Annotated in this window: 201 protein-coding genes, 6 tRNA genes and 1 pseudogene (1 of these 208 cut by a window edge); 141 read left to right on the forward strand and 67 right to left on the reverse strand. The window is 63.5% G+C overall.

From position 1 onward, the window contains the following. Positions 1–34: 34 nt before the first annotated feature. The 4 genes from hscB to iscX all read left to right on the forward strand — a co-directional run bounded on the left by hscB (position 35) and on the right by iscX (position 3,259). Positions 35–562, forward strand: coding sequence for a Fe-S protein assembly co-chaperone HscB (hscB, locus tag PPGU16_RS05880; protein ID WP_180722091.1), 528 nt, complete (start codon positions 35–37; stop codon positions 560–562). Positions 563–655: 93 nt separating this feature from the next. After that, positions 656–2,527 (forward strand): Fe-S protein assembly chaperone HscA, encoded by a 1,872-nt coding sequence (hscA, locus tag PPGU16_RS05885; RefSeq protein ID WP_180722092.1) that lies wholly within the window; start codon positions 656–658, stop codon positions 2,525–2,527. 177 nt (positions 2,528–2,704) lie between these two features. Then, positions 2,705–3,046, forward strand: a complete 342-nt coding sequence (gene fdx, locus PPGU16_RS05890) for an ISC system 2Fe-2S type ferredoxin (RefSeq protein ID WP_042307073.1) — start codon at positions 2,705–2,707, stop codon at positions 3,044–3,046. Positions 3,047–3,061: 15 nt separating this feature from the next. Then, the gene (gene iscX / locus PPGU16_RS05895) at positions 3,062–3,259 is read left to right on the forward strand and encodes a Fe-S cluster assembly protein IscX (protein ID WP_007586799.1); all 198 of its coding nucleotides are present in this window, start codon (positions 3,062–3,064) and stop codon (positions 3,257–3,259) included. A gap of 109 nt (positions 3,260–3,368) precedes the next feature. Here iscX and PPGU16_RS05900 read toward each other — a convergent pair whose 3' ends face one another. From PPGU16_RS05900 to PPGU16_RS05920, 5 genes are all read right to left on the reverse strand, one after another. Next, positions 3,369–4,151, reverse strand: coding sequence for a glycine zipper 2TM domain-containing protein (locus PPGU16_RS05900; protein WP_180722093.1), 783 nt, complete (start codon positions 4,149–4,151; stop codon positions 3,369–3,371). Between the two features lie 365 nt (positions 4,152–4,516). Next, positions 4,517–6,055, reverse strand: coding sequence for a lysine--tRNA ligase (lysS, locus tag PPGU16_RS05905; RefSeq protein ID WP_180722094.1), 1,539 nt, complete (start codon positions 6,053–6,055; stop codon positions 4,517–4,519). Positions 6,056–6,157: 102 nt separating this feature from the next. Further along, a protein-coding gene (prfB, locus tag PPGU16_RS05910; RefSeq protein WP_180722095.1) for a peptide chain release factor 2 occupies positions 6,158–7,262 on the reverse strand; the annotation gives its coding sequence in 2 pieces (ribosomal slippage) (positions 6,158–7,180 and positions 7,182–7,262; 1,104 coding nt in all). Positions 7,263–8,161: 899 nt separating this feature from the next. Beyond that, positions 8,162–9,868, reverse strand: a complete 1,707-nt coding sequence (gene recJ / locus PPGU16_RS05915; RefSeq protein WP_180722096.1) for a single-stranded-DNA-specific exonuclease RecJ — start codon at positions 9,866–9,868, stop codon at positions 8,162–8,164. Positions 9,869–9,896: 28 nt separating this feature from the next. Then, positions 9,897–10,997 (reverse strand): regulator, encoded by a 1,101-nt coding sequence (locus PPGU16_RS05920; RefSeq protein ID WP_180722097.1) that lies wholly within the window; start codon positions 10,995–10,997, stop codon positions 9,897–9,899. Between the two features lie 332 nt (positions 10,998–11,329). Between PPGU16_RS05920 and PPGU16_RS05925 the strand changes: the two genes are divergently transcribed. The 9 genes from PPGU16_RS05925 to ftsB all read left to right on the forward strand — a co-directional run bounded on the left by PPGU16_RS05925 (position 11,330) and on the right by ftsB (position 22,382). Further along, positions 11,330–12,583 (forward strand): lipoprotein-releasing ABC transporter permease subunit, encoded by a 1,254-nt coding sequence (locus PPGU16_RS05925; protein ID WP_180722098.1) that lies wholly within the window; start codon positions 11,330–11,332, stop codon positions 12,581–12,583. Further along, positions 12,576–13,319 carry a lipoprotein-releasing ABC transporter ATP-binding protein LolD gene (gene lolD / locus PPGU16_RS05930; RefSeq protein WP_180722099.1) on the forward strand — a complete coding sequence of 248 codons (744 nt, stop codon included), beginning with the start codon at positions 12,576–12,578 and terminating at the stop codon, positions 13,317–13,319. The genes PPGU16_RS05925 and lolD overlap by 8 nt, the downstream gene beginning before the upstream one ends. A gap of 36 nt (positions 13,320–13,355) precedes the next feature. Continuing rightward, a complete protein-coding gene (locus tag PPGU16_RS05935; RefSeq protein WP_180722100.1) occupies positions 13,356–14,144 on the forward strand; it encodes a TatD family hydrolase in 789 nt (262 codons plus the stop codon). 98 nt (positions 14,145–14,242) lie between these two features. Beyond that, entirely contained in the window at positions 14,243–16,765 is a 2,523-nt protein-coding gene (locus PPGU16_RS05940; protein WP_180722101.1) for a DNA internalization-related competence protein ComEC/Rec2, read from the forward strand. A 49-nt stretch (positions 16,766–16,814) separates the two neighbouring features. After that, complete coding sequence (locus PPGU16_RS05945) at positions 16,815–17,609, forward strand: alpha/beta fold hydrolase (protein WP_180722102.1); 795 nt, start codon at positions 16,815–16,817, stop codon at positions 17,607–17,609. 251 nt (positions 17,610–17,860) lie between these two features. Further along, a complete protein-coding gene (gene pyrG, locus PPGU16_RS05950) occupies positions 17,861–19,522 on the forward strand; it encodes a CTP synthase (RefSeq protein WP_180722103.1) in 1,662 nt (553 codons plus the stop codon). Further along, a complete protein-coding gene (gene kdsA / locus PPGU16_RS05955) occupies positions 19,519–20,373 on the forward strand; it encodes a 3-deoxy-8-phosphooctulonate synthase (RefSeq protein ID WP_035990648.1) in 855 nt (284 codons plus the stop codon). Before pyrG ends, kdsA begins: the two co-directional genes overlap by 4 nt. Before the next feature lie 139 nt (positions 20,374–20,512). Next, a complete protein-coding gene (eno, locus tag PPGU16_RS05960; RefSeq protein ID WP_042307094.1) occupies positions 20,513–21,796 on the forward strand; it encodes a phosphopyruvate hydratase in 1,284 nt (427 codons plus the stop codon). Positions 21,797–21,953: 157 nt separating this feature from the next. Beyond that, entirely contained in the window at positions 21,954–22,382 is a 429-nt protein-coding gene (gene ftsB, locus PPGU16_RS05965) for a cell division protein FtsB (RefSeq protein WP_180722104.1), read from the forward strand. Positions 22,383–22,510: 128 nt separating this feature from the next. Here ftsB and PPGU16_RS05970 read toward each other — a convergent pair whose 3' ends face one another. The 3 genes from PPGU16_RS05970 to PPGU16_RS05980 form a co-directional block, all read right to left on the reverse strand. Continuing rightward, complete coding sequence (locus PPGU16_RS05970; RefSeq protein WP_180722105.1) at positions 22,511–22,894, reverse strand: hypothetical protein; 384 nt, start codon at positions 22,892–22,894, stop codon at positions 22,511–22,513. A 124-nt stretch (positions 22,895–23,018) separates the two neighbouring features. Next, positions 23,019–23,969, reverse strand: coding sequence for an Hsp33 family molecular chaperone HslO (gene hslO, locus PPGU16_RS05975; RefSeq protein ID WP_180722106.1), 951 nt, complete (start codon positions 23,967–23,969; stop codon positions 23,019–23,021). A 62-nt stretch (positions 23,970–24,031) separates the two neighbouring features. Then, positions 24,032–24,556, reverse strand: coding sequence for a gamma carbonic anhydrase family protein (locus tag PPGU16_RS05980; protein WP_007580393.1), 525 nt, complete (start codon positions 24,554–24,556; stop codon positions 24,032–24,034). Positions 24,557–24,817: 261 nt separating this feature from the next. Here PPGU16_RS05980 and PPGU16_RS05985 point away from each other — a divergent pair, with 261 nt between their 5' ends. The 10 genes from PPGU16_RS05985 to PPGU16_RS06030 all read left to right on the forward strand — a co-directional run bounded on the left by PPGU16_RS05985 (position 24,818) and on the right by PPGU16_RS06030 (position 33,791). Then, positions 24,818–25,639 carry a ferritin-like domain-containing protein gene (locus tag PPGU16_RS05985; protein WP_243460573.1) on the forward strand — a complete coding sequence of 274 codons (822 nt, stop codon included), beginning with the start codon at positions 24,818–24,820 and terminating at the stop codon, positions 25,637–25,639. 80 nt (positions 25,640–25,719) lie between these two features. Beyond that, positions 25,720–26,616: an alpha/beta fold hydrolase gene (locus PPGU16_RS05990; RefSeq protein WP_180722108.1), complete on the forward strand. Its 897-nt coding sequence runs from the start codon at positions 25,720–25,722 to the stop codon at positions 26,614–26,616. Between the two features lie 87 nt (positions 26,617–26,703). Beyond that, positions 26,704–27,534 carry a 3',5'-nucleoside bisphosphate phosphatase gene (locus PPGU16_RS05995; RefSeq protein ID WP_180722559.1) on the forward strand — a complete coding sequence of 277 codons (831 nt, stop codon included), beginning with the start codon at positions 26,704–26,706 and terminating at the stop codon, positions 27,532–27,534. Positions 27,535–27,619: 85 nt separating this feature from the next. Further along, positions 27,620–28,255: an L-threonylcarbamoyladenylate synthase gene (locus tag PPGU16_RS06000; protein WP_180722109.1), complete on the forward strand. Its 636-nt coding sequence runs from the start codon at positions 27,620–27,622 to the stop codon at positions 28,253–28,255. A gap of 58 nt (positions 28,256–28,313) precedes the next feature. Beyond that, entirely contained in the window at positions 28,314–28,976 is a 663-nt protein-coding gene (locus PPGU16_RS06005) for a site-2 protease family protein (protein ID WP_042307108.1), read from the forward strand. Positions 28,977–28,985: 9 nt separating this feature from the next. Then, positions 28,986–30,188, forward strand: coding sequence for a tryptophan--tRNA ligase (locus tag PPGU16_RS06010; protein ID WP_180722110.1), 1,203 nt, complete (start codon positions 28,986–28,988; stop codon positions 30,186–30,188). Further along, a complete protein-coding gene (locus tag PPGU16_RS06015; protein WP_180722111.1) occupies positions 30,188–30,805 on the forward strand; it encodes a class I SAM-dependent methyltransferase in 618 nt (205 codons plus the stop codon). Before PPGU16_RS06010 ends, PPGU16_RS06015 begins: the two co-directional genes overlap by 1 nt. Positions 30,806–30,847: 42 nt before the next feature. Next, a complete protein-coding gene (gene dapA / locus PPGU16_RS06020) occupies positions 30,848–31,756 on the forward strand; it encodes a 4-hydroxy-tetrahydrodipicolinate synthase (RefSeq protein WP_007580404.1) in 909 nt (302 codons plus the stop codon). A 104-nt stretch (positions 31,757–31,860) separates the two neighbouring features. After that, positions 31,861–33,009: an NlpB/DapX family lipoprotein gene (gene bamC, locus PPGU16_RS06025; protein WP_180722112.1), complete on the forward strand. Its 1,149-nt coding sequence runs from the start codon at positions 31,861–31,863 to the stop codon at positions 33,007–33,009. Positions 33,010–33,017: 8 nt separating this feature from the next. Further along, positions 33,018–33,791, forward strand: coding sequence for an MBL fold metallo-hydrolase (locus PPGU16_RS06030; protein WP_180722113.1), 774 nt, complete (start codon positions 33,018–33,020; stop codon positions 33,789–33,791). 91 nt (positions 33,792–33,882) lie between these two features. Here PPGU16_RS06030 and PPGU16_RS06035 read toward each other — a convergent pair whose 3' ends face one another. Further along, on the reverse strand, positions 33,883–34,581 hold the full coding sequence (locus PPGU16_RS06035; RefSeq protein ID WP_180722114.1) for a Bax inhibitor-1/YccA family protein: 699 nt from the start codon (positions 34,579–34,581) through the stop codon (positions 33,883–33,885). Between the two features lie 312 nt (positions 34,582–34,893). On the opposite strand from PPGU16_RS06035, the gene ndk reads away from it, so the two are divergent. From ndk to PPGU16_RS06130, 19 genes are all read left to right on the forward strand, one after another. Continuing rightward, positions 34,894–35,319, forward strand: a complete 426-nt coding sequence (ndk, locus tag PPGU16_RS06040; RefSeq protein ID WP_180722115.1) for a nucleoside-diphosphate kinase — start codon at positions 34,894–34,896, stop codon at positions 35,317–35,319. A gap of 108 nt (positions 35,320–35,427) precedes the next feature. Beyond that, positions 35,428–36,576 carry a dual-specificity RNA methyltransferase RlmN gene (rlmN, locus tag PPGU16_RS06045; RefSeq protein ID WP_042307117.1) on the forward strand — a complete coding sequence of 383 codons (1,149 nt, stop codon included), beginning with the start codon at positions 35,428–35,430 and terminating at the stop codon, positions 36,574–36,576. Positions 36,577–36,784: 208 nt separating this feature from the next. Further along, positions 36,785–37,879, forward strand: a complete 1,095-nt coding sequence (locus PPGU16_RS06050; protein WP_180722116.1) for a helix-turn-helix domain-containing protein — start codon at positions 36,785–36,787, stop codon at positions 37,877–37,879. 124 nt (positions 37,880–38,003) lie between these two features. Then, entirely contained in the window at positions 38,004–39,305 is a 1,302-nt protein-coding gene (ispG, locus tag PPGU16_RS06055) for a flavodoxin-dependent (E)-4-hydroxy-3-methylbut-2-enyl-diphosphate synthase (RefSeq protein ID WP_180722117.1), read from the forward strand. Between the two features lie 31 nt (positions 39,306–39,336). Next, complete coding sequence (hisS, locus tag PPGU16_RS06060; protein WP_180722118.1) at positions 39,337–40,680, forward strand: histidine--tRNA ligase; 1,344 nt, start codon at positions 39,337–39,339, stop codon at positions 40,678–40,680. 77 nt (positions 40,681–40,757) lie between these two features. Next, on the forward strand, positions 40,758–41,384 hold the full coding sequence (locus PPGU16_RS06065) for a tetratricopeptide repeat protein (RefSeq protein ID WP_007580419.1): 627 nt from the start codon (positions 40,758–40,760) through the stop codon (positions 41,382–41,384). A gap of 68 nt (positions 41,385–41,452) precedes the next feature. Beyond that, complete coding sequence (bamB, locus tag PPGU16_RS06070) at positions 41,453–42,598, forward strand: outer membrane protein assembly factor BamB (RefSeq protein WP_180722119.1); 1,146 nt, start codon at positions 41,453–41,455, stop codon at positions 42,596–42,598. Between the two features lie 207 nt (positions 42,599–42,805). Continuing rightward, entirely contained in the window at positions 42,806–43,012 is a 207-nt protein-coding gene (locus PPGU16_RS06075; RefSeq protein WP_180722120.1) for a hypothetical protein, read from the forward strand. Further along, positions 43,012–44,352, forward strand: a complete 1,341-nt coding sequence (der, locus tag PPGU16_RS06080; protein WP_180722121.1) for a ribosome biogenesis GTPase Der — start codon at positions 43,012–43,014, stop codon at positions 44,350–44,352. Before PPGU16_RS06075 ends, der begins: the two co-directional genes overlap by 1 nt. A 190-nt stretch (positions 44,353–44,542) precedes the next feature. Continuing rightward, positions 44,543–44,779, forward strand: a complete 237-nt coding sequence (hfq, locus tag PPGU16_RS06085; protein WP_007580427.1) for an RNA chaperone Hfq — start codon at positions 44,543–44,545, stop codon at positions 44,777–44,779. Between the two features lie 58 nt (positions 44,780–44,837). Continuing rightward, positions 44,838–46,082, forward strand: a complete 1,245-nt coding sequence (gene hflX, locus PPGU16_RS06090) for a GTPase HflX (protein WP_180722122.1) — start codon at positions 44,838–44,840, stop codon at positions 46,080–46,082. A 30-nt stretch (positions 46,083–46,112) separates the two neighbouring features. Continuing rightward, entirely contained in the window at positions 46,113–47,516 is a 1,404-nt protein-coding gene (gene hflK, locus PPGU16_RS06095; RefSeq protein ID WP_180722123.1) for an FtsH protease activity modulator HflK, read from the forward strand. Positions 47,517–47,527: 11 nt separating this feature from the next. Beyond that, positions 47,528–48,448 (forward strand): protease modulator HflC, encoded by a 921-nt coding sequence (gene hflC, locus PPGU16_RS06100; RefSeq protein WP_180722124.1) that lies wholly within the window; start codon positions 47,528–47,530, stop codon positions 48,446–48,448. 43 nt (positions 48,449–48,491) lie between these two features. Further along, a complete protein-coding gene (locus PPGU16_RS06105) occupies positions 48,492–48,683 on the forward strand; it encodes a DUF2065 domain-containing protein (RefSeq protein WP_054924760.1) in 192 nt (63 codons plus the stop codon). A 247-nt stretch (positions 48,684–48,930) separates the two neighbouring features. Continuing rightward, positions 48,931–50,082, forward strand: coding sequence for an ATP phosphoribosyltransferase regulatory subunit (locus PPGU16_RS06110; protein ID WP_180722125.1), 1,152 nt, complete (start codon positions 48,931–48,933; stop codon positions 50,080–50,082). Positions 50,083–50,302: 220 nt separating this feature from the next. After that, positions 50,303–51,649: an adenylosuccinate synthase gene (locus PPGU16_RS06115; RefSeq protein WP_180722126.1), complete on the forward strand. Its 1,347-nt coding sequence runs from the start codon at positions 50,303–50,305 to the stop codon at positions 51,647–51,649. Positions 51,650–51,652: 3 nt separating this feature from the next. Then, complete coding sequence (locus tag PPGU16_RS06120; protein WP_180722127.1) at positions 51,653–52,237, forward strand: phosphoribosyltransferase; 585 nt, start codon at positions 51,653–51,655, stop codon at positions 52,235–52,237. 303 nt (positions 52,238–52,540) lie between these two features. Beyond that, on the forward strand, positions 52,541–54,427 hold the full coding sequence (locus PPGU16_RS06125) for a potassium transporter Kup (RefSeq protein WP_180722128.1): 1,887 nt from the start codon (positions 52,541–52,543) through the stop codon (positions 54,425–54,427). Positions 54,428–55,120: 693 nt separating this feature from the next. Beyond that, positions 55,121–56,137, forward strand: a complete 1,017-nt coding sequence (locus tag PPGU16_RS06130; RefSeq protein ID WP_180722129.1) for an IS30 family transposase — start codon at positions 55,121–55,123, stop codon at positions 56,135–56,137. 221 nt (positions 56,138–56,358) lie between these two features. Here PPGU16_RS06130 and PPGU16_RS06135 read toward each other — a convergent pair whose 3' ends face one another. Then, positions 56,359–58,680: a Tex family protein gene (locus tag PPGU16_RS06135; RefSeq protein WP_180722130.1), complete on the reverse strand. Its 2,322-nt coding sequence runs from the start codon at positions 58,678–58,680 to the stop codon at positions 56,359–56,361. 171 nt (positions 58,681–58,851) lie between these two features. Here PPGU16_RS06135 and PPGU16_RS06140 point away from each other — a divergent pair, with 171 nt between their 5' ends. The 3 genes from PPGU16_RS06140 to yoaA all read left to right on the forward strand — a co-directional run bounded on the left by PPGU16_RS06140 (position 58,852) and on the right by yoaA (position 62,520). Next, on the forward strand, positions 58,852–59,865 hold the full coding sequence (locus tag PPGU16_RS06140; protein ID WP_180722131.1) for a colicin transporter: 1,014 nt from the start codon (positions 58,852–58,854) through the stop codon (positions 59,863–59,865). Positions 59,866–59,967: 102 nt separating this feature from the next. After that, positions 59,968–60,186: a DUF465 domain-containing protein gene (locus PPGU16_RS06145; RefSeq protein WP_035990715.1), complete on the forward strand. Its 219-nt coding sequence runs from the start codon at positions 59,968–59,970 to the stop codon at positions 60,184–60,186. 69 nt (positions 60,187–60,255) lie between these two features. Further along, the gene (gene yoaA / locus PPGU16_RS06150; RefSeq protein WP_180722132.1) at positions 60,256–62,520 is read left to right on the forward strand and encodes a DNA repair helicase YoaA; all 2,265 of its coding nucleotides are present in this window, start codon (positions 60,256–60,258) and stop codon (positions 62,518–62,520) included. Between the two features lie 264 nt (positions 62,521–62,784). On the opposite strand, the gene PPGU16_RS43360 is transcribed toward yoaA, so the two are convergent. Next, positions 62,785–63,060: a hypothetical protein gene (locus tag PPGU16_RS43360; RefSeq protein WP_081767573.1), complete on the reverse strand. Its 276-nt coding sequence runs from the start codon at positions 63,058–63,060 to the stop codon at positions 62,785–62,787. 231 nt (positions 63,061–63,291) lie between these two features. Beyond that, on the reverse strand, positions 63,292–64,539 hold the full coding sequence (locus PPGU16_RS06160; RefSeq protein WP_180722133.1) for a cupin domain-containing protein: 1,248 nt from the start codon (positions 64,537–64,539) through the stop codon (positions 63,292–63,294). A gap of 32 nt (positions 64,540–64,571) precedes the next feature. Here PPGU16_RS06160 and PPGU16_RS06165 point away from each other — a divergent pair, with 32 nt between their 5' ends. After that, entirely contained in the window at positions 64,572–65,123 is a 552-nt protein-coding gene (locus PPGU16_RS06165; RefSeq protein WP_180722134.1) for an FKBP-type peptidyl-prolyl cis-trans isomerase, read from the forward strand. 117 nt (positions 65,124–65,240) lie between these two features. Here PPGU16_RS06165 and PPGU16_RS06170 read toward each other — a convergent pair whose 3' ends face one another. From PPGU16_RS06170 to PPGU16_RS06185, 4 genes are all read right to left on the reverse strand, one after another. After that, positions 65,241–66,467: a hypothetical protein gene (locus PPGU16_RS06170; protein WP_180722135.1), complete on the reverse strand. Its 1,227-nt coding sequence runs from the start codon at positions 66,465–66,467 to the stop codon at positions 65,241–65,243. After that, positions 66,454–69,132, reverse strand: a complete 2,679-nt coding sequence (mutS, locus tag PPGU16_RS06175) for a DNA mismatch repair protein MutS (RefSeq protein ID WP_180722136.1) — start codon at positions 69,130–69,132, stop codon at positions 66,454–66,456. The genes PPGU16_RS06170 and mutS overlap by 14 nt, the downstream gene beginning before the upstream one ends. 115 nt (positions 69,133–69,247) lie before the next feature. Then, on the reverse strand, positions 69,248–70,546 hold the full coding sequence (gene lplT / locus PPGU16_RS06180; protein ID WP_180722137.1) for a lysophospholipid transporter LplT: 1,299 nt from the start codon (positions 70,544–70,546) through the stop codon (positions 69,248–69,250). A 133-nt stretch (positions 70,547–70,679) separates the two neighbouring features. Then, entirely contained in the window at positions 70,680–71,483 is an 804-nt protein-coding gene (locus PPGU16_RS06185; protein WP_180722138.1) for an inositol monophosphatase family protein, read from the reverse strand. A gap of 269 nt (positions 71,484–71,752) precedes the next feature. Here PPGU16_RS06185 and PPGU16_RS06190 point away from each other — a divergent pair, with 269 nt between their 5' ends. After that, on the forward strand, positions 71,753–72,667 hold the full coding sequence (locus PPGU16_RS06190; protein ID WP_224032094.1) for an RNA methyltransferase: 915 nt from the start codon (positions 71,753–71,755) through the stop codon (positions 72,665–72,667). A 240-nt stretch (positions 72,668–72,907) separates the two neighbouring features. Then, complete coding sequence (cysE, locus tag PPGU16_RS06195) at positions 72,908–73,717, forward strand: serine O-acetyltransferase (protein WP_180722140.1); 810 nt, start codon at positions 72,908–72,910, stop codon at positions 73,715–73,717. A 48-nt stretch (positions 73,718–73,765) separates the two neighbouring features. On the opposite strand, the gene PPGU16_RS06200 is transcribed toward cysE, so the two are convergent. The 4 genes from PPGU16_RS06200 to PPGU16_RS06215 all read right to left on the reverse strand — a co-directional run bounded on the left by PPGU16_RS06200 (position 73,766) and on the right by PPGU16_RS06215 (position 76,839). Further along, a complete protein-coding gene (locus PPGU16_RS06200) occupies positions 73,766–74,566 on the reverse strand; it encodes a UDP-2,3-diacylglucosamine diphosphatase (protein WP_180722141.1) in 801 nt (266 codons plus the stop codon). A gap of 65 nt (positions 74,567–74,631) precedes the next feature. Further along, on the reverse strand, positions 74,632–75,126 hold the full coding sequence (locus tag PPGU16_RS06205) for a peptidylprolyl isomerase (RefSeq protein ID WP_180722142.1): 495 nt from the start codon (positions 75,124–75,126) through the stop codon (positions 74,632–74,634). A 239-nt stretch (positions 75,127–75,365) separates the two neighbouring features. Continuing rightward, positions 75,366–75,947 (reverse strand): peptidylprolyl isomerase, encoded by a 582-nt coding sequence (locus tag PPGU16_RS06210; RefSeq protein WP_180722143.1) that lies wholly within the window; start codon positions 75,945–75,947, stop codon positions 75,366–75,368. 82 nt (positions 75,948–76,029) lie between these two features. Beyond that, entirely contained in the window at positions 76,030–76,839 is an 810-nt protein-coding gene (locus tag PPGU16_RS06215; protein WP_180722144.1) for a tetratricopeptide repeat protein, read from the reverse strand. A 248-nt stretch (positions 76,840–77,087) separates the two neighbouring features. Here PPGU16_RS06215 and cysS point away from each other — a divergent pair, with 248 nt between their 5' ends. The 7 genes from cysS (at position 77,088) to PPGU16_RS06250 (ending at position 84,988) form a co-directional block, all read left to right on the forward strand. Further along, on the forward strand, positions 77,088–78,485 hold the full coding sequence (cysS, locus tag PPGU16_RS06220; RefSeq protein WP_180722145.1) for a cysteine--tRNA ligase: 1,398 nt from the start codon (positions 77,088–77,090) through the stop codon (positions 78,483–78,485). A 47-nt stretch (positions 78,486–78,532) separates the two neighbouring features. After that, complete coding sequence (locus PPGU16_RS06225) at positions 78,533–79,582, forward strand: DNA-3-methyladenine glycosylase family protein (RefSeq protein ID WP_180722146.1); 1,050 nt, start codon at positions 78,533–78,535, stop codon at positions 79,580–79,582. Between the two features lie 134 nt (positions 79,583–79,716). Next, a complete protein-coding gene (locus PPGU16_RS06230; RefSeq protein ID WP_180722147.1) occupies positions 79,717–80,688 on the forward strand; it encodes an acetyl-CoA carboxylase carboxyltransferase subunit alpha in 972 nt (323 codons plus the stop codon). 52 nt (positions 80,689–80,740) lie between these two features. Beyond that, entirely contained in the window at positions 80,741–82,159 is a 1,419-nt protein-coding gene (tilS, locus tag PPGU16_RS06235) for a tRNA lysidine(34) synthetase TilS (RefSeq protein ID WP_180722148.1), read from the forward strand. Positions 82,160–82,624: 465 nt separating this feature from the next. Continuing rightward, entirely contained in the window at positions 82,625–83,875 is a 1,251-nt protein-coding gene (locus tag PPGU16_RS06240) for an aspartate kinase (RefSeq protein ID WP_180722149.1), read from the forward strand. Positions 83,876–84,084: 209 nt separating this feature from the next. After that, a tRNA-Ser gene (locus tag PPGU16_RS06245) sits at positions 84,085–84,178 on the forward strand. Positions 84,179–84,622: 444 nt separating this feature from the next. After that, the gene (locus PPGU16_RS06250; RefSeq protein ID WP_180722150.1) at positions 84,623–84,988 is read left to right on the forward strand and encodes a hypothetical protein; all 366 of its coding nucleotides are present in this window, start codon (positions 84,623–84,625) and stop codon (positions 84,986–84,988) included. 113 nt (positions 84,989–85,101) lie between these two features. On the opposite strand, the gene fabI is transcribed toward PPGU16_RS06250, so the two are convergent. Beyond that, entirely contained in the window at positions 85,102–85,893 is a 792-nt protein-coding gene (gene fabI / locus PPGU16_RS06255; protein WP_180722151.1) for an enoyl-ACP reductase FabI, read from the reverse strand. 109 nt (positions 85,894–86,002) lie between these two features. Here fabI and PPGU16_RS06260 point away from each other — a divergent pair, with 109 nt between their 5' ends. From PPGU16_RS06260 to PPGU16_RS06280, 5 genes are all read left to right on the forward strand, one after another. Further along, on the forward strand, positions 86,003–87,913 hold the full coding sequence (locus PPGU16_RS06260; protein WP_180722152.1) for an extracellular solute-binding protein: 1,911 nt from the start codon (positions 86,003–86,005) through the stop codon (positions 87,911–87,913). 50 nt (positions 87,914–87,963) lie between these two features. After that, positions 87,964–89,004: a microcin C ABC transporter permease YejB gene (locus PPGU16_RS06265; protein WP_180722153.1), complete on the forward strand. Its 1,041-nt coding sequence runs from the start codon at positions 87,964–87,966 to the stop codon at positions 89,002–89,004. Between the two features lies 1 nt (position 89,005). Next, a complete protein-coding gene (locus PPGU16_RS06270) occupies positions 89,006–90,109 on the forward strand; it encodes an ABC transporter permease (protein WP_042307186.1) in 1,104 nt (367 codons plus the stop codon). Positions 90,110–90,120: 11 nt separating this feature from the next. After that, a complete protein-coding gene (locus PPGU16_RS06275; RefSeq protein ID WP_180722560.1) occupies positions 90,121–91,725 on the forward strand; it encodes an ABC transporter ATP-binding protein in 1,605 nt (534 codons plus the stop codon). Between the two features lie 160 nt (positions 91,726–91,885). Beyond that, positions 91,886–92,557: a C40 family peptidase gene (locus PPGU16_RS06280; protein ID WP_062915242.1), complete on the forward strand. Its 672-nt coding sequence runs from the start codon at positions 91,886–91,888 to the stop codon at positions 92,555–92,557. Between the two features lie 99 nt (positions 92,558–92,656). Here the strand turns inward: PPGU16_RS06280 and PPGU16_RS06285 are convergent, their stop codons facing one another. After that, a complete protein-coding gene (locus PPGU16_RS06285; RefSeq protein ID WP_180722154.1) occupies positions 92,657–93,607 on the reverse strand; it encodes a patatin-like phospholipase family protein in 951 nt (316 codons plus the stop codon). Positions 93,608–94,052: 445 nt separating this feature from the next. Here PPGU16_RS06285 and gltX point away from each other — a divergent pair, with 445 nt between their 5' ends. From gltX to PPGU16_RS06320, 7 genes are all read left to right on the forward strand, one after another. After that, positions 94,053–95,462 (forward strand): glutamate--tRNA ligase, encoded by a 1,410-nt coding sequence (gltX, locus tag PPGU16_RS06290; RefSeq protein WP_180722155.1) that lies wholly within the window; start codon positions 94,053–94,055, stop codon positions 95,460–95,462. A gap of 120 nt (positions 95,463–95,582) precedes the next feature. Further along, positions 95,583–95,658: transfer RNA gene (locus PPGU16_RS06295), tRNA-Ala, on the forward strand. A 144-nt stretch (positions 95,659–95,802) separates the two neighbouring features. Continuing rightward, positions 95,803–95,878: transfer RNA gene (locus tag PPGU16_RS06300), tRNA-Glu, on the forward strand. A 76-nt stretch (positions 95,879–95,954) separates the two neighbouring features. Next, positions 95,955–96,031, forward strand: a tRNA-Asp gene (locus tag PPGU16_RS06305). Positions 96,032–96,097: 66 nt separating this feature from the next. Next, positions 96,098–96,173 (forward strand) — tRNA-Glu (locus tag PPGU16_RS06310). Between the two features lie 77 nt (positions 96,174–96,250). After that, a tRNA-Asp gene (locus tag PPGU16_RS06315) sits at positions 96,251–96,327 on the forward strand. Between the two features lie 173 nt (positions 96,328–96,500). Further along, positions 96,501–96,965 carry a GNAT family N-acetyltransferase gene (locus PPGU16_RS06320; RefSeq protein WP_180722156.1) on the forward strand — a complete coding sequence of 155 codons (465 nt, stop codon included), beginning with the start codon at positions 96,501–96,503 and terminating at the stop codon, positions 96,963–96,965. Between the two features lie 55 nt (positions 96,966–97,020). On the opposite strand, the gene PPGU16_RS06325 is transcribed toward PPGU16_RS06320, so the two are convergent. Then, a complete protein-coding gene (locus tag PPGU16_RS06325) occupies positions 97,021–97,857 on the reverse strand; it encodes an AraC family transcriptional regulator (protein WP_180722157.1) in 837 nt (278 codons plus the stop codon). Positions 97,858–98,074: 217 nt separating this feature from the next. Between PPGU16_RS06325 and rraA the strand changes: the two genes are divergently transcribed. Together rraA and PPGU16_RS06335 are read left to right on the forward strand one after the other, a co-directional pair. Beyond that, positions 98,075–98,569: a ribonuclease E activity regulator RraA gene (gene rraA / locus PPGU16_RS06330; protein WP_180722158.1), complete on the forward strand. Its 495-nt coding sequence runs from the start codon at positions 98,075–98,077 to the stop codon at positions 98,567–98,569. 49 nt (positions 98,570–98,618) lie between these two features. After that, positions 98,619–99,026: a gamma-glutamylcyclotransferase family protein gene (locus PPGU16_RS06335; RefSeq protein WP_180722159.1), complete on the forward strand. Its 408-nt coding sequence runs from the start codon at positions 98,619–98,621 to the stop codon at positions 99,024–99,026. 100 nt (positions 99,027–99,126) lie between these two features. Here the strand turns inward: PPGU16_RS06335 and aceB are convergent, their stop codons facing one another. Both aceB and PPGU16_RS06345 read right to left on the reverse strand, forming a co-directional pair. Further along, on the reverse strand, positions 99,127–100,719 hold the full coding sequence (gene aceB, locus PPGU16_RS06340; RefSeq protein WP_180722160.1) for a malate synthase A: 1,593 nt from the start codon (positions 100,717–100,719) through the stop codon (positions 99,127–99,129). Between the two features lie 78 nt (positions 100,720–100,797). Beyond that, a complete protein-coding gene (locus PPGU16_RS06345) occupies positions 100,798–101,586 on the reverse strand; it encodes a haloacid dehalogenase type II (RefSeq protein ID WP_180722161.1) in 789 nt (262 codons plus the stop codon). A 152-nt stretch (positions 101,587–101,738) separates the two neighbouring features. Here PPGU16_RS06345 and PPGU16_RS06350 point away from each other — a divergent pair, with 152 nt between their 5' ends. Then, positions 101,739–102,641, forward strand: coding sequence for a LysR family transcriptional regulator (locus PPGU16_RS06350; protein WP_180722162.1), 903 nt, complete (start codon positions 101,739–101,741; stop codon positions 102,639–102,641). Positions 102,642–102,893: 252 nt separating this feature from the next. Next, positions 102,894–103,328, forward strand: a complete 435-nt coding sequence (locus tag PPGU16_RS06355; RefSeq protein WP_007580518.1) for a universal stress protein — start codon at positions 102,894–102,896, stop codon at positions 103,326–103,328. A 311-nt stretch (positions 103,329–103,639) separates the two neighbouring features. On the opposite strand, the gene aceA is transcribed toward PPGU16_RS06355, so the two are convergent. Then, positions 103,640–104,947 (reverse strand): isocitrate lyase, encoded by a 1,308-nt coding sequence (gene aceA / locus PPGU16_RS06360; protein WP_180722163.1) that lies wholly within the window; start codon positions 104,945–104,947, stop codon positions 103,640–103,642. Positions 104,948–105,159: 212 nt separating this feature from the next. Between aceA and PPGU16_RS06365 the strand changes: the two genes are divergently transcribed. After that, entirely contained in the window at positions 105,160–105,318 is a 159-nt protein-coding gene (locus PPGU16_RS06365; protein ID WP_180722164.1) for a hypothetical protein, read from the forward strand. A 21-nt stretch (positions 105,319–105,339) separates the two neighbouring features. On the opposite strand, the gene PPGU16_RS06370 is transcribed toward PPGU16_RS06365, so the two are convergent. Next, complete coding sequence (locus PPGU16_RS06370; protein ID WP_180722165.1) at positions 105,340–107,022, reverse strand: DEAD/DEAH box helicase; 1,683 nt, start codon at positions 107,020–107,022, stop codon at positions 105,340–105,342. Positions 107,023–107,445: 423 nt separating this feature from the next. After that, positions 107,446–107,715, reverse strand: a complete 270-nt coding sequence (locus tag PPGU16_RS06375) for an acyl-CoA-binding protein (RefSeq protein ID WP_180722166.1) — start codon at positions 107,713–107,715, stop codon at positions 107,446–107,448. Positions 107,716–107,885: 170 nt separating this feature from the next. Here PPGU16_RS06375 and tsaB point away from each other — a divergent pair, with 170 nt between their 5' ends. Genes tsaB through PPGU16_RS06395 form a run of 4 tightly spaced genes read left to right on the forward strand, consistent with a single transcriptional unit; the run spans position 107,886 to position 111,232 of the window. After that, complete coding sequence (tsaB, locus tag PPGU16_RS06380) at positions 107,886–108,749, forward strand: tRNA (adenosine(37)-N6)-threonylcarbamoyltransferase complex dimerization subunit type 1 TsaB (RefSeq protein ID WP_180722167.1); 864 nt, start codon at positions 107,886–107,888, stop codon at positions 108,747–108,749. Continuing rightward, positions 108,746–109,240, forward strand: coding sequence for a ribosomal protein S18-alanine N-acetyltransferase (gene rimI, locus PPGU16_RS06385; protein ID WP_180722168.1), 495 nt, complete (start codon positions 108,746–108,748; stop codon positions 109,238–109,240). The genes tsaB and rimI overlap by 4 nt, the downstream gene beginning before the upstream one ends. Next, entirely contained in the window at positions 109,227–110,255 is a 1,029-nt protein-coding gene (locus PPGU16_RS06390; RefSeq protein WP_180722169.1) for a uracil-DNA glycosylase, read from the forward strand. Before rimI ends, PPGU16_RS06390 begins: the two co-directional genes overlap by 14 nt. Beyond that, complete coding sequence (locus PPGU16_RS06395; protein WP_180722170.1) at positions 110,252–111,232, forward strand: DUF1853 family protein; 981 nt, start codon at positions 110,252–110,254, stop codon at positions 111,230–111,232. The genes PPGU16_RS06390 and PPGU16_RS06395 overlap by 4 nt, the downstream gene beginning before the upstream one ends. Positions 111,233–111,253: 21 nt before the next feature. Here PPGU16_RS06395 and thiD read toward each other — a convergent pair whose 3' ends face one another. Continuing rightward, positions 111,254–112,060, reverse strand: coding sequence for a bifunctional hydroxymethylpyrimidine kinase/phosphomethylpyrimidine kinase (gene thiD, locus PPGU16_RS06400; RefSeq protein WP_180722171.1), 807 nt, complete (start codon positions 112,058–112,060; stop codon positions 111,254–111,256). A gap of 101 nt (positions 112,061–112,161) precedes the next feature. Next, positions 112,162–113,469: a lysophospholipid transporter LplT gene (gene lplT / locus PPGU16_RS06405; protein ID WP_180722172.1), complete on the reverse strand. Its 1,308-nt coding sequence runs from the start codon at positions 113,467–113,469 to the stop codon at positions 112,162–112,164. A gap of 219 nt (positions 113,470–113,688) precedes the next feature. Here lplT (PPGU16_RS06405) and alr point away from each other — a divergent pair, with 219 nt between their 5' ends. The 3 genes from alr (at position 113,689) to PPGU16_RS06420 (ending at position 116,573) form a co-directional block, all read left to right on the forward strand. Then, entirely contained in the window at positions 113,689–114,759 is a 1,071-nt protein-coding gene (gene alr, locus PPGU16_RS06410) for an alanine racemase (protein ID WP_042307213.1), read from the forward strand. Between the two features lie 34 nt (positions 114,760–114,793). After that, positions 114,794–116,170 carry a DNA repair protein RadA gene (gene radA, locus PPGU16_RS06415; RefSeq protein ID WP_180722173.1) on the forward strand — a complete coding sequence of 459 codons (1,377 nt, stop codon included), beginning with the start codon at positions 114,794–114,796 and terminating at the stop codon, positions 116,168–116,170. Between the two features lie 139 nt (positions 116,171–116,309). After that, complete coding sequence (locus PPGU16_RS06420) at positions 116,310–116,573, forward strand: DUF2866 domain-containing protein (RefSeq protein WP_180722174.1); 264 nt, start codon at positions 116,310–116,312, stop codon at positions 116,571–116,573. Positions 116,574–116,592: 19 nt separating this feature from the next. Here the strand turns inward: PPGU16_RS06420 and PPGU16_RS06425 are convergent, their stop codons facing one another. Next, entirely contained in the window at positions 116,593–117,645 is a 1,053-nt protein-coding gene (locus tag PPGU16_RS06425) for a CoA transferase (RefSeq protein WP_180722561.1), read from the reverse strand. Between the two features lie 91 nt (positions 117,646–117,736). After that, positions 117,737–119,674 carry an ATP-binding cassette domain-containing protein gene (locus tag PPGU16_RS06430; RefSeq protein WP_180722175.1) on the reverse strand — a complete coding sequence of 646 codons (1,938 nt, stop codon included), beginning with the start codon at positions 119,672–119,674 and terminating at the stop codon, positions 117,737–117,739. 126 nt (positions 119,675–119,800) lie between these two features. Between PPGU16_RS06430 and PPGU16_RS06435 the strand changes: the two genes are divergently transcribed. Continuing rightward, complete coding sequence (locus PPGU16_RS06435) at positions 119,801–120,292, forward strand: glutathione peroxidase (protein WP_180722176.1); 492 nt, start codon at positions 119,801–119,803, stop codon at positions 120,290–120,292. Between the two features lie 7 nt (positions 120,293–120,299). On the opposite strand, the gene cls is transcribed toward PPGU16_RS06435, so the two are convergent. The 6 genes from cls to dapC all read right to left on the reverse strand — a co-directional run bounded on the left by cls (position 120,300) and on the right by dapC (position 126,736). Beyond that, positions 120,300–121,739, reverse strand: coding sequence for a cardiolipin synthase (gene cls, locus PPGU16_RS06440; protein ID WP_180722177.1), 1,440 nt, complete (start codon positions 121,737–121,739; stop codon positions 120,300–120,302). A 310-nt stretch (positions 121,740–122,049) separates the two neighbouring features. Beyond that, positions 122,050–122,937, reverse strand: coding sequence for a 50S ribosomal protein L3 N(5)-glutamine methyltransferase (gene prmB / locus PPGU16_RS06445; RefSeq protein WP_180722178.1), 888 nt, complete (start codon positions 122,935–122,937; stop codon positions 122,050–122,052). Positions 122,938–122,952: 15 nt separating this feature from the next. Further along, positions 122,953–124,092, reverse strand: coding sequence for a succinyl-diaminopimelate desuccinylase (dapE, locus tag PPGU16_RS06450; RefSeq protein WP_180722179.1), 1,140 nt, complete (start codon positions 124,090–124,092; stop codon positions 122,953–122,955). A gap of 133 nt (positions 124,093–124,225) precedes the next feature. Further along, positions 124,226–124,594, reverse strand: coding sequence for an ArsC family reductase (locus PPGU16_RS06455; RefSeq protein ID WP_180722180.1), 369 nt, complete (start codon positions 124,592–124,594; stop codon positions 124,226–124,228). A gap of 2 nt (positions 124,595–124,596) precedes the next feature. Beyond that, positions 124,597–125,424, reverse strand: a complete 828-nt coding sequence (gene dapD / locus PPGU16_RS06460) for a 2,3,4,5-tetrahydropyridine-2,6-dicarboxylate N-succinyltransferase (RefSeq protein ID WP_035990804.1) — start codon at positions 125,422–125,424, stop codon at positions 124,597–124,599. Between the two features lie 94 nt (positions 125,425–125,518). Beyond that, on the reverse strand, positions 125,519–126,736 hold the full coding sequence (dapC, locus tag PPGU16_RS06465; protein WP_180722181.1) for a succinyldiaminopimelate transaminase: 1,218 nt from the start codon (positions 126,734–126,736) through the stop codon (positions 125,519–125,521). Positions 126,737–127,014: 278 nt separating this feature from the next. Between dapC and PPGU16_RS06470 the strand changes: the two genes are divergently transcribed. The 4 genes from PPGU16_RS06470 to PPGU16_RS06485 all read left to right on the forward strand — a co-directional run bounded on the left by PPGU16_RS06470 (position 127,015) and on the right by PPGU16_RS06485 (position 133,253). Continuing rightward, positions 127,015–127,185 carry a hypothetical protein gene (locus PPGU16_RS06470; protein WP_180722182.1) on the forward strand — a complete coding sequence of 57 codons (171 nt, stop codon included), beginning with the start codon at positions 127,015–127,017 and terminating at the stop codon, positions 127,183–127,185. After that, positions 127,182–128,159 carry a DMT family transporter gene (locus tag PPGU16_RS06475; RefSeq protein ID WP_180722183.1) on the forward strand — a complete coding sequence of 326 codons (978 nt, stop codon included), beginning with the start codon at positions 127,182–127,184 and terminating at the stop codon, positions 128,157–128,159. Before PPGU16_RS06470 ends, PPGU16_RS06475 begins: the two co-directional genes overlap by 4 nt. Positions 128,160–128,326: 167 nt before the next feature. Further along, positions 128,327–131,845: a chromosome segregation protein SMC gene (gene smc, locus PPGU16_RS06480; protein WP_180722184.1), complete on the forward strand. Its 3,519-nt coding sequence runs from the start codon at positions 128,327–128,329 to the stop codon at positions 131,843–131,845. Between the two features lie 169 nt (positions 131,846–132,014). Next, positions 132,015–133,253 (forward strand): cell division protein ZipA C-terminal FtsZ-binding domain-containing protein, encoded by a 1,239-nt coding sequence (locus PPGU16_RS06485; RefSeq protein WP_180722185.1) that lies wholly within the window; start codon positions 132,015–132,017, stop codon positions 133,251–133,253. 177 nt (positions 133,254–133,430) lie between these two features. Here the strand turns inward: PPGU16_RS06485 and PPGU16_RS06490 are convergent, their stop codons facing one another. Further along, positions 133,431–134,261 carry an alpha/beta fold hydrolase gene (locus PPGU16_RS06490; RefSeq protein ID WP_180722186.1) on the reverse strand — a complete coding sequence of 277 codons (831 nt, stop codon included), beginning with the start codon at positions 134,259–134,261 and terminating at the stop codon, positions 133,431–133,433. Positions 134,262–134,512: 251 nt separating this feature from the next. On the opposite strand from PPGU16_RS06490, the gene ligA reads away from it, so the two are divergent. Further along, positions 134,513–136,564 (forward strand): NAD-dependent DNA ligase LigA, encoded by a 2,052-nt coding sequence (ligA, locus tag PPGU16_RS06495; RefSeq protein WP_180722187.1) that lies wholly within the window; start codon positions 134,513–134,515, stop codon positions 136,562–136,564. After that, positions 136,561–137,094 (forward strand): peptide deformylase, encoded by a 534-nt coding sequence (gene def, locus PPGU16_RS06500; RefSeq protein WP_007580570.1) that lies wholly within the window; start codon positions 136,561–136,563, stop codon positions 137,092–137,094. Before ligA ends, def begins: the two co-directional genes overlap by 4 nt. 81 nt (positions 137,095–137,175) lie before the next feature. Here def and PPGU16_RS06505 read toward each other — a convergent pair whose 3' ends face one another. The 3 genes from PPGU16_RS06505 to map are packed head-to-tail and all read right to left on the reverse strand — an operon-like array spanning position 137,176 to position 142,761. Further along, positions 137,176–139,335, reverse strand: a complete 2,160-nt coding sequence (locus PPGU16_RS06505) for a pseudouridine synthase (RefSeq protein WP_180722188.1) — start codon at positions 139,333–139,335, stop codon at positions 137,176–137,178. Between the two features lie 6 nt (positions 139,336–139,341). Next, positions 139,342–141,921, reverse strand: a complete 2,580-nt coding sequence (locus tag PPGU16_RS06510) for a [protein-PII] uridylyltransferase (protein WP_180722189.1) — start codon at positions 141,919–141,921, stop codon at positions 139,342–139,344. Positions 141,922–141,945: 24 nt separating this feature from the next. Beyond that, positions 141,946–142,761 carry a type I methionyl aminopeptidase gene (map, locus tag PPGU16_RS06515; protein ID WP_180722190.1) on the reverse strand — a complete coding sequence of 272 codons (816 nt, stop codon included), beginning with the start codon at positions 142,759–142,761 and terminating at the stop codon, positions 141,946–141,948. Between the two features lie 458 nt (positions 142,762–143,219). Here map and rpsB point away from each other — a divergent pair, with 458 nt between their 5' ends. The 16 genes from rpsB to PPGU16_RS06595 all read left to right on the forward strand — a co-directional run bounded on the left by rpsB (position 143,220) and on the right by PPGU16_RS06595 (position 159,441). Further along, positions 143,220–143,972: a 30S ribosomal protein S2 gene (gene rpsB, locus PPGU16_RS06520; RefSeq protein WP_180722191.1), complete on the forward strand. Its 753-nt coding sequence runs from the start codon at positions 143,220–143,222 to the stop codon at positions 143,970–143,972. A gap of 190 nt (positions 143,973–144,162) precedes the next feature. Next, positions 144,163–145,044 carry a translation elongation factor Ts gene (gene tsf / locus PPGU16_RS06525; RefSeq protein WP_180722192.1) on the forward strand — a complete coding sequence of 294 codons (882 nt, stop codon included), beginning with the start codon at positions 144,163–144,165 and terminating at the stop codon, positions 145,042–145,044. Between the two features lie 242 nt (positions 145,045–145,286). After that, positions 145,287–146,000 carry a UMP kinase gene (gene pyrH, locus PPGU16_RS06530; RefSeq protein WP_007585409.1) on the forward strand — a complete coding sequence of 238 codons (714 nt, stop codon included), beginning with the start codon at positions 145,287–145,289 and terminating at the stop codon, positions 145,998–146,000. Positions 146,001–146,094: 94 nt separating this feature from the next. Next, positions 146,095–146,655, forward strand: a complete 561-nt coding sequence (gene frr / locus PPGU16_RS06535) for a ribosome recycling factor (RefSeq protein WP_180722193.1) — start codon at positions 146,095–146,097, stop codon at positions 146,653–146,655. Positions 146,656–146,728: 73 nt separating this feature from the next. Next, positions 146,729–147,511, forward strand: a complete 783-nt coding sequence (gene uppS, locus PPGU16_RS06540) for a polyprenyl diphosphate synthase (protein ID WP_180722194.1) — start codon at positions 146,729–146,731, stop codon at positions 147,509–147,511. Beyond that, on the forward strand, positions 147,505–148,326 hold the full coding sequence (locus tag PPGU16_RS06545) for a phosphatidate cytidylyltransferase (protein WP_060601276.1): 822 nt from the start codon (positions 147,505–147,507) through the stop codon (positions 148,324–148,326). Before uppS ends, PPGU16_RS06545 begins: the two co-directional genes overlap by 7 nt. Before the next feature lie 21 nt (positions 148,327–148,347). Beyond that, positions 148,348–149,553 (forward strand): 1-deoxy-D-xylulose-5-phosphate reductoisomerase, encoded by a 1,206-nt coding sequence (locus tag PPGU16_RS06550; protein ID WP_180722195.1) that lies wholly within the window; start codon positions 148,348–148,350, stop codon positions 149,551–149,553. A 7-nt stretch (positions 149,554–149,560) separates the two neighbouring features. Then, on the forward strand, positions 149,561–150,949 hold the full coding sequence (gene rseP, locus PPGU16_RS06555; RefSeq protein ID WP_180722196.1) for an RIP metalloprotease RseP: 1,389 nt from the start codon (positions 149,561–149,563) through the stop codon (positions 150,947–150,949). Positions 150,950–151,014: 65 nt separating this feature from the next. Continuing rightward, positions 151,015–153,327, forward strand: a complete 2,313-nt coding sequence (bamA, locus tag PPGU16_RS06560) for an outer membrane protein assembly factor BamA (protein ID WP_180722197.1) — start codon at positions 151,015–151,017, stop codon at positions 153,325–153,327. 86 nt (positions 153,328–153,413) lie between these two features. Then, positions 153,414–153,905 carry an OmpH/Skp family outer membrane protein gene (locus PPGU16_RS06565; protein WP_007585396.1) on the forward strand — a complete coding sequence of 164 codons (492 nt, stop codon included), beginning with the start codon at positions 153,414–153,416 and terminating at the stop codon, positions 153,903–153,905. A 107-nt stretch (positions 153,906–154,012) separates the two neighbouring features. Continuing rightward, complete coding sequence (gene lpxD / locus PPGU16_RS06570) at positions 154,013–155,089, forward strand: UDP-3-O-(3-hydroxymyristoyl)glucosamine N-acyltransferase (RefSeq protein WP_180722198.1); 1,077 nt, start codon at positions 154,013–154,015, stop codon at positions 155,087–155,089. Between the two features lie 168 nt (positions 155,090–155,257). Further along, entirely contained in the window at positions 155,258–155,719 is a 462-nt protein-coding gene (fabZ, locus tag PPGU16_RS06575) for a 3-hydroxyacyl-ACP dehydratase FabZ (protein WP_035990836.1), read from the forward strand. Between the two features lie 171 nt (positions 155,720–155,890). Beyond that, on the forward strand, positions 155,891–156,679 hold the full coding sequence (lpxA, locus tag PPGU16_RS06580) for an acyl-ACP--UDP-N-acetylglucosamine O-acyltransferase (protein WP_180722199.1): 789 nt from the start codon (positions 155,891–155,893) through the stop codon (positions 156,677–156,679). Positions 156,680–156,682: 3 nt separating this feature from the next. Next, positions 156,683–157,852, forward strand: coding sequence for a lipid-A-disaccharide synthase (gene lpxB / locus PPGU16_RS06585; RefSeq protein ID WP_180722200.1), 1,170 nt, complete (start codon positions 156,683–156,685; stop codon positions 157,850–157,852). Next, on the forward strand, positions 157,849–158,586 hold the full coding sequence (gene rnhB / locus PPGU16_RS06590; RefSeq protein ID WP_180722201.1) for a ribonuclease HII: 738 nt from the start codon (positions 157,849–157,851) through the stop codon (positions 158,584–158,586). The genes lpxB and rnhB overlap by 4 nt, the downstream gene beginning before the upstream one ends. A 69-nt stretch (positions 158,587–158,655) precedes the next feature. Continuing rightward, complete coding sequence (locus PPGU16_RS06595) at positions 158,656–159,441, forward strand: TrmH family RNA methyltransferase (protein ID WP_180722202.1); 786 nt, start codon at positions 158,656–158,658, stop codon at positions 159,439–159,441. Positions 159,442–159,457: 16 nt separating this feature from the next. Here PPGU16_RS06595 and ppsR read toward each other — a convergent pair whose 3' ends face one another. Then, positions 159,458–160,273 carry a posphoenolpyruvate synthetase regulatory kinase/phosphorylase PpsR gene (gene ppsR / locus PPGU16_RS06600; RefSeq protein ID WP_007585382.1) on the reverse strand — a complete coding sequence of 272 codons (816 nt, stop codon included), beginning with the start codon at positions 160,271–160,273 and terminating at the stop codon, positions 159,458–159,460. A gap of 538 nt (positions 160,274–160,811) precedes the next feature. Here ppsR and ppsA point away from each other — a divergent pair. The 3 genes from ppsA to PPGU16_RS06615 all read left to right on the forward strand — a co-directional run bounded on the left by ppsA (position 160,812) and on the right by PPGU16_RS06615 (position 164,780). Continuing rightward, positions 160,812–163,214 (forward strand): phosphoenolpyruvate synthase, encoded by a 2,403-nt coding sequence (ppsA, locus tag PPGU16_RS06605; RefSeq protein WP_180722203.1) that lies wholly within the window; start codon positions 160,812–160,814, stop codon positions 163,212–163,214. 119 nt (positions 163,215–163,333) lie between these two features. Continuing rightward, positions 163,334–163,786, forward strand: coding sequence for an NfeD family protein (locus tag PPGU16_RS06610; protein ID WP_180722204.1), 453 nt, complete (start codon positions 163,334–163,336; stop codon positions 163,784–163,786). A gap of 67 nt (positions 163,787–163,853) precedes the next feature. Then, complete coding sequence (locus PPGU16_RS06615) at positions 163,854–164,780, forward strand: SPFH domain-containing protein (RefSeq protein WP_180722205.1); 927 nt, start codon at positions 163,854–163,856, stop codon at positions 164,778–164,780. Between the two features lie 813 nt (positions 164,781–165,593). Here PPGU16_RS06615 and smpB read toward each other — a convergent pair. Further along, positions 165,594–166,040 (reverse strand): SsrA-binding protein SmpB, encoded by a 447-nt coding sequence (smpB, locus tag PPGU16_RS06620; protein ID WP_180722206.1) that lies wholly within the window; start codon positions 166,038–166,040, stop codon positions 165,594–165,596. 131 nt (positions 166,041–166,171) lie between these two features. On the opposite strand from smpB, the gene PPGU16_RS06625 reads away from it, so the two are divergent. Further along, the gene (locus PPGU16_RS06625; RefSeq protein WP_035990853.1) at positions 166,172–166,609 is read left to right on the forward strand and encodes a type II toxin-antitoxin system RatA family toxin; all 438 of its coding nucleotides are present in this window, start codon (positions 166,172–166,174) and stop codon (positions 166,607–166,609) included. Then, a complete protein-coding gene (locus PPGU16_RS06630) occupies positions 166,606–166,938 on the forward strand; it encodes an RnfH family protein (protein ID WP_180722207.1) in 333 nt (110 codons plus the stop codon). Before PPGU16_RS06625 ends, PPGU16_RS06630 begins: the two co-directional genes overlap by 4 nt. Before the next feature lie 111 nt (positions 166,939–167,049). Here PPGU16_RS06630 and PPGU16_RS06635 read toward each other — a convergent pair whose 3' ends face one another. Further along, positions 167,050–168,024: a DMT family transporter gene (locus tag PPGU16_RS06635; RefSeq protein WP_180722562.1), complete on the reverse strand. Its 975-nt coding sequence runs from the start codon at positions 168,022–168,024 to the stop codon at positions 167,050–167,052. Between the two features lie 307 nt (positions 168,025–168,331). On the opposite strand from PPGU16_RS06635, the gene guaB reads away from it, so the two are divergent. From guaB to PPGU16_RS06660, 5 genes are read left to right on the forward strand one after another with little or no spacing between them, the layout of a single operon-like run. Beyond that, positions 168,332–169,792, forward strand: a complete 1,461-nt coding sequence (gene guaB, locus PPGU16_RS06640; RefSeq protein ID WP_035990857.1) for an IMP dehydrogenase — start codon at positions 168,332–168,334, stop codon at positions 169,790–169,792. 6 nt (positions 169,793–169,798) lie between these two features. After that, positions 169,799–170,617, forward strand: coding sequence for a hypothetical protein (locus PPGU16_RS06645; RefSeq protein ID WP_180722208.1), 819 nt, complete (start codon positions 169,799–169,801; stop codon positions 170,615–170,617). After that, the gene (locus tag PPGU16_RS06650; protein WP_180722209.1) at positions 170,610–170,837 is read left to right on the forward strand and encodes a hypothetical protein; all 228 of its coding nucleotides are present in this window, start codon (positions 170,610–170,612) and stop codon (positions 170,835–170,837) included. The genes PPGU16_RS06645 and PPGU16_RS06650 overlap by 8 nt, the downstream gene beginning before the upstream one ends. Continuing rightward, positions 170,830–172,413: a glutamine-hydrolyzing GMP synthase gene (gene guaA / locus PPGU16_RS06655; protein WP_180722210.1), complete on the forward strand. Its 1,584-nt coding sequence runs from the start codon at positions 170,830–170,832 to the stop codon at positions 172,411–172,413. The genes PPGU16_RS06650 and guaA overlap by 8 nt, the downstream gene beginning before the upstream one ends. A gap of 40 nt (positions 172,414–172,453) precedes the next feature. Next, entirely contained in the window at positions 172,454–172,744 is a 291-nt protein-coding gene (locus tag PPGU16_RS06660; RefSeq protein WP_180722211.1) for a hypothetical protein, read from the forward strand. Between the two features lie 62 nt (positions 172,745–172,806). Here the strand turns inward: PPGU16_RS06660 and PPGU16_RS06665 are convergent, their stop codons facing one another. The 5 genes from PPGU16_RS06665 to PPGU16_RS06685 all read right to left on the reverse strand — a co-directional run bounded on the left by PPGU16_RS06665 (position 172,807) and on the right by PPGU16_RS06685 (position 178,621). Next, on the reverse strand, positions 172,807–173,319 hold the full coding sequence (locus PPGU16_RS06665) for a GNAT family N-acetyltransferase (protein ID WP_180722212.1): 513 nt from the start codon (positions 173,317–173,319) through the stop codon (positions 172,807–172,809). A 50-nt stretch (positions 173,320–173,369) separates the two neighbouring features. Beyond that, positions 173,370–174,845, reverse strand: coding sequence for a UdgX family uracil-DNA binding protein (locus PPGU16_RS06670; protein ID WP_180722213.1), 1,476 nt, complete (start codon positions 174,843–174,845; stop codon positions 173,370–173,372). A 16-nt stretch (positions 174,846–174,861) separates the two neighbouring features. Then, a complete protein-coding gene (locus tag PPGU16_RS06675) occupies positions 174,862–176,073 on the reverse strand; it encodes a putative DNA modification/repair radical SAM protein (RefSeq protein ID WP_180722214.1) in 1,212 nt (403 codons plus the stop codon). A gap of 214 nt (positions 176,074–176,287) precedes the next feature. After that, positions 176,288–177,628, reverse strand: a complete 1,341-nt coding sequence (locus tag PPGU16_RS06680) for an APC family permease (protein WP_180722215.1) — start codon at positions 177,626–177,628, stop codon at positions 176,288–176,290. Between the two features lie 147 nt (positions 177,629–177,775). After that, positions 177,776–178,621 carry a carbon-nitrogen hydrolase family protein gene (locus PPGU16_RS06685; protein WP_180722216.1) on the reverse strand — a complete coding sequence of 282 codons (846 nt, stop codon included), beginning with the start codon at positions 178,619–178,621 and terminating at the stop codon, positions 177,776–177,778. Positions 178,622–178,806: 185 nt separating this feature from the next. Here PPGU16_RS06685 and PPGU16_RS06690 point away from each other — a divergent pair, with 185 nt between their 5' ends. After that, positions 178,807–179,625 (forward strand): response regulator transcription factor, encoded by an 819-nt coding sequence (locus PPGU16_RS06690; RefSeq protein WP_180722217.1) that lies wholly within the window; start codon positions 178,807–178,809, stop codon positions 179,623–179,625. A 77-nt stretch (positions 179,626–179,702) separates the two neighbouring features. Here PPGU16_RS06690 and PPGU16_RS06695 read toward each other — a convergent pair whose 3' ends face one another. Beyond that, positions 179,703–180,383 carry an outer membrane lipoprotein gene (locus tag PPGU16_RS06695; protein WP_180722218.1) on the reverse strand — a complete coding sequence of 227 codons (681 nt, stop codon included), beginning with the start codon at positions 180,381–180,383 and terminating at the stop codon, positions 179,703–179,705. Positions 180,384–180,563: 180 nt separating this feature from the next. After that, positions 180,564–180,800, reverse strand: coding sequence for a hypothetical protein (locus PPGU16_RS06700; RefSeq protein ID WP_180719570.1), 237 nt, complete (start codon positions 180,798–180,800; stop codon positions 180,564–180,566). Positions 180,801–180,959: 159 nt separating this feature from the next. On the opposite strand from PPGU16_RS06700, the gene PPGU16_RS06705 reads away from it, so the two are divergent. From PPGU16_RS06705 to PPGU16_RS06755, 11 genes are all read left to right on the forward strand, one after another. After that, positions 180,960–181,358 (forward strand): DnaJ family domain-containing protein, encoded by a 399-nt coding sequence (locus PPGU16_RS06705; RefSeq protein ID WP_180722219.1) that lies wholly within the window; start codon positions 180,960–180,962, stop codon positions 181,356–181,358. Positions 181,359–181,522: 164 nt separating this feature from the next. Further along, positions 181,523–182,038 carry a tRNA adenosine(34) deaminase TadA gene (gene tadA / locus PPGU16_RS06710; RefSeq protein ID WP_434064417.1) on the forward strand — a complete coding sequence of 172 codons (516 nt, stop codon included), beginning with the start codon at positions 181,523–181,525 and terminating at the stop codon, positions 182,036–182,038. A gap of 13 nt (positions 182,039–182,051) precedes the next feature. After that, a complete protein-coding gene (gene ldcA, locus PPGU16_RS06715) occupies positions 182,052–182,978 on the forward strand; it encodes a muramoyltetrapeptide carboxypeptidase (protein ID WP_180722221.1) in 927 nt (308 codons plus the stop codon). Between the two features lie 326 nt (positions 182,979–183,304). After that, a complete protein-coding gene (locus tag PPGU16_RS06720) occupies positions 183,305–184,021 on the forward strand; it encodes a GntR family transcriptional regulator (RefSeq protein WP_042313534.1) in 717 nt (238 codons plus the stop codon). 386 nt (positions 184,022–184,407) lie between these two features. Further along, positions 184,408–185,904 (forward strand): NCS1 family nucleobase:cation symporter-1, encoded by a 1,497-nt coding sequence (locus tag PPGU16_RS06725; protein WP_180722222.1) that lies wholly within the window; start codon positions 184,408–184,410, stop codon positions 185,902–185,904. 29 nt (positions 185,905–185,933) lie between these two features. Next, a complete protein-coding gene (locus PPGU16_RS06730) occupies positions 185,934–186,791 on the forward strand; it encodes an aspartate/glutamate racemase family protein (RefSeq protein WP_180722223.1) in 858 nt (285 codons plus the stop codon). 156 nt (positions 186,792–186,947) lie between these two features. Further along, a complete protein-coding gene (puuE, locus tag PPGU16_RS06735) occupies positions 186,948–187,901 on the forward strand; it encodes an allantoinase PuuE (RefSeq protein WP_180722224.1) in 954 nt (317 codons plus the stop codon). Further along, positions 187,898–188,419, forward strand: a complete 522-nt coding sequence (uraD, locus tag PPGU16_RS06740; protein ID WP_180722225.1) for a 2-oxo-4-hydroxy-4-carboxy-5-ureidoimidazoline decarboxylase — start codon at positions 187,898–187,900, stop codon at positions 188,417–188,419. The genes puuE and uraD overlap by 4 nt, the downstream gene beginning before the upstream one ends. A 60-nt stretch (positions 188,420–188,479) precedes the next feature. Next, positions 188,480–189,493 carry an allantoicase gene (gene alc, locus PPGU16_RS06745; protein ID WP_180722226.1) on the forward strand — a complete coding sequence of 338 codons (1,014 nt, stop codon included), beginning with the start codon at positions 188,480–188,482 and terminating at the stop codon, positions 189,491–189,493. Further along, on the forward strand, positions 189,490–190,002 hold the full coding sequence (locus tag PPGU16_RS06750; protein ID WP_180722227.1) for an ureidoglycolate lyase: 513 nt from the start codon (positions 189,490–189,492) through the stop codon (positions 190,000–190,002). Before alc ends, PPGU16_RS06750 begins: the two co-directional genes overlap by 4 nt. Positions 190,003–190,192: 190 nt before the next feature. Then, a complete protein-coding gene (locus tag PPGU16_RS06755) occupies positions 190,193–190,561 on the forward strand; it encodes a VOC family protein (RefSeq protein WP_180722228.1) in 369 nt (122 codons plus the stop codon). Positions 190,562–190,679: 118 nt separating this feature from the next. Here the strand turns inward: PPGU16_RS06755 and PPGU16_RS06760 are convergent, their stop codons facing one another. Then, positions 190,680–191,873, reverse strand: a complete 1,194-nt coding sequence (locus PPGU16_RS06760) for a urate hydroxylase PuuD (protein ID WP_180722229.1) — start codon at positions 191,871–191,873, stop codon at positions 190,680–190,682. Between the two features lie 228 nt (positions 191,874–192,101). Then, a complete protein-coding gene (gene uraH / locus PPGU16_RS06765; RefSeq protein ID WP_007588274.1) occupies positions 192,102–192,455 on the reverse strand; it encodes a hydroxyisourate hydrolase in 354 nt (117 codons plus the stop codon). A 593-nt stretch (positions 192,456–193,048) separates the two neighbouring features. On the opposite strand from uraH, the gene PPGU16_RS06770 reads away from it, so the two are divergent. Further along, positions 193,049–194,458 carry an 8-oxoguanine deaminase gene (locus tag PPGU16_RS06770; protein WP_180722230.1) on the forward strand — a complete coding sequence of 470 codons (1,410 nt, stop codon included), beginning with the start codon at positions 193,049–193,051 and terminating at the stop codon, positions 194,456–194,458. Between the two features lie 79 nt (positions 194,459–194,537). Here PPGU16_RS06770 and PPGU16_RS06775 read toward each other — a convergent pair whose 3' ends face one another. Beyond that, positions 194,538–195,467, reverse strand: a complete 930-nt coding sequence (locus PPGU16_RS06775) for a LysR substrate-binding domain-containing protein (protein ID WP_035990911.1) — start codon at positions 195,465–195,467, stop codon at positions 194,538–194,540. A gap of 312 nt (positions 195,468–195,779) precedes the next feature. On the opposite strand from PPGU16_RS06775, the gene PPGU16_RS06780 reads away from it, so the two are divergent. The 4 genes from PPGU16_RS06780 to PPGU16_RS06795 all read left to right on the forward strand — a co-directional run bounded on the left by PPGU16_RS06780 (position 195,780) and on the right by PPGU16_RS06795 (position 200,686). After that, positions 195,780–197,393: an ABC transporter ATP-binding protein gene (locus PPGU16_RS06780; RefSeq protein ID WP_180722231.1), complete on the forward strand. Its 1,614-nt coding sequence runs from the start codon at positions 195,780–195,782 to the stop codon at positions 197,391–197,393. A gap of 65 nt (positions 197,394–197,458) precedes the next feature. After that, positions 197,459–198,559, forward strand: coding sequence for an ABC transporter permease (locus tag PPGU16_RS06785; protein ID WP_180722232.1), 1,101 nt, complete (start codon positions 197,459–197,461; stop codon positions 198,557–198,559). A gap of 25 nt (positions 198,560–198,584) precedes the next feature. Beyond that, positions 198,585–199,514 carry an ABC transporter permease gene (locus tag PPGU16_RS06790; RefSeq protein ID WP_054934511.1) on the forward strand — a complete coding sequence of 310 codons (930 nt, stop codon included), beginning with the start codon at positions 198,585–198,587 and terminating at the stop codon, positions 199,512–199,514. Between the two features lie 77 nt (positions 199,515–199,591). Continuing rightward, complete coding sequence (locus PPGU16_RS06795) at positions 199,592–200,686, forward strand: BMP family ABC transporter substrate-binding protein (RefSeq protein WP_180722233.1); 1,095 nt, start codon at positions 199,592–199,594, stop codon at positions 200,684–200,686. Positions 200,687–200,894: 208 nt separating this feature from the next. Here the strand turns inward: PPGU16_RS06795 and PPGU16_RS06800 are convergent, their stop codons facing one another. Continuing rightward, a complete protein-coding gene (locus PPGU16_RS06800; RefSeq protein ID WP_180722234.1) occupies positions 200,895–201,104 on the reverse strand; it encodes a dodecin in 210 nt (69 codons plus the stop codon). A gap of 155 nt (positions 201,105–201,259) precedes the next feature. On the opposite strand from PPGU16_RS06800, the gene PPGU16_RS06805 reads away from it, so the two are divergent. The 5 genes from PPGU16_RS06805 (at position 201,260) to PPGU16_RS06825 (ending at position 207,601) form a co-directional block, all read left to right on the forward strand. Beyond that, positions 201,260–202,186, forward strand: a complete 927-nt coding sequence (locus PPGU16_RS06805; RefSeq protein ID WP_197986838.1) for an NAD(P)-dependent oxidoreductase — start codon at positions 201,260–201,262, stop codon at positions 202,184–202,186. 98 nt (positions 202,187–202,284) lie between these two features. Beyond that, the gene (locus PPGU16_RS06810) at positions 202,285–203,877 is read left to right on the forward strand and encodes an ABC-F family ATPase (protein WP_180722235.1); all 1,593 of its coding nucleotides are present in this window, start codon (positions 202,285–202,287) and stop codon (positions 203,875–203,877) included. Positions 203,878–204,046: 169 nt separating this feature from the next. Next, positions 204,047–205,483: an aldehyde dehydrogenase family protein gene (locus tag PPGU16_RS06815; protein WP_180722236.1), complete on the forward strand. Its 1,437-nt coding sequence runs from the start codon at positions 204,047–204,049 to the stop codon at positions 205,481–205,483. 186 nt (positions 205,484–205,669) lie between these two features. Next, positions 205,670–206,860, forward strand: a complete 1,191-nt coding sequence (locus tag PPGU16_RS06820; RefSeq protein ID WP_180722237.1) for an NAD(P)H-dependent flavin oxidoreductase — start codon at positions 205,670–205,672, stop codon at positions 206,858–206,860. A 96-nt stretch (positions 206,861–206,956) separates the two neighbouring features. After that, positions 206,957–207,601: an OmpW/AlkL family protein gene (locus tag PPGU16_RS06825; protein WP_180722238.1), complete on the forward strand. Its 645-nt coding sequence runs from the start codon at positions 206,957–206,959 to the stop codon at positions 207,599–207,601. Between the two features lie 90 nt (positions 207,602–207,691). On the opposite strand, the gene PPGU16_RS06830 is transcribed toward PPGU16_RS06825, so the two are convergent. Both PPGU16_RS06830 and PPGU16_RS06835 read right to left on the reverse strand, forming a co-directional pair. Next, positions 207,692–207,895 (reverse strand): DUF1289 domain-containing protein, encoded by a 204-nt coding sequence (locus PPGU16_RS06830; RefSeq protein WP_180722239.1) that lies wholly within the window; start codon positions 207,893–207,895, stop codon positions 207,692–207,694. Between the two features lie 174 nt (positions 207,896–208,069). Further along, on the reverse strand, positions 208,070–209,365 hold the full coding sequence (locus PPGU16_RS06835) for an Nramp family divalent metal transporter (protein WP_180722240.1): 1,296 nt from the start codon (positions 209,363–209,365) through the stop codon (positions 208,070–208,072). A 543-nt stretch (positions 209,366–209,908) separates the two neighbouring features. On the opposite strand from PPGU16_RS06835, the gene PPGU16_RS06840 reads away from it, so the two are divergent. From PPGU16_RS06840 to PPGU16_RS06855, 4 genes are all read left to right on the forward strand, one after another. Further along, the gene (locus PPGU16_RS06840; RefSeq protein WP_180722241.1) at positions 209,909–211,009 is read left to right on the forward strand and encodes a polyamine ABC transporter substrate-binding protein; all 1,101 of its coding nucleotides are present in this window, start codon (positions 209,909–209,911) and stop codon (positions 211,007–211,009) included. A gap of 103 nt (positions 211,010–211,112) precedes the next feature. Beyond that, entirely contained in the window at positions 211,113–212,276 is a 1,164-nt protein-coding gene (locus PPGU16_RS06845; protein WP_180722242.1) for an ABC transporter ATP-binding protein, read from the forward strand. Beyond that, positions 212,273–213,202 (forward strand): ABC transporter permease subunit, encoded by a 930-nt coding sequence (locus PPGU16_RS06850; protein WP_180722243.1) that lies wholly within the window; start codon positions 212,273–212,275, stop codon positions 213,200–213,202. The genes PPGU16_RS06845 and PPGU16_RS06850 overlap by 4 nt, the downstream gene beginning before the upstream one ends. Further along, on the forward strand, positions 213,202–214,020 hold the full coding sequence (locus tag PPGU16_RS06855) for an ABC transporter permease subunit (protein WP_180722244.1): 819 nt from the start codon (positions 213,202–213,204) through the stop codon (positions 214,018–214,020). The genes PPGU16_RS06850 and PPGU16_RS06855 overlap by 1 nt, the downstream gene beginning before the upstream one ends. Before the next feature lie 93 nt (positions 214,021–214,113). On the opposite strand, the pseudogene PPGU16_RS06860 reads toward PPGU16_RS06855, so the two are convergent. After that, positions 214,114–215,525: pseudogene (locus tag PPGU16_RS06860) on the reverse strand (methyl-accepting chemotaxis protein). A gap of 488 nt (positions 215,526–216,013) precedes the next feature. Between PPGU16_RS06860 and PPGU16_RS06865 the strand changes: the two are divergent. Next, complete coding sequence (locus PPGU16_RS06865) at positions 216,014–216,787, forward strand: class I SAM-dependent methyltransferase (RefSeq protein ID WP_180722245.1); 774 nt, start codon at positions 216,014–216,016, stop codon at positions 216,785–216,787. Here the strand turns inward: PPGU16_RS06865 and PPGU16_RS06870 are convergent. After that, positions 216,784–217,755 carry an alpha/beta fold hydrolase gene (locus PPGU16_RS06870; RefSeq protein ID WP_180722246.1) on the reverse strand — a complete coding sequence of 324 codons (972 nt, stop codon included), beginning with the start codon at positions 217,753–217,755 and terminating at the stop codon, positions 216,784–216,786. The genes PPGU16_RS06865 and PPGU16_RS06870 overlap by 4 nt on opposite strands. A gap of 32 nt (positions 217,756–217,787) precedes the next feature. Continuing rightward, positions 217,788–219,281, reverse strand: coding sequence for a flavin-containing monooxygenase (locus PPGU16_RS06875; RefSeq protein ID WP_180722247.1), 1,494 nt, complete (start codon positions 219,279–219,281; stop codon positions 217,788–217,790). A gap of 200 nt (positions 219,282–219,481) precedes the next feature. Here PPGU16_RS06875 and PPGU16_RS06880 point away from each other — a divergent pair, with 200 nt between their 5' ends. Then, positions 219,482–220,108: a TetR family transcriptional regulator gene (locus tag PPGU16_RS06880; protein ID WP_180722248.1), complete on the forward strand. Its 627-nt coding sequence runs from the start codon at positions 219,482–219,484 to the stop codon at positions 220,106–220,108. A gap of 59 nt (positions 220,109–220,167) precedes the next feature. Here the strand turns inward: PPGU16_RS06880 and PPGU16_RS06885 are convergent, their stop codons facing one another. The 3 genes from PPGU16_RS06885 to PPGU16_RS06895 all read right to left on the reverse strand — a co-directional run bounded on the left by PPGU16_RS06885 (position 220,168) and on the right by PPGU16_RS06895 (position 223,371). Continuing rightward, a complete protein-coding gene (locus PPGU16_RS06885) occupies positions 220,168–221,403 on the reverse strand; it encodes a tetratricopeptide repeat protein (protein ID WP_180722249.1) in 1,236 nt (411 codons plus the stop codon). 119 nt (positions 221,404–221,522) lie between these two features. Beyond that, on the reverse strand, positions 221,523–222,203 hold the full coding sequence (locus PPGU16_RS06890; RefSeq protein WP_180722250.1) for a PspA/IM30 family protein: 681 nt from the start codon (positions 222,201–222,203) through the stop codon (positions 221,523–221,525). Between the two features lie 514 nt (positions 222,204–222,717). Next, positions 222,718–223,371: a hypothetical protein gene (locus PPGU16_RS06895; protein ID WP_180722251.1), complete on the reverse strand. Its 654-nt coding sequence runs from the start codon at positions 223,369–223,371 to the stop codon at positions 222,718–222,720. A 634-nt stretch (positions 223,372–224,005) separates the two neighbouring features. On the opposite strand from PPGU16_RS06895, the gene PPGU16_RS06900 reads away from it, so the two are divergent. Then, the gene (locus PPGU16_RS06900) at positions 224,006–226,558 is read left to right on the forward strand and encodes a penicillin-binding protein 1A (protein ID WP_180722252.1); all 2,553 of its coding nucleotides are present in this window, start codon (positions 224,006–224,008) and stop codon (positions 226,556–226,558) included. A gap of 423 nt (positions 226,559–226,981) precedes the next feature. Here the strand turns inward: PPGU16_RS06900 and PPGU16_RS06905 are convergent, their stop codons facing one another. From PPGU16_RS06905 to PPGU16_RS06915, 3 genes are all read right to left on the reverse strand, one after another. Further along, positions 226,982–227,389, reverse strand: a complete 408-nt coding sequence (locus PPGU16_RS06905) for a hypothetical protein (protein WP_180719571.1) — start codon at positions 227,387–227,389, stop codon at positions 226,982–226,984. 121 nt (positions 227,390–227,510) lie between these two features. Continuing rightward, positions 227,511–228,995: an efflux transporter outer membrane subunit gene (locus PPGU16_RS06910; RefSeq protein ID WP_180722253.1), complete on the reverse strand. Its 1,485-nt coding sequence runs from the start codon at positions 228,993–228,995 to the stop codon at positions 227,511–227,513. Position 228,996: 1 nt separating this feature from the next. Then, positions 228,997–230,686, reverse strand: the 3' portion of a protein-coding gene (locus PPGU16_RS06915; protein WP_180722254.1) for an efflux RND transporter permease subunit. Its footprint extends 1,433 nt past the window's final position; 1,690 of the gene's 3,123 nt are visible here — the last part of the coding sequence; the start codon falls outside the window, past its right edge; its stop codon occupies positions 228,997–228,999.

Raw genomic sequence — 230,686 nt, forward strand, 5'->3', positions numbered from 1 at the left:
TGCACTGCGCGCATTGCATGGACAAAGTAACCTGATGGCCTCGCTGAACGACAGTCACTTCGAACTCTTCAATCTGCCCGAGCAATTCGCGCTGGATGCATCCGCGTTGGATCACGCGTATCGCACGGTGCAGGCGCAGGTGCATCCGGACCGTTTCGCCGCTGCTGGCGACGCGCAAAAGCGTATCGCGATGCAATGGGCCACGCGCACGAACGAGGCGTACCAGACGCTGCGCGATCCACTCATGCGCGCGCGCTATCTGCTGACACTGCGCGGCATCGATGTCGGCGCGGAGAACAACACGGCGATGGAGCCGGCGTTCCTGATGCAGCAGATGGAATGGCGCGAGAGCATCGAGGACGCGTCGGCGGCGAAGAACGTCGATGCGCTCGATTCACTGCTCGCCGAACTGCGCGACGAAGAAAAGGTGCGGTTCACGAAGCTGGCTGCGTTGCTCGACAGCGGCTCGAATCAGGCAGCAGGCGAGGCCGTGCGGCAATTGATGTTCATCGAGCGCGTGGCCGCGGAAATCGGCACGCAGATCGAGCGGCTCGACGTCTGACGCGCTCCGGCGCTAACGGACGAGCCAGCCCAATCATCACGCGAACAAACACGATCAGGACCGGGGCGAAGCAAGCCCCGAAGAAGATTCCAGATGGCTTTACTGCAAATTTCTGAACCCGGCATGGCGCCCGCGCCGCATCAGCGGCGTCTCGCGGTCGGCATTGATCTCGGCACCACCAACTCTCTCGTCGCGGCGGTGCGCAGCGGCGTGCCCGACGTATTGCCCGACGACGAAGGCCACTATCTGCTGCCGTCCGTCGTGCGGTATCTGGAGAAGGGCGGCCGCCGCATCGGCCGCCTGGCGAAGGCGGAAGCCGCCACCGATCCGCGTAACACGATTGTCTCCGTCAAGCGTTTCATGGGGCGCGGCAAGAGCGAAGTCGAGCACGCGGAAAACGCGCCGTACGATTTCGTCGACGCTCCGGGCATGGTGCAAATCCGCACCATCGACGGCGTAAAGAGTCCCGTCGAAGTGTCCGCGGAAATTCTCGCGACGCTGCGCTATCGCGCGGAAGATACGCTCGGCGACGAACTGGTCGGCGCGGTCATCACGGTGCCCGCATATTTCGACGAAGCGCAGCGCCAGGCAACCAAAGATGCCGCGCGCCTTGCCGGCCTGAACGTGCTGCGTCTGTTGAACGAACCGACGGCTGCCGCGATTGCGTACGGTCTCGATAACGGCTCGGAAGGGTTGTACGCGGTATACGACCTCGGCGGCGGCACGTTCGACCTGTCGGTTCTGAAGCTCACGAAGGGCGTCTTCGAAGTACTCGCGGCGGGCGGCGATTCGGCCCTCGGCGGCGACGACTTCGACCACGCGCTGTATCGCCATGTGTTGGAGAAGGCGAACGTTCCCGCCCAGTCGCTGACGCCGGAAGACGTGCGTCTGCTGCTCGACACGGTGCGCGTCACGAAGGAAGCGCTGTCGTCGGCACCGAGCGCTTCGGTGCAGGCGACACTCGCAAGCGGCGCGAAGATCGACGTCACCGTCGACGAGACGGAATTCGAAACGATCACGCAGGCGCTCGTGCAGCGCACGCTCGGCCCGACGAAAAAGGCGCTGCGCGACGCGAAGCTGACGGCCGCCGACATCAACGGCGTCGTGCTGGTCGGCGGCGCGACGCGCATGCCGGTGATCCGTCGTGCCGTCGAAAACTTCTTCGGCCAGCCGCCGCTGACCAATCTCGACCCGGATCAGGTCGTTGCGCTTGGCGCAGCGATCCAGGCCGATCTGCTCGCAGGCAACCGCGGCGCCGACGGCGACGACTGGCTGCTGCTCGACGTGATTCCGCTGTCGCTCGGCGTCGAAACGATGGGCGGTCTCGCCGAGAAGATCATCCCGCGCAACTCGACTATTCCCGTCGCGCGCGCGCAGGAATTCACGACGTTCAAGGACGGCCAGACGGCGATGGCGATTCACGTCGTCCAGGGCGAGCGCGAACTCGTGTCGGATTGCCGTTCGCTCGCGCGTTTCGAACTGCGCGGCATTCCGCCGATGGCGGCGGGCGCAGCGCGCATCCGCGTCACCTATCAGGTCGACGCGGACGGTCTGCTGTCCGTGTTTGCGCGCGAGCAGCATTCGGGCGTGGAGGCATCGGTGGTCGTGAAACCGTCATACGGCCTTGCCGACGACGACGTCGCGCGCATGCTGGAAGACAGCTTCAAGACGGCGGAAGTCGACATGCGCGCGCGGGCGTTGCGCGAGGCGCAGGTCGAAGCGCAGCGGCTGATCGAAGCGACGGAAGCCGCGCTCGCGGCCGACGGCGAACTGCTCGACGCCGACGAGCGCACCGCGCTCGAAGGTCTCGTCGCCGCGCTGCGCGCGATCGCGCCGGGCGACGATACCGACGCGATCGAAACGGCAACCAAGACGCTCGCCGAAGGCACCGACGAATTCGCCGCGCGCCGGATGGACAAGAGCATTCGCCGCGCGCTCGCGGGCCGCAAGCTCGACGAGATCTGACGCCGCGCCGGTCTCAAATCAGCGCAGTCGACGCAAAAGAAGGTGATGCCGTGGATCAATGATTCGCGCGTCGCCGCTGAATCACGCGGCGCGTGCCAAAAACGGCCGCGCCACCAGTAAAATGGTACGGTGCCTGAAGGGCGGCGTCCGTGCCTCACAGACCAGAACGGAATTTGTATGCCTCAAATCGTTGTGCTGCCTCACGTCGAACTGTGTCCGGACGGCGCGGTCATCGACGCCGTGCCGGGTAAGAGCATTTGCGACAATCTGCTCGAACACGGCATCGAAATCGAGCACGCATGCGAGAAGTCTTGCGCGTGCACGACCTGTCACGTGATCGTGCGTGAGGGTTTCAACGCGTTGACGCCGTCGGAAGAAGACGAGGACGATCTGCTCGACAAGGCATGGGGTCTCGAACGCGAATCGCGGTTGTCGTGCCAGGCGCTCATGCCTGAAGGCGACGATCTCGTGGTCGAGATTCCGCGTTATTCGATCAACCACGCGAAGGAAAATCACTAACAGGAGCGAGCAGCCATGAAGTGGACCGACACGCAAGATATCGCGATGGCCTTGACCGACAAGCACCCGGAGATCGATCCGCAACAGGTGCGCTTCACTGATCTTCACCGCTGGGTGATGGAACTGGACGGCTTCGACGACGATCCGAACCGCTCGAACGAAAAGATCCTCGAAGCCATTCAGGCTGCATGGATCGAAGACGCGGATTACTGAGCGCGGCGCGTACCGCAGCGATTCAGGACGCAACACATGCAAAGGCGACTTCCGTGGAAGTCGCCTTTTTAATGCCCGAAGCATTGCGGGCGAGGGCGCCCGCTCAAGATCAGCCTGCGACGAGCGTCCCGTTCTCCACCCGCACGCGCTGGCCTTGCTGGAACGGCGGCGCTTCGTGATACGTGAAGTAGCGCGTCTTGCCGTTTTCCATGTGAACGCGCACCGAGTAGCTGGTCGAACTGCGCAGATGCTTTTCGACCGAGTTACCTGCGAGGCCGCCGCCAAGCGCGCCGAGTAGCGTCATCGCCGTGCGGCCTCCGCCGCTGCCGAACTGGTTGCCGACGACACCGCCCGCCACCGCGCCGCCCACGGCGCCAATCCCGGTTCCGTGGCCTTCCTGGCGTACAGCCGAGATGGCTTCAACCGTGCCGCACGTCGAACAGTAGGCGGGCCGCGCGGGCGCCTGTTGCGCGTATTGAGGCTGTTGCGCATATTGCGGGGCCGGCGCGGGTGCTTGCGGCGCCTGTTGCGCGGCCAGTTGCTGTGCTTGCTGAGCCTGCGCCTGTTGCTGTTGTGCCCGTTGTGCCCGTTGTGCCTCGGCCTGCTGCTGGGCCGCTTGCTGTTCAGCTTGCTGTTGCTGCGCAGCCTGCTGTTGCGCTGCTGCCTGCTGCTGCGCGCTCAGAGCAGCCGGTTGCGCCGTATCGACGACGGGCTGCTGTTGCTGCGCGACGGCCGCCGATTGCACCTGGTCGCTTTGCGCGCCGTTGCTCGATGCCTTCGGGAACAGTCCCGTCACGGCTGCCGTCGCCGCCAGACTGGCGATGATGACAGCGCCTGCCGCCACGGCAACGAGGGGATGAAGGCGGCGTGGTGAATTGTTCGGATTATCCATGGTTGTAGGCCTCCAACTACGCAGATTGGACCTGTAAAGCAACTCGTAAGTCACAGCGGCAAGCCGTGCGACGGTAACCGGTATTAACCGGTATAAGTGTCGGACACCCGGCTTCCGCCAGGGTTTCATTTTGTAACCAGTGGCGAATGCAACACTCAGTTCCACCGTACGCAAAAAGTGCGCCGATCGGCGGAAGCCCGTGTCACGCCTGACATTCGGCCCGTGGGCAGAACAGTGGGAGATATCGGGAGCGCGCAGTTTTTACCGGTAGTTACAACCGATTCTGCACGTAGAGGGAAACCGAGGAGGGGGCCGCGCATGAAGCAATCGCAATCATGCGCGGCGGGCGTCGCGGAGCGTGGAGATCAGTCTTCGCGGCGCAGATGCGGGAACAGGATGACGTCGCGGATGCTCGGGCTGTCGGTGAGCAGCATCACCAGACGGTCGATGCCGATGCCGCAGCCACCCGCGGGCGGCATGCCGTACTCGAGCGCGCGGATGTAGTCGGCGTCGTAGTACATCGCTTCTTCGTCACCGGCGTCCTTCTGGTCGACCTGCTTCTTGAAGCGCGCCGCCTGGTCTTCCGGATCGTTCAGTTCCGAGAAACCGTTGGCGATTTCGCGGCCCGTGATGAACAGTTCGAAACGCTCGGTGATGCCGTCCACGCTATCCGATGCGCGCGCGAGCGGCGACACTTCGACCGGGTAGTCGATGATGAAGGTCGGCTCCCACAACTGCGATTCCGCCGTTTCCTCGAAGAGCGCCAGTTGCAGCGCGCCGATGCCCGCGTTCAGGAATTGCGGCTGCGTCGCGTCGACGCCGAACTTCTTCAGTTCCGTGCGCAGGAACGCGCCGTCCGCCAGTTGCGCGTCCGTGTACTGCGGCGCGTATTTCTGGATTGCCTGCGTGATCGTCAGGCGATGGAACGGCTTCGACAGATCCAGTTCGCGGCCCTGATACGTGATCGTCGCGTTGCCGAGGGCATCGACGGCGGCCTGACGGATCAGTTGCTCGGTGAAGTCCATCAGCCACTTGTAGTCGGTGTACGCGGCGTAGAACTCCATCATCGTGAATTCCGGATTGTGACGCGGCGACACGCCCTCGTTACGGAAATTCCGGTTGATCTCGAACACGCGCTCGAAGCCGCCGACCACGAGGCGCTTCAGGTACAGCTCAGGCGCGATACGCAGGAACATCTGCATGTCCAGCGCGTTGTGATGCGTGACGAACGGCTTGGCCGCCGCGCCGCCGGGAATCGGGTGCAGCATCGGCGTTTCGACTTCCATGAAGTCGGCGTCGGCCATGAACTTGCGGATCGACGACACGGCCTTGGTGCGCGCGACGAAGGTCTTGCGCGCTTCGTCCGTGACGATCAGATCGACATAGCGCTGGCGATAACGCATTTCCTGGTCGGCGAGACCGTGGAATTTGTCGGGCAGCGGACGCAGCGCCTTCGACAGCAGCCGCAGTTCCGTACAGCGCACGGAGAGCTCGCCCTTGTTCGTGCGGAACAGCACGCCTTTGGCCGCGACGATGTCGCCGAGGTCCCACTTCTTGAAGGCTTCGTACGTCGCTTCGCCGACGTCGGCGGGCGTGATGAAGAACTGGATCTGGCCCGAGCCGTCGCGCACCGTCGCGAAGCTGGCCTTGCCCATTACGCGCTTGAGCATCATGCGGCCGGCCAGCGCGACCTGCAGCGCTTTCGCTTCGAGCGCGTCCTTGTCGGCGTCCGCGTAGTCGGACTGGAGATCGGCCGCGTGGTGGGTCGGGCGGAAGTCGTTCGGGTAGGCGACGCCTTGTTCACGCAGTGCGCGCAGCTTTTCGCGGCGCTCGGCGATGATCTGGTTGTCGTCCACCTCGGCTACATACGGCTGGGCCGTGACAGGCTGAGTCGGTTCGGTCATGGTGATGATGGTCAGTATCCGATGCCTCGTGCGCGCTTTCGACTGTGACGCACAGGCGGTGAAAAAAATGCGGCGCGGCCACGCGTGCCGCGCCGGATGCGCTTAGATGCCTTGCTTCAGGCTCGCGCTGATGAACGGATCGAGATCGCCGTCGAGCACGCTCTTCGTGTTGCTGATTTCGACGTTGGTGCGCAGATCCTTGATACGGCTGTTGTCGAGCACGTACGAGCGGATCTGGTGGCCCCAGCCCACGTCCGATTTGCCCGCTTCGAGCTTGTCCTGTTCCGACTGGCGCTTGCGCATTTCGGCTTCGTACAGACGCGATTTCAGCATTGCCATCGCTTCGGCGCGGTTACGGTGCTGCGAGCGGTCATTCTGACACTGCACGACGATACCCGACGGGACGTGCGTGATACGCACGGCGGAGTCGGTCTTGTTGATGTGCTGACCGCCCGCGCCCGAAGCACGGTAGGTATCGATGCGCAGATCGGCCGGATTGACTTCGATCTCGAACGACTCATCGATCTCCGGGTACACGAACACCGACGAGAACGACGTGTGACGGCCGCCCGACGAATCGAACGGCGACTTGCGCACGAGGCGGTGAATGCCTGTTTCGGTGCGCAGGAAGCCGTAGGCGTATTCGCCTTCGACCTTGATCGTGGCGCTCTTGATGCCCGCGACATCGCCTTCCGATTCTTCGAGCACTTCCGTCTTGAAGCCTTTGCGTTCGCAGTAGCGCAGGTACTGGCGCAGCAGCATCGATGCCCAGTCGCAGGCTTCCGTGCCGCCGGCACCTGCCTGGATGTCGATGAACGCGTTGTTCGGGTCGGCCGGGTTCGAGAACATCCGGCGGAATTCCATGTCGGCGACGCGCGCTTCGAGTTTCGCGGCATCTTCTTCGACCGCGACGAGCGTGTCTTCGTCGCCTTCTTCGCGCGCCATGTCGAACAGGTCTTTCGTGTCGCGCAGGTCGTTATCGAGCGAGCTCAGCACGTCGACGACGCCTTCGAGCAGCTTCTTTTCCTTGCCGAGCGCCTGGGCGTGCTTCGAGTCGTTCCAGACGTTCGGGTCTTCGAGTTCCTTGTTGACTTCGATCAGTCGTACCGACTTTGCATCGTAGTCAAAGATACCCCCGGAGCTCGCCTGCGCGTGTGCGCAGGTCCGCGAGGGAGGAGTCGATTGAGTTGAGGCGTTCCGCTTCCATGTCGATCCAGTGTCAAATAAATGGGGGTTTTTTTGTCTGCGACGCTGTTGGGGTTGGGGTTGGGGTTGGGGTTGGGTTTGGTTCGCGTTGCGGTGGTTTGCTTTGCGTTTGCGGTGGCATCCGCGTTACGTTAGCTCGCTTCAGGCGTCGCCCCTGTGCGGGGCGGCACCTACTTTTCTTTGCCGCCGCAAAGAAAAGTAGGCAAAAGAAAGCGGCTCACACCGCCAATCCTTGTTCCTGCCTGAGGGCCCCCACAGGGTTTTACGCTTCACACGGCAACCACGTGACACATGCCCGTTGCCAGCGCTCCGAAGGAGCGCCTCACCCACTTCACGCACCGACATTCCAGCTCGCCGCGCCAGATAGCCCACCGCCGCCCAGGTGGCAAACTGTGTGTAGGTTGTCGCACCGCATGGGTTAGCGTTCTTACCAGAACACCATCCTTGCTTTTTAGTCTGGAGTGGCGCGCGTATTGCGCGAAAGCCTACACACAGTTTGCCACCTGGGCCGCGCCAACCGTTCGCTGCCGCTGACCCGTGTATGGGAGTGCGAAGCGGGTGAGGCGCTCATTCGGAGCGTTGGCAACGCGCGCCAGCAGAGACGTTGCCGTGTGAAGCATAAGACCGGTTGGGGTCCCTCAGGCAGACACACGAGCTGGCGGTGTGAGCCGCTTTCTTTTGCCTACTTTTCTTTGCGGCGGCAAAGAAAAGTAGGTGCCGCCCCGCACAGGGGCAACGCCTGAAGCACGTAGGCAAATCGCGGATGCCAGTTCAAGCGCAAAAGACGAACGCCAGCAAAAAACCAAACCAAAACCAAACCGAAAAAAGGCCAACCGCACCCCTTCCCGCCAAAAACCAAAATTATAGCGGATCACAGCGCCAGGGCTGGGCGCACCCAGCCTACAGCACGGCATGCTCGACGATCAGTTGCACGCGTGCAACGCCATTCCACGTATCCGCCGACAGCCGATAGGCGACAGTCGTCCTCGCCGGCAACGGCTCCGTGTGATTGAACCAGATCGCACTGAACCGCTGGCGCCCGCGCATCAGTTGCAGCTTCAGATGCTTATCCTTCACCAGCGCCTGCGACATCACATCGAATTCACCCGAGAAAACCGGCGCCGGAAACCCCTGTCCCCAGACCGCCGCATCGATCATCTCGACGAATTGCGGCGTGAAATACGCATCTTCAAGATCGCCATCCGTCTCGACCGTGCGCGCCAGTACATCCTGCGTCAGCCACTCGCGCCCAACCCGCTCGAACGCCGCCGTGAAGCGCGGCACGTCGGCCGTGGCGATCGTCAGGCCCGCCGCCATCGCGTGGCCGCCGAATTTGGCGATCAGCCCCGGCTCGCGCTTCGACACGAGATCGAGCGCATCGCGCAGATGGAAGCCAGGAATCGAGCGGCCCGAGCCCTTGACGGTGGCGCCGCCGACGTCGGCCAGCGCGAACGTGAACGACGGCCGGTGGAATTTCTCCTTCAGCCGGCCGGCCACGATCCCGATCACGCCCTGATGCCAGCTCGGGTTGAACAGCGTGATCGTCGTCGAGCCGGCGGGATCGACGGTCGACAGGTCGTCGAGCGCCTGCTGTTGCATGCCCGCTTCGATTTCGCGCCGCTCGCGGTTCATCGTGTCGAGCTGCTGCGCCAGTTCCCAAGCACGTCCGACGTCGTCCGTCGTCAGGCAGTCGATGCCCAGCGACATGTCCGACAGCCGTCCCGCCGCATTCAGGCGCGGCCCGAGCGCGAAGCCCAGATCGAAGCCCGACGCACTGCGCGCATCGCGCCCCGCGGCGCGGAACAGCGCGGCGATGCCCGGCTGCATGCGGCCGTTGCGGATGCGCTGCAAGCCCTGCGCGACCAGCACGCGGTTGTTGCCGTCGAGCTTCACGACATCGGCGACCGTGCCGAGCGCGACCAGATCGAGCAGTCCGTCCAGACGCGGCTCCGGACGCGCTTCGCCGAATGCGCCACGGCGGCGCAGTTCGGCGCGCAACGCCAGCAGCACATAAAACATCACGCCGACGCCCGCGATGCACTTGCTCGGGAACGTGCAGCCCGGCTGGTTCGGATTGACGATCGCGCGCGCGGCGGGCAGTTCGTCGCCGGGCAAATGGTGATCGGTGACGAGCACGTCGATGCCGAGTGCATTCGCCGCTTCGACGCCGTCGACGCTGGCGATGCCGTTATCGACGGTAATCAGCAGCTCGGGCTTGCCGCCGGGTCGCTGCGCGGCGAGCGCGACGATTTCCGGCGTGAGGCCGTAGCCGTACTCGAAGCGGTTCGGCACGAGATAGTCGATCTGCGCGCCGAACATCCGCAAACCGCGCACGGCGACCGCGCAAGCCGTCGCGCCGTCGCAGTCGTAGTCCGCGACGACCAGCATGCGGCGGCCGCCTTCGATGGCATCGGCAAGCAGCGTCGCGGCCGCGTCGCAGCCTTTGAGCGACGCGGGCGGGGTCAGCCGCGCAAGGCCGGTTTCGAGTTCATCGGGCAGGCACACGCCGCGCGATGCGTAGAGCCGCGCGAGCACAGGATGCAGGCCGTGGCGGATCAGCGCTTCGGCGTCGGCGGGAGAGCAGGGGCGCGTAACGATTCGAGTCATGCGGCAAAACCAGGAGCAAAGAGACAGTTCATTCGATGAAAAGCGACGCGAACAGACGCCGTCGCCAGAATTTACGCAGATCGCCGCGCGTGATGTCGAGTGTCACCGAGCCCGTGTCGCCGCACAGCGTCAGACCCAGCGAGCCGAGTTCGCCCGCCTGCAGCGCGGCGAGCGCGGGCGCAAGCCAGTCGCGCTCCAGTGCGGCGAACGCGGCGTTCCAGTGGCCCCAGTCCTGCTCGATGAACGGCGCGGAAAACGGGTCGAGTTCGATCAGCGTGGTGGCGGCGCTGCCGTTGGTGCCGTCGGAACGCCAGGCGTCGTAGGTGACAGGCGGGGCGGCCGTTGCCGCCTTTGCGGCGAGCGCAAGACCGCGCGTCGCCGCCGCGTCCGACAGCACGCGCGCAAAGTCGCTTTTGACCGGCTGCGCCGCGCCTTGCGCATGGAACCAGATCGAGTTGACGGTCGGCAGGCCGCGCGCCTCGCGCGCTTCGTTCACGGGATGCTCGAACCACGCCATCTGCACTTCGTTCTGCAGCTTCATCCACGCGCGCGAGCGCTCGCCCGTGTGCGCTTCGTGCGGCAGCCAGATTTCGATGTTGCGGCCGCTCGCGCGCAGCGGCGAGGCGCCCGCCAGCGTGCCGAACGCGTCGCTCGACAGATACCAGCGCGACGGCTGCGGCGCTTCGATCCGCACGCCCAGTTCCTCGATCAGCGGACGCGCGACGTCGAAGAGCGCGCGCGCGTCGTCGTCCGTCAGTTCCAGCGACGCGGGATCGATCAGCACCAGATGGTCGTGCGCGATCCGCACATGCACCGGCTGCACGCATGCCCATGTCGCGCTGCCCGGGTTGCCGCCGTCGGCGAGCAGCATGTAGGGCGCGAGGGGCGCCTCGTCGGTTGCGGCCGTGCCGGCCGGCACCGCGCCGAAGCTGCGCGCGACCCAGCGCTCGTGCGGCAGCGTGCGCTGGAAGTCTTCGCCGATCACGCGTTCGACCAGCGTCGCGCGGGCGATCAGTTTATCGAGGGCTGGAATGTCGAGGGAATGCAGTGCAGTGGACGCATCGGCTGCGGCGGGCAGCGCGAAGGGTAGAAGGAGATGCAGTCGGTTGGCATTCATGATGCTGCGCATTGTATGGCAAACTTCGGCCCGTTGATCCGCGATCGCGGGCGAGATGGCGGGTGATTCGACCGGGCCCGAAACGGTGACTCGTGCGCGAGTGCGTACAATTCACGCAACGATTGCGCACCGGACGGCGCGATGTGGCGCGTGCCGTTGCATGGCGTCACAGCCCATGCGCCGTCTGAGGAAAGCTGCCGCAAGCCGGCGCTCTGGAACCATCGGCCGAAATTCGCGCCCAATCGACACGGCTTTCGCGCGCACGGCGCCGGTTTTTTCGCCCGGTGCGCGGACCGCCAGGGCAAATGCAGAACACAGCGCAATCACGCTGAAAAAGGACTCGCTTGAAACTTCCATACGAATGGCAGATTGGCTGGCGCTACACGCGCGCCGGCAAACGCACCACGGGTAACGGCTTCATCTCGTTCATCGCGCTCGTGTCGATGTCGGGTATCGCGCTCGGCGTGGCCGCGCTGATCGTCGTGCTGTCGGTGATGAACGGCTTCCAGAAGGAGGTGCGCGACCGCATGCTGTCGGTGCTCGCGCACGTCGAGATCTTTTCGCCGACGGGCTCGATGCCGAACTGGCAACTGACGGCGCAAGAGGCGAAGCAGAACAAGGAAGTGATCGGCGCGGCGCCCTATGTCGAAGCGCAGGCGCTGCTCACGCGCCAGGACGCCGTGAGCGGCGTCGCGCTGCGCGGCGTCGAGCCTTCGCTGGAGCCGGAAGTGTCGGACATCGGCAAGGAGATGAAGGCGGGCAACCTGAACGAGCTGAAGCCCGGTGAGTTCGGCATCGTGCTCGGTGGGGATCTGGCCGGGAATCTCGGCGTGACGACGGGCGACAAGATCACGCTCGTCGCGCCCGAAGGGACGATGACGCCCGCCGGCCTGTTGCCGCGTCTGAAGCAGTTCACCGTGGTCGGCGTGTTCGAGTCCGGCCATTACGAGTACGACAGCACGCTCGCGCTGATCAACATCAAGGACGCGGAAGCGCTGTTCCGGCTACCCGCGCCGACGGGCGTACGCCTGCGCCTGAAAGACATGCAGCGCGCGCCGGAAGTCGCGCATCAGCTGGCGCGCACGCTGTCGGGCGATCTGTATATCCGCGACTGGACTCAGCAGAACAAGACATGGTTCTCGGCCGTGCAGATCGAAAAGCGCATGATGTTCATCATCCTCACGCTGATCATCGCGGTGGCGGCGTTCAATCTGGTGTCGTCGCTGGTGATGACGGTGACCAACAAGCAGGCCGATATCGCGATCCTGCGCACGCTCGGCGCGCAGCCCGGCTCGATCATGAAGATTTTCGTCATTCAGGGCATGACGATCGGTTTCGTCGGCACGGGCATTGGCGTTGCGCTCGGCTGCCTGATCGCGTGGAGCATTCCGTGGCTCGTGCCGATGATCGAGCATCTGCTGCACGTGCAGTTCCTGCCGCCGTCGGTGTATTTCATCAGCGAGTTGCCGTCCGAACTCGTGCCCGGCGATGTGGCCAAGATCGGCGTGATCGCGTTCCTGCTGTCGTGCCTCGCGACGCTCTATCCGAGTTGGCGCGGTGCGAAGGTGCGTCCGGCGGAGGCGCTGCGTTATGAATGATCGTCCGAACAACAACCTCATGGCCGCCGACGAAACTGGTTTGCATCCGTACGTGCTCGAAGCGACTGGCATTTCGAAGGCGTTCGTTCAGGGTGGCCTGAACGTGCAGGTGCTGAACAACACGCAACTCTCCGTGCGGCGCGGCGAGAAGCTCGCGATCGTCGGCGCGTCCGGCTCCGGCAAGAGCACGCTGCTGCACGTGCTGGGCGGCCTCGACGATCCGAGCACGGGCCACGTCGAAGTGATGGGCAAGCCGTTTACGAAGCTCTCGGAGCGCGAGCGCAACGATCTGCGCAACCGCGCGCTCGGCTTTGTCTATCAGTTCCACCATCTGCTGCCGGAATTCACCGCGCTCGATAACGTCGCGATGCCGCTGCGCATCCGCCGCATGACCACGGAAGATGCGCGCAAGCAGGCACTCGACATGCTCGAGCGGGTGGGACTCGCGCATCGCGCGAAGCATCGTCCGGGCGAACTGTCGGGCGGCGAGCGCCAGCGTGTGGCAATTGCGCGCGCGCTGGTCACGAAGCCCGCCTGCGTGCTCGCCGACGAGCCGACGGGCAATCTCGACGGCGGCACGGCGGATACCGTGTTCAACCTGATGCTGGAACTGTCGAACACGCTGTCGACGAGTTTCGTGATCGTCACGCACGATCCCGATCTGGCCGCGCGCTGCGACCGCATCATGCGTCTGCGCGACGGCGTGCTGTACGAGGAGCCGACCGTGCCCGTCTGAGGCCGGGCGCTTTCCATTCGACACGAGGCCGCGCGCATGTGGATCGATACGCACTGTCATCTCGACGCTTCGGAATTCGACGCGGATCGCGACGCCGTGGCGAGCGCCGCGCTCGAAGCGGGCGTGAGCCGGATCGTCATTCCGGGCATTGCGCGCGGCAACTTTTCGACGGTGCGCGAACTGGCGCATCGCGTGCAGGGCGGGGCGTATGCGCTCGGCATTCATCCCCTTTTCACGCCGCAGGCGCAGCCGTCCGATCTCGATGTGCTGCGCATGGAAATCGAGGCGAGTCTCGACGATCCGCTGTTCGTCGGTCTCGGTGAGATCGGGCTCGACTATTTCGTGCCGGGACTCGACGACGAGACGCAGCAGTTCTACTACAACGAGCAACTCAAGCTCGCGCGCGAATTCGACCTGCCCGTGATCTGCCATGTGCGCAAGTCGCAGGATCAGGTGCTGAAGGGCTTGCGGCGCAATCACGTGAGTCGCGGCATCGCGCATGCGTTCAACGGCAGTTTCCAGCAGGCGCAGGCGTTCATCGACCACGGCATGCATCTCGGGTTCGGCGGCAACGTGACGTTCGAGCGTGCGCTGCAGATCCGGCGGCTCGCCGCGCAATTGCCGCTCGACGCGCTGGTCGTCGAAACCGATGCGCCCGATATCGCCCCTTCGTGGCTTTACAGGCAGCGCAACACGCCGGACCAGATTCCCGCGATCGGCGCGATCCTCGCCGAGCAGCGCGGCATCGACAAAAACGCGCTCGCGATAGGCACAACGGCTAATGCGCACGCCGCATTGCCGCGTCTCGCCCTTTACTCTGCATAATCACTGTTTGGCTCGCATGGCGCGTCGACGTGGACATTGATTCGGGTTCCTGATGAATGTCGGCGTAATGCTGCGCGAGCGTCGGTTGCGGAGGCGGCATGCGGGCAGTGTGGTGCGGGTTTGCGTTGGGCGTCGTGTGGTTGCAGCAGCAGGCTTCGTTGCCTGGGCGGTGGAGTTGGTTCGTGCTGATCGCAAGCGCCTGCGGGCTGAGCCTGGTTTCGTCGATGGGCTTCCGACGCGGCGACGCGTGGCCCTCACGCGCAGGCTGGTTTGCGGTGCTGTGTGCGGCGGCGTGTTGTGGCTTTGGTTATGCCGCATGGCGGGCGCAGGCGCGGCTCGCCTACGAGTTGCCGCAGGCGTGGGAGGGGCGCGATATCGCCGTCAGTGGCTGGGTCAAAGGACTGCCGACGCGCAGCGCGGATGGCACGCGTTTCCTGTTCGTCGTCGAATCAGCCGATGCGCCCGTCGAACGTTTTCCCCGCACGCTGCAACTATCGTGGATCGCGGATGATGCGCCGCCGCCCGTGCTCGAACCCGGTTCGCGCTGGCGTCTGAACGTGCGGCTCAAGCGTCCGCATGGAAACGCGAACTGGGGCGTGCGCGACGCGGAAGCCGTATTGCTCGCGCGTGACGTTCGGGCGACGGGGTATGTGAGCGCGTCTTCGTCCGCCGTGCGGCTTCCAGGAAGGGCAAGCGGAGTGGGCGTGCTGATCGACGGCTGGCGGTCGGCCATCCGCACTCGAATTGCCGACGTGCTCGGAGACGCGCCCCATATGGGCATTGTCGTCGCGCTCGCGATCGGTGCGCAGGACCTCGTCAGTGCCGCCGACTGGCTGCTGATGCGGCGCACGGGCACGAGCCATCTCGTCGCGATTTCCGGTTTGCACATCGGGTTTGTCGCGGGGATTGCGGGGTGGCTGATAGGGACGCTGTGGCGGCATTCGTTCTTCATCGGACGTGGCTTGCCATTGCTCGTACCCGCGCAGAAGGTTGCGATCGCGGGCGGTGCGTTGTTCGCCGCGTTTCATGCTGCGCTCGCGGGCTTCAATGTGCCTGCCCAACGGGCATTGTGGATGGCGGGCATCGTTGCGCTCGCGTATGTCGGCGGACGGCGCGTCGCGCCTTCCGTGGTCCTTGCGTGGGCCCTCGGACTCGTCCTGCTGGTCGATCCGTGGGCGGTCGTGTCGGCGGGATTCTGGCTGTCGTTTTGCGCGGTCGGCGCGATTCTGTTCGCGATGTCGGGAGCGGCGCATATCGCGCGAAGCAGGCCGTCAGAGTCACTGGATGACGAGCAAGTCGAACGCTCTTTAATGAAGCGCTGCGTCGACGCGACGCGCTCGCAGATCGGAGCGTTGATCGAGCGCATGCGCAGCGGCGCTCGCGTCCAGTTCGCGGTGACGATCGCGCTCGCGCCGCTGACGGTGTGCTTCTTCTCGCAGATACCGCTGATCGGTCCCGTGGCGAATGCGTTCGCGATTCCGTGGGTCAGTGTCTTCGTGACGCCTGCCGTGATCGCCGGCATCGCGTTACCGGCGCCGCTCGATGCGCTCGCTTTCCGGTTCGCGCATCATCTGCTGGATCTGCTCGCGGCCGGTCTGCAACTGCTGTCGGGCCCGCCTTGGACGGTCTGGCAGTTGCCGCAGCCGGATGCATGGGCGATGGCGTGCGCGGCCGTTGGCGTCGCGTGGTGCCTTGCGCCGGCCGGCTGGCCGTTGCGTTGGGCCGCGCCGCTGACGTGGCTGCCGTTGCTCGCGCCGGCATCGACCGCTCCCGCTGAGGGCGCGTTCCGCCTCACGGCGCTCGACATCGGACAAGGCTCGTCGATCGTCGTCGAAACCGCGCATCACACGCTGCTGTTCGACGCAGGCCCGGGTCCCGAATCGACGCACGCCGGGGAGCGCATCGTCGTGCCTTATCTGCAGGCAGCGGGCATCGCGACGCTCGATACGCTGATCGTCAGCCACGCCGACTCCGACCATTCGGGCGGCGCGCCCGCCGTGCTCGAAGGCATCGAAGTGAGGCAACTGCTGGCGGGACTTCCGCCAGACCACGCGCTTTGGCGCGAGGCGGCCGGGAAGGGCGCCCAAACCGTGCGCTGCGCGGCGGGCCAGCGCTGGCAATGGGACGGCGTCGACTTCGCGATCCTCTGGCCCGACGCCGGTCCATTGCAAGGCAAGCCCAACGCGCACTGCTGCGTGCTGCGTGTGAGCACGGCGGGCGCCGCGGCGCGCGGTTCGCGCATTCAAACGCATGAAGACAGACGAACGGCCGTCGTCGCCTTGCTGGCCGCGGACATCGAAGCGCCTGTCGAACGCACGCTGCTCGCGCGCGAGCCCGCCGCATTGCGCGCGCAGATTCTGCTCGTGCCGCATCACGGCAGCAAGACCTCGTCGACCGAGCCGTTCCTCGACTCTATCGAGCCGTCCATCGCGGTATTTCAGGTAGGCTATCGCAACCGGTTTCATCATCCCTACGCGGGCGTCTACGAACGGTATCGGGCGCGCGGCATCGCGCTGTCGCGCAGTGATGACGACGGCGCCGCGCGCATCGAGGCGGACGGATCGGGGCTGTCGCTGGAACGCTACCGGCAGACGCACCGCCGCTACTGGATGGACCCGTAAACGAAGGGCCGGCGCGATCAAGAACAAATCAGAACGGAGACCATAGCGTTTGAAGAACATCATCCATTTCTCCCATGCAAACGGATTTCCGGCGTCCACCTATCGGACGATCTTCGCCGAACTCTCGGACGACTACGACATGCGTTTCATCGAGCGGATCGGCCATGACGCGCGCTACCCGGTGACGCGCGACTGGCCGCATCTGGTCGAGGAGTTGCTGGATGACATCGGGCGTGCCTACGAGAACCCGGTATGGCTCGTCGGGCATTCGCTCGGCGGCTATCTTTCACTGATGGCGGCGCTCAGGAAGCCGCAATGGGTGCGCGGCGTGGTGATGCTCGATTCGCCCGTCATCGCGGGCTGGCGCAGCAACATGCTGCGCGTGTCGCAGTGGACGGGGCTGGACGAGCGGCTGTCGCCCGCCGCGGCGACGCGTACGCGGCGCACGCGCTGGAGCAGCCGCGACGAGGCATGGCGGCACTTCCATTCGAAGCCCGCGTTTGCGCGCTGGGACGAGCGGGTCCTGTCCGACTATATCGACTTTGGCATTCCGCAAGCGGGCGCCGACGGCACGCGGGAACTCGCTTTCGACCGGCAGACCGAGTACCGGATCTACAAGACCTTGCCGCATACGTTCGGCGGCCGGCTCGCGCGCGGCGCGCCCGTGCCCATCGGCTTCGTCGCCGGGACGCGGTCGCGCGAAGTGCGGCAGGCGGGATTGCAGGCGACCCGGCGCCTCGCGGGCGAGCATTTCGAGTGGATGGAAGGAACCCATCTTTATCCCATGGAGCGGCCCATCGAAACGGCGCGCGCCGTGCAGAGAATACTGCGCGGGCTCGAATGATTTTCGTCCGCGGCGGCATGCGCGTTCGCGGATAAATGAAACGCCGGGCCGCGCTGCGACATAAACCCGCAACAAACCCACGGCGCATTCAGCGCGCGGAACGCGCGGACCGAAATCCATCCGGCATCCGCGCGAAAAGCGACCGCGTGGATGCTCAAAAAGAACGCTCGGTCGTCACGAACGAGCCGCCCCAGGTATGGGCTGGATGCACACGTTCGGGTATAATCCGTTTTTCCCGCGAGCATCCAGCGATGACCAAATATGTTTTCGTCACCGGCGGCGTAGTTTCTTCCCTCGGCAAGGGTATTGCCGCCGCTTCCCTCGCCGCGATCCTCGAATCGCGCGGTCTGAAAGTCACCCTCCTCAAGCTTGATCCCTACATCAACGTCGACCCCGGCACGATGAGCCCGTTTCAACACGGCGAAGTGTTCGTGACGGAAGACGGAGCGGAGACCGACCTCGACCTCGGCCACTACGAGCGCTTCATCAGTACCAAGATGCGCAAGGCCAACAACTTCACCACGGGCCAGATTTACGAATCGGTGATCCGCAAGGAACGCCGCGGCGATTATCTCGGCAAGACGGTGCAGGTCATTCCGCACATCACGAACGAAATCCAGGCATTCGTCGAACGCGGCGCGGCATCCGCGACGTGCGGCGAGCCGGATGTCGCCATCGTCGAAGTGGGCGGCACCGTGGGTGACATCGAATCGCTGCCGTTCCTCGAAGCCGCGCGTCAGATGAGCCTGCGCATGGGCCGCAACAGCGCGTGCTTCGTGCACCTGACGCTGGTGCCGTTCATCGCCACTGCGGGCGAACTGAAGACCAAGCCGACGCAGCATAGCGTACAGAAGCTGCGCGAAATCGGTATCTATCCGAACGTGCTGCTGTGCCGCGCCGACCGCCGTATTCCCGACGACGAGCGCGCGAAGATCTCGATGTTCTCGAACGTGCCCGAAGACGCCGTGATCTCGGTGTGGGACGTCGACAGCATCTACAAGATTCCGCAGATGCTGCACGACCAGGGCCTCGACGAACTGATCTGCGAAGAGTTGAAGCTGACGGCCAAGGCGGCGGATCTGTCGATGTGGTCGGGCCTCGTCGAGAAGCTCGAACACCCGAAGAGCGAAGTGACGATCGGCATGGTCGGCAAGTACGTCGAGCTGACGGAGTCGTACAAGTCGCTGATCGAAGCGCTGCGCCATGCGTCGATCCACACGTCGACCAAGGTCAACATCGAATACATCGACTCCGAAGAGATGGAAGAAAACGGCGTCGACAGCCTCAAGCATCTGGATGCCGTGCTGGTGCCGGGCGGTTTCGGCCGTCGCGGCACGGAAGGCAAGATCAAGGCGATCCGCTACGCACGCGAAGCGAAGGTGCCGTATCTGGGCATCTGCCTCGGCATGCAGCTGGCCGTGATCGAATTTGCGCGCGACGTGGTCGGCCTCAAGGATGCGAACAGCACGGAATTCGACCCGGAAACGCCGAATCGCGTGGTCGCGCTGATTACCGAGTGGTATGACCGCGACGGTAAGGTTGAGAAGCGTACAGAAGAATCCGATCTGGGCGGCACGATGCGCCTAGGTTCGCAGCGTTGCCCGATCAAGCCGGGCACGATGGCCGAAGAAATCTACGGCAAAGATGTGAACGAGCGTCACCGTCACCGTTATGAAGTCAATAACCGCTTCGTGCCCCAGCTCGAAGCGGGCGGCCTTATCATCAGCGCCCGTACTCCGAGCGAAGATCTGCCGGAAATGATGGAGCTGCCGCGCTCGATGCACCCGTGGTTCGTCGGCGTTCAGTTCCACCCCGAATTCACGTCGACGCCGCGCGACGGACACCCGCTCTTCAAGGCATTCGTCGAAGCGGCGCGCGCTCATCGCGAAGCGAGCGTCGAGGAGAAAGTATGAAACTGGGCGATTTCGAAATCGGCCTCGACAAGCCGTTTTTCCTGATCGCTGGCACCTGTGTCGTCGAATCCGAACAGATGACGATCGACACGGCCGGCAAGCTGAAGGAAATCTGCGCGAAGCTGAAGATTCCGTTCATCTATAAGTCTTCATACGACAAGGCCAATCGCAGCAGCGGCAAGTCGTTTCGTGGGCTGGGAATGGATGAGGGTTTGCGCATCCTTTCCGAAGTGAAGCGTCAGCTTGGCCTGCCTGTTCTGACCGATGTTCACAGCGAGCACGAGATCGAGCAGGTGGCATCGGTGGTCGACGTGTTGCAGACGCCTGCGTTCCTGTGCCGTCAGACGGACTTCATCCACGCGTGCGCGCGGTCGGGCAAGCCCGTCAACATCAAGAAAGGCCAGTTCCTCGCGCCGCACGACATGAAGAACGTGATCGACAAGGCGCGTGACGCCGCGCGTGAAGCGGGTCTGTCGGAAGACCGCTTCATGGCGTGCGAGCGCGGCGTGTCGTTCGGCTACAACAACCTCGTGTCCGACATGCGCTCGCTCGCGATCATGCGCGAAACGGGCGCCCCCGTCGTGTTCGACGCGACCCACTCGGTGCAGTTGCCGGGCGGGCAGGGCACCAGTTCGGGCGGCCAGCGCGAGTTCGTGCCGGTGCTGGCGCGGGCCGCCGTCGCCACGGGCATCGCGGGTCTGTTCATGGAAACCCATCCGAATCCGGCTGAAGCGAAGTCGGACGGTCCCAATGCCGTGCCATTGCATCGCATGGCCGATCTGCTCGAGACGCTGTTGACCCTCGATCAGGCCGTGAAGCGCACGCCGTTCCTCGAGAACGATTTCAACTGATGCAGCCACGCGCGCTTCGCCGCAGTCCGGCGCAGCGCGCGTGCTCCAACCCGATGGTCGTCGAACGCGTCCGGACGCGTGCAGTCGAAGTGAGCCGGACGTCTCACCTTAAGAATTCATCGTCATTTCAGAGGAAACCATGAGTGCTATCGTAGATATCATCGGTCGCGAGATTCTCGATTCGCGAGGCAACCCCACCGTCGAATGCGACGTGCTGCTCGAATCGGGCACGATGGGCCGCGCGGCTGTGCCGTCGGGCGCATCGACGGGTTCGCGTGAAGCGATCGAACTGCGCGACGGCGAAACCGGCCGCTACAGCGGCAAGGGCGTGCTGAAGGCTGTCGAGCACATCAACACCGAAATCTCCGAAGCGATCATGGGCCTCGACGCTTCCGAGCAGGCCTTCCTCGACAAGACCCTGCTGGAACTGGACGGCACCGACAACAAGTCGCGCCTCGGCGCGAACGCAATGCTGGCTGTCTCGATGGCCGTCGCGAAGGCTGCGGCTGAAGAAGCCGGCCTGCCGCTGTACCGCTACTTCGGCGGTTCGGGCGCGATGCAGCTGCCCGTGCCGATGATGAACATCGTCAACGGTGGCGCGCACGCGAACAACAGCCTGGACATCCAGGAATTCATGATCGTCCCCGTCAGCCAGCCGACCTTCCGCGAAGCACTGCGCTGCGGCGCCGAAGTGTTCCACGCGCTGAAGAAGATCCTGTCGGACCGCGGCATGAGCACGGCCGTGGGCGACGAAGGCGGCTTCGCGCCGAACTTCGGCAGCAACGACGAATGCCTGTCGACCATCCTGCAAGCTATCGAGAAAGCTGGCTACCGTGCCGGTGAAGACGTGCTGCTCGCGCTCGACTGCGCAGCCAGCGAGTTCTACCACGACGGCAAGTACCAGCTGGCGGGCGAAGGCCTGCAACTGTCGTCGTCGGAATTCGCCGATTACCTCGGCGCGCTCGCAGACAAATTCCCGATCGTGTCGATCGAAGACGGCATGCACGAAAGCGACTGGGAAGGCTGGAAGATCCTGACCGACAAGCTCGGCAAGAAGATCCAGCTGGTCGGCGACGACCTGTTCGTGACGAACACGCGCATCCTGAAGGAAGGCATCGAAAAGGGCATCGCGAATTCGATCCTGATCAAGATCAACCAGATCGGCACGCTGACGGAAACCTTCGCAGCGATCGAAATGGCCAAGCGCGCGGGCTACACGGCTGTGATCTCGCACCGCTCGGGCGAAACGGAAGATTCGACGATCGCCGACATCGCCGTTGGTCTCAACGCGGGTCAGATCAAGACGGGCTCGCTGTCGCGCTCGGACCGTATCTCGAAGTACAACCAGCTGCTGCGTATCGAGGAAGATCTCGGCGATATCGCCAGCTATCCGGGCAAGTCGGCGTTCTACAATCTGCGTTGAACGCCCTCGAATGAGGCGGATTGACGGGAGTAAGTGACGCTTGATGTCAACAAACCCGTCTCAATAACCGTTAAACCGGTTATGCTTCGCTACTGATTCACCCTACCGCCCTGCGTAAAGCGCAGGGCGGCGCACATTCAACCCTGCAATTCACTTCATGCGGCTCGTCACCGTCGTTCTGCTCGTCCTGCTGGTGCTGATCCAATACCCTCTGTGGTGGGGCCATGGTGGCTGGTTGCGCGTGCACGAACTGCAACAGGAACTCGCACAGCAGCTGAAAAAGAACGCGGACGCGAAGGAGCGCAACGAGCGCATCCAGGGTGAAGTCCAGGATCTGCAGAACGGCACGGCCGCCGTCGAAGAACGCGCCCGCTACGAAATGGGCATGGTCAAGGACAGCGAGGTGTTCGTGCAGTTCGTGTCGCCGAATGCGCCGTCGCCGGCGGCTAACGCGCCACAGTCGAATACGTCGACGCGCGGGCAGATCACGGGCGCGCCGCTGCGTGTGGTGCCCAATCCGGAGTCGCGCGCGAAGCCGGATCGCAAGCACGCGAAGAAGGACCCGAAGGAAAGGAAGCCAGGTTGACGGCTGATGCGGTGCGAGGCGGGTGAGGCAGGCTCATGAAAAAAGGCGCGGTTCGTAATGAACCGCGCCTTTTTGTTTGGCGGGACGAAACGCGGGTGGGCGCTCCGACAGTCAGACCGATGTGCCGCTTACCAGCCCCAACCCCAGCCCGGCGAATAGCCGTAGCCGATGCCTGTGCCCCAGCCATGTCCCCATCCGCCGCTGGAGTAGCTGCCGTACACGGAGACGGGCGGCGCCGCGTAGCGTGAATAAGCCTGCGCGGCGGCGTCGGCGGCCATGGCCTGGTTCTGCTCGGCCATCACCTGCCTGTCGATCGCATCGTAGCGGGCACGTTCTTCCGGTGTGAGCGGTTGTGCCGTCGCGGCGATGCCCGACTGGTCCGCGGGCAGACGGCTGTAGATCGGCGACGGGCCAGGCGGATCCAGCATGCAGCCCGACAGCGCAGCCGCGCCCGCGACGAGAGCGAGCGCCGCTATCCGGTGTACGGGTTGGAACAGCGAAGGGGCATTCATGTCGACCTCCATCGGTCGGATACCTAAGCAAATCGATAGCCGGAAAGCGAAAGGCCGCCAGAATCCGATGATACCGCCACGTCGCTCGCCCGCAGCGGGCGCGAGCGACGCGGATGGTCCGGCTCTAGTGCCGCTGCTCGGCAGCGGGCGCCACTCCCTGTGAGAGCCCGCTCGCGACAAAAAGTTGCGCGACGTCGACGGGGTCGAATTCATAGCGCTGGTTGCAATATTCGCAGTGAATTTCGACGTGGCCGCGCTCTTCGATCACGCTGTCCACTTCCTCGCGGCCCAGCATTTTCAGCATGTTGCCCACGCGCGCACGCGAGCACGTGCACTCGAAGCGGGTGCGCGTCGGCTCGAAGTGCTGGACGTTCTCCTGCCAGAACAGGCGCCGGAACAGCGTGTTCGGGTCTTCCGCCAGCATCTCGTCCTGCGACAGCGTGCTGCCGAGCGTGCACAGCCGGTCCCACGTGTCGGCGTCGATCTCGCCCGGATGCGGGACGATGCCGCCGTCGCCAGGCAGCTTCTGCAGCAGCATGCCGACCGCGCGCTCATTGTTGGCGGCAAGCCACATGCGCGTGTCGAGTTGCTCCGAATGATGCATGTAGTGCTCGAGCACCTGCGCCATCGAAGTGAGCGGCCCGTTCTCGTCCGACAGCGGCACGATGCCCTGATAAGGCTGCTGGCCGGGAACTTTGTTCTTCGGATCGAGCGTGATCACGCAGCGGCCGTGGCCGCCCGGGTTGACGAGATCGACGAGCGACAGGTCGTCGGCGATCAGGTGCGCGGCGTCGCCGGAAAACTTGGCCGTCGCGCGCATCGACAGGTCCGAATTGCACTGCACGACGAGCATCTTCACGGGGCCGTCGCCGAAGATCTGCATGATCAGCGTGCCGTCGAACTTCAGATTCGCCGACAGCAGCGCGCACGCCGCCATCATCTCGCCGAGCACGTTCCGCACGGGCGCCGGATAGCTTCTGCGCGTCAGCACTTCCTGCCACGTGTTGCTCAGCGAAACGATCTCGCCGCGAACGGGCGCCGCGCTGAACATGAATTTCTGCAACTGGTCACTCACAACTTTTCCTCGGTCGAACCGCGCGGTGGGAAGGCCGCGCGTGGCGCGCCGTGCGGTCGGCTCTAGCCGATGCGCACGAGTTGCGCCTTGAAATAATCCCTGCGCTCTACGTAGATGTCCGCAGCGCGCTTCAGGCCTTTGATATCTGCTTCAGTCAGTTCCCGGACAACCTTTGCGGGCGATCCGAGAATCAGGGAATTGTCAGGAAAAACCTTGCCTTCGGTAACGACGGCGCCTGCGCCAACCAGACAGTTGCGGCCAATGACCGCTCCATTCAAGACCACGGCCTGAATGCCGATCAGCGCGCCTTCCTTGACCGTGCAGCCATGCAGCATCGCCTGGTGGCCGACTGTCACGCCCGCTTCGAGCGTCAGCGGGAAGCCCGGGTCGGCGTGCAGTACGGCGCCTTCCTGTATGTTAGTGCCCTTGCCGACGGTGATCGGCTCGTTGTCGCCGCGAATGGACGCGCCGAACCAGATGCTCGCGTTTTCTTCGACGGTCACCTTGCCGATGATGGTCGCCGTGTCCGCGACGAACACGCTTTCGTGGATGGTCGGGGCGGCGTCGCCAAGCTTGTAGATTGCCACAGTGTCTCCTCTGGTCTCATGCAAGACGGTTGCTGTCGTCGGGATGGCGGCCGTGCCGCCGCCGGGCTGGCGACGAGGCGCCTTGCGCGAAATGGCGGCATCCCGCGCGGCATGGTCGAATCGCGTATTGTAAACGGTTGTGCCATGGGCCCGTGCGAAGCATGCGCGCGGGCCACGCTGTGCCAGAATCGCTGGTTTTTGTCCTTTTTCGCTGGTTCCCGTTTCGCGATGCATGCTCCCGAGTCGATTCGTCCCCATCTCATGATTTGCGCCCGTTCCGAAGCACTTGCTGTGCTGGCCGAGCGTGTTCCCGCCACCAAGGCCGTTGCGGCGCAAGCGCTTTATGCACGCGTGCAGGCGGGTGAGGTGCTCGTGTCGCCGGGCCGGAAGCTGGATGAGCCCGCGGATCTGCCGGGGCGCCCCGAGCGGCCCGAATTGGTCGAGCCGCGCAAACTGGGGCGACGCAGCATGCAGTCGCCGGAAGGGCGTGCGGTGTTGCTGCACGCGCTCGCGCACATCGAGTTCAACGCAATCAATCTCGCGCTCGACGCCGTATGGCGTTTCTGCGGTATGCCCGAAGCGTTTTACGTCGACTGGCTGAAGGTCGCGGCGGAAGAGGCACATCACTTTTCGCTGCTGTCGGCGCGGCTGGCGGAATTCGGTCATGCATACGGCGACTTTCCGGCGCACGACGGCCTGTGGGACATGTGCGAGCGCACGCGCGGCGACGTGCTCGCACGCATGGCGCTGGTACCGCGCACGCTCGAGGCGCGCGGGCTCGATGCGTCCCCGCCGATCCGCGCGCGCCTGCAACAGGCGGGCGACCACGCGTCGGCGGCGATTCTGGACGTCATCCTGCGCGACGAAATCGGACATGTGCTGATCGGCAACCGCTGGTTCCGGCATCTGTGCGACCAGGCGAGCATCGACGCGCATCGAACTTACTTGCGTCTCTCCGACGAATACCACGCGCCGAAGCTGCGCGGACCGTTCAACTTCGAAGCGCGCCGCGACGCCGGTTTCGAGGAAGAGGAGCTCGCCGCGCTCGCGGGTCTCGACGCGCAACAGCGCCCGGCCGGCTAAGCCTGTTCCAGCCCGGCACCAAGCGGCGATGCGGCGATCTCGATATAATCGAACGACCATTCTTTTCTACCGCTCGCACCATGAACCGTCCGCTCAGGCCTTCCGTTTCCGAATTCGTGACCGTGCGCGGCGTACGCCTGCACGTGCGCCGCTGGGGCAATTCCGATGCGCCAACGCTCTTCATGCTGCATGGCTGGATGGACGTCGCCGCGTCGTTCCAGTTCGTCGTTGACGCGCTCGCGAGCGACTGGCAGGTGATCGCGCCCGACGCGCGTGGTTTCGGTCTGTCGGACTGGCCCGTCGCGCATCAGAATGGCGGCCATTACTGGTTCCACGAATATCTGGCCGACCTCGACGCGCTGCTCGATCACTACGCGCCGACGGGCGAAGTGAACCTCGTCGGACACAGCATGGGGGCGAACGTCGTGTGCCTGTACGCCGGCGCGCGACCGGAGCGGGTGCGCCGCGTGGTCGATCTGGAGGGTTTCGGGCTTCCGCCGTCGAGGCCCGCGCAGTTGCCGCGTCGGATTGCGTCGTGGCTCGACGAACTGCGCGAGCCGCCGACGCTGCGCCGTTACGCAACGCTCGACGACGTCGCCGCGCGTCTCATCAAGACCAATGAACGGCTGGACCCGCAGCGCGCGCGCTTTCTCGCGCAGCACTGGTCGAAGCCGGACGGCGAGGGCGGCTTCATGCTGCTCGCCGATCCCGCGCACAAGATTCGCGGACCGCTGCTGTACCGGCTCGACGAAGTGATGGCCGTCTGGGCGAACGCGCGCGCCAAGGTGCTGCACGTCGAAGCCGCCGCATCGCCGACCCTCGCGGCGCTCGCGGGCAATATTCCGCTGGACGAATTCAAGGCGCGCTTTCAGGCTTTTCCCGACTGGCGCGAAGCCATCATCGACGATGCCGGCCATATGGTTCACCACGATCAGCCGGAGCAGGTCGCGGCGCTGATCGAAGCGTTTTGCGCCTAGTGCGCGTTCTGAATTTGTCTCGACGAATCCTCTGCGTGTGCTTACTGCGTTGCAGTAAAATGGGCTGACCACGCTATCCCGATAATGATGAACGCCGATCTGCATTGCCATTCCACCGTTTCCGACGGCGCTTTCGCGCCCGCCGATGTCGCGCGCCGCGCGCATGCCGGCGGCGTGACGCTGTGGGCGCTCACCGATCACGACGAAATCGGCGGTCAGGTCGAAGCGCGCGAGACGGCTGAAGCACTCGGCATGCGGTATTTGAGCGGCGTCGAAATCTCGGTGACATGGGCGTCGCGCACGATTCACGTGGTGGGCCTGCATGTCGATCCGGCCTGCAAGGATCTCGTCGAAGGGCTCGAACGCACGCGCAATGGCCGCGCCGCGCGGGCGGAGGCGATCGGCGAGCAGCTGGCCACGCTCGGCATTCCCGACGCGTACGAAGGCGCACTGAAGTTCGTATCGAATCCCGACATGATTTCGCGCACGCACTTCGCGCGATTCATGGTCGAGGCCGGCTACGCGGAAAACACGCAGGACGTGTTCAACCGCTTTCTCGGCGACGGCAAGCCGGGTTACGTGGCGCATCGCTGGTCGAAGCTCGCCGACGCCGTCAAATGGATTCGGGCGTCGGGCGGCGAAGCGGTGATCGCGCATCCGGGCCGCTATGCCTACACGCAGACCGAGTTCGACGCGCTGTTTGCCGAATTCATCGATCTCGGCGGCAAGGCAATCGAAGTCGTGACGGGCAGCCACACGCCCGACCAGTATCGCGAGTATGCGGATGTCGCGCGGCGCTTCGGCTTCGAGGCATCGCGCGGGTCCGACTTTCATGCGGCGGGCGAAGGCCGCGTCGAGCTCGGCAGTCTGCCGCCGCTGCCGTCCGATCTGAAGCCAGTCTGGGAACGTTGGCTGTAAGCTCTGGTTTCGCGTGCTGCGCGGGCACACGCGCGGCATGTGCCGTTGCTTGCTGCCTGCCGTTTCCGACCTTCTGACCGACATCATGTCCCAATATTTTCGGCTTCACCCGGACAATCCGCAGCCGCGGCTGATCAAGCAGGCGGCGCAGATCATCGAAGGCGGCGGCGTGGTCGCGCTGCCGACGGATTCCAGCTATGCGCTCGCCTGCCAGCTCGACAACAAGAACGCCGTCGACCGCGTGCGGCGCATCCGCGGCCTCGACGAGCGGCAACTGCTGTCGCTGCTCGTGCGCGATCTGTCCGAACTCGCGAACTTCGCGCTCGTCGACAACCGCCAATACCGTCTGATCAAATCCGTGACGCCGGGTCCCTACGTGTTCGTGTTGCAGGCAACCAAGGAAGTGCCGCGGCGTCTGTCGCATCCGTCGCGCAAGACGATCGGCCTGCGCGTGCCCGACCACGCGATCACGCTCGCGATCCTCGAAGAACTCGGCCAGCCGCTGCTCGGCTCGACGCTGATCCTGCCGGGCGAGACGCAGCCGCTGAACGATCCGGAAGAAATCCGCGAGAAGCTGGAAAAACAGCTCGATCTGGTGATCGACGGTGGCGCGTGTCCGTGCGAGCCGTCGACGGTGATCGACCTGACGGGCGAGGAGCCCGTACTCGTGCGGCCGGGGCGCGGCTCGCTCGCGCCGTTCGGTCTCGAAGAGACGGCATAAAAATCACGTGAGCGAAAGCCGACAGAGCCGCAAGGCGCCGTTGTTACAATAGAGCGATATGGATTCCTCCCTGATACAGACCATCGTCGTCTACGCACTGCCGGTGATCTTCGCGATCACGCTGCACGAGGCGGCGCACGGTTACGTCGCTCGCATGCTCGGCGACAACACCGCGTACGTGCTCGGCCGCGTGTCGTTCAATCCGATGCGGCACATCGACCCGATAGGCACGATCGTGATTCCGCTCGTGCTGTACTTCGCCACGAGCGGCGCATTCATGTTCGGCTACGCCAAGCCCGTGCCCGTGGCATTCGGCAACCTGCGCAATCCGCGCTGGGGCTCGATGTGGGTCGCGCTCGCGGGCCCGCTGTGCAACTTCGCGCAGGCGCTCGTCTGGGGCATATTTGGCGTCGCGCTCGCGGCGATGAATGTCGACGAGCCGTTCTTCACGCGCATGGCAGGTGCCGGCGTCGGCGTGAACCTCGTGCTCGGCGTGCTCAACCTCTTCCCGTTGCCGCCGCTCGACGGCGGTCGCGTGCTGACGGCGCTGTTGCCCGTGCGCCCGGCGATGGCGCTGGCGCGCATCGAGCCTTACGGATTCTTTATCGTGATGGCGCTCGTGATGACGGGCACGTTGACGCGCTTCTGGCTGCGTCCGCTCGTGAATATCGGCTATGAGGCCGTGACGGTTATCCTGACACCTCTCGTTTCGCTTCTATAAATCAAAACCATGTACCCCGACCGTATCTTCTCCGGCATGCGGCCTACCGGCTCGCTGCACCTCGGCCACTATCACGGCGTGCTGAAAAACTGGGTGCGTCTGCAATCCGAGTACCCGTGTTTTTTCTGCGTGGTCGACTGGCATGCGCTCACGACGCACTATGAAACGCCGGAAGTCATCGAGAAGAACGTCTGGGATGTGCTGATCGACTGGCTCGCTTCGGGCATCGATCCGGCGCAGGCGACGCTGTTCATCCAGAGCCGCGTGCCCGAGCACGCCGAACTCTCGCTGCTGCTCGGCATGAGCACGCCGCTGAGCTGGCTCGAACGCGTGCCGACCTACAAGGAACAGATCGAGAAGCTGCGTGACAAGGATCTCGGCACGTACGGCTTCCTCGGTTATCCCGTGCTGATGGCGGCCGACATCCTGCTGTACCGCGCTTCGCTCGTGCCGGTTGGCGAAGATCAGGTGCCGCACGTCGAAATGGCGCGCGAAATGGCGCGGCGCTTCAACTACATGTACGGACGCGAACCCGGCTTCGAAGAGAAGGCGAACGAAGCCGCGAAGAAGCTCGGCGGCAAGCGCGCGAAGCTGTATCACGAACTGCGCATCGCGTATCAGCAGGAAGGCCACGAAGAAGCGCTCGAAAAGGCGCGCGCGATGCTGTCGGAGTCGCAAAGCCTGTCGATGAGCGATCGCGAGCGCCTGTTCGGCTACCTCGAAGGTTCGCGCAAGATCATCCTGCCCGAGCCGCAGGTGCTGCTGACGGAAGCGTCGCGGATGCCCGGTCTGGACGGCCAGAAGATGTCGAAGTCGTACGGCAACACGATCGGCCTGCGCGAAGACGCCGAAACGATCACGAAGAAAGTCCGCACCATGCCGACCGACCCGGCGCGCGTGCGCCGCACCGATCCGGGCGATCCGGACAAGTGCCCGGTATGGCAGCTGCATCAGGTCTACACCGACGCCGACACGCATGAATGGGTGCAGAAGGGTTGCCGTTCGGCGGGCATCGGGTGCCTGGAGTGCAAGCAGCCGGTGATCGAAGGCATTCTGCGCGAGCAGCAGCCGATGCTCGAACGCGCGCAGAAGTACATGGACGATCCGTCGCTGCTGCGCGCGATCGTCGCCGACGGCTGCGACAAGGCGCGCCGTTTCGCGTCGGAAACGATGCGCGACGTCCGCGAAGCGATGGGCCTGTCGTACACCTGATGACGGACGGCCAGAACCCGGGTGTGTCGAGCGCCAGTCATGCGGCGCTCGGCGAGCCGTCACGCTGGGTGAAGCGCTGGGCGCACCTCGTCGAAGCGGGTGGTGCGGTGCTCGACGTGGCATCAGGAGGAGGGCGGCACGCGCGGTTTTTCGCATCGCGCGGCTATCCCGTGACAGCGATCGACCGCGATGCCGCCGCTCTGGAGTCGATGAGCGGCGTGGACGGCATCGCCACCATCGCTGCCGATATCGAAAACGGTCCGTGGCCGCTGCCGGCGGATGCGCAATTCGCGGCCGTCGTCGTCACGAACTATCTGCACCGTCCGCTCTTTCCCCAATTGCTGGGCGCGCTCGCGCCGGGCGGCGTGCTGATCTACGAAACCTTCGCGCAGGGCAACGAAACGGTCGGCAAGCCTTCGAACCCCGCTTTTCTGCTCGCGCCCGGCGAGCTGATTGACGCAGTGCGCGGGCTGTTACGTGTCGTTGCATTTCAGGACGGTTTCCTCGCGGAGCCGCGTCCCGCCTACGTGCAGCGCATTTGCGCCGTGCGCGCGCCGGATGGGTCGGTCGAAACGAAAGATACGGGTGTTCCCCCGCGTTACGATCTGACCGGTTAATCCGCTACAATCGCAGTTTATCGAACAAATTCATGGCGTTTCATGGCTAACGGCACTCAGCAAGACGGCGTCGCGATTCGCGGCAGCATTCCCGCCATCATCACTCCGATGCTCGAAGACGGCAGTCTCGATTTGCCGGCCTTCCGCAAACTGGTCGACTGGCACATCGAAGAGGGTACGAACGGTCTCGTCGTGGTCGGCACGAGCGGCGAATCGGCGACGCTGTCGGTCGAGGAGCACGTGCTGATGGTCAGGACGGCCGTCGAGCAGGCAGCCGGCCGTATCCCCGTGATCGCGGGTGCGGGCGCCAATTCGACGACGGAAGCCATCGAGCTGACCGAGCAGGCGAAGAAAGTGGGTGCCGATGCCACGCTTCAGGTCGTGCCTTACTACAACAAGCCGACGCAGGAAGGCATCTACCGCCACTTCTCGAAAATCGCCGAAACCGTCGATCTTCCCGTGATCCTGTACAACGTGCCGGGCCGCACGGTCGCGGATATGTCGAACGAGACCATTCTGCGTCTTGCGAACGTGCCGGGCATCATCGGCGTGAAGGAAGCGACGGGCAACATCGACCGCGCCGCGCATCTGATCAAGTCGGCGCCGGCGCACTTCGGCATCTACAGCGGCGATGATCCGACTGCGATCGCGCTGATGCTGCTGGGCGGCCACGGCAATATCTCGGTGACGGCGAACATCGCGCCGCGCCTGATGAGCGACCTGTGCAAAGCTGCGCTCGCAGCCGACGCGAAGACGGCGCGTGAAATCCATCTGAAACTTCTCTCGCTGCACAAGAACCTCTTCATCGAATCGAATCCGATTCCCGCCAAGTGGGCGTTGCAGCAACTGGGCCGCGTCAAGGGCGGCATCCGTCTGCCTCTTACGCCGCTCGACGCGCGCTACCACGACGTGGTTCGCGCCGCGCTGCGCGAGGCTGGGCTGCTCGGCTGAGCGTCTGATATTTCAGGCGCCTCCCGGCATTTTTTCAACTGACGTCGATATCGCCCACGGTCCGCACCGATCCAGGCAGCGCGTTTAGCTTCACGAAGGACCCCATGAAACGTTCCGCACTTTCCCTCCACGCAACGCGCCTGGCGGCGCTGACGCTTGCGGCTGGCGCGATCGCGTCGCTTTCTGGCTGCGAGTCGCTGAACGACATGCTCGCGTCGGACCGAGTGAACTACAAGGCAACCGCGAGTGCGCCGCCGCTCGCCGTGCCAAGCGATCTGTCCGCTGCGCAGATTGACCAGCGCTACGTGGCGCCTCCTGCCGGCGCGGCGCTTGGCGGTGCAACGGAGCGTGCCAAGACGTCAGCGGGCAACCTGACGGAAGGCGTGCCGAGCGCACAAGATCCGCTGGGCATGCATATCGAGCGCGACGGCGATCGCCGCTGGCTGGTCGTGGACGGACGCTTGCCGGAACAGCTGTGGCCGCAGTTGCAGGAGTTCTGGACCGAGAACGGTTTCTCGCTGAAGACGGATGCGCCGACCACGGGCATTATGTCGACCGACTGGGCGGAAAACCGCGCCAACATTCCGGACGACTGGTTCCGTCGCACGATCGGCAAGGTCGTCGATTTCGCGTACTCGTCGGGCACGCGCGACAGCTTCCGCACGCTGGTTTCGCGCGATCCGTCGGGCGGAACGGATATCTCGATCACGCACTCGGCGATGGAAGAAGTGCTGACAGGTCAGGACAAGACGTCGTCCCGCTGGGTCGAGCGTCCGCGCGATCCGGCGCTGGAAGCTGAGTTTCTCGCCAAGCTGATGCAGAAGTTCGGCCTCACCGACGCGCAATCGAAGCAATTGCTGACGGACGCGCGTCCGTCGACGGCGCAGGCGCAGCTCGACAAGAGCGCGGGCGGCGCGACGCTCGATCTGCCTGAATCGTTCGATCGTGCCTGGTTGCGCGTCGGCCTCGCGCTCGACCGCACGAACTTCACCGTCGACAACCGCGATCGCGAAAAGGGCATCTACTACGTGCGCTACGCGGATTCGATGCAGGAACTCAAGCGCGACGGCCTGTTCGGCAAGCTGTTCTATAGCGACAAGAGCGCGAAGAAAGACAGCCACGAATTCCTCGTCAACGTGCGCTCGAAGGGCGACGCGATGACGCAGGTTGCGGTCGTCGACTCGAATGGTCAGGTGGATACGTCGTCGGATGCGCAACGCATCGTGACGCTGCTGCACGCGCAACTGAACTAAGGCGGGTCGTGCGATTCGCCAGTCTGGGAAGCGGCAGTGAAGGCAATGCATTGCTGGTCGAAGCCCAAAGCGGTGTCACGACCACGCGCATCCTGCTGGACTGCGGCTTCTCGGGCAAAGAAGTCGCCCGGCGGCTTGAGCGGCTGGGCACGGGCGTCGACGAGCTCGACGCCATTCTCATCACCCACGAACACAGCGATCACATCGGCAGCGCGCTTACCCTGGCGCGCAAGCTGTCGATTCCGCTGCACATGAGCTGGGGCACGGCGCGCGCCGTCGGCGCGGACGAAGCGGATGTCGATCTCCATGTGCTGTGGGGCGACGAGGCCGTCGCGATCGGCGATCTGAGCGTGCTACCGTACACCGTGCCGCACGATGCGCGCGAGCCGCTGCAGTACATATTTTCCGATGGTGCATCGCGCCTGGGCGTGCTGACGGACGTCGGCACGTCGACGCCGCATATCAGCGCGGTGCTGAGCGGTTGCGACGCGCTCGTGCTGGAATGCAATCACGATGTGCAGATGCTGGCGGCTTCGCGCTATCCGCCGTCGCTGAAGGCGCGGATCGGCGGCAATCATGGGCATCTGAACAACGACGCGGCGGCGGACATTCTCGCGTCGCTCGATCGGTCGAAGCTGCGGCATCTGGTGGCGGCGCATCTAAGTCAGCAGAACAATCTGCCCGAACTCGCGCAAGCGGCGATGGCTGCTGTGCTGGGCGCGGCGGCAACGGACGTGGTGGTGGCGACGCAAAGCGAAGGGTTTGGCTGGTTGAGCCTTTGAGCGTCGGCGCTTGTAGTGCGCCTTGAAATGAAAAACGCCCGTGACGATTGCTCGTCACGGGCGTTTTGTTTTAGCTGGCGATCAGCGTCGATCAGTTACGGTTGCCGCCGAAGATGCCGAGGAGCGACAGCAGGTTCACGAACACGTTGTACAGGTCGAGATAGATCGCGAGCGTGGCCGTGATGTAGTTCGTCTCCCCGCCGTTCACGACGCGCTGCACGTCGAACAGCATGTAGGCCGAGAAGATCACGATCGCGAGCACCGACACCGTCAGCATCAGCGCGGGCAGTTGCAGAAACACATTCGCGACCATCGCCAGCAACAGCACGATCACGCCGACGAACAGCCATTTGCCGAGGCCCGAAAAGTCGCGCTTGCTGACCGTGGCGATCGTCGCCATCGCGGCGAAGATCACACCAGTGCCACCGAAGGCGAGCATGATCAGCTGCGGCCCGTTCGAAAAGCCCAGGATGAAGCTCAGCAGGCGCGACAGCATCAGGCCCATGAAGAACGTGAAGCCGAGCAGCACGAACACGCCGACGGAGCTGTCCTTCGTCTTCTGGATCGCGAACATGAAGCCGAACGCGATCGCAAAGAACGCGAGCATGCTCATTGCCGGGCTGGTGGCGGCGAACAGCGAGAAGCCGGTGGCGACGCCCACCCACGCGCCGAGGACGGTCGGCACCATCGACAGCGCGAGCAGCCAGTAGGTGTTGCGCAGTACCCGGTTGCGGGTCTCGGCCGTGGTGACGCTGCCGCCCCGACCGAAGTTATAGGGATATTCGTTCATGGTTTCTCCTTGCGTCAGACGCAGTGTTGCGACGTGGCTTGCAACGGTTTTTGTACGGTGCCGGCTGGCGCTTGCCGCCGTCACGCGAACCCACAACCCTAAGATTAGCGGCGTCATGGGGAGTTTCAATGCGGCGCACGACACCGTGCGATTACATTGTGTTACCCCATTCTTAGTCCTGACTTAAAGGCTGTGGGCGACTCCAACTTCGACCTTACAGTATCGTAAGGGTTCAATCGCAATCATACACTGGAACATGCTACAATAGTGGATTCATTTAAATCTGTAACCTCTTAATTTTCTGGAGTTTTTATGGCGATCGAACGCACCCTGTCGATTATCAAGCCGGACGCAGTGGCCAAGAACGTGATTGGCCAGATCTACAGCCGCTTCGAAAACGCTGGCCTGAAGATCGTGGCATCGCGCATGGTTCAGCTGTCGCGCGCTGACGCAGAGAAGTTCTACGCTGTGCACGCAGAGCGTCCGTTCTTCAAGGATCTGGTTGAATTCATGATTTCCGGCCCGGTGCAGGTTCAGGTTCTGGAAGGCGAAGGCGCCATCCTGAAGAACCGTGATCTGATGGGTGCAACGGACCCGAAGAAGGCCGACAAGGGCACGATCCGTGCTGACTTCGCCGACAGCATCGACGCAAACGCAGTCCACGGCTCGGACGCAGTGGAGACGGCACGCGGCGAAATCGCGTTCTTCTTCCCGGAAGTCAACGTCTACTCGCGCTAAGCGCTTCGCGGTTCAGCAGTAATAGCAGCAGGAGCGGGCGCGAGCGGTTTACGCGTTCATGCAGCTTGTTGCATGAACGCAGTCTCGCACTGAATGGCAGGATTCGATATGACGAGCAGTCCCACCGTCAACCTTCTCGATCTCGACGCCGCTGGCCTCGTCGCATATTGCGACAGCCTCGGCGAGAAGCCGTTTCGCGCCAAGCAATTGCAGCGCTGGCTACACCAGTACAACGCTGCCGACTTCGACGGGATGACCGATCTCGCGAAGTCTCTGCGCGAAAAGCTGAAAGGGCGTGCATCCATCACGATGCCGCCCATCGTCAGCGACCATATTTCCACCGACGGCACACGCAAGTGGCTCGTCGACGTCGGCAACGGCAATGCCGTCGAAACGGTGTTCATCCCCGAAGAAACGCGTGGCACGCTGTGCGTGTCGTCGCAGGCGGGGTGCGCCGTCAACTGCCGGTTCTGTTCGACGGGCAAGCAAGGTTTCTCACGCAATCTCAGCACGGGCGAAATCATCGGCCAGCTGCGCATGGCCGAATTCGCGCTGCGCGCGTCGCTCGGTGCGGCCGGCGGCCGTGCGACGGGCGGCGAGGGCAAGGGCGAGCGTGTCGTCACGAACGTCGTGATGATGGGCATGGGCGAGCCCCTGCTCAATTACGACGCCGTCGTGCCAGCCATGCGCCTGATGCTCGACGACAACGCCTACGGCCTGTCGCGCCGGCGCGTCACGCTGTCCACGTCCGGCGTCGTGCCGATGATGGACCGGCTCGGCGCCGATCTGCCCGTGGCACTCGCCGTTTCGCTGCATGCGCCGAACGACGCGCTGCGCGACGTGCTGGTGCCGCTCAACAAGAAGTATCCATTGCGCGAGTTGATGGCCGCGTGTCAGCGGTATCTGAAAGTTGCGCCGCGTGACTTCATCACGTTCGAATATTGCATGCTCGACGGCGTGAACGACAGCGAAGCGCACGCGCGCGAGTTGCTGGCCGTCACGCGCGACGTGCCGTGCAAATTCAACCTGATTCCGTTTAATCCGTTCCCGGAATCGGGGCTGTTTCGCTCGAAAAACGAGCAGATCAAGCGTTTCGCGCAGGTGTTGATCGACGCAGGGGTCGTCACGACAGTGCGCAAGACGCGCGGCGACGATATCGACGCTGCCTGTGGTCAGCTGGCGGGCGCGGTCAAGGACCGCACGCGCCTTGCTGAGCGGACGGGCAAGTCGAAGGTCATCGAAGTTCGCGCCGTGTAAGGCCCGCGACGGGCGAAAAGGGGCGGCATGCGGCAAGCTGTCTCTTCGGGTGCGCCGAGTCGCGCGAAGTGAAAAGAAAGTTTGCAAAAGCGATCGGAAGCGGCACGCACAGCCGCACATTTTGTTATAAACGGTCTGCGAAACCGGGCGAGGCAAAAAGCCGCCCGTTCGCATGAGTGATAAAAGAATCGACGCGAAAGGATTTGGGATGAGTGAGCCGCAGCACCCGCAACCGCACGACATGGATACGCATTCGGATCGACCGCTGCCGGCGGCCGTGCCGACAGCCGTGCCGTCCGGGTTCGACTCGCTGGCCGCGGTCGGCGCGCGGCTCGCGCAGTTGCGCGAGTCGAAGGGCTGGTCGGTCGAGGATGTATCGGCGCGCCTGAAGGTGTCGCCGGGCAAACTGCGCGGGCTCGAAGCGGGCGATCTCACCCAGCTGCCGGACACGACGTTCGCGCTGGGCGTCTTGCGCAGCTACGCAAAAATGGTGGGTGCCGATCCCGCCCCGATGACGCAGGCGTTGCGTCGCGAAAAGGGCGTACCGGAACCTGCGCTGACCATGCCGGCATCGGCGGGCACCGATCTGCCGCGCGGGAAAGTATCGCTGTCGCTCGGCGGCGGTGCGCCGCGCCGCCGTTCGTGGCTCTGGGGCGTCGCGCTCTCTGTGGTCGTGCTGATCGCGCTCGCCATGTGGCATACGAACAATGGCGATTCGAACGCGTGGCTCGCGCGCCTGAAAAGCATCGCGGGCAGTGCAACGTCCACGGACACGGCTTCGTCGGCAACAGCGCAGGCCGCTAGCGGTTCGGCCGTGACGGGCGAAATCAGCGCATCGGATTCGATGGCGCAAACGGATACCCAGGCGGCCGCTGAAGGCGCGTCGGCGACACCGATGCCCACGCCGCTTCCGATGGCAGGCGCTGTCCCGGCATCGACGGTCGCCTCGGCATCGACGCCGGCGGCTGCAGCGCCGAAAGCCGCGAGCGCCGCGCCGGCAGTGGCGACGGTTGCGTCGGCGGCCTCGGCGAGCGAGTCTTCGGCGGCGCCGGAAGGTTCATCGACGGTTGCGCTGTCGGTCAAGCAGGACAGCTGGTTCAGCGTGCGCCAGAAGGACGGCAAGGAAGTGTTCTCAGGGCTCGTGCACGCGGGTGAAAGTAAGGAAGTCAGCGGGATGCCGCCGCTCAAGGTGACGGTCGGCAATAAGGCAGGTCTGGATTCGATCACGCTGGACGGCCAGCCGGTCGACCCGGCCAAATATGCGTCGGCGAAGGGCAATGTGGCACGCTTCGCGCTGCCCTGACGCCAGTTCAATCGTGTGCGTCGCGGCTTCGGAGCCGCGGCGCTTTTTCAATTCACGCGCCGCATTTCTCAACGGGGCCGGACACTTTCCGGGCCGTGAGCAGGTGGCGTAAGCGGGTTTATCGATGCTCTCCGATCAAGTGAAATCCAGCAGTCAGATTGTTTCGACCGTGCCGGTGTTCGGCGGTCATGCGCCGCGTCGCCGCTCGCATGCGGTCGACGTCCGTTGGGGCGGCCAGCTCGTGACGATCGGCGGCGACGCGCCCGTGCGCGTGCAGTCGATGACCAACACCGATACGGCCGACGCTATCGGCACGGCAATCCAGATCAAGGAACTCGCGCAGGCTGGCTCGGAGCTGGTGCGCATCACGGTCAACACGCCCGAAGCGGCGGCTGCCGTGCCCGCGGTTCGCGAGCAACTCGACCGCATGGGCGTTACGGTGCCGCTGGTCGGCGACTTCCATTACAACGGCCATTTGCTGCTGCGCGACTATCCGGGCTGCGCCGAAGCGCTGTCCAAATACCGGATCAATCCGGGCAACGTCGGCCAGGGCGCAAAGCGCGACACGCAGTTCGCACAGATGATCGAAGCGGCCGCGAAGTACGACAAGCCGGTGCGCATCGGCGTGAACTGGGGCAGCCTCGATCAGGACCTGCTCGCACGGATGATGGACGAAAACGCCGCGCGCGCCGAACCGTGGGAAGCGCAAAGCGTGATGTACGAAGCGCTGATCCAGTCGGCGATCGGCTCGGCGGAACGTGCGGTCGAACTCGGCCTTGGCCGCGACAAGATCATCCTGTCGTGCAAGGTGAGCGGCGTGCAGGATCTGATCGCCGTGTACCAGGAACTCGCGCGTCGTTGCGACTTCGCGCTGCACCTCGGCCTGACGGAAGCGGGCATGGGATCGAAGGGCATCGTCGCTTCGACGGCGGCGCTCTCCGTGCTGCTGCAGCAAGGCATCGGTGACACGATCCGTATTTCGCTGACGCCGGAACCGGGCGCATCGCGCACGGGCGAAGTGATCGTCGGCCAGGAAATCCTGCAGACGATGGGCCTGCGCTCGTTCACGCCGATGGTCATCGCGTGCCCGGGCTGCGGCCGCACCACGAGCACGCTGTTCCAGGAACTGGCGTCGCAGATCCAGACGTATCTGCGCACGCAAATGCCGATGTGGCGCGACACGTATCCCGGCGTCGAGAAGATGCACGTCGCCGTGATGGGTTGCATCGTCAACGGTCCGGGCGAATCGAAGCACGCGAACATCGGTATCAGCCTGCCGGGCTCGGGTGAAAACCCCGCCGCGCCCGTGTTTATCGATGGCGTGAAGGTCAAGACGCTGCGCGGCGAACACATCGCGCAGGAATTCCAGCAGATCGTGAGCGATTACGTCGAGCGCACCTATGGTCGCGCTGAAGCGACGAACTGATTCGCTCCCCATCCAATCGTCAAGTAGACAGATGACTGAACAGAAGAAGCAGAAGCTCGAAAAGTTGTCCGGCGTGAAGGGCATGAACGACATCCTTCCGCAGGACGCCGGCCTGTGGGAGTTTTTCGAAACGACGGTCAAGTCGATGCTGCGTTCGTACGGATACCAGAATATCCGCACGCCGATCGTCGAGCACACGCAGCTTTTCACGCGCGGTATCGGCGAAGTGACCGACATCGTCGAAAAAGAGATGTACAGCTTCACCGACGCGCTGAACGGCGAAAACCTGACGATGCGTCCGGAGAACACGGCCGCCGTGGTGCGCGCGTCGATCGAGCACAACATGCTGTACGACGGCCCGAAGCGCCTGTGGTACATCGGCCCGATGTTCCGCCACGAGCGTCCGCAGCGCGGCCGTTATCGCCAGTTCCATCAGGTGGGCGTCGAGGCGCTTGGCTTTGCCGGTCCGGACACGGACGCCGAAATCATCCTGATGTGCCAGCGTCTGTGGGACGACCTCGGGTTGACGGGCATCAAGCTCGAAATCAACTCGCTGGGCCTCGCTGAAGAACGCGCCAGGCACCGCGTCGAACTGATCGCGTATCTCGAGAAGCACCTCGACGTGCTCGACGAAGACGCGAAGCGCCGGCTGCACACGAACCCGCTGCGCGTGCTGGACACGAAGAATCCGGCCATGCAGGAAGTCGCGCAGAACGCGCCGAAGCTGATCGATTTCCTCGGCGAGGAATCGCGCGCGCATTTCGAAGGGCTGCAGCGCATCCTGAAGGCGAACAACATTCCGTTCACGATCAATCCGCGTCTCGTGCGCGGCCTGGATTACTACAATCTGACCGTGTTCGAATGGGTTACCGACAAGCTTGGCGCGCAAGGTACGGTCGCGGCAGGCGGCCGATACGATCCGCTCATCGAGCAACTGGGCGGCAAGCCGACGGCGGCGTGCGGCTGGGCAATGGGTATCGAACGCATTCTCGAACTGCTGAAGGAAGAGAACCTCGTGCCCGAAGTGGAAGGCTGCGATGTGTACGTCGCGCACCAGGGCGATGCGGCGCGCGAGCAAGCGTTCATCGTCGCCGAGCGTCTGCGCGACACGGGCCTCGACGTCATCCTGCATTGCAGTCCTGACGGTCAGGCGTCGAGCTTCAAGTCGCAGATGAAGCGCGCGGACGCAAGCGGTGCGGCGTTCGCCGTGATTCTCGGCGAAGACGAGATCGCGAGCGGCACGGCGGGCGTAAAGGCACTGCGCGACACCTCGCAAAGCGACGGAAAGAGCGAGCAACAAACGGTGCCGCTCGAAGACTTGACCGAATATCTAATCAATGCGATGGTTGCGTCCACCGAAGACGGCGACGACTGATCGCAGCGTCATTCGAACGGGCCGCACCGGTTGCGGCCCCATTCATATAAAGCACCAGGAAAGGAAAACGCGTCGCGATGAGTTACCACGACGAACAGGAATCGCTTGAAAGCCTGAAGGCTTGGTGGGCGCAGTGGGGGAATGGCGTCACGTGGATCGTGCTGGTCGCGCTGGTTGCCGCAGCGGGCTGGAACGGCTGGAATTACTGGCAGCGCCATCAGGCAGCGGAAGCGGCCGTGCTGTATGACCAGGTTCAGCAAGCCACGGCGGGCACGGACAAGGCGGCCATCACGCGCGTCGCGACCGACATGGAAGACAAGTTCAGCGGCACGGCTTACGCGCAGATGACGGCGCTCGCTGCCGCGAAGGCGCTGTATGCGGCAGGCGACGAGCCGGGCGCGAAAGCGCAGTTGCAATGGGCCGTCGACCACGCCAAGGACGACGAATTCAAGCAGATTGCGAAGCTGCGTCTCGCGTCGCTGCTGCTCGATGAAAAAGCCTATGACGCCGGTCTCGCGCTGCTGAACGATCCTTCGGATGCGTTCAAGGGCGTGGTCGCGGATCGCCGTGGCGACCTGCTCGCCGCGCAAGGCAAGCGTGACGATGCACGCACTGCCTACAAGCTCGCGCTCGACTCGCTGCCGAAGAACGATGCCTCGGCCCGTCAACTGATCCAGTTCAAGCTCGACGCGCTGGGCGGCTGAACGTTGCACGCTGTTGCGACGTCCGCCGACAATTTTTGATCAATACAACATACATGCTTCGTTCACCGATGAATCTGCTGAAACGTTACGCTGTGCCCGTTGCCTGTGCGATGACCGTGCTTGCTCTGACGGCCTGCTCATCGTCGAAAGACGAGCGCCGCGTGCCCACGCCGCTCACCGAGTTCAAACCCGTGCTCGACGTGCAGCAGGTGTGGACGGCCAGCGTCGGCAAGGCCGGACGCTACATGTTCTCGCCCGTCACCGTCGGCGACGCTGTGTATGCGGCGGGCGCGAACGGCTCGGTCGCGAAGATCGATGCCAAAACGGGCAAGGATCTGTGGCGCACGAAGGTCGACGGCGATCTGTCGGCTGGTGTCGGCACGGACGGCACGCTGACGGCAGTCGGTGGCCTGAAGGGTGAAGTGTTCGTCCTCGACCAGAGCGGCAAGCTGTCGTGGAAGGGCGTGGCACCGGGCGAAATCCTGTCGCCCCCGCTCGTCGGCAATGGCCTCGTCGTCGTGCGGACGGTGGACGGTCAGATCACCGCGTTCAACGCGCAAACGGGCGAGCAGAAGTGGAATTACCGTAACCGCGCTGTGCCGCTGAATCTGCGTGTGTCGGCGGGTATGACGTTCGCGGGCGACCAGGCCGTGCTCGCCGGTTTCCCGGGCGGCCAGTTCGCAGCGATCAACCTGCAGACGGGCGACGCCTACTGGACGACGCCTGTGTCGTATCCGAAAGGCGTGACGGAAGTCGAGCGTATCAACGACGTGACGGGTCCGCCCACGCTGGTCGGCGCCGAAACCTGTGCGGTCACGTTCCAGGGACAGCTCGGCTGCTTCGACGCAAACTCGGGCCGTGCGTTGTGGGAAAAGGCGTTCTCGAGCACGAGCGGCCTTGCACAGGACGATCGCACGGTGGTGGCGGGCGACGACTGGGCGATCGTGTCGGCGTTCGACGCCAATACGGGCAAGCAACTGTGGCGCAACGACCAGCTGAAGAGCCGCGACGTCAGCGTACCGATGCTGCTCGGTCACGCCGCCGTGGTCGGCGACTATCAGGGTTACGTGCATTTCCTGTCGCGCGACGACGGCACGTTCGTCGCCCGTGCGAAGACGGACGGCAGCGCGATCACGGCTGCGCCCGTGCTGGCGGGCGACACGCTGATCGTGCAGACGCACGACGGCGATCTGTACGGTTTCCGTCCGCGTTAAAACGTAGTTGGGCTGTGCGGCGCGTCACTCGACGGCGCGTCGTGCGGTGAATGCAGGCCGGCTTTGCCGGCCGCACTTTTTTGATGGCGTCCCGATCCCGATCGGGAACGAGCGCGGAAGAAGCGAGCCGCCCCACATCATCGGGACCGCCGGTCGGGCTGCACAGGCGGTCATCCAGCACGTGTCGCGCTATCACGCGCGATCCAGGTGGCGGCGATCGGGTCGCACGCGCCGCTTGATGGACCCACGCAGGCAGCCAACCTGAAATCCTTTCGCATGCGCAAGCTCCGCGTGTTCGAAATGGGTCAAATTCGTGATAATTTTCGTCAAACGCAGCCGTGCAACGGCCGCATGGCGTTGCCAGCGCGGCAGGTCGACCGTTCGATCCCGCGCCTCACTGTGAACAATATCTGATGAAACCCGTTATTGCCCTCGTCGGGCGCCCCAATGTGGGGAAATCCACGCTGTTCAACCGGCTCACGCGTTCGCGCGATGCGCTGGTCGCCGATTTGCCCGGCCTCACACGCGACCGTCACTACGGTGAAGGCCGCGTCGGCGGCGAGCGTCCGTATCTCGTCGTCGACACGGGTGGTTTCGAACCCGTCGCGAAGGACGGCATTCTGTACGAGATGGCTCGCCAGACGCGCCAGGCCGTCGAAGAGTCGGACATCATCGTGTTCATCGTCGATGGACGCAATGGGCTCGCGCCGCAGGACAAGTCGATCGCCGACTATCTGCGCAAGACGGGCCGGCCGATTTTCCTCGTCGTCAACAAGGCCGAGGGGATGAAATACTCGTCGGTGGCCGCCGACTTCTACGAACTGGGCCTCGGCGACCCGCGCGCGATTTCGGCTGCGCACGGCGACGGCGTCACGGAAATGATCAACGAGGCCCTCGACGCCGCGTACGCCGGCCAACCGGAAGAGAGCGACGAAGAGAAGGCGCAGCATGGCGTCAAGATTGCCATCGTCGGGCGTCCGAACGTCGGCAAGTCGACGCTCGTCAATACGCTGATCGGCGAAGACCGCGTGATCGCGTTCGACATGCCCGGCACGACGCGCGACTCGATCTACGTCGACTTCGAACGGCAAGGCAAGAAGTACACGCTGATCGACACGGCAGGCCTGCGCAAACGCGGTAAGGTGTTCGAGGCGATCGAAAAATTCTCGGTCGTGAAGACGCTTCAGTCGATTTCCGACGCCAACGTTGTGATTCTTCTGCTCGACGCGCGCCAGGACATTTCGGAGCAGGACGCGCACATTGCGGGCTTCGTGGTCGAGCAGGGCCGGGCGCTCGTGGTTGGTGTGAACAAATGGGACGGGCTCGATCCGCATGTGCGTGAGCGCACCAAGGTGGATCTTCAGCGCAAGCTAAAATTCCTCGAGTTCGCTAAGTTCCACTTCATTTCTGCAGCAGAAAAGACGGGCATCGGCCCGCTGATGCGCTCCGTCGACGACGCCTACAAGGCTGCGATGACGAAGCTGCCGACGCCGAAGCTCACGCGCGCGCTGATCGAAGCCGTCGAGTTCCAGCAGCCGCGCCGTCGCGGTCCCGTGCGTCCAAAACTGCGCTACGCGCACCAAGGGGGACAAAATCCGCCGATCATCGTGATTCACGGCAACGCGCTCGACGCCGTCACCGACACGTACAAGCGCTACCTTGAAAACCGCTTCCGGGAAACTTTCTCGCTGACGGGCACTCCATTGCGGATAGAGTTTCGATCAACGACGAATCCGTACGCGGACAAGGGCTGATACAGACCTGAAACGCAGGCCGATTCCAGGCTTGAAATCCGGCCTGAAACCCGCATGTACATTGGGTCCTGGCCGAACGGCCAGGCAAAGCGCTGGTCAATAAAAATCGGCTATAGTGTAGCGATTGACGGCGGATTTCTTTTTCTTCGCCGGCAATAAAGTCAACCTGCAAAAAAACACGGAGTTTGCTATGAGCAACAAAGGGCAATTGTTACAAGACCCGTTTTTGAACGCACTGCGTAAAGAGCACGTGCCGGTCTCGATCTATCTGGTCAACGGCATCAAGCTTCAAGGGAACATTGAATCGTTCGACCAGTACGTCGTGTTGCTCCGGAATACGGTAACCCAGATGGTCTACAAGCACGCTATCTCGACTGTCGTGCCTGCCCGTCCGGTGAATTTCCACCCGGATTCCGAATCATCCTAACCTCTCGTCGCGGCCGGTCGAGCGTCGTCCGCAGGCGACACAGCCCGGCCGCTTCATTTTGACATCCACCAATTTGATCAACGCAGCGCTTGTCGGCATCGACTTCGGTAAGATCGATTTCGAAGCCAGTCTCGAAGAACTCAGCCTGCTCGCGCAAAGCGCGGGTGCCCATCCAGCTGTCACCCTCACCGGTCGCCGTTCCAGTCCCGATGCCGCCATGTTCGTCGGCAGCGGCAAGGCCGAGGAGTTGCGCCTCGCGTGCGAGGCGAACGACATCGACATCGTCATCTTCAACCACGCACTTGCGCCGGCGCAGCAGCGCAATCTTGAGCGTACGCTTAACAGACGTGTCGTCGACCGAACCAGCCTGATCCTCGATATCTTCGCGCAACGCGCGCGCAGTCACGAAGGCAAGCTGCAAGTCGAGCTCGCACAATTGCAATATCTCGCTACGCGCCTCATTCGCGCGTGGACCCACCTTGAGCGGCAAAAGGGCGGTATCGGCCTGCGCGGCCCGGGTGAAACGCAGCTCGAAACCGACCGCCGGCTGATCGGCGAGCGCATCAAGATGCTCAAGGGACGGCTCGAGAAGCTGCGCCGCCAGCACGGCACACAGCGCCGCGCGCGGGCGCGCAACCGTACGATGTCGGTGTCGCTGGTCGGCTATACGAACGCGGGCAAGTCAACGCTGTTCAACGCGCTGACCAAGGCGCAGGCCTACGCCGCGGACCAGCTGTTCGCCACGCTCGACACCACTTCCCGCCGCGTGTATCTCGGCGACGAGGTCGGGCAGATTGTCGTCTCGGACACCGTAGGATTCATCCGTGAGTTGCCTCACCAACTGGTGGCCGCTTTCCGCGCCACACTCGAGGAAACCATTCACGCGGACCTGTTGCTGCATGTGGTCGATGCATCGAGCGCAGTGCGGCTCGATCAGATCGATCAGGTCAACGACGTCCTGCGCGAGATCGGCGCGGACACCATCCGACAGGTGCTCGTGTTCAACAAGATCGACGCCGTGCCTGAACTGGCGGCCCGGGGCGACGCGGTCGAGCGGGACGAGTATGGTAATATTTCGCGCGTCTTTTTGAGCGCGCGCACGGGGCAAGGGCTGGACACACTGCGCGCTGCCATCGCCGAAATCGCAACTGCCGAACATCTGCCGGAGTCCGACGGTCTACTGTCGGAGGGAGGCCCGGAAGCGGCGGCACTTCATCAAGAGCAACGCGATGATGCAGGCGAAGACCACCGCGAAGACCGCAAGATCCCAGACACGGGCGCTGACCCGTTCCAATTGCATTGACCCGCTGTCTACTCTGGTGAACGAACACAGGTGAACGATTACAACGAGCGGAGTATCTGGCTGCGTCTGCGCGGCATGTTGTCGCTGAACGACCCGCGCTGGGGCCGGGGCGAAGGTAATGGCAATGGCGATCGCCAGCGTCTGAACGATTCGAAGCGTCCGCCCAACGGCAAGGACAGCGAAGGTCCGCCCGATCTCGACGAAATGTGGCGCGACTTCAACCGGCGTCTGTCGCGCATGTTCGGCCGCAAGGGAGGCGGCGGCGGTCCGCGTCCGGACAACGGCCGCGGCGCGCGCATCGGCGTCGGCATCATCATCGGCGTGCTGATTGCGATCTATCTCGGCAGCGGCGTGTTCGTCGTGCAGGACGGCCAGGCGGCCGTGGTGCTGCGCCTCGGGCAGTTGCAAGGCACGGTCGGGCAGGGTGTGCACTGGCGTCTGCCGTATCCGTTCGAATCCCATGAAACCGTCAACGTCGGCCAGGTGCGTTCAGTCGAGATCGGCCGCAACAACGTGGTGCGTCTCGCGAACGTCAAGGACGCGTCGATGCTCACGCACGACGCCGATATCGTCGACGTGCGCTTTGCCGTCCAGTACCAGATCCGCAAGCCGACCGACTACCTGTTCCGCAGTGCCGACCCGGATCAAAGCGTGACCCAGGCGGCACAGGCGGCCGTGCGCGAAATCGTCGGCTCGCGCAGCATGAACGACATCCTCTATCAGGACCGCGAGGCCATTCGCGCGCAACTGACGGAAGCCATCCAGCATTCCCTGGACGAATCTCACACGGGTCTCGCCGTCACGGGCGTAACGATTCAGAGCGTGCAGCCGCCGGACCAGGTTCAGTCCGCGTTCGACGACGCCGCCAAGGCGCGTCAGGATCGCGAGCGCGCCAAGCGCGATGCGCAGGCCTACGCGAACGAATTGCTGCCGCGCACGAAGGCGGAAGCCGAGCGCATGATCGACGACGCGAAGACCTACAGCGACCGCGTCGTCGCGCAGGCGGAAGGCGATGCCGAGCGCTTCAAGGAAGTCTATGCGCAGTATTCGAAGGCGCCTGCTGTGATCCGCGAACGGATGTACCTGGAAACGATGCAGCAAATCTACTCGAACACGACGAAGGTGTTCGTCGACAGCAAGTCGGGCAGCAACGTGCTGTACCTGCCGCTCGACAAGCTCGTCGAGCAGACGCGCCAGCGCGTGGCTGATTCGGCTGCGGCCGGCTCCGCGCCGGCAGCACAGGGTGCACCGGCTGCGCAAAATGCACAGGGCGCGCAAGCGGCGGCGCCGGGCAGCAACACGCCCACGATCATCACGCCGTCCGCCGCGCCTGCCGCGCCCGCCAGCAGCGCAAGCCAGGCGGCTGCCGCAAGCGACGCCTTCCGCTCTCGCGATTCGTTCCGCAGCCGCGGCCGCGAAGACGATCTGCAATAAGGAGCGCGAACATGAACAAAATCGTTGCGCTCATCGTAGCCGTCGTGATCGTGCTGTTCGCAGCGTCGTCGATGGTATTCGTCGTTGATCCGCGCCATATGGCCGTCGTCTCCGCACGCGGCGACGCCGCGCCCACGCTCGCCGGCCCCGGCCTGCACGTGAAGCTGCCGCCGCCGCTACAGACGGTGACATCGGTGGACGCGCGTATCCAGTCGCTCGACGCACCCGACGAAGACCGCTACGCCACGTCCGACAAAACGGATCTGCTGGTGAACCCCATCGTCAAATTCCGCGTGTCGGATCCCGTGAAGCTCGTCACGGAAACGAAGGGCGACGTGCAGAGCCTGCCTGACCGGCTCGCGCTGCTCACGCGCGGCGCGCTCGGCGACGCGTTCGCAAAGTACACACTGACCGATGCGCTCGCGAAGCAGGACGCAATCGCCACCCAGGCGCGCGATGGCATGCAGAAGGGCGCGGCGTCGCTGGGCGTCGACGTCGTCGACGTGCAGTTCACGCGGCTCGATTTCCCGGCTGCGATGGCCGATTCCGTCTACAAGCGCATGATCGCCGCGCGCCAGCAGGTCGCCAACCAGCAGCGTGCGGACGGCGCAGCCGAAGCGGACCGGATCAAGGCGGACGCCGCGCAACAGCAGCAGGCGGTGCTCGCCGACGCCTACAAGCAGGCGCAGTCGATCAAGGGCGACGGCGACGGCAAGGCCGCGTCGATTGCCGCCGACGCTTACAGCCGCGATCCGCAGTTCTATCAGTTCTACCAAAGCATGCAGGCGTACAAGAACAGCTTCAAACCCGGCGACGTGATGGTCGTGGATTCGAGCAACGATTTCTTCCGCTTCATGCGCGGGCCGGACGGCGCAGCAGCCGCCGCCGTTCAATCGTCTTCCGGCGCGTCGACGGGCGCGCGCAAACACTGATAACTGGAACGCCGCGGCATACGGATCGCGGCGGCCTCATCGCATGGACATAGCCGGCTCGTTATTGCTCGCGATCGCACTGATGCTGATCATCGAGGGGATGTTCCCGTTCGTGTTTCCGAGCGCCTGGCGCGACACGTTTCGTAAAATAGCGGAACGCCCGCCGCACCACATCCGGATCGGTGGGCTGATCGTCATGGTGCTCGGGCTGCTGCTGCTGTTGATCGCAACCTGAACGGCCGTCATGCGATGCCGGGCGACACTCACGAGGTGACGTCCGTTTCCGGACACTGCGCGTAGCACGCGCCATGCGCCGTCATGCGAGAAGCGCCGTTCGCGTTGCCGGCCATAACGGCGGCCAGGCACGTCGCCGGCTCGCGGGACCAAGCCGCAAGCGGATGCCAAGATTCCGCGCCGCGCATCACTCCAATTTCCAACGGCGTTTGCCATGACGCCGGATTCACCGTCGTAGGACTGTATCGATGTCGACCTGGTTACTTCCCGAGAATATTGCCGACGTGCTGCCGTCCGAGGCACGCAAGATCGAAGAACTGCGGCGCCGGCTGCTCGACCGCTTTCGCGCGTATGGCTACGAGATGGTCATGCCGCCGCTGCTCGAATACCTGGAGTCGCTGCTGACGGGCGGCGGCAGCGACCTCAATCTGCGCACCTTCAAACTCGTCGATCAGCTGTCGGGCCGCACGCTCGGTCTGCGCGCCGATATCACGCCTCAGGTCGCGCGCATCGACGCGCACCTGCTGAACCGCCAGGGCGTGACGCGGCTGTGCTACGCGGGCAACGTGCTGCATACGCGTCCGCGCGGCCTGCACGCGACGCGCGAGCAGATCCAGATCGGCGCCGAAATTTACGGCCATGCGGGTCTCGAAGCGGATCTGGAAATCCAGCAACTGATGCTCGACGCACTGCACCTGGCGGGACTTGGCCGCGTGCGTCTGGATCTGTGCCACGCCGCCGTGCTCGGCGCGCTGATCGACAACGAGCCGGCTGCCGCCTCGCTTGGCGAGGGGCTTTACGAAGCGCTCGCGGGCAAGGATGTGCCGCTGCTGAACGAGTTGACGGCGAACCTCACGCCCGTCACGCGCGACGCGCTGCGTGCGCTGCCCACGCTGTACGGCGACGCGTCCGTGCTCGAAGAAGCGCGCGCGCGTTTGCCGAATGCGCCGGAAATCGCGCGGGCGCTCGACGACCTCGCGTTCCTCGCGCAGCAGGTCGACGGCGCGGAAGTGATGATCGATCTGGCCGATCTGCGCGGCTACGCCTATCACAGCGGCGTGATGTTCTCGGCCTACGTCGACGGCGTGCCGAATGCCGTCGCGCGAGGCGGCCGCTATGACAAGGTCGGCCAGGCGTACGGGCGCGCCCGCGCGGCAACGGGCTTTTCGCTGGATCTGCGCGAAGTCGCGCGCATTTCGCCCATCGAGGCACGCAGCAGCGCGATTCTCGCGCCGTGGCAGCACGACGAAGCGTTGCGCACGAGCGTCGCCGCGCTGCGCGATGCGGGCGAAGTCGTGATTCAGGCGCTGCCGGGCCACGACCACGCACTCGACGAATTTGCGTGCGACCGCGTGCTGGTCGAGCGCAACGGTCAGTGGGTCGTCGAAGCGAAGTCGTGATGTCTTGGAGGCGTGTCGCGTCATGTGAAACGTGACGCCGCAACCATCGAACGTGTGGCCGATCTGAGCCGCGCGCGGCCGGGCCGCAGCGCCTCGCCGCTCCCATGCCTTTGAGCGCAAAAGGAAATTTCGGGAAAATTCGCGGTATCAGTCCGTGAAAAAATCGGGAACCTTTCGCGAACATAGGTAAAATACGTTTTTAACCAGCTTAAGAAACAACATGTCTGCCAGCGCAGTGAATGTGAACCCTGGGCGCAATGTCGTCGTCGTGGGTACCCAGTGGGGTGATGAAGGCAAGGGCAAGATCGTTGACTGGCTGACGGACCACGCGCAAGGCGTCGTTCGTTTCCAGGGCGGTCACAACGCCGGTCATACGCTCATCATCGGCGGCAAGAAAACCATCTTGCGTCTGATTCCGTCGGGCATCATGCGCCCGGGCGTCGCCTGCTACATCGGCAATGGCGTCGTGTTGTCGCCTGAAGCGCTGTTCAAGGAAATCGAAGAACTGGAATCGGCCGGTGTCGACGTCCAGAAGCGTCTCTTCATCTCCGAAGCTACCACCCTGATCCTCCCGTACCACGTCGCCATCGACCAGGCCCGCGAAGCACGCAGCGGCGCTGGCAAGATCGGCACGACGGGCCGCGGCATCGGCCCGGCCTACGAAGACAAGGTGGCGCGCCGCGGCATGCGCGTGCAGGACCTGTTCGAGCCGAAGGCTTTCGCTGAACGTCTGCGCGCGAACCTCGATTTCCACAATTTCGTGCTCACGCAATACCTCGGCGCACCGGCTGTCGACTATCAGCAGACGCTCGACATGATGCTGAGCTACGCAGACCGTCTGAAGCCGATGGTCACGGACGTCTCGCGCCGTCTGTACGACGAGAACGCGGCGGGCAACAACCTGCTGTTCGAAGGCGCGCAAGGCACGCTGCTCGATATCGACCACGGCACGTATCCGTTCGTCACGTCGAGCAACTGCGTCGCGGGCGCGGCGAGCGCGGGCGCGGGTGTCGGCCCGCAGAAGCTGGACTACATTCTCGGCATCACGAAGGCGTACTGCACGCGCGTCGGCTCGGGCCCGTTCCCGAGCGAACTGTACGACGCCGACAACGCCAACCGCCAGGAAGAAGTCGGCCTGACGCTCGCGAAGGTCGGCAAGGAATTCGGCTCGGTCACGGGCCGTCCGCGCCGCACCGGCTGGCTCGACGCCGCCGCGCTGCGCCGCTCGATCCAGATCAACGGCGTGTCGGGCCTGTGCATCACGAAGCTCGACGTGCTCGACGGCCTCGACGAAGTGAAGCTGTGTGTCGGCTACACCGTCGACGGCAAGAACGCCGACATCCTGCCGCGCGGCGCGTCCGAAGTCTCACGTTGCGAGCCGGTGTACGAAACGTTCGGCGGCTGGCAGGAAAGCACGGTCGGTATCAAGGAATGGAACAAGCTGCCCGCGAACGCTCAGGCGTATCTGTCGCGCGTGCAGGAAGTGGCGGGCGTGCCGATCGACATGGTGTCGACGGGTCCGGACCGCGACGAAACCATTCTTCTGCGTCACCCGTTCAAGGTTTAATGCATGATCCAGGGTGTGCCAATGATTGAAATGAAGGACCCGCGCAACGACGAGCGCAATCTGTGGGTCGGCTGGGACGAATATCACCGGCTGATCGAGTTGCTTGCGCTCACCGTTCACGAATCGGGCTGGAAGTTCGACAAGATCCTGTGCCTCGCGCGCGGTGGTCTGCGGGTCGGCGATCAGCTGTCGCGCATCTACGATCTGCCGCTCGCGATTCTCGCGACCAGTTCGTACCGTGAAGCGGCGGGCACGGAGCAGGGCGAGCTCGATATCGCGCAATACATCACGATGACGCGCGGCGAACTGTCGGGCAACGTGCTGCTGGTCGATGACCTGGTTGATTCGGGCGTGACGCTCGCTCGCGTGCAGCAGCATCTGAAGGAGCGGTATCCCGCCATCACGTCGGTGCGTTCGGCGGTGCTGTGGTGGAAGGCGTGTTCGAAGGTGAAGCCGGACTATCACGTCCACTATCTCGCAACGAACCCGTGGATCCATCAGCCGTTCGAGGAGTGGGACACCGTGCGTCCGCACAACCTGAGCGCATGGATCAAGCGCGGCCAGGAGCGTTCGACAGACGCCAGCTAGCATCCAGCCGCCGTCGTGCATGTGCAGGCAGCGGTTGCGGCGAACTGGAACGGAGCCTCTCGAGGCTCCGTTTTTTATGTCCGTTCCGGATTCGTTGATGACCGCGGTCAAACGGAAGAATTTGACAATGCAGCACTTGACACGCGCAAACACGCGCTGGTCATAGGGCGCGATGCTACACTGACCTAACGTTGCGCGACTGCGTGGCGTCTGCACAACGGGCCGAATGGTGGGCTTTGTCGCCTATATTCTTTAGAATAGCGTTCGTTTTTTGCCGCTCAGGAACGGATTCTTTTCGCGTTTATGACAGACAACTCTCACGTCCCCAAGCAGCCGTTGCCCTCGCTTGCAGTCGCTGCGATCGGCGTGGTTTTCGGGGATATCGGCACAAGCCCCCTGTATTCGCTGAAAGAAGCCTTCAGCCCCTCCCACGGCATTCCCCTCACAGAAAGTTCCATTCTCGGTGTTATCTCGCTGCTGTTCTGGGCGATCATCGTGGTCGTCAGCATCAAGTACGTGATGTTCGTGATGCGCGCCGACAACAACGGCGAGGGCGGCGTGCTCGCTTTGATGGCGCTGTCGCTGCGCTCGTTCGACACCAGGAGCAGGGCAGCCGGCCTTCTGATGATGCTCGGCATTTTCGGCGCCTGCATGTTCTACGGCGATGCCGTGATCACGCCTGCCATTTCGGTGATGTCGGCCGTCGAAGGTCTGGAGCTTGCCGCGCCGAAGCTTTCGCATCTCGTGCTGCCGCTGACGATGGTGATTCTCGTGCTGCTGTTCTGGATCCAGCGACACGGGACGGCGATGGTCGGCCGGCTGTTCGGCCCGATCATGGTGCTGTGGTTCGTGACGCTCGCGGTGCTCGGCCTGTTGCATATCGTGCAGGCGCCGGAAGTCATCAAGGCGCTCAATCCGTACTACGCGTTCTCGTTCATGTCGGCGCATCTGCTGCAGGCGTACGTGGTGCTCGGCTCGGTCGTGCTGGTGCTGACGGGCGCGGAAGCGCTGTATGCCGACATGGGCCACTTTGGCGCGGCACCGATTCGTTGCGCGTGGTATTCGCTCGTGATGCCGTCGCTGGTGCTGAACTACTTCGGCCAGGGCGCGCTGTTGATGCACGATCCGAAGGCGATCGAAAATCCGTTCTATCTGCTTGCGCCTGACTGGGCGCTGCTGCCGTTGGTTGTGCTGTCGACGGTTGCGACGGTGATCGCTTCACAGGCGGTGATTTCGGGCGCGTATTCGCTGACGAGCCAGGCGATCCAGCTCGGCTACGTGCCGCGCATGAAGATCCTGCACACATCGGAGCTGGCGATCGGGCAGATCTATGTGCCTGTCGTGAACTGGATGTTGCTCTTCATCATTCTTTGTATCGTCATCGCGTTCAAGAGTTCGGACAATCTGGCGGCGGCGTACGGTATTGCCGTGACGGCGACGATGGTAATCACGACGATCCTCGCGAGCGTGGTGATGGTGAAGGTGTGGAACTGGAACAAGGGCGTCGTCGCGCTGATTATCGGTGCGCTGCTGATTGTCGACCTTGGGTTCTTCGGCGCGAATCTGTTGAAAGTGGCGGAGGGCGGGTGGTTGCCGCTTGGCATCGGCGCGTTGCTGTTCTTCCTGCTGATGACGTGGTTCAAGGGGCGCATGATCGTGAAGGAGCGCACGGCCGCCGACGGTATTCCGTTGATGCCCTTCGTGCAGGGGCTGCTTGCGCATCCGCCGCATCGCGTGTCGGGTACGGCGATTTATCTGACGGGGAGTGCGACGCTCGTTCCGGTGAGTCTTTTGCATAATCTCAAGCACAACAAGGTGCTGCACGAGCGCACGATCTTTTTGACTTTTATCACGCGTGATATTCCGTATGTCGAGGACAAGGATCGGTTGACCGTCAAGGATGTCAGCGGTGGGCTGTTTCTCGTCAAGGCCGCGTATGGGTTCAATGAGACGCCGGATGTGAAGGCGGTGCTCGAGCAGATCAGCGTGTCGCACGATATGTCGTTTGAGTTGATGGACACGTCGTTCTTTCTCGCGAGGGAGACTGTCGTGCCGACGCAGTTGCCCGGTATGTCCGTTTGGCGTGAACGCGTGTTTGCATGGATGCATCAGAATGCGGCGAAGCCGACGGACTTTTTTAGTATTCCCGCGAATCGGGTTGTTGAGCTTGGGACGAAAATAGAGATCTGAGGTTTTTTCGTCTGCGACGCGGGGGGATTCGTGGCGCGGGCGGTTTGAGTTTTTAGTTTGCTTGCGTTTGCGCTGGCGTCCGCGTTTCGTTATTGGTGCTTCACGCGTTGCCCCTGTGCGGGGCGGCACCTACTTTTCTTTGCCGCCGCAAAGAAAAGTAGGCAAAAGAAAGCGGCTCACACCGCCAGTTCTTGTATTTGCCTGAGGGCCCCCAACCGTTCTTACGCTTCAAACGGCAACGCGCCAGTCCGCGTGCGTTGCCAGCGTTCTCTTTTTACGTCTCACCCACTTCACACTCCCGGGTCGCGGCACGCCGTGTCAGATAGCCCTCTGCCGCCCAGGTGGCAAACTGTGTGTAGGCCGCAGTACCTCACACGCCTCACTCCGGACCGATAGCGCACGCGTCCCACGCTGTAAGAGCGCCAGGCTGCACGACGCGACAACCTACACACAGTTTGCCACCTGGGCGGCAGCAACCATTTGCTGCCGCTGGCTCAGATACGGGTATTCGAAGGAGGTGAGGCGCTCATTCAGAGCATTGGCAACGCACGCTGAACAACGACGTTGCCGTGTGAAGGGTGGGGAAGTTGAGGGCCCGTGGATAGGAACACGTGCTGGCGGTGTGAGCCGCTTTCTTTTGCCTCGAGTTCTCAAGTTTGAAGTGCAACACCCCGCCTCATATAAGGTGTTGCTATGGAAAAACGATACCAACAACTCCAGCCTGAAGAGCGGCTGACGATTGCCAGCCAGCATCTGCAGGGTTCAAGCATACGGGCCATGGCCCGTATGCTTGGGCGCTCACCTGCAACGGTGAGTCGCGAACTGGCTCGCAACTGCGGGCCTGACCGCTATGCTTCGGTGCCGGCCCAGGCGTTAAGCGTGGCGCGACGTGTGGCTGGCCGGCGCCCCGCCAAGCTCGATCCGCAGGGTGTTACATGGCGCATCGTCCTCACGCTGCTGGACTGGAAATGGTCGCCTCAGCAGATATCAGGTACGCTCAAACGTATGCACCCGAATGATTCGTCCCAGCGGGTCTCGCATGAGACCATCTATACGGCTATCTACGCTCGTCCGTATGGGGAACTGCGTCGCCAGCTCGTCGCCTGTCTGCGCCACCATCGCAGCGATCGCATGCCGCGAAGTCGAGGCACAGACCGGCGCGGTCAGATTCCAGATATGGTCAGCATTCATGTGCGCCCACCCGAGGTGGACGACCGCGTGATGCCGGGCCACTGGGAAGGCGACTTCATCAAGGGTGCAAACAATGCCTCTTCCGTGGGCGTGCTGGTCGAACGCTCCAGCCGCCTTGTGCTGCTTGCCCGCATGGACGATGCGACAGCTGCCTCGGCACTCGCGGGCTTCTCTGCCAAACTGAATTCCATCGCTGCGCCGCTACGACAGAGCTTCACGTACGACCAGGGCAAGGAAATGGCGTGCCACCAGGAGCTCGCTGCCGCGACCGGTGTGAAGGTCTATTTCTGCGACCCTCACAGCCCCTGGCAGCGTGGCACGTGCGAGAACACCAATGGTCTGCTACGCCAGTATCTGCCCAAGGGCACAGATCTCTCGGTCTACAGCCAGGACGACCTTGATGGCATCGCTGACAGCCTCAACAGCCGGCCACGTGCCACACACGCTTTCCACTCGCCGTTCGAAGTCTTCGCCACCATGCTTGCACTTGCTTCTCAACCTGATAATTCCGTTCACTAGGCATTGTGTTGCGCTTCACATTTGAAACCGCCCCTACTTTTCTTTGCGGCGGCAAAGAAAAGTAGGTGCCGCCCCGCACAGGGGCGACGCTAGCAGACCAGATGCATAACGCGGATGCCAGCGCAAAACACAAGCAAACCAAACCAACCGCGCCACGAAGGCAAACACGCCGATACCGACACAACGGGGCAAACGGGGCAAAAGCCCCGTCCCCAAAACCCTTACCGTTTCAACTTGGCAAAAGCCGCCGCCATAGCATTAACCGGCTCGGGCCCCCGCGCCCGTTGCTGCTGACGACCCGCGCCTCGGTCCTGCGGACCACCAGCCCGCGCAGGCGACGCCGCAGCCGCGGCAACATCATCATCCATCCGCATGGTCAACGAGATCCGCTGACGCTTGACGTCGACCTCCAGCACTTTCACCTTGACGATCTGCCCGGCCTTGACGACCTCATGCGGGTCCTTGATGAACTTCGTCGACATCGCCGACACGTGCACGAGCCCATCCTGATGCACACCGATATCGATAAACGCACCAAACGCAGCCACGTTCGTCACGACGCCTTCGAGCACCATGCCCGGCGAGAGATCCGAAATCTTCTCGACGCCTTCCCGGAAAGTCGCCGTCTTGAACTCGGGACGCGGATCGCGCCCAGGCTTTTCAAGCTCTGAGAGAATATCCAGCACAGTCGGCAGACCGAAACGATCGTCGACGAATTCAGCCGGTGACAGCTTCGACAGCGCATCGCGATTGCCGAGCACGTCGCCGATGTTCCTGCTGATCTTCGCGAGCATCCGTTCAACCACGGGATACGCTTCCGGGTGCACCGACGAGCGGTCGAGCGGATTCTCGCCGCCATTGATGCGCAAGAAGCCCGCCGCCTGCTCGAACGTCTTGTCGCCCAGACGCGGCACCTTGCGCAGATGGTCGCGCGTCGGGAACGGACCGTTCGCGTCGCGATAGTCGACGATGTTGCGCGCGAGCGTTGCGTTCAGGCCGGACACGCGCGCTAGCAGTGCAACGGAAGCGGTATTCGCATCCACGCCCACGGCATTCACGCAGTCTTCGACGACGGCATCGAGCGAACGCGCGAGATCGCGCTGGTTCACGTCATGCTGATACTGCCCGACGCCAATCGCCTTCGGCTCGATCTTCACGAGTTCGGCGAGCGGGTCCTGCAGGCGGCGCGCGATCGACACCGCACCGCGCAGCGATACGTCCATGTCCGGGAATTCCTTCGCCGCGAGTTCCGATGCCGAATACACGGAAGCGCCCGCTTCCGACACGACGATCTTCTGCAACTTCAACTCAGGATGACGCGACATCAGTTCGCTAGCGAGCTTGTCGGTTTCACGCGACGCCGTGCCGTTGCCGATACTGACCAGCTCCGCCTGCGTCTGCGCGGCGATGCGCGCGAGCTTCGCGATCGAGCCGTCCCAGTCGCGGCGCGGCTCGTGCGGGTAGATCGTATCCGTGGCGAGTACCTTGCCCGTGCGGTCGACGACGGCCACCTTCACGCCCGTGCGCAGACCCGGATCGAGACCGATCACGGCCTTCGGGCCCGCCGGCGCAGCCAGCAGCAGATCCTTCAGATTGCGTGCGAACACGCGGATGGCTTCGTTTTCGGCTTCTTCGCGCAGATTCGTCAGCAGTTCGTTTTCGATGTGCGGCTGCACCTTCACGCGCCAGCACCAGCGGCACACGTCCGACAGCCACTTGTCCGCCGGCCGGGCCTGATTCACGATGCCGAAGTGGCGCGCGATCATCGCTTCACCCGGATGCGGCACCTGCGCGTCGAGTTCCTCGCCGAGTCCCAGCTTGATCATCAGCACGCCCGCATTGCGGCCGCGGAAGAGGGCCAGCGCGCGGTGCGACGGCACGGTGCGGATCGTTTCCGAATAGTCGTAGTAGTCGCGGAATTTCTCGCCTTCTTCGCCTTCCTTGCCTTCGACCACCGCAGAGCTCACGACGCCCTGATTGAACAGATAGTCGCGCAGCTTGCCGAGCAGTTCGGCCGTTTCGCCGAACTGCTCGGAGAGAATGTCGCGCGCGCCGTCGAGCGCGGCCTTGACGTCCGCGACGCCTTTCCCGGCGTCGACGTATTGCGCGGCTTCCGTCTGCGGATCGAGCATCGGATTGGCGAGCAGCGCGTCGGCGAGCGGCTGCAGGCCGGCTTCGCGGGCGATCTGCGCGCGCGTGCGGCGCTTCGGCTTGTACGGCAGATAGAGGTCTTCGAGGATCTGCTTGCTGTCGGCGGCTTCGATCGCGACGCGCAGTTCGTCCGTGAGTTTGCCTTGCTCATCGATGCTCGCGATGATCGACGCGCGCCGGTCTTCGAGCTCGCGCAGATACAGCAGGCGTTCTTCGAGCGTGCGCAGTTGCGTGTCGTCGAGATTGCCGGTGACTTCCTTCCGGTACCGGGCGATAAACGGAACAGTCGCTCCTTCATCGAGTAGTTGCACGGCAGCCGCGACCTGGCGCGGCTGGACGGTCAGTTCGGTGGCGATGCGCTGTACGATCTTGATTGCTACGGTGTCCGTCATAGGGTCTTGATGTTCCTGCCGGATTCGACTGTGGCCGCGCTGCGCAATACGTGCGGTACGTGCGGCGGCCGGGTTGCGGAAAAGGCGTCAAAGCTCGTGAAAGCTTGCTGAAGCGGGGCATTTTGCCATAAATGCCCGAGCGCTCAAGCGCGGGGTGATAGAATTTCAGGCATGTTCCGCTGCCCATCTACGACGTTGCCGACCTCACGCCTCACGTCCGGAAATCTGCCCGGATCTTCACGCCGATCTCCGCTCGCATCGCCCGTTTTCAGGCCAGAGTCCGCGTCCGTTGCCCTTTGGTTTGCCGGGGCCGTCCGTCGGTTCGCGCTCGCCGCGTCGCTCGCGTTCGTCGCCAGTGCGGCGCTCGCGCCCATGCTAGCCGATGCGCAGGAGAATGCCGCAGCGGCATCGTCGGCGGTTTCGACTTCGGATGCGGCTTCGGGCGTTTCGGCCGCGAATGATTTCGACGCGCGTCAAAAGACACTCGACACCCGCACGGCGGAGAACAACTACCGTTACGGCGTCGCGCAGCACAACTGTTATAGCAAGTTTTTCGTCAATCACTGCCTGAACTCGGCGCGTGAAGACATGCGCGTCGTTGCCGCCGACATTCGCAAGGAGCAACTTGCGCTCGACGACGAAAAGCGCGTCGAGCACGCGCGGCAACGCGACGAGCAGGCCGCCATCAAGCGCGCGCAGTACGAAGCAGACGCGCCCGCGCGCGCCGCCCAGGACGCGCGCAATGCGCAGGCGTACGACGACAAGCAGCGTCAGCATGAGTTGAGTCAGGCACAGCGCAATGCGGAAGCGCCGCAGCGCGCCGCGAATGAGCAGGCTTTCCAGCAGAAGCAGCAGCAGCACGCCATCGATCAGGCGCAGCGCGGTATTTCGCCTTCGCAAGCGGCCGCGAACCAGAAGGCCTACGATGCGAAGCAGGCCGACTTCCAGCGCAAGCTCGACGAGGCACACCAGCAGGCCGCTCAGAAGGCTCAGGAGCGCACCGAGAAGCAGCAGCGCTTCCAGCAGAAGCAGTCGGAAGCTGCGCAGCACAAGGCCGATGTCGAGGAGCGCCAGAAGGAAGCGGCCGCGAAAGCCAAACAGAAGCAGGAAGAGCAGGCGAAACAGCAACAGCAGCTCGAGCAGCAACAGAAGCAGCAACAACAGCAGCAACAACAGCAGCAGTGAGCATCAGTCAGCAATACCCGTAACGCGTTTCAGGCCGGACAGCAACCTCGAGCGGAGCGACCGCGCAGCGCGGCCTTCGCCATTTCGAAAGAGGAGGCGAGCATGCGCGACCACCATCGCGTCGTCAATTCGGACACACTGCGCGACCGCATTCTGCAACTGGAATCGGAGCATAGTGGGCTTGATCGGTTGATCGACAGGATGTCCGAGGAACCCGGCATCGACGACCTCGAGATTCAGCGCCTGAAAAAGCGCAAGCTCAAGGTCAAGGACACCATCATCTTGCTGCAATTGCAGCTCGAACCGGAAGCACGCAACTGACGGAGCGGCCAGGCAGGCGCCGGCCCCGTTCAGCATGTGGCGCGCCGGACTTTGCAGGAATCGCTTGCCTTGAATTCATCGCTTCAACCTTCTTCCCGGACAGCGTCGGCGGGCGCGACGGACGCCGCTGCAACGGGTGCCGACGAGCACGCGGCGAAGCCCGCATCGGGCGGCGGCGCGCTGGCCGCGTCGCTGAGTCACAAGCGATCGTCCGAACTCGCCGATATCTTCGCCGCCGACGGGCTGCTTGCGCGCCAGATCGACGGCTACCGGCCGCGTGCGTCGCAGATCGAGATGGCGCGCGCTGTGGCCGCTGCGATGGAAGCATCGGGCCGCGCGATGCCGGAGCCCGCGATGTTCGAGGCGCAGAAGCGTCCCGCGCGGCGTTTGCAGCAATCGGCATCGGCGGCGCAGTCCGCACCTGAGGGCGCAGCGGCCGCTGACGGCAATGCCGATGGCGGCGAGAACACGCTGATCGTCGAGGCGGGGACGGGCACGGGCAAGACCTATGCGTATCTCGTGCCGGCGATGCTGTGGGGCGGCAAGGTGGTCGTCTCGACGGGCACCAAGCACTTGCAGGACCAGCTCTTTCAGCGTGACATTCCGACCGTGCGCGACGCGCTCGCAGTGCCTGTGTCCGTGGCGATGCTCAAGGGCCGCGCGAACTACCTGTGCCACTACTATCTGCAACGCACGGCCGACAATGGCCGCCTGCCGTCGCGGCAGGAAACGTCGTATTTGCAGGACATCATCCGTTTCGCGAAGATCACGCGCACGGGCGACAAGGCCGAGCTTGCGAGCGTGCCGGAGACGGCGGCCGTGTGGTCGATGGTGACGTCGACGCGCGATAACTGCCTCGGGCAGGAATGTCCGCACTACAAGGACTGCTTCGTGATGCAGGCGCGCCGCGAGGCGCAGCAGGCCGATATCGTGGTGGTGAATCACCATCTGTTCTTCGCCGACATCATGCTGCGCGATACGGGCATGGCCGAACTGCTGCCGACGGCGAACACGGTGATCTTCGACGAAGCGCATCAATTGCCCGAAACCGCGACGCTGTTCTTCGGCGAAACGCTGTCGACCACGCAGTTCCTCGAACTCGCGCGCGACTCGGTTGCAGAGGGCCTCGGTCACGCACGCGATGCCGTCGACTGGGTGAAGCTCGGCGCAGCGCTCGAACGCTCGGCGCGCGACGTGCGGCTCGCATTCAAGGAGGATTCGGTGCGGCTGTCCATTGGCCAGTTGCCCGACGATCATCCGTTGTTCCCGGCGCTCGAAGCCGTCGAAACCGAACTCGATGCGCTTGCGAGCGCGCTCGCTGGACAGTCGGAGCGCGCCGAGTCGCTGGCTGCGCTGGTGCGCCGCGCGCGCGAGTTGCAGGACGTGCTGTCGGGCTGGACCACGCCGCCCACTGAAGCCGAACGCGACGCGGCAAGCGACACCGCGAAGGCCGCGGAGAAAAGCGATCCGAACGAGAAGGTCCGCTGGATCGAAGTGTTCTCGCACACCGTGCAGCTGCATGAGACACCGCTGTCCGTCGCGCCCATTTTCGCGAAGCAGCGTGCGGGCGTGCCGCGCGCGTGGGTGTTCACATCGGCGACGTTGTCGGTGCGCGGCGACTTCGCGCACTATGCGGCGCAGATGGGGCTCAACTCGCGTCGCTCGATGACGCTGCCCAGTCCATTCGATTACGGCACGCAGGGCCTGCTCTACGTGCCGCGCGGTTTGCCGCAGCCGTCGTCGCCGACGTTCACCGACGCCGTATTCGATGCCGCGCTGCCTGCGATCGAAGCATCGGGTGGCGGCGTGTTCATGCTGTGCACGACGCTGCGCGCTGTCGATCGCATCGCGACGAAGCTGCGCGACGTGATCGAGTCGCGCGGCTGGAACATGCCGTTGCTGGTGCAGGGCGACGCGAGCCGTACCGAATTGCTCGACCGCTTCCGTTCTTATGGCAATGCGATTCTCGTCGGTAGCCAGAGCTTCTGGGAAGGCGTCGATGTGCGCGGCGATGCGCTGTCGCTCGTTGTCATCGACAAGCTGCCGTTCGCGCCGCCTGACGACCCCGTGCTGTCCGCGCGGCTCGACGCGCTGACGAAGAAGGGTTTGAGTCCGTTTGCCGTGCATCAATTGCCCCAGGCCGTCATTACGCTGAAGCAGGGCGCAGGGCGTCTGATCCGCTCTGAGACCGATCGCGGCGTGCTGATGATCTGCGACACGCGGCTCGTCGACAAACCGTATGGGCGCCGGATATGGCAGAGCCTGCCGCCCTTCAAGCGCACGCGCGAAATCGATGTCGTGCGCGAGTTCTTCGAAGAGAAGGCGCAAGCCTGAAATGAGGGGCTCGTTGCATCGAAACACAATGTTGCGGATGCAACGGGCAAATCATTGCGTTTAAAGCGAGGAATGTTTGACGCGGATTAAATACACGAAAAGCTGAAAAAGCAGTGATTACATGCGAGCCGAATAATCACGATTAAATGCGACGCATAAAACAAAACGCCACGAGTTGAACTCGTGGCGTTTTGTTTTTGCCCGGGAAGCCCTCGGACTTCCCGTTGCAGGTTTCGCCCTGAGGGGCGACCCCTGTGCTACAGCTTACTGGCTTGCGCCCGAAGCCGGAGCAGCTGCCGACGCAGCAGCGTCCGAAGCAGCAGCGCCTGCATCCGAAGCAGCAGCCGTAGCCGAAGCAGCAGCATCGCTCGCAGCAGCAGCAGCGCCCGAAGCGGCAGCAGCCGAATCCGAAGCAGCAGCAGCCGGTGCCGAAGCGGCAGCAGCGTCGCTAGCCGGGGCAGCTGCCTGGTCGCTGCTCTTGTTGCATGCAGCCAGTGCCACAGCTGCCAACAGGGATGCTACGAGGAGGGATTTCTTCATGATCACGTCCTTTTATGGTTAAAGGTAAGCAACAGCGCAAAATAATACCGGTAATGTGCTCCAACACCGACCTGGGCCGCTGGTGGAGACCGCACTTCATGAGCGTGAATCTTCCCTACGGCTTGGGCGGAAATTATATGCACTTTCGTATCGACCGTCGACAAATCCGGGGCCAATACGTTGTCTTTCTCAGACAATTTTTCGCTATACGGTATGACAGCGGAGCGAATCTTATCTCAGTTCACCCATCTGTATCCAGCCCGCACGATACCACTCGTGAAGTAGTGCTGTCACCGACGATTGCCCCGAGAGTGTTACAAAGCGTTTCGCACTCAGATAGCGGTTGTCGGCGAGTTCAATCACCGCGCTTTTCACGCCCGATAGCCGGCTTTCTTCTCCATTCAGGTAGTAAGCACGACTGTCGTAAAGCAGCACAGTCTTGCGATCCAGACGCACACCTTCCTTGCTTGCGCGCTTGATGAAACGCGCTTCATCGAGCGGTCGCCCGGGTGGATCGAACACGACGCTTGGCTTCGGTTCGCTCAGATAGGTGCCTAAGAATGACGACACGTCCTTCTCGTTCCAGTCGATCTTAGCAAGGATCGCGCCCACCCGGTCGACGAGCGCGGCAGGCAGTTCCGCCGGCTTCGCGACGGCCGGCTGTTGCGGGTCGCGATACAGCGCGGCGCCGTCCAGCGAGCCGGCCGCTTCGCCGCGCTCTGCAAGGTAATACAGGAACTGCGCGGCGAGCTCGGCCGTCGACGGCGCGCGAAAACCGATCGAGCACGTCATGCATTCGCCTTCCGCCACGCCGTCGTGGGCGATGTGCGGCGGCAGGTAAAGCATGTCGCCCGGCTCCAGTAGCCATTCCTCTTCCGGCTCGAAGCGTTGTAGAACTTTCAACGGCAGGCCGGGTTGCAACGACAGATCGCGTTGCGCGCCGATACGCCAGCGACGCTTGCCGTGAACCTGCAACAGGAAGACATCGTAAGAGTCGAAATGAGGACCGACGCCGCCGCCGTCCGTCGCGTACGAGATCATCAGATCGTCGAGACGCGCGTCGGGCACGAAGCGAAAGCGGTCAAGTAATGCGCGCGCGCGGTCGTTATGCAGATCGGCGCCCTGAACGAGCAGCGTCCACGCGCGCTGTTTGACGGAGGGCAGTTCGTCTGCAGCAAACGGACCATGTTCGAGCTGCCATTTGTTGCGGAAGTGCGTGATGAGGCGCGACTCGACTTCGTCCTGATCGGCCAGCTCGAATAGTTCGTCGCGCGAAAGCGGCGCGGCGATATCCGGGATCGCCTGACGGATCAGCAAGGGCTTTTTCTGCCAGTAGCGCCGCATGAATTGCGACGGCGTCAGATTGCCCAGCAACGACGCAGGCTGATCGGGCGCAGGCGCGGAAGAGGCGGTGACGGAAGTCGAAGAGGAACGCGCTGAAGCTTTGCCAGCGGTGTAGTCAGAGGGCCGCACGGGCATCGTATAATGTGAGTCGTAATCTGGAGAATCGAATGAAAATCGCAAAGAACACCGTCGTATCGGTCACTTACAAACTGTCGGATGCGCAAGACAATCTGATTGAGGAAAGCGACGAGCCGATGGTTTATCTGCACGGCGGCTATGATGGCACGTTCCCCAAGATCGAGGAAGAGCTTGACGGCCATGAGCCCGGCTTCGAGACCCAGATCCAGCTGGAACCGGGCGACGCGTTCGGCGAATACGATCCTGAACTCGTGAAGATCGAACCGCGCAGCCGTTTCCCCGAGCCGCTCGAAGTCGGCATGCAGTTCGAAGGCACGCCGGAAGAGGGCGACGAAGACCTGGATTCGCTCATCTACACGGTCACCGATGTCGCTGAAGACAAAGTCGTGCTCGACGGTAATCATCCGCTCGCGGGCATGGCGCTGCGTTTCAGCCTGACCGTGAAGGACGTGCGCGAAGCGACGGAAGACGAAATCCAGCACGAGCATGCACATGGCGCGAGCGGCCTCGAAATCGTCGACGAAGACGATGACGAGGATGACGCCGACGACGCCGAACCGTCACGGCCGACGCTGCACTGAACCGGCAAGGTTTCACGCCATGGTAGTGGGCGGAGGATCGAGTAGTTTCCGAAGCGGGCGCGTAAGCGCCCGTTGTCGCATCTGGGGCTGCGTAGCGCGGCAGGCGACGGCGTTACTCTAATCCGGCGGCGACGTGCGCGACGGTTCAGGCAGGATCGGCGGCAACTCCGAAGCAGGCGCGGAATCCGGCACGGCGGGCATCGACGGCGGCATCGGCGGCACGGCGTTATCGTTGTGCGACGGCATGATGGGCGCGGGCGGTAACGGCAGATTCTTCGGCACGTCCCGCACGGTCACGCGAAACGGCGGCCGCTTCTCCAGGTCGACTTCGACCTGTATCCACTGGTTCTGCGGGCTACGCGGCGCGAATGCGATGCGCGTCAGATTGGTCACCAGATCGCCTTTGTCGTTGCGCAGCGGCTGGTCGATCATGAAGCCCGTATGCGATCTGTCGTCGTCCTGATGAATCACGACGACCGGACCGCGAAACGTCTCCGCCAGTTTTACGAGACTGCGCTTGAACTCCATGAAGCCATCGCGCTTCGAACGATGCCCGAAGCGCAGCCACGCGAAGCGCTCAGGGCGCTCGTAACGCTCGGGATCGAAGTCGCCCTGAACCAGCACGACGATCGCGCGCGCGCCACGGCGTTTCGCATACTCGGCGGCGTGATCGAGCCAGAATGCATTCGCGATCACGCGGTCTTCGAACTCGCCATTACGGCCGCCCGCATACAGAAAATGATTGTTCGGGCCCGGCACATTCAGGCCGACGAACACAGTATTGCCGACCAACCAGCGCACATTCTCCCGATACGGCCGAAACCGCGACACCTCGCTTTCTCGCGCGAGCGGAATCGGATTTTGTCCCATTGACGACGCATCGGCGAACAGCGTCTGCCGCAGCAGATCGAGACGCTCGACGGGATCGTAGCTGCCTGCGTCGGCTGTGCCGCAATCGGTCCAGTCGTGCTGGCCGGGGATGAAGACGAGCGGGGGCTTCGAGGTTTCGAGCAGCGTATGGCGTGTCTCGAACAGCGAATCGCGGCAGGCTTCCTTGCTGCTTTTCAGATTGCCGTCGTAGACGACGAACGACACGTCGGGATCGCGCCCGATCGCGTCGAGCAGCCGCTGCGTGAGGGCTTCGTCGGCGGGACTTTGCAGTGTGCTACCGATGACCGCGAACGCGTATTGTGGCGCCGATTCTTTTGCGAGCGACACGCGGGCCGATGTCGCCAGCGACAGCGCGGCCACATACGCAACCGTCAGCGCGATAGCCTGCGCTGCGCCGCGCGAACGGCGGCGAAGCGGCGGCGCTTGACGATCGCGCGCGTCAGTGTTGCGCATCTGGCGACTTGGCCAGTTCATGCAGTTCGAACAGCAGGTCGAGCGCGTCGCGCGGACGAAGATCGTTCGGATCGATCTCGCGCAGACGATCGACGAGCGCCTGCGTGGCGGGATCGGTTACCGGCGCGGTGGGTTCGTCGTCCGCGTCTTCGAGCATCGCAACGGGCGCCGCGAACAGATCGAGTTGCGGCGCGGGTTGCGCGGCCGACTGCTGCTCCAGATAGGCAAGATGCTTGCGCGCGGCGCGAATCACCGCGTTCGGCACGCCCGCCAGTTGCGCGACCTGCAGGCCATAGCTCTGGTTCGCGGGACCTTCATTGACGGCATGCAGGAACACGATGCCGTGTCCATGCTCGACCGCCGACAGATGCACGTTCGCCGCATGCGGGAACTCGGCGGGCAATTGCGTCAGTTCGAAGTAGTGCGTTGCGAACAGCGTATGGCAGTTGTTGTGCGCAAGCAGATGCCGCGCGATGGCCCACGCGAGCGCGAGGCCGTCGAATGTCGATGTGCCGCGGCCGATCTCGTCCATCAAAACGAGGCTTTGCGGCGTCGCGTCGTTCAGGATCGCGGCAGCTTCCGTCATTTCGACCATGAAGGTCGAGCGGCCGCCTGCCAGATCGTCGGCGGCACCGATGCGCGTAAAAATACGGTCGATCGGGCCGAACGATGCGCGCCGCGCGGGCACATAGCTGCCCACATACGCCAGCAACGCGATCAGTGCCGTCTGACGCATGAAGGTCGACTTACCGCCCATGTTCGGGCCGGTGATCAGCAGCAGCTTGCGTTCGGGATTGAGCACGCAGTCGTTCGCGATGAACTGCTCGACCTGCGCTTCGACCACCGGGTGGCGGCCCTGTTCGATATCGATGCCGCCCGTCGGCGTGAAGCTCGGCGCAACCCAGTCGAGCGCGCGGGCGCGCTCGGCGAACGCGGCGAGCAGATCGAGCTCGGCGAGTGCCAACGCAACGCGCTGGCAATCGGCGATGAACGGCAGCAGCGATTGCAGCAGCGCGTCATACAACGCTTTCTCGCGCGAGAGCGCGCGTTCCTGCGCGGACAGCGCCTTGTCCTCGAACGTCTTCAGCTCGGGCGTGATGTAGCGCTCGGCGTTCTTCAGCGTCTGACGGCGGCGATAGTCGTCGGGCACCTTGTCCGTCTGGCCGCGCGTCACTTCGATATAGAAGCCGTGCACCTTGTTGTATTCGACGCGCAGATTGCCGATGCCCGTTCGCGCGCGTTCGCGCGTTTCGAGATCGATCAGGAACTGTCCGCAGTTCTCCGAAATATCTCGTAGTTCATCGAGTTCCGCGTCATAGCCGCGCGCGATCACGCCGCCGTCGCGGACCATCGCGGCGGGTTCCTGCGCGACGGCGCGCTTCAACAGGTCGACGCAGTCGGCGGGCGGCACCAGCGCCGTATCGATGCGCGCGAGCGAATCCGCGGCCGTCGTCACGGCGGCAAGTTGCGCGCGCAGTTCGGGCAATGCAATGAACGTGTCGCGCAGGCTCGACAGATCGCGTGGGCGCGCCGATAACAACGCCAGCCGCCCGGTGATCCGTTCGATATCCGAGATCTGCCGCAGCGCGCTGCGCAGTCCGTCGAGGCTCGCTTGCGGCGGCGCGTCGAGCAGTGCGCCGATCGCCTGCTGGCGAGCCTGCGCGAACGACGCATCGCGCGGCGGATGATGCAGCCAATGACGCAGCAGACGGCTGCCCATGGTCGTGCAGCAGGTGTCGAGCAGCGAGCAGAGCGTGGGTGAGTCGGTGCCGCGCAGCGTTTCCGTCAGTTCGAGATTGCGGCGCGTGGACGGATCAAGACCGATGTACTCCGATTCGTATTCGACTTTCAGACTGCGCACATGGCGTAACTGCTGGCCCTGGGTCGCCGCCGCGTACAACAGCAGCGCGCCCGCCGCGCCGCATGCGCACGAAAGCGAATGCGCGCCGAAGCCATCCAGGCCCGCCACTTCCAGTTGATCGCACAGCCGCTGCGTGCCCGAGGCGACGTCGAAGTGCCAGACGGGCACCCGCGTGGTCGCGCCGAAGCCGGTGGGCACTGTCCATGCGTTTGCATCGTTCGACGACGGCGCGTCGGCAACGAGAATCTCAGCAGGGCGGATGCGCTCGAGCACGGCCGCGACCTGATCGGGCGCGACTTCCGCGAGGCGCAACGCGCCGCTCGCCAGATTGAGCCATGCGAGGCCAATCGTGGTCACGACGCCGCGCCGGTTGTGTCCCGCGCACACGGCGAGCAGATAGGTGTCGTTCTTGTCGGACAGCAGTGCGGCATCGGTCAGCGTGCCAGGCGTCACCACGCGCACGACCTTGCGTTCGACGGGGCCCTTCGACGTCGCGGGATCGCCGATCTGCTCGCAGATCGCGACCGACTCGCCAAGCTTGACGAGCTTCGCCAGATATTGCTCGACGGCGTGATGCGGCACGCCCGCCATCTTGATCGGATTGCCACCCGACGCGCCGCGCTGCGTGAGCGTCAGATCGAGCAGGCGCGCGGCCTTTTCGGCGTCGTCGAAGAACAGTTCATAGAAGTCGCCCATCCGGTAGAACACGAGCGTGCCCGGATGCTCCCCTTTAATGCGCAGATACTGCTGCATCATGGGTGTGTGTTGCGCGTTGTCGCTTGCGGCTGCGGTTTGAGTGCCCATCCTCGTGTCTTTCTTGCGTGACTGTTCAGGGCGTGAGTTTAACCCGCCGACGCGCCGAGCGAACCTGGCCGGATGGCCAGGTTGCTGTCGCCGTGCCGACACGCGTACGCTTTGGTCACTCCTCGATGAGCGCGCGCATGTCGACCTTGTGCGCATTCGCTGCGCTGCGACGCTGCGCAAGCCACATCATGCCCGTGATGGATACGCCGAACACGGTGATGATCCACTGCACGGGCATCTTCGCCGTCAGCAGGATTGCGTACGCGCCGAGCATCAGCAGCACGGCGAGGTTCTGGTTGAAGTTCTGCACGGCGATCGAGTGGCCGGCGGTGAGCAGCGTCGCGCCGCGGTGCTGGAGAATTGCGTTCATCGGCACGATGAAGAAACCTGAAAGCGCGCCGAGCAGCACCATCAACGGATACGCGAAGATGATGTAAGCGGGCGCAAACAGTTCGCCGACGCGCAGGCCCGCGCCGGGCGGAAACAGGTTCTTGTTGTAGAAGGCCATCGCGACGGTCACGGCGCCCATGATCAGGCCAACGGGCAACACCTTGAGCGACGCGCGCAGCGGAATCCACGCCGCGGCGGCTGCGGCGCCGACGGCGATGCCGAGACCCGCCACGCCCTGCATGACGGCTGCTTTCGACAGCGACAGCCCGAGGTTCGCATCGGCCCATTTGAGCACCAGCAGTTGCAGCGTGACCGCGCCGCCCCATAGCAGCGTCGTAACCCACAGCGCGATTTGCGCGAGACGGTCGGCCCACAGCACGTTGAAGCAGCGCACGAACTCGCCGACCAGTTCGCCCGGCTCCTTCAACCGGTTCGGATAGCGCGCGCCCGTATCGGGAATGCCGACGTTGAGTGCCGCCGCGATCGCGTACGTGATCATCACGGCGAGCATCGCGAGGTCGGCGGCGGAGTGGATCAGCGGCCAGTGCATGTGCTGCACCAGATGCGACGCATAGGTGCTGATCAGCGCGCCGCCGAGCATCGTGCCGACGATGGTCGACAGCACGGTCGCCGATTCGAGCCACGCGTTCGCGGCGACGAGCCGGTCGGCGGGCAGCAGTTCGGTGAGAATGCCGTACTTCGCGGGCGAGTATGCGGCCGCGCCGAAGCCGACCACGCCGTAAGCGATCATCGGATGCACGCCGCCGATCATCAGCAGGCAGCCGCACGCCTTCAGCGCGTTCGAGACGAACATCACGTGGCGCTTTTGCAGCGCGTCGGCGAATGCGCCGACGAACGGCGCGAGCAGTACGTAGGAAATCGTGAAGAAGATCTGCAGCAGCGGCGTGATCCACGCGGGCGAGCGGATCTCGGTGAGCAGCGCAATGGCCGCGATCAGCAGCGCGTTATCGGCAAGCGACGACACGAACTGTGCCGCGATAATCGTGTAGAAACCTTTCTTCATGGTCCCGATTGGAACACAGCGCCCGTAATTTTGCCGTGGATGCGCATGTCCCGTTCAGGTGCGCGACGCATCGCGAGTCACGAGCCCAAAAAGAAAAAAGCGGCCGAGGCCGCTTTCAAACGCACGCAGCGTCTTAGGCTGCTTGCTCTTTCGTCTTGGTGTAACGCGACAGAATCGGAATCATCTGCGCATACACCTTCGGGTTGCCGGCGACGATCTCATGCAGGTGCAGGAAGTCCGAGTCGCCCGTGTAGTTGCCGACCAGGCCGCCCGCTTCCGTGACGAGCAGGCTGCCTGCCGCCATGTCCCACGCGCTGATGCCTTGCTCGAAGAAGCCGTCGAGGCGTCCCGCCGCGACGTTCGCCAGATCGAGCGCCGCCGCGCCCGGACGGCGCAGGCCCGCGCACGCCTTCGTCATGTCGGCGAAGAGCTGCGTGTAGGCTTCGAGCGTGTCTTTTTCACGGAACGGGAAGCCCGTGCCGATCAGGCTGTCGGCGAGCCGGTCGCGGCGGCCGACGCGGATGCGCCGGTCGTTCAGATACGCGCCGCGGCCGCGCGAGGCCGTGAACAGGTCGTTGCGCGTCGGGTCGTAGACGACCGCCTGCGTGACGATGCCCTTGTGCGCGAGCGCGATCGACACGCAGTAATACTGGAAGCCGTGGATGAAGTTCGTGGTGCCGTCGAGGGGATCGATGATCCACTGGAATTCGGACTCGTTGCCCGATTCGCCGGATTCTTCGGCGAGGATCGCGTGATCGGGGTAGGCGGTGGTCAGCGTTTCGATGATGGCCGCTTCGGACGCCTTGTCGACCTCCGTGACGAAATCGTTGTGCTGCTTCTTGCTGACCTGCACGAGGTCGAGATCGAGCGACGCGCGGTTGATGATCTGCCCGGCGCGGCGAGCGGCCTTGACAGCGATATTGAGCATGGGATGCATGAGTCTGGATCCTTGTGCCGGACGCGCACGGCGGCTGCCCGGTGTTGAGCTGAAAATAAGCTGTTAATCATGCGAAACGGGCGCCCGGCACGACTGAGTCGAAATCTGGCAGCACATTCCGTCGACGGAGACAAATTGAAGAAGAGCGGTGCGCCGTGTCCGATGTTCCTCGTGAGAGGCAATGTGGCACGGCGCGAGTATCAGGATTTTACCTGAGTCTCGTCCTTTCGAGGCGGTTCGGGCCGACCCGCGCGCCGGCAAACGGGCCTATGACGGTCGCCCGGTGCAGCATCGGCCGATCGGCAGATGGAAAGAGGCAGCGCGTTGGGGCTACCATTACTGTTTCCTTGTCTCCAAAGCTCATCGTGGTTCAAACGCCTGCTTCGCCTTCCTCCAGCATCGCTTCCGACAACTCCGGCATCGGCGGCGGCTTCACGTCGACGCGTTTCGTGCTCGTCGAGCCAAGTCATCCCGGCAACGTCGGCGCGGCGGCGCGCGCGTTGAAAACCATGGGTTTTTCCCGGCTCGTGCTGGTGTCGCCCCGCGTCGCGGACGTGAAAAACGACCCCGAGGCGATTGCGATGGCGAGCGGCGCGGACGACGTGCTCGCGTCCGCCCATGTCGTGCCGACGCTTGCCGATGCGCTGTCGGGCGCGCACTGGTCGCTGGCGCTGACGGCGCGCGCCCGCGAGTACGGGCCGCCGCAGCTCGCGCCGCGCGTGGCCGCGACACAGGCGCGCGAGCATGCCGTGCATGGCGATATCGCGCTCGTGTTCGGCAACGAACGCACCGGGTTGTCGAACGAGGACGTCGAGCGGTGCAGCGCGCTCGCGCATATTCCGGCCAATCCCGCGTACAGCTCGTTGAATCTGTCGCAGGCGATCCAGGTGCTGTCGTACGAGTTGCGAATGGCCTACCTCGTCGACAGCGACGGGGCGGAGCCGGGAGCGGGCGGCGCGGGCACGCTCGCCGCGAGCGACGAAATCGAGCGCATGTACGTGCATCTCGAAAACGCGCTGATCGCACTCGACTTTCTGGATCCCGGCAACCCGAAAAAGCTGATGTCGCGCTTGCGGCGGCTGTTCGCACGCTCGGGCCTGGAGCGTGAAGAGGTCAATATCGTGCGCGGAATCGCGAAGCACATTCTGCTGAAATCGAAAGGGCGCGACGGCGACGAGCGTTGAGCGGCGTGCATTTCGCGTGAGCCGTAGCCGTGTGCGCTGCTCAAACCTTGTCGTCCGCGTGGGCTTCCGGCAGGTTTTGCGCATTCGCCCTACAATGGCCCGAAACGTCATAAGCAAAGCTCGCCAGCTGCAATGCGCATGCGTGCGGATGTCACAGCGCACGCAAACGTGCAAGCGCCGGCAGTCCGCTCCCCGCGCCAATGCGCGGCGGCGATCCATCCCTACGACAGCCTCATTGCCATGTTCACGAGACTCCGCGAAGACATCGCCACGATCCGCGAGCGCGATCCCGCCGCCCGCAGCGCCTGGGAAGTCCTCACGTGTTACCCGGGCTTGCACGCGCTGATCTTCCATCGCTTCGCGCATGCCTGCTGGCGCGCGAACCGTCGCTGGATTGCGCGCTTCGCGTCGCAGTTCGGCCGTTTCATGACGGGCATCGAGATTCACCCGGGTGCGACGATCGGGCGGCGCGTATTCATCGATCACGGCATGGGCGTCGTGATCGGCGAAACAGCTGAAATCGGCGACGACTGCACGATCTATCAGGGCGTCACGCTCGGCGGCACGTCGCTCACGCGCGGCGCGAAACGCCATCCGACACTGGAGCGTGGCGTGATCGTCGGTGCGGGCGCGAAGGTGCTGGGTGGCTTCACGATCGGCGCGGATGCGAAGATTGGCTCGAACGCAGTCGTCGTGAAGCCGGTGCCGGCGGGCGGCACGGCCGTCGGCAATCCGGCGCGCGTGATCATGCCGGCGACGGCATCGGTGCCGGCGGCTTCCGCGCCGGCGGGCGTCGATGGCAAGACGACGGCACGACCGGGCTTCTGCGCGTACGGCATCACGCCGAATGCCGACGATCCCGTCTCGCTTGCCATTCACGGGCTGGTCAATCACGCGTCGACGCAATCGCAGCGCATCGACGAAGTGGTCGCGGCGCTCGAACGGCTTGGCGCGAGCCTCGAAGCGCTGCATGGCGCGGATGCGGCGTTGCTGGATCTGCGACGCCTGTCGGCGCAAATCGAAGGGAAGGTCGAGGTGACGGCGCGCTGAACTGCGCCAAGCTGAAGGGCGCGCGGAAAGGGAAAAGGGTGAAAACGACTACTTGTCCAGCCGCAGCGCCTTGATCCCTTCGGAATCGATGCGCACATAACCGCCGCGGCGCTCGCCGTGGTCGAGATCCCAATCGGGCAGCACCCAGCGCATGCCGCCTTTCTCATGATGCAGCGCCGGCCTGTGGGTATGGCCGTGAATGATGGTGGCTGTCTTCGTCTTCTTGAAGAGTGCAGCAATGCCTTCCGACGTCACGTCGTAGCGCGGCGAGACAGGGCGCTGACGTCCCGCTTCGCTCGATCTGCGCATTTTCTCCGCCAGCGCCTTACGCCAGCGATACGGCCACACCAGAAACAGCCACTGCGCAAGATGGTTGCGCGCGAAGCCACGAAAGCGCTGATATTTGCGGTCCGACGTGCATTGCGCGTCGCCATGCGTGAGCGCGATTTTTGTCCCGAACGCGGTGATGACGAACGGATCGGGCAGCCATATCGCGCCCGCCGCTTTCATGAAGCGCTTGCCCAGCAGGAAGTCGCGGTTGCCGTGCATGATGTAGAGCGCGATGCCTCGCTCCGAGAGCGTGTGCATCAGCGCGGCCATGCGGGCGGGGAAGGGCTCGGCGAGCATGTCGTCGCCGATCCAGTATTCGAACAGGTCGCCGAGAATGAAAACGGAATCCGCATGCTCGGCCGTCACGCGGATGAAATGCTCGAACGCGGCGACCGTCTGTGGGATCGCCTCGCTCAGATGCAGGTCAGCGATAAAGAAAAACGGGCGCGCCGCGTGCGGGCGTTTGCCCTCGCCAGGCACGCCCGCAGCGACGCTTCGCAGCGGCGTCTCTTGCAGCATGGAAGTGTGCTTCTCTAGTTGCTCAGCGCTTCTTAAAGAATAGGCTGTTCGTTTGAGTAATTCTCTTACTCGACGACGACGGCCTTTTCGATGATCACGTCGTCGACGGGCACGTCCTGGTGGAAGCCTTTCGAACCCGTCTTCACCTTGCGGATCGCGTCGACCACTTCAAGGCCTTCGACGACCTTGCCGAACACTGCGTAGCCCCAGCCTTGCGGCGTCGGCGACGAATGGTTCAGGAAGTCGTTGTCGTTCACGTTGATGAAGAACTGGGCGGTCGCCGAGTGCGGATCGTTCGTGCGCGCCATCGCGATCGAGCCCTTCACGTTCTTCAGACCGTTGTTCGCTTCGTTGGTGATCGGCGTGCTGGTCGGCTTCTGCGTCATGCCGGGCTCGAAGCCGCCGCCCTGGATCATGAAGCCGTCGATCACGCGGTGGAACACCGTGTTGTCGTAGTGGCCGGCCTTCACGTAGGCGAGGAAGTTTTCAACCGACTTCGGCGCCTTCTCGGCGTCCAGTTCCAGCTTGATGACGCCGTGGTTCGTGTGCAGTTCAACCATGATGATTTCCTTTGGGTCTAGGTGAGTGGAGGGCGTGGTGCATCGCCGTCTGAGCGGCCATTGGCCTGCGCCCGTGGCATGGTTAGTTCCGGTGCCGCGCTGGCGCCGTGCATCGAGTTGCCGGCGGCTCGCGCGTCACCCTGTTTGCAAATGCGTCGTCTGCCCGTGTGTTATCGAGCACCTACTCGCGGCCTGCGCGGCCGCTTCATTGCCAATCTTTGTGCGGCTTGTTTGCCAACTTACTTGCCGACAATTGTCGCCGACTGGAGCACGATCTGCTTTTGCGGCACATCGCTCATCGGACCGCGCGACGTGGTCGGCGTGCCCTCGATCTTCTTCACGACGTCCATGCCCGCCGTCACCTTGCCGAACACGGCGTAGCCGTTGCCGTCCGGATTCGGATAGTCGAGGCCGGCATTGTCGACCGTGTTGATGAAGAACTGCGCGGTGGCCGAGTTCGGGTCGCTCGTGCGCGCCATCGCGATCGTGCCCGTCATGTTCTTCAGGCCGTTGCGGCTTTCGAGCGGAATCGGCGCGCGGGTCGGTTTCTCAGCGTAGCTCGTCGTGTAGCCGCCGCCCTGGACCATGAAGCCGGGAATCACGCGATGGAAAATCGTCCCGTTATATTGACCGGATTTCACGTAGTCGAGGAAATTGGCCACCGTCTTCGGCGCTTTCTCAGGATACAACTCGACGCGGATATCGCCTTCCGACGTCTTCAAGAGAACGGACGGATGCGCAGCCTGTGATCCGTTTTGCGCAAAAGCCGGTGCGTTCGCGATCAGGGCGGCGCTGCCGAGCGCCAACATCAACCATTTCATGTAAATCCTCGGGGTGAAAACAGGGTGAACTCAGATGAAAAACGTCGGCAAGCGCGCGGCCCGAAAGCAGGCGCGCGAGCGCTCACTGCGATGGTGCAACGTACGGCGGCGTCGCGAGCGAACCGTTCGGGCCGCCGAACGTGAAGCCCGGCGTGCTGGTAATGCCCTGCATGGCGCGATTCGTGGAGTCGGTATCAGCTGGCTGGCTGGTCTTCTTCACGGGCGTCTTGCGCGGCGTCACGATTTTCTCGATGTCGGCGATGCGCTGGGTGGTCGTGCCGTTGCCCGCGCCCAGACTTTGTGCGCGGCGATAGGCCTGATCCGCCATGCGCAGATACAGGTCGCCGAGATTCTCGTACGCGAGGCCGTAGCCAGGGCTCGCCTTGACGGCTGTTTCCAGCGCGGCGCGCGCTTCCGTGTAACGGCCCTGCTTCGCGTAGAGCGCGGCGAGGTTGTTGTACGGTTCGGGCAGTTCGGGAAAGGTCTCGGTGAGTTCGGTGAACGCGGCGATCGCTTCGTCGTCGCGGTTCAGGCGTGCGAGCACGGTGGCGCGCTTGAATTTGGCCTGCGCGTCGCGTGGATTCGCGGCGATGCGTGCATCGAGTTGCGTGAGCGCGGCCGTCCAGTTCTTCTCCTGGATCGACGCGTCGGCATCGGGCGTCGCGTCACGCACGGCCGGACCGTGCGCGATGGTCGGCGTTTTCTGCGCGAAGGCGGGCGTGGCAGGCAGGACCATGAGGGCGAGCCCGCAGCAGGTCGCGCCCGCTGCCGTGCTCAAGGCCGCGAGCAAACCTGGACGGGACGACGCGCCGGAAATCGGGCGAAGCGTCGAGCGGAGCGCCGTCGCGAAGAGGGTCGTGGCGCCTCGCGCGCGGCCGCTGGAGTGTTTCATAGGCTCAGGTCTGGATGTTATACTCCGACCCATTCTAACAAAAGGTCTGCGCGTTCCGTCGAACCACAGACTGTCTTTTCGCCACTCGTGGTCGTCTCCGCCTTGACGTCAGCCTGATCCCGCGCCGTTGCGCGACATGCTGTCAGTCATGCCGCAGTGCCCGTGTTCGTGCATGCAGTTGCATGCTTTCTTCGGGCGCGGTATGAACGAAGACCAAGCGGATTTCTTTCGGCCCACGCATCGTCTCTATGGAATCTCTGCGCATCTACAACACGCTCGCGCGTGACAAGCAAAATTTCGTGCCGCTTCATGAAGGCGAAGTGCGTATGTATGTCTGCGGGATGACGGTGTACGACTACTGCCACGTGGGCCATGCGCGGGTGATGGTCGTATTCGACATCGTGCAGCGCTGGCTGCGCACGCTCGGCTACAAGGTCACCTACGTGCGCAACATCACCGACATCGAGGACAAGATCATTCGCCGCGCAGTCGAGAACGGCGAGTCGATCCGCGCGCTGACGGACCGTTTCATCGCGGCGCTGCACGAGGATGCGGACGCGCTCGGTATCGAGCGGCCCGACCTCGAGCCGCGCGCGACGGACTACATTCCGCAGATGCTCGGCATGATCGAGAAGCTCGAGCAGAACGGCTACGCGTATCAGGCCGCCGACGGCGACGTGAACTACGCGGTGCGCAAGTTCGCGAACTATGGCGCGCTCTCGGGCAAGTCGCTCGAAGACCTGCGCGCGGGCGAGCGCGTGGCCGCCAACGACGCGAAGCAGGACCCACTCGACTTCGTGCTGTGGAAGCAGTCGAAGCCCGACGAGCCCGCCGACACCGGCTGGGATTCGAAGTACGGGCGCGGCCGTCCCGGCTGGCACATCGAGTGCTCGGCGATGGGCTGCACGCTGCTCGGCGAGCATTTCGACATTCATGGCGGCGGCCAGGATCTGCAGTTTCCGCACCACGAAAACGAAATCGCACAAAGTGAAGGCGCTACGCGCCAAACCTTCGTCAATTACTGGATGCACAACGGCTACGTGCAGATCGACAATGAGAAGATGTCGAAGTCGCTCGGCAACTTCTTCACGATCCGCGAGGTGCTCGCGAAGTACGATGCCGAAGTCGTGCGGTTCTTCATTGCGCGCGCGCATTACCGTTCGCCGCTGAACTACAGCGACACGCATCTCGACGACGCGCGCAGCGCACTGGCACGTCTGTACACGGCACTGAAGGACACGCCGCCGGAAGCGGGCGAGATCGACTGGAACGAAGCGCATGCACAGCGTTTTCGCGCGGCGATGAACGACGACTTCAATACGCCTGTCGCCGTGTCGGTGCTGTTCGAACTCGCGAGCGAAGTGAATCGCACGCGCGATGCGGCGCTGGCGCGTCAGTTGCAAGGTCTCGCGCTGGTGCTCGGATTGCTCCGGCGCGAACCGCGCGCCTATCTGCAGCAGGCGGCGGGCAGCGAAAGCGAGGGTGCACTCGACGTACCAGCGATCGAAGCGAAGATCGCCGCGCGCGTCGCTGCGAAGCAGGCAAAGGACTACGCCGAGGCAGACCGGATCCGCAAGGAATTGCTGGACGCCGGTGTTGCGCTCGAAGACAAACCGGGCGGGTTGACCGAGTGGCGTCGCGTTTGAGCGCACCTCGCACTTCCCACTGATCGACTCGCCAGGCAGGAGGCAGGATGGCAACGGCCACGAAGACGCCGGCTAAACGGGCCACGTCTCAATCAAACGCGGCAGCTAAGGTAAAGGCAGTACGGGCGCGAAGCGGCGCAGCGAAGGTGGCGGTGAAATCGGCGTCGGCGAAAGGCGTCAAGGCGGCCCTGCACGGTCCGCGCAAAACGGCAGGCTCGCATGGCGCACACGCCAAGCAGGTGCCGTCGCGACACCTGCCCAATGGTGCGGACTTGCCCGAAGCAACCGCTGTGAAGCCGTCGCGCGCGCGGGCCGCGCACGCGAAGGGCAACGGTTCGCTGCCCGCGGAACTCGCGGGCGATGGGCAGGAACTCGCCTACGAAAGCCATGAAGCCGAAACGGTGCGCAAGCCGCGCGCCGCTGTCTCGTCGGCGGAAAGCGAGCAGATTGTGCAAGGCGACCCGCAGTCGTCCGTCGTCACGCGTCCGGCGTATTGGGACAAAGCTTGTGCCGATCTCGTCAAGCGCGACCGCATTCTGAAGAAGCTGATTCCGAAGTTCGGCCCCGTGCATCTGTCGAGCCGTGCCGATCCGTTCGTTACGCTCGCGCGCTCGGTGGTCGGCCAGCAGATTTCCGTCGCGTCCGCGCAGTCCATGTGGCAGCGCATCGTCGCTGCCTGTCCGAAGCTCGTGCCGCAACAGATCATCAAGCTCGGGCAGGAGAGTCTGATGAACTGCGGCGTCTCGAAGCGCAAGGCCGAGTACATTCTCGATCTCGCGCATCACTTCGTCTCGGGTGCATTGCACGTCGGCAAGTGGACGTCGATGGAAGACGAGGATGTGATCGCCGAGCTGACGCAGATTCGCGGCATCAGTCGCTGGACGGCTGAGATGTTCCTGATTTTCGATCTGTCGCGTCCGGACGTGCTGCCGCTCGACGATCCGAATCTGATTCACGCGATCAGCCAGAACTATTTCAGCGGTGAGCCGGTGACGCGCAGCGAAGCGCGTGAAGTCGCTGCAAACTGGGAGCCGTGGCGCACCGTCGCGACGTGGTACATGTGGCGCAGCCTCGATCCGGCGCCGGCCGGCAGCTGAATCAGGCACTGAAGCAGAAGGCAAAAACCGTCGGAGTCTATTGATTTGTTAAAATCGATAGATTCGAGACGGTTTTGACATGGGCGCGCGCGGTTAGAATACGCGCTGCCGGTAAGTCGAAGGATTAAAAACCAATGAAGACCACCTTTCTGGATTTCGAGCAGCCGATCGCGGAGCTCGAAGCGAAAATCGAAGAATTGCGCTTCGTGCAGGACGATTCGGCCGTCGATATTTCGGAAGAGATCGAGCGGCTGTCGAAGAAAAGCCAGCAGCTCACGAAGGATCTGTATACGAATCTGACGCCATGGCAGGTTTCGCAGATTGCGCGACATCCGCAGCGTCCGTACACGCAGGACTACATCAACGAACTGTTCACCGATTTCCACGAACTGCATGGCGACCGCTCGTATGCGGACGACCTGTCGATCGTCGGCGGCCTCGCGCGTTTCAACGGCCAGCCGTGCATGGTGATCGGACATCAGAAGGGTCGTGACACGAAGGAGCGCGCGCTGCGCAACTTCGGCATGCCGCGCCCCGAGGGCTATCGCAAGGCCGAACGTCTGATGCGTCTCGCCGAGAAGTTCGGCTTGCCGCTCTTCACGTTCATCGACACGCCGGGCGCCTATCCCGGCATCGGCGCGGAAGAGCGCGGCCAGTCCGAAGCGATCGGCCGCAACCTGTACGTGATGGCCGAGCTGAAGACGCCCATCATCTCGACGATCATCGGCGAAGGCGGTTCGGGCGGTGCGCTGGCTGTCGCTGTCGCTGACAACGTGCTGATGCTGCAGTTCTCGACGTACTCGGTGATTTCGCCGGAAGGTTGCGCGTCGATTCTGTGGAAGAGCGCCGCGAAAGCGCCCGAAGCAGCCGAAGCGCTGGGTCTGACCGCGCATCGCCTGAAGGCGCTGAACCTGATCGACAAGATCGTCAACGAGCCGCTCGGCGGCGCGCATCGCGATCCTAAGGGCATGGCGGCGCTGCTGCGCCGTGCCCTCGCCGATTCGCTGCGCCAGTTCCAGGGCATGAGCACGAACGATCTGCGTCAACGCCGCTTTGAACGCCTGATGGCCTACGGCAAGTTCAAGGAAACGACGCCGGGCGCGTAAGCCTCGCGTTCTCGTCCGAAGGCGCCTCGCGTACGATAAGCGCCGCCACAACGTGACTCTCTCCGCTGACACTCCCGCCGACCGCCTCGTTCTCGATGCGGTCGGCGTTGCGTTTGGGGCCTTGCCCGACGATGCGCGTATCGCGATCGCGTTCAGCGGCGGCGTCGATTCGACGGCGCTGCTCGACGCGGCGGTGCGTGTCGGCGGTGCGTCACGCTGCATCGCATTTCATGTTCATCACGGTCTGAGCGCCAATGCCGACGAATGGCTCGCGCATTGCGGCGCGTTTGCGCGCGAACGGGGTGTCGAGTTTGCGTCGCTGCATGTGGATGTGTCTCGTGCGGGCGGTCTGAGCATCGAAGCCACGGCGCGCGACGCGCGTTATCGCGCGCTCGATGCGCTTTGCGCGCAGCATCGCGTGCGCACGCTGTGGCTCGCGCAGCACGCCGACGACCAGGCGGAGACCGTGCTGCTGCAACTATTGCGTGGAGCAGGGCTGGCGGGCCTGGCAGCGATGGCGCCGGAATATCTGCCGTCCGGTGCGTCGGTTGCGCGGGTGCGTCCGCTGCTGCATCTGCTGCGCGCGCAACTGGAGCAATACGCACACGCACGCGATCTGCGCTGGATCGACGATGAGTCGAACAACGACACCCGTTACGCGCGCAACGCGCTACGTCACGATGTGCTGCCGCCGCTCGCCGTGCATTTTCCGGGCTTTCGCGACGCGCTCGCCCGCACGGCCGCACACGCGGCTTCGGCACAGCGTCTGCTCGACGAGCTTGCGCGCATCGATTTGCAAACGGCGCGCGGCGAAGAAGAGGGCGCGTTGTCGCGCGACGCGCTGCTCGCACTCGACGACGATCGCGCGGCGAATCTGCTGCGTTACTGGATGCGCACGCTCGGCTTGACGGCTGCATCGACTGCACGGCTGAAGGATGCACTGCGCCAGTTGCGCGCGATCGGCGACGCGCACAGCTTGCGGGTCGATCACGCGGGCCAGGCGTTGCGCAGCTATCGCGGGCAAGTGTATTGGGAAGCAGGCGACAGCGCCGATCCCGCCGACGAAACGGCGCTCGTCGAACGCGCGGAAAGCGTGCTTGTCTGGCAAGGGCAAAGCGTGTGGCGCTTGCCGCAGTGGCGCGGCACGTTCGTGTTCAGCGATGCAAGCGCTGATGCGCCGGACGCAATTCCCGCCGATGCGCTCGCTCGCGCGCCGCTCGTCGCGCGCTCGCGCCGTGGCGGCGAACGGATGCGCTGCGTCGCGAACGGCCCGAGCCGCACGTTGAAGAATCTGTTTCAGGAGCGCGGCGTGCCATCGTGGAAGCGAGATGTACCGCTGCTTTTTGCCGGCGACGCGTTGCTGTTCGTGCCGCTGATCGGCGTGAACCGCGCCGCGCCCGTCGACCCGGCGCAGCACGGAGGCGCTCGTTATATCCAGATCGCCTGGCGCGAGGATCTGACGTTGGCGTGACGTTCGCGTCCGCGTCCGCGTTCGCGACGGCCGACGCCCGACCGGCCGGACGGCTATTGTCATGCGCGCGCAACAATCGCCGCAAATCCTTCTACGACAAGCATTTGCAACGGCTTTTGCCTGGATTGCGGCTTGTCTTTTTATTGCCGATCAGGTAGGGTAACTTGTTTGCCCGACTCGCTTTTTGTCGTGTTACCTGGCTGTTCTTACGCGAACGTCCGGGGCGCGCTCCAAGCCGTTAGCCACCCCGTTAGCGTCCGTCAGCCCTGTTTACCGGCAGGTTTCGGCAGGGCCGGAAAAAGCAAACCCGGCAAATCCGCGCGTACCCTACGCACGCTGCATCTGCGCCGCCACACTGCGCCGTCGTTCCCGAACGTTGTGCCCTGTGCTTTCTTTGTGCGGCCGCTCCAGCGCGCCCGGCGCGCGCCGGTTGGCGTATCAGTTTCCCTTCAGTTCAGAACGACAATGGCACTCATCGTACACAAATACGGCGGCACATCGATGGGCTCGGTCGAGCGCATCAAGAACGTCGCGAAGCGCGTCGCGAAATGGCACAAGGCAGGCCACAAGATGGTCGTCGTGCCCTCGGCGATGTCCGGCGAAACGAACCGCCTGCTGGGTCTCGCGAAAGAGATTTCGCCCCAGCCCAGCCCGCGCGAACTCGACATGATCGCGTCGACGGGCGAACAGGTCAGCGTCGGCCTGCTATCCATCGCGCTGCATGACGCAGGCGTCGATGCCGTCAGCTACACCGGCTGGCAAGTGCCCGTCAAAACGGATAGCGCCTTTACGAAAGCGCGCATCAGCGACATCGACGGCGATCGCGTGCTGCGCGATCTCGACGAAGGCAAGGTCGTCGTCATCACGGGCTTCCAGGGCATCGACCCCGAAGGCCACATCACGACGCTCGGCCGCGGCGGCTCGGACACGTCGGCGGTCGCGGTGGCCGCGGCGCTGAAAGCGGATGAATGCCTGATCTACACGGACGTCGACGGCGTCTACACGACGGACCCGCGCGTGGTCGAAGAAGCACGCCGTCTGGATCGCGTGACGTTCGAGGAAATGCTGGAAATGGCCAGCCTCGGTTCGAAGGTGCTGCAGATCCGCTCGGTGGAATTCGCCGGCAAATATCAGGTGAAGACGCGTGTGCTGTCCAGCCTGACCGATCCGCTGATGTCGCTCGACGAAGAAATGAAGTCGGGCACCCTGATTACTTTTGAAGAAGACGAAACCATGGAAAAAGCAGTCATCTCGGGAATCGCGTTTCAGCGTGACGAAGCCCGTATCGCCGTGATGGGTGTGCCCGACAAGCCGGGCATCGCATATCAGATCCTCGGCCCGGTTGCCGATGCGAATATCGATGTCGACATGATCATCCAGAACCAGAGCGTCGAAGGCAAAACGGCGTTCACGTTCACGGTCGGTCGCGGCGACTATCAACGCGCCATGGACATCCTCACGAACCAGGTGAAGGGTCACGTGAACGCGGAGCAGGTGCTGGGCGATCCGAAGGTGTCGAAGGTGTCGGTGGTCGGTGTCGGCATGCGTTCGCACGTGGGTATCGCGAGCAAGATGTTCCGCACGCTGTCGGAAGAGGGCATCAACATCCAGATGATCTCCACGTCGGAAATCAAGATCTCGGTGTTGATCGACGAGAAGTACATGGAGCTCGCCGTGCGCGCGCTGCATAAGGCATTCGAACTCGATCAGGCGTGATGTCAATCGCGTGCCCGTTTGCTTCGGCAATGGGCATGTGCGTAAAGGTTGTTGGAGATGGTGCGGGCGTCATTGCGTCGGGTCTTGGGAACGTCATTGAAAATGACGTTCCTGGCACAAAAAGTGTGAAGTAGAAATTGACCTGAGCCTTTGAACCCGCTATTATCTTGGCTTCGTTGCGCTGCCTCCCTGGCGCAAGCGAAAGTTTGGGAGACGTGGCCGAGAGGTCGAAGGCACTCCCCTGCTAAGGGAGCATCTGGGCCAAAACCTGGATCGAGGGTTCGAATCCCTCCGTCTCCGCCAGAAATGGCGGTGGAACCCCGTAGAGCTGCGGCTCTGCGGGGTTTTGTTTTTTGCGCGTCCGTTTCATGTGCCTTCGTGATTTATGCCGCGCAGTCTCAACTTTTCATTCCCGGGTCCGTAAACATCGGTATTGGTGAATTGCATTCGCGATGAATGCGCCATTCAAGCGTTTCACGTGGATATCTTTTTGCCTGGCATTACCAAACGAATCGCCTGCATTTTGCGAACCGGCGACGAAATCCGCGAAACGTGCATGCGCACAACAGTGGAAGAGCGGGGCATATGACCAAATGCTGTCGCGTGTAACAGGACGTTACGAAGTGCTTTGCGACGCGAAGTTATGCATCAGTTATTACAAAGTTGAAATACGCGTTAAGCGTCGCTTTGTTATATTCGAATCAAGCAGTCGATAAAACACAACTCCCGCAAAGAAAAGGTGAAACCATGAAGTCCATGCGTCTTATCCCGTTGATCGCTGGCGTGCTCGCGATTGGCGCGTCGAGTGCGGCGATGGCTGGGGGACTGAACGTCGGTGTCAACATCGGTATTCCCGCTCCCGTCTACGTCGCGCCGGCGCCTGTGTATGCACCGCCGCCGCCGCCTCCGCCGCCCGTCGTGTACCAGCCGTATCAACCGGTGCCCGTCGTCGCTGGGCCCGCCATCGTGATCGGCTGGCATGGCGACCGCTACTGGGATGGCCGCCGCTACTGGGGCCGCGACGACTACTATCGTCACCATGGCGGCTACGATCATGGACATGGTCATGGGAATGGCCACTGGGACAACGGCCGTCACAACGGCTGGCATTGATCCCGGGCCACGACGGGTGCGCTCATGAATGCGCCAACAAAAAACCGCCCCTCGGGGCGGTTTTTTTATCGTTGCACGCGCAACGACGCGCTCGCTTACGCGAGCAGGCGACGTTACTCGCTGACAGCAGCCATGCCGCCGACCACGGCGCTGAAGCCGCTATCGACATGCATGATCTCAGCCGTCACACCGGCGGCGAGGTCCGACATCAGAAACGCCGCTGCATTGCCGACCTGTTCGATCGTGACATTGCGCTTGAGCGGTGCGTTGCCCTCGACGAAATCGAGAATCTTGCCGAAGCCCTTGATGCCGCTTGCCGCGAGCGTCTTGATCGGGCCTGCCGAAATGCCGTTCACGCGAACGCCCTTGCCGCCCAGCGACACTGCGAGATAACGCACGCTCGCTTCGAGCGATGCTTTCGCGAGGCCCATCGTGTTGTAGTTCGGGATCGCTTTTTCTGCGCCGAGGTACGACAGCGTGAGCAGCGCAGCGTCGTTCGACAGCATCGGCAGAGCGGCCTTCGCGAGCGCGGGGAAGCTGTAGGCGGAGATGTCGTGTGCAATGCGGAAGTTTTCGCGCGTCATGCCGTCGAGGAAGTCGCCTGCGATCGCTTCACGCGGCGCGAAGCCGATCGAGTGAACGAGGCCGTCGAGGCTGTCCCAATGCTCTTTCAGCGAAACGAAGAGTGCGTCGATTTGCGCGTCGTCGGCGACGTCGCAGGGGAAGATCAGATTGCTGCCGAATTCGGTCGCGAATTCGGTGATGCGATCCTTGAAGCGTTCGCCGACGTACGTGAACGCGAGTTCAGCGCCTTCGCGCTTGCAGGCCTGCGCGATACCGTACGCGATCGAACGGTTCGACAGCAGGCCCGTCAGCAAGATTCGTTTACCAGCGAGGAAGCCCATGGATTCTCCTAATGAGGTCAGCGCGCCGCGATGACAGAGTGCGGGAACGCGCGGGATTTTGGGTAGAATTCTCTCACATTGCAACTGCCCACCGACCAACAAGGCACCTATGACCGCAGGCACGCGACGGGTTGAAGCGCCGCGCCCGAAATGGCGCACACTGATTCGTCCGCTGTTGCGTCCCTTGCCGCGCGTCGCGCTCGCCACGTGCGTCGGCTCGCTGATCGCGTTGTCGCTCATGACGTCGCAGCATGCGCAGGCCGCGTATGCGATCGCGCAGTACGGCAACCCGAAATATCCGCCTGACTTCAAACACTTCGACTACGTCAATCCCGACGCGCCGCGCGGCGGCACGCTGGTGCTCGCGAATCCCGACCGTTCGACGAGCTTCGACAAATTCAATCCGTTCACGATGCGCGGCAGCGCGGCGCCCGGCATCGGGCTGCTGTTCGAGAGCCTGACGACGGGCAGCGCGGATGAAGTCGCGTCCGCCTACGGTTTGCTGGCCGACGATATCGCCGTTGCGGCGGACGGCCTGTCGACGACCTTCCATATCAATCCGCGCGCGCACTTTTCGAACGGTGACCCCGTCACGGCCGAAGACGTAAAGTTCTCGTTCGACACGCTGAAAAGCCCGCAGGCCGCGCCGCAGTTCGCCGCGTATTTCGCGGAGATCACGCGCGTCGTGATCGTCGACCCGGCGACCGTGCGCTTCGAATTCAAGCAGCACGATCGCGAGCTGCCGTTGCTCGCGGGCGGCATGCCCGTGTTCTCGCGCAAGTGGGGCATGAAGCCGGACGGCAGCCGCACGGCGTTCGATCAGCTCGCGTTCGAAAAACCGATCGGCAGCGGGCCGTATCTGATCGAGAGTTACGACAACGGCCGCACGATCACCTACAAACGCGACCCGAAGTACTGGGGCGACAAGCTGCCCGTGCGCGTCGGCATGTATAACTTCGAGCGCATCAACTACAAGCTGTATTCGGATGGCACCGCGCGTCTCGAAGCATTCAAGGCGGGCGAGTACGATGCGCTCGTCGAATACGTCGCGCGCAACTGGGTGCGCCGCGATGTCGGCAAGAAGTTCGACAGCGGCGAGCTGATCAAGCGCGAATTTCCGCAACATAACGGCACGGGGATGCAGGGCTTTATCCTGAACCAGCGCCGGCCGCTATTCTCGGACGTGCGGGTGCGCAAGGCGCTCGATCTCGCGCTCGACTTCCAGTGGCTCAACCGGCAACTGTTCTACAGCCAGTACAAGCGGATCGACAGCTACTTCGTCAACACGGATCTGCAAGCGAAAGGCATGCCGTCGCCGGGCGAACTGAAACTGCTCGAGCCATGGCGCGCGCAGCTCGAGCCAGGCGTGTTCGGCGAGCCGCCGAAGCAACCCGACACGGACCCGCCCGGTTCGTTGCGCGCGAATCTGCTCGAAGCGCGCGCGCTGCTCGCGCAGGCCGGCTGGACGTATCGCGACGGCGCATTGCGCAACGCGAAGGGCGAGCCGTTCGTGTTCGAGATACTCGACGACTCGGGTTCGTCGGCATCGTTCGACCCGGTGTACGCCACCTTCGTGCGCAATCTGCAAAAGCTCGGCATCGTGGCGCGTACGCGCACGGCGGATTTCGCGGTGTATCAGAAGCGTCTCGACGCGTTCGACTTCGACGTCACGACCATCCGCTTTCCCGACGTGCAGGTGCCGGGCGCGGACATGATCGACCGGTTCGGCAGCAAGGCGGCAGGCGAGCCGGGCTCGGGCAATCTGATCGGCCTGAAGTCGCCCGCCATCGATGCGATCCTGCGCGCACTGGTCGGCGCGCAGACCCGCGAACAACTTGTCGATGCCACGCACGCGCTCGATCGCGTGCTGATCAACGGCTATTACATGGTGCCGCACTGGTACAGCGCGACGCATCGCGTCGCGTTCAAGCGTGGTCTCGCGTGGCCCGGCACCTTGCCGCTGTACTATACGGCGGAAGGATGGATCACTTCGATGTGGTGGTTCGCCACGCCGCAATGAGCGCGCTGACCGCGTACCCCATCATGTACTTTTGATTCTGGACGGCCGCCATGTGGAGCTACATCCTCAAACGTCTGCTATTGATGATCCCGACGTTGATCGGCGTCCTCACGCTGACTTTCGTCGTGATCCAGTTCGTGCCGGGCGGACCCGTCGAGCAGGCGGTGCACGAACTGCGGCGCAGTACGGCTGAAGGCGGTGCGCCGTTCGGGCTGCGCGCGCATAGCGGCGTCGACGCGCAGCAGATCGCGCAACTCAAGGCGTTGTACGGCTTCGACAAACCGCCGCTCGAACGCTACTGGCTGATGCTCAAGCGCTTCTCTCACTTCGATCTCGGACAAAGCTATTTCCGGCATCAAAGCGTGTGGTCGCTGATCGTGTCCAAGCTGCCCGTGTCGATCAGCATCGGGCTATGGACGTTCTTCCTCACATATCTGATATCGGTGCCGCTCGGCATCGCGAAAGCGGTGCGCAACGGTTCGCGCTTCGACGTGGGGACGAGCCTCGTCGTGCTGGTCGGCTACGCGATTCCCGGCTTCGTGCTCGGGGTGCTGCTGCTGGTGCTGTTCGGCGGCGGCTCGTTCCTGCAGCTGTTCCCGCTGCGCAATCTCACATCCGATAACTGGGACCAGTTGAGCTTCTTCGGCAAGATTCTCGATTACCTGTGGCACATCACGCTGCCGATCGTGGCCTCCGTGGTCGGCAGCTTCGCGGTCGTGACGATGCTGACCAAGAACGCGTTTCTCGACGAAATCCGCAAGCAATACGTGCTGACCGCGCGCGCGAAAGGGCTGTCCGAGCGCCGCGTGCTGTGGAAGCACGTGTTCCGTAACGCGCTGTTGCCGTTGATCGTCGGATTTCCGGCCGCGTTCATCGGCGCGTTCTTCACGGGCAGCCTGCTGATCGAAACGCTGTTCTCGCTCGACGGGCTCGGGCTGCTGTCGTATGAGTCGGTCGTGCGGCGCGACTATCCCGTCGTGCTCGGCACGCTCTATCTCTTCACGCTGATCGGGCTCGCGACCAAGCTCATCTCCGATCTCTGCTACGTGTGGGTCGATCCACGCATTCAATTCGAACAACTGGAGCGCTGATTTGAGCCGCGTTCGTACAGATGCCGAAGTGTCGCGCGCGCAGCCGGTGCGCGCGTTCGTGTCGCCGTCGCCCGCGCGCCGCGTGTGGCTGCGCTTCCGTCAGCAGCGGCTGGGTTACTGGAGTCTGATCGTATTCGTCGTCGCGTTTGCGGCGAGCCTTGCCGCGCCGCTGTGGTCGAACGACAAGCCGGTCGTCGTGCGGTACGACGGCCACTACTATTTCCCGCTCGTGAAGGACTACGCGGAGACGACCTTCGGCGGCGACTTCCCGACGCCCGCGGATTACCTCGATCCGTACGTCAAGCAGCGTCTCGACGCGCCCGGCAACTTTGTGATCTATCCGCTGAACCGGTACTACTACGACACGCTCAACTATTTCTCGAAGCGGCCGAATCCGGCGCCGCCTTCACGCGACAACTGGCTCGGCACCGACGATCGCGGCCGCGATCTGTTCGCGCGGCTCGTGTATGGCTTTCGCGTGTCGGTGGAGTTCGCGCTGGTGCTGACCTTCATCGGCACCGTGCTCGGCGTGCTGGCGGGCGCCGTGCAGGGTTACTTCGGCGGCAAGACGGACATCTTCGGGCAGCGTCTGATCGAAATATGGAGCGCGATGCCGGAGCTGTATCTGCTGATCATCTTTGCCTCGATCTTCGAGCCGGGCTTCATCCTGCTGATCGTGCTGTTGTCGCTGTTCGGCTGGATCGGCCTCGCCGACTACGTGCGGGCCGAGTTTCTGCGCAACCGGCAACAGGACTACGTGCGCGCCGCGCGAGCCATGGGCTTGTCGAACTGGCAGATCATCTGGCGACACGTGTTACCCAATAGCCTGACGCCCGTCATTACGTTTCTGCCGTTTCGGATGAGCGGCGCGATCCTCGCGCTGACGAGCCTCGATTTTCTCGGCCTTGGCGTCCCGCCGCCGACGCCGAGCCTCGGCGAACTGCTCGCGCAAGGCAAAGCGAATCTCGATGCGTGGTGGATCTCGATGTGGACGTTCGGCGTGCTGGTCGTGACGCTGCTGCTGTTGACGTTCATGGGCGACGCGCTGCGCAACGCGCTCGACACGCGCATCTCCGACGCTATGAAGGCGGGAGGCAACCAGTGAGCGCCCACTCGATGAAACACGACGGGCCGCTGCTCGAACTCGATCATCTGCGCGTGACCTTCGGCGACACGGTGGCTGTCGACGATGTGTCGCTCACGATCGGCCGCGGCGAGCGCGTCGCGCTGGTCGGCGAGTCGGGCTCCGGTAAGAGCGTGACGGCGCTGTCGATCCTGCGTCTGTTGAACGACGCGCAGACGCGCGGCGTGGTGCGCTTCGACGGCGAAGATCTGCTGGCGAAGAGCGAACGTGAAATGCGCGGGATGCGTGGCTCCGCTATCGCGATGATCTTTCAGGAGCCGATGACGGCGCTCAATCCGCTGTACACCATCGGCGATCAGATCGCGGAGACCATCGTGCTGCACGATGGCGTGAGCGCCAACGAAGCGCGCAAGCGCGCCGTCGCGCTGCTCGACCGCACGGGCATCACGGAGCCGGGCAAGCGGGTGAACAGCTACCCGCACCAGTTGTCGGGCGGCCAGCGGCAGCGCGCGATGATCGCGATGGCGCTCGCGTGCCGTCCGCGGCTGCTGCTCGCGGACGAACCGACGACGGCACTCGACGTGACGATCCGCGCGCAGATCGTCGAGCTGCTGCTCGAACTGCAACGCGAGGAAGCCGAAAAGCGCGGCATGGCCGTGTTGCTGATCACGCACGATCTGAACCTCGTGCGCCACTTCGCGCAACGCGTCGCGGTGATGGAGAAGGGTGTGCTGGTCGAAAGCGGGCCGGTCGATACGCTGTTCGCGTCGCCGCAGCATCCATACACGCAGCGCCTGCTCCAAAGCCGCCCGGAGCGCGCCGTCGTGCCCGTGCTGCCGATCGCGCCCGTGCTGCTCGACGCACGCGACGTCAGCGTCGATTTCCGGACGAAGCTGCCTGGCATGGCCGGCTGGTTTCAGTCGGGCCGTTTTCGCGCGGTCGACGACGCGACGGTGTCGGTGCGGCAGGGCGAAACGCTCGGCATTGTCGGCGAGTCGGGGTCGGGCAAATCGACACTCGCGATGGCGCTGCTCGGCCTGCAACGAACCTCGCACGGCGCGATCGAGTTTCAGGGCAGGGCGCTGGGGAGTTATCGGGGGCGCGAGCAGACCACGCTTCGGTCGAATATGCAGGTCGTCTTTCAGGATCCTTTTAGTTCACTTTCACCACGGCAGACGATCGAGCGGATCGTCGGCGAAGGGCTGGCGCTGCACCGGCCGCAACTGAATGCCGATGCGCGGCGCGACAAGGTGATCAACGTGCTGCGCGAGGTGGGGATCGACCGGACGGCGCTGTATCGCTATCCGCACGAATTCTCCGGCGGACAGCGGCAGCGCATTGCGATTGCGCGCGCATTGGTACTGGAGCCGCGCATCCTGATTCTCGACGAACCGACCAGCGCGCTGGACGTCTCGATCCAGCAACAGGTGTTGAAGCTGCTCGCGGGTCTGCAACGCAAGTACAACCTGGGTTTCGTGTTCATCAGCCACGATCTGGCCGTGATCGGCGCGATGGCGCATCGCGTTGCCGTCATGCAGAACGGGGCGATCGTGGAGACGGGCGAGGTCGAGCAGATCTTCGCCCAACCGACCCACCCTTACACACGTAAGCTGTTGAAAGCGGCCTTGACGACTTGACATTCACCAATTGGGTGCGGCGACCCATTGTTTTTTTCTATTTGTTTTGACATTGGAATACTTACTGGCTAGTATCGACCAAACTTTTTTCCTAGCCTGTTGATTTTCAGGCAAAAACTACCGCCGCACCCAGCCCTAACCAAGACCAACCACCAGACCAATGCAGCACCAAAACCTAACCCAGGCTTGCACGCGCGTCGTCGCCGGGATGTTCATTGGCGTACTGATGGCCGCAGCTCCCGGCGCTTTCGCCGATGAAGTAAGCAGCTTTAACCAGAATGCCTCATTCTCGACCTCTTCCGGGTCGAGTTCAGTGTCCTCCACCACACAAAGCACCCAAAGCGCTGCCTCGAATTCCGAGAGCGGCGCTCGTTCGTTTTTGTCCGGCATGGCCGGCAAGGCGGGTGATGTGGTGGTCGGCGCCCTCAACATGATCGGCGTGCGTTACCGCTGGGGCGGCGATACGCCGGATTCCGGCCTCGACTGCAGCGGCTTCGTGCGCTACGTGTTCCAGGACACGCTGGGCATGGCACTGCCGCGCCGTGCGGAAGAAATGAGCCGTGTCGGCGAAAAGGTTCGGGTTTCCGACCTGAAGCCGGGCGATCTCGTGTTCTTCAACACGATGCGCCGTACGTTCTCGCACGTCGGCATCTACATCGGCGACAACAAGTTCGTGCATTCGCCCTCTACGGGCAGCACGATCCGCGTCGACGACATGGATGACGGCTACTGGGAAAAACGCTTCACGGGCGCGCGCCGGATCGAATCGACGGTGCCGCAGCAGCAGGAGCTGCGCCAGCGCGTGAGCGCGACGATCGGTGGCAGCAACTAAGACGATCGTCGGTTGACCGGTTTCAAAGAAAAGGCCCGCTTCATCGAAGCGGGCCTTTTGCTTTGCTGCGTCCGTTTTCGCCTATGACGCCGCTGCCCGTCAGGCCGTTGCGCGCGCCGCCGCCAGTTTGCGCAGCAGTTCGGGCGCGATGCGCGCGGCGGCTTCCTCGCCTGCGAGAATCGCCGCGTTGCGTTGTCCGAAGTCGGTGCCGCTCATCGCGTTCAGATTCGGACGGATCACGACGTCGGCGTATTTGTCGAGCTCGTATGCCTTGATGGTCTGACCCATGATCGTGAACGTCTGCATCAGCACGTCGAACGAGCTTTCGGTCAGCGCCGTTTCGGGCCGCGCGGAAATGTCGACGGCGATCACGAAGTCCGCGCCCATCTTGCGCGCGAACGACGCAGGCACCGGGCTGACGAGGCCGCCGTCCACGTATTCATGCCCGCCGATCTTCACCGGTTCGAACACCGACGGCACGCTCGACGAGGCGCGCACCGCGATACCCGTGTTGCCGCGCTGGAAGAGAATCGGCTGACCGGTTTTCAGATCCGTTGCGACGACACCGAGCGGCTTCGCCATCTTTTCGATCGGGCGATTGTCGAGCGTCTTGTTCAGGTAGTTCTGGAGTGCGACGCCTTGCAGAAAACCGCGCGTGCGAAACGGCATGGCCCAGTCGCTGATCGATGCTTCGTCCATGGTCAGCGCGAGCTTGTTGAGCGCGAAACCGTTCAGGCCCGACGCGTACAGCGCGCCGACCACCGAGCCGGCGCTCGTCCCGCATATCAGATCGACCTGGATGTTGCGCGCCTCCAGTGCCTTGATCACGCCGATATGCGCAAAGCCACGTGCCGCGCCGCCGCCGAGCGCAAGCCCGATGCGCAGCGGCCGTTGCGGCTTGACGGACGGCGTCGGCGGGACGGACGCGGTGCTGGGCGTGGGCGTGACAGTGTCGGGCTTGCTGCCCGTCGACGCGCAGGCGGAGAGAACAGCGGAGGCCGCGGCAATCGAGAACGTGCGGCGGGACAGGCGTGGCGATGACGGTTTCAACGAATTCTCCAGCGACGGCGCCGACGTCCATGCGAAAGTGTCGTGCCGCGTGTCATGCAAAAGCGATCGCCGGCGGCGATCCTCGCGCGCTGACCGGAGCCTGGCTGGAGCCGGACGGGCAGCGCGCGCACATCATAATGCAAAGCGGACATGCGGCGACAATTGGCGACACACGGTTGAGGAAACCGTCTACAGGCGCAGTTGTCAGTATCGGGTCCTGACGACGTCCGCTGTCCGATGTTTCGGCTTATGCCGTCCGGCGCGCTGCCGGACGCGCCTGCAAACCCATGTTGTCAGTGTTCGACGGGTATAATTCGTCTCTCTTTTTCAATTGCGTTCGCGCCGTCGGCAGGCGTTGTCACCGTCGCCGGGCGCGATCCGTTTCTGTTGCCGCGCCAGGCTTCGATGTTCGCCGGCGCAGGCGTCCGTCTCCGAGTTACCGCACATGACCACTCCCGTTCGCACCCGCTTCGCACCGAGCCCCACCGGCTTCATCCACCTCGGCAACATTCGCTCTGCGCTGTATCCGTGGGCGTTTGCGCGCAAAACGAAGGGTGTGTTCGTGCTGCGCATCGAGGACACCGACGTCGAGCGCTCAACCGAGCAATCCGTCGATGCGATTCTCGAAGGCATGCAATGGCTCGGCCTCGATTACGACGAAGGTCCGTTCTATCAGATGCAGCGCATGGACCGGTATCGCGAAGTGCTCAAGCAGATGCAGGAGCAGGGCCTCGTGTATCCGTGCTACATGTCGACGGAAGAACTCGACGCGTTGCGCGAGCGTCAGCGCGCGGCCGGCGAAAAGCCGCGCTATGACGGCACGTGGCGCCCCGAGCCCGGCAAGGTACTGCCGACGCCGCCCGCGGGCGTGGAACCCGTGCTGCGTTTCCGTAATCCGCTGACGGGCGTGGTCGCGTGGGACGATGCCGTGAAGGGCCGCGTCGAAATCTCGAATGAAGAACTCGACGATCTCGTGATTGCGCGCCCGGACGGCACGCCGACCTATAACTTCTGCGTGGTCGTCGACGATCTCGACATGAAGATCACGCACGTGATTCGCGGCGACGACCACGTCAACAACACGCCGCGCCAGATCAACATCCTGCGCGCGCTCGGCGCCGAGCCGCCTGTCTACGCGCACCTGCCCACCGTGCTGAACGAGCAGGGCGAGAAGATGAGCAAGCGGCATGGCGCGATGAGCGTGATGGGTTATCGCGATGCCGGCTATCTGCCGGAAGCCGTGCTGAATTATCTCGCGCGTCTGGGCTGGTCGCATGGCGACGCGGAAATCTTCTCGCGTGAGCAACTGATCGAATGGTTCGATCTCGAGCACCTCGGCAAGTCGCCGGCGCAGTACGACCACAACAAGCTGAGCTGGCTGAACAACCACTACATCAAGGAAGCGGACAACGCGCGCCTCGCCGATTTGAGCAAGCCGTTCTTTGCGGCGCTCGGCATCGACGAAGCGACGCTCGCGAAGGGCGCGGACTTGGTGGCGGTGATCGGGCTGATGAAAGATCGCGCGTCGACGGTGAAGGAGATCGTGGACAACGCTGCGATGTTCTATCGCGAACCGAATCCGGATGCCGACGCGCTCGCACAGCATGTAACGGATGTCGTGCGTCCCGCGCTCGCCGATCTCGCTGCAGCATTGAAGAGCTGCGAGTGGACGAAGGAGGGCATCGCCGCTGCGTTGAAGGCGACGCTCGGCACACACAAGCTGAAGATGCCGCAGCTCGCGATGCCTGTGCGTTTGCTGGTGGCGGGCACGACGCATACGCCGTCCATCGATAGCGTGCTGATGCTGTTCGGGCGCGACGTGGCTGTGCGCCGTATCGAAAAGGCGCTTGCCTGAGCAGACGAAGCGAGGCCGCGGGGCATCGTCGTGCGGCTTCGCAAAAAAATTGTAGAAAGCGAGTTAAGAGGTATTTACAAAGCGAAAATTGCTCACTACAATCTCGCTTCTGTTCTGCAAGGGGGTATAGCTCAGCTGGGAGAGCGCTTGCATGGCATGCAAGAGGTCAGCGGTTCGATCCCGCTTACCTCCACCATCAGAGCAGAGTGAAGTTCTTCCGGTTAGCTGGAAGTTGTAGAAAAAAGAACTTCACAAGCGGTAGTAAAGCAGTTAGAATAGCGGTCTTCGCTGCTGATGAATGAAGTTAGCAGCAAGAACGAGACAGATCTGAAAAGATTATGTCCCCTTCGTCTAGAGGCCTAGGACATCACCCTTTCACGGTGAGTACAGGGGTTCGAATCCCCTAGGGGACGCCAAATACTGGCGTTGCTTGAGATTCAAGTAATGCGCTTGCGAGAAGTAACCGACGCTCGCAAGTCAGGTAGCAAGACTGGAGTGGTAGTTCAGTCGGTTAGAATACCGGCCTGTCACGCCGGGGGTCGCGGGTTCGAGTCCCGTCCACTCCGCCAGATTAAGCCCGTTCGGTGAGCGGGCTTTTTCATTAAAGGTGTAAGCAGTAGCATATGAAGTACGTTGTCCCCTTCGTCTAGAGGCCTAGGACATCACCCTTTCACGGTGAGTACAGGGGTTCGAATCCCCTAGGGGACGCCAGAATACTGGCGTTACTTGAAGTTCAGGTAATGCGCTTGCGAGAAATAACCGACGCTCGCAAGTCAGGTAGCAAGACTGGAGCGGTAGTTCAGTCGGTTAGAATACCGGCCTGTCACGCCGGGGGTCGCGGGTTCGAGTCCCGTCCGCTCCGCCAGAAGTAAGAAGCCCGCTGAGTTGTCAGCGGGCTTTTTGTTTTTGCGCTTACCATTCGTCATAGCTTGCACTGACATCCGGGGCGCAGCATGCGTCACTGTGGGGCAAACAGCCATTGCCAGCGCGGTCCGCGTGTCTTAACGTTGAGCGGACCGACTCTTTCGTCCTTGCACGATGCTCGACCCGACTGACGATCCATCTCCCTTCCATTTGCGCAAGGCCAGCATGGACGACTTCTCGTTCGCCGAGGCGCTGACGCGCAGCAACATGGGCGGGTATTACCGCCGGCATCATCTCGTGTGGCGCAGCGACCTGTTTCTCGCGAGCTGGCGCGAATCGGAAAATTTCATTCTCGAAGCGGACGGCGAACGGATCGGTGTGTTGCGCATCACGGAGGAAGGCGACTCCCTGCATATCCGCGACGTACAGATCGCCGAAGGCCACCGGCGGCGCGGCGCGGGCACGTATCTGTTGAACACGTCGCACCGTTGGGCGAGGGCGCGCGGTCTCTCCGAACTACAGTTGCGCGTCTTCGTCGACAATCCCGCCGCACGTCTCTATCAACGGATGGGCTACCGGCTCGCCGGCCCGCGGCTCGCACAGCTCGGCTCGATCCGGCATATGGCGCGGCGCGTCTGAGCAGGTTGCTGGCGCATCGACTGCGCCTTCCAGGTTGCGGCGACACGCCGTTGCATCAACTCTGATCGTCCTGATCGTCTTCATCCCGTTCCCGTTCGTCGCGCCGATGCTCCGCACCGCGCACCATGAACGCCCGCGGACTTTCGCCGAACGCGCGACGGAACATCGCGGAAAACGCGCTCTGACTCTGGTAGCCCAGCTCTCGCGCGACATGCGACAACGGTCGCCCCTGACTGAGCAACGGGATTGCGCGGGCCAGCACGGCTTGCTGACGCCATTGCGAAAAGCTCACTCCCAGTTCCTGACGAAACAGCCGCGCGATCGTCCGCGTGCTCGCGCCAACCGTCGACGCCCATCGTTCCAGTGAATCCGTATTCGCGGGATCGGCGAGTACTGCTTCGCACAACGCACGCAGACGTTTTTCCGTCGGCATCGGCACGGACAGCGGCAAAGGCTGCGACCGCGTAATTTCGTCGAGCGCCAGCGAGCCGAGCAGGCGTTCGCGGTCGGGCGGCAAGCCGGGGGTGTCCAGCGAGGCAATGACTTCGCGCAACAGCCCGGAGACCTCGACGACCCGGCAGGCATCGAGTCCTGGCGGCACGACCGTCTCGTTGACGTAAAGCGTGCGCAGAAACGCCTCTTCGACGATGGTCACTTCGTGCAGCACATACGGGGGCACCCAGATTGCGCGCGACGGCGGCACCATCCACGTCGTGCCGAACGTACCCACCCGCAGCACGCCGCGCGACGCATACGCGACTTGCGCCCACGCGTGCGTGTGCCGCGCGATGCGCACGCCAGCGGGCATGGGCCGCGAGCGCACGCGGATGGGATGCGTCGGGGTGGGCGCGAACTCCGGCGGAATATCGGCGAAGTCGACGCGCGTCGACATTTCGGCAGCCGCCTTCGATGCAGGCGGCGTTGAACGGGCTGTTGAGCGGGCAGCGTCAGTCATGGCGTAACGGAGTGGGCGGCAGCGAATCTGCCGTATGACGCTTGTCATTGTAGGGTCGTGCGCGCCGTCCGAACATTGGCCGAAAGGACGATGCGACATCGAAAAAATGGCGCGGCATAATGCACCGGATTCGTTTCACCGACGGGAGAAGCCCATGAACTTTGCCACAGCCGACCTGTGCGACGCGCACGAAGATCAACTCGCCGCCGGTACGTTGCGCGTGCTCGATCCCGTATTCAGCCGTTTCGGCCGCGCGTCGTGTTTTGGGGGCGAGGTCGTCACGCTCAAAGTGTTCGAAGACAACACGTTGGTGCGTGCGACGCTCGAAGAGAAAGGCGCAGGCCGTGTGCTGGTGATCGACGGCGGCGGCAGCCTGCGGTGCGCGCTGATCGGCGGCAATCTGGGCAAGCTCGGTGAGAAGAATGGCTGGGCGGGCATCGTCGTGTACGGTTGCGTGCGAGACGTGCTGGAGCTGAACGAATGCAACATTGGTATCGTCGCGCTCGCGACCCATCCGCAGCGCAGCGAGAAGCGCGGTGGCGGCGAGCGCGATGTGCCCGTACGTTTGCCCGGCTCGGCCGTGCGGCCGGGCGAATGGGTGTATGCGGACAGCGACGGCGTGCTGGCGGCGAGCGCGCCGCTTCTGTAAAGCCTCAAATCATGAACGGATATGGTCTGGACGGGAGGGTAGGGAACTGATGCAAAACGTCTTTGTGTATGGCACCTTGCGTGCCGGTGAAATCAATGACATTGGCGCTGCTGCGGCGCGCAACGATATCGCTTCGCCGACGCTGGTGGGTTCGGCCACCTTGCGCGGCCGTCTGTTCGATTTCGGCGCCTACCCGGGCCTGGTGCCCGACGACGCAGGCGTTCACGTGCGCGGCGACGTCTACGCGATCGACGACGAACTCGTCGCCGTGCTCGATGAGATCGAGCAGGTCTATCCGGGCGTCGAAGGTCTGTTCATGCCGCGTGAAGTGACCGTCGATGTCGAAGGCACGCCCGTCACGTGCCGTTACTATCCGGTGCAGCGGGATGCCGTCAAAGGGCTGCCCGAGATACGCAGCGGCGATTGGGTCGAGCATCGGCGTTCGAACGGGCGCTGAAGGCGTGTCGGGGCAGCGCAGTCGATAAAAAAGAATGGCCCAGCAGGCATGACGCCCGCCAGGCCATCCCGGTCGGTCAACCTTCGAGCAGACGCGTTGCTCAGAGTTCTTCGTAAAGCGGCAACGTCAGGAACTCGGTGAAATTCTCCGACGTCGACATGTCGCTGAAGATCTGCGCGGCGCGATCGTACGGTTTCGTATCGCTGGTGATCGCGGCCTTTACCTTGTCGAGTTCCTGCGCCGTCAAATCCCGCACGAGTCCGGCCGTCACCTTGCGGCCATCGTCCAGCTTGCCCTTCGGCGAGCGGATCCACTGCCATACCTGCGAGCGCGAGATTTCCGCCGTCGCCGCGTCTTCCATCAGGTTATGAATGGGGACGCAGCCATTGCCTGCGAGCCACGAGCCAAGGTAGTGAATGCCGACGTTGATGTTGTTGCGCAACCCGGCCTCGGTGATCGGTGCTTCCGGACGGAAGTCGAGCAGATCCTTGCCCGTCACCTGCACGTCGACGCGTTGCTTGCCGATCTGGTTCGGCTTGTCGCCGAGCACCTTCACGAACTCTTCCATCGCGATGGGCACGAGTCCCGGGTGCGCGACCCAGCCGCCGTCGTAGCCGTCCGTCGCGTCGCGTGCCTTGTCCGAGCGCACGCCGGCCATGGCCTTGTCGTTCGCGGCCGCGTCGCTCTTGATCGGAATCAGCGCGCTCATGCCGCCGATGGCAGGCGCATTGCGGCGGTGGCACGTCTTCAGAAGTTGCAGCGCGTACGCGCGCATGAACGGCACCGTCATCGTGATCTGCGAGCGGTCGGCCAGGCAGAAGTCCTTGTCGTTCTTAAACTTCTTGATCGCCGAGAAGATGTAGTCCCAACGTCCCGCGTTCAGGCCCGAGCTATGTTCGCGCAATTCATACAGGATCTCATCCATTTCGAACGCAGCCAGGATCGTTTCGATCAGCACGGTCGCGCGAATCGTGCCGCGCGGCACGCCCACGGCTTCCTGCGCGGCGACGAAGATGTCGTTCCAAAGACGCGCTTCGAGATGGCTCTCCAGCTTCGGCAGATAGAAGTAGGGGCCCGTGCCGCGCGACAGTTGCTCCTTCGCGTTGTGATGCAGGAACAGCGCGAAGTCGAAGATGCCGCCCGACACGCGCTGGCCGTCGACGCTCACATGCTTCTCGTCGAGGTGCCAGCCGCGCGGACGCACGATCAGCGTCGCGATCTTCTCGTTCAGCTTGTACGACTTGCCGTTCTGCTCAAGCGAGATCGTGCGGCGCACCGCGTCCTTCAGGTTGATATGGCCGGTGATCTGGTTGTCCCAGCTCGGCGCATTCGAATCCTCGAAGTCGGTCATGTACGAATCCGCGCCCGAGTTCAGCGCATTGATGATCATCTTGCGCTCGACGGGACCCGTGATCTCGACGCGGCGGCATTGCAGATCCTGCGGCAGCGGAGCGATCGTCCAGTCGGCTTCGCGGATGCTCTTTGTCCCGGCGAGGAAGTCAGGGCGTTCGCCCGCGTCCAGACGCTGCGCCCGTTCGGCGCGCGCCTTGAGCAATTGCTGGCGACGCGGCTCGAAGGTCCGGTGCAGGGCGGCGACGAGTTCGAGCGCTTGCGGCGTCAGAATCGCTTCGAAGCCGGGCTTGATCTCGCCGGTGATTTTCATGCCCTGCGGGAGCGACAACGTGTTCGCCATGATTTCTCCTTGGTCGGTCAGTTTCAAAAACGTGTGGTGATGCAATTGCAATGTGTCGCTTCAACCGGCTCTGTGTCGTCATGCGCCAGGGCTGTGGCGCGTGCGGCTACTTTTTTCCGGTTTCGCTGGTTTCCAGGACGACGCCTGGTGTTCGATAAAGCTCATCAAATCGCTCATGCTCCTGCCCGTGCCGTGCGGCGTGACGCCGAGTTCCTCGGCGGGCGCGCCCTGGCGGTTCAGCCAGAACACGGTGTAGCCGAACCAGTTGGCGCCGCTCGCGTCCCAGCCGTTCGACGACACGAACACGATTTCGCGTGCGGCCACGCCGAATGCCTGCGTGCCGAGCGCGTAGGTCGCGGGCGCCGGCTTGAACGCGCGCACGGCGTCCACCGACAGCACGTGATCGAACAGTCCGGACATGCCGGCGCTCTTCACCGCGATGTCGAGCATCTGCGGATTGCCGTTCGACAGGATCGCCAGACCGATCGGCTCAGCGCGCCCCGTCGCGCGCACGTCGCGCAGCTGGCGCAACGCGGGCAGCACGTCGGGAAACGCGGACAGGCACGCGTATTCATCCATCAGGCGTTTTTCGCCGGCTGCGTTCAACGCGAGGCCGAGCTTGCGCGCGGAGAAACGCAGCGCGTCGAGCGTGATGTTCCAGAACGGCTCGTAGCGCGCACCGGCGGGATCGGAGGCCGTGCGCAACTGCGTGTATTCGATCTGTTTTTGCCGCCACAACTGCGAAAGCGCATCGCCATGGCCCGGAAACATCTGCTCCGCAGCAGCGACGACGGAATGCACGTCGAATAGCGTGCCGTACGCGTCGAGTATCACTGCCTTGGGGAAGAGTGTCGTTGTGGCCGACATTGCCTTGCGCTCCATCAGAGGTCAGGATCGATTCTATTCGTGACGGCTTGTGCTAAAAAAGACTCTAAAGATCACTTGATCTTTTACTTTCATCAACCTAATCTGACGCGACTTCTTATTCGTGCGCGATCGACGCGCGCAATCGACCGCCGATGGACCGCTTCAAGCAGATCGAGACTTTCGTGACCGTCGCGGCGCGCGGCAGCCTGTCGGCGGCGGCGCAGGCCGAAGGCGTCGCGCCCGCGATCATCGGACGCCGCATCGACGCGCTCGAGGAACGGCTCGGCGTCAAGCTGCTCGTGCGGACCACGCGCCGCATCACGCTGACTTACGAAGGCTCGGCGTTTCTCGAAGACTGTCAGCGCATCATTCACGACATGCAGAACGCCGAGGCGAGCGTGTCGGCGGGCGGCGTGAAGGCGAGCGGGCATCTGCGCGTGTCGGCGCCCGCCGGATTCGGGCGGCGGCATGTCGCGCCGCTCGTGCCCGCGTTCACCGTCGCGCATCCCGACGTATCGATCTCTCTCGATCTGTCCGATCGCATGGTCGATCTCGTCAACGAAGGTTTCGACTGCGCGATACGGCTTGGTGAATTGCCTGATTCGTCGCTTGTCTCCCTGAGACTCGGTGAGAACAAGCGCGTATGCGTCGCATCGCCGACCTACCTTGCACGTCGCGCGGCGCCGCAGACCCTGGCCGATCTCGCGCATCACAATTGCCTTGCGCTCGGCGCGAGCGCGAACCAGCAGCGCGGCTGGGTGTTCCAGCAGGGCGACAAGGTCGTCACGATCAAGGTGTCGGGCACGATGGAATGCTCGGACGGCGCGGTGCTTCACGAATGGTGCCTGGAAGGCTATGGGCTCGCGTGGCGCTCGTGGTGGGAAGTCGGCATGGACATCGCGGCGGGGCGCCTCGTCAGCGTGCTCGACGATTTCGCCGCGCCGCCCATTGGCATTCACGCGGTGTTTCCGCAGCGGCGGCATTTGCCGTTGCGCGTGCGTCTTTTTCTCGATTTCCTCAAGCATACGTACGGAAATCCCGCGTATTGGGGCTGAGCGCGGCGCGCACCGTGTTGCGAGGCCCGCATCGCGCGCGGGTTTCCGATATGCGGACATGCCCGCACGCACCGCTTGCGCGACTTTTCGGCGCACTACAATCGTTCTGACAGCCCGCCGCGCGGCATCACGACCGCTGCGGCGCAGGCGGTTGCACGCGCATGCCGGGACTCGCGATCCTGCTCGCCAGTTGCGAGGCCGCGAACGGCATGTGCGCGCATTCCACACCTGCAGTCGACGACGGAGGGCACCATGTTCAAGCACATCCTCGTTCCGACAGATGGTTCGGACCTGTCGAAGAAGGCGATCGACGGCGCAATCGATCTCGCCCAGGCCGTCGGCGCGCGCGTGACGGCGTACGCGTGCCTGCCGCAATATCCGTACTCTCCGTTTTCCGAAGTCGTGATCGAGCCGCCCGTGGACTTTCAGGACCGCAGCGAGCGCGAGGCGCGCCAGCATCTGCAGGAAGTGGAGGAGGCGGCGCGCGGCGCGGGTGTCGAGTGCACGAGCCAGACGAGCGTCCATCCGTCGCCTTATCTGGGCATCATCGAAGCGGCCGAGTCGGGCGGTTGTGACGTGATCTTCATGGCCTCGCATGGGCGGCGCGGACTCGGCAGTCTACTGATCGGCAGCGAGACGCAGCGCGTGCTCACGCATACGAAAATTCCGGTGATCGTCTATCGGTGATGGGCGTGTTCGGCCGCGTTCTTTGAGGATTCCGGGTTCTGGCCCGGGCATCCGAAAAACGCGCGCCAGCGGATAGCCGGCGCGCGATTCATGACAGCGGCAGCCTGGTGCGGCTTGCCGTCGAATGTGTCGTGTTGATTTCTCTCAGGTTCGTCTCATTCATATCGGGCGTCATAGACAGACCGCCCGACCTTCCTCCCTGGAAGTGCTGGAAACCGGCCCTCTGCGGGGCCGTTCTTCACGTTGCTGCGAGTGAGAGGCGCGTATCTTCCGGCCGTTGAATCCGCCGACGTCAGAGGACGTCAGACGCTTCAGGCGACCTTCTTGTTGTCGAAGAACTGTTCGTCTTCCGTCGACCCGTGCAGGGCCGTCGTCGACGCATCGCGCTCGACCGTCTGTGTGACGGCGTCGAAGTAACCCGTGCCCACTTCGCGCTGGTGCTTGACGGCCGTGAAGCCCTTTTCGGCGGCGGCGAACTCGGCCTGCTGCAGTTCGACGAACGCGCTCATCTGCTGACGGGCGTAGCCGTGCGCGAGGTTGAACATCGAGTAGTTCAGCGCGTGGAAGCCGGCCAGCGTGATGAACTGGAACTTGTAGCCCATCGCGCCGAGTTCCTTCTGGAACTTCGCGATGGTCGCGTCGTCCAGGTTCTTCTTCCAGTTGAACGACGGCGAGCAGTTGTACGACAGCATCTTGCCCGGGAATTCCTTGTGGATCGCTTCGGCGAATTTCTTCGCGTATTCGAGGTCGGGCTTGCCCGTCTCGCACCAGATCAGATCGGCGTAAGGCGCATACGCGAGACCGCGCGACACGGCTTGCTCGAGGCCCGGCTTGGTGCGGAAGAAGCCTTCCACCGTGCGCTCGCCTGTGAGAAACGGCTTGTCGTTGTCGTCGATGTCGGAGGTGACCAGGTCGGCGGCTTCCGCGTCGGTGCGGGCGATCAGCACGGTCGGCACGCCGCACACGTCGGCAGCGAGACGCGCGGCCGTCAGCTTCGCGACGTTTTCGCGGGTCGGCACGAGCACCTTGCCGCCCATGTGGCCGCACTTCTTCACGGATGCCAGCTGGTCCTCGAAGTGCACGCCCGCGGCGCCCGCTTCGATCATCGCCTTCATCAGTTCAAACGCGTTCAGCACGCCGCCGAAACCGGCTTCCGCGTCGGCGACGATCGGCGCGAAGTAGTCGATATAGCCTTCATCGCCGGGATTCTTGCCTTCCGACCATTGGATCTGGTCGGCACGCGTGAGCGTGTTGTTGATGCGCTTGACCACGAGCGGCACCGAGTTCGCCGGATACAGTGACTGGTCGGGATACATTTCACCTGCCACGTTGGCGTCACCGGCAACCTGCCAGCCGGACAGATAGATCGCCTTCAGGCCGGCCTTGACCTGCTGCATCGCCTGATTGCCCGTCAGTGCGCCGAGCGCGTTGACGAACGGCTGTCCGTGCATGTCGTTCCACAGCTTTTCAGCGCCGTGGCGCGCGATGGTGTGTTCCGCTTGCAGCGAGCCACGCAGGCGCACGACGTCTTCCGCCGTGAAGCCGCGCTTGATGCCCTTCCAGCGGCTGTCCGTTTCCCATTGTTGCTGAAGTTGTTTTGCCTGGTCGTTGCGCGTCATGGTGTGCTCCTTGTGCCTTGCAAGAGGGTTCGGTGGACTCGTGACCGCGAAGCGAGACTGCCGGGGGCATTTCGTTTCGTGAAGTCTTATATAAGAGTCTAGGCTTAAGGCATTACGCGGAACAGACACCATCAAGGCTTTTTCGGCGATTTTTACATGATATTTTTCAATGGGTTATGTGATTCGTTCCGCAATGAGAAATGAGATTTTCCATGTTGCAACATCCTCTGTTGTGCCGTGCAACACGATTTTTTACGACGCAAAAAAATTTTTCGCATCGTGAAATGGCGATGGAAGCGAAAAAAAACCGACGCCTGGGCGTCGGTTTTTCTGCATGCGACAGATTTTCGCCTGCTGGACCGGGCGCCTGACGAGGCGCCCGCACCCGCAGATTAGTCGCCGCGGCGCGTGTTGCGCGGGCCGTCGTTACGGCGAGCACCGTAACCACCGTCGCGCGAGTAACCGCCTTCGCGATTGCCGCCACGATAGCCGCCTTCGCGGTTGCCGCCGCCGAAGCCGCCTTCACGCGAGCCGCCGGCCGGCTTGTTGTTGCCCCAGCTGCGACCACCGCCGCTGCCGGCTTCGCGCGGCGCGCCGTAGCCGCCGCCATTGCCGCCTTCACGGGCGCCATAGCCGCCGCCGTTGCCGTCACGCGAACCGCCGTAGCCCGGCTTGCCGCCGCCGCTGCCGAAGCGTCGGCCGCCATTGCCGCCACCCGGACGGCCACGGCCGCCGCCGAAACCGCCGCGACCGTTAGCCGGCGGGGACTTGCGCGGCTCGAAGCCTTCGACCACGTTGACAGGCAGCGGCGAACGCACGAAACGCTCGATGCGCTTCAGCGCGCCCTGTTCCGCGTGATGCACGAGGCTCACTGCGATGCCCGAGCGGCCCGCGCGGCCCGTACGGCCAATACGGTGCACGTAGTCTTCAGCGAACTTCGGCAGGTCGTAGTTGAACACGTGCGTGATGCCGGGAATGTCGATACCACGCGCAGCAACGTCCGTCGCCACCAGCACGCGCACGCGGCGCTCGCGCAGCGCGCGGATCGTGCGGTTACGCGCGCCTTGGGGCAGGTCGCCGTGCAGCGCAGCCGATTCGAAGCCGGCGTCGGCCAGACGGCCAGCCAGCGAGTCGGCATCGCTCTTGGTTGCCGTGAACACGATGGCCTGGTCGAGGCCGTCGGCGCGCAGCAGATGGTCGAGCAGGCGATCCTTATGATCGCGGTCGTCGACGTAATGCACGGTTTGCGCGATGTTCGTGCGCTGTTCCATACGCTGGACGATCTCGATACGCTCCGGATCCTTCAGCAGACGGCCCGTCAGCGAACCGATCTTGCCGTCGAGCGTGGCCGAGAACAGCATGGTCTGGCGCGTCGCGGGCGTCGCGGCGACGATCGTCTCGATGTCGTCGATGAAGCCCATGTCGAGCATGCGGTCGGCTTCGTCGAGTACCAGCATCTGCAGTTGCGACAGGTCGATGCGGCCGCGCTCCAGATGGTCGAGCAGACGACCCGGCGTGGCAACCAGGATTTCGGGGTTCTTCGCCAGCAGCATCAGCTGCTGGCCGTATGCGACGCCGCCCAGAATGCTGACCGTGCGCAGACGCTTGAGGTGCTTGCCGTACGTGGACGCTGCCGTCGTCACCTGCATCGCGAGTTCGCGAGTCGGCGTGAGGACGAGCAGGCCCGGACGCGCGACGGGCATCGGACGGCGGCCACGGCCACCGGCGTTGCTGTCGCTGCGCGGCTCGCGCGGTTGGCTGGCCTGGGTTTTTTGCAGCTGCGCGAAGCGCTCGATGGCGGGCAGCATGAACGCCGCCGTCTTGCCCGAACCCGTCGGGCTCGACACCAGCAGGTCGCGGCCCGCGATGCCGGCGGGGATGGCGCGCTGCTGGACGGGCGTCGGCGTCTTGTAGCCGGCTGCCGTCAGCGCAGAGACGATCTCCGCCGACAGACCCAGCTCAGCGAACGTCGGGCCTTCAGCTTCAACGGCTTGCACGGCCGTTTCCGGCGTGTCGAGACCGAGGGCTTGTTCGGCGATGGCGTTCAGCGGGCTGGTGGTATTGCTCGAAGTCATGAGAATCCTTGAAACATGGGAAATAACACGTCGGCGCCAATCGGCATACCCAAGTCGTCGGATTCAGCGAGCAAAAAATCAGCGAGCAAATCGAAAAACGGGGGCAACTCGCAACAATGAAGGCGAGTTTCTCGTTAGAAGCTGTATCGAATGCGACATGCCGGAATTGGCGTGCCGCCAGCCTGGACTTGACGGCCCGTAGGGCCATGCAGGAGGGGACAGGTTCTAAACTGGATTGGAGCAAAACGCTACGAGACGCTTTTCCGCAGCGTCGCCGGAACAGGCCGGACATAAGCGGTGAAGCGCAGCCAGCATTATAACGATTTTTGCTGCACCGCGCCACCGTTAAGAACTTTCCGAATGAAGGAGGCCAATTCGTAAGAAGAATCGATGCCCCTCACCGCGCATTCGACGCGTTTCGTATCAGGCCGCCGTACCGTTTTTCAGCGATTCGACCAACTCGACATATTGCTGGCACGCGGTTTCCTGCGAGGTGCCTTGCAACGCAGCCCACGCATCGTACTTGTACTTGCCGACGATATCCGTGAAGCCGGGTTTGTCGCCGTGCACGTCGCCGTCGGTGGCCTGCTTGAAGAGCGCGTACAGGCGCAGCAGCGTGAGATTGCCCGGACGCTCCGGCAGTTGCTTCACGTCTTCCTGTGCCTTGGCGAAGAGACCGTCCACGTCGCTCATCAGATTCTCCATTCGTTATTCGAGATAGGGCGTCGATCATAACAAGCGATGCGCGGCGCGCGGCCACGCAAGGCTGGAGCGATCCTTCCAAACGCCGGGCGCGGTTGGCGGGCACGCGTCGGGTTTTGTTCGCATCCGGTGACGCAGGGTGCCGCATTACAATAGCGGTCATGACGAAAACCGTGCTGCTTGCCCTCGATACTTCGACCGAATTCTGCTCGGTCGCACTCCTGTCCGCCGATTCCGCCGACGCTGCGTCATCGGCCGAACCGGACGCGCCCGCGTCCTCACCGCACGTATGGACGCGTCACGAAGCGACGGGCGCCGTCTCCAGCACGCGGCTTCTGCCTGCCATTCGCGAACTGTTCGACGAAGCGGGTCTTGCGCTCGCCGACTGCGACGCGATTGCGTTCGGCTCGGGGCCTGGCTCGTTCACGGGCTTGCGCACCGCGACGGGCGTCGCGCAGGGGCTCGCGTTCGGCCTGAATTGCCCGGTGGTGCCGATCGGCACGCTGCTCGCGTGCGCCGAAAGCGTACGGCTGCGCGATCCGTCGGCGACGCGCGTGCTCGCCGCGCTCGACGCCCGCATGGACGAGGTCTATTGGGCCGACTACGCGTGGGACGACGGTGCGGGGGAGTGGCGCACGGTGCATCACGCCTCGCTTGGCGCGCCCGACGCGCTTGCGTTGCCGGATCAGCCGTTCACGCTCGCGGGCAATGCCGCGGCCGCGTTCGGCGAACGCCTGAAGGCGGCCGCGGCGGCGCGCAGCGTCGACCGGGAAGCCGTGCCGCACGCGTTGCCGGTCGCGTTTGCCGCGCTGCGGGCGTTCCGCGCGGGCCGCACGCTGCCCGCCGACCAGGCCGCGCCGGAGTACATCCGCGACAAGGTTGCGCAAACCACGGAAGAGCGCATGGCCGCCAAGGCCGCGCAAGTGCAGGCAGCGGCAGCGCTGACGGAGCAGCCGGGCAAAACGGGTATATCGGATCAACCGGGCCACAGGGCCCAGACCGCGCACGACGAGGGCACACGATGAGCGGTGTGTTGCTGGCGGACCGTTATATGTCGCCGATGACCGAAGGCGATCTCGACGAGGTCGCCGCTGTCGAAAAACTCGCCTATGAATTTCCGTGGAGCCGGGGCAACTTCGAAGACTCGCTGCGCAACGGCTACTTCGGCATGTGCCTGCGGCATGTGACGGGCACGCTGATCGGCTATTGCGTGCTGATGCCCGTCGTCGATGAAATGCATCTGCTCAATCTGTGTGTCGCGCCCGTGGCGCAGCATGCGGGCGCGGGGCTCTCGCTGCTGCGCGAAGCCGTGCGCATTACGCGCGGCGAAAAACTCGCGGGCATGCTGCTCGAAGTGCGGCCGTCGAACCATCGCGCGATCAAGCTGTACGAGCGCTTTGGATTCACGTCGATTGGCCGTCGTAAGAACTATTATCCGGCGCGTCATCGCAGCCGGGAGGACGCCATCGTCATGCGTTTCAGTTTCGTCAAGGAGGGCGCAGATGGCGCTGCATGAATCCGCATTGGTAGAACTCGGTCTGGCGCCGATGTGGGTGCGTCGCGGGATCGGGCAGGGCGCAGCAGCGGAGCAGGCGCCTGAAAGCGCCGCCGCTGCCGTGTCGAGCGAAGCGGCCCATGCCCGTGCCGATAGGGACGGGGTCGATCGCGACGAAGCGGCTCGCGCGGAGGCAACGGGTTCGATCGAAACGCAATCGGACGGTGCCATGTCGCGCGACGCCGGTGAAGCCGCAATCACACCCGCTGCGCGAGCCGAAGCGCAACCGGCCGCCGATGCACCCGGATCCCGCCGTACCGCGCAGCCCACATCGGACGCGCCGCCGCCGTCATCCGACGACGACTTCGCCTGGTTCGACGATCTTCCCGCCGAACCGCCGTCGCACACGTCGCCGATCGAAGCAAAAACGGACAACCCCGGGCAGCCGGCCATCGACACGCTCGACTGGCCCGCGCTCGAAGCCCGCGTGTCGGCATGCGAACGTTGCCGCCTGTGTGAGCGGCGCACCAACACGGTGTTCGGCGTCGGCGATCGCGAAGCCGACTGGATGCTGATCGGCGAAGCGCCGGGCGAAAACGAGGACAAGCAAGGCGAACCGTTCGTCGGCCAGGCGGGCAAGCTGCTCGACAACATGCTGCAATCGCTCGATCTCGCGCGCGGCACGAATGTCTATATTGCGAATGTGATCAAGTGCCGGCCGCCCGGCAACCGCAATCCCGAACCGGACGAGGTCGCGCGCTGCGAGCCGTATCTGCAGCGCCAGGTCGCACTCGTGAAGCCGAAGCTGATCGTGGCGCTCGGGCGCTTCGCCGCGCAGAGTCTGCTGAAGACGGAGGCGAGCATTTCGTCGCTGCGCGGACGCGTTCACGAATATGAAGGCGTGCCCGTCATCGTCACCTACCATCCGGCGTATCTGCTACGCAGCCTCGGCGACAAGTCGAAGTCCTGGCAGGACCTGTGCCTCGCCCGCGATACGTGGCGCAACGCAGCCGCGCAAGGAGAAGCGGCGAAATGAGCGAAGACGCGGGGTCGGCAGCGTCGTTCGAGGCGCCGTCAGCGGCCCGGCTGGATGCGCTCGTCGATGCCGCCGTGCGCGACATCGCGTGGCTGCTGTTCAGCCCCGACCTGTTGCGCGCGCAACGGCCGCCCGGTGTGCTCGCAACGCCGTTCGAATCTCCTGATGAAGTCGCTGCGTCGCTGGACTGGCTCGAAGCGCAGGACGCCGACCCCGCTGAGTTGCACGGGCATATTGCGGCGTCGCGCGTCACGCGCCTCGGGCGCTACGCCGAGTGCCTGCTCGGATGGTTTCTGAAGCAGGGTCCGGCGGCGCGCCTGATCGCGGCGAACGTGCCGCTGCGCCGCGCGGGCGTGACGCTCGGCGAATGCGATTTTCTCGTCGAGACGCACGCGGGCAGGCGGCTGCATTGGGAATTGGCCGTCAAATGCTATCTGCACGCAGGCGAGGGCCGCGGCGAACTGGCCGACTACGTCGGCCCGAATCTGCAGGACCGCTTCGATCTGAAGCTCGTGCATCTGCTCGATCATCAGTTGCCGCTCAGTGCGCGCGAAGAGTTTGCGTCGCTCGGCCATCGCGGTCCGTGGGATCCGCAGATGTTCGTGAAGGGCTGGCTGTTCTACCGCAATGGCATCGCGGAGCGCGACCCCGTCGAAATCGATCCGACGCACGCGCGCGGCTGGTGGACGACACGCGCCGAGTGGCCGTCGTTTTCCGGCACACAGGCTGATGCCTGGATGCTGCTGCCGAGGCTCGAATGGCTCGCGCCGCGTGTGCGCGACAGGCATCACGCGTCGGGCTTCGTAACAGGGGATGCGCTCGCGCAGCAACTCGCGCAACAGACCGGCCCGACCATGGTCGCGGCCTTCGTCGAGCGTGCCGATGGACTGTGGACCGAGCGCTCGCGCGGCTTCATCGTGCCCGACGACTGGCCCGAGCGGGCTCAGGCATTTGCGCGCGAGCAGACAAGCCGCTGACAGGCGCTCAGCGGCTGGATTTCACCACCAGCGATAGAAGTGATGCACCGGCCCGACGCCATGACCGACGTCGAGCCGTCCGCTCTGTTCGAGCGCGCCCGTCAGCCAGACTTTCGCATCGGCGACGGCGCTTGCGAGGTCGTCGCGCTGCGGAATCAGCGCTGCGATCGCCGACGACAGCGAGCAGCCCGTGCCGTGCGTGTTCTTGACGGGCACGCGCGGACCGGCGAGGCGCATCGTGCCGCTGTCCTGGATCAACCAGTCGGGACTGTCGGCGGCGGCGAGGTGGCCGCCTTTCATCAGCACGGCGCGCGCGCCCAGCTTGCGTAAGGCTTCGCCCTGTTCGACCATCGCGGCTTCGTCGGTTGCGCTCGCTGTGCCAAGCAGCGCGGCCGCTTCCGGCAGATTCGGCGTCAGCAGATCGGCGAGGGGCAGCAGTTCGCTGCGCACGGCATCGACGGCTTCGGGCGCGAGCAGCGCGTGATTGCTCTTCGAGATCATGACGGTGTCGAGCACCACATGCTTCGGCTGGTGACGGCGCAGCGCGTCGGCGACGGCGCGCACGATCCCGGCGTTGGCCAGCATGCCGATCTTCACCGCGTCGATGCGGATGTCGTCGAACACGGCATCCAGCTGCGCAGTCACGAAGCCGGGGTCGGGCGTGTGGATGGCCGTCACGCCGCGCGTGTTCTGCGCCGTCAATGCCGTGATCACGCTTGCGCCGTACGCGCCGAGCGCCGAGAAAGCCTTGAGATCGGCCTGAATGCCGGCGCCGCCGCCGGAGTCGGAGCCGGCGATCGTCAGGACGTTGGGAATCGGTCGGGTCATGGAAAAACCTGAAAAGCAGGGCGCGTGGGACGCGCTGGAAGAAGACGGATGCGCGGCGGCAGTTCGGAAGCGGCGGGTGTCAGCGCCACGTCAGCGCCGCGTCAGTGCCGCGCTTCGCCGATCAGCGATACGGAATCGAACGCGCGCTGGTTCGCCTGATGGCGGCGCATCACGACCCACATCATCACGCACACGAAGGTGCCGAACAGCACGATCACGATCGCGACGGGCACGTCGAGCCAGACGAGCACGGCATACAGGCACAGCATCACGAGCACGGACAGGTTCTCGTTGAAGTTCTGCACGGCGATCGAGTGACCCGCCGACAGCAGCACGTGCCCGCGATGCTGGAGCAGCGCATTCATCGGCACGACGAAGAACCCCGACAGTGCGCCGACGACCATCAGGAAGATATAGGCAAAGATCAGATAACCGGGGACGTGCATCTTGCCGAAGTAGAAGCCCCAGTGAGACGGAAACAGATTTTTCGTATAGAAGGCCATCAGCATCACCGCGATGCCCATGATGATGCCGACGGGCAGCACCGACAGCGACTTCTTCAACGGCACGCGCGCGGCGGCGATCATCGCGCCCGCTGCGACGCCCACGGCGACCACGGCCTGCAGGATCGCGCCTTCCGACAGCGACATGCCGAGCGACACTTCCGCCCACTTCAGCACGATGAATTGCAGCGTCGCGCCGGCGCCCCAGAACAGCGTCGTGACGGCGAGCGAAATCTGGCCGAGCTTGTCGCGCCACAGCACGAGGAAGCAGTCGGCGAAGTCGGTAATGAGCTTGATGGGGCCGTGTTCCTGGCGCGGATAGCGGGCACCCGTGTCGGGAATGCGCAGATTGAACAGCGCAGCGACTGCGTAGATCAGGATGATGATGAGCATCGCCGCTTCCGCCGGTGTATGGATCGCGGACGGCGTGTGCTTGATGATGTGGGAAGCGATATGCGGGCTGATCAGTGCGCCGCCGAGTACGGTGCCGAGAATGATCGAGCCGACGGTCGTGCCTTCGATCCAGCCGTTTGCGGCGACGAGGCGGTCAGGCGGCAGCAGCTCGGTGAGAATGCCGTATTTGGCGGGCGAGTAGGCGGCGGCGCCAAATCCGACGATCCCGTAGGCCAGCAGCGGATGCGCGCCGACCAGCATCGTGAGGCAACCGACCACCTTGATGGTATTGGTCACGAACATCACACGGCCCTTCGGACGGGAGTCCGCGAAGGCGCCGACAAAAGCCGCGAGCACGACGTACGACAGCACAAAAAACAGCTTGAGCAGCGGCGTCATCCAGTTCGGGGCGTGAAGATCTTTCAGCAGTGCAATAGCAGCGATCAGAAGCGCATTGTCGGCCAGCGACGAAAAAAACTGCGCGGCCATAATGGTGTAAAAACCTTTTTTCATCTGATGCGATGCTTTCCTCGCTGCGGTCTGTCCGCCCCGGCCGTGAGGTGTGCGTCCGGGCTTATTCCGTTCGAAATGGGTTGTGCGCACGGCTTTATATCACGAAAATAGCCGAATCCCGACTAGCAGAATCCTTGATCGCATTGTCGAGGTTGCCATCGGCGCGTTGAAAACGCACTGTAAGCTACTGATTCGACAATGTCTTTACGAAAATATCCCATGCCGCGCCCAGTCTCAGCCACGATTCATACCGCCGCTCTCGCCAATAACCTCGCAGTTGCCCGCCGTTATGCGCCGAAGTCCAAAATCTGGGCCGTCGTCAAGGCCAACGCCTACGGTCACGGGCTCGCGCGGGCGTTCCCGGGCTTGCGCGCCACCGACGGCTTTGGTTTGCTCGACCTCGAAGAAGCCGTGAAGTTGCGTGAATTAGGCTGGGCCGGGCCAATTTTGTTGCTCGAGGGCTTTTTCCGGCCGACGGATATCGACGTGATCGACCGTTACAGCCTCACCACGGCGCTGCATTCGGACGAGCAATTGCGCATGCTGGAAATGGCGCGTCTGTCCAAGCCCGTCAATATCCAGTTGAAAATGAACAGCGGCATGAACCGGCTCGGCTACACGCCCGAGAAGTTCCGCGCCGCGTGGGAGCGCGCGCGGGCCTGCCAGGGCGTGGGCCAGATCACGTTGATGACCCATTTCTCGGACGCCGACAGCGAGCGCGGCATCACCCATCAGATGGAAGCGTTCGAACGCGGCGCGCAGGGCATCGCGGGCGCGCGCAGCCTGTCCAATTCGGCCGCTACGCTCTGGTATCCGGAGGCGCATTTCGACTGGGTGCGCCCGGGCGTGATGCTGTACGGCGCGTCGCCCTCGGGCCTGAGCGCGGAGATCAAGGACACGGGTCTGCAACCGGCAATGACGCTGAGCTCGGAACTGATCGCAGTGCAGACGCTCAAGGAAGGCAGCACGATTGGCTATGGCTCGATTTTCACCGCGCGCGCAGGCATGCGCGTCGGCGTCGTTGCGTGCGGTTACGCGGACGGCTATCCGCGTGTCGCGCCAGAAGGCACGCCTGTGATCGTCGACGGCATCCGCACGCGGATCGTGGGGCGCGTGTCGATGGACATGATTACCGTCGATCTCACGCCGTGTCCGCAGGCGAACGTCGGCTCGCGCGTCGAGTTGTGGGGCGCACAGTTGCCCATCGACGACGTCGCGCAGTCATCCGGCACGATCGGCTACGAGCTGATGTGCGCTGTCGCGCCGCGCGTGCCTGTGCGCGCCGAATAACCCTATCAAGAACCACCACGCGTGACGAAACAAGTTGGCTAAACAAAAAACGTTGTACATCTGCACGGAATGCGGCGGGCAGTCGCCGAAGTGGCAGGGCCAGTGCCCTGCGTGTCATGCGTGGAACACCCTCGTCGAATCGGTCGCGGAGTCGCCTTCCGCGCACCGCTTCCAGGCGCTCGCCAAGAGCCAGCCGGTACAGCGGCTCGCCGAGATTCATGCGTCGGACGTGCCGCGCTTTTCAACAGGCGTCGGCGAGTTCGATCGCGTGCTCGGCGGCGGGCTGGTGGCGGGCGGCGTTGTGCTGATCGGCGGCGATCCGGGGATCGGCAAATCGACGCTGCTGCTGCAGTCGCTCGCGGAAATCGCCAGCGAACGGCGCGCGCTTTATGTCAGCGGCGAGGAATCAGCGGCGCAGATTGCGTTGCGCGCGCAACGGTTGTCGCTGCTCGAGCCGGGTTCGCACGCCAGCGAGCTGAAGCTGCTTGCTGAAATCCAGCTGGAGAAAATCCAGGCGACCATCGCCGACGAAAAGCCGGACGTCGCCGTGATCGACTCGATCCAGACCATCTATTCGGAAGCGCTGACATCGGCGCCAGGATCGGTGGCGCAGGTGCGCGAGTGCGCGGCGCAACTGACGCGCGTCGCCAAGCAGTCTGGCACGGCCATCATCATGGTCGGCCACGTGACGAAAGAGGGCAGCCTCGCGGGCCCGCGCGTGCTCGAACATATCGTCGATACCGTGCTGTATTTCGAAGGCGACACGCATTCGTCGTTCCGGCTCGTGCGCGCGTTCAAGAACCGCTTCGGCGCCGTCAATGAGCTGGGCGTGTTCGCGATGACGGAGCGGGGTCTGCGCGGCGTCGCGAATCCGTCGGCGCTGTTCCTGTCGCAGCACGAACAGATCGTGCCCGGCTCGTGCGTGCTGGTCACACAGGAAGGCACGCGGCCGCTGCTGGTCGAAGTGCAGGCGCTCGTCGACGCGGCGAACGTGCCGAATCCGCGCCGGCTGGCCGTCGGTCTCGAACAGAACCGGCTCGCCATGTTGCTCGCCGTGCTGCACAAGCACGCGGGCATTGCCTGTTTCGATCAGGACGTGTTCCTGAACGCAGTGGGCGGCGTGAAGATCACTGAGCCCGCCGCCGACCTCGCCGTGCTGCTGGCCATCCATTCGTCGATGCGCAACAAGCCGCTACCGAAGGGCCTGATCGTATTTGGCGAAGTGGGGTTGGCGGGTGAAATCCGGCCGTCGCCGCGCGGCCAGGAACGTCTGAAGGAAGCCGCAAAGCTGGGCTTTTCGATTGCGCTGATTCCGAAGGCGAACGCGCCGAAGCAAGCCATCGACGGATTGCAGGTGATCGCTGTAGAGCGTATCGAGCAGGCCATCGACCGTATCCGAACGCTCGAGTAGCCCTTACGGACGTTGGCGGATCGCGTCGGCTTTCTGGCGTAATCCGCTGTAAATATCTCAACTGCGGCTGTAACCCAAGCGACTTTCGTTTTCCCTATCCTCGTGAAATGGAATGTTACGAGCGGAAAAAGGAAGCGTCTTGAAACAGTCTCATGAATCCTCGGGCGAGCTGCTCGCGAACCTGCGCGGCTGCCGCGTGTCCGCGCCCATTCACGGGCTTTGGGGCGGCGGTTGCCGGATCGTCGAATGGATCGACACGACCGGGCAGATTTCGCGGCGCGTGGTCGCGGAAGACGTCACCGCCGACCAGGTGCGGGCGACGATCCGGCATCATGTAGAAGGCCGCAAGCACCGTTTGATCGACGACGAACGCGAACCGCGGCAAACACTGCCGCGACGTTGAGGCCGCGGTCGCCGGGCGTCTAGCCGGGTTCCCCGTCGCTCGCCTGCTGCTCCATCAGCGCCTCGCGCACGGCTGCATTGAATAGCGGATGCTGCGCGGCTTCCGCCGGTGTCAGCACGGGCGACACGCAACAATCCAGCGGCACCAGCAGCGCGGCCCAATCGTCGAGCGTCCGCGTGGCGATCACATCGGCCATATCCTTGATCAACTGCACGGCGTCCGGTCCGGCAATCGCCTGGCCGAGGCTCCAGTGGCGCGTCGCCCAGTCGGGGCGGTCGAGCGCCATGCACAGCGTTTCCCAGAATTTGAGTTCGAGCGCGCCGACGGCAAGCCACCGCCCGTCGAGCGTGCGATACAGGTTGTAGCAGGGCACGCCGCCATTGAGCAGGCTGCTGCCCGCGACGGGCGCCGTGCCGTCGTTGGCGAGCGCGACTTGCGCGACGACGTTGTTCGCGTAGGTGCAATGCGCCATCGACACATCGACGAAGCGCCCATCGCCGCCGCGCGCCACAGCCCATAGTGCCGCGAGAATCTGGTTGACCGCCGACAGCGCGCCGCCCAGCAGATCCGCGATCTGGAAGTTGGGGACAATCGGCGCGCCGTCGCGCGAAGCGAGCTGGTCGAGCACGCCCGCATAGCCGATGTAGTTCAGATCGTGCCCGGCCAGTTGCGCGAAAGGCCCGTCCGCGCCATACCCCGAAATCGCGCAGTAGACGAGCTTCGGATTGATCACGCGCAACACGTCATAGCCAAGGCCGAGCCGTTCCATCACGCCGGGCCGGAAGCTTTCGATCAGCACGTCCGCTTCTCGCGCCAGCGCCATCAGCACGGTGCGTCCGCCTTCGGATTTCAGGTCGAGCCGCGTCTCGCGCTTGCCGCGATTCACCAGCCGATAGAACGCGCCGGGCCGTCCCGCCACGCGGTCGGCGCTGCTTTGCATCATCGTGCGCGTCGCGTCGCCGGCGCCGGGCGCTTCGATCTTCAACACGTCGGCGCCCATTTCCGCGAGCCGGAGCGTCGCGACGGGACCGGGCAACAGGCGTGTCAGATCGAGCACGCGCAAGCCCTTCAGTGCGGCAGTAGACGACAATGCCCAGCCCTCCCATCGATTGCTGGCGCGGCCTCGATTCCCTGTCTGTTCCTTCGCGGCGGCGAAGGGGCCGTTAGCCGATTTGTTCGAGTTCCTCGTGCGCTTCGAGCCAGTCGGCTTCGAGCGTTTCGAGTCGTGCGTTGACATCTGCCTGACGGCGTATGGCTTCCGTCAACTTTGTTTTTTGTTCGGCGGCATAGCTGGCGGGATCGGCGACGAACGTGTCGAGCGTCGCTTTTTCCGCGTTCAGCGCATCCATTTCCTTTTCGATCTTCGCAATGCGGGTCTGCAACGGCTTCTTCAGATGCGCGAGCTTTTGCCGCGTTTCCGCTTCGAGACGGCGCTGCTCCTTGCGATTCACCGAAGCGTCCGCGCCGTTCGCGTCGCCGTTCGATGCATCCGCCTTGAGCGCCGCGCGCTGTTCGGCGGCGTGTTGCAGCAGCCAGTCGCGATAGTCGTCGAGGTCGCCGTCGAACGGTTGCAGCTTGTGCTTCGCGACGAGCATAAACTGGTCCGTGGTGGCGCGCAGCAAATGCCGGTCGTGCGACACGAGTATCAGCGTGCCTTCGAACTGCGCGAGCGCCATGGTGAGCGCGTGGCGCGTTTCGAGGTCGAGGTGGTTGGTCGGTTCGTCGAGCAGCAACAGGTTCGGCTTCTGCCAGATGATCAGCGCCAGCGCGAGTCGCGCTTTTTCGCCGCCGGAGAAGGGCGCGATAGCGGCCGTCGCCATGTCGCCGGAGAAGTTGAAGCTGCCGAGGAAGTCGCGCAATTCCTGCTCGCGCGTGTCCGGCGCAAGCCGCGCCAGATGCTGCAATGGGGAGTCGTCGGGTCGCAGCGTCTCCAGCTGATGCTGCGCGAAGTAGCCGATCTGCAGGCCTTTACCTTCGCGTACGTGGCCGCCCAGCGGCGCCAGCGTGCCCGCCAGTGTCTTGATCAGCGTCGACTTGCCCTGGCCGTTCGCGCCGAGCAGGCCGATGCGCTGCCCGTTCTGGATGGACAGCGTGACACGATCCACAATCGGAATCTCGCCGCCGTCCACCGCGTGATAACCGCAGCGCACGTCTTCCATCACCATCATCGGATTGGGCGCGGAGTCGGGCTCGCGGAATTCGAACGTGAACGGCGACGCGATATGCGCGGGCGCGATCAGCTCCATCTTTTCGAGCGCTTTCATGCGGCTTTGCGCCTGGCGTGCCTTGGTCGCCTTCGCCTTGAACCGGTCGACGAAGCTCTGCAGATGCTCGATCGTCTTGCGCTGCTTTTCATAAGCGCTCTGTTGCAGCGCCAGTTGTTGCGCGCGCAGCACTTCGAACTGCGAGTAGTTGCCGCCGTACCGCTTGATCTGCTGGTTCTCCAGATGCAGCGTAACATTGCAGACCGAGTCGAGAAATTCGCGGTCGTGCGAGATGACGATCAGCGTGCCCGGATAGCGGTGCAGCCAGTCTTCGAGCCAGACGATGGCATCGAGATCCAGGTGATTGGTCGGTTCGTCGAGCAGCAGCAAGTCCGAGCGGCACATCAGCGCCTGCGCGAGGTTCAGGCGCATGCGCCAGCCGCCCGAGAAACTACTGACGCTCGCGCGCGTCTGGTCGAGCGTGAAGCCGAGGCCGAGCAGCAATGCTTCGGCGCGTGCGGGCGCCGTGTAGCCGTCGGCATCGGCGAATGCGGCGTGCGCTTCGGCTTCAGCCGCGCCGTCGTGCGCGGCCGAGGCCGTCGCAATGCGCGTTTCGATCGCGCGCAAGGCGGCGTCGCCGTCGAGCGTGTAGTCGAGCGCGGTCTTGTCGGCGGCAGGCGTTTCTTGCGCGACGTGCGCGATCTGCCACGACGGCGGGATCGAAACATCGCCGCCGTCCGCGTGCAGTTCGCCGAGCAGCACGGAGAACAAGGTCGATTTGCCCGCGCCGTTAGCGCCCACGAGACCGGCCTTCTCGCCGGGGTTGAGCGTGAAGGTGGTTTGTTCGAAGAGCGGCTTCGTGCCGCGCGCGAGACTGAACTGGTTAAAGCGGATCACAGCAGGGCCGGCTCGAAGAAAAACGCTATTTTAGACTGCGCAGCGCATGCTCAGGCATTGGCCGATCGGCCAGGTGGCGCGCGGCATCGAAACACCTACACTAACGACATTCCTGGAGGGCGAAATATGGCAGCGGACAACACTTCGATTTATTCCTTTTCGGCGAGCACGCTGGGCGGCGAGCCGGTCGGTCTCGACCGCTACGACGGCAAGGTGATGCTGATCGTCAACACGGCGAGCGAATGCGGGTTCACGCCGCAATACGCGGGCTTGCAGAAACTGCACGAGCAGTATGCGGCGCGCGGACTGCAGGTGCTGGGCTTTCCGTGCAACCAGTTCGGCAAGCAGGAGCCCGGCGACGCCGCGCAGATCGGTGCATTCTGTGAAAAGAACTACGGCGTCACGTTCCAGATGTTCGACAAGATCGATGTCAACGGCCCGGACGCGCATCCGCTGTTCAAATTTCTGAAAGACGAGGCGCCCGGCGTGCTCGGCATCGAGGCGATCAAATGGAACTTCACGAAGTTCCTCGTCGACCGCAGCGGCAAGGTCGTCAAGCGCTACGCGCCCACTACGAAGCCCGAAACGATCACCGACGACATCGAAGCACTGCTGTAAGCACGCGTCACAGGATCGGCGCGAAAAGCCGCGCGACATGCATCAACACGCGCCGCAGCGCCGGCGCGTTGCGATACTCGCTGCGGTCGATCTCGAACGATTCAGCGAAGTCGCGCAGGAGCATCTCTTCGACTTCGAGCGCAAAGCCGTGGTCCACGGTCAGCACCATGATCTCGAAGTTCAGGCGGAACGACCGGTTGTCGAGATTCGCGCTGCCCACGGCCGCCGCGACGTCGTCGATCAGCACCACCTTCTGATGCAGAAAGCCCGGTCGGTAACGGAACACGCGCACGCCCGCGCGTATCGAGTCGTACGCGTAGAGCTTGGACGCCTCGAACACCACGCGGTGATCGCGCCGGCTCGGGATCAGGATGCGCACGTCGACGCCGCGCAGTGCCGCGAGCCGTAAGGCCGCGAACACGGCTTCGTCGGGCACGAGATAGGGCGTGGTGATCCAGACGCGCTCGCGCGCCGCGTTGATCGCTTCGACGAAGAACAGCGAGCAGGTCTCCTGCTTGTCGGCCGGCCCTGTGGGCACGACGAGGCAGTGCATGCCGTCGCCGGGATTCGCGGGCGGCGGCGAATCGAAGTGCGGCAGATCCTGCGTGGCCCAGTACCAGTCCTCCGTGAATACGAACTGGATGCTGGCCACGGCGGGGCCGCGCACTTCGATATGCGTATCGCGCCACGGCGACAATGGCGGCTTGCCGCCCAGATACTCGACACCGACGTTATGTCCGCCGACGAACGCACGCTCGCCGTCCACCACGACGATCTTGCGGTGATTGCGGAAGTTGAGCTGGAAGCGGTTGACGAACTGCCGGTTCGTCGCGAATGGATGCATCTGCACGCCGCCCGCGAGCAGCGACGCGACATAGCGATGCGGCAGGTCGAAGCTGCCGATGCTGTCGTACAGCACGTACACGCGCAGGCCTTGCGCCGCCTTCGCGAGCAGCGCGTCCTTGAGCATCTCGCCGAGCGCGTCGGCGCGCACGATGAAGAACTGCACGACGATGTAGTGCTGCGCGTTTTCGATCGCATCGAGAATCGCCGCGAACGTTGCTTCGCCGTTCACCAGCGTGCGCACCTGGTTGCCAGGCAGGAACGGCATGCCGGACAGGCGCGTGAGCGAGCGCACGAAATGATGGCCGAGCGCTTCCGTCGGACGGCCGTGCGACGAGGCTTCCGTGTCCCATTCGGGCGGATGCGCACGCGTGCGTAGCGTTTCGTTTTCGAGGCGGCGCGCGTCCGCGTAACCGGCGAACTTGCTGCGCCCGAGGAACAGATACGGAACCAGCGTCAGATAGGGCATCGCGACGAGCGATACCGCCCACGCGATCGCGCCTTGCGATGTGCGGGTGTGCAAGATGGCATGGCAAGCTGCGATCACGCCCAGCGCATGGGCGAGAAACACGAGCGTGCCGATGTGAAGCAGGTCGAATTGCATAAGCGTGCGAGCGATGGCCTTTCCGCTGCGCGTGGTTGACTTCGTGGCGGCACTTGTCGAGGCCGGGCTCGTTTACTTTCCAGGCTACAGAAGTTGGCTACATTGCCGGGCTACAGCAGCGCGGTCGCGCTCATATTACCGAAAGCGCTAGCGTCGCGGTCAGCGCGGCGTCAAAGCGTGAGCGCTTTTGCGCAATTCGATGCTTATGCACATCGAATGCGCGAGCCCAAAAGCACACGACGCACGGCGCCCAGGCGGGCGGCGTGCGTCGTGCAGTGCGACGATCAGAAGCTTGTGACCGTCGAATCGGTCAATTGCCGGGCAAATCGCTGGCCTGGATCAGGAACACGTTGTCGTCGCCGGCGCTAGTCGACATCCAGACGAGATCGAGGCCGCCGAACGCCGCTTCGACATGCTCGCGCTCGTTGCCAATCTCGATGACCAGCACGCCTTCGTCCGTCAGCCAGTTGCGCGCATCGGCGATGATGCGACGCACGATATCCATGCCGTCCGCGCCGCCCGCGAGCGCCATTTCCGGCTCGTGCTTGTATTCGGCGGGCAGGGCCTTCATCGATTCCGCGTTCACATACGGCGGATTCGTGATGATTACGTCGTAGCGGCGCTCGGGCAGCGGCGCGTACAGATCGCCTTCGAAGAGTGCGACGCGCTCGTCGAGCTCGTAGTCATGGACATTGCGCGCTGCAACTTCGAGCGCGGCAGGCGACAGGTCGACGGCATCGATATCGGCATTCGGGAAGGCGTGTGCCGCGAGGATCGCGAGACAGCCGGAGCCCGTGCACAGTTCGAGCACCGCGCCAACCTGTTCGGGGTCCTCGACATACGGCTGCAACCCATCCTGCAGCAGCTCGCCGATGAACGAACGCGGCACGATCACGCGCTCGTCGACGTGGAAGCGATAGCCGTGCATCCACGCTTCCTGCGTGATGTAGGCGGCGGGCACGCGATCCTTCGCGCGCCGCTCAATCACTTTCAGCACCGCGTCGATTTCTTCGGACGTGAGGCGCGCATCGAGAAACGGCTCGAGCAGATCGATGGGCAGATGTAGCGTGTGCAGCACGAGATACGCGGCTTCGTCATAAGCGTTCGATGAGCCGTGGCCGAACGCCAGACCGGCCTGGTTGAACTGCGATACCGCGTAGCGCAGCACATCGCGAACCGTGGAAAACGGATGAGTCATGGTCTGGGCCCTCCGTCAGGCGATCAGTTGTTCGAGCACACGTCGATAGACGTTCTTGAGCGGCTCGATATGTGCAACTTCGATATGTTCGTCGATCTTGTGGATGCTCGCATTCAACGGACCGAATTCAATCACCTGCTTGCAGATGCGCGCGATGAAACGGCCATCGGACGTGCCGCCCGTCGTCGACAGTTCCGTCGTGAGGCCCGTTTCGGCGTGGATCGCCGTTTCCAGCGCATTGGACAGCTCGCCGCGCGGTGTCAGGAAGGGCAGGCCGCTCACGGTCCACTTCAGGTCGTACTCGAGGCCATGCTTGTCGAGAATCTGATGCACGCGGCTTTGCAGCCCTTCGACCGTGCTCGCCGTCGAGAAGCGGAAATTGAACATCACTTCGGCGTGACCCGGAATGATGTTGGTCGCGCCCGTGCCGCTGTGCAGGTTCGAGACCTGCCAGGTGGTGGGCGGGAAATATTCGTTGCCTGCGTCCCAGTGCTCGGCGACCAGTTCGGCGAGCGCGGGCGCGAGCAGATGCACCGGGTTCTTCGCGAGATGCGGATACGCGATATGCCCTTGCACGCCCTTGACGGTCAGCTTGCCCGACATCGAGCCGCGGCGGCCGTTCTTCACCATGTCGCCGAACTGCGCGCTCGACGTCGGCTCGCCCACGACGCAATAGTCCAGACGCTCGCCGCGCGCTTGCAGCGCCTCGACGACCTTCACGGTACCGTCCGTTGCCGGGCCTTCTTCGTCGCTCGTGATGAGCAGCGCGAGCGAGCCGCGATGCTGCGGATGCGCAGCGACGAACTCTTCACTCGCCACCACGAAGCCGGCAATCGATGCCTTCATGTCGGCGGCGCCGCGTCCGTACAGCTTGCCGTCGCGATGGGTCGGCTCGAAGGGCGCGGACGTCCATTGATCGAGCGGGCCCGTCGGCACGACGTCGGTGTGGCCCGCGAACGCGAGCAGCTTGCCGTCCTGGCCCGCGCTGCCGCGCTTGACGGCCCACAGGTTGGTCACGCCGTTCGATTCGATCGTTTCGCATTCGAAGCCGATCGCCGACAGGCGCTCGATCAGCAGGCGCTGGCAGTTCTGATCGTCGGGCGTGACGGACGCGCGGCCGATCAGGGCTTCGGTAAGGGCAAGGGTGCCGGACATCGATTCAGTTCCTTCCAACCAGCAGATGAGACGCGTGGCCAACCCGCAGCCACGCTTGAATCCAGGGTGAAAAAATGCCGGCCCGAACGGGCCGGCAACAGCTTTTGCATGCGTGCGCCGATGCGCAGAAAACTCAGGCGAACAGCGACGCGTAGTTGTCCGCGGAAAAGCCCAGCGTCTTCACGCGGCCGTTCACGACGATCACGGGCCGCTTGATGATCGACGGTTTGTGGATCATCAGCGCGATTGCGCCGGTGGTCGTGTCGGCTTCGGCCTTGTGCACGTCCGACAGGCCGCGCCAGGTCGTGCCGCGCTTGTTGATGAGCTGATCGAGCGGCACATCCTTCAGCCAGTCCTGGATCAGCTTGTCATTCACGCCGGCCTTCTTGAAGTCGTGAAACTCGAACTCGACGCCGTGTTCCTCGAGCCACACGCGCGCCTTCTTCACGCTGTCGCAATTCGGAATGCCGTAGACGACGGTCGTAGCGGAAGCGCGTGCCACGATCAGTCGCCTCGCAGCAGTTCGTTCAGGCCGACCTTTGCGCGCGTCTTGGCGTCGACCTTCTTGACGATCACCGCGCAGTACAGGCTGTGCGAGCCGTCCTTCGACGGCAGGTTGCCCGCCACCACCACCGAGCCCGCCGGAATGCGGCCATACGTGACTTCGCCCGTTTCGCGGTCGTAAATCTTGGTGCTCTGGCCGAGGTACACGCCCATCGAAATGACCGAGTTCTCTTCGACGATCACGCCTTCGACGACTTCCGAGCGCGCGCCGATGAAGCAGTTGTCTTCGATGATGACGGGGTTGGCCTGCAGCGGCTCCAGCACGCCGCCGATGCCCACGCCGCCCGACAGGTGCACGTTCTTGCCGATCTGCGCGCACGAGCCGACGGTGGCCCACGTATCGACCATCGTGCCTTCGTCGACATACGCGCCGATGTTGGTGTACGACGGCATCAGCACGACGTTCTTCGCGATGTACGAGCCACGGCGCGCGATAGCGGGCGGCACGACGCGGAAGCCGCCTGCGGCAAAGTCTTCAGCCGTGTAGTTGGCGAACTTGGACGGCACCTTGTCGTAGAACTGCGAGTAGCCGCCAGCCGGCATCGGCGCGTTGTCTTCGAGGCGGAACGACAGCAGCACGGCCTTCTTCAGCCACTGGTTGACGACCCAGTCGCCGTCCTTCTTTTCGGCGACGCGAAGCGCGCCCTTGTCCAGTTGCTCGATGGCATGTGCGACGGCTTCGCGCACGTCGGCGGGCGCGGCCTTCGGCGACAGGTCGGCGCGGTTGTCCCAGGCGGTATCGATGATCTGCTGAAGTTGTTGCGACATGTTCGTGGTGCTCTTTCGAGAAGGTTGAAATCGGAAAGCGGGTGAGGGCGGAGCGCAGCGGCGGCGCTCCATGCGGCGTGTGATCCTGCTGGCGTCAAGCCTTCAAGGCGCGGCAGAACTCGACGATGCGCCGCGCGCCCTCCGTGCATTCGTCGACGCCGGCGACCAGCGCGAGGCGGACGAAATCGCGGCCGGGGTTCGTGTCGTGCGCGGTGCGCGCGAGAAACGAGCCGGGCAGAACCGTCACATTATAGTCGGCGTACAGGCGGCGGGCGAACTCGTCGTCCGACAGGCCCGTGCGCGCGACGTTCGCCCACAGGTAGAACGCGGCGTCGGGCAGCTTGACGTCGAGCACCCCGGCGAGCATCGGCGTGACGGTCGAGAACTTCTGTACGTACATCGCGCGGTTTTCGCGCACATGCGCCTCGTCGCTCCAGGCAGCAATGCTCGCCGACTGGTAGACCGTCGACAGGGCCGCGCCGTGATAGGTGCGGTATAGCAGGAACTGCTTGAGGATCGACGCGTCGCCCGCGACGAAGCCCGAGCGCATGCCCGGCACGTTCGAGCGCTTGGACAGGCTCGACAGCATCACGAGCCGCTCGAAACCGCGGCCGAGCTTGTGCGCCGCTTCGAGCCCGCCGAGCGGCGGACGCGACTCGTCGAAATAGATCTCCGAGTAGCATTCGTCCGACGCGATCACGAAGCCGTGACGGTCCGACAGTTCGAACAGTTCGCGCCAGTCGTCGAGCGTCAGCACGGCGCCCGTCGGATTGCCCGGCGAGCAGACGTAGAGCAGCTGGGTGCGTGCCCAGACGTCGTCGGGAATGGCCGAGTAGTCGCACCCGAAGTTGCGCTTCGGGTCGCTGTTGGCGAAGTACGGCTGCGCGCCCGCCAGCAGCGCCGCGCCTTCGTAGATTTGATAGAACGGGTTCGGACAGAGTACGATCGCAGGCTCGCCCTGCGCGTTTTTCTTCGGGTCGATCACCGTTTGCGCCAGCGCGAACAGCGCTTCGCGCGAGCCGGACACAGGCAGCACCTGAGTGACGGGGTCGACGGGCGGCAAGTTGTAGCGCTGCGTGACCCACTTTGCGATCGTCTCGCGCAGCGCCGGGGTGCCGAGCGTGAGCGGATACGCTGCCAGACCGCCGAGCGAATCGATCACGGCCTTTTTGATCAGCTCGGGCGTCGGATGCTTCGGCTCGCCGATCCCGAAGCTGATGTGCGCAAGGCTGGCGGGCGGCGTGACGTCCTTGAAGAGCAGATGCAGCTTTTCGAAGGGATAAGGCTGAAGGGAGTCGAGTAGCGGATTCACTTGGCGGTTCGGCGTAGGTTCGGCGTGTTGCAGGACGGACTGTCGGACTGGCACAGGCTGACACAGACGAAAGCGGCGCGCGGCGGCCAGGATGCACAGGCACAAGATGCGATGGCATCGACGCGGCTGCGCGGCACCGGCGACGAGCGATCGATTATAGCGTGTCGGCGGGCCGCGGCAGGGCGCATCGTCCATCTGGACAAGGCTTTGCGGCGACGCAAAGACAATGGGCGCGCCAGACGCGATGCGCCCGGCAAAAAGAAGACAGTGGAGACAGAATGCGGGCAGTCACCGGATGCAACGGTAAAGAATTCAGCGGCAACGGCTGGCAGCGATCACGCGCCGCCGTCGCCGGCAATGAGCAGGGCAACGAGGGCAACAACGGCAACATGCTAGGCAAGGCGGTCAAACAATACACGCGGGACATCGTCGGGAGCATCGCGCGATGAATCTCCCGCTTCGCAACACCTTGGGCACAGCCTGGCCGACGCTCGCGATCATGCTGGGCGCGTCGGTTTGGGGGATGGTCTGGTATCCGCTGCGCATGCTCCACGCGCTCGGCGTGACGGGCACGGCGGCGAGCGCGTTGACGAGCGGCGCAGGGTGCCTGTTCGTGCTGCTCGTGCGGCGCAGCGCGATCAAAACGGTGCGCTGGCACTGGCTGCTGCCTGCGCTCGCGCTGTTCGCGGGCATTACCAACCTCGGCTTCGTGTGGGGGGCGATCCACGGCCAGGTCATGCGCGTGCTGCTGCTGTTCTATCTGACGCCCGCCTGGACGGCGCTATTCGCGCATTTCATCCTGCACGAGCGGCTGACGTGGGCGGGTGCGGCGCTCGCGGCGCTGTCGCTGGCCGGCGCGATGATGATGCTGTGGTCGCCGCAGCTCGGCATTCCCGTGCCGGGAAGTCTCGCCGAATGGGCGGGGCTCGCAGCGGGGATGGCCTTCGCGATGAGCAACGTGCTGATCCTCAAGACGAGCCGCGAACTGCCCGGCATGAAGGCGGAGATGCGCACGGCCGTGATCTTCGGCGGCGCGGCGATTTTCGGCGGTTGCGCGTCGTTTTTCGAAGCGATGCCGGCGCCGCCGACGGACACGCATATCGGCATGGCGGTGTTCCTCGTGCTCGCCATCGGCTTCGTGCTGGCCACGAACAACATGCTCGTGCAATACGGACTCGCGCGCGTGCCGGCCAACCGCGCGTCGATCATCATGCTGTTCGAGATCGTCATTACGGCGCTCACCGCGTGGCTGTTCGCGGGCGAAGTGCCCGGTCCGCGCGAATGGGCTGGCGGCGCGTGTATCGTGCTGGCGTCGGCGCTGTCGAGCTGGGTGCATCGGGCGAAGCCGGCAGAGAAGGCGGACGCCGGCAAGGATGGAAACGCTGACGGCAACGGTAAGAATCGCCCACGCGCGATGGTATGATTGCCCCTCATTGGCCAGCGGTGCAGCGTAGGGCGCACCGCGGCGCCGGAATCGCAGCGGGCTCGCGCTCCGTCGTGCCGTCAGTCGGGGTGTGAACCCGGCGGCGGTCCGCACATGAACTCGCGCGTTCCGTTTCCATAAATTATTTCTCAAACAGCGAAATCGCCGTGCGTCTGACCTCGATCAAACTCGCTGGCTTCAAGTCATTCGTCGATCCCACGCATTTCCAGGTTCCGGGCCAGCTCGTCGGCGTGGTCGGTCCCAATGGTTGCGGCAAGTCCAACATCATCGATGCCGTGCGCTGGGTGCTCGGCGAATCGCGCGCCTCGGAGCTGCGCGGCGAATCGATGCAGGACGTGATCTTCAACGGCTCGACAGCACGCAAGCCGGGTAGCCGCGCCAGTGTCGAACTCGTGTTCGACAACGCCGACGGCCGCGCCGCCGGCCAGTGGGGCCAGTATGCCGAAATTGCCGTCAAGCGCGTGCTGACGCGCGACGGCACGTCGAGCTACTACATCAACAATCTCCCCGCGCGCCGCCGCGACATCCAGGACATCTTCCTCGGCACGGGCCTCGGCCCGCGCGCGTACGCGATCATCGGACAGGGCATGATCGCGCGGATCATCGAGGCGAAGCCCGAAGAACTGCGCGTGTTCCTCGAAGAAGCCGCGGGCGTGTCGAAGTACAAGGAACGCCGCCGCGAAACCGAGAACCGTCTGCACGACACGCGCGAGAATCTGACGCGCGTCGAGGATATCGTCCGCGAGTTGACGGCGAATCTGGAGAAGCTCGAAGCGCAGGCCGTCGTCGCGACGAAGTACAAGGATCTGCAGGCCGAAGGCGAAGAGAAACAGCGCTTGCTGTGGCTGCTGCGCAAGAACGAAGCGGGCACCGAGCAGGAGAAGCAGAAGCGCGCCATCGAACAGGCGCAGATCGATCTCGAAGCGCACACGGCGAAGCTGCGCGAAGTCGAAGCGCAACTCGAAACGCTGCGCGTCGCGCATTATTCGGCCAGCGACGCGATGCAGGGCGCACAAGGCGCGCTGTACGAAGCGAACGCCGAGGTGAGCCGCCTCGAAGCCGAAATCAAGTTCATCGTCGAATCGCGTAACCGCGTGCAGGCGCAGATCGCCGCGCTGACGGCGCAACGCGAGCAGTGGCTCGCGCAGGCGCAAAAGGCCCAGGACGATCTCGAAGACGCCGAAATCCAGCTGGGCGAAGGCGAAGAGAAGGCAGTGATCGCCGAAGAGACGGCGGCCGCGAAGCACGACGCGATGCCTGCGCTCGAAGCGCGCTGGCGCGATGCGCAGTCGCAACTGAACGAGGAGCGCGCTGGCATCGCGCAGACCGAGCAGGCGCTGAAGCTCGAAGCCGCGCACCAGCGTAACGCCGACCAGCAGTTGCAGCAGCTGCAGCAGCGCCAGGAACGTCTGAAGACGGAAGCGGGCGGGCTCGACGCGCCCGACGAGGCGCAGCTCGAAGAATTGCGCATGCAGCTCGCCGAGCACGAAGAGATTCTCAGCGAAGCGCAAGCCCGTCTCGCCGATGCGCAGGACGCGCAGCCGCGTCTCGACGGCGAGCGCCGCGCCGCGCAGGAACGCGTACAGGCGGAAAGCGCGCAGATCCATCAGCTCGAAGCGCGTCTTTCCGCGCTGCGCCAGCTGCAGGAAAACGTGCAGACGGAAGGCAAGGTCCAGCCTTGGCTCGACAAGCACGAGCTGGGCGCGCTGCCGCGTCTGTGGAAGAAGCTGCATGTCGAAGCCGGTTGGGAGACCGCGCTCGAATCCGTGCTGCGCGAGCGTCTTGCCGCGGTCGAAGTGTCGAACCTCGACTGGGTGAAGCACTTCGTCAGCGACGCCCCGCCCGCCAAGCTCGCGTTCTACGCGCCGCCCGCGGCCGGTCAGCCGGTGGCTGCGCCGCCGTCGCTGCGGCCGTTGCTGTCGCTGGTGCGCATCGACGACGCCGGCATCCGCGCCGTGCTCAATGACTGGCTCGGCAATGCCTTCGTCGCCGACGATCTGCCTCAGGCGCTGTCGATGCGCGGGCAATTGCCCGAAGGCGGCGCCTTCGTCGTGAAGGCCGGGCACGTGGTGACGCGCGTCGGCGTGCAACTGTATGCAGCCGATTCCGAGCAGGCGGGCATGCTCGCGCGTCAGCAGGAAATCGAAAACCTGACGCGCCAGGTGCGCGCGCAGGCGCTGCTCGCCGAAGAGGCGAAGGCGGCCGCGATTCGTGCGGAAGCCGCGCACACGCAGGCATCGACTGCATTGACGGAAGTGCGTCAACAGGCAGAGCGCGCGACCCAGCGCGTGCACGCGCTGCAGATGGACGTGCTCAAGCTCACGCAGGCGCACGAGCGCTACACGCAGCGCAGCACGCAGATCAGCCAGGAACTCGAAGAGATCACCGCGCAGATCGACGAGCAGCGCGCGCTGCGTGCCGAATCGGAAGCGAACTTCGAGCGCCACGACGGCGAACTCGCTGAACTGCAGGCACGTTTCGAGGACAACCAGCTCGCGTTCGAATCGCTCGATGAAGAACTCGCCAACGCGCGTAATGAAGCACGCGAGCTCGACCGCGCCGCCACCGATGCACGCTTTGCCGCGCGCAACTCGGCGAACCGCATCGACGAGTTGAAGCGCAGCATTCAGGTCGCGCACGAGCAGAGCGAGCGCGTCGCCGGCTCGCTCGAAGACGCGCGTGCCGAACTCGAAACGATCAACGAGCAGACGGCGCACACGGGCTTGCACGACGCGCTTGAAATCCGTCGCGCGAAGGAAGAGGCGCTGCACGCGGCACGTCTCGAACTCGACGACCTGACCGCGAAGCTGCGTGCGTCGGACGAATTGCGTCTGACTACCGAGCGCGCTTTGCAGCCGCTGCGCGACCGCATCACCGAGTTGCAGTTGAAGGAACAGGCGGCACGCCTGAATGCCGAACAGTTCATCGAGCAACTGACGGCGGCGGGCGTCGACGAGGCCGACCTGCAGGCGAAGCTCACGCCGGACATGAAGCCGTCGTATCTGCAGGGCGAGGTCACGCGCATCAACAACGCGATCACCGCGCTCGGCCCCGTCAACATGGCCGCGCTCGACGAGCTGAAGGCGGCGTCGGAACGCAAGACCTTCCTCGATGCGCAATCGGCCGACCTGACCAACGCAATCGAAACGCTCGAAGATGCGATCCGCAAGATCGACCAGGAAACGCGCACGCTGCTGCAAGGCACGTTCGACCAGGTGAATCATCATTTCGGCGAGCTGTTCCCGCGTCTCTTCGGCGGCGGTCAGGCGAAGCTCATCATGACGGGCGACGAGATTCTCGACGCCGGGGTGCAGGTGATGGCGCAGCCGCCGGGCAAGAAGAACTCGACGATTCACCTGCTGTCGGGCGGCGAGAAAGCGCTGACGGCGACGGCCCTCGTGTTCGCGATGTTCCAGTTGAATCCGGCGCCGTTCTGTCTGCTCGACGAAGTGGACGCGCCGCTCGACGACGCGAACACCGAACGTTTCGCGAACCTCGTGCGTGCGATGTCGGAGAAGACGCAGTTCCTGTTCATTTCCCACAACAAGATCGCGATGGAAATGGCGCAGCAGCTGATCGGGGTGACGATGCAGGAGCAGGGTGTATCGCGGATCGTGGCCGTCGACATGGAAACGGCTGCGGGATTTGTCCAGAATATCGTTTAAACGTCCACCCGCGCGTCGCTTCGGCGGTGCGCGGGTGTTGCCGAAACAGAATTGAATTCGCTGCGCGTCTGCGCCCGCAGCGGCGGCATGTGCCACCCCGGTGACACACGCCAGCCGCGCGAACCCGGCGCCGTGCGCAACGACGAAAAGAATTGCAGATGGAGCGTGCATGGACGAGTTGACACTCGGGTTGATTGGCGCGGGCGCCGTGGTGGTCGGGGGAGTGGTGGTCTACAACGCGTGGCAGAGCGCGAAGGTGCGCCGCAGGATGCCGCGGCCGATGCCCGCCGATGCGGCGGACCCGCTCGTCCGGGACGATCAGATGGAGCAAAGCCCGTTCATCGAGCCGGCGCGCCCGACGACGCGGCGCGAATCCGCGGCGGGCGAGCAGGCCGAAGCCGCGCGCGTGGAGCCGACTTTCGGCGGCGCCGCGCCGCTCGACACGCCGGCGGATATCCAGGCTGAGAACACGTCGCCGAACGGTTTCCCTGAAGATGAAGAGACCGCGCAGCCGGCAGCCGACGTGCCTGCCGACGACGAGCGCAACGAGCCGATTCTGCCTGCCGCCACGACGATCTCGTCGGCGCCGCCGGCCATCGTCGATCGCCGGATCGACTGCATCGTGCCGATCAAACTGTCGTCGCCGGTTGCCGGCGACAAGGTGTTGCCGCTTGCGCAGCGTCTGCGCCGTGCGGGCAGCAAGCCGGTGCATATCGAAGGCAAGCCGGAAGGCGGCGGCGCGTGGGAGCTGCTGCAAAACGGCGTGCGCTACGAAGACCTGCGCGCGGCCGCGCAGCTTGCAAACCGCAGCGGTCCGCTCAACGAACTGGAATTCTCCGAGTTCGTCACGGGTGTCCAGCAATTCGCCGACGCGCTCGACGCATCGCCGGAGTTTCCGGACATGATGGAAACGGTGTCGATGGCGCGTGAACTCGACGGCTTTGCGGCGCAATGCGACGCGCAACTGTCGATCAACGTGCTGTCCGATGGCGCGCCCTGGTCGGCGAACTACGTGCAGGCCGTCGCGTCGCAAGACGGGCTGCTGCTGTCGCGCGACGGCACGCGCTTCGTCAAGCTCGACGTGAAGCAAAGCCCCGTATTCATGCTGCAGTTCGGCGACACCAACTTCCTGCGCGACGATCTGACCTACAAGGGCGGTCAGATGATCACGCTGGTGCTCGACGTGCCCGTCGCTGACGAAGACATTCTGCCGTTCCGCCTGATGTGCGATTACGCGAAGTCGCTGGCCGAGCGCATCGGCGGGCGGGTGGTCGACGATGGCCGCCGGCCGCTGCCGGAAAGCGCGCTGCTCGCGATCGAGCAGCAGTTGATGACGCTTTACGCCAAGCTCGAACAGGCGGGCATTCCGGCTGGCTCACCTGCGACGCGGCGACTGTTCAGTCAGTAAGCGCACGACACCAGTTGCGCGACGAAGCGTCGTCGTAGCCGGACGAACAATCGGATAAACCCAATCGGATAAACCCAATCGGATAAACCGCCTGAGGCACACCGTTGCTTCAGGCGGTTTTCATTTTGGCTTGACGATTCGCGTGGTTGCCGTGCACAACGCACCATGCGAACGGCTTCATCCCACGTCGTCCTGCCACGGCTGACCGCTGATCCACGCCTTGATCGCGGCGACCACCACCTCGTCCCTTCCATAGAACCCGTGATGCGACAACGCCTCGCAGGGCTTGCTGCGCACGTCGCCGCCATGCACGGTGATCAGCGCGTACTGGCCGTTCTCCGCGATGCGTCTTAGCGCCTCGTACGAGCAGAGGAAACAGCCGTCGTCAGCGTGCTGCACGAATAGCTGGCGCGGGCGAATCGTGCCGTAATCGAAGCCGATCAACGGCGTGGCCTGGCCGCGCGCGGGACTGCTGAGCGTCGACGTGTGGACGACGGCGTCCCACACGTCGGGCAACGCACGGCCCACATACGCTGTCGAGATCGTGCCCCGGCTGGTGCCGATCAACACGAGCTTTGCGTGTGGGAAGCGGCTGCGCAGACTGGCCGCGACCTGGGCAAGATCCTGCGCGGAGCGCGGCGACGCGCGGAACGCGTCGGAGTAGCGGCCGGATTCGTCGGACGGGGCATCGACGATTGCCGTCGCAAATTGCGCGTCCACGAATAACTGACGTGAGCGAACCAGGAAGTTGTTCTTCTCGCGCATGCGGATCGTGCCGTCGGGCTGTTGCGAGAGTTCGAGATCGCCCGCGCTACCCGGAAACATCACGAGCACCCAATGCGGCTCGCTGCCGTCCTGCTGCGTGAGCAGATAGGAGATCGAAGCGCCCTGCGCGAGCGGCACGCTGATCACCTGTTCGCTCGCCATCGCGCCTCGCGCATTGAAAACGGCGAGTGCTCCCAGAAGCACGAGCATGCAACGGACGAAACGGACGACGATAGCGGACATGGCGATAGGGTCTCCCAGTCGATGCGTGCCGATGTGGAAGGAAGCACGCGATGAACGGCAGGCGACAAGGTCGCATTGCGAGCCGCGCACTGTCAACGGTTTGCGCGCGAACTGGCCGATCGGCCAGGCTTTGTAGGAATACCTACTGCCTGAGTTTGCATGCGCACGAAACTGGCCATCCGGTCGATGCGACAGAAAGCGCTTCCTGAGATAATCTGACATCCCGTTACCATCCCCGAAACGCCGACAGCATGGCCCGAACCAACGTCCCTGATCCAGCAACCGGCGCCCCCGCCGAGCGCGCGTTGTGGCTGCGCGCCGAACTCGAGCGTGCGAACCACGCGTACTACGTGCTCGACCAGCCGGACTTGCCCGACGCGGAATACGACAAGCTGTTCAAGGAATTGCAGCAGGTCGAAAGCGAGCATCCGGATCTGATCACGCCGGATTCGCCCACGCAGCGGGTCGGCGGCGAAGTGGCGAGCGGCTTTCAGCCCGTCGTGCACGATATGCCGATGCTGTCGCTGAACAACGGTTTTTCGGACGAAGACATCGCTGCTTTCGACAAGCGGGTGTCGGACGCGCTGCACGAGGCGAGCGTCGACTTCGCGTGTGAACTGAAGTTCGACGGCCTGGCCATCTCGCTGCGCTATGTGGACGGCCAGTTCACGCAGGCCTCAACGCGTGGCGACGGCGCGACGGGCGAGGACGTGACGGAGAACGTGCGCACCATCCGCTCGATACCTCTAAAGCTCAAGGGCAAGCGCGTGCCGAAGCTGCTCGACGTGCGCGGCGAAGTGCTGATGTTCAAGCGCGATTTCGACAAGCTGAACCAGCGTCAGCGCGACGCGGAGCAGCGCGAGTTCGCGAACCCGCGCAACGCGGCGGCGGGCAGCTTGCGGCAACTCGATTCGAGGATCACCGCGCAGCGGCCGTTGTCGTTCTTCGCGTACGGGATCGGCGTGCTCGACGGCATCGAGATGCCGGCCACGCACAGCGAGCTGCTCGACTGGTATCACGAGATGGGTTTGCCCGTGAACAGCGAGCGCGCCGTCGTGCAGGGCGCCGAGGGGCTGCTTGGCTTCTTCCGTAAGGTGGGCGAGAAGCGCGACAAGCTGCCTTATGACATCGACGGCGTCGTCTATAAAGTGAACCGCCGCGACCAGCAGGATGCGCTGGGCTTCGTGTCACGCGCGCCGCGCTTTGCGCTCGCGCACAAGTTCCCGGCGCAGGAAGCGTTGACGAAGCTCCTCGCCATCGACGTGCAGGTTGGACGCACGGGCGCGATCACGCCCGTCGCGCGGCTCGAGCCCGTGTTCGTCGGCGGCGCCACCGTGACGAACGCGACGCTGCATAACGAGGACGAAGTGCGTCGCAAGGACATCCGCATCGGCGACACCGTGATCGTGCGGCGTGCCGGCGACGTGATTCCCGAGGTGGTCGGCGCGCTGCTCGACCGGCGTCCGGCCGGCGCGCACGAGTTCGTGATGCCGACGCAATGCCCCGTATGCGGTTCCGCAATCGAACGTCTGCCGGACGAAGCGATCGCGCGCTGCTCGGGCGGCCTGTTCTGTCCGGCGCAGCGCAAGCAGGCGCTGTGGCACTTCGCGCAGCGCCGCGCTCTGGATATCGACGGCTTGGGCGAAAAGATCATCGATCAACTCGTTGAACTGAATCTGGTGCGAACTCCAGCGGATCTCTTCAACCTGGGCTTTGCGACACTCGCCGAACTCGACCGTTTCGCGGAGAAGTCCGCGCAGAACCTCATCGACTCGCTCGAAAAGGCCAAGCACACCACGCTTGCGCGCTTCATCTACGCGCTCGGCATCCGGCATGTCGGCGAATCGACCGCGAAGGATCTCGCAAAGCACTTCGGCTCGCTCACGCCGATCATGGACGCGTCGGTCGAAGAGCTGCTCGAAGTGAACGATGTCGGTCCCATCGTCGCCGAGGCGATCCATCAGTTCTTTGCCGAGGAGCACAACCGAACGGTCATCGAGCAGTTGCGTGCGCCCGGCAAGGTGACATGGACGGAAGGGCCGCCCGCGCCGAAGGCGCCACAGGGCGTGCTGGCGGGCAAGACGGTCGTGCTGACGGGCACGCTGCCCAACATGGGTCGCGACGAAGCGAAGGAGTTGCTGGAGGCGGCCGGCGCGAAGGTGGCCGGTTCGGTGTCGAAGAAGACCGATTACGTGGTGGCGGGTGCCGAAGCGGGCAGCAAGCTCGCAAAGGCCGAGGAACTCGGCATCCCCGTGCTCGACGAAGATGGTATGCGTAAGCTCCTGGAGGGGCAGACAACATGATTCACGAAATCCTCAAGATGGGCGATCCGCGCCTGCTGCGCATCGCCAAGCCGGTCGATCATTTCGACACGCCCGAACTGCACGAACTCGTCCGGGACATGTTCGAGACGATGCATGACGCCAATGGCGCCGGGCTCGCCGCGCCGCAGATCGGCGTCGATCTTCAGGTCGTCATCTTCGGTTTCGGCCATAACGAGCGTTATCCCGACGCGCCTTCCGTGCCGGAAACAGTGCTGATCAATCCGACCATCACGCCCGTTTCGCTGGATACGGAAGAGGGCTGGGAAGGCTGCTTGTCGGTGCCGGGCTTGCGCGGCGCGGTGAGCCGTCTTTCGATGATCCGCTATCACGGCTTCGATCAGTTCGGCAAACCGATCGATCGCGTCGCCGAGGGCTTCCATGCGCGCGTCGTCCAGCACGAGTGCGATCACCTGATCGGCAAGCTGTATCCGATGCGGATCACGGATTTTTCCAAGTTCGGCTTTACCGAGGTGCTGTTTCCTGACCTCGATCCGAAATCGGACGATTGAGTTTCGGACGCTGAAAAAGAAAAAGCCCGCGCTAGCGGGCTTTTTTCATGTCGAGAGGCGTCGATGGACTGACGTCCGATCTCAGAACGACTCGTCCGGACCGAGATAGCGCCACTGTCCGGGCGGCAATGCGCCGAGCATGACGTGACCCATCCGCACGCGCTTGAGGCCCACGACGTGCAGTCCGACCAGTTCGCACATGCGGCGAATCTGGCGCTTCTTGCCTTCGCGCAGCACGAAGCGCAGTTGCTCGCCGTTCTGCCAGCTGACCATCGCGGGTTTGAGCGGCACGCCGTCGAGTTCGAGGCCGTGGCGCAGTTGCGCGAGACTTTCCGGTGGGAAATGGTTCTCGACGTCCGTTTCCACGTCGCCGTACGCGACGCGCACCAGATATTCCTTGTCGATTTCCGAATGGCCGCCGATCAGCTGCTTCGCGACGCGACCGTCCTGCGTGAGCACCAGCAGCCCCGTCGAATCGATATCGAGGCGACCCGCTGGCGCCAGCTGACGCAGATGCGCAACCGAGAAGCGGATGTCCGTGTGGTCGCCGTCCCAATGATTCTCGGGTTTGACGAGCGTGACGGCCGGCTCGTAGCCGTCTTCCGCCTGGCCCGATACGAAGCCGACCGGCTTGTGCACGAGGATCGTCACCAGCTTCATCTGCATGGCCTGCGCGGCGGGATCGATCTGGATATCGGCATCGGGGCGAACCTTCGTGCCGAGCGTATCGATGACGACGCCGTCGACGGTCACCCAGCCTTTTTCGATCCATTCGTCTGCTTCGCGGCGCGAGCACAGGCCTAGCTCGGACATCAGCTTCGACAGGCGCAGATTGCCGGGGGCGTCGTTGAATTCGCCCTCGTCGCGATGGCGCGGGGCGGCCTCCGGGCGAGCCTTGCGCGCCGGTTTCGGGGCAGCGCGGTCGAACTGGGGTGGGCGGTCGAAGCTGTCGTCGAGCGAGCGCGGGTCGCGTTTTGCCTTCGCTGCGCGCGGCGCTGCCTTGGGCGGTGCGTCGTCGGTGCGGTTCGCATAGGCGCTCTTGACGGGCTTTGCGTAGGTGCGTTCGGTGCGGGCTTCCGTGTCGTCGCTGCGGCTACGGCGCGGCGCGCCGTCTGCGGTGCGCGGTGCGCGTGGCGCACTACGGCGTTCTTCACCGTCACGCGGGGTGCGTGGCGCGGGACGTGCATCGCCGTCGCGGGAGAAGCGCGGTGCGCTGCGGCGCTCGTCGCCGTCACGCGGGGCGCGGGGAGCCGGACGTGCATCGCCGTCGCGGGAGAAGCGCGGTGCACTACGGCGTTCGTCACCGTCACGCGGGGTGCGTGGGGCGGGGCGTGCATCGCCGTCGCGGGAGAAGCGCGGTGCACTGCGGCGTTCGTCGCCTTCACGCGGAGCGCGAGGAGCACGGCGCGCGTCGTCGTCACGAGAGAAGCGCGGTGCACTACGCCGTTCGTCACCCTCACGCGGAGCGCGAGGAGCACGGCGCGCATCGTCGTCACGAGAGAAACGCGGCGCACTGCGGCGTTCGTCGCCTTCGCGCGGAGCGCGAGGAGCACGGCGCGCATCGTCGTCACGAGAGAAGCGCGGTGCACTACGCCGTTCGTCACCCTCACGCGGAGCGCGAGGAGCACGGCGCGCATCGTCGTCACGAGAGAAACGCGGCGCACTGCGGCGTTCGTCGCCTTCACGCGGAGCGCGAGGCGCACGGCGCGTATCGTCGTCGCGGGAAAAGCGCGGAGCGCGATCCCCTGCGCCCGCCGAAGCGGCACCACGTGAAGGACGATCCGACGGCGTGCGTCGCTCGGTCCGATCGCCTGCGTCACGACGGAAGCCGCCGCTCGCGGCAGCGCCTTCTTTTCGCGCCGGACGGTCGCCCGCCGGACGTCGTTCGAACGAACCGGAACCGCTCCGTTCGCGCGAACCCGCGCCCGCTGCGCGAGCGGGCCGGTCGCCGGAACGCGGCGACGCGCCGTCACGTGCACCCGCCGATGGTCCGCGCCGCTCGCCCGGGCCGCCCGCCGTCTTGCTCGCAGCGCGCCTCGGTGTTTCCCCGCTAGCTGCCGCGCCTCGGCGCGCAGCGCCTGCGCCCGTGGAACCGGCGCCGCTGCGCGGCCCCGTCGAAGAAGCGCCTTTGGCTGGGGCGGCAGGCCGCGTCGGCTTGCGTGCGTTCGTGCTGCCCGGGCGCACAGGGGTGCGCTCGGACGAGCTCGGCCGCGGATGCTTGGCTGTCAGTTTGACTCGCATGAAATCTCACACTGCGATCGCGCGCAGCAGCTCCGTTTCGACCTGGATTTGTCGTCGGTTGTCAGAGAGGCCGTGTCCATCGAGTAGGAACACGTCCTCGACGCGTTCGCCGAGTGTATTGATCCGCGCCGCATGGACGCCGACCCGGTGCTCGGCCAGCACGCGCGCGATCGAATAAAGAAGGCCCGGCCGGTCGTTGGCCGACACGGACAGGATGTAATACTGGCCGCGCTCGTCGGCCCGCAGGTCGACGCGCGGCGTTACGGGGAACGTGCGCGACAGGCGCGACAGTCGGCCTTTGGACGGGTCCGGCAACAGCGTGCCTTCCGCCCTCAGACGCTCCGCCAGTTCCTGTTCGACGAGGTTGGCGATGTCGCGATAGTGGACGTCCCGCTCGGTATGCGCAACGAGAAAGTTGTCGAGCGCATAGCCGTGTCGGGTGGTGCTCACACGTGCATCGAGCACGGACAGCGAATTGCGGTCGAAATATGCGCAGATGCCCGCGAACAGATCGGGGCGGTCCTTCACGTAGACGAGCACCTGCAGCGCCTCGCCGATGGGCGAGGGTCGCGCGCGCACGATCGGCGTCTCGGTCTCGACGTGGCGATGCAGCACGCGCGTTTGCCAGGCGATGTCGGCGGCGTCGTGGCGCAGGAAGTAGCCGACGTCGAGCTTGTCCCACAGCGCCCGGTGCGCGTTCTCGGGCACCGTTTCGAGCCGCAGCAGCGCGAGTGCTTCTTCCTGACGCTGCTTGAGTTCCGAATGCGCGTCCGGGCGGGCGCCGCCGAGCACGGCAAGCGTCGCGCGGTACAGGTCTTCGAGCAGCTTGCCTTTCCACGTATTCCAGACTTTCGGGCTGGTGCCGCGAATGTCGGCCACCGTCAGCAGATACAGCGCCGTCAGGCGCCGCTCGGTGCCGACCAGATCGGCGAAGCGCTTGATCACTTCCGGGTCGCTCGTGTCCTGCTTCTGCGCGACCTGGCTCATCGTCAGGTGATGCTGGACGAGCCAGACGATCAGCGCCGTGTCGTCGGCGGAAATGTCGTGCTCGCGGCAGAAGCGGCGCGCGTCGGCCATGCCCAGCGTGGAGTGATCGCCGCCACGTCCCTTCGCGATGTCGTGAAAGAGCGCTGCTACGTACAGCACGTACGGCCGCTCGAAATTCACGATCAGCTGGCTGCAGAACGGGTATTCGTGCGCGTGCTCGGCCACTGCGAAGCGCCGCATGTTCCGAAGCACCATCAGAATGTGCTGGTCGACGGTATAGACGTGATACAGATCGTGCTGCATCTGTCCGACGATGCGGCGGAAGTTCAGCAGATAACGCCCCAGCACGCTCGTCTGGTTCATCAGACGCATCGCGTGCGTGACGCCTTGCGGCTGCTTGAGGATTTCCATGAAGAGGCGCCGGTTTTCCGGATCGCGCCGCCAGCGGTGGTCCATTTTGTCGCGCGCGTTGTACAGCGCGCGCAGCGTGCGCGCCGACAAGCCTTTGACGCCGGGCGTCTCTTCGTACAGCAGAAAGGCTTCTAGAATCGCGTTCGGCTCGCGCTCGAAAACGTCGTCGCTGGAGATTTCCAGCATGCCCTGTTTCTCAACGAAACGATCGGACAGAACGCGCGTAATACCGCTTGTGCTAGGAAAAAGCTGCGCTTCGATGTTCTGAATCAGAATGGTCGACAGCTGCGTGACGGCTTTGGCGGCCCAGTAGTAACGGCGCATCAGCTGTTCGCTGGCGCGGCGCGTAGAAGTGGCCTTGAAGCCGAAGCTCTCGGCGAGCGGATTCTGCAGGTCGAACACCAGAATGTCCTGACGACGCCCCGCCAGCACATGCAGACGCGCGCGCAGCGTTTTCAGAAAGCCCTCGTTGCGGCGCAGTTCGCGCGCTTCGCGGTCGGTGATCAGGCCGCGCGCATCCAGTTCGCGCCAGCTGCTGCCGAAGCCGGCAGCCTGGGTAATCCACAGAATCAGCTGAAGGTCGCGCAGGCCGCCCGGACTTTCCTTGACGTTCGGTTCGAGCGCGTAAGGCGTGTCCTGGAATTTCGCGTGACGCTGGCGCATTTCCAGGACTTTCGCCTGAAAGAACGCGCGAGGATCGAGCGCATCGCGATAGCGCAGCGAAAAACTCTCAAACAGCGCCGTGCTGCCGACGATGCGTCGTGCTTCGAGCAGCGAAGTCTGCACGGTGACGTCGTTTGCCGCTTCTTCGATGCATTGCGAGACCGTGCGCACGCTGCTGCCCAGTTCCAGCCCCAGATCCCACGCGAGCCCGATGAAGCGCTCGATGCGCGCTTCGAGATGCACCACGGGCTCGTCCGGCAGCAGCACCAGGATGTCGATGTCGGAGTGGGGTGCGAGTTCGCCGCGCCCGTACCCGCCGACGGCCAGCAGCGCCAGCGACGCGGGCAGCTCGCACGCGGCCCACGCGCCGCGCAGCGCGTCGTCCGTGATGCGCGCGAGCGCGTGCATCAGCGTGTCGACGTTGGTCGCGGTCTTGAAGCGATCGAGCAGCGGGGTCTTGGCCACCTTGTAGTCCGCCTTGAGAGACGTGGCATCGGAAAGGGCGACAGCGTGAACGCTACTCATAGGCGGCGGGTGGCGGGAAGGTGATCAGGCCGTGGTGGCGGCGGCCGCGATTTGCGGGCGAGCGGGCGTGCCGGCGGAAACGGTCAGCACTTCATAGCCCGTCGGCGTGACGAGAATGGTGTGCTCCCATTGCGCGGACAGGCTGCGGTCCTTGGTCTTGACCGTCCACTGGTCGGGCATCGTGCGGATATCGCGGCGGCCGGCGTTGATCATCGGCTCGATCGTGAAGATCATGCCCGCCTGCAGTTCGATGCCCGTGCCGGGGCGACCGTAGTGCAGCACCTGCGGCTCGTCGTGAAAAACCTGGCCGATGCCGTGGCCGCAATATTCGCGCACGACGCTGTAGCCGAGGCCTTCGGCGTGTTTCTGGATCGCGTAGCCGATGTCGCCGAGATGCGCGCCCGGGCGCACTTGTTCGATGCCGAGCCACATGCATTCGTACGTGGCCTGGACGAGGCGCTTCGCCATGATCGACCCTTCGCCGACGATGAACATGCGGCTCGTGTCGCCGTAATAGCCATTCTTGATGACCGTGACGTCGATATTGAGCGCGTCGCCGTTCTTCAGCGCCTTGTCGCCGGGGATGCCGTGACAGATCACGTCGTTCACCGACGTGCAGACGGCTTTCGGGAACGGCGGATAGCCCGGCGGCTGGTAATTCAGCGGCGCCGGAATCGTGCCCTGCACGTTCGTCATGTATTCATGACAAAGGCGGTCGAGTTCACCCGTCGTCACACCGGGTTTGACGAACGGCGTGATGTAGTCGAGCACCTCGCTCGCGAGCCGTCCGGCGATGCGCATCTGCGCGATATCGTCTTCGTTTTTGAGCGTAATAGCCATGAGTCGGGCCTGAAATGCGGTTTATCGTGTAATTATCGCACCTTATTCAGGCGATCGCTGGAAATTGCAGGGCGCGAGGGCTGGCGGGGGCGCCTGCGGCGGGCGTTCCGCGTGGTTCTGCCGGGCGGGCCGAATGGTGCGCGAGCAGGGTACTGCCGGCGCGGAGGTGCAACCGGCCGGCCCACGCGGGAGCTACCGGGCAGGTTGAGTCCTGCAATGCTCGCGTGCTATACTCTTTGGCTAAGTCAATCGCCAGTTTGAATATTCAATGTTCAACTCGGCGGCGGGCTTCTTCGTGAGCGGCGTCAATCAGGTTTCAAGCCAGACTCAGGCGTGGTTCACGAAATTCGCAAGCCGGCGCACCCAGGGTGTTCGCGGCGTCAGGTCTTCCCGAAACGGCGAAGGCGGCGCGGCGGATACGGCAGCCGGCTTAAGACCCAACCCTAGCGGAGATTTTCATGGCAGTTACCATGCGTCAAATGCTGGAAGCCGGTGTCCACTTCGGTCACCAGACTCGCTTCTGGAACCCCAAGATGGCCCCCTTCATTTTCGGCCATCGCAACAAGATTCACATCATCAACCTCGAAAAGACGCTGCCGATGTACAACGACGCGCTGAAGTACGTGCGTCAACTGGCAGCGAACCGCGGCACGATCCTGTTCGTGGGCACGAAGCGTCAATCGCGCGACACGATCGCTGAAGCAGCGCAACGCGCAGGTATGCCGTTCGTCAACGCACGCTGGCTCGGCGGCATGCTGACCAACTTCAAGACGCTGAAGGTTTCGATCAAGCGCCTGAAGGACATGGAAGCAGCGGTCGAGGCAGGCGAGCTCGAGAAGATGAGCAAGAAGGAAGCGCTGCTGTTCGAACGCGAAATCGCCAAGCTGCAAAAGTCGATCGGCGGCGTGAAGGATATGGGCGGCATTCCTGACGCAATCTTCGTCGTCGACGTCGGCTATCACAAGATCGCCGTGACGGAAGCGAACAAGCTGGGCGTGCCCGTCATCGCCGTGGTCGATACGAACCACTCGCCGGAAGGCGTGGATTACGTGATCCCGGGTAACGACGACGCCAGCAAGGCTGTCGCTCTGTACACGCAAGGCGTGGCTGACGCGATCATCGAAGGCCGTGCGAATGCGGTCAACGAAGTCGTGCAAGCTGCCCGCAGCGGTGACGGCGACGAGTTCGTCGAGGTCAACGGGGAAGCGTAAAGCACCCTGTGTCCGGCAAAAAAGGGGGCTCTCTATAGGCCCCCTTTTTTTAAGTCGCGACGATCTGAATGAGCGTGCCGCAACGGGCACGCGGCAGCGCCCGAAATAAATGTGCGCTGCGCGGAAACGAAATCCTGTCGCCGGCATCGAATGCGGGCGGCGTGTGACAGACAGACTCAAGGAGCGAATGATGGCGGCAATTACCGCAAGCATGGTGGCAGAACTGCGCGCGAAGACCGATGCGCCGATGATGGAATGCAAGAAGGCGCTGACGGAAGCCGACGGCGACATGGCGCGTGCGGAAGAACTGCTGCGCGTGAAGCTCGGCAATAAGGCCAGCAAGGCAGCGTCGCGCGTCACGGCTGAAGGCGTGATCGCATCGTTCATCGAAGGCGGCGTTGGTGCAATCGTCGAACTGAACTGCGAAACCGACTTCGTCTCGAAGAACGACGACTTCATCGGCTTCACGAAGCAGGTCGCCGAACTCATCGTCAAGCAGAACCCGGCTGACGTCGCTGCTCTGTCGGCGCTGCCGCTGGACGGCTCGACGGTCGACGCAGTGCGCTCGGCGCTGGTCGGCAAGATCGGCGAAAACCTGTCGATCCGCCGTTTCGCGCGTTTCGAAACGCCGAACAAGCTGGCTGCGTACCTGCACGGCACGCGTATCGGCGTGCTGGTCGAGTACACGGGCGCGGACGAGCAGGTCGGCAAGGACGTCGCCATGCACATCGCGGCCATGAAGCCGGTCTCGCTGTCGTCGGACGACGTTCCGGCGGATCTGATCGCCAAGGAGCGCAGCATCGCCGAGCAGAAGGCCGCTGAATCGGGCAAGCCGGCTGAGATCGTCGCGAAGATGGTCGACGGCTCGGTGCAGAAGTACCTGAAGGAAGTGTCGCTGCTGAACCAGCCGTTCGTGAAGAACGACAAGCAGACGATCGAGCAGATGCTGAAGGCGGCTGGCTCGAGCGTGCAGAAGTTCGCGCTGTTCGTGGTCGGCGAAGGCATCGAGAAGCGTCAGGACGACTTCGCGGCTGAAGTCGCTGCGCAAGTCGCTGCTGCAAAGCAGCAATAAGCGTTATTTAAGTTTCACGCAGTACCGTTTGACCCGCGGCGGAGCTGGACTTCGCCGCGGCCGGCAGCGCCGCTGGGGCTGCGCGCGCGACAGCGCGGCGCACCCGTTCGTTGGCAGGCCTCGATCGATCGTTGAGGCGCGTCAATTTGGCGGCGCTTGCCCGAACCCCTATTTCACCCCTACAGTTAGTTTCTTGTTGTTTGGCGGCTTTTTGCCCTGCTCAGCGCGATCCGGATATCTCTATGCCCACTGCCTATAAACGCGTCCTCCTCAAACTCTCTGGCGAAGCCCTGATGGGCGATGATGCATTCGGCATCAATCGCGCGACGATCGAAAGAATGGTGGCGGACATGGCCGAGGTGGTGCGGCTCGGCACGCAACTGGCGGTGGTGATCGGCGGCGGCAATATCTTTCGTGGCGTGGCAGGCGGCGCAGCGGGCATGGACCGTGCAACGGCGGACTACATGGGCATGCTGGCCACGATGATGAACGCGCTGGCGCTGCAGGACGCCATGCGTCACGCCGGTATCGAGGCGCGCGTGCAGTCGGCGCTGCGCATGGACCAGGTGGTCGAGCCGTACATCCGTCCCCGCGCGATCCGCCAGCTGGAAGAGGGCAAGGTCGTGATTTTCGCGGCCGGCACGGGCAACCCGTTCTTCACGACCGATACGGCAGCTGCGCTGCGCGGTTCGGAAGTGGGCGCCGAAGTGGTGCTGAAGGCGACCAAGGTGGACGGCGTGTACTCGGCCGACCCGAAGAAGGACCCGTCGGCGACGCGCTACACGACGATCAGTTTCGACGAAGCGATCGGCCGCAATCTGCAGGTCATGGACGCGACGGCGTTCGCGCTGTGCCGCGACCAGAAGCTGCCGATCCGCGTGTTTTCGATCGTCAAGCCGGGCGCGCTCAAGCGCATCGTGCAGGGCGAAGACGAAGGCACCCTCGTCCACGTGTAAACTCTCTTTCACGTCTGTGGGCTTGAACGCGGGCTCAGGCTGCGCCTCGCGCGCTTATGGGCCCGCATCGTTTTGAAGGTTCGGAGGTTTAATCATGTCTGTGGCTGACACCAAGAAAAGCGCTGAGCAAAAGATGCAGCGCTCGATCGACGCGTTCAAGAACGATCTGTCGAAGATTCGCACGGGCCGTGCGCACACGGGCCTGCTCGATCACATCCAGGTCGACTACTACGGTTCGCCCGTGCCGATCTCGCAGGTCGCGAACCTGACCCTGATCGATGCACGCACGATCGGCGTGCAACCGTGGGAAAAGAAGATGATCACGGTCGTCGAAAAGGCGATCCGCGAATCGGATCTGGGTCTCAACCCGGCGTCGCAAGGCGACGTGATCCGCGTACCGATGCCTGCGCTGACGGAAGAGCGTCGCCGCGAACTGACGAAGGTCGTCAAGAGCGAAGGCGAAACGGCCAAGGTGGCGGTGCGCAACCTGCGCCGCGACGCGAACGAGGCGCTGAAGAAGCTCGTGAAGGACAAGGAAATTTCGGAAGACGACGAGCGTCGCGGCAGCGACGACATCCAGAAGCTGACGGACAAGTTCGTGGCCGAAATCGATAAGCTCGTGCAAACCAAGGAAGGCGAGATCATGACGGTTTGACGGTCTGGCGCACACCCGACCTCAAGACTTTCACTGATCATCGTTTCTTTCTTTGCAGCTTTACCCGACGGCCATGACCTATACAAGCTCAACCGTTCGCGTACCTGACGTGTCAGCCGTACCGCGTCATATCGCGATCATCATGGACGGCAATGGCCGTTGGGCGACGCAACGCCGCCTGCCGCGCGTGGCGGGCCATACGCGCGGCGTCGACGCCGTGCGCGCAGCCGTCGAGGCGTGCGCGCGCCAGGGCGTCGAATATCTGACGCTGTTCGCATTCAGCTCTGAAAACTGGCGCCGTCCGACCGACGAAGTGTCGTTCCTGATGCGCCTGTTCGTGACCGCGCTCGAGCGCGAGATCGGCAAGTTGCACGCGAACGGCATCCGCCTGCGCGTGGTCGGCGATCTGTCGATGTTCGACAAGAAGATCCAGGATCTGATCACGCGCGCCGAAACCAAGACGGCCCGCAACACGCGTCTCACACTCACCATCGCCGCGAACTACGGCGGCCGCTGGGACATCATGCAGGCGACGCGCAAGCTGGTCGAGCAGTCGGTGGCGGCGGGGCGTCCCGTCGAAGTCAACGAAGATGCCTTCGCCGAGCACCTCGCGATGGCCTACGCGCCCGAGCCGGATCTGTTCATCCGCACGGGCGGCGAGCAGCGCATCAGCAACTTCCTGCTGTGGCAGCTCGCCTACACCGAGTTCTATTTCACCGACACCTACTGGCCGGATTTCGACGCCGACGCGCTCGGCCGTGCCATCGGGTCGTACACGGGGCGCGAGCGGCGCTTCGGACGCACGAGCGCGCAGCTCGAGCCGCAATCGCAAAACGTCGATTCGCTTCCATGCTAAAAACCCGTGTCATCACGGCGATCGTCCTGCTGGCTATTCTTCTGCCCGTCACGCTCTGGGCGCCGATCGGCGGCTTTGGCGCGCTGATCGCGTTCGTCGTCGTATTCGCCGCGTGGGAGTGGGCGCGGCTTCTGAAGCTGCCGGGCGCCGGTCCTGTGATCTATGCAATCGTCGCCGCATTGGCGCTGGTCGCCAGCACCAAGCTCGGCACGGGCGTCACGGCGCCGCGTCCGCTCTTCGAAGCGTCATCAATCTTCTGGATATTCGCCGGCCCGTTCGTGCTGCTGCGCAAGCCGACGCTTTCGCAAGGCGCATGGCGTCCGTTCCTGCTGCTGGCGGGCGTGGTCGTGTTCGCTGCCTGCTGGCATGCGCTCGTCGCGGCTCGGATGGCGGGCGTGCCGTTCGTGCTTTCCCTGCTGCTGGTGGTCTGGTTGGCCGATATCGGCGCATACTTCGCGGGTAAGGCGTTTGGAAAGCACAAACTCGCGCCGTCGATCAGCCCCGGCAAGACCTGGGAAGGCGCGATCGGCGGGTGGCTGGCCGTGATGATCGTCGCGGCTTTGGCCGTCATCACCCATGCCTTTGCCCCGACCCTGTTTTCCGCGCTGCTCGACCATCTGGGCACCGCTCGTGCGTTTGCTACGCTGACGTTGCTGGTCGTGTTCAGCGTGGTGGGCGATCTGTTCGAATCGATGCTCAAGCGCCAGGCCGGCGTGAAGGATTCGAGCAATCTGCTGCCGGGTCACGGCGGCGTGCTCGACCGCATCGACGCTTTGTTGCCGGTGCTGCCGCTTGCGATGCTCGTGTTGTCGTAGCCATCGGCTAGAGAAAGAGATATGCAAAAACGAATTAGTTTGCTCGGTTCTACGGGCTCGATCGGAGACAGCACGCTCGACGTCGTCGCGCGTCATCCGGAGCGCTTCTCGGTGTACGCACTGACGGCACACCGCAACGGCGACAAGCTCGTCGAGCAATGCCTGCGCTTCAAGCCCGAAGTAGCGGTGGTCGGCGATGCCGATACGGCCGCGAGCGTGGCCGCGAAGCTGCGCGCAGCGGGCTGCAAGACCGAAGTGACGTACGGTCCGCAGGCATTGGTCGACGTGTCGAAGAGCGACGGCTGCGACACCGTCGTCGCGGCGATCGTCGGCGCGGCGGGCCTCGAGCCGAGCCTCGCGGCGGCGCGCGCCGGCAAGCGCATCCTGCTCGCCAACAAGGAAGCGCTCGTGATGTCGGGCTCGATCTTCATGGACGCGGTGCGCGACAACGGTGCGATCCTGCTGCCCGTCGACAGCGAGCACAACGCGATCTTCCAGTGCCTGCCGCGCGAATCGGCGCTGCATGGTGGCGTGTCGAAAATCATCCTGACGGCGTCGGGCGGTCCGTTCCGCACGCGCGAGCCGTCCAGCCTCGTCGGCGTCACGCCGGAAGAAGCGTGCAAGCATCCGAACTGGGTGATGGGCCGCAAGATTTCCGTCGATTCCGCCACGATGATGAACAAGGGCCTCGAAGTCATCGAGGCGCATTGGCTCTTCAATCTGCCGGGCGATCGCATCGACGTGCTGATTCATCCGCAGAGCGTGATTCACTCGCTCGTGTCGTACGCGGACGGTTCGGTGCTCGCGCAACTGGGCAACCCGGACATGCGCACGCCCATCGCTCACGCGCTGGCGTTCCCCGACCGCGTCGATTCCGGTGTCGCGCAACTCGATCTCGCGCAGATCGCGCAGTTGTCGTTTGAGAAGCCGGATTACACGCGCTTCCCGTGCCTCGCACTCGCGATGAAAGCGCTGGCGGAAGGCGGCGTCGCGAGCGCCGCACTGAACGCGGCGAACGAGATTGCGGTCGAAGCATTCCTGACGCGCCGCATCGGCTTCATGACGATCGCCCAGGTCGTCGATGCCGTGCTGAATGCATTGCCCAACCGCGAGGCGTCCAGCCTCGCCGACGTGGTCGACGCCGACGCCGCTGCGCGCCGTGCCGCCCACGCTTTCATCGACGGTCTGCCGGCGGGCGCTCGCCTTACGGAACGCGCCGTCCAGTGAGGCGTTTATGAACCTGCTGATCGAGCTGGTCGCCTTCGCAGTTGCGATTGGCGTACTGGTGGTCGTCCATGAGTATGGCCACTACAGCATCGCGCGCCTGTGCGGCGTCAAGGTGTTGCGTTTTTCGATTGGCTTCGGCAAGCCGCTCGCGCGCTGGGTCAGCAAGAAGACGGGCACCGAGTGGACCATCGCGGCGCTGCCGCTCGGCGGCTACGTCAAGATGCTCGACGAGCGCGAAGAGGGCGCGCCCATCGATCCCGCCGACTTGCCCCGCGCGTTCAACCGTCAATCGGTCGGCAAGCGCATCGCGATCGTGGCGGCGGGTCCGATTGCCAACTTCATTCTTGCCATCGTGCTGTTCGCAGCCGTGTTCGCGACGGGCGTCACCGAGCCCGCGGCAATCGTCGCAGCGCCCGCTGCCGACACAGCCGCGGCGCGCGCGGGCTTCGACGGCGGCGAGAAGGTGGTCGCCGTGCGCGAGGCAAATGCGGGCGAAACGGAGCCCGTGCGCTCGTGGTCCGATCTGCGCTGGAAGCTGCTCGGAGCGGCGTTCGATCACAAGCGCGTCGTGCTGACCGCGAAGGACACGCACGGCACGTTCGACTTCCCGCTCGACTTGCAAAATCTTACCGACAAGGAAGTCGATGACGACTTCATGTCACGCCTCGGTTTCGAGCCGGGCGGCGGGACGTTGTCGGTGGCGGGCGTGCAGCCGGGCAGCGCTGCCTTGCAGGCAGGACTGCTGGCGGGCGACCGGATTCGCGCCGTCGACGGCCATCCCGCCGATAACGCGACCACCTTCATCAACTACATCAAGTCGCACGCGGGCAAGCCGATCGTGCTGCAGATCGAGCGTGGCGCGAAGAATCAGCAGGCGGGTGCATTACAGAATCTAACCATCGTGCCCGGCTCGCAGCGCGATGAGACGACGGGGCAACCCATCGGCCGGATCGGCGCTGAACTCGCGACGCAGGTGCCGTCCATCGACGTCCGTTATGGTCCTGTCGACAGCGTGCGCCTCGGCGCGCATCGTACGTGGGACCTTGCTGTGTACTCGGTGCGGATGTTCGGCCGGATGATCGTCGGCGAAGCTTCGCTGAAGAATCTGTCTGGTCCCGTGACTATCGCGGACTATGCGGGCAAGAGCGCGAGACTCGGTCCGTCAGCATTCCTTTCGTTCCTCGCGCTTGTCAGCATAAGCCTCGGCGTGCTCAACCTTTTGCCAATACCCGTATTGGACGGGGGGCATCTGTTATATTATGCGGTTGAAGCTGTTACCGGCAAAGCCGTATCGGATCGCTGGCAGCTCGTTCTTCAAAGAGCGGGACTGGCTTGTATCGTCGCCTTGTCGGCGATCGCGCTGTTCAACGATCTTGCTCGTTTAATCCATTTTTAAAGTGTCTGGCGGCGTACGATGGCGCCCGCCTGACCTGATGCAGCTATACACACTGGGGAAGCACGTTGTTTAAACCTCATCGCTTTGTTCCAAAGACAGTTGTAGCCGCGGCAATCGCCGCGCATGGGCTGGCAGCTCACGCGACGACACCTTTTGTGGTGAAGGACATTCGGATCGAAGGGCTGCAACGGGTAGAACCCGGCACCGTGTTCTCCTATCTTCCCATCAAGCAAGGCGATACGTTTACCGACGAAAAGGCTTCCGAAGCGATTCGCGCACTGTACGCAACGGGCTTCTTCAACGACGTGAAGATCGCCTCGGAAGGCGACGTCGTCGTGGTTCAGGTGCTCGAGCGTCCCGCCATCGGCACGATCGACTTCTCCGGCCTGCACGAGTTCGAGAAGGATAACCTGATCAAGGCACTGCGCGCCGTTGGGCTGTCGCAAGGCCGCTACTACGACAAGGCGCTCGTCGACAAGGCCGAACAGGAACTCAAGCGCCAGTATCTGACGCGCGGTTTCTACGCAGCTGAAGTCACGACTACGATCACGCCGATCGATCGCAACCGTGTTGCGGTCCTGTTCGCCGTGATCGAAGGTCCGAGCGCGAAGATCCGCCAGATCAACTTCATCGGCAACAAGGCGTTCAGTACGGGCACACTGCGCGACGAAATGCAGCTGTCCACGCCGAACTGGTTCTCGTGGTACACGAAGAACGACCTGTATTCGAAAGAGAAGCTCACGGGCGACCTCGAGAACGTCCGCTCGTACTACCTGAATCGCGGCTATCTCGAGTTCAACATCGAGTCGACCCAGGTGTCGATCACGCCCGACAAGAAGGACATGTATCTGACGGTGACGCTGCATGAAGGCGAGCCGTACACGATCAACAGCATCAAGCTCGCGGGCAATCTGCTCGACCGCGAAGCCGAGCTGAACAAGCTGATCAAGATCAAACCGGGCGACAAGTTCTCGGCTGAAAAACTGCAGGCCACGACGAAGGCGATCGTCGACAAGCTCGGCGAATACGGCTACGCATTTGCGACTGTGAACGCGCTGCCGCAGATCGATCAGGAACATCACAAGGTCGACCTGACGCTGCAAGTCGATCCGAGCCGCCGCGTGTACGTGCGCCGCATCAACGTGGTCGGCAACACGCGTACGCGCGACGAAGTCGTACGCCGTGAAATGCGCCAGCTCGAAAGCTCGTGGTTCGATTCGAACCGCCTTGCGCTGTCGAAGGACCGTATCAACCGTCTCGGCTACTTCACGGACGTGGACGTGACGACGATTCCCGTCGAAGGCACGCCCGACCAGGTCGATGTCGACGTCAAGGTCGCCGAAAAGCCGACGGGCGCGATCACGCTGGGCGCGGGCTTCTCGTCGACGGACAAGGTGGTGCTGTCGGCGGGTGTGTCGCAGGACAACGTGTTCGGTTCGGGCACGAGCCTCTCGGTGAACGTGAACACCGCGAAGACATACCGCACGTTGACGGTCACGCAGGTCGACCCGTATTTCACGGTCGACGGCATCAAGCGCATTACGGACGTCTACTACCGCACGTATGAGCCGCTGTACTACTCGACGGATTCGAGCTTCCGTATCGTCACGATGGGTGGCGACCTGAAGTTCGGCATCCCGTTCTCGGAAGTGGACACGGTGTACTTCGGCGCGGGCTTCGAGCAGAACACGCTCGACGTCGACGCGAACACGCCGCAGGCCTACAAGAACTACGTGCAGGACTTCGGCCGCGTGTCGAACAACGTGCCGCTCACAGTGGGCTGGTCGCGCGATGCGCGTGACAGCGCGCTGGTGCCGAGCCGCGGCTACTTCACGCAGGCCAATGCCGAATACGGCACGCCGATCGGCGGCACCGAGTATTACAAGGCCGACTTGCAGGCGCAGTACTATTACTCGTTCTCGCGCGGCTTCGTGCTCGGCTTCAACGTGCAGGGCGGCTACGGTAACGGCATCGGCAACGCGTACCCGATCTTCAAGAACTACTACGCGGGCGGTATCGGTTCGGTGCGTGGCTATGAACCGAGCTCGCTGGGTCCGCGCGACAAGGTCACGAACGACCCGATCGGCGGTAACAAGATGTTCGTCACCAACGTCGAACTCACGTTCCCGTTGCCGGGTACGGGCTATGACCGCACGCTGCGTGTGTTCACCTTCCTCGACGCCGGTAACGTCTGGGGCGATTCGCGTCAGGGCGGCGACACGACGGTCGGTTCGAACGGCCTGCGCTACGGTTACGGTGTCGGTCTCGCGTGGATTTCGCCGATCGGGCCGCTCAAGCTGTCGCTGGGCTTCCCGGTCCAGAAACATACGGGCGACCAGTATCAGAAGTTCCAGTTCCAGATCGGTACGGCGTTCTGATCGCGCGCGCCGGAACTGGAACCCCTTACAGCATCGAGAGGATGACTTTGCTAACTGGTATGTTTTCGAAACGTGTCGCGTGTGCAATGGCGCTTGCCATGACGCTCGGCGTGGGCGCGGCGAACGCCGCGCTGGCGCAGGAAGCGCGTATCGCCGCGGTGAATTCGGATCGCATCCTGCGTGAGTCGGCGGCGGCGAAAGCGGCGCAGACCAAGCTCGAAGCGGAGTTCGCGAAGCGCGACAAAGACCTGCAGGACATGGCGCAGCGTCTGAAGTCGCTGTCCGACTCGCTCGACAAGAACGGCGCGTCGCTGGCGCCGGCCGATCGCGCGCAGAAACAGCGCGACCTGTCGCAGCTCGACACGGATTTCCAGCGCAAGCAGCGCGAATTCCGCGAAGATCTGAACCAGCGCCGCAATGAAGAGCTGGCGGCCGTGCTCGACCGCGCGAACAAGGTCATCAAGCAGATCGCCGAGCAGCAACACTACGATCTGATCGTGCAGGAAGCCGTCTACGTCAGCCCGCGTATCGACATCACCGACCAGGTGCTGAAGGCGCTGGCCGCGTCGGGCAATTGACGCCGGGCTGGACGGCGTCCACGCCAGCCGTCCGGCGCACACCCCCGGCGCGCGCGATGTGACAAGGCGCGCCAGTTAGGCAACTGAACAGCAGGAGCAGTACACGCATGGCATTCACGCTCGAGGAGATCGTCCAGCAGTTCGGCGGAGAGATCGTCGGCGATCGCGCGCACCGCGTCGGCAATCTGGCGCCGCTCGATCAGGCTGGCCCCGATCAACTGGCGTTTCTCGCCAACCCGAAGTATCTGGCGCAAGTCGAAACGACGCGCGCGGGCGCGGTGCTGATCAACGCGGCGGATCTGGAGAAGGTCACGTCGCGCGACGGCCGTAACTTCATCGTCACGCCGAATCCCTACGCTTACTTCGCGCGCCTCGCGCAGGCCTACATCGACATGGCCTCGCCGAAGGCGAAGCCCGGCGTGCATTCGTCTGCAACCATCGATCCGTCTGCGCAGATCGCGGCGAGCGCCGTGATCGGCCCGAACGTGACGGTCGAAGCGGGCGTTTCGATCGGCGAAAACGTGCGGCTCGACGCGAACGTGTTCGTCGGGCGCGGCACGCAGATCGCTGCGGGCTCGCATCTGTATCCGAACGTCGCCGTGTATCACGGCTGCAAGATCGGCGAGCGCGCAATCATTCACTCGGGCGCCGTAATCGGCTCGGACGGCTTCGGCTTCGCGCCGGACTTCGTCGGCGAAGGCGATGCGCGCACGGGCAGCTGGGTCAAGATTCCGCAGGTTGGCGGCGTGTCGATCGGACCGGACGTCGAAATCGGTGCAAATACCACGATCGATCGCGGCGCGATGGCCGATACTGTCATCGAAGAATGCGTGAAGATCGACAACCTCGTGCAGATCGCCCACAACTGCAAGATCGGCGCCTACACGGTGATCGCTGGCTGTGCGGGCATCGCGGGCAGCACGACGATCGGCCGTCACTGCATGATTGGCGGCGCGGTCGGCATTGCCGGCCACGTCACGCTGGCCGACTACGTGATCGTCACCGCACAGTCGGGCGTATCGAAGTCGCTTCTGAAGCCCGGCATGTACACGAGCGCGTTCCCGGCCGTCGACCATGCCGACTGGAACAAGAGTGCCGCGTTGGTGCGCAACCTCGACAAGTTGCGCGACCGCATCAAGGCGCTCGAAGCCGCAGTCGCCAGCGCCTCCGGAGACAAGGCGTAACACCTCGGGCACCATAGGCACGACCGGCAGGAAACGCCGGCGCGCGCGGCCCCCGGATCGCGCGCAGCCGGAACAGGAACGGGCGGCAGGGCGCGTCGTCATCAGTCAGGCCCTTGCACCCAGCATTCGAAGTCATCATCGCGCAACCCCTGCGTGAGCAGAAACACCATGAGCACCGAAAAAATCAATCTCGACATTCACAAGATTCTCACGCTGCTGCCGCACCGCTATCCGATCCTGCTGGTCGATCGGGTGCTCGAACTCGAGCCGCACAAGAGCATCAAAGCGCTGAAGAATGTGTCGATCAACGAACCGTACTTCATGGGTCACTTCCCGAAGCGCCCGGTCATGCCTGGCGTGCTGATTCTGGAAGCGCTCGCGCAGACGGCAGCGCTCTTGACCTTCGCGGAAGAGCCGCACGATCCCGACAACACGCTGTACCTGTTCGTCGGCATCGACAACGCGCGCTTCAAGCGGGTCGTCGAGCCGGGCGACCAGCTGATCCTGAACGTCACATTCGAGCGCCATATGCGCGGCATCTGGAAGTTCAAGGCGCGCGCGGAAGTGGACGGCCAGGTCGCGGCCGAAGCCGACCTGATGTGCGCGGTGCGCCAGACGGACAGCGAGTAATGCTCGCGGCCGGGCAGCCGGGAACGGTGTGTCCGGTAAGGCGCGAGGCAGAACCATCGAAACCTTGAGCGGTCACAAACGGGTTGCATCGTGGCCGCTTCAACGCGTCGGATGACGCCGCAGCGTCATCGGCGCCATGTAACTGATACGCGGAAATACTAGCGAGGGCGCATGAGCAGGATTCATCCTACTGCGATCATCGAGTCGGGCGCGCAGCTCGACGAATCGGTCGAAATCGGACCGTACGCCGTTGTCGGCGCACACGTCACGATCGGGGCGCGCACGACCGTCGGTTCGCACAGCGTGATCGAAGGGCACACGACGATCGGCGAAGACAACCGGATCGGCCATTACGCGTCGGTCGGCGGACGTCCGCAGGACATGAAGTACAAGGACGAGCCGACGCAGCTCGTGATCGGCAACCGCAACACGATCCGCGAGTTCACGACGATCCACACGGGCACCGTGCAGGACAAGGGTGTCACGACGCTCGGCGACGACAACTGGATCATGGCCTATGTGCATATCGGCCACGACTGCCAGATCGGCAGCAATGTGATCCTGTCGAGCAACGCGCAGATGGCGGGCCATGTGATCATCGGCGATTACGCGATCGTCGGCGGCATGTCGGGCGTGCATCAGTTCGTGCGGATCGGCGCGCATTCGATGCTGGGCGGCGCGTCGGCGCTGGTGCAGGACATACCTCCGTTCGTGATTGCGGCGGGCAACAAGGCGGAGCCGCACGGTATCAACGTCGAAGGGCTGCGCCGCCGTGGCTTCTCGCCGGATGCGATCTCGGCGCTGCGCTCGGCCTACCGTCTGCTGTACAAGAACGGCCTGTCGCTCGAAGAGGCGAAGGTGCAGTTGCGCGAGCTCGCCTCGGCGGGCGGCGACGGCGACGAGCCGGTACGCGCGCTCGTCGAATTCGTCGAGCAGTCGCAGCGCGGCATCATCCGCTAACCGATGCCGTTGCCTACCAGTCCGCTGCGGCTCGCAATGGTGGCCGGCGAGCCGTCGGGCGATCTGCTGGCGGCTTCGTTGCTGGACGGGCTCGCTGCCCGTCTGCCTGACACGACGCAGTACTTCGGCATTGGCGGCCCGCGCATGATCGCGAAGGGCTTCGACGCGCATTTTCCGATGGAAAAGCTGTCGGTGCGCGGTTACGTCGAAGCGCTGAAACATATTCCCGAGATTCTCGGCATCCGCAACGAACTGAAGCGGCAACTGCTGGCCGAGCCGCCGTCGGCCTTTATCGGCGTCGATGCGCCCGACTTCAACTTCGGCCTCGAGCATCCGCTGCGAGACGCGGGCATTCCGACCATTCACTTCGTCTGCCCGTCCATCTGGGCGTGGCGCGGCGGCCGCATCAAGAAGATCGTCAAAGCCGTCGACCACATGCTGTGCGTGTTCCCGTTCGAAAAGGCGCTGCTGGAGAAATCGGGCGTGGCGTCGACCTATGTCGGCCATCCGCTCGCTGACGAGATTCCGCTCGAACCCGACACGGCAGGCGCACGCCGCGCGCTCGGCCTGCCCGAAAGCGGACCGGTGATCGCCGTGCTGCCGGGCAGCCGTCGCTCGGAAATTTCGCTGATCGGCCCGACGTTCTTCGACGCGATGGAACTGATGCTGCAGCGCGAGCCGGGCGTGCGTTTCGTGATGCCCGCTGCGACGCCGGCGCTGCGCGAACTGCTCAAGCCGCTCGTCGAAGCGCATCCGAAGCTACCGCTGACGCTGACGGACGGCAACGCGCAGGTCGCGATGACGGCCGCCGACGCGATTCTCGTGAAAAGCGGCACGGTCACGCTGGAAGCGGCGCTGCTGAAAAAGCCGATGGTGATCTCGTACAAGGTGCCCTGGCTGACGGGGCAGATCATGCGCCGCCAGGGCTATCTGCCGTACGTCGGCTTGCCGAATATTCTGGCGGGGCGTTTCGTCGTGCCGGAAATCCTGCAGCACTTCGCGACACCTGAAGCACTGGCGGATGCCACGCTGACCCAGTTGCGCGACGAAGCAAACCGGCGCACGCTGACGGAAATCTTCACCGAGATGCATCACGTGCTCAAGCAGAACACTGCGCAGCGGGCTGCGGAAGCGGTCGTCGCCGTCATCGAAGCGCGCCGGGGGCGTCCATGACTTCGGCTGCGTCGCGCCGCAAGGCGTCCGCGAAGAAAGCGGAGCAGGGCGGCCTCGATTTCTCGTCGCCGGAAGATATCGTCTGTGGCGTCGACGAAGCGGGGCGCGGTCCGCTGGCCGGGCCCGTAGTGGCCGCCGCCGTGATTCTCGATCCGTCGAAGCCGCGCATTCGCGGCCTCGACGATTCGAAAGCCCTGACGGCCAAAAAGCGCGACGAACTCTACGAGAAGATCATCGACCGTTCGCTCGCATATTGCGTCGCGTCGGCTTCCGTCGAGGAAATCGACGCGCTGAATATCCTGCACGCGACGATGCTCGCCATGAAGCGCGCAGTCGAAGGGCTGAAGGTCTCGCCGACGCTGGCGAAAATCGACGGTAATCGTTGTCCGACGCTGAGCATTCGCAGCGAGGCGATCATCAGCGGCGACGCGCTCGTGCCGTGCATTTCGGCCGCGTCGATTCTCGCAAAAGTCACGCGCGACCGGATGCTGCTCGAACTGCATCAGATGTTCCCCGTATATGGTTTCGACGCGCACGCCGGCTACGGCACGCCACAGCATCTGACGGCGCTGCGCGAGCATGGTCCGTGCGAGCATCACCGACGCTCGTTCGCGCCCGTGCGTGAGGCGCATCTACGGCTCGGCACGGGTACCCGTCTGCCGGAAGGCGTGATCGTCGTGCCGCCCGCAGCCGCCGACGATGCCTTCCTCGCCGACGACAGCGCGCCGTTCTGACGCCACGCAAAATACGATCAAGCGCCTGCGGGCGCTTTTCTTTTCACCGCTATTCTTTTCGTGCTGCCTGTGAAAGCCATCACCTCGCGGGACAATCCGCTCTACAAGCGTCTGAAGGCATTGGCCGGTTCGACGCATCAACAGCGCAAGAGCGGCCATGCGTTGCTCGAAGGGTTTCACCTTGCGAGCGCGTATCTCGACGTCGCGGGCCAGCCGGAAACCTGCATCGTCACGGAAGGCGCGCTGCGCCACGACGAAGCGCAGGCAATCGTTGCGCGCATCGAGGAACGGCGCATCGTCACGCTGCCCGATGCGCTGTTCGGGCAACTGTCGAATGTCGTCAATGGCGTCGGCATGTTGCTGCTCGTCGAGAAGCTCGACCTGCCGTTGCCCGGGCGCGTGACGCAGGGCTGCATCGTGCTCGACGGCGTGCAGGATGCGGGTAATGTCGGTTCGATTCTGCGCAGCGCGGCGGCAGCGGGCATCGGGCATGTGTTCTGCGCGCCGGGCACTGCGTACGCGTGGTCGTCGAAGGTGCTGCGCTCGGCGATGGGCGCGCATTTTCTGCTGCAGATTCACGAGGATGTCGAGCCGCAGACGCTGATCGAACGGCTCGATGCGCCCGTCGCGATCACGGATTCGCATGGCGCGCAGGCGATCTACGACACCAATCTGTCGGGGCCTGTCGCGTGGGTGTTCGGTAATGAAGGGGCAGGCGTGTCGCAGGCGTGGCGCGACGCGGTGACGTACCGTGTGACGATTCCGCAGCCGGGCGGGATGGAGTCGCTCAACGTGGCGGCGGCTGCCGCCGTGTGTCTTTTCGAGCAGTGCCGGCAGCAACGCGCTGCCGGCTGAGTTCACAGCATCGCCATCAATACGACGACCGATCCAGCTTGATTTCCTGCAGGATCGTCGTCGCGATTTCCTCGATCGACTTGTGCGTCGACGAGAGCCACTTGACCCCTTCCCGCCGCATCATCGTCTCGGCTTCGTTGATCTCGTAGCGGCAGTTCTCGAGCGCCGCGTATTTACTGCCGGGGCGCCGCTCGTTGCGGATTTCCGAAAGCCGCTGCGGATCGATAGACAGACCGAACATCTTCGTGCGATGCGCGAGCAGCGGTGTCGGCAGCTTGCCGCGCTCGAAGTCTTCGGGAATCAGCGGATAGTTTGCGGCCTTCACGCCGTACTGCATCGCCAGGTACAGGCTGGTCGGCGTCTTGCCGCTGCGCGACACGCCGACGAGGATCACGTCCGCTTCTTCCAGATTGCGATTGGACTGGCCGTCGTCGTGCGCGAGCGAGAAGTTGATCGCCTCGATCCGGTTCTTGTATTCCTCGGTGTCGGCGTTCTGGTGGCCACGGCCCATCGCGTGGCTCGACTTCAGCTCCAGTTCCTGTTCGAGCGGCTCGACGAAGGTCTGGAACATGTCCAGCACGAGCGCGTTCGAATCCTTCACGATCTGGTTCGACGCGCTGTTCACGAGCGTCGTGAAGACGATCGGGCGGCGGCCTTCGTGATGGGCGGCTTCGTTGATCTTTTCGAGCGTGGCGTAGGCCTTTTCCGTCGAATCGACGAAGGGCACGCGGACCAGACGGAACTTCTGGTCGAACTGGGAGAGGATCGAATGCGCGAAGGTTTCGGCAGTAATCCCGGTACCGTCGGAGACGATGAATACGGTGGGCGGCATCAGTGGGCAGGGAACATGAGCGTCAAAATCCGCTCGAATCAGACATTGCCGCGTGGCGCGCGCTGCTCCGGTGGCTGGCCGGAAAACAGCAGCGGCGCAACACGATACGACACGCGGCGCAGCGTGCGCCTGAACGGGCAAAAAGACCCGCGCGCGGCCGGGACAAAGCCGCGGGAAGGTCACGCAAACCCCGGCGGCAAGCCGCACGCGCCGTTCGGGGCGCATTTCTCGTCCGACTGTCACATTTTGAGAGTCGGCACGGTAGAATAGCGGCAACCTGTTGGATAAGCAATTGCAGCCAAATCGCGTGTAACTATCTGTTATCGCTCTTTGATTGCGTCGTGATCTGTTCGTATCTTGCGCGCCAAAGCCGCAAATTCGTTCAATCTCCAGCTTCGTCGGGCTTCGTGCCTGGCATGAAGCGCCCCGCGATTGTTTCTCCAACAGGTTGCGTAAGGCACGTGTCCCGCTCCCAATGAGCGCCTCGTGTTCGAGCCCACTTGCGCAATCGAGCATTTTTTTCCACTTAGGGGCTTGTATGACTAACGCAGTTAACGTTGCTAAGGATCAGGCGTATGTAGTTCCATTCGAGCAGTTGCGAATGACCGACGTAGAAATCGTCGGCGGCAAGAATGCTTCGCTCGGCGAGATGATCAGTCAGCTCGCCGAAGCTGGCGTGCGCGTGCCCACGGGTTTCGCCACGACGGCGCTCGCATTCCGCGACTTTCTGCATCACAACAACCTGACCGAACGCATCGCCCAACGTCTTGAGACGCTCGACGTCGACGACGTGAAGGCGCTCGCCGCTGCAGGCAAGGAAATCCGTCAATGGATCGTCGACGCGCCGATGCAGTCGCGTCTCGAACAGGAAATCCGCGCAGCATTCGAAACGCTGTCGAAAAGCTCGCCTGAAGAACTGTCGTTCGCGGTCCGCTCGTCGGCAACGGCGGAAGACCTGCCGGACGCATCGTTCGCCGGTCAGCAGGAAAGCTACCTGAATGTCGTCGGCATCGAAGACGTGCTCGATCGCATGAAGCACGTGTTCGCGTCGCTGTACAACGACCGCGCCATCTCCTATCGCGTCCACAAGGGCTTCACGCATGCTGAAGTCGCGTTGTCGGCGGGCGTGCAGCGCATGGTGCGCTCGGACGTCGGCGCAGCAGGCGTGATGTTCACGCTCGACACCGAATCGGGCTTCAAGGACGCCGTCTTCATCACGTCGAGCTATGGCCTCGGTGAAACCGTCGTGCAAGGCGCGGTGAATCCGGACGAGTTCTACGTCTTCAAGACCACGCTCGCGCAGAACAAATACCCGATCATCCGCCGCTCGATCGGCTCGAAGCTCATCAAGATGGAATTCACGAAGGCCGGAGAAGAAGGCCGCGTGAAGACCGTCGACGTGCCGCACGAGCAGCGCAACCGCTTCTCGATCACCGACGAAGACGTGATCGAACTGGCGAAGTACGCGGTCATCATCGAAAAGCACTACCAGCGTCCGATGGACATCGAGTGGGGCAAGGACGGCCGCGACGGCAAGATTTTCATCCTGCAGGCGCGTCCCGAAACGGTGAAGAGCCAGGGCGGCAACAAGGCCGAGCAGCGCTTCAAGCTGAAGGGCCAGTCGCAGGTGCTGGCGACTGGCCGCGCGATCGGCCAGAAGATCGGTGCGGGCCCCGTGCGCGTCATTCACGATCCGTCGGAAATGGAGCGCGTGCAGCCGGGCGACGTGCTGGTCGCGGACATGACCGATCCGAACTGGGAACCGGTGATGAAGCGCGCAGCGGCGATCGTCACGAACCGCGGCGGCCGTACCTGCCACGCGGCGATCATCGCGCGTGAACTGGGTGTGCCGGCCGTGGTGGGTTGCGGCGACGCATCGGACGTGCTGAAGGACGGCGCGCTGGTGACGGTATCGTGCGCGGAAGGCGACGAAGGCAAGATTTACGACGGTCTGCTCGAAACGGAAGTGACGGAAATCCAGCGCGGCGAGCTGCCTGAGATCCCCGTCAAGATCATGATGAACGTCGGCAATCCGCAGCTCGCGTTCGACTTCGCGCAACTGCCGAACAAGGGCGTTGGTCTGGCTCGCCTCGAGTTCATCATCAACAACAACATCGGCGTTCACCCGAAGGCGATTCTCGAGTACCCGAACATCGATCAGGACCTGAAGAAGGCTGTCGAAAGCGTCGCGCGCGGTCATGCATCGCCGCGTGCGTTCTATGTCGACAAGCTGACGGAAGGCATCGCGACGATCGGCGCGGCGTTCTATCCGAAGCCCGTGATCGTGCGTCTGTCGGACTTCAAGTCGAACGAGTACAAGAAGCTGATCGGCGGTTCGCGCTACGAGCCGGACGAGGAAAACCCGATGCTGGGCTTCCGCGGCGCATCGCGCTATATCGCTGAAGACTTCGCGCAGGCGTTCGAAATGGAGTGCATCGCGCTCAAGCGCGTGCGTGAAGAGATGGGCCTCGACAACGTCGAGATCATGGTGCCGTTCGTGCGTACGCTGAAGCAGGCGGAGCGCGTGGTCGGGCTGCTGGCGAAGTACGGCCTGAAGCGTGGCGAAAACGGCCTGCGCCTGATCATGATGTGCGAAGTACCGTCGAACGCGATTCTCGCCGAAGAATTCCTGCAGTACTTCGACGGCTTCTCGATCGGTTCGAACGATCTGACGCAGCTGACGCTCGGCCTCGACCGCGACTCGGGTATGGAACTGCTGGCTGCGGACTTCGACGAGCGCGATCCCGCCATCAAGTTCCTGCTCAAGCGCGCGATCGAAACCTGCCTGCGTCTGGACAAATACGTCGGTATTTGCGGCCAGGGCCCGTCGGATCATCCGGACTTTGCCGAGTGGCTGACGAAGGAAGGCATCGCGTCGATCTCGCTGAACCCGGACACGATCATCGAGACCTGGCAGGCGCTGGCGAAAGTGACGAAGTAAGCATTGCGCATCGATTTGTGGCGGTACGTAAAACGTGCTGCTACGAACGATAAATCGCTGACGCTTCATGCTATAAACACCCCGGTAGATCCGGGGTGTTTTGCTTTGTGGAGGCGCAAGTGTTCCAAAGTGGACTGTTCTGGTGGATCGGCGCGGGCGTGCTGATCGTGCTCGAACTGATGCACGGCACGTTCTATCTGCTGATGGTGGCGCTCGGCTTCGTTGCGGCGGCGCTGGCGCGGCTCGCAGGGGCTGATCTCACGCTGCAACTCGGCATCGCGGCGACCGTCGCGCTTGCGGCGATGCTCTTGCTGCGCAAATCGCGTTTCGGACGTAAAACGAAAACGCGCGCCGAAGCGGCGCGCAACCCCGACGTGAACCTCGATATCGGCTCGACGCTGACCGTGCCCGCGTGGCACGACGGACATGCGCGCACGAGTTATCGCGGCGCGTCATGGGCAGTCGAGCTCGCGCCCGGCGAGCCGGAAGACGCCAATCTCTATGAAATCACTGCGCTGCGGGGCAACTGCCTCATCGTCGTCGCGTGCAGGCACGCGGCGGCGAGGGCTTGAGCCGTCGAGTACAGCGTAGGCGCATTCGAACGCGCACAACAACTCAAAAACAGATGGGGGTGCAGGAATGGAATCGTCGAGCATCGTTGGGCTGGTGTTGCTGATTGTCGTGATCGTGGTCGCAGCGCAGACGATCAAGATCGTGCCGCAACAGCACGCATGGGTGATGGAGCGCCTCGGGCGCTATCACGCGACGCTCACGCCGGGTCTTAGCTTCGTGCTGCCGTTCATCGACCGGATCGCGTACAAACACGTGCTCAAGGAAATTCCGCTCGACGTGCCGAGTCAGGTCTGCATCACGCGCGACAACACGCAGTTGCAGGTGGACGGCGTGCTGTATTTCCAGGTTACTGATCCGATGAAGGCGTCGTACGGTTCGAGCAACTTCGTGTTCGCGATCACGCAGTTGTCGCAGACGACATTGCGTTCGGTGATCGGCAAGCTCGAACTCGACAAGACGTTCGAGGAGCGCGACTTCATCAATCATTCGATCGTGTCGGCGCTGGACGAAGCGGCGTCGAACTGGGGCGTAAAGGTGCTGCGTTACGAGATCAAGGACCTGACGCCGCCGAAAGAGATTCTTCACGCGATGCAGGCGCAGATTACTGCGGAGCGTGAGAAGCGAGCGCTGATCGCGGCATCGGAAGGGCGCAAGCAGGAGCAGATCAATATCGCGTCGGGTGGCCGCGAGGCGGCTATTCAGAAGTCCGAGGGTGAGCGGCAGGCGGCGATTAACCAGGCGCAAGGCCAGGCGGCGGCGATTTTGGCTGTCGCTGAGGCGAATTCTCAGGCAATCCAAAAGATCGCGGCGGCGATTCAATCGACGGGTGGGATGGAGGCTGTGAATCTCAAGGTCGCTGAGCAGTATGTGGGTGCTTTTGCGAATCTCGCGAAGGCGGGGAATACGTTGATCGTGCCGGGGAATATGGCGGATATGGGGTCGATGATTGCCGCGGCTCTGACGATTGTGAAGCAGTCCAAGACTGTTGGGTGAGGGCTTTTTTTTGTCTGCGACGCTGGGTGGTTTGCTTTGTGTTTCCGCTGGCATCCGCGATTTGTTATCTAGCTTCACGCGTTGCCCCTGTGCGGGGCGGCACCTACTTTTCTTTGCCGCCGCAAAGAAAAGTAGGCAAAAGAAAGCGGCTCACACCGCCAGCCCGTGTTCCTATCCACGGGCCCCCAACGTCCCCATCCTTCACACGGCAGTGCCTCTGCCCGGTGCTCGTTGCCAACGCTTCGAACAATCGCTTCACCCGCTTCAGGCGCCCGTACAACGGCAAGCGGCAGCTAATGGTTGGTGCCGCCCAGGTGGCAAACTATGTGTAGGTTGTCGCGTCGCGTAGCCTGGTGCTCTTACCGGGTGGGACGCGTGCGCTATCGGTCCGACGTGAGGCGTGTGAGGCTATGGCCTACACACAGTTTGCCACCTGGGCGGCGGCAGACTGTCCGACGCGGCGTGCTGAGACGCGGGCACATGAAGTGGGTGAGGCGTACAGGGAGAACGTTGGCAACGGGCGCGAACCAAAGCGTTGCCGTTTGAGCTGTAAGACCCGTTGGGGGCCCTCAGGCAAACACAAGGACTGGCGGTGTGAGCCGCTTTCTTTTGCCTACTTTTCTTTGCGGCGGCAAAGAAAAGTAGGTGCCGCCCCGCACAGGGGCGACGCGTGAAACACGAAGGCAAATCGCGGATGCAGCGAAAAACGCGAAGCGCGCCACCCCGCAGACGCCAGAAAAAAAGCAAAGCGCACCGTACCAGCGCCGCGGCAAAAAACTCACGCCCCTCCGCGCCGCGCAGGCACAAAAAACCTCAGACCGGCGTCCTCATCAACCTCGCCTTCTCCCGCTCCCAATCCCGCTTCTTCTCAGTCTCACGCTTATCGTGCTGCTTCTTGCCCTTGGCAAGCCCAATCTCACACTTGACGCGCCCGTTCTTGTAATGAAAATTCAACGGCACAAGCGTATACCCGCGCTGCTCGACCTTGCCGATCAGCTTGCTGATTTCCTCAGCATGCAGCAGCAGCTTGCGCGTGCGGACCGGGTCCGGATGGATGTGCGTCGACGCTTCGGGCAGCGGACTGATATGCGTGCCGATCAGAAACAGTTCGGCGTTCCTGATGACGACGTAGCCTTCCTTGATCTGGCCACGCCCGGCGCGGAGCGCCTTGACTTCCCAGCCCTCCAGCACGAGCCCCGCCTCGTAACGCTCTTCGACCGAGTAGTCGTAGAACGCTTTTCTGTTGTCGATGATGCTCATGAATGGAAAGTGGCCAACTCGTTTAAAATCACGATTTTAGCAAAGCGGGACGCCGAAAACCCGCCGCGGTGTCATTCAGTTGTCACGCGCTCGCTATTTCTCAATCCCTGTTGCCACGCGCTGTTCAATTTATGGCAGATGTCCAGAAAACCGTGTTGATACGCCACTCGGCGGAACAGATGTTCGACCTCGTCACCGATGTCGCCGACTACCCCAATTTCCTTCCGTGGTGCGGCGGCGTCGAAATCCGCCGCCAGGAGGAAAACCTGATGGAGGCAAAGATCGACATCAACTTCAAGGGCATCAAGCAGCACTTCGCGACGCACAACACGCAGGAGCGGCCGACGCGCATCGACATGAACTTCGCCGATGGCCCGTTCAAGAAGTTCACCGGCTACTGGCGCTTCACGCCGCTGCGCGCGGACGCGTGCAAGATCGAGTTCGCACTGCACTACGAGTTCGCGAACATTCTGCTGGAGAAAATCATCGGGCCGGTGTTCAGCCATATCGCGAACACCTTCGTCGAATCGTTCGTGAAACGCGCCGACCAGCGCTACGGCAAGGCATGAGCAAGACGTTGACCATCGAAGTTTGCTACGCGCTGCCGCGCGAGCAGACGCTGATCGAGTTGCAATTGCCGCAGGGCGCGACGCTCGGGCAGGCCATCGACGCGAGCGGCATTCTTACGCGGCACCCCGGAATCGATCTGACAAGGCAGAAAACGGGCGTGTTCGGCAAGCTCAAACCGCTGGACACCGTGCTCGCGGACCATGATCGCGTCGAGATCTACCGGCCGCTGATCGTCGATCCGAAGCTCGCGCGACAGCGGCGTGTCGAGAAATCGCGTCAGGAAGGGTCCATCGAAGGGCGAAAGTGGCAGCCCAAGGATTCGCGCTGACGTCACGCGGACGTGCAGCGGACCAAAGCCAAACGGCGCACCGTGTCACGCGGTGCGCCGTTTTTGCTTTGTAGTCAGAGGTTGGTGTGCCGGGAGGCTGAGGCGTGCAGCCTAATGCACTGCCGCCTGAGCCTTTTCTTCGAGCGTCGACCGGTCGGAATCGTCGCCGGCGTGCTGGCGCACCGACCAGCTGACGCCCGCAACCAGCAGCAGAATGGCGGCCATTTCGAGCGGACGGGGCATCCGGTGGTCGTAAATGAACGCATAGAGCAGCGCGAACAGCGTCTCGAACACGATCAACTGGCCTGACAGCGTGAGCGGCAGCCGCTTGGACGCCGCGTTCCACAAGCCGTTGCCGAGCCACGACGCGCCGATCGCAAGGCCCAGGTTCAGCAGCCAGAACAGATGCCAGCGGGTGTCGACATGTGAGGTATCGACGGCCGACGACGGCAGCGCGGCTACGACAACCCACAGCAGCGCGCCGAGCAGGCCCGTCACGACGCCCCACAGCACCGACCACTCGTTGCCGCTGAAATGCGTATGGCGTTGCAGATAGCGGGCGTTCTCGACGGCGAACCACGTCCAGCAGGCCAGCGCGCCCACGGCGCACGCGATGCCGATCAGCTTGTTCGCGATGGTTCCCGGCGTTTCGCCCGCCGTCCCGAACACATCGACATTGATGCACGCGATGCCCGCGACGACGAGTGCGAGCGGCCATGCCAGCCGTGCGAGCGGCACGGCGCCATGGTCGCGCCGCCCGAGCAGCGTCACCGTGACGGGCAGCACGCCGACGATCAGCGAGGACGGCGCAATGCCGACGAGGTGCACCGCGCCCGTCAGCAGCAGGTAATAGAGCAGGTTGCCCGCGAGCGCGAGCTTGACGAGGGCGTTCAGGTCTTCGCGGGTGAGCCGGCGCAGCAGGGAGCGCGCGGAAGGCAGCGCGGCCAGCAGCGACACGACACCGTACATCGCGTAGCGGCCGGCGCTCAGCAGCACGGGCGAAAAATCGGGCAACAGCCGCGGCACCAGAAACACCATGCCCCATAACGCCCCCGCCAACATTCCGTACACCACGCCGCGCTGCATTGCCTTGCCCCGATCGAAAAACTGAAAGTGCGCGAAGCATAGCCGGATGGGCATGTCGGCGTCTTGTTCGATTCTGCACTTTGCGGCACGTCGCCTATGCTGGAAAAACACGCCTGACAGGATGAATGGCAGTCCATGCGTTCGAACGAGCATACGAAACCGGTTCGAACGCGAGCCGAACGCAGAAGCGAAATAAGACTGTCGTTCGGTGCGAAAAAACGTTGAAGAATTTCGCTAACTGACTGTTCGTGCAGCGAAAACCGGAAGGTTTCGCGTATAATTCGCTTTTGCGCCTATAGGATTTGCCATGCGTCTGATCCAAAAAGCACTCACGTTCGATGACGTGCTCCTCGTCCCGGCTTTCTCCGACGTTCTGCCGCGCGACACCAGCCTGAAAACCCGGCTGACCCGCAACATCTCCCTGAATATGCCGCTCGTGTCCGCCGCCATGGACACCGTTACCGAAGCACGCCTCGCCATTGCCATGGCGCAGATGGGTGGCGTCGGCATCATCCACAAGAATCTCACGCCGGCCGAGCAGGCTCGCGAAGTCGCGAAGGTCAAGCGCTTCGAATCGGGTGTCGTGCGCGATCCGATCACGGTTCCGCCGCAGATGAAGGTGAGCGACGTGATCGCGCTGTCGCGCCAGCATGGCATTTCGGGTTTCCCGGTCGTCGAAGGCGCGCAGCTGATCGGCATCGTCACGAACCGCGACCTGCGCTTCGAAACGCGTCTGGACGAGCCTGTGCGCACGATCATGACGCCGCGCGAGCGCCTCGTCACCGTCAAGGAAGGCACGCCGCTCGCCGAAGCGAAGGCGCTGATGCACAGCCACCGCCTCGAGCGCGTGCTGGTCGTCAACGACGCATTCGAACTGCGCGGCCTGATGACGGTGAAGGACATCACGAAGCAGACGGAACACCCGGACGCATGTAAGGACGAGCACGGCAAGCTGCGCGCAGGCGCGGCAGTCGGCGTCGGCGCCGACAATGAAGAGCGCGTCGAACTGCTGGTGCAGGCAGGCGTCGACGTGATCGTCGTCGATACGGCGCACGGTCACAGCCGCGGCGTGCTGGAGCGCGTTCAGTGGGTCAAGAAGAACTTCCCGCACGTCGAGGTGATCGGCGGCAACATCGCGACGGCCGACGCAGCCAAGGCGCTCGTCGAGTACGGCGCGGACGGCGTGAAGGTCGGCATCGGCCCGGGCTCGATCTGCACGACGCGTATCGTTGCAGGCGTGGGCGTGCCACAGATCAGCGCGATCGCCAACGTGTCGGCGGCGCTCAAGGGTACGGGCGTGCCCGTGATCGCCGACGGTGGCGTGCGTTTCTCGGGTGACGTCAGCAAGGCGCTGGCAGCAGGCGCGAACGCCGTGATGATGGGCAGCATGTTCGCCGGCACGGAAGAATCGCCGGGCGACGTGTTCCTGTATCAGGGCCGTCAGTACAAGTCGTACCGCGGCATGGGTTCCGTCGGCGCGATGAAGGACGGCGCGGCTGACCGCTACTTCCAGGACAACTCCGCGAACATCGACAAGCTCGTGCCGGAAGGCATCGAAGGCCGCGTCGCGTACAAGGGCTCGGTCGGCGCGATCCTGTTCCAGCTGATCGGCGGCGTGCGCGCATCGATGGGCTACTGCGGCTGCCGTACGATCGACGAGCTGCACGACAAGGCTTCGTTCGTCGAAATCACGGCAGCGGGCATGCGCGAATCGCACGTGCACGATGTCCAGATCACCAAGGAAGCACCCAACTATCACGTGGACTAATCGCCGATGAAGCCGCTGCTGCGTGCCGTACTGATCATCGATGCCTTGTTGTTGCTGGCGTTCGGGCTGCTGTTTTTGCTCACGCCGTGGAAATCGCTGTACGACGCGCTGCAGCTGGTGCAGACGGACCCTGCGCTGGTTGGGCAGGGCGCCGGCATCGCGCTGATCGGCCTGGCGTGGCTGGCACTGCACGCGTCGATCGACGGCGCGATGACGGCGACGACGGCCAAGGTCGTCGGCCATGTGAACTGGCTGACGGGCGTGTTGATGCTGGTCTGGCTGGTGGGGCTGCATACGCCGCAGCTGACCGGGTTTGGTCAGCTGGTGGCGGTGCTGACGGGTGTGGTGCTGCTGGTTATCGGCCTGGGCGGCGTGAAGCTCTCGAGCGCGGTGAAGCGGCGCGAGCGGCTGGCCAGCACGGCTGCCGCCGAGCGCACTGATCGTGTGTCGGCGCGCGACGCCGAGAACGAGGCGCGCAAGGCCGAGCGCGAGCGTAACGCTGCTCGCCCGGGTGTGGTGTATCCGGCGACCACGGGGCCGCATGTCGAGCCGACGCTCGCCGCAACCCCTGCCGTGAGCGCGGCAACGCCCGTGAGTCCCGCGACAGGGCATCCCGTCGAGCCGGGTCTGACGGCGCAACCGCCGCGCGCGACGACGCCCGAAGCGGCCGCCGCGGCGCGTGAAGACGCGCTGGCGCACGAACGCCGGGCCGAAGCCCACGAGGACGCCGCCGCGCGCGAACGTGCGGCAGCCCAGCGCAACGAAGCCGATGCGCGTGCTGCCGAAGCGAAATCGGGCACGCCCCGGCCGCCGTTTCATGGCTGACGCGCGCAAGCTCACGCCCACCGCCGAACCAACTGGAACCCGTCTGCGCGCAGGTCTTTTATCGAGCTTTCTATCGACCACGGCACGCAGCGATGCGGCGCTCAGCCCGCCGTTGCCGCGCAAGCCAATCCGTTTCGAATACAACGCCGTTCTGTCGCGATGCGACCAGCGCGGCATTCCCTATCCGTTCTTTTTAGATTCCGTCCGCTGCCATGCATGACAAGATCCTGATCCTCGACTTCGGTTCGCAAGTCACCCAACTGATCGCACGCCGCATCCGCGAGGCGCACGTGCTGTCGGAAATCCATCCGCACGACGTCAGCGACGAGTTCATCCGCGAATTCAAGCCGACGGGCATCATCCTGTCGGGCGGCCCGAACTCGGTGACCGAGAGCGACACGCCGCGTGCGCCGCAAGCGGTATTCGAAGCGGGCGTGCCCGTGCTCGGCATCTGCTACGGCATGCAGACGATGGCGGAGCAACTCGGCGGCAAGGTCGAAACCGGCCATCTGCGCGAGTTCGGTTACGCGGAAGTGCGCGCGCGCAACCACACAAGCTTCCTCGACGGCATCCAGGACTTCTCGACGTCCGAAGGCCACGGCATGCTGAAGGTGTGGATGAGCCACGGCGACAAGGTGCTGGAAATGCCGGCGGGGTTCCAGCTGATGGCATCGACGGAGTCGTGCCCGATCGCGGCGATGGCGGACGAAGCGCGCCATTTCTACGGCCTGCAATGGCACCCGGAAGTCACGCACACAGTACAGGGCCGCGCGATGCTCGAGCGCTTCGTGCTGAAGATCTGCGGCGCGAAGCCCGATTGGGAAATGGGCAATTACATCGACGAAGCCGTCGAGAACATCCGCAAGCAGGTCGGCGACGAGCATGTGATTCTCGGTCTGTCGGGCGGGGTGGATTCGTCGGTAGCGGCGGCGCTGCTGCATCGCGCGATCGGCGATCAGCTGACCTGCGTGTTCGTCGATCACGGTCTGTTGCGTTTGAACGAAGCCGAGCAGGTGATGGCGATGTTCGCCGACAACCTCGGCGTGAAGGTGATCCACGTCGACGCGAGCGAGGCATTCATGTCGAAGCTCAAGGGCGTGACCGATCCGGAAGCGAAACGCAAGATCATCGGCGCCGAGTTCGTCGAGGTGTTCCAGACCGAAGCCGGCAAGCTGACGGATGCGAAGTGGCTCGCGCAAGGCACGATCTATCCGGACGTGATCGAATCGGCGGGTAAGGGCAAGAAGGCCGCGCATACGATCAAGAGCCATCACAACGTCGGCGGCCTGCCGGAGACGTTGAATCTCAAGCTGCTCGAACCGCTGCGCGAACTGTTCAAGGACGAAGTGCGCGAACTGGGCGTAAAGCTGGGGCTGCCGCCTTCGATGGTGTATCGCCATCCGTTCCCGGGCCCAGGCCTCGGCGTGCGGATTCTCGGCGAAGTGAAGCGCGAGTACGCGGACCTGCTGCGTCGCGCGGACGCGATCTTCATCGAAACGCTGCGCACTTTCATCGACAAGGAAACGGGCAAGTCGTGGTACGACCTGACCAGCCAGGCGTTCGCGGTGTTCCTGCCCGTGAAGAGCGTGGGCGTGATGGGCGATGGCCGCACGTATGAGTATGTCGTCGCGCTGCGCGCAGTGCAAACGCTCGACTTCATGACGGCGCATTGGGCGCATCTGCCGCATGATCTGCTCGGCCATGTGTCGAACCGGATCATCAACGAAGTGCGTGGTATCAATCGTGTCGTGTACGACATCTCGGGCAAGCCGCCCGCGACGATTGAGTGGGAGTGATCGGACGGGTCTGAACGTACCGAAACCAGCAAGCTCCAGAATGTTCAAAAGCCCGCGTCTGCGGGCTTTTTTCTTGCCGTCATTCATGAACGGCGGCAAATCACGGGGACTCAGATTATCGATCGTATCGTTGAGCGGTTTTGCCCGGTTCTTCGATATCGACAGACGCCGCGAGAAAGGCGCCGCAACGCGGCTTGTCTACGAAACGAAGCCATTGGCTGAACTGGCTGAGAAGGAAGTAGGCAAACATGATGCGCTCCTGTCGATGAAGGTGGTAACAGGCGCAATCCATATCGTGTTGGGTGGCGCGCTGTTGATGCTTCAAGAATAGGGACGCGTGGCAGCGGCGGACATAGGAATAGGACGAATTTTGAGATAGCGGGCTGCTGCGGCTTACGGCTTCTCCAGCATAAACGTCGCCGCCAGCGTCCCGTCGTAGGGCTGCAAACCGACACTCCGCATCCCAAGCCGCTTCATCACATTGATCGATCTTTCATTCGACGGATGCGTCGTCGCATAAACAGAAGAGAGGCCAAGTTCGTCGAACGCAAACCCGATCATCGCGCGCGCGGCCTCCGTGGCATAGCCGTGTCCCCAGTGATCGCGTTTCAACCGCCAGCCGATTTCCACAGGATTGCCCGGTTCGTTCTCGATGTGCTGCACGCAGCCCGCGCCGATGATCTCGCCGCTGTCGTGCCTGATGAACGACCACCACGAAAAGCCAAACCGTTCCCAGCGCGCCTTCGCCGTGTCGATGCTTTGATGTACTTCCGTCGGCGTCGCGGGCGACCCGTCGCCGAGAAATTGCATCACGAGAGGATCGGAGTTCAGCGCGAGTAGTCCTGCGAAGTGGGCTTCGTCGAACGGTTCGAGACGAAGCGGCAAGGTCTGGAGAAGAGGGCGCATGGCATTCGTCCTTTGCACCTGCAAATGCTCGCGTATTCCTTGCTGAAACGCTAGCGCGATGCCTGCCACCGTTCTCGCTCCCTATCAGCCAGATTCCGCGCCCGAGCTAGCGCGGAAGCGATCGCTTCCAGCACGCGCTCGCGCGCCTCGTCGTTCTCCTGCCGCAGCGCGAACGAAGGGTGATAAGTGGCAACCACTTGCATACCGTCCACATCGATCGGCCTGTCGATCCAATCGCGCAAGTTGACTTTCTCGTGCAGCAGCGCAGTCAACGCGGTCGCGCCCAGCGTAACGACGACGGCAGGCTTCACGCGCTCCAGTTCGCGTTCGAGCCAGTAGCCGCACGCATCGATTTCCTGCTGCGCCGCTGTCTTGTGCAGACGTCGCTTGCCGCGCAGCAGCCATTTGAAGTGCTTGACGGCGTTGGTCAGATAAAGCTGCTCGCGCCGTAACCCCGCACGTTCGATCGCGACGTCGAGCAAACGGCCCGCTGGCCCGACGAACGGCTTGCCCGCGAGATCTTCCTGGTCGCCGGGCTGCTCGCCGATCAGCATGATGCGCGCATCGTCGGGACCGATGCCATCGACGGCCTGCGTTGCGTGCCGCCATAACTCGCAGCGCTGGCAAGCGTCGAGCGTCGATGGCTGCTGACGCGCCGGCTGTGCGCTCTGTGCGTCGACGGGCACACTTTTGCCGCCCAGCACGCCGACGCCACGCGCCTGCGCGACCCGCTGCGCGCCGCTTTTCGCTTCGCTGATCATCGACGGAATGAGCTGACCCTCGGGCAAACCTTTCCAGAAGCGCACAGGCATGTGCTGCTCGAGCGCCGTTTCGTTCAGGCGCGCGGGATTGAACGTGCTGCGGTAGTAGGCGAGCCAGAGCGCTTCGGCTTCGTCGGCGGTGTGCGTGCAGCGGTCGCTGGATGACGCCGGGCGGCGTTCGAGTCGCAACGCACTGCCGTCCCACCATGCGGCGCTATCGGGCGTCGAGATGAGCCATGTGGAGCGGCCCATGCGGCGTGCAAAATGCTCGGCCGACCATGCCAGCACATCGTGTTCCGGCTCGTACCACGCGACGTACTCGGGCAGATCAGCCGCAGGCGCATCGTTGCCCGGTTCGCGCAGCCGGAAACGCACATACGCGATCATGTCGTGCTTGGCGCGTCGCACGGCCTTGGCCATCTTGTACAGGCGCGCGCCGTCGCTATCGGCGGCGGACGCGACCGAGCGGTCGCCTTCTTGCCATCGCCAGAGCACCCGGTAGAGGAACGCCCAGCGTGCCGTGTCGCGATAGAGCGCCGCGTCTTTCAGCAGTTCGCCGAGTTCGCGGGAAATGCGGACATCGACGGGAGCGGTCGTTGCAGGCGACACAGACGCGTGATCGTCGAACAGCGCGGGCGTGGCCGCATGATCGTCATCGCCAATGACACGCCAGTCGATATCCTCAGGCGCAATGCGGCTCGCGAGCGCCTGCAGCGCGGCTGCGCGCCAGGCCGCATAGCTGTCGTCGATCGAAATGACTTGCATGCGCTCGCGCCCGGTGTCAAAGCAGCGACAACTGCGTGGGCGGCGGCGTCAGCGCATGACGTAAGCGCTGCGTCGACAGATCGGCGTGCGCGGGGCGATAGTCTGCTGTCGTCACGAAGGGCCGCGTCTTGTCCATCGAGCAGCGCAACTGCACGAGATCCTGATAGCGGATGCGCCGCGAGCGCCGCAGCGCCACGAGACGCTTCGCGTTGCGCACGCCGATGCCCGGCACGCGCGCGATCATGCGTACGTTGGCGCGATTCAGGTCGACGGGGAAGCTCTCCCGATGACTCAGCGCCCACGCGAGCTTCGGATCGATATCGAGCGCAAGATTGCCGGGCGTATCGAACAGTTCGTCGACGCGAAAGCCGTAGCCGCGCAGCAGAAAATCCGCCTGATACAAACGATGCTCGCGCAACAGCGGCGGCGCCTGGGCGGGCAACGCCGTCGGACTGTCGGGAATCGGGCTGAACGCGGAGTAGTAGACGCGCTTGAGCCGGTACGAGCCGTAAAGCGTTTCGGCTGTTTGCAGGATCGTGCTGTCGCTGGTGTCGTCCGCGCCGACGATCATCTGCGTGCTTTGCCCAGCAGGCGAGAACCGCGGCGCCTTCGCGTCGCTCTCGGCTTCATCGCTGGCGAGGCGGATCGAGCCCATCGCGAGGCGGATCGTGCGCGCGCTCTTCTCGGGCGCGAGCCGTTCCAGACTGATCTCCGTCGGCAGTTCGATGTTGACGCTCAGGCGGTCCGCGTAACGGCCCGCTTGCGCGATCAGCTCCGGGTCGGCATCGGGAATGGTCTTCAAATGGATATAGCCGCGAAACAGATGCTCTTCGCGCAACGACTGCGCGACACGCACCAGTTGCTCCATCGTGTAGTTCGACGAGCGGATCACGCCGGAACTGAGAAACAGACCGTCGATGTAATTGCGCCGGTAAAAGTCGAGCGTGAGGCTTACGACTTCCTCGGGCGTGAAACGGGCGCGTGGCACGTTGCTCGTGCGGCGGTTCACGCAATACTGACAGTCGTACAGACAGAAGTTGGTCAGCAGGATTTTCAGCAGCGACACGCAGCGGCCGTCAGGCGTGAAGCTGTGGCAGATGCCCGCGCCCGTGCTCGCGCCGAGCCCGTCCGTGCCGCGCGAACTGCGCTTCGGCGCGCCGCTGCTCGCACACGACGCGTCGTACTTGGCGGCGTCGGCGAGTATTTCGAGCTTTTTGAGCAGTTCCATGGGCGGATCGTGATACTGTATATGCGCACAGTATTCTACGCCGGCGCGTGTCGTTCATAGCGTCGCTAGTTGGGTGAATCCCGCGGCTGTCCTGGTCTTGTTCCAGTTTTCAGGCAAATAACCGAATCGCGCGAACATAAAAAACGCGGCGCACGTGGCGCCGCGTTTTCTGGAGCACGATCCGCATCAGCAAATCGCGTATTACCGTGTCCGTTCAGATCGCCACTTCAGGCGGCGCCTGGCGGAACAGGCGCGTGATCCAGCACAGATACGCAATCCCGAGCACGAACCACGCTGCGCCGAGCACGAGCGCCGTCTTCTCGAGGCTCGCGAGCAGCCAGATATCGGCCACCGCGCCGATCAGCGGGAACACCAGCCCGCCGAGCACGCCGATCTTGCGATCGCCATGATTGCCCGACAGATACACGCGAATCACGCACAGGTTGACGGCCGTGAACGCGAGGAACGCGCCGAAGTTGATGAACGACGTCGACGTGGCCACATCGAGCTTCAGCGCGATCAGCCCGACGATGCCCGCGATCGCGATATTGATCGCTGGCGTCTTGAAGCGCGGATGGATGTAGCCGAAGAAGCGCTTCGGCAGGATTTCATCGCGGCCCATCGCATACAGCAGGCGGCCGACGCTCGCCTGCGCCGAGATACCCGATGCAAACTGCGCGAGGATCAGGCCCGCGAGAAACACGGTCACGAAAATATCGCCGCCGATCATCTTTGCCACTTCGAACGCGGCCGAGTCCGTGTCCTTGAACTCGACACCGGGGTGCGCCAGTTGCATCGTGTACGCAGCAATCACGAAGATCGCGCCGCCGATCAGCGCAATCAGCAGGATCGCGCGCGGCATGTTCTTCTTCGGATCGATGGTTTCTTCCGTCAGCGTCGACACGGCATCGAAGCCGAGATACGAATACGCGGCAATTGCTGCGCCCGCCATCGTCGCGCCGAGCGGCACGTGCGGCTTGAAGAACGGTTCGGCCATCGCGATCCCGCCCGGACCCGCCGCCGCGGACGCATAGTGCCAGCAGAGCGCGACGAACATCGCGACGATGGCCAGTTGCACGACCATCAGCACGATGTTGAAGCGCGCAGCCAGTTCGATCCCGACGATGTTGAGGCCGCTCGTCAGCACGATGAACGCGACGATCCAGATCCACGACGGCACATGCGGAAACGCCGCGTTCAGATAGGCCGCACCGATCAGCCAGATCACCATCGGCAGGAAGAAATAATCGAGCAGCGTCGCCCAGCCGATCAGGAAACCCAGATGCGCGTTGAAGGTCTTGCGCGTGTACGTGTACGCCGAGCCGGCGACGGGGAAGAGCCGCGCGAGCTTGCCATAGCTGAGCGCGGTGAACGCGATTGCGATCAGCGCGAGCAGATAGGCGAGGGCGGCCGTGTCGTCGCTGGCTTTGGCGAGCACGCCGTAGGTGCCGTAGACGATCAGCGGCGCCATATAGGCGAGACCGAACAGCAGCACGGACGGCAAGCCGAGCGTGCGCTTCAGGTGCGACGGTTCATGGGATGACGACGCTTGCATGATTTCTCCTAAAGCCAGGCCGATAGGAAAGGCCGATATGGATGTCGTATGGATGCCTTATGACTGGCATTTCGACGGACGTGAGCGCACGCGCGCGCGGCGCGCATGGCCCCGTGCGGTGCATCCCTTGCAAACTGCTGAAAGCGTTCAGTCGGTGCGGCGGCGGCGCGCTTCGACCATCAACGCACGACGGCCATTCGACTGTTCGACGGGCACGAGGCCAAGCGGCACGCGTGCATCGTGCAAATAGTTGTAGTGCTCGCGGCTTGCTTCGAGCCGCTTGAGATCGACGGTTGTTTTCGTCACCGTCTCGTCGCTGCCCAGTTCGAGCACCGTCTCGCCGAACGGATCGATCAGCGCGGAGAGACCGGGGAACGTCAGGTTGTCGTCGCCCGAGCCGCAGCGGTTCACCATCAGCGCGAACATCTGATTCTCCATCGCGCGGGCCGTGATCGCGCGTCGATGCACGGGGCCGAACGGGTCCATGTTGCCGTTGGTGACGATCAGCAGATCGGCGTCGAGCGCCGCGACGGCACGTGCCGATTCGGGAAATTCGATGTCGTAGCAGATCAGCAGGCCCACGGTGAGGCCGTTCCACATGCAGGTTTCGAAGCGGTCGCCGGGTGTGAATACGCCTACATCCGATGCCCACAGATGCGTCTTGCGATAGCGCAGTGCGATCTCGCCGCGTTCGTCGACCAGCACTGTCGTGTTGTAGAACTGGTTGCCGTCGCGCTCGGCGAGGCCCACTGCGACGGCGACCCCTTGTTGGCGGGCGGCGTCGCGCACCGTGGACAGCGCGGGGCCGTCGATCGTCTGCGCGACGTCGGCGACGTTCTCGCGCGTCGGAAAACCGGATAGCGTCGTTTCGGGGAACACGATCAGCTTCGTGCCGCCCGCTGTGTCGGCCCGTCCGATCGTTTCGACGACCTTGCGCGTGTTGTGCGCGACGTCGCTGTCGATCAGCGCGAGTTGCGCCAGTTCTACCTGCATGGTGTTGCCTCCTTCCAGATGCCTTTCAGCGGAGCGCGGTGTGCCGTGCGCATCCATATTGCCTGCGATTCTCGTGCCGCGCGGAACAGTGCGTGCACCGCCCGCTTCTCGTAGTGGGACCGATTATCAGGGTATTATTTTTGTCCTGAAATTACCCACGAGGGTTACCCTCACCGGAGGACACGATGGACTTCGAATGGCGAGATCTCGCTTTTCATCGGGAGATCGGTTCGGCCATCGACGCCCTCGATGGTCCGCATTTCTGGGCGCGTCTGACGCGTGTGCTCGAAAGGCATGTCGGATTCGACAGCTGGGTCGCACTGCGCTTCAAGCGCGATGCCCCGCCGCTCGTGCTCGCCGAGCAGGCCATGCCCGACGGCAAGATCGACCTGATGTTTCAGGACTATCTGGCCGCGCTCTATCAGCTCGATCCGTTCTATCTCGCCGCGTTCGAAACGCAGGCGTCGGGGTTCTACACGCTCGCCGATGTCGCGCCCGACAACTTCCGGATGACCGAGTACTACCAGCGCTACTTCAAGAAGAACATCGTTGGTGACGAGGTGCATTTCAATGTCGTGATCGATCGCGATCACACGATGGGCTTTTCGCTCGGCAAGACGAGCCGCTACGACGAGCGCGAGATTGCGTTGCTCACGCTGTATTCGCCATGGGTGCTCGCGTTGATGCAACAGCGTTTGCGCTTCGAGAGGTTTGTCGGGGAAGAGGAGCCGCGCGCGACCGGTGGCGAAGAGGCGGATCTGCATGCGCGCTTCGGCATGCTGACAGGCAAGAACGGGCGGGGCGCATTGACCGCGCGCGAGATCGAAGTGGCGATGCTGTCGCTGAGCGGCTTTTCGTCGCGCGCGATCGCGGAGAAGCTGTCGATCTCGTTCGAAACAGTGCGCGCGCACAAGAAGCACATCTACGCGAAGCTCGGTGTCGGATCGCAGTCCGAACTGTTTGCGATGTTTTACGAGCCGGGGAGAGCGGTCGAGCCGGAGTGAAGCGTGATGTTTCGTTGCTGCGTGATTTGCCTGTCACGCGCGGCGCGCAGCCGAAGCCGCGCGCTCGCGTTCGTAGCTTAGTAGCGGTCGAGCCGGTTGCCCGCGACGCGCACGCGATCGCCGGGATGCAGGTCGCCGGGCGAGCCGACATCGAAAGCGCGTACCGAGCCGTCGTTCAGTTGCACCGCAATCCGGTAGCCGCCCGGCGACGAGGCGCCCGCCTGCTGACCCAACTGGTTGCCCGCGACGGCGCCGCCCAGCACGCCGATCGCAGTCGCCGCATCGCGTCCATGACCGCGCCCGAACTGATTGCCGATCACGCCGCCCACAACCGCACCGATCACGGTGCCTGCGACGCCGCCCGCCGTCACGGCGCCTGGATTTGCAAGCGGCTGGATCGAGGAGACCACGCCGTATTGCTCGCCGTATCCATAGCCCTGTTGCGGCTGCTGGTAGGCCTGGTTGTCCTGCTCGTCGGGTTGTTCGTAGCCGGGCTGTTGATACTGCGGTTGCTGCGCATACGGCTGCTGATACGGCTGTTGATAGGGCTGCTGATATTGCGGCTGTTGCACGTAGCCGGGCTGCGAATAGACGGGTTGTGCCGGTTGCGCGTAGGCCGGTTGTGTGGCGTACGTCGAGCCATAGCTGGCGCCATACGGCGAATTGCCGGGGACAACGCAGCCTGCGAGCGGCAGTGCGACGCAGAGCGCGATCAACGTCGTTCGAACGAGAGGGCGAGCAAAACGGGTGTGGGTCATGTTACGTGATTGTCGTGATGCCACGAGGTGTGGACCGCGACGAGTATAGGGAAACGCACATCGCTAGTGATGCGCGGCCCGCGTAACAGTGTGTAAATTGCGCGTCCGATAAAAACGGTTGGTGAAACAGTGACGCGCGGGTGGGGAGTGGGTGAAGAGCGATCGAGCGAAGCGCCGAAATCAGAAGCGAAAGCCGGTGCCGACGCCGCAGTTACCGCCTATCCCGCCGCTGCCGCCGCCGACGTTGCAGAACACACCGCAGCCAGACAACGCGAACGACAGCACGACGCCCGTTACAAATGCCCGCCCGAACGAGACGATGCGGCGGCGAGCTGCGCCTGGCGTCCGCGAGCGGCGTGTGGCGGCGCGATTCGGGTGAATCGGGACGATAGCGGGAGCGAAATTTCGATCGGACATGACGGAACGGGAAGCGCTGAAAAACCGACAACCATATCTCGGCCTGGAATGCCAGCCCATACGACTAATCCTAAACCTGGGTGTGTCCTCTAGGCGTCTGACAAATCCATTTCGCAACGTGCTGATAAAATGGCGGAGCCGCAACGTAGTGGACTGCAAATGAAATTGCTTGATGCACTTGTCGAACAACGGATTGCCGCCGCGGCTGCGCGCGGTGAGTTCGATGATTTGCCGGGAACCGGCGCGCCGCAGGTTCTCGATGACGACGCCCTGGTGCCCGAGGAAGTTCGAGTAGCGAACCGCATTCTGAAGAATGCCGGCTTCGTGCCGCCCGCTGTCGAACAATTGCGGGCGCTGCGCGACCTGCAGAACGAGCTGGACGCGGTCAGCGACCGCAGCAGCCGGTGCCGGCTGCAAGCGAAGATGCTGGCCCTCGATATGGCGCTGGAATCGCTGCGCGGCGGCCCGCTCGTCATGCCGCGCGAGTACTGCCGCCGGATCGCGGAGCGCCTGCATGAGCGCGTCGCGGAAGCGCCAGCCGACGCGGGGCCGGCGTGACTACCGGCGTCGATCCCGCTGTTTTGCCATCTACCCATTCTGATTCGTCTGAAGTTTCGACCGTCCCTTCGTGCTCGGGCGTCAGCGCCGCGAGCGAAACGAGCGTGGCCACCGGCACTGCTGCGTCAGAACCCGCCCCCATTACCGAACGCGACCGCCGCTTCATGGCCCTCGCGCAGGCAGCCGCCGAACAGGCGCGCGCCGTCGGCGAGGTGCCTGTCGGCGCGGTGCTGGTCTGTGGCGACGAAGTGATCGCGCAGGGCTTCAATCACCCGATCGGCGGTCACGATCCCTCCGCGCACGCTGAAATGGCCGCGCTTCGCGCCGCCGCGCAAAAGCTCGAAAATTACCGGTTGCCCGGCTGCGAACTCTACGTGACGCTGGAGCCTTGCCTGATGTGCGCGGGTGCGATCATGCACGCGCGCATCGCACGCGTCGTGTTCGGTGCGCGCGATCCGAAGACGGGCGCGTGCGGCAGCGTTGTCGATGCATTCGCGAATCCGCAACTGAACCATCACACGACAGTGACGGGCGGTGTCCTCGAAGAAGAGTGCGGCGCCGCGTTGCGCTCGTTTTTTGCCGACCGCCGGCGTGTTGCGCGTGAAGCGCGGGCCGCAGCCAGATTGAACGATGCATCGGACGCGGCCGATCCGCGCCTGGACACCAACAAGACCCACTGACTTGCCACTTCATATGGCCAAGCACCGCACCATCGAACTGATCGCGCCTTCCGGCTACCCGCACGATCCGAACGCGGTTCATCTCGCGTTGAAGCGCTTGCGTGCGCAAGGGCATCACGTGGAGAACGTCAACGCGACGCAGCGCCGCTATCAGCGGTTTGCAGGCACGGATGGCGAGCGCGCGGCGGAGCTCAACCGTCTCGCGGATCCGTCGCGCGAATTGCCGGATATCGTGCTCGCCGTGCGCGGCGGATACGGTGCAGTGCGCATCCTGCATGGGCTCGACTATCGCGGCTTGCAGCGCCGCCTGGGTGACCAGCCGATCGCCTTGTGCGGACACAGTGATTTCACGGCGCTGCAGCTTGCGCTGCTGTCGCAGGCGAATGTGAAGACGTTCGGTGGCCCGATGCTTGCCGGCGATTTCGGCGCGGAGAGCGTCAGCGATTTCACGATGAAGCACTTCTGGAACGCGCTGACTTCTGAAACGTTCACGATTTCCAGCACGGCTCCCCAACCGCAAACCGTCGACGCGACGGGCACGCTGTGGGGCGGCAATCTGGCGGTGATGGCATCGCTGGTCGGCTCGCCGTACATGCCGCCTGTGGAAGGCGGCATCCTGTTCGTCGAAGACGTGAACGAGCAGCCGTTCCGGATCGAGCGGCTGATCTATCAGTTGCATCTGGCGGGCATTCTCGAGCGGCAACAGGCGCTGGTGCTCGGCGATTTCTCGGGCGGCAAGTCCTTCGACTACGACAACGGCTATGATCTGCGCGCGATGGTCGAGCAGGTGAGGTCGGTGATCGGCATTCCAATCGTGACGGGCCTGCAGTTCGGCCATATTCCCGATATGGTGACGCTGCCCGTCGGCGCCGAGGCACACCTCGTTGCTGGCGCGCGCGGGTTCAAGCTGACGGTCTCAGGGTATCCCGTGCTCGACTGACGACGCGTCCCGGTCGACATCCGGCGAAGGCGAGGCGACTCGCCTTTGTTTTTGAGCATATAACGCAACTAACTGTCTGGCTTGTTTTGCATCCGCATGCATGGTCGCGCTGCGGGAAACCAGATTTTGTTGACAAAATAGTCTGCAAAACGGCAGTCGATCGAACTACCCTTATGCTGTGAAATGTAGCACCGACAAGGATTACGGAGCGTTTGGATGAATTTTGAGCTGGTCAGTCCAAACCAGAATTGTCGTAAATCCGCTCTCAAAATTGTTGACAATCTTTATGTCCGTCCTAAGATGGACCACATAACAGCCCGCCCATCATGTCCGAGACACCCAACGCCACTGCGAGCAGCACGAAACCCGAAGCGATCGCCGAGCGCATTCGCGCCGCGATCCTCGAGCATCGGCTCGCGCCTGGCGCGAAATTGACGGAAGCCCAGTTGTGCGAAGTATTCGGCGTCAAGCGCGGACCAATCCGTCAGGCGCTGGCGCTGCTCTCCACCGACCACCTGGTCGATCTGGAGCCGAACCGCGGCGCGTTTGTCGCGAGTCCGTCGTTGCAGGAAGTGCATGAAGTGTTCGAGATGCGCCGGATCATCGAGCTGGCCGTCGTCGACAAGATTTGCGCGAGCCAGGGCTCGCGGCGCTTGAAGAACATTGGCGGGATGATCGCGCGGGAGCGCAAGGCGTTCGAATCGCGCGACTTTCCGGCGTGGATCAGGCTGTCGGGCGAGTTCCATACGGAGCTTGCGTCACTGACGGGCAACACGGTGCTGTGCGATTGCCTGAACGGCCTGGTCGCACGCTCGACGCTGATTTCGGCGCTGTACGAATCGCTGGGCCGCAGCCCATGTTCATTCGAAGACCACGAAGCGATTCTCGCCGCGCTCGACGCCGGCGATGCAAAGACAGCAGGCGCGCTGATGTCGCGTCACTTGCAGAGCGTCGAGCTGAAGATGCTGGATCGGCCGGCTAGCGGTGGGACCGATCTGCACGAAGTGTTCGGCATGCGCGCGCCAAGGGCCGCAGCCGGCTAACAGTTGTAGAGGTGCGAGCCTGACGCACGCCCGCGCTCGCTGGCGGTGCGCGCTGCACTGAAGTGAACGGAGTTTGACCAGACAGTCGACCCAACGGTCGATGGACCGCACACCCGATACGCGCCGCACCCGGCATGTGTCGAGACCGAAAGACCGTACGGCGAGGGACGCCCATCAGGCGTCTACGCTCACACGGCGAAGCCCTGCGGCATTCGCGGAAAGCCTGCAGGGTCATCAAAACAAGTACGTAAGTACGGAGACATCCGCGGCAACCTGTAAGCGATGCGCATAGGTGTCGGCCACACATAGTGGGCTCGCCGCGCGCCTGGCATACACGATGCAATGCTCGTCGATTCCCGTCGGCGTTCCCATCTTAGGAGGAATCCATGGCTCAGTTCAGTGCAGCACCGGATAGTTCGGCAATCCCCGATTACGAAAGCAGCGGACAAGGCGCTCACGCGTTGCCCGCAGGCTACAGCGAACGCCTGTACAACGAAGACCTCGCGCCGTTGAAGCATCAGACGTGGGGCGCCTATAACATCTTCGCGTTCTGGATGTCGGACGTGCACAGCGTCGGCGGCTACGTGTTCGCGGGGAGTCTCTTCGCGCTCGGGCTGACGAGCTGGCAGGTGCTGATTGCGCTGCTCGTCGGCATTACGCTCGTCAACGTGCTGTGCAACATGATCGCGAAGCCGAGCCAGCAGAACGGCGTGCCGTACCCTGTCGCGTGCCGCGCGACGTTCGGCGTGCTGGGCGCCAATGTTCCCGCCGTGATTCGCGGCCTGATTGCGGTTGCCTGGTATGGGATCCAGACGTATCTCGCGTCGAGCGCACTGGTGATCGTCGTGCTCAAGTTCTTTCCGCAATTGCTGCCTTACGCGGACGTGCACCATCACGGCTTCATGGGCCTGTCGACAATCGGCTGGGCCGGCTTCATGTTGCTGTGGGTGCTGCAGGCACTCGTGTTCTGGAACGGCATGGAGACGATCAAGAAGTTCATCGACTTCGCCGGTCCCGCCGTGTACGTGGTGATGTTCATTCTCGCCGGCTACATGATCTGGCGCGCGGGCTGGAAGAACATCGGTATCAACCTGGGCGGCGTGAAGTATCACGGCATGGAAGTGATCCCGGTGATGATCACGGCGATCTCGCTGGTGGTGTCGTACTTCTCTGGCCCGATGCTGAACTTCGGTGACTTCTCGCGATACGGCAAGAGCTTCCGCAGCGTCAAGCGCGGCAACTTCTGGGGCTTGCCCGTCAACTTCCTGGCGTTCTCGCTGGTAACGGTCGTCACGACGGCTGCGACATTGCCCGTGTTCGGTCAACTCATCACGGACCCCGTCGAAACGGTGGGCCGCATCGACTATCCGACGGCCGTGATCCTCGGTGCACTGACGTTCACGATTGCGACCATTGGCATCAACATCGTTGCGAACTTCGTGTCGCCTGCATTCGATTTCTCGAACGTTGCACCGAAGCTGATTAGCTGGCGTGCAGGCGGTATGCTTGCTGCAGTGGCATCGATTTTCATCACGCCGTGGAACCTGTTCAACAACCCGGCCGTGATCCACTACACGCTCGATGTGCTCGGCGGCTTCATCGGACCTTTGTACGGCATCCTGATCGTCGATTTCTTCCTCGTGAAGCGTCAGAAGGTCGTGCTCGACGACCTGTACACGGTATCGGACAAGGGCTCGTACTGGTATCACAATGGCGTGAACTATCGTGCAGTCGGTGCGCTGTTGCCGGCTGCAGTGATCGCCGTGATCTGCGTGATGGTGCCGTCGCTGAATGGTCTCGCGAACTTCTCGTGGTTCATCGGCGCGGGCCTCGGTGCAGTGTTCTACGGCGTGCTGGCGCGTGATCTGCCGCGCGGTGCATAACAGTTCATGAAGATGGTCATGGAGTCGACATGCGTATCAAACTGATCAACCCGAACACGACACAACGGATGACGGATGCCATGGGTCGTTGTGCACGCGAGGTCGTGGCCCCGGGGACGGAACTGGTGGCGGTGAGCCCGACGATGGGCCCGCCGTCGATCGAGGGTTATTACGACGAGGCGCTCGCCACGCCCGGGCTGCTCGCGGAAATCGAAGCGGGCGAGCGCGACGGCTTCGACGGTTACGTGATTGCATGTTTCGGCGATCCCGGCCTCTATGCGGCGCGCGAACTGGCGCGCGGCCCGGTGATCGGCATCGCGGAAGCGGCGATGCATGCGGCGAGCGTGCTGGCGCCCGGGTTCTCGGTCGTGACGACGCTGTCGCGCACCTGCGGCATGGCGTGGCATCTGGCCGAGCGTTACGGCATGAAACGTTTCTGCCGCAACGTTCGCGCCACCGACGTCGCCGTGCTCGAACTCGATCAGCCCGGCTCGGCCGCGCGGCGCATCATCCTCGACGAATGTCGGCGAGCGCTCGACGAGGACGGATCGGACGCGATCGTGCTCGGTTGCGCGGGGATGGCCGAGCTGTGCCGCGAGATCGAGGATGCGCTGGGCGCGCCCGTCGTCGAAGGCGTGACGGCGGCTGTGAAGTGGGTCGAAGCGCTGGTTTCGCTGCGGCTCGCCACGGCCAAGCGGGGCGACTACGCGCGCCCGCTTGCCAAGCGCTACGACGGCGAGTTCGCACGCTTCAGCCCGACGGGCGAGCAGCCAGCCGCAGCGTCTGGCACGCAGCATGGCGCGAACGAAGCGCTGCTGCGGGTCAACGCGAGCGCCTTGCGCGCCGATCCCGCCTCAGATGTTGCGCCGCACATACACTCAGTCTGACATGCACTATCTGCCCGGGTGTATGGGCGCACCCGGGCGTTTTCGCTACACTGGTTCAACCCTGCCGGCCCTGCCGTAGCGTGTTTTCGCGCTTTTTACGACGTCCGCCGGCGCGTACCCGTCAACGCTCACGTCAACCGCTGCGCCATTCACATCATGTCATTCGACCCGAACTATCCGCGCGACCTGATCGGCTACGGCCGCCACCCCGTGCAGGCAAACTGGCCAGGACGCGCGCGCGTCGCGGTGCAGTTCGTACTCAACTACGAAGAGGGCGGCGAGAACTGCGTGCTGCACGGCGATCCGGGCTCGGAACAGTTCCTGTCGGAAATCGTCGGCGCGGCGTCGTATCCGGCGCGTCACATGAGCATGGAGTCGATCTACGAATACGGCTCGCGCGCGGGCGTGTGGCGCATCCTGCGCGAGTTCGAGAAGCGTGGCCTGCCGCTGACGGTGTTCGGCGTCGGCATGGCGGTCGAGCGGCATCCGGAAGTCGCGCGCGCTTTTGTCGAACTGGGTCATGAGATCGCGTGTCATGGGTATCGCTGGATTCACTATCAGGACATGTCTCCCGAGCGCGAAGCCGAGCATATGCGCCTCGGCATGGAAGCAATCGAGCGCGTGACGGGCCAGCGTCCGCTCGGCTGGTACACGGGCCGCGACAGTCCGAACACGCATCGGCTGGTGGCCGAATACGGCGGTTTTTTGTACGACTCGGATAACTACGGCGACGACCTGCCGTTCTGGATGGACGTCGAAGTGACGGGCGGCGCGAAAGTGCCGCAACTGATCCTGCCGTACACGCTCGACACCAACGACATGCGCTTCGCCACGCCACAAGGCTTCAACACGGCGGACCATTTCTTCACGTATCTGCGCGACGCATTCGACGTGCTGTACGAAGAGGGCGACGAAGCGCCGAAGATGCTGTCGATCGGCATGCACTGCCGTTTGCTTGGCCGTCCCGGACGCTTCCGCGCGCTGCAACGTTTCCTCGATCACATCGAGAAGCACGAGCGCGTGTGGGTGACGCGGCGTGTCGATATCGCGCGCCACTGGCGCGAGCATCATCCCTACCAACAACAGGACAACCGCGGGGCTGCGGCATGAAGGCGATGCAATACACACTGGACCAACTCAACAGCATCTCGACCGACGCGTTCGTCGCGGCGCTGTCGGGCATCTTCGAGCATTCGCCGTGGGTCGCCGAAGTGGCCGCCGCGCAGCGTCCGTACGCGAGCATCGACGCGTTGCACAAGACGATGTCGAGCGCCGTCGAAACCGCAGGCGAAGCAAAGCAGCTCGCGCTGATCAACGCTCACCCGGAGCTCGCGGGCAAGGCGGCCGTACGCGGCGAACTGACGGCCGAATCGACGCGCGAGCAAAGCGGTGCCGGTCTCGGCCAATGCACGCAGGAAGAGTTCGACAAGCTGCTGCGCCTGAACGCGGCGTATCGCGAGAAGTTCGGCTTTCCGTTCATTCTCGCTGTGCGCGGCTACGACCGGCACGGCATCATCGCGAACTTCGAAGCGCGCGTGAACAACAGCCGCGCCGACGAACTGCGCGCGAGCCTCGACCAGATCTATCGCATTGCGCGTTTCCGTCTCGACGATCTGATCAGCGCCTGATCGTCGCAGCACCGACTCGCATTTACACAAAGCAACAACCAGACAGCAAGGAAGACAACGATGGCACTCCCGATTCTCGATCCCAACGCCCCCGACTTCACGCGTCGTTTCGTGAACCTCGCGGACCCGCGTCTCGGCGCACAGGCGCTCGAAGCCAGCGACGATTTCTTCGCGCCGAAAGACCGCATGCTGAATCCGGAACCGGCCGTCTTCATTCCGGGCAAGTACGACGAGCACGGCAAGTGGATGGACGGCTGGGAAACGCGTCGCAAGCGCACGACGGGCTATGACTGGTGCGTCGTGAAGCTCGCGCGTCCGGGTGTTATCAAGGGTCTCGATCTCGATACCAGCCACTTCACGGGCAACTTCCCGCCGGCGGCATCGGTGGAAGCGGCGCGGGTCGTGGACGGCGCACCGAACCAGTCGACGCAATGGACCGAGATCGTCCCGTCGACCACATTGCAAGGCAATAGCCACCACTACCTCGATGTGGGCGACACGAACGCGTACACGCACCTGCGCGTGAACATCTATCCGGACGGCGGCATCGCGCGTCTGCGCGTGTACGGCCAGCCTCAGGTCGATTGGGCGGGCGCGAGCCGCACCGATCTGTTCGACCTCGCCGCGATGGAAAACGGCGCGTATCTGGTCGGCGCGAACAACCAGCACTTCGGCGCCGCATCGACGCTGCTGATGCCGGGACGCGGCGTCAACATGGGCGATGGCTGGGAAACGCGTCGCCGCCGCGAGCCGGGCAACGATTGGGCGATCGTCGCGCTCGCGCAGCCGGGCGTCATCAAGAAGATCGAAGTCGACACCGCGCACTTCAAGGGCAACTATCCGGACCGCTGCTCGATCCAGGCCGCGTACGTGACGGGCGGCACCGATAGCTCGCTGATCACGCAGGCGATGTTCTGGCCGGTGCTGCTCGGCGAGCAGAAGCTGCAGATGGACAAGCAGCACTTCTTCGAAAGCGAGATCGCCGCGCTCGGCCCCGTCACGCATATCCGCTTCAACATCATTCCGGACGGCGGCGTGTCGCGTCTGCGTCTGTGGGGCACGCTCGCATCATGAAGACACTCGCAATCGAACCGCTGACACGCGAAGCGTTCGCGCCGTTCGGCGACGTGATCGAACTGGAAGGCGCGAAGCAGATCCCGATCAATCTCGGCACGACGATCCGCTATCACGATCTCGCGAAAGTCGACGTCACCGACGAAGGCGGGCGCACGCTCGTCAATCTGTTCCGAGGACAGCCGCGCGCGCTGCCGTTCGAAATCACGATGATGGAGCGACATCCGCTGGGTTCGCAGGCGTTCATTCCTTTGAACGACAAGCCGTATCTGGTTGTCGTTGCGCCTGCCGGCGAGCTGGATGAATCGAAGATTCGCGCGTTCGTGACGAGCGGGTGGCAAGGCGTGAACTACGCGAAGGGCGTGTGGCACCATCCGCTGCTGGCGTTGGGCGAGGTGAGCGATTTCATTGTCGTCGATCGTGGCGGTGATGGGCTCAATCTCAACGAGCAGAATTTGCGCGAATCGCAGTGGTTGACGGAAGAGGCGATGAACGCCGTGGTTGTCTGATGCTTGCGCGCTGAGCTCATGCTTGAACTGCGCGGTTTGGTAGTGTGATCGGTTGTGGTTGAAAAAGCCCATTGCGACGGGAGTCGCAATGGGCTTTTGCTTTGCCGCGCGTGTTGTGCATGGCCCGCAAAAAATCGCGGACAATCGCTGGCGGCCTTGATGATGCGCATCCAACTATTCGCGAGACAACATGCAAGCGTCACTAAACCGGATCCTGCTGTATGTGAAGGACGTCGAGAGCACGTGTGCGTTCTATCAGCGCTATTTTGGCTACACGGCCACGCATGACAACGACGACCGCATCGTCGAACTGACTCCGCCGCACGGCGGCGCGATCCTGATGATTCATCAGGCCGCAAAAGGCGTCAAGGCAGGGCAGGCGACCGTCAAGCTGGTGTTCGACGTCGAGGACGTGGACGCGTTCAAGGCGCGTTGCGCAGATGAAGGACTCGTATTCGGCGCGACGCATCGCGCGGACGGCTACAGCTTTGCGAATTCAAAAGACCCGGACGGCAATTCCGTGTCGATCTCCAGTCGCGGTTTTCGTGCGGGCCGATGAGCGTGCATGACAAGTTTGGCGTGTCTTCAGTGGCATAAAAAAAGCGGACTGCCGCTTGCGCGAACAGCCCGCTAACCTCGAAGAAACGGGCTTGCGCCCGTCATCGACACCTCGATCGTTAATTCACCGCGCCGCCCTGGAACCACGCGGCGATCTTCTGCCGTTCCTCGTCGGTCATGTGCGTGACGTTGCCGAGCGGCATCGCCTTCAGCGTCACGGCCTGTTGATAGATGCGCTGCGCGTTCGTCGAAATCTCTGCAGGCGTATCGAGCAGCACACCGGCGGGCGCGCTGCCCATCATCGTCGGATGCGCGGAGTGGCAGGCGACGCAGCGCTGCTGCAGGACGGGCACGATATCGGCCGTCTTCACGACGGGGGCGTTTGCCGCTTCCGCGACGGGCACGACGGGCTTGGGCATCGTCCAGAACAGCGCGCCGAACATCAGCACGATGCCCGCGAGCGGCAGATACCACAGCACCTGGCCACGGTGACGCATCACGAAGAACTGACGGATCAGCGCGCCTGCCAGCATGATGACGACCAGCACTGCCCAGTTGTACGGATGCGTGTACGTCATCGCGTAGTGGTTCGACAGCATCGCGAACACGACGGGCAGCGTGAAGTACGTGTTGTGGACCGAGCGCTGCTTGCCGCGCTTGCCGTAGATCGGGTTCGGCGTTTCGCCCTTGAGCATCGCGGCGACCATCTTGCGCTGACCCGGGATGATGACGAAGAACACATTCGCCGACATGATCGTCGCGAGCATCGCGCCCATGATCAGGTACGCCGCACGGGCCGCGAAGATGTGGCACGCGAGGAACGCGGCGATCAGCACATAGATGCCGACGCAGATGCCGAGCACCTTGTCCTTGTTGCCGAGCATCCGGCACAGCGTGTCATACACGATCCAGCCCGCAGCGAGGAACCCGAGCGCCGAGAAGATCGCGACGACAGGACCCATGTCGAGTACGTTCTTGTCGATCAGATACGTGTTCGGCGCGAACAGATACAACACCGTGAAGAGACCGAAACCGGACAGCCATGTCGTGTACGACGGCCACTTCGACCAGTGCAGGTCGTCGGGCATTTCGGGCGGCGCAACGGTGTACTTCTGCATGTTGTAGAAGCCGCCGCCGTGCACGTGCCACAGTTCGCCGAACACGCCGCGCCGGCGCTGGTTCGGGTCCACAGGCGGCTTCAGGCTATTGTCGAGCGCAACGAAGTAAAACGACTCGCCGATCCATGCAATCGCGGCGATAACGTGAAACCAGCGAATCGCGAGATTCAACCAGTCGGTGATAAAGCCTTCCATGAAACTCCTCCACTCCTGATTCGTTGTTCGCGCAGCATCTCGGGTGTTGCGCGGCATGCGGGGTTGTTGCGCCGGTGCAGGTCCGCTATCGGAACAATGCATGCAACGGCAGTCTGATGAAATCGGGTGCCGATCGATCACGGCTTTCTGGCTTGCCCTTCGCGAATGTCTCCATGTCATCTGCGAAATGCACGCACGCGCACGATCGTGCACGCGCCGCCACGCGCCTCAGCTGCCGCGATAGGTGCTGTACGCCCAGGGCGACACGAGTAGCGGCACGTGATAGTGCGCGCCCGCATCGGCAATGCCGAAACGCAGCACGACGCGATCGACGAAGCGCGGTTCGGGCACCTTGGTGCCGATCGACGCAAAATAGTCGCCTGCGTGGAACACCAGTTCATATTCGCCGACGGCGAGTGCATCGCCTTCGAGCAGCGGCTCGTTGCAGCGGCCGTCGTGATTGGTGGTGGTGGTTTTGAGCGCGCGGCGCGTGTCGCCGGAGAGCGCAAAGAGTTCGACCTTGATATCGGCGCCGGGACGGCCGTTGGCCGTGTCGAGCACGTGGGTAGTGAGCTTGCCCATTCGCGATTGTCCTTGTGTAGATGCGAGGTTTCAGCGGCGGCCCGATCCATGACACGTTGCGGCGGATCGAGGCTCCACGTCAGTGGCTACATACCCGTCGGCGGTTTGAAGCGAGCGCCGTGACATCCATTGTAGAAACATTGTTCACCTCCGCGAGCCAGCGATAGGAAAGATAATCGCTGCCGCATGACGCCCCGCTGGCGGGTATCGGGCAGGCAGTCCGATGCATGCGCGACGGCCGGTGCTGCACGGTTCCGATCGTACCGGCGCCAAAAATGCCGACTATATGCGCGGCGTGAACTTCGGTATCGCAGCGGCGCGAGTTGCCAGCGCAATTTTGTCGCCTGAAGGTTACGTCCATGCGCGGCGCTGCCGCGCATCCCGAAGACGGCGGAACACGCTGGGTAACCGGGCCAACTGCGTTCGAACGGACGCGGCGGCACGGTGGCGTGCCGCCGGCATCGCGTTCGAACGACTTTTGCATTTGCTCGGAAAGCCGCATGCTGCGGTGACGGCAAACCGATGCAGTCTGGAATGGCAGCATCGTGCAGCGGCCACATCGGCGGCAACACAGGGCAGCACTGGAGAAACGAATGACGATGCAAACCAATTCAACCGGCGTGACGCGAACCGCCGGCCAGCGCGGCAGGACGATGCTGGTGAGGCATGCGGACGTGCTGGTCACCATGGACGGCGAGCGTCGCGAGTTGCGCGACGGCGGCCTCTATATCGAAGACAACCGGATCGTCGCCGTCGGTCGGACGGATGAACTGCCCGACACCGCCGACGAAATCCTCGACATGACGGGCCATCTGGTGATTCCCGGCCTCGTCAACACGCACCACCACATGTATCAGAGCCTGACGCGTGCGATTCCTGCCGCGCAGGACGCCGAGCTGTTCGGCTGGCTGACCAGCCTGTACAAGGTGTGGGCGAACCTCACGCCGGAAATGATCGAGGTGTCGACGCTGACGGCGATGGCCGAACTGTTGCTGTCGGGCTGCACGACGTCGAGCGATCACCTGTACATCTATCCGAACGGTAGCCGGCTCGACGACAGCATTGCCGCTGCGCGCCGCATCGGCATGCGTTTTCATGCGAGCCGCGGCAGCATGAGCGTCGGGCAGAAAGACGGCGGCCTGCCGCCGGATGCCGTCGTCGAGCAGGAAGCAGACGTTCTGAAAGACACGCAGCGTCTGATCGAGACGTATCACGACGAAGGGCGTTACGCGATGCTGCGGGTCGTCGTCGCGCCGTGCTCGCCGTTCTCGGTGAGCCGCGACTTGATGCGCGAGTCGGCTGCGATGGCGCGACACTACGGCGTGTCGCTGCATACGCACCTGGCCGAGAACGTGAACGATATTGCATACAGCCGCGAGAAGTTCGGCATGACGCCCGCGGAATATGCAGAGGACCTCGGCTGGATCGGGCACGACGTATGGCATGCGCACTGCGTGCAGCTCGACGATGCCGGCATCGCGCTGTTCGCGCGCACGGGGACGGGCGTCGCGCATTGTCCCTGTTCGAACATGCGGCTTGCGTCGGGTATCGCGCCGGTGAAGAAAATGCGGCTCGCGGGCGTGCCCGTCGGGCTGGGTGTCGATGGATCGGCGTCGAACGACGGCGCGCAGATGGTTGCGGAAGTGCGTCAGGCGCTGCTGTTGCAGCGGGTTGGTTTCGGACCGGATGCGATGACCGCACGCGAGGCGCTCGAGATTGCGACGCTCGGCGGCGCGAAGGTGCTGAACCGCGACGATATCGGCGCGCTCGCGCCCGGCATGGCAGCGGACTTCGTGTCGTTCGATCTCCGGCAGCCGCTCTTTGCGGGCGCGCTGCATGATCCCGTTGCGGCGCTGGTGTTCTGTGCGCCGTCGCAGGTCTCGACGAGCGTGATTGGCGGCAAGGTCGTGGTGAAGGACGGCGTGCTGACGACGGTGGATCTCGGCCCGGTGATCGAGCGGCACAACCGGCTCGCGCAAAGGCTGTATGAAAGTGCAGCCTAAGTGGATTGCATAAAAAAGGCGGCGGTTGGAAACCGCCGCCTGCACGATAGTGCTTTGCCTGTCGCGTGTGAAAGCCGCGTTACTTGGCGATCAGTGTCTTGGTCGCTTCGGCGACGAGGCTGCGCAACCAGCGCACTTCATCGGAGTAATGCACGCGCTCATGCCACAGCTGGTAATACTGCATCGGCGGAAAGTCCAGCGGCGCGGGCACGACGGTCAGCGGCAGGAACTTCGCGTAGTAGTCGGCGAAAAGGCGCGTGGTCGTGAAGATCAGATCCGACTTGATCAGCACGTACGGCGCAAGGTTGAAGTACGGCAACGTGACGACGACATGACGCTTGAGGCGCTCGCGGGCGAGATGCACGTCGATTGCGCCGCGCTGGCCGACGGAATAGGGCGTCGGCGCAAGATGCGGCGCGTTCAGGTACTGATCGAGCGTCAGGCCGCCACGCTTTGCAAACGGATGCGTGTTGCTCATCAGGCACACGATCTGGTCGACGAACAGATTGGACAGATGCAGTTGCTCGGGCGGTTCCGGCCAGTTGCCGACGACGATGTCGAGCTTGCCGTCCTCGAGCGCCAGTTCGTAGTCGAACGCGGGACCGAGCGAGTGGAACTCGAGTGTTGCGTTCGGTGCGGCCTGGCGGAAGCGCTCGACGACGGTCGGCACGAACAGCACGTTCAGGTAGTCCGGGCAGCCGATCCGGTAGCAGCGGATCGACGTCGCCGGGTCGAAGTTGTGCTGCTGAAATTTAATGCGTTCGATCTCGCGCAGTGCATTTTGCACGGGTTCGAGCAGGCGTAGCCCGTATTCGGTCGGCACCATGCCGGATTTGCCGCGTACGAGAAGCGGGTCGCCCGTGATGTCGCGCAGCCGCCGCAGCGCGGCGCTGATCGCGGGTTGGGACTGGTTCAGTTTGACGGCGGCGCGCGTGACGCTGCGCTCCATCAGAAGGGTGTGCAAGACGCGCAATAGGTAGGTGTCGATCGCCTCGCGTTGCTGACTCATGACTTCTCCGAAATATATGTTCTGGCTGATCGATCAGGCTTGGGGGTATATGCGTTTTAATATATAGATAAGAAACCGTCAAGGGTGGGATACCCGCAAACCACGCAGCGGCGCGGCTTTGGCGGAATTTTGGCGGCTCGACTGAGCGGGGCGATTTCGGTATCGTCGATCGGCTGCGGTAGCACGACGCGCGCGTCCGGGGCCGGAATTTCGAGCGGAATTGAACTGGGATTCAAGCGGGATTCGAGCAGGACCCAAGCGGGGAGCGCGCGATGCCGCGTGCCGCCAGCCACACGCGTAATACGGAACAACATGAGCGACACATTGACAGGCGGCCCGACGGGCGGCAGCACACACGCAGACGGCGCAAACCGTAGCGACGGCGCCACACCGCGTCTCGCGCTGACGGGCATCAGCAAGCAATATCCTGCAGTTCGCGCGAACGACGACGTCACGCTGATCGTCGCGCCGGGCGAAATTCATGCAGTGCTCGGCGAAAATGGCGCGGGCAAGAGCACGCTGATGAAGATCGTCTACGGCGCGGTGCGGCCGGATGCAGGCGAGATCCGCTGGGAAGGCGAACTCGTCGACATCGCGAACCCGGCGGCGGCGCGCAAGCTCGGCATCGGCATGGTGTTTCAGCATTTCTCGCTGTTCGAGACGCTGACGGTCGGCGAGAACATCGCGCTCGCGCTCGACGAGCCATTCGATCTGAAGGTGCTGGGCAAGCGCATCCGCGAAGTATCGGCGGAGTACGGGCTCGACATCGATCCGCAGCGCCACGTGCACAGCCTGACGGTGGGCGAGCGCCAGCGCGTCGAAATCGTACGCTGCCTGTTGCAGAATCCGCGTCTGCTCATCATGGACGAGCCGACCTCGGTGCTGACGCCGCAAGCCGTGCGCAAGCTGTTCGCGACGCTGCGCCGGCTCGCGTCGGAAGGCTGCAGCATCCTCTACATCAGCCACAAGCTCGACGAAATCCAGGAACTCTGCGACACGGCGACCGTGATGCGCGGCGGCAAGGTGACAGGCCGCGTGACGCCGCGTGAAGAGACGCATGCATCGCTCGCACAACTGATGGTCGGTCACTCGCTGCCCGATTACGAGCGCCGCGCGCACACGCCGGGCGACGTGTTGCTCGACGTGAAAAATCTTTCATCTGCCAGCGATGATCCGTTCGGCACGTCGCTCGACGATGTGTCGTTCGGAGTGCATGCAGGTGAAATATTCGGCATCGCGGGCGTATCGGGCAACGGTCAGGCGGAACTGCTGGTCGCGCTCTCGGGCGAACACAAAGGCAATCGCGCGGATGCCGTGACGATCTGCGGCAAGCCCGCGGGCAAGCTGAGTGCTGCCGCACGCCGCAAACTGGGCTTTGCATTCGTGCCGGAAGAGCGGCTAGGGCGCGGCGCGGTGCCCGCGATGTCGCTCGCGGAAAACGCACTGCTGACGGCGCATCGGCAACAGATGGTGCGCTCGGGCTGGATCAACGCGGGCGCGATGCGCGCGTTCGCGAAGCGCTGCATCGAATCGTTCGACGTGCGTTGCGGCGGCGAAGGCGCGCTCGCGCAGAGCCTGTCGGGCGGCAATCTGCAGAAATTCATCGTCGGCCGCGAAATTCTGCAGGCGCCGAAGGTGCTGGTCGTCGCGCAGCCGACCTGGGGCGTCGACGTCGGCGCGGCTGCTTTCATCCGGCAGCAGTTGCTCGACCTCTCGGCGCGCGGCGTGGCGATTCTGGTGATCTCCGAAGAACTCGAGGAACTGTTCGATATCTGCGACCGGATCGCCGTGATCGCGCGCGGGCGCATGTCGCCGACACGCAAGACGGGTGATACGAACGCGGAAGAGATCGGCCGCTGGATGGCCGGGCTGTTCGGCGATCGCGAGAGCGCACCGCCGTCGGCGGGGCAAGCGGCGCATGCATGAACTGCCGTTCATGAATTGAAGCGCTCCCGAATGCAACTGCAGAGACAACATCGACAACACGCACAATGATTCTTCCGTATCGACTCGAAGCTCGCACGACGCCATCGCGAACGATGCAGCTTGCCGTGCCGCTGATCGCCGCACTTCTCACGCTCGTGATCGGCTTTCTGATTTTCAGCCTCGTCGGGCGTGATCCGGCGCAGGCGATGGCCGCGTTTTTCATCGAGCCGCTGTCGAGCGTCAACGGCTGGGCGGAACTACTGCTCAAGGCGTCGCCGTTGTGCCTGATCGGACTGGGCCTGGCCATCGGCTATCGCGCGAATGTCTGGAACATCGGCGCCGAAGGGCAGATGCTGCTCGGGGGCATCGCGGCGAGCGGCGTTGCGATCTATTTCGATCAGGCGACAGGCTGGTGGATCTTGCCGACGATGATGATCGCGGGCGTGCTGGGCGGCATGGCGTGGGCCGCGATTCCCGCGCTGCTCAAGAGCCGTTTCAACACCAACGAGATTCTCACGAGCCTGATGCTCACCTACGTCGCCACGCAGTTGCTGATCTATCTCGTGAGCGGCCCGTGGCGGGACCCGCAGGGTATGAACTTCCCGCTCTCTGAAATGTTCTCAGGCGACGCGCTGTACCCGACTTTCTACGGCGACTGGCATTGGAAATTTCTGAAGGGCACGCGGTTGAACGCGTCGATTTTCGTGACGATTATCGCGATCCCCCTCGTCTGGCTCTTCATGCGCAAGAGCTTTGCGGGCTTCCGGATGAAGGTTGGCGGTCTTGCGCCGCTGGCCGCGCGCTATGCAGGCTTTTCGGACAAGAAGACGATCTGGACGTCGCTGCTGATTAGCGGCGGGCTCGCTGGACTCGCCGGCATGGGGGAGATCTCCGGTCCGATCGGCCAGTTGCAGGCGACGTGGTCGCCGGGCTATGGCTTCACGGCGATCATCGTGGTGTTCGTCGGACGGTTGCACCCAGTCGGCATCGTGCTCGCCAGTCTGCTGATGGCCTTGCTGTACCTCGGCGGCGAGGCCGTGCAGACGTCGATGCAACTGCCGCAGGCGTTGTCGGGCGTGTTCCAGGGGCTGCTGCTGTTCTGTCTGCTGGGCGCGGACCTGTTCGTCAACTATCGCGTGCGCCGTCGCGGCATCGCGGCATCGTAAAACCGCCGGATTCAGAGCAAATTTCATGGATATTCAACAAGCCAGCGCGCTCACGTCGAGTGCCGTCGTCGCCGCGATTCCGCTGATGTTCGCAGGCGTCGGCGAACTCGTCACTGAGAAGTCGGGCGTGCTCAACCTCGGCGTCGAGGGGATGATGCTGATGGGCGCCGTGACGGGGTACGCGGTGACGGCCGTCACGGGCAACCCGTGGCTCGGCGTGCTCGCTGCGATCGGCGCGGGCATCGCGATGTCGCTGCTGTTCGCGTTTCTCGTGCTGTCGATGCTCGCGAACCAGGTCGCCACCGGGCTTTCGCTGACGATTTTCGGCATTGGCCTGTCGGCTTATGTTGGCAAGCCGTACACGTCGGCGGCCGTGCGGGAGTCGATCGGTACGTGGGTGATTCCGGGCCTCTCGAAAATTCCCGTGCTGGGACCTGCACTATTCAGCCTGACGCCGCTCGACTATCTCGCCTTCATCATGTTCGGCGTCGTCGGCTGGTTCCTGTATCGCACGCGCGCCGGACTCGTGTTGCGGTCAGTGGGCGAGTCGCCGCAGGTCGCGCATTCGGTCGGGTTTCCCGTGATCGGCGTGCGCTATGGCGCGACGCTGTTCGGCGGCGCGATGGCAGGGCTCGCGGGCGGTTACTACTCGATCGTCAACCTGCACTTGTGGCAGGAGCAGTTGACTTCAGGGCGTGGCTGGATCGCGCTGGCGCTCGTCGTATTCGCGACGTGGCGTCCGGGGCGGCTGTTGATCGGTGCACTATTGTTCGGTGCAGTGACGGGCCTGCAGTTTTATGCACAGGCGATCGGCGTTCCCGTGCCGACGCAGTTTCTTGCGATGCTGCCATACGTCGCGACCGTCGTCGTTCTCGTGCTGATCTCGCGCAATCCGAACACGATTCGCCTGAATGCGCCCGCGTCGCTCGGCAAGCCGTTCTTCGCGGCGGGCTGAGCGCGGCGCCTGGCAACGCGTGACAGTGCATGTCAGTTCATCAAGTAAAAACATCTGATTCAACGACAGGAGAAAACATGAAGAAAAGAACCATGCTGCGCGCACTGGCGCTGGGCGCCGCGACGCTGGCGACAGGGGGTGCGCTGACGCAGAGTGCACAGGCCGCCGATGTGCCCGGCGTCGCGTTCGTGTATCTCGGCAATCCCGGGGATGCAGGCTGGACGTACGCGCACGATCAGGGCTCGAAGGAAGCGGAAGCGAAGTTCGGCAACAAGATCAAGATCACGCGTGTCGAGAACGTGCCCGAGTCCGCTGACTCGGAGCGCGTGTTTCGCGATCTGGCGAACAAGGGCAACAAGATCATCTTCGGTTCGAGCTTCGGCTTCCAGGACTTCGAGCTGAAAGTCGCGAAGGACTTCCCGGACACGGTCTTCCTGCACGCGACGGGCTACAAGAAGGCAGCGAACTTCGGCACGTACGACGTGCGCATGTATCAGGGTGCCTATCTGGCAGGCGTCGCCGCTGGCTACGTGACGAAGACGAATACACTCGGTTTCGTCGCCTCGGTGCCGATTCCTGAAGTCGTCCGCAACATCAATGCTTACACGCTCGGTGCGCGCTCGGTGAATCCGAAGGTGCACACGAAGGTCATCTGGATCAACAGCTGGTTCGATCCGGGCAAGGAAAAGCAGGCAGCCGAAACGCTGATCGGCCAGGGCGCGGACGTTCTGCTGCAGAACACCGATTCCAGCGCGACGCTGGCAACGGCTGCGGAAAAGCATGTGCATGCATTCGGCTGGGACTCGGACATGAAGAAATTTGGTCCGGAGGCCCACCTGGGTTCGGTCGTCGCGCACTGGGGCGTGTACTACACGGCTGCAATCCAGCAGGTGCTAGACGGCAAGTGGAAGAACGATCCCGTCTGGTGGGGCATTCCGCAAAAGGCGGTCAATCTCGAAGACATGAATACTTCGGCGATTCCGGCCAATGCAATGAAGGACGTCGACGCGAAGCGCACGCAACTGGCCAGCGGCAAGTGGGATGTGTTCACGGGCCCGATCAAGGACCAGACGGGTGCAGTGAAGGTGCCTGCCGGCAAGACGCTGGCCGATCCTGAACTGCAGCGTCTGAACTGGTATGTCGAAGGCGTGGACGGTTCGTTGCCCAAGTGATGCACTGCATTTAAATGCGTGCGGCCCGAGAGGAATGACTTTCGTGGTTGACGCGTAGCACATGCATCTTCGCGTCGATGCGATCACTAAAAGCTGCATCCGGCGTTGTGCCAGGTGCAGCTTTTTTCTTGGTTGCGAGAATTACGCCGACTGCGGGCCGCATGCTTCATGTAACTCACTGCAGGCGGTATCGCCCAGCGGCTCGCCCTCAATCGTCGATGCGCAATCCCACCTTTAGCGTCACCTGCCAGTGCGAGACCTTGTTGTCTTCGATGTGACCGCGCGTTTCGGTGACCTGGAACCAGTGCAGGTTGCGCAGCGTTTTACCGGCTTTTTCGATCGCGCACCGGATCGCATCATCGCTCGACTTCGTTGACGAACCCGTTAGCTCGATTTGCTTGTACACATGGTCGCTCATGATTTACCTCCTGATGGTCCAAAAAGTATAGGCAATGCCAGTTGCGTGGCGAACTCGAATGCATGTCGCACATCGTGTGCCCGGCATGCTGCGACGCGATGCGGCCGGTATCATGGACGGTTGACATGTCGTCAGTGGCCGGCGCATGCAATCCGATGCGTGCAGTGCATCAAATGGAGGAGAGAGAAGTGGAGATCGGTTTTTGCGGACCGGGTTTGATGGGCGCTCCGATGATCCGGCATCTGCTGGGTGCAGGTCATGGAGTGCAGGTGTGGAATCGCACGCGCGCGAAAGCGGAAGCGCTAGTGCCGGACGGCGCGACGGTCGCGTCGAACCCCGCCGAACTTGCCGGCCGGGCTGAAGCGATTTTCCTGTGCGTACTGGACGCGGCCGCTGTCGAAGAAGTCGTGTTCGGTGCGAACGGCATCGTGCAAGGGGTGCTCGACGGGAATGGCGATAGCCCCGTGCGCTGGATCGTCGATCACGGCAGCATTCCGCCGTCTGCGACGCGCGCGTTCGCCGCGAGGGCGGCCGAAGCGGACATCGGCTGGATCGACGCGCCCGTCTCGGGCGGCGTGGCGGGCGCGATCGCCGGAACGCTCGCCGTGATGGCGGGCGGCGAGGCCGCCGATGTCGCGGCCGTCACGCCCGTCATTGGGGCCTATGCGGCGCGCGTCACGCACATGGGCGCCGCGGGAGCCGGGCAAACCACCAAGCTGTGCAATCAGGCAATCGTGACTTCGACGGTCGCGGCCATCGCTGAAGCCGTCAGCCTCGCGCAGCGCAGCGGCATCGACGCCGCGCGTCTGACGCAGGCGCTTGCGGGCGGCTGGGCCGACTCGGTGCTGCTGCAGACCTTCGTGCCGCGCATGACGCAGTCCGGTCAGCCGCCGATCGGCGCCTTGAGCACGTTCCAGAAGGACGTGGACACGATTGCCGCGGCCGCATACGAAACAGGCACTCCAATGCCGGTTTCGGGCACAGTGCAGCAACTGTTGCGACTCGGTGCAGCGATGGGGTTGGCGGATGCAGATTTGTCCGGTTTCATCGACGTGTTGCACACGCCGCGTAAAAAAGGGTAGCAGGGCGCTCGCGGGGGTCCCGGAGCACGGCGCGCGTGACGCGATAACCTGCTAAAATACTAGGTTTTTCGCCGATCTATCATTCAAAGGGACGCGCCGTGCTGTCTACCGCCAACATCACCATGCAATTCGGGCCGAAGCCCCTGTTCGAGAACATCTCGGTCAAATTCGGCGAAGGCAACCGCTACGGCCTGATCGGCGCGAACGGTTGTGGTAAGTCGACGTTCATGAAGATTCTGGGCGGCGATCTGGAGCAGAGTTCGGGCAACGTGATGCTCGAGCCGAACGTTCGTCTGGGCAAGCTGCGTCAGGACCAGTTCGCGTACGAGGACGTGCGTGTGCTCGACGTCGTAATGATGGGCCACACGGAAATGTGGGGGGCGATGACCGAGCGCGACGCAATCTACGCGAACCCGGAAGCCACCGACGACGACTACATGCACGCGGCCGAACTGGAAGCAAAGTTCGCCGAGTACGACGGCTACACAGCCGAAGCGCGCGCGGGTGAACTGCTGCTCGGCATCGGTATCTCGATAGACCTGCACAATGGTCCGATGAGCAACGTCGCGCCGGGCTGGAAGTTGCGCGTGCTGCTCGCCCAAGCGCTGTTCTCGAAGCCGGACGTACTGCTGCTCGACGAACCGACCAACAATCTGGACATCAACTCGATCCGCTGGCTCGAAGACGTGCTGAACGAGTACGACTCGACGATGATCATCATCTCGCACGATCGACACTTCCTGAACCAGGTCTGCACGCACATGGCGGACATGGACTACGGCACGCTGAAGGTCTATCCCGGCAACTACGACGACTACATGCTCGCGAGCACGCAGGCGCGCGAGCGTCAGCAGGCCGCGAACGCCAAGGCGAAGGAGCGGGTCGCCGACCTGCAGGATTTCGTGCGCCGCTTCTCGGCCAACAAGTCGAAGGCGCGCCAGGCAACCAGCCGTCTGAAGATGATCGACAAGATCAAGATCGAGGAATTCAAGCCGTCGTCGCGTCAGAACCCGTTCATCCGCTTCGAATACGAAAAGAAGCTGCACAATATTGCAGTGGTCGCGGACAGCATTACGAAGAAGTACGACCGCACGATCTTCAACAACTTCAACCTCAGCGTGCAGCCGGGTGAGCGCATCGCGATCATCGGTGAAAACGGCGCGGGCAAGACGACGCTGCTGCGTTCGCTGCTCGGTAATCTGGGCGTCGACCACGGCTCGATCAAGTGGGCTGAAAACGCGAACGTCGGTTACATGCCGCAGGACACGTACGAAGAGTTTCCGGCCGACGTCACGCTGATGGACTGGATCGACCAGTACCGCAAGGAAGGCGACGACGAGCAGATGGTGCGGGGCACGCTCGGCCGCCTGCTCTTTAATGCAGACGACATCAGGAAGTCGGTGAAGGTGCTGTCGGGTGGTGAGAAGGGCCGCATGATCTGGGGCAAGCTGATGCTGGGTCGCCATAACGTGCTGCTGATGGACGAGCCGACCAACCACATGGACATGGAATCGATCGAATCGCTGCAGATCGCGCTGGACAAGTACGACGGCACGCTGATCTTTGTTTCGCATGACCGTGAATTCGTGAGCGGTTTGGCGAACCGGATCATCGAGGTGAAGACGGATGGCACGCTGACCGACTTCGGCGGCAACTACGAAGATTTCCTTTCGAGCCAGGGCGTGCAGTAAGCGCTACGGCTGCGGCTTCGATTAAAACCCGCTTCTTGCGAAGCGGGTTTTTTATTGCCTGCTGCCGACGGTTTTGTACCTTCGCGCCGACGCTTCTTACCTGTGTCCGATCGCGTCCTTTCCCCACGAGTAAAATGAAAAGACTATCCAGGAGACAGGACGCAAGACAATGAAGACCTTCGAGCACTTCTACATCGACGGCAAATGGATCAAGCCGTGCGGCACAGGCACAATCGACGTGATCGACTCGGGCACGGAAGAAGTGATGGGCCGCATTCCCGAGGGCGTCGAAGCCGATGCCGAGGCGGCCATTGCCGCTGCCCGCGCTGCCTTCGACGGTTGGGCTGCTACACCGCCCAAGGAGCGCGGCGCCTACCTGCAAAAAATTGCAGACAATCTCAAGGCGCGCACCGATGAACTCGCGGGATACATCTGCGGCGAAGTCGGCATGCCGATCAAGCTCGCTCGCGCGATTCAGGTCGGCGGTCCCGTCTATAACTGGAATGCCTATGCGAAGCTCGCGGCTGAATTCCAGTTCGAAGAGCAGGTTGGCAATTCGCTCGTCGTGCGGGAGCCCGTCGGCGTCGTTGCCGCGATTACGCCGTGGAACTATCCGCTGAACCAGGTCACGCTGAAAGTAGCGGCCGCGCTTGCAGCCGGCTGCACTATCGTGCTCAAGCCGTCGGAAGTCGCGCCGCTAAATGCATTCGTGCTTGCGGAAGCGATTCATGAAGCGGGACTGCCGGCGGGTGTGTTCAACCTGGTCAGCGGCTATGGTCCCGTGGTCGGTGAAGTGCTCGCGAGTCACCCATCCGTTGATATGGTGTCGTTCACCGGGTCGACGCGCGCAGGCAAGCGCGTGTCGGAACTTGCGTCCGCGTCGGTGAAGCGGGTTGCGCTGGAACTCGGCGGCAAATCGGCGTCGGTCATTCTCGACGATGCCGATTTCGCTACGGCAATCAAGGGCACGGTTGGCGCATGCTTTCTGAATTCGGGGCAAACATGCTCGGCGCATACGCGCATGATCGTGCCCGAATCCCGCTATGACGAAGCGCGTGAACTGGCGAAGAAGGCAGCTGAAGCATTTGTCGCAGGCGATCCTCGCGTCGAGACCACGCGTCTGGGTCCGCTGGCTTCCGCTGCACAGCAGTCTCGCGTGCAGCACTATATTGCGCGGGGCATCGAAGAAGGCGCGGAACTCGTCACGGGCGGTGCCGGCATGCCGGAGGGCATCTCCAAGGGCTTCTTCGTGAAACCGACTGTGTTCGGCCGCGTGCATCCGAAGGCGACGATTGCGCAGGAGGAGATCTTCGGTCCGGTGCTGACCATCCTCACCTACAAGGACGAGGAAGAGGCCGTCCGCATCGCCAACGACTCGGTGTACGGACTCGGCGGCGCCGTATGGGCCGGCAGCGACGAGCGTGCAATGAGCGTCGCGCGACGCATCCGCACCGGGCAGGTCGATATCAACGGCGGCGCATGGAACATGGCCGCACCGTTCGGCGGCTTCAAGCAATCGGGACATGGCCGCGAGAACGGCACATATGGGCTCGAGGAATACCTCGAGTACAAGTCGATGCAGCTGAAGGTGAACAAGCCTGCATAGATTTGCGTGAGCGCGACAGAGGGCAGTTCATGTCGACGCGACGCGCTTAACCGCTGACGAAGCGCAATGAAAGCGCGTGTCGATAACCGGCACGCGCTTTTTGTTTGACCTCACGCAAGATACTGCGTTGGCTAGTTGCGACCATCGAGGCTTTTCGTCGAATCCCATCGACGACGGAGGCCTCTCATGTTTCCTTCTCATCCTTTTGCGCCGCTCGTCATTCGTGGGCGAACGCTGTTGCCTGTCGTGCAGGGCGGCATGGGCGTCGGCGTGTCCGCGCACCGGCTTGCGGGCAGCGTGGCGCGCGAAGGCGCACTCGGCACGATCGCTAGCATCGATTTGCGTCATCACCACCACGATCTGCTTGAACGCTGCCGCGCGACGCCTGACCGCGCGACGCTCGAAGACGCGAACCGCGTCGCTCTTACACGTGAGATCCATGCCGCACGAATTCTAAGCGAAGGGCGCGGCATGATTGCCGTCAACGTGATGAAGGCGGTCAACGCGCATGCGGACTATGTGCGGATTGCATGCGACCTGGGCGCGGACGCGATCGTCATGGGAGCAGGTCTGCCACTCGATCTACCGGACCTGACACAAGGACGCGATATTGCGTTGATCCCGATTCTGTCCGACAGCCGGGGCGTCGGCGTGGTGCTCAGGAAGTGGATGAAGAAAGGCCGCTTACCCGATGCGATCGTGATCGAGCATCCGGCCCATGCGGGTGGCCATCTCGGCGTGACGAATCTCGACGACATGCACGATGCGCGTTTCGACTTCACACGGGTACTGCAGGAAATCGACGAAATCTTCACTTCGCTGCAGATCAGTCGAAGTGAAGTGCCGGTGATCGTTGCAGGCGGCATCAATAGTCATGAAGCAGTGCGCGCGTGTCTGGCAGCCGGTGCGAACGGTGTGCAGCTCGGCACGCCGTTCGCCGTTACGGAAGAGGGCGATGCACATCCGAACTTCAAGCGCGTGCTGGCCGATGCGACGCCGGACGACATCGTGGAGTTCGTCAGCGTGACGGGCTTGCCGGCGCGCGCCGTGAAGACGCCATGGCTCGAACGCTATCTGCGCAACGAATCGCGCATCCGTACAAAAATTGGCGCACTCAAACGCGCATGCCCGACTGCACTTGAATGCCTGAGTGCATGCGGTTTGCGCGACGGCATCGAGAAGTTCGGTCACTTCTGCATCGATACGCGCCTTGCGGCTGCGCTGCGTGGCGACGTGAACAATGGCCTGTTCTTTCGTGGACGCGAAGCATTGCCGTTCGGCACGGCAATCCGCAGCGTCCGTGATCTTCTCGAACTGCTGCTGACGGGCGCGGCGCGACCGGCTGTCGCAGGGCGCCTTGCGTTTTCGCTGGGTTGACGGGGGTCAAAGAGCGCGTGTAGGGGAACTTCGACAATGTTCTCGCGCACGTTGCTTCGCACCTCGCGCAATCACACAAGAAAATCAGGGTAGCTTATGAACAGAAAAATTCGATCGATCGGGGCCGCGCTGTGCACAGCCGGGCTGGCGTTGATGACGTCGCACGCATTCGCCGCGGATACGGACACCAGTTCAGGCATTCATGCTGGCGACGTGCTGGTGCGCCTGCGCGCCATCAGTATCATGCCGCAGGTTCGCACGAGCGACACGCTGTCCACGCTGAACGTCGACGTCAATAACGCGATCGTGCCTGAACTCGACTTCACCTACATGATTCGCGACAACATCGGCGTAGAACTGATACTCAGCACGTCGCGGCATCAACTGACGTCGAATCTCGGCGACCTGGGCGGCGTCAACGTGCTGCCGCCGACGCTGCTTCTGCAATATCATTTCAATCATCAGGGGCAGGTTCGGCCATATGTCGGCGCGGGCGTGAACTACACGTACTTCTACAACGACGGCTTGCATGCGGGCGACCAGCAGATTTCCGTCAAGCGCAGCAGTTTTGGTCCTGCGCTGCAGGTGGGCGTCGACGTGCAGTTGACGAAATCGGTGTTCGCGAACGTCGATGTGAAGAAGGTCTGGATGAAGACGGATGCATCGCTCAATGGCGCATCGCTCGGTACGCTGCATATCGATCCATTGATCGTCGGCGTAGGTGTGGGGATGAAGTTCTGATCGCCTCCCGTCTCGACGGTCATGCAATGAAAAACGCCGGCTCATCGTGAGCCGGCGTTTTTGCTTATCGGATCAGTGCATGTGATCACATCACAGCTTGTCGAATTTGAATCGCATCGCCGTGCCTTCACGCTCGATGCGCGTCCAGACGGCGCGTTTTTCCTCATCGGTCAGAAACACCCAGTTCGACACTTCCGTCGCCGTACGGCCGCACCCTTTGCAAATTTCGTCGAAGAGCGTCGAGCAGACGCCGATGCAGGGGCTGTCGGGAAGGTCGTGCAGATTCGATGACATCGAGATACCTTGAACGGGAAATGCGTGCGGTCCGCTATGGTAAACCAAAAGCGCAGTCGGATTCCGGTGCCTATTTTTCGGGCAACCGACATCATGCATTGGACTTCATCGCGCGATGCTGTAGCCGATGTGCGCCGTCCAGTGCTGACGCTTGTTGTCGTCGAGCGTCGCGATTCAACCGGTCGCTGTTTCCCAGATCAACGCGCCATTCAGTGCAATGATGGCCGACGCGCATATCCACGCGAGCACCAGCGGCACGCCGCGCACGCGCCAGCCATGCATCAGTTGGCGATCCGATCCAAAGCGGATCAAGGGCACGACGGCGAGCGGCAATTGCAGGCTCAGCACCACCTGGCTCGCAACCAGCAACTGCGCCGAGCCGTGCGGGCCGAACAGGCCGACGGCGACGAGCGCGGGGCCGATCGCCAGCGCGCGCGTGAGCAGCGCGCGTTGCCAGCGCGGCAGGCGGATCTGCAGGAAGCCTTCCATCACGACCTGGCCCGCGAGCGTGCCCGTCACGGTCGCGCTCAGACCGCACGCGAGCAGCGCCGCCGCGAACAGGATGGCGGCCCAGTGCGAACCGACGATGGGCGCGATCAACCGGTGCGCGTCGGCAAGGTCGGTCACGGTGCGGTGCCCGCTCGCGTGGAACACGGCCGCCGATACGACAAGCAATGCCGCATTGATCACGAAAGCCACTGAAAGCGCGCTGAAGGTGCCGAAGTTGACGCCGCGCAGTGCATCGGCGATGTCGGCGTCGCTGGTGGAGTGCGCATGCGTCTTGACGAGCGCCGAATGCAGATACAGGTTGTGCGGCATCACCGTCGCCCCGAGAATGCCTGCGGACAGCCACACCATGCCCGCGGTGCGCAGCAATTCGGCGCTTGGCACTGCTCCCGTCAGCGCGGCTCGCCAGTCGGGGCGCGCAAGCACCAGCTCGATCACGAAGCACAGGCCAACGAACAGGATGAGACCGACCACCGCCGTCTCCAGCGTGCGGTGCCCATACCGCTGCAACGCGAGCATCGCGAAGGTGCCGACGGCCGACATCAGCACGCCCGCCGTCAGCGATACGCCGAACAGCAGTTGCAGCGCGACCGCGCTGCCGACCACTTCGGCGACATCGCAGGCGATGATCGCAATCTCGCTCGCCACCCACAGGAACAACGTCGTGCGCCGGCCGGTGCGCTCCCGGCACAACTGCGCGAGATCGCGCCCCGTCACCACGCCGAGGCGCGACGACACCCATTGCAGCAGCATCGCCATCAGGCTCGACATGACGACGACGCTCAGCAGCGTGTAGCCGTAGCTCGCGCCGCCCGCGAGCGCCGTCGCCCAGTTCCCGGGGTCCATATAGCCGACCGCGACGAGCGCGCCCGAGCCGACGAACGGCAGCCACGTGCCGGGCCGCGGCGGCCTCGAGCCGGGGCGGCGGCGGGACGGGTCCAACGCGAACGGGTTCGTATTCATCGCACTGTGACGGGGAAGACGCACTCAACGGGGCAATCGGCATGCCATGCAGTGCGGTGCATCTCGATGCATAACGCCACGACCACTATCTGGGCTAATTTGACAGTCTATAGTGATGGTGAAAGACCGTATGGGGCGGGATGCAGTCCGCTTCAGCAGGGCTGCACGGCACAGGACGCCTCGATGCAGGAAGCAAGGTTTTTTTCGGGTAGACAGGGCGCGATAACCCGATAAAATTGCGGCCAATTTTGCCGCTGCGTGCCGGCGTTGCTGACCCAGTGCATGTCAGCGGGACGGGCGCCGCTGTGTAGCCTCGACAGGCCGCCACGGAATCCGCACAGAATCCGCGCTGAAAGCGGACGTAAGGCGGAACCGGCCAAGGAATGCCGCGCGCTGTACCCTTTGCGCGACATCTGGCGGTTTTTTTTGAATCGGGCATCGATTGATGGTAGTTTTCGGGTTTTTCAAGGGTAGCCGCGGGCAGCGCGCAGCGGTTTGAAGCGGGGTAAGCGACCGGTCGCGCCGGTCAGAACGGAGAACGGAATGAAGAAACGGGTGGTGGGCCAACTGGCTGCGCTGGTATTGTGCGCGACGCCTTTCATGTCGGCGGCGGCAAAAGATACACAACTGAATGTGTACAACTGGTCGGACTACATCGCCAAGGACACGATTCCGAACTTCACCAAGCAGACTGGCGTTCAGGTCAAGTACGACAACTACGATAGCGACGACACGCTGCAGGCCAAGCTGCTGACGGGCAACTCGGGCTACGACATCGTCGTGCCGACCAGCAACTACGCGGGCAAGCAGATCGCAGCGGGCATCTTCGCGCCGCTCGACAAGTCGAAGATCCCGAACCTCAAGTATCTCGATCCGGCGCTGATGGCGCTCGTCGCGGGCGCGGACCCGGGCAACAAGTTCTCGGTGCCCTGGGCTTACGGCACGACGGGCCTCGGCTACAACGTGACGAAGGCGCAGCAGATTCTCGGCAAGAGCGTCGCGCTCGACAGCTGGGACGTTCTGTTCAAGCCGGAAAACATCTCGAAGCTCAAGGCGTGCGGCGTCTCCGTGCTCGACGCGCCGGACCAGATGTTCGCGGCCGCGCTGCACTACATCGGCAAAGATCCGATGAGCACGAACCCGGCCGACTATCGCGAAGCGCTCGCGATGATGAAGAAGATCCGTCCGTACATCACGCAGTTCAACTCGTCGGGCTACATCAACGACATGGTCGGCGGCGACATCTGCTTCGCCTACGGCTGGTCGGGCGACGTCGTGATTGCGAAGCATCGCGCGGCGGAAGCGAAGAAGGCGTACAAGATCGACTACTACATTCCGAAGGGCGGCGCGCCCGTGTGGTTCGACGTGATGGCGATTCCGAAGGACGCGAAGAACAAGGAAGCTGCGATGGAGTGGATCAACTACATCGAGACGCCGCAGGTCCACGCTGCCATCACGAACGCCGTGTACTACCCGAGCGCGAACACGGAAGCGCGCAAGTACGTCGACAAGGATGTCGCGAACGATCCCGCCGTCTATCCGCCGGCGGACGTCGTCAAGACGCTGTTCCTGCTGAAGCCGCTGCCGCCAGAGATCCAGCGTCTGCAGACGCGGCTGTGGACCGAGTTCAAGTCCGGCCGCTAAGCGGACCTGAACGACACGGTTGAGCAGGAAAGCATCATCATGAAGCCCTCGGTATCCAGCCGGGGGCTTTGTTCGTCAAATGCAGGGAGAGAAGCAGCAGATCATGAGTGACCAGTCGAACGTGCTGGCAGGGGCCGGCGTGTCGTCCTCGGGCAATTCCGCCGCTGCGCAGGACGCAGCGGAAAACTTCGTGCAGATCGTCGACGTCGTGAAGAAATTCGGCGAGACGGTCGCGGTCAAGGGTGTCAACCTGTCGGTCAGGAAGGGCGAACTGTTCGCGCTGCTCGGCAGTTCCGGTTGTGGCAAGTCGACGCTTTTGCGCATGCTCGCGGGGCTGGAAACGGTCACGTCGGGCAAGATTCTGATCGACGGCGAAGACCTCGCGCAGATGCCGCCGTACCGGCGTCCCGTCAACATGATGTTCCAGTCGTATGCGCTCTTTCCGCACATGACGGTCGAATCGAATGTCGCGTTCGGCCTCAAGCAGGAAGGTGTGCCGAAGGCCGAGCTGAAGGAGCGTGTGCAGTCCGCGCTCGAACTCGTGCAGATGGCGCGCTTCGCGAAGCGCAAGCCGCATCAGCTGTCGGGCGGCCAGCAGCAGCGCGTCGCGCTCGCGCGCTCGCTCGTCAAGCGTCCGAAGCTGTTGCTGCTCGACGAGCCGATGTCCGCACTCGACAAGCAGATCCGCCAGCGCACCCAGATCGAGCTCGTCAATATTCTCGACAAGGTCGGTGTCACCTGCATCATGGTCACGCACGATCAGGAAGAAGCGATGACGATGGCAGGGCGCCTCGCCGTCATGAGCGAAGGCGAGATCGTGCAGCTCGGCACGCCGAACGAAGTGTATGAGTATCCGAACAGCCGTTTCTCGGCGGAGTTCATCGGCTCGACGAATCTGTTCGACGGCAATGTGGTCGAGGACGAGCCGGATCACGTGTACATCGAAACGCCCGATCTGCCCGTGCGTCTCTATGTGAGCCATGGCATCACCGGGCCGCTCGGCATGCCCGTGACGATCTCGGTGCGCCCGGAGCGCATCGCGCTCACGCGCAAGCCGCCCGAAGGCGCGTTCAACTGGGGCAAGGGCATCGTCACGAACATCGCGTACATGGGCGGCTACTCGCTGTATCACGTGAAGCTCGACGCGGGCAAGACAGTGATCGCGAACGTGTCGAGTCTCGCCTTGTCGGAAATCGAAACGCCGACGTGGGGCGATGAGGTGTACGTGCGCTGGAGCGCATCGGCGGGCGTGGTGCTGACGTCATGAAAAGCGCGCTGCATTCGTTCATGCGGTGGCCCGTGCGCCGCTTCAACCTGACGGGGCGCACGGCCGTCGTCGCGGGGCCGTTCATCTGGCTGTTGCTGTTCTTCCTCGTACCATTCCTGCTGGTCGTGAAGATCAGTTTCGCGGACCTGCAGCTCGGCATTCCGCCGTACACGGAGTTGACGTCGTTCAAGGACGGCGTGGTTCACATTGCGCTCGACCTGTCGCACTACGCGTTCCTGTTGCAGGACAGCCTGTACTTCGCGACGTACGTGAACTCGGTGGTCGTCGCGGGGATTTCGACGCTGCTGTGTCTGCTGCTCGGTTATCCGATGGCGTATTACATCGCGCGCTCGAATCCGGCCACGCGCAACATCCTGATGATGGCGGTGATGCTGCCGTTCTGGACGTCGTTCCTGATTCGCGTGTATGCGTGGATCGGCATCCTGAAGAACAACGGCCTGCTGAACAACTTCCTGATGTCGATCGGGCTGATCCATTCGCCGATCGAGCTGTATCACACGAATACGGCCGTCTATATCGGCATGGTCTATTCGTACCTGCCGTTCCTCGTGATGCCGCTCTACGCGCATCTCGTGAAGATGGACCTGACGCTGCTCGAGGCCGCGTACGACCTCGGCGCGAAGCCCTGGCGGGCGTTCTGGCAGATCACACTGCCGCTGTCGAAGAACGGCATCATCGCGGGCTGTCTGCTGGTGTTCATTCCGGCCGTGGGCGAGTACGTGATTCCGGAACTGCTCGGCGGCGCGAATACGCTGATGATCGGCCGCGTGATGTGGAATGAGTTCTTCGACAATGCCGACTGGCCGATGGCCTCCGCCGTCACCTGCGCGATGGTGCTGCTGCTGCTCGTGCCGATGGCGCTGTTCCAGTATTCGCAGGCGAAGGCACTGGAGGAGAAGCGCTGATGAAGCCAAATCGTGTATTGCAGTTCATCGCGCTCGCGATCGGCTTCGCGTTCCTGTACGTGCCGATCATCAGCCTCGTCGTGTATTCGTTCAACGAGTCGCAACTCGTGACGGTGTGGACGCGGTTTTCGACGCGCTGGTACGCTGCGCTGCTGGAGGACGAGGAACTGATCAACGCCGCGTGGCTGTCGCTGCGTGTGGCGTTGCTGACGGCGTTCGCGTCGGTGATCATCGGCACGTGGGCGGGTTTCGTGCTCGCGCGCATGGGGCGGTTTCGCGGCTTCACGCTGTACACCGGGATGATCAATGCGCCGCTCGTGATCCCGGAAGTGATTCAGGGTATCTCGCTGCTGCTGCTGTTCATCGAAATGGGCAAGTGGCTCGGCTGGCCGGCGGGGCGCGGCATCTTCACGATCTGGATCGGCCACGTGATGCTGTGTATTTCCTACGTCGCGATTATTGTGCAGTCGCGTGTGCGTGACCTGCATCCGTCGCTCGAGGAAGCGGCACTGGACCTCGGTGCCACACCGTTGCGTGTATTTTTCTTCATCACGCTTCCGCTGATATCGCAGGCACTGGTGGCCGGCTGGCTGCTGTCGTTCACGCTGTCGATCGACGATCTGGTGCTGTCCGCGTTCCTGTCGGGGCCGGGCTCGACGACGCTGCCGCTGGTGGTGTTCTCGCGCGTGCGTCTGGGCTTGAACCCGGAGATGAACGCACTGGCGACGCTGTTCATTGCAGTCGTTACAGTCGGCGTGGTGGTGGCCAATCACTTCATGCAGCGCGCCGAGAAGCGGCGCCTGGCGATGGCTATCTAGTTCATCCGCACCGTGTCATGTCCTTTGCCGGCGCCTGCATGGGCGCCGGCAAAGCGAGTCTTCATGAGCGGGCTCGATGCCCGATTCCCGTTCTCAGATCCGGTACCCGATCCGCAATCCGCCCCAATGTCGGCCGTTGACGAAGATGGGCGCTGACGCGTCCTTCATCAGTGCATATTCGCCGCCGCCCATGTCGCGCCGATAGGTTTGCAGCAGGAAGCGTTTCGTACTCGTCCCGGCAGCGAGGCCGGTGCGGTCGTTGAACATCCGCCGGTTGCGGCAGTTCGCGGCATTCCAGACGGGATCGCCGCGCTGCGGCTGCGAGAACTTGAGATTGTGCGTGGGCAGGTAGCCGCGCGTGTCGACGGCTGCGCAGAAGGCGACGCGCGGATCGAGCTCGAGTATGGGTTCCTGGATCAACGGCAGGACGCGATCGGTGAGATCGGTAAAGCGCGTCATGAACTGCTGCGGATTCGTGCCCGGGATGGGCACATAGCGATCGTCGAACAGGTCGTTCATCGACAGCTCGCCCGCGCGACGGCGGCTTCGAACAGCTTGCCGGCTTTTGCGGCAGCCTGCTCGACGGCTTCGATGAACGGCGTGTCGGCCGTCGCGGCTCCCGTGGCCGCCGTCAGTTCGATCAGGTTTTCCGATACGCCGAGCAGATTGCCGAGCCGGTTTTTTGCCTGCACGAAGTTTTCGCCGGAATGCTCGACGTCGGTGGCAATGTCGAGCACCTGCGACTCGAATGCATTGCATTGCTCTTCGATTTCGCCCGACAACGTGGCGATCTGGTTGGCCTCTGCATTCAACTGCATGATCGCGTGGCCTGTCGAATGCACGACGTCGCCGATCATCCGCGTGCCTTCGCGCACCCGCTGCGCGCGGGCCGTGTTCTCGGCGCCTTCGGTAATCAGGCGCTCGGTCTGCTCGGTGAGTTGCGTCAGTGTCGTTTCGATCTGACCCGTTGCCTGCGCGGTTTTGGCCGACAGCGTTTTCACCTCGGCGGCGACCACGGCGAAGCTCTTGCCGAATTCGCCCGCGCGCGCGGCTTCGATCGCAGCGTTCAACGCGAGCAGATGGGTCTGGCGCGCGATCAGCGAGATTTCCTCCGACACGCGGCTCACGTGCGACAGCGCCGCGCGCAATGCGCCGATCTGGCTCTCGATCACCGTCACGCCTTCGACCAGCCCATGAATATCCGACAGCGACGCTTCGAGCGTCTGCTGCGAGGTCTCGACGTCGCCCGCTGCCTGCGCGGTTACCGTGCGCATTTCGCGGGCCGCAGCGGCGATGCGGTGATTGCCGGCGAGCGTCGCCGCTGCCGACTGCCGCAGCGTCTGGCATACGTCGGCTTGCCGTTCGACGCGGGTGGCGACCTCTTCGATATGCCCGGACACGTCACAGATCTCGATGCCGAGCTTACCCGCCTGCGCGGCGATATCGCCGACAACGGATAAGGTGCCGCCGCTGCGGCGCCGGCGGCGATTGAAGAAGCCCGTCATGGTCAAGTCTCCTGAGCGGCGCGGCGCTGGCGCGCGCCGACCTGGTATCCGGTTAATGTGTGCGAGTTCATGTGGCGAGCAGGGCAGCGCGCACTGATCTGTATCCGGCAGATGAACTGCGGCACATGAATTGCGTTTCGCCTTTCACGCTTACGGTTTCTCAACGGCCCCTTACGGAACTGCTTGATAGGGACTATCCCGCAGTCGAATCGGGTACGATCGCCGGTGTCCGTACGCGAGCCGTGCCGCATCTCTGTCGAATCCGCCAACCGAACTCATGATTGAATCCTTCGCGCGCGTCTCGGGCTGGGAACAGCTGTTGTATCTATGGGAACTGATCGTGATGGTCTGTAAGTTCCTGTGGGGCCTGCTGCGCCTGCTGGGCGGCGGCTGAACCTGAAGAGGAATGCAATGTACTGCACTCTCACGCGGTGCAGGGTGAACTGCAGTAAGCTGAAATCCATTTCATCCCGGCAATCCGTCCACCGATGACCGACGATTCCACCCAGCGCTTCACCGACCGTGTGACCGACTACGTCAAATACCGGCCGGGTTATCCGCGCGAAGTCGTGACCTTCCTGCATGCAACATGCGGGCTTGCCGAGGGCGCACGCGTCGCCGACATCGGCGCGGGCACGGGCATCTCGTCCTGGCTGTTCCTCGACGCAGGGCACCCGGTGGTCGCCGTCGAGCCGAATCAGGCGATGCGCGCAGCCGCCGACGCATGGCTTGGCGAGTACGCGGACTACACGAGCGTCGCCGGCACGGCGGAGGCGACTACATTGGATAGCGCGAGCGTCGATCTCGTTATCGCGGCGCAGGCGTTTCACTGGTTCGATCCCGCGACTGCGCGACGCGAATTCGCGCGCATCCTGAAGCCGCGCGGTTTGATCGCGTTGATCTGGAATAGCAGGCTGCTCGACGCGACGCCTTTTCTTGCGGGCTACGAAGCGCTGTTGCAACGTTTCAGCGTCGACTACCAGGCGGTGGCCGAACGTTATGCGGATGACGAATCGATGGTGGTCTGGTTCGGCGACGCGCTGGCTCACAAAGCGCGTTTCCCGAACGCGCAGCGGCTCGACTTCGAAGGCGTGAAGGGGCGGCTGATGTCATCGTCTTATGCGCCGAAGGCCGGGCATCCGAATCATCAGCCGATGCTGACAGCGCTGCGCGAACTGTTCGACCGTACCGCGCACGATGGCACGGTCGAGTTCGCGTACGAGACACGCGCGTATGTCGGATATGCACAGGACAAGCGCTAGACCTGCAACGGAGAGCGCGCGGTAGGGAGCTGAGCGAGAAACTCGCGAAGGTCCAGTAGCACGCGCTGGGGCGCTTCTTCCATCGGAATGTGTCCGAGTCCCTCGTACATGATCGATCGCGCGCGGGGAATCAGGCGTGTGAACTCCGCTGCATGTGCCGGAGGAATCCAGCGGTCTTTCGCGCCCCACAGCACGAGCGTCGGCAGATCGAGTGACGTCAGCACGCCGGTATCGAGATCCGCGAAGTCCAGCGTCGGCACCATCTTGCCGATCGCTTCGCGCGTGCCTTCGCCGTGAAAGAACTCGACGTAGCGCCGCAGCACGTCGGGCGCAATCTTGCGTGGATCGCCGTAGACGTTGCGCACCGCACTCTTGATGATCGCTTCCGGTAGCCACCACGGCGCGCTCATGCGCACAGGCGCGTGGTTGAACAGGCCGATGTAGACAGGCAGTTTCATCGGGAAACCCGCGGCGTCGATCAGTACCAGACGATCGACAGCGTCGCGATGGCGCACTGCGTAATCCCACGCGAGCAGACCACCGAGTGAATTGCCGACCAGCGTTGCGCGCGCGATGCCGAGCGCCTGCATGAAGGTATCGAAAAAACGCCTGTAGGTAGGCAGATTCATCGTTTCGATCGTGCCGCCCGCGCCGCGTAACGGACCCGTGACGCCGAACGGCGGAAGGTCGAGCCGGATCACGCGATGGTCGCGTGCCATCGCAGATGCAACATCGTTCCACGTATGCAGCGACGAAGCGAAACCGTGGATCATGACGATCGTGCTATCGCCCGCGCCTTCGTCGATGTAATGCACGTCGGCGCCCATGATCTGCACGAATTGGGAACCGGTTTGCGTGTAACGGCGTTTCAGTTCATCGCGCGGAACGCTCGTGATGCCGAGGCGCGCCGCGAGCGACCGGGGTGGCAGTGGCGCGCGCGTCGTCTCCGTCGTTTCGACGTTCTTCATGTTTTCGTCTCCCTGTTATTGGACTGCCTGAATTACTCTCGCTCCTGATTTGAATACACATATTCGGCACCGCGCACGCGACGTGTTTGCCGACGGAAACTGAATGTGAAGCGCGGCCAGATCGCCGTGATCTTGCCGCTCTTCGCCTGATACCAACTGTGGCAGCCGCTCGCCCAGACAGTTCGCTGCATGTCGCGTTGCAGGCTTGCGTTGAATGCGCGCTGCACGTCGGCACGAAGGTTCATCGTGCGCGCGCCGCGCCGCTGCAGTTCGCGCAGGCAATCGGCAATGTATTGCACCTGCGATTCGATCATGTAGATCATCGAGTTATGCCCAAGAATCGTGTTGGGCCCGACGATCATGAAGAAATTCGGAAAGTCAGCGATGCTCGTGCCGAGATACGCTTCGGGTCCATCGCGCAGCCAGCGCGCGCTGAGATCGGCGCCGCCGAGTCCCGTCACGTCGAATGGTGCGCCGACATCGTTCACCTCGAATCCGGTGCCGCAGATGATCGCATCGACGGGATGATGCGCGCCGTCGGACGTCACGATGCCGTCATGCACGATGCTGCGAATCGGTGTCGTCACCACGTCGACATTCGGCTGGCCGAGTGCCGGATAGTAGTCGCTCGACAGCAGCACGCGCTTGCATCCCAGCCTGTAGTCGGGTGTCAGTTTGGCGCGTAGTGCAGGGTCTTTCACCCGTCGTTCGAGGTAGCTGCGCGCGAACTTCATCGCCGGGTTCACGAGCTTCGGATTGACGAAGAATCCGAGGCCACGCGATTCCATCTGCCAGTAGATTGCGCTACGCACGCAGCGTTGCGTGAACGGCAGGTGCTTGAAGAGCCAGCGCGCACGTTCGCTGACCGGCTTGTCGGGCTTGGGCATGATCCACGGCGCAGTGCGCTGGAACAGCAGCATCCGCGCGACGCGCGGCTGGATACGCGGGATGAACTGGATCGCGCTGGCGCCGGTGCCGATGACGGCCACGCGTTTGCCTTCGAGCGGATAGTCGTGGTCCCAGCGCGCCGAGTGAAACATCTTGCCGCCGAACGTATCGAGTCCGTCGATCTGCGGGATCGACGGACGCGAAAACTGCCCGACTGCCGAGATCACGGCATCGGCCTCGACGGTTTCATGCACGCCATTCCGCGCGATATCGAGCAACCAGACGAGCCGCGCCTCATCGAAAAGTGCGGCCGTCACGCGTGCATTGAACTGCATTGCACCGTCGACCTGATGCTTGCGTGCACAATGCTTCAGATATGCAAGGATCTCTTGCTGGTGGCTGAACTCTCGCGACCACGACGGGTTCGCTTCGAATGAAAACGAGTACAGGTGCGACGGCACATCGCATGCCGCGCCCGGATACGTATTGTCGCGCCACGTGCCGCCCAGTTCGCCAGCCGCTTCGTAGATCGTGAACGATGTGAAGCCCATGCGCTTGAGCCGGATCGCCATGCCGATGCCCGAGAAGCCGCTTCCGATAATCGCGATACGCATCTCAGCACGACGGGGTGAGGGCATGGATTGAGCGCTCCAACGCATCGTCGAAGTCTGCAACCTCTTCGATGCCGATTAAGATAAAAATCGATTTGTCTACATCCGTCTACGACGGTTACCGCGCAGGGTAGACAACTGTACACAGCCCGTCAAGATCGTTGTACAGTGCTGGCTCCAAGGCCATGGCATTGCATTGGCCGTCGTGCGTCGTTAAACGGAAGATCATGCAATCCGCATCGGAACTGGAACTCGCTCCCGGCAAGCGCAAGCTGATCGAGGCCGCGTTGCGCCTGACAGCGGGTGGCCGCAGCTTCGCGAGCCTTGGCCTGCGCGAACTGGCGCGCGAGGCGGGACTCAACCCCAACACGTTCTACCGGCACTTCGACACGCTCGACGATCTGGCGCGCGAAGCCGTCGAATCCGTCAGCCGCCGCCTGCGGCCGATGCTTCGGCGCGAGCGCTGGCTGGCCGCGCACGACGAGCCGCATAGCGTGCCGCGCCGCGCGTGCGTGGCGTTCTTTGCGTTCGCGCTGGAAAACCGCGAGGCCTTTCTGAGTGCGCTGGCCGAGTATCACGGCACGTCGCCGGCGTTGCGCGAGGCTGTGCGGGTGAACCTGAACGAGGTGTCGGCGGAAATGGCCGAGGACGTCGTGCAGTTGAACCTGATGCCCGCGCTGGCCCGAGACACCGTCGAGGAAATCTGCACGCAGATCGTGTTGCAGCTTTTCCACCTGTCGCATGAATTCATCGGCAATGCCGTGCAGCGCGAGTCGTTGATCGACTATGCGGAGCGATTCATCGTCAGGCTGTTCGCGGGTGCCGTCGTCCTCGCACAGCATGAGACGCAATAAGAAAAGGGCTCCGTGAGGAGCCCTTTGCGTTTCATACAGACGAAGACGACGAGAATCGATCAGGTGTCGTTCCAGCCGCCCGAATCGTCGTTGCTGCCCATATCGACGCCTCCATCTCCGCCGCCGCCGTCGCTCCAGTCGTTCGAGCCCTGGCCGAAGTCGATCGAGCCGGCATCGTTGCCGCCGCGTTTGCGCGATTCGTCGTCGACGATCACATCGCGTTCGATCACGCGGTCGCGGCCCGAGTTGAGCGCTTCGCCGAGCAGCACGCCCGTCAGCAAGCCACCCATACCGCCGCCGAAGCCGCCGCCTTGCTGCACGATGACGGGCGGCTGCTGTTGCTGCGGCGGATACGGATAGGGCGCTTGCGGATAGCCGGGCGGGTAACCCGATTGCTGTCCGCTGCGTCCGAACGCCTGATCCGCTTCGCGTGCGTAAGACGAGTCGCCCGTACCCGCAGGTGCAGCAGGCGCCGCATTCGGATCGGGCCGGCCCTCGGCGCGCGCCTTGAGGCTCGCAACCTGCCGTTCGAGATCTTCGATCTGATACGGCGGCACGGGGTTCTTGCTATTCGACAGCGCTTCGACGAGCTGACGCAGTTGCGTCTCCGCGCCTTCGACTTCACGTTCGAGCGCTTCGTGTCCCGGCAGCGTCGACAGCTTCACGTCGAGCTTCAGGGAGCGCACGTCGTTGAGCAGGTCGGTTGCGCGTTTGAGTTGCGCGCGACGGTCGTCGGTGGCGCGCGTGTCGTCTTGCGAGCGCGCGCGGCGCAGCGTCCAGCGCAGGATCAACGCGATCGCGCCGATCAGCACGACGATGCCGATCCACATGCCCATCGACGGACCATGCCGCTCGGGCGCCGGCTGGAACGCCGACGGCGTGGCGGGCGCGGATTGCTGCTGCGCGAACGGATTGTTCGTGCGATGCGTGACGCCGCCACCTGCGCCACCGCTCACGCGCGCGGCATCCGAGCGCAGACGTGCTTCCGTCTGCGCGAAGCGGGCGGGGTCGGTGAAGCGAACCTGCGGGTCGAGCGTCTTCGCCTGTTGAAGCTGCGTGAGCGCTTCAGCGGGGCGGCCTTCGCGATCGAGCACCTGCGCGTACAGATAGTGCGCGCGGGCGCTGTCGGGATGTGCCTTCAGCACCTCGTTCAACTGCGAATCGGCCTTCTGCCAGTCGCCCTGTTGAATCGTCGTTTCGATCTGCGTCGCCGTCGGCAACGCGAAGGCGGTGCCCGACGCGAGCATCAGCGAAAGCGTCAGGGACACACCGGCTGCTGCGAGGAGTTTTTTCATGATACGGGCCGGGCGGATTGACGCCCGTCTCCTTGACTATCGAGTTGCCGTGCCGCGCGGCCGTCGTGTCGTAGTACACGGCGCCGCGCGGCACATCGCCTGTCGCGCTTGTTGCGCGCTTACTGCGCAGGCGTGTCCAGCTGCTTCTTCAGTGCGGCGAGACGGTCGTCGATCGACGGGCCGCGGTTCAGGTCCGCGAGCTTGTCGTCGAGCGCCTTGCCGCTCTTCACGTCGGCCGAGTTCAGGCGCGCGTCCGAACGTGCCGTCGACAGCGCGACCTTGTCTTCCAGCTTCTGGAAGTCTTCAGCAAGATTCTTGCCGCCGATTCCACCCAGCGCGGTAGCGGCCGTGTCCTTGGCCTGGGCGATCTGCTGCTTGGCCTGCAGGATGTTCGAGCGCGCGTTCAGGTCGTTGCGGCGCTGACGCATGTCGTCGATCTGCGTCTTCAGCTGCTCGACGGAAGGCTCGAGCGTGGTCAGTTCCTTCGCAAGGGCGTCGCGTTCGGCTTCCGCCGTCGACTGCGCACCGAGCGCCTCGCGGGCGAGCGCTTCGTCGCCCGACTGCAGCGCGCGTTTGGCGCCGTCTTCGTACTTCTTCGCCTTGTCGGCGGCCACGTCGCGCTTGCTTTGTTGCGTGGCGACCTGCGCCTGGATCTCGATCAGCGAGTTCTCCGCTTTCGCGATGCTCTCGTCGAGTTCGCGCACGATCTGGCGCGCATCACGCGACGGGTCTTGCACGGAGTCGGCTGCATCGTTCAGGAGACCTTTGACCGTCCGCGTGATGCTGTCAAAAAGCGACATGAAATACCTCCATTGAATGAAATCGACGCTGAATACCCGGCGCATTGAAACTTGCGCGTAACGACGTCGACTGAACACAGTTTACGCCGCCCTGCGCGATGCTGCGGGTCATGCTCCATGCCATCAGACAGCGCGTCTTCGCGCTTGTTGCATGACAGCGGAGCAAACGGACCTGACATCGGGGCGCGCGCACGGAATGCAATACCTGCACGCATATTTAACTTGCCGCGACGCGCGCTTCGACGCTTCGCACGCGCTTTGCAATCGATGCATGACCGGCTATTCAACAGCTCGCGGATATTACACCACGCGTACTCTTAAAACGGTCTTAAAACGCGATTTCCTGCGCCTTTCAGCCGATGCTTTCGCAATCTTTGCGACGTGCGCGCGCATACGCAACGTGATGAACGAATCAGTGCGCGGATTTGTCAAATCGCGTGATCGAATTCTTTCGGATAGCCGACGATGCAGCGTCTGCGAGCACGACGCGCTTAGGCTGCGTATCGCCGCGAACTCAGGCGAAGTGGCCGCTGCCCTCGGCGGAATCGATGCCCGGTTCGTCGTCTTCGCGCGCCTGCTGACGTTTGCTTGCGGCATTGCGTTTCGACGAGACCAGTGTGGGCGCGCTGGATGGCGAGCGCGTGTCGGTGGCTTGCGTTGTATCGGCGGCAGCGTCGTGCGACGCCAGCGCGGCGGCTTTCGCAGCCGCCACGCGCGCGGCCGCCTGAGCGGCCGCGTCGTCGTCCGTGCCGTCGAGCGTAACGGACACGACGGGCGTCGTGAGCGCGCCGACGGGCGCGGCGACATCGATGGGAGCGAGCGCCTCCTGAGGCATGCCGGAGGCGGCGAAGACGGTATCGTTTTCAGTCGGCGCGTGTTTGCCGCTCGGCGCGGGCGAGCGGAGCGCGGCCGGCGTGGCTTGTCGCAGATGCTTGCTCGCGCGGGCGACGCGTTGCAAGGCTTCGTTCAGCGCATCGGGTTCGCGCGGCGCGCGCAACCGGTCGACGATGCTTGCCGCCTTGACCTGCTCGCTGGTCGCGCCGAAGCTCAGCACTGCGCGCCGCATCAGCTCGCTGACGCTGATGCCGAGGCTCTCCGCCGTCGTGGAGATGGCGCGCTTCTGGGCGGGGCTGACGAAGACGACGATGCGTTCGCTAGGCTTGTTCATAGATCGGCTCGCGTTCTTTGTTGGTGTCGAACTGCGGAGGAATCCGGGCAGGGTGGCGAGTCCTGCTTGGCGCACGTCAAATCATCATAAGACTAAAACGCGGCGCGCGGTTGCGCGCGGGCGTAAATCGGGCGGCCAGTAAAATGGCTGTCACATCAATGAGTTGCTGCACTTGCACGAGTATTGTCCACAGGGCTGTGAACATTTTCTGTTGATAACCGCACGGCGCGGGACGCGCGGACTCGCGTGGCGCCGCACAGTGTTTTTTCTTACATCGGGGCGCAATCGTGAGGGAATTCTTACAAAAAAATCACCTTCCGCGCCGCTTGATTTCTTTAAAATGCGCTGTTACGTTGCGCCAGACACTGCCTGGGCGCGCCGTGCGGCCGGCCGGGGCGGGGTGAAATAGCCGGTACCATGCGGTGGCAATCGTCAGGCAGAGGACGTCGTCATATGGCGCTTTGCCGCGCTCGGGCGTCCCACGCATGGCCGCCGTTGGATTGGCGGCAGGCGCCGATCTGGCGCGCAACGGTGCCGCGGCTGCGCGTTAAGTCGCGGGAGCGGCGCCACGATCACGATTCAGGCGCACCGCGCGTGCAACTCAGGCGTGTAGGTAGCGCCCATCATTCCAGTCATGCCAATCATCAAACGACCGCATTCTTCCAGCTCCTCAGGGCATTCAGGCCGCGAGCCATCTTTCGGCAGCAACGACAACCCGAGTCGCGATTACCGCTACGCGCAGCGCGAAGAAGACGATCGCGATGAGCGCGGACGCGGTGCCCGTTCAGGCGGTTCCGGCCGTTCGATAGGCGGCACGATCGCGTTATGGTTCGCCGGGCTGTTCGCGACGCTCGCGGTGGTCGGCGCGCTGATCATCGGCTACGCGCTCGTCGTGATGGGGCCGCAATTGCCGTCGCTCGACGCGCTCACCGACTACCGCCCGAAAGTGCCGCTGCGCATCTATACGGCGGACCATGTGCTGATCGGCGAATTCGGCGAGGAGCGCCGCAGCCTCGTGCGCTTCCAGGACATCCCCGACGTGCAGAAGAAGGCCGTGCTCGCGATCGAGGACTACCGTTTCTACGAGCATGGTGGCGTCGATTTCATCGGCATTCTGCGCGCGGGTTTCGCGGACCTCGCGCATGGCGGTTCGTCCCAGGGCGCGAGCACGATCACGATGCAGGTCGCGCGCAACTTCTTCCTGTCCAGCGAAAAGACGTACACGCGCAAGATCTATGAAATGCTGCTCGCGTACAAGATCGAGCGCGCCCTCACGAAGGATCAGATTCTCGAGCTGTACATGAACCAGATCTATCTGGGCGAGCGCGCCTACGGCTTCGCGGCCGCGGCGCGCGTGTACTTCGGCAAGGATCTGAAGGACATCACGCTTGCGCAGGCCGCGATGCTCGCGGGGCTGCCGAAGGCGCCGTCCGCGTACAACCCGGTCGTCAATCCGAAGCGCGCGAAGATTCGCCAGGAGTACATCCTGAAGCGGATGCTCGATCTGAACTACATCACGCAAGACCAGTACAACCAGGCTATCAAGGAAGAGATCCGCACGAAGACGGCGGGCAACGAGTACAGCGTGCACGCCGAGTACATCGCGGAGATGGTGCGCCAGATGATGTACGCGCAGTACAAGGACGAGACCTACACGCGCGGCCTGAACGTCACGACGACGATCGATTCCGCCGATCAGGAAGCCGCCTATCTCGCCGTGCGCAAGGGCGTGATGGACTACGAGCGCCGTCACGGCTATCGCGGTCCGGAAGGCTTTGTCGAACTGCCGGCTGCCGGAGACGAGCGTGACGAAGCCATCGAAGACGCGCTGAACGATCATCCGGACAACGGCGAGATCATTGCTGCCGTCGTGACGTCGGCGACGCCGAAGGAAGTGAAGGCGCAGTTGCTCGACGGCACGCAGGCGAACGTGACGGGCGAGGGCTTGCGTTTCGCGGCGGGCGCGCTGTCGGCGCGCGCAGCGCAGGCGCAGCGCATCCGGCCGGGCTCGATCGTGCGCCTGATCGCCGATGCGAACGGCAACTGGCAGATCACGCAGTTGCCGCAGGTGGAAGGTGCGCTGGTGTCGATGACGCCGCAGGACGGCGCGATCCGCGCGCTGGTCGGCGGCTTCGATTTCAACAAGAACAAGTTCAACCATGTGACGCAGGCATGGCGTCAGCCGGGTTCGAGCTTCAAGCCGTTCATCTATTCGGCGGCGCTCGACAAGGGCCTCGGACCGGCGACGATCATCAACGATGCGCCGCTGTACTTCCCGCCGAGCGCGCCGGGTGGCGACGCGTGGGAACCGAAGGACGACGATCAGCCGGATGGTCCGATGCCGATGCGTCTCGCGCTGCAGAAGTCGAAGAACCTCGTGTCGATCCGCATCCTGTCGTATATCGGCACGAAATACGCGCAGGATTTCGTTACGCAGCGTTTCGGCTTCGACGCCGACAAGACGCCGCCGTATCTGCCCATGGCGCTGGGCGCTGGTCTGGTGACGCCGCTGCAATCGGCGGGTGCGTATAGCGTGTTCGCGAACGGCGGCTACCGGATCAATCCGTATCTGATCGGCGAAGTGGATGATGCACATGGTCAACCGCTGTCGCGTGCGCAGCCGCTGACGGCGGGCAAGGATGCGCCGCGCACGCTGGAGCCGCGTAATGCGTACATCATGAACAGCCTGTTGCACTCGGTCGCGACGGCCGGTACGGGTGCGGGCACGAACGTGCTGCATCGTAACGACCTGCAGGGCAAGACGGGTACGACGAACGATGCGAAGGACGGCTGGTTCGCGGGCTATCAGCAGTCGCTCGTGGCGGTTGCGTGGATGGGTTATGACCAGCCGAAGTCACTCGGTAGCCGCGAGTTTGGCGCGCAGCTGGCGTTGCCAATCTGGGTCGAGTATATGCAGCGTGCGCTGCGTGGTGTTCCTCAGGCTGAGCCTGAGATCCCTCAGGGTGTGACGTCCGTCGATGGTGAGTTGTTCTATGCGGATATGACGCCTGGAAGCGGCTTTGTGGCGAGTATCGGGATGGATTCGGCGAATCCGCTTGCTAGTGGTGGAGATGCCGTTGGCACGGTTGGGCCCGCGGGCATGACGCCGCCAGCGCCGCCGCCTCCAAACGTTACTTCGACTGAGAAGAAGCAGATTATGGATTTGTTTGAGTCGAATAAGCCGTAGAGGTTTGGTTTTTTGCGCTGCGCGGGCGGTTTTGGGTTTGCTTGTGTTTTTGTGGGCATCCGCGTGATGTTATTGGTTCGCAAGCGTTGCCCCTGTGCGGGGCGGCACCTACTTTTCTTTGCCGCCGCAAAGAAAAGTAGGCAAAAGAAAGCGGCTAACACCGCCAGCACGTGTTTTTGCCTGAGGGCCCCCAACGGGTCTTGCAGCTCAAACGGCAACGCTTTGGTTCGCGCCCGTTGCCAACGTTCTCCCTGTACGCCTCACCCACTTCATGTGCCCGCGTCTCAGCACGCCGCGTCGGACAGTCTGCCGCCGCCCAGGTGGCAAACTGTGTGTAGGCCATAGCGCCTCACACGCCTCACGTCGGACTGATAGCGCACGCGTCCCACCCGGTAAGAGCACCAGGCTACGCCACGCGACAACCTACACATAGTTTGCCACCTGGGCGGCACCAACCATTAGCTGCCGCTTGCCGTTGTACGGGCGCCTGAAGCAGGTGAAGCGATTGTTCGAAGCGTTGGCAACGAGCACCGGGCAGGGGCACTGCCGTGTGAAGGATGGGGACGTTGGGGGCCCGTGGATAGGAACACGGGCTGGCGGTGTGAGCCGCTTTCTTTTGCCTACTTTTCTTTGCGGCGGCAAAGAAAAGTAGGTGCCGCCCCGCACAGGGGCAACGCCTGAAGCAAGATAACAAATCGCGGATGCCAGCGCACAGGCAGGAAAACCAAAACCAAAACCAAAACCAAAACCAAAACCAAAACCAAAACCAAAACCAAAACCGTCCACGGCGCCTAGCCGCAACACGCAAAAAAGACAAACCAAAAAAACCATCCGCACACCAAAAGCATATTTCGATGCACGCTCAACGACTTATCTCACCTATTCAGAAGATATCAACAAGCCTGTGAACAAAAACTGTTGATAACACGCCGACCGGCCACCACCAAAAAATTCACCGCGCAACAACGGCGGGCGCCGACGCCGCCTCATCGACCGGTGGATTCCCCATCGCCTGAAACAACGCCGCCGTGTCATTCAACCTCGCACCCGTATACCGGATCTCATCAAGCCGCGCATTGCGATACTGCTGCTCGCTAGACCGGGAAGCGGTAACCGGCACGGCGCCCAGCCGATACCGCGCCGACGTCTCATCGAACGACTGCCGCGCCGCACGCGCCGCGACATTGGCGGCATCGAGCGACTGTGCATCATGCTCCAAAGCAGCGAGCGTATCGGCCACATTCTGAAACGCCGCCAGCACCGTCTGCTTGTACTGCGACGTCGCAGCCTCATACGAAGCGACGGCCGCGCGCCGCTGCGCAAACAACGCACCACCATGAAAAATCGGCTGCGTGATCGACGCACCGATGCTCCAGATCGCCCCCGCCCCCGACAGCGCAACAGGCCAACTAAACCCGCCTTGCCCCATCGACGCACTCAGCGTCAGGCTAGGAAACATCTGCGCCGTCGCTACGCCGACATCGGCGGCAGCGGCTTTAAGCGTCGCATCTGCCGCCTGAATATCGGGGCGCGCCTGCAGCAGATCTGAAGGCACCGAGACAGGCACCTGCTCCGGCACATGCAGCGAAGCAAGATCGAGCGCAGGCGGCGCCGCATCCGGTGTACGTCCGAGCAGCACCGCAAGCGCATGCCGCGTCGTCAGCAACTGCTGGCGCGCCGCAGGCAGACTTGCGGCAAGCGACGCTGCGCTTTGCTGCGCGCTCAGCAGATCGCTGTGCGACACCGCGCCGAGATCGTAGCGGCGCTGCGTGTCGCGCGCCTGGTCATTGGCGAGCGCAACCAGCCGCTCGGTCGTTTGCACCTGCGCATCGAGCGTCGCCGCGGAAATCGCGGCAGCCACGATGTTCGAGGCCAGCGCGCGCCGCGCCGCGTCGAACTGGTACGCCTGTACGTTCACGCGCGACGCAAGCGCCGCATTCGCGAGCCGCGATGCGCCGAAAATATCGAACGTGTATTGCGCCTGCAACTGGCCGACGAACGTGTTGTACAGAAACGTATTCGGCCCGATCTCCGGAATCGCGAGTGCGCGCTGGCGAGCCGCCTGACCGCCCGCGTCGATGGTCGGCAACATGTTGCTGCCGATCTGCGCGCGCAACTGCTCGCGCGCGGCCGTCAGGCTCTTGTCAGCGGCGGCGAGCGTCGGGCTGTTGCGCAGCCCTTCGTCGACGAGCGTGTTCAGCTGATCCGATTCGAACGTGCGCCACCATTGCGGCACCGCCTTCGCGCCCACCACGAACTGCTGCGTGACGCCCTGCGCAGGCACCGTTTGCGTCGGTTGCGGATCGGCGCCGTAGTGCGCAGGCTCAGGCATCGCAGGCGGATTGCCGTTCGGTCCGAATGAACAGGCCGCCACGAACATGCAGGCAACGGCTACGGCTACGGCGAAAGGCGTACGGGTCATCGAAAGAAGGCTCATGTCAGTTCCCCGAATGTGCGGACGGCTCAGGGCGCGGATCGCGCTCGTCGCCGCGCACGCGGAACCACGCGGCATACAGCGCCGGCAGATAGAACAGCGTGAGCACGGTCGCGCTCGTAATGCCGCCCATCAACGCCGTCGCCATCGGGCCGAAGAAGTTCGAGCGCAACAGCGGAATCAGCGCGAGCACGGCGGCCGCCGCCGTCAATGTGATCGGCCGGAAACGCCGCACCGTCGCGCCGACGATCGCATCGAAGCGCTTGTGTCCCTGCGCGATGTCCTGCTCGATCTGATCGACGAGAATCACCGAGTTACGCATGATGATGCCGAACATCGCGATTACGCCGAGCATCGCGACGAAGCCAAAAGGCTTGCCGAACAGCAGCAAGGTCGCGACCACGCCGATCAACCCGAGCGGCGCAGTCAGTACGACCATCAGCACGCGCGCGAAGCTTTGCAACTGGATCATCAGCAACACCAGCACGGCAATGATCATGATCGGCATCTGCGCATTGATCGACGTCTGTCCCTTCGCGCTTTCCTCGACCGAGCCGCCGATCTCGATCCGGTAGCCCACTGGCAGTGTCGAGCGGATCTGCGCGAGTTGCTTGTCGACGGCATGCGTGACATCGATGCCTTGCGCGTTGCCGCGCACGTCGGACTGCACGGTGATCGTCGGCTGGCGGTCGCGTTCCCAGATCACGCCATACTCCAGATCGTCGCGCATGCGGCCGAGTGCGCCGAGCGGCACGGAGCCGTTGGGCGTCGGCATCGCGAGCGTCAGCAGTTGCGACGGGTCGACGCGCTCGTTCTTCGGCGCGCGCAGATCGACGCTGATCAGCTTGTCGCGCTCGCGGTACTGCGTGACCGTGTAGCCCGACAGCGTCATCGCCAGAAAGCTCGATACATCCGCCGACGTCACGCCCAACTCGCGCGCCTTCTTCTGATCAACCTCGAAGCGCACCGAGCGCTCAGCGGGTTCGTCCCAGTCGAACTGCACATTCGCCGTGCCCGGGTTCGCGCGCATCGTTGCGGCCACCTTTTCGGCAATCGAGCGCACCGTCGCGATGTCGTCGCCGCTTACGCGGAACTGCACGGGATAACCGACAGGCGGGCCGTTTTCGAGGCGCGACAGACGCGTGCGGATCGCGGGGAAATCGTTGCGCAGTTTCGGTTCGAGCCAGCGCGCGAGCTTCTCGCGATCTTCGACCGACTTCGCGGTGATGACGAACTGCGCGAAGTTCGGCTGCTGCAATTGCTGGTCGAGCGGCAGATAGAAGCGCGGCGCGCCCGAGCCGACGAAGTTCACCGAATGATCGATTTCGGGCCGGCCTTCAAGGGCTTTTTCGATGCGCTGCGCCTGGCGCAAGGTTGCCTGGAACGACGCGCCCTCGGGCAGCCGCACATCGACGAGCAGTTCGGGCCGGTCGGAACTCGGGAAGAACTGTTGTGGCACGATCGAGAAGCCCGCGAGCGACACGACGAACAGAATCACCGTAATCGCGAGCACGACGAAGCGCCGCTCGATGCACCACGTGATCCAGCCTGACAAACGTCGATAGAAGCGCGTTTCGTAGATGTCGTGTTCGTGGTCCTCGGGTTCGTGCGCCTGGCGTTTGCGCTCGGGCAGCAGGTGATAGCCGAGCATCGGAATCAGCACGACGGCCGCAAGCCATGACGCGATCAGCGCA

It is taken from the genome of Paraburkholderia largidicola (assembly GCF_013426895.1).
Taxonomy (GTDB): domain Bacteria; phylum Pseudomonadota; class Gammaproteobacteria; order Burkholderiales; family Burkholderiaceae; genus Paraburkholderia; species Paraburkholderia largidicola.

What these genes read in the sequence shown, in the direction of transcription:
- hscB (WP_180722091.1), top strand. Translation starts at nt 35, where the DNA reads ATGGCCTCGCTGAACGACAGTCACTTCGAACTCTTCAATCTGCCCGAG.
- hscA (WP_180722092.1), top strand. Translation starts at nt 656, where the DNA reads ATGGCTTTACTGCAAATTTCTGAACCCGGCATGGCGCCCGCGCCGCAT.
- fdx (WP_042307073.1), top strand. Translation starts at nt 2,705, where the DNA reads ATGCCTCAAATCGTTGTGCTGCCTCACGTCGAACTGTGTCCGGACGGC.
- iscX (WP_007586799.1), top strand. Translation starts at nt 3,062, where the DNA reads ATGAAGTGGACCGACACGCAAGATATCGCGATGGCCTTGACCGACAAG.
- PPGU16_RS05900 (WP_180722093.1), bottom strand. Translation starts at nt 4,151, where the DNA reads ATGGATAATCCGAACAATTCACCACGCCGCCTTCATCCCCTCGTTGCC.
- lysS (WP_180722094.1), bottom strand. Translation starts at nt 6,055, where the DNA reads ATGACCGAACCGACTCAGCCTGTCACGGCCCAGCCGTATGTAGCCGAG.
- recJ (WP_180722096.1), bottom strand. Translation starts at nt 9,868, where the DNA reads ATGACTCGAATCGTTACGCGCCCCTGCTCTCCCGCCGACGCCGAAGCG.
- PPGU16_RS05920 (WP_180722097.1), bottom strand. Translation starts at nt 10,997, where the DNA reads ATGCGCAGCATCATGAATGCCAACCGACTGCATCTCCTTCTACCCTTC.
- lolD (WP_180722099.1), top strand. Translation starts at nt 12,576, where the DNA reads ATGAATGATCGTCCGAACAACAACCTCATGGCCGCCGACGAAACTGGT.
- PPGU16_RS05935 (WP_180722100.1), top strand. Translation starts at nt 13,356, where the DNA reads ATGTGGATCGATACGCACTGTCATCTCGACGCTTCGGAATTCGACGCG.
- PPGU16_RS05940 (WP_180722101.1), top strand. Translation starts at nt 14,243, where the DNA reads ATGCGGGCAGTGTGGTGCGGGTTTGCGTTGGGCGTCGTGTGGTTGCAG.
- pyrG (WP_180722103.1), top strand. Translation starts at nt 17,861, where the DNA reads ATGACCAAATATGTTTTCGTCACCGGCGGCGTAGTTTCTTCCCTCGGC.
- kdsA (WP_035990648.1), top strand. Translation starts at nt 19,519, where the DNA reads ATGAAACTGGGCGATTTCGAAATCGGCCTCGACAAGCCGTTTTTCCTG.
- eno (WP_042307094.1), top strand. Translation starts at nt 20,513, where the DNA reads ATGAGTGCTATCGTAGATATCATCGGTCGCGAGATTCTCGATTCGCGA.
- ftsB (WP_180722104.1), top strand. Translation starts at nt 21,954, where the DNA reads ATGCGGCTCGTCACCGTCGTTCTGCTCGTCCTGCTGGTGCTGATCCAA.
- PPGU16_RS05970 (WP_180722105.1), bottom strand. Translation starts at nt 22,894, where the DNA reads ATGAATGCCCCTTCGCTGTTCCAACCCGTACACCGGATAGCGGCGCTC.
- PPGU16_RS05985 (WP_243460573.1), top strand. Translation starts at nt 24,818, where the DNA reads ATGATTTGCGCCCGTTCCGAAGCACTTGCTGTGCTGGCCGAGCGTGTT.
- PPGU16_RS05990 (WP_180722108.1), top strand. Translation starts at nt 25,720, where the DNA reads ATGAACCGTCCGCTCAGGCCTTCCGTTTCCGAATTCGTGACCGTGCGC.
- PPGU16_RS05995 (WP_180722559.1), top strand. Translation starts at nt 26,704, where the DNA reads ATGAACGCCGATCTGCATTGCCATTCCACCGTTTCCGACGGCGCTTTC.
- PPGU16_RS06000 (WP_180722109.1), top strand. Translation starts at nt 27,620, where the DNA reads ATGTCCCAATATTTTCGGCTTCACCCGGACAATCCGCAGCCGCGGCTG.
- PPGU16_RS06005 (WP_042307108.1), top strand. Translation starts at nt 28,314, where the DNA reads ATGGATTCCTCCCTGATACAGACCATCGTCGTCTACGCACTGCCGGTG.
- PPGU16_RS06010 (WP_180722110.1), top strand. Translation starts at nt 28,986, where the DNA reads ATGTACCCCGACCGTATCTTCTCCGGCATGCGGCCTACCGGCTCGCTG.
- PPGU16_RS06015 (WP_180722111.1), top strand. Translation starts at nt 30,188, where the DNA reads ATGACGGACGGCCAGAACCCGGGTGTGTCGAGCGCCAGTCATGCGGCG.
- dapA (WP_007580404.1), top strand. Translation starts at nt 30,848, where the DNA reads ATGGCTAACGGCACTCAGCAAGACGGCGTCGCGATTCGCGGCAGCATT.
- bamC (WP_180722112.1), top strand. Translation starts at nt 31,861, where the DNA reads ATGAAACGTTCCGCACTTTCCCTCCACGCAACGCGCCTGGCGGCGCTG.
- PPGU16_RS06035 (WP_180722114.1), bottom strand. Translation starts at nt 34,581, where the DNA reads ATGAACGAATATCCCTATAACTTCGGTCGGGGCGGCAGCGTCACCACG.
- ndk (WP_180722115.1), top strand. Translation starts at nt 34,894, where the DNA reads ATGGCGATCGAACGCACCCTGTCGATTATCAAGCCGGACGCAGTGGCC.
- rlmN (WP_042307117.1), top strand. Translation starts at nt 35,428, where the DNA reads ATGACGAGCAGTCCCACCGTCAACCTTCTCGATCTCGACGCCGCTGGC.
- PPGU16_RS06050 (WP_180722116.1), top strand. Translation starts at nt 36,785, where the DNA reads ATGAGTGAGCCGCAGCACCCGCAACCGCACGACATGGATACGCATTCG.
- ispG (WP_180722117.1), top strand. Translation starts at nt 38,004, where the DNA reads ATGCTCTCCGATCAAGTGAAATCCAGCAGTCAGATTGTTTCGACCGTG.
- hisS (WP_180722118.1), top strand. Translation starts at nt 39,337, where the DNA reads ATGACTGAACAGAAGAAGCAGAAGCTCGAAAAGTTGTCCGGCGTGAAG.
- PPGU16_RS06065 (WP_007580419.1), top strand. Translation starts at nt 40,758, where the DNA reads ATGAGTTACCACGACGAACAGGAATCGCTTGAAAGCCTGAAGGCTTGG.
- bamB (WP_180722119.1), top strand. Translation starts at nt 41,453, where the DNA reads ATGAATCTGCTGAAACGTTACGCTGTGCCCGTTGCCTGTGCGATGACC.
- der (WP_180722121.1), top strand. Translation starts at nt 43,012, where the DNA reads ATGAAACCCGTTATTGCCCTCGTCGGGCGCCCCAATGTGGGGAAATCC.
- hfq (WP_007580427.1), top strand. Translation starts at nt 44,543, where the DNA reads ATGAGCAACAAAGGGCAATTGTTACAAGACCCGTTTTTGAACGCACTG.
- hflC (WP_180722124.1), top strand. Translation starts at nt 47,528, where the DNA reads ATGAACAAAATCGTTGCGCTCATCGTAGCCGTCGTGATCGTGCTGTTC.
- PPGU16_RS06105 (WP_054924760.1), top strand. Translation starts at nt 48,492, where the DNA reads ATGGACATAGCCGGCTCGTTATTGCTCGCGATCGCACTGATGCTGATC.
- PPGU16_RS06110 (WP_180722125.1), top strand. Translation starts at nt 48,931, where the DNA reads ATGTCGACCTGGTTACTTCCCGAGAATATTGCCGACGTGCTGCCGTCC.
- PPGU16_RS06115 (WP_180722126.1), top strand. Translation starts at nt 50,303, where the DNA reads ATGTCTGCCAGCGCAGTGAATGTGAACCCTGGGCGCAATGTCGTCGTC.
- PPGU16_RS06120 (WP_180722127.1), top strand. Translation starts at nt 51,653, where the DNA reads ATGATCCAGGGTGTGCCAATGATTGAAATGAAGGACCCGCGCAACGAC.
- PPGU16_RS06125 (WP_180722128.1), top strand. Translation starts at nt 52,541, where the DNA reads ATGACAGACAACTCTCACGTCCCCAAGCAGCCGTTGCCCTCGCTTGCA.
- PPGU16_RS06130 (WP_180722129.1), top strand. Translation starts at nt 55,121, where the DNA reads ATGGAAAAACGATACCAACAACTCCAGCCTGAAGAGCGGCTGACGATT.
- PPGU16_RS06135 (WP_180722130.1), bottom strand. Translation starts at nt 58,680, where the DNA reads ATGACGGACACCGTAGCAATCAAGATCGTACAGCGCATCGCCACCGAA.
- PPGU16_RS06140 (WP_180722131.1), top strand. Translation starts at nt 58,852, where the DNA reads ATGTTCCGCTGCCCATCTACGACGTTGCCGACCTCACGCCTCACGTCC.
- PPGU16_RS06145 (WP_035990715.1), top strand. Translation starts at nt 59,968, where the DNA reads ATGCGCGACCACCATCGCGTCGTCAATTCGGACACACTGCGCGACCGC.
- PPGU16_RS43360 (WP_081767573.1), bottom strand. Translation starts at nt 63,060, where the DNA reads ATGAAGAAATCCCTCCTCGTAGCATCCCTGTTGGCAGCTGTGGCACTG.
- PPGU16_RS06160 (WP_180722133.1), bottom strand. Translation starts at nt 64,539, where the DNA reads ATGCCCGTGCGGCCCTCTGACTACACCGCTGGCAAAGCTTCAGCGCGT.
- PPGU16_RS06165 (WP_180722134.1), top strand. Translation starts at nt 64,572, where the DNA reads ATGAAAATCGCAAAGAACACCGTCGTATCGGTCACTTACAAACTGTCG.
- PPGU16_RS06170 (WP_180722135.1), bottom strand. Translation starts at nt 66,467, where the DNA reads ATGCGCAACACTGACGCGCGCGATCGTCAAGCGCCGCCGCTTCGCCGC.
- mutS (WP_180722136.1), bottom strand. Translation starts at nt 69,132, where the DNA reads ATGGGCACTCAAACCGCAGCCGCAAGCGACAACGCGCAACACACACCC.
- lplT (WP_180722137.1), bottom strand. Translation starts at nt 70,546, where the DNA reads ATGAAGAAAGGTTTCTACACGATTATCGCGGCACAGTTCGTGTCGTCG.
- PPGU16_RS06185 (WP_180722138.1), bottom strand. Translation starts at nt 71,483, where the DNA reads ATGCATCCCATGCTCAATATCGCTGTCAAGGCCGCTCGCCGCGCCGGG.
- PPGU16_RS06190 (WP_224032094.1), top strand. Translation starts at nt 71,753, where the DNA reads ATGACGGTCGCCCGGTGCAGCATCGGCCGATCGGCAGATGGAAAGAGG.
- cysE (WP_180722140.1), top strand. Translation starts at nt 72,908, where the DNA reads ATGTTCACGAGACTCCGCGAAGACATCGCCACGATCCGCGAGCGCGAT.
- PPGU16_RS06200 (WP_180722141.1), bottom strand. Translation starts at nt 74,566, where the DNA reads ATGCTGCAAGAGACGCCGCTGCGAAGCGTCGCTGCGGGCGTGCCTGGC.
- PPGU16_RS06205 (WP_180722142.1), bottom strand. Translation starts at nt 75,126, where the DNA reads ATGGTTGAACTGCACACGAACCACGGCGTCATCAAGCTGGAACTGGAC.
- PPGU16_RS06210 (WP_180722143.1), bottom strand. Translation starts at nt 75,947, where the DNA reads ATGAAATGGTTGATGTTGGCGCTCGGCAGCGCCGCCCTGATCGCGAAC.
- PPGU16_RS06215 (WP_180722144.1), bottom strand. Translation starts at nt 76,839, where the DNA reads ATGAAACACTCCAGCGGCCGCGCGCGAGGCGCCACGACCCTCTTCGCG.
- cysS (WP_180722145.1), top strand. Translation starts at nt 77,088, where the DNA reads ATGGAATCTCTGCGCATCTACAACACGCTCGCGCGTGACAAGCAAAAT.
- PPGU16_RS06225 (WP_180722146.1), top strand. Translation starts at nt 78,533, where the DNA reads ATGGCAACGGCCACGAAGACGCCGGCTAAACGGGCCACGTCTCAATCA.
- PPGU16_RS06230 (WP_180722147.1), top strand. Translation starts at nt 79,717, where the DNA reads ATGAAGACCACCTTTCTGGATTTCGAGCAGCCGATCGCGGAGCTCGAA.
- PPGU16_RS06240 (WP_180722149.1), top strand. Translation starts at nt 82,625, where the DNA reads ATGGCACTCATCGTACACAAATACGGCGGCACATCGATGGGCTCGGTC.
- PPGU16_RS06250 (WP_180722150.1), top strand. Translation starts at nt 84,623, where the DNA reads ATGAAGTCCATGCGTCTTATCCCGTTGATCGCTGGCGTGCTCGCGATT.
- fabI (WP_180722151.1), bottom strand. Translation starts at nt 85,893, where the DNA reads ATGGGCTTCCTCGCTGGTAAACGAATCTTGCTGACGGGCCTGCTGTCG.
- PPGU16_RS06260 (WP_180722152.1), top strand. Translation starts at nt 86,003, where the DNA reads ATGACCGCAGGCACGCGACGGGTTGAAGCGCCGCGCCCGAAATGGCGC.
- PPGU16_RS06265 (WP_180722153.1), top strand. Translation starts at nt 87,964, where the DNA reads ATGTGGAGCTACATCCTCAAACGTCTGCTATTGATGATCCCGACGTTG.
- PPGU16_RS06275 (WP_180722560.1), top strand. Translation starts at nt 90,121, where the DNA reads ATGAAACACGACGGGCCGCTGCTCGAACTCGATCATCTGCGCGTGACC.
- PPGU16_RS06280 (WP_062915242.1), top strand. Translation starts at nt 91,886, where the DNA reads ATGCAGCACCAAAACCTAACCCAGGCTTGCACGCGCGTCGTCGCCGGG.
- gltX (WP_180722155.1), top strand. Translation starts at nt 94,053, where the DNA reads ATGACCACTCCCGTTCGCACCCGCTTCGCACCGAGCCCCACCGGCTTC.
- PPGU16_RS06320 (WP_180722156.1), top strand. Translation starts at nt 96,501, where the DNA reads ATGCTCGACCCGACTGACGATCCATCTCCCTTCCATTTGCGCAAGGCC.
- PPGU16_RS06325 (WP_180722157.1), bottom strand. Translation starts at nt 97,857, where the DNA reads ATGTCGACGCGCGTCGACTTCGCCGATATTCCGCCGGAGTTCGCGCCC.
- rraA (WP_180722158.1), top strand. Translation starts at nt 98,075, where the DNA reads ATGAACTTTGCCACAGCCGACCTGTGCGACGCGCACGAAGATCAACTC.
- PPGU16_RS06335 (WP_180722159.1), top strand. Translation starts at nt 98,619, where the DNA reads ATGCAAAACGTCTTTGTGTATGGCACCTTGCGTGCCGGTGAAATCAAT.
- aceB (WP_180722160.1), bottom strand. Translation starts at nt 100,719, where the DNA reads ATGGCGAACACGTTGTCGCTCCCGCAGGGCATGAAAATCACCGGCGAG.
- PPGU16_RS06345 (WP_180722161.1), bottom strand. Translation starts at nt 101,586, where the DNA reads ATGTCGGCCACAACGACACTCTTCCCCAAGGCAGTGATACTCGACGCG.
- PPGU16_RS06350 (WP_180722162.1), top strand. Translation starts at nt 101,739, where the DNA reads ATGGACCGCTTCAAGCAGATCGAGACTTTCGTGACCGTCGCGGCGCGC.
- PPGU16_RS06355 (WP_007580518.1), top strand. Translation starts at nt 102,894, where the DNA reads ATGTTCAAGCACATCCTCGTTCCGACAGATGGTTCGGACCTGTCGAAG.
- aceA (WP_180722163.1), bottom strand. Translation starts at nt 104,947, where the DNA reads ATGACGCGCAACGACCAGGCAAAACAACTTCAGCAACAATGGGAAACG.
- PPGU16_RS06365 (WP_180722164.1), top strand. Translation starts at nt 105,160, where the DNA reads ATGTTGCAACATCCTCTGTTGTGCCGTGCAACACGATTTTTTACGACG.
- PPGU16_RS06370 (WP_180722165.1), bottom strand. Translation starts at nt 107,022, where the DNA reads ATGACTTCGAGCAATACCACCAGCCCGCTGAACGCCATCGCCGAACAA.
- PPGU16_RS06375 (WP_180722166.1), bottom strand. Translation starts at nt 107,715, where the DNA reads ATGAGCGACGTGGACGGTCTCTTCGCCAAGGCACAGGAAGACGTGAAG.
- tsaB (WP_180722167.1), top strand. Translation starts at nt 107,886, where the DNA reads ATGACGAAAACCGTGCTGCTTGCCCTCGATACTTCGACCGAATTCTGC.
- rimI (WP_180722168.1), top strand. Translation starts at nt 108,746, where the DNA reads ATGAGCGGTGTGTTGCTGGCGGACCGTTATATGTCGCCGATGACCGAA.
- PPGU16_RS06390 (WP_180722169.1), top strand. Translation starts at nt 109,227, where the DNA reads ATGGCGCTGCATGAATCCGCATTGGTAGAACTCGGTCTGGCGCCGATG.
- PPGU16_RS06395 (WP_180722170.1), top strand. Translation starts at nt 110,252, where the DNA reads ATGAGCGAAGACGCGGGGTCGGCAGCGTCGTTCGAGGCGCCGTCAGCG.
- thiD (WP_180722171.1), bottom strand. Translation starts at nt 112,060, where the DNA reads ATGACCCGACCGATTCCCAACGTCCTGACGATCGCCGGCTCCGACTCC.
- lplT (WP_180722172.1), bottom strand. Translation starts at nt 113,469, where the DNA reads ATGAAAAAAGGTTTTTACACCATTATGGCCGCGCAGTTTTTTTCGTCG.
- alr (WP_042307213.1), top strand. Translation starts at nt 113,689, where the DNA reads ATGCCGCGCCCAGTCTCAGCCACGATTCATACCGCCGCTCTCGCCAAT.
- PPGU16_RS06435 (WP_180722176.1), top strand. Translation starts at nt 119,801, where the DNA reads ATGGCAGCGGACAACACTTCGATTTATTCCTTTTCGGCGAGCACGCTG.
- cls (WP_180722177.1), bottom strand. Translation starts at nt 121,739, where the DNA reads ATGCAATTCGACCTGCTTCACATCGGCACGCTCGTGTTTCTCGCCCAT.
- prmB (WP_180722178.1), bottom strand. Translation starts at nt 122,937, where the DNA reads ATGACTCATCCGTTTTCCACGGTTCGCGATGTGCTGCGCTACGCGGTA.
- dapE (WP_180722179.1), bottom strand. Translation starts at nt 124,092, where the DNA reads ATGTCCGGCACCCTTGCCCTTACCGAAGCCCTGATCGGCCGCGCGTCC.
- dapD (WP_035990804.1), bottom strand. Translation starts at nt 125,424, where the DNA reads ATGTCGCAACAACTTCAGCAGATCATCGATACCGCCTGGGACAACCGC.
- PPGU16_RS06470 (WP_180722182.1), top strand. Translation starts at nt 127,015, where the DNA reads ATGCGGGCAGTCACCGGATGCAACGGTAAAGAATTCAGCGGCAACGGC.
- PPGU16_RS06475 (WP_180722183.1), top strand. Translation starts at nt 127,182, where the DNA reads ATGAATCTCCCGCTTCGCAACACCTTGGGCACAGCCTGGCCGACGCTC.
- PPGU16_RS06485 (WP_180722185.1), top strand. Translation starts at nt 132,015, where the DNA reads ATGGACGAGTTGACACTCGGGTTGATTGGCGCGGGCGCCGTGGTGGTC.
- PPGU16_RS06490 (WP_180722186.1), bottom strand. Translation starts at nt 134,261, where the DNA reads ATGTCCGCTATCGTCGTCCGTTTCGTCCGTTGCATGCTCGTGCTTCTG.
- ligA (WP_180722187.1), top strand. Translation starts at nt 134,513, where the DNA reads ATGGCCCGAACCAACGTCCCTGATCCAGCAACCGGCGCCCCCGCCGAG.
- def (WP_007580570.1), top strand. Translation starts at nt 136,561, where the DNA reads ATGATTCACGAAATCCTCAAGATGGGCGATCCGCGCCTGCTGCGCATC.
- PPGU16_RS06505 (WP_180722188.1), bottom strand. Translation starts at nt 139,335, where the DNA reads ATGCGAGTCAAACTGACAGCCAAGCATCCGCGGCCGAGCTCGTCCGAG.
- PPGU16_RS06510 (WP_180722189.1), bottom strand. Translation starts at nt 141,921, where the DNA reads ATGAGTAGCGTTCACGCTGTCGCCCTTTCCGATGCCACGTCTCTCAAG.
- map (WP_180722190.1), bottom strand. Translation starts at nt 142,761, where the DNA reads ATGGCTATTACGCTCAAAAACGAAGACGATATCGCGCAGATGCGCATC.
- rpsB (WP_180722191.1), top strand. Translation starts at nt 143,220, where the DNA reads ATGGCAGTTACCATGCGTCAAATGCTGGAAGCCGGTGTCCACTTCGGT.
- tsf (WP_180722192.1), top strand. Translation starts at nt 144,163, where the DNA reads ATGGCGGCAATTACCGCAAGCATGGTGGCAGAACTGCGCGCGAAGACC.
- pyrH (WP_007585409.1), top strand. Translation starts at nt 145,287, where the DNA reads ATGCCCACTGCCTATAAACGCGTCCTCCTCAAACTCTCTGGCGAAGCC.
- frr (WP_180722193.1), top strand. Translation starts at nt 146,095, where the DNA reads ATGTCTGTGGCTGACACCAAGAAAAGCGCTGAGCAAAAGATGCAGCGC.
- uppS (WP_180722194.1), top strand. Translation starts at nt 146,729, where the DNA reads ATGACCTATACAAGCTCAACCGTTCGCGTACCTGACGTGTCAGCCGTA.
- PPGU16_RS06545 (WP_060601276.1), top strand. Translation starts at nt 147,505, where the DNA reads ATGCTAAAAACCCGTGTCATCACGGCGATCGTCCTGCTGGCTATTCTT.
- PPGU16_RS06550 (WP_180722195.1), top strand. Translation starts at nt 148,348, where the DNA reads ATGCAAAAACGAATTAGTTTGCTCGGTTCTACGGGCTCGATCGGAGAC.
- rseP (WP_180722196.1), top strand. Translation starts at nt 149,561, where the DNA reads ATGAACCTGCTGATCGAGCTGGTCGCCTTCGCAGTTGCGATTGGCGTA.
- PPGU16_RS06565 (WP_007585396.1), top strand. Translation starts at nt 153,414, where the DNA reads ATGGCGCTTGCCATGACGCTCGGCGTGGGCGCGGCGAACGCCGCGCTG.
- lpxD (WP_180722198.1), top strand. Translation starts at nt 154,013, where the DNA reads ATGGCATTCACGCTCGAGGAGATCGTCCAGCAGTTCGGCGGAGAGATC.
- fabZ (WP_035990836.1), top strand. Translation starts at nt 155,258, where the DNA reads ATGAGCACCGAAAAAATCAATCTCGACATTCACAAGATTCTCACGCTG.
- lpxA (WP_180722199.1), top strand. Translation starts at nt 155,891, where the DNA reads ATGAGCAGGATTCATCCTACTGCGATCATCGAGTCGGGCGCGCAGCTC.
- lpxB (WP_180722200.1), top strand. Translation starts at nt 156,683, where the DNA reads ATGCCGTTGCCTACCAGTCCGCTGCGGCTCGCAATGGTGGCCGGCGAG.
- rnhB (WP_180722201.1), top strand. Translation starts at nt 157,849, where the DNA reads ATGACTTCGGCTGCGTCGCGCCGCAAGGCGTCCGCGAAGAAAGCGGAG.
- ppsR (WP_007585382.1), bottom strand. Translation starts at nt 160,273, where the DNA reads ATGCCGCCCACCGTATTCATCGTCTCCGACGGTACCGGGATTACTGCC.
- ppsA (WP_180722203.1), top strand. Translation starts at nt 160,812, where the DNA reads ATGACTAACGCAGTTAACGTTGCTAAGGATCAGGCGTATGTAGTTCCA.
- PPGU16_RS06615 (WP_180722205.1), top strand. Translation starts at nt 163,854, where the DNA reads ATGGAATCGTCGAGCATCGTTGGGCTGGTGTTGCTGATTGTCGTGATC.
- smpB (WP_180722206.1), bottom strand. Translation starts at nt 166,040, where the DNA reads ATGAGCATCATCGACAACAGAAAAGCGTTCTACGACTACTCGGTCGAA.
- PPGU16_RS06625 (WP_035990853.1), top strand. Translation starts at nt 166,172, where the DNA reads ATGGCAGATGTCCAGAAAACCGTGTTGATACGCCACTCGGCGGAACAG.
- PPGU16_RS06630 (WP_180722207.1), top strand. Translation starts at nt 166,606, where the DNA reads ATGAGCAAGACGTTGACCATCGAAGTTTGCTACGCGCTGCCGCGCGAG.
- PPGU16_RS06635 (WP_180722562.1), bottom strand. Translation starts at nt 168,024, where the DNA reads ATGCAGCGCGGCGTGGTGTACGGAATGTTGGCGGGGGCGTTATGGGGC.
- guaB (WP_035990857.1), top strand. Translation starts at nt 168,332, where the DNA reads ATGCGTCTGATCCAAAAAGCACTCACGTTCGATGACGTGCTCCTCGTC.
- PPGU16_RS06645 (WP_180722208.1), top strand. Translation starts at nt 169,799, where the DNA reads ATGAAGCCGCTGCTGCGTGCCGTACTGATCATCGATGCCTTGTTGTTG.
- PPGU16_RS06650 (WP_180722209.1), top strand. Translation starts at nt 170,610, where the DNA reads ATGGCTGACGCGCGCAAGCTCACGCCCACCGCCGAACCAACTGGAACC.
- guaA (WP_180722210.1), top strand. Translation starts at nt 170,830, where the DNA reads ATGCATGACAAGATCCTGATCCTCGACTTCGGTTCGCAAGTCACCCAA.
- PPGU16_RS06660 (WP_180722211.1), top strand. Translation starts at nt 172,454, where the DNA reads ATGTTCAAAAGCCCGCGTCTGCGGGCTTTTTTCTTGCCGTCATTCATG.
- PPGU16_RS06665 (WP_180722212.1), bottom strand. Translation starts at nt 173,319, where the DNA reads ATGCGCCCTCTTCTCCAGACCTTGCCGCTTCGTCTCGAACCGTTCGAC.
- PPGU16_RS06670 (WP_180722213.1), bottom strand. Translation starts at nt 174,845, where the DNA reads ATGCAAGTCATTTCGATCGACGACAGCTATGCGGCCTGGCGCGCAGCC.
- PPGU16_RS06675 (WP_180722214.1), bottom strand. Translation starts at nt 176,073, where the DNA reads ATGGAACTGCTCAAAAAGCTCGAAATACTCGCCGACGCCGCCAAGTAC.
- PPGU16_RS06680 (WP_180722215.1), bottom strand. Translation starts at nt 177,628, where the DNA reads ATGCAAGCGTCGTCATCCCATGAACCGTCGCACCTGAAGCGCACGCTC.
- PPGU16_RS06685 (WP_180722216.1), bottom strand. Translation starts at nt 178,621, where the DNA reads ATGCAGGTAGAACTGGCGCAACTCGCGCTGATCGACAGCGACGTCGCG.
- PPGU16_RS06690 (WP_180722217.1), top strand. Translation starts at nt 178,807, where the DNA reads ATGGACTTCGAATGGCGAGATCTCGCTTTTCATCGGGAGATCGGTTCG.
- PPGU16_RS06695 (WP_180722218.1), bottom strand. Translation starts at nt 180,383, where the DNA reads ATGACCCACACCCGTTTTGCTCGCCCTCTCGTTCGAACGACGTTGATC.
- PPGU16_RS06700 (WP_180719570.1), bottom strand. Translation starts at nt 180,800, where the DNA reads ATGTCCGATCGAAATTTCGCTCCCGCTATCGTCCCGATTCACCCGAAT.
- PPGU16_RS06705 (WP_180722219.1), top strand. Translation starts at nt 180,960, where the DNA reads ATGAAATTGCTTGATGCACTTGTCGAACAACGGATTGCCGCCGCGGCT.
- tadA (WP_434064417.1), top strand. Translation starts at nt 181,523, where the DNA reads ATGGCCCTCGCGCAGGCAGCCGCCGAACAGGCGCGCGCCGTCGGCGAG.
- ldcA (WP_180722221.1), top strand. Translation starts at nt 182,052, where the DNA reads ATGGCCAAGCACCGCACCATCGAACTGATCGCGCCTTCCGGCTACCCG.
- PPGU16_RS06720 (WP_042313534.1), top strand. Translation starts at nt 183,305, where the DNA reads ATGTCCGAGACACCCAACGCCACTGCGAGCAGCACGAAACCCGAAGCG.
- PPGU16_RS06725 (WP_180722222.1), top strand. Translation starts at nt 184,408, where the DNA reads ATGGCTCAGTTCAGTGCAGCACCGGATAGTTCGGCAATCCCCGATTAC.
- PPGU16_RS06730 (WP_180722223.1), top strand. Translation starts at nt 185,934, where the DNA reads ATGCGTATCAAACTGATCAACCCGAACACGACACAACGGATGACGGAT.
- puuE (WP_180722224.1), top strand. Translation starts at nt 186,948, where the DNA reads ATGTCATTCGACCCGAACTATCCGCGCGACCTGATCGGCTACGGCCGC.
- uraD (WP_180722225.1), top strand. Translation starts at nt 187,898, where the DNA reads ATGAAGGCGATGCAATACACACTGGACCAACTCAACAGCATCTCGACC.
- alc (WP_180722226.1), top strand. Translation starts at nt 188,480, where the DNA reads ATGGCACTCCCGATTCTCGATCCCAACGCCCCCGACTTCACGCGTCGT.
- PPGU16_RS06750 (WP_180722227.1), top strand. Translation starts at nt 189,490, where the DNA reads ATGAAGACACTCGCAATCGAACCGCTGACACGCGAAGCGTTCGCGCCG.
- PPGU16_RS06755 (WP_180722228.1), top strand. Translation starts at nt 190,193, where the DNA reads ATGCAAGCGTCACTAAACCGGATCCTGCTGTATGTGAAGGACGTCGAG.
- PPGU16_RS06760 (WP_180722229.1), bottom strand. Translation starts at nt 191,873, where the DNA reads ATGGAAGGCTTTATCACCGACTGGTTGAATCTCGCGATTCGCTGGTTT.
- uraH (WP_007588274.1), bottom strand. Translation starts at nt 192,455, where the DNA reads ATGGGCAAGCTCACTACCCACGTGCTCGACACGGCCAACGGCCGTCCC.
- PPGU16_RS06770 (WP_180722230.1), top strand. Translation starts at nt 193,049, where the DNA reads ATGACGATGCAAACCAATTCAACCGGCGTGACGCGAACCGCCGGCCAG.
- PPGU16_RS06775 (WP_035990911.1), bottom strand. Translation starts at nt 195,467, where the DNA reads ATGAGTCAGCAACGCGAGGCGATCGACACCTACCTATTGCGCGTCTTG.
- PPGU16_RS06780 (WP_180722231.1), top strand. Translation starts at nt 195,780, where the DNA reads ATGAGCGACACATTGACAGGCGGCCCGACGGGCGGCAGCACACACGCA.
- PPGU16_RS06785 (WP_180722232.1), top strand. Translation starts at nt 197,459, where the DNA reads ATGATTCTTCCGTATCGACTCGAAGCTCGCACGACGCCATCGCGAACG.
- PPGU16_RS06790 (WP_054934511.1), top strand. Translation starts at nt 198,585, where the DNA reads ATGGATATTCAACAAGCCAGCGCGCTCACGTCGAGTGCCGTCGTCGCC.
- PPGU16_RS06795 (WP_180722233.1), top strand. Translation starts at nt 199,592, where the DNA reads ATGAAGAAAAGAACCATGCTGCGCGCACTGGCGCTGGGCGCCGCGACG.
- PPGU16_RS06800 (WP_180722234.1), bottom strand. Translation starts at nt 201,104, where the DNA reads ATGAGCGACCATGTGTACAAGCAAATCGAGCTAACGGGTTCGTCAACG.
- PPGU16_RS06805 (WP_197986838.1), top strand. Translation starts at nt 201,260, where the DNA reads ATGCGTGCAGTGCATCAAATGGAGGAGAGAGAAGTGGAGATCGGTTTT.
- PPGU16_RS06815 (WP_180722236.1), top strand. Translation starts at nt 204,047, where the DNA reads ATGAAGACCTTCGAGCACTTCTACATCGACGGCAAATGGATCAAGCCG.
- PPGU16_RS06820 (WP_180722237.1), top strand. Translation starts at nt 205,670, where the DNA reads ATGTTTCCTTCTCATCCTTTTGCGCCGCTCGTCATTCGTGGGCGAACG.
- PPGU16_RS06825 (WP_180722238.1), top strand. Translation starts at nt 206,957, where the DNA reads ATGAACAGAAAAATTCGATCGATCGGGGCCGCGCTGTGCACAGCCGGG.
- PPGU16_RS06830 (WP_180722239.1), bottom strand. Translation starts at nt 207,895, where the DNA reads ATGTCATCGAATCTGCACGACCTTCCCGACAGCCCCTGCATCGGCGTC.
- PPGU16_RS06835 (WP_180722240.1), bottom strand. Translation starts at nt 209,365, where the DNA reads ATGAATACGAACCCGTTCGCGTTGGACCCGTCCCGCCGCCGCCCCGGC.
- PPGU16_RS06840 (WP_180722241.1), top strand. Translation starts at nt 209,909, where the DNA reads ATGAAGAAACGGGTGGTGGGCCAACTGGCTGCGCTGGTATTGTGCGCG.
- PPGU16_RS06845 (WP_180722242.1), top strand. Translation starts at nt 211,113, where the DNA reads ATGAGTGACCAGTCGAACGTGCTGGCAGGGGCCGGCGTGTCGTCCTCG.
- PPGU16_RS06850 (WP_180722243.1), top strand. Translation starts at nt 212,273, where the DNA reads ATGAAAAGCGCGCTGCATTCGTTCATGCGGTGGCCCGTGCGCCGCTTC.
- PPGU16_RS06855 (WP_180722244.1), top strand. Translation starts at nt 213,202, where the DNA reads ATGAAGCCAAATCGTGTATTGCAGTTCATCGCGCTCGCGATCGGCTTC.
- PPGU16_RS06865 (WP_180722245.1), top strand. Translation starts at nt 216,014, where the DNA reads ATGACCGACGATTCCACCCAGCGCTTCACCGACCGTGTGACCGACTAC.
- PPGU16_RS06870 (WP_180722246.1), bottom strand. Translation starts at nt 217,755, where the DNA reads ATGAAGAACGTCGAAACGACGGAGACGACGCGCGCGCCACTGCCACCC.
- PPGU16_RS06875 (WP_180722247.1), bottom strand. Translation starts at nt 219,281, where the DNA reads ATGCCCTCACCCCGTCGTGCTGAGATGCGTATCGCGATTATCGGAAGC.
- PPGU16_RS06880 (WP_180722248.1), top strand. Translation starts at nt 219,482, where the DNA reads ATGCAATCCGCATCGGAACTGGAACTCGCTCCCGGCAAGCGCAAGCTG.
- PPGU16_RS06885 (WP_180722249.1), bottom strand. Translation starts at nt 221,403, where the DNA reads ATGAAAAAACTCCTCGCAGCAGCCGGTGTGTCCCTGACGCTTTCGCTG.
- PPGU16_RS06890 (WP_180722250.1), bottom strand. Translation starts at nt 222,203, where the DNA reads ATGTCGCTTTTTGACAGCATCACGCGGACGGTCAAAGGTCTCCTGAAC.
- PPGU16_RS06895 (WP_180722251.1), bottom strand. Translation starts at nt 223,371, where the DNA reads ATGAACAAGCCTAGCGAACGCATCGTCGTCTTCGTCAGCCCCGCCCAG.
- PPGU16_RS06900 (WP_180722252.1), top strand. Translation starts at nt 224,006, where the DNA reads ATGCCAATCATCAAACGACCGCATTCTTCCAGCTCCTCAGGGCATTCA.
- PPGU16_RS06905 (WP_180719571.1), bottom strand. Translation starts at nt 227,389, where the DNA reads ATGGTTTTTTTGGTTTGTCTTTTTTGCGTGTTGCGGCTAGGCGCCGTG.
- PPGU16_RS06910 (WP_180722253.1), bottom strand. Translation starts at nt 228,995, where the DNA reads ATGAGCCTTCTTTCGATGACCCGTACGCCTTTCGCCGTAGCCGTAGCC.